The 215,859-nt window shown below is 69.1% G+C and carries 237 protein-coding genes, 5 tRNA genes, 1 other RNA gene and 1 pseudogene (2 of these 244 running past the window's edge); 123 read left to right on the forward strand and 121 right to left on the reverse strand.

Translation table 11 applies throughout. The annotated features are described in order from the left end of the window. Both ABSL23_RS08065 and ABSL23_RS08070 read left to right on the forward strand, forming a co-directional pair. On the forward strand, positions 1-171 hold the 3' portion of the coding sequence (locus ABSL23_RS08065) for a protein translocase SEC61 complex subunit gamma (RefSeq protein ID WP_059056101.1). Its footprint begins 3 nt before the window's first position; 171 of the gene's 174 nt are visible here — the last part of the coding sequence; its start codon lies off the left edge, out of view; its stop codon occupies positions 169-171. A gap of 1 nt (position 172) precedes the next feature. Beyond that, positions 173-610, forward strand: coding sequence for a transcription elongation factor Spt5 (locus tag ABSL23_RS08070; protein WP_058981570.1), 438 nt, complete (start codon positions 173-175; stop codon positions 608-610). Positions 611-673: 63 nt separating this feature from the next. Here ABSL23_RS08070 and ABSL23_RS08075 read toward each other — a convergent pair whose 3' ends face one another. The 3 genes from ABSL23_RS08075 to ABSL23_RS08085 all read right to left on the reverse strand — a co-directional run bounded on the left by ABSL23_RS08075 (position 674) and on the right by ABSL23_RS08085 (position 3,229). Continuing rightward, positions 674-1,402, reverse strand: coding sequence for a fumarylacetoacetate hydrolase family protein (locus ABSL23_RS08075; protein ID WP_353635319.1), 729 nt, complete (start codon positions 1,400-1,402; stop codon positions 674-676). A 50-nt stretch (positions 1,403-1,452) separates the two neighbouring features. Continuing rightward, positions 1,453-1,794 (reverse strand): hypothetical protein, encoded by a 342-nt coding sequence (locus tag ABSL23_RS08080; RefSeq protein ID WP_059056105.1) that lies wholly within the window; start codon positions 1,792-1,794, stop codon positions 1,453-1,455. Between the two features lie 280 nt (positions 1,795-2,074). Beyond that, on the reverse strand, positions 2,075-3,229 hold the full coding sequence (locus ABSL23_RS08085; RefSeq protein ID WP_353635365.1) for an acyl-CoA dehydrogenase family protein: 1,155 nt from the start codon (positions 3,227-3,229) through the stop codon (positions 2,075-2,077). 118 nt (positions 3,230-3,347) lie between these two features. Here ABSL23_RS08085 and ABSL23_RS08090 point away from each other — a divergent pair, with 118 nt between their 5' ends. Further along, entirely contained in the window at positions 3,348-4,103 is a 756-nt protein-coding gene (locus ABSL23_RS08090; protein ID WP_353635320.1) for a PHP-associated domain-containing protein, read from the forward strand. Here the strand turns inward: ABSL23_RS08090 and ABSL23_RS08095 are convergent. From ABSL23_RS08095 to ABSL23_RS08105, 3 genes are read right to left on the reverse strand one after another with little or no spacing between them, the layout of a single operon-like run. Beyond that, positions 4,100-4,582: a metal-dependent hydrolase gene (locus ABSL23_RS08095; RefSeq protein ID WP_059056108.1), complete on the reverse strand. Its 483-nt coding sequence runs from the start codon at positions 4,580-4,582 to the stop codon at positions 4,100-4,102. The two genes, ABSL23_RS08090 and ABSL23_RS08095, sit on opposite strands and share 4 nt — an antisense overlap. 49 nt (positions 4,583-4,631) lie before the next feature. After that, entirely contained in the window at positions 4,632-5,150 is a 519-nt protein-coding gene (locus ABSL23_RS08100; RefSeq protein ID WP_059056110.1) for a CinA family protein, read from the reverse strand. A gap of 40 nt (positions 5,151-5,190) precedes the next feature. After that, positions 5,191-5,541, reverse strand: a complete 351-nt coding sequence (locus tag ABSL23_RS08105) for a nuclear transport factor 2 family protein (protein WP_353635321.1) — start codon at positions 5,539-5,541, stop codon at positions 5,191-5,193. Positions 5,542-5,645: 104 nt separating this feature from the next. Between ABSL23_RS08105 and ABSL23_RS08110 the strand changes: the two genes are divergently transcribed. Then, positions 5,646-6,752, forward strand: coding sequence for a pyridoxal phosphate-dependent aminotransferase (locus ABSL23_RS08110; RefSeq protein ID WP_353635322.1), 1,107 nt, complete (start codon positions 5,646-5,648; stop codon positions 6,750-6,752). Here ABSL23_RS08110 and ABSL23_RS08115 read toward each other — a convergent pair. Then, a complete protein-coding gene (locus ABSL23_RS08115) occupies positions 6,749-6,943 on the reverse strand; it encodes a hypothetical protein (protein WP_059056116.1) in 195 nt (64 codons plus the stop codon). The two genes, ABSL23_RS08110 and ABSL23_RS08115, sit on opposite strands and share 4 nt — an antisense overlap. Before the next feature lie 112 nt (positions 6,944-7,055). On the opposite strand from ABSL23_RS08115, the gene ABSL23_RS08120 reads away from it, so the two are divergent. After that, on the forward strand, positions 7,056-8,087 hold the full coding sequence (locus ABSL23_RS08120; protein WP_059056118.1) for a TRC40/GET3/ArsA family transport-energizing ATPase: 1,032 nt from the start codon (positions 7,056-7,058) through the stop codon (positions 8,085-8,087). Here the strand turns inward: ABSL23_RS08120 and ABSL23_RS08125 are convergent, their stop codons facing one another. From ABSL23_RS08125 to ABSL23_RS08140, 4 genes are all read right to left on the reverse strand, one after another. Continuing rightward, positions 8,088-8,903 carry an SDR family oxidoreductase gene (locus ABSL23_RS08125; protein ID WP_353635323.1) on the reverse strand — a complete coding sequence of 272 codons (816 nt, stop codon included), beginning with the start codon at positions 8,901-8,903 and terminating at the stop codon, positions 8,088-8,090. It lies immediately after the preceding gene. A gap of 47 nt (positions 8,904-8,950) precedes the next feature. Next, positions 8,951-9,808: a hypothetical protein gene (locus ABSL23_RS08130; protein WP_353635324.1), complete on the reverse strand. Its 858-nt coding sequence runs from the start codon at positions 9,806-9,808 to the stop codon at positions 8,951-8,953. Positions 9,809-9,875: 67 nt separating this feature from the next. After that, positions 9,876-10,688: an endonuclease V gene (locus ABSL23_RS08135; RefSeq protein WP_353635325.1), complete on the reverse strand. Its 813-nt coding sequence runs from the start codon at positions 10,686-10,688 to the stop codon at positions 9,876-9,878. 1 nt (position 10,689) lies between these two features. Then, positions 10,690-11,643: a rhomboid family intramembrane serine protease gene (locus ABSL23_RS08140; protein WP_353635326.1), complete on the reverse strand. Its 954-nt coding sequence runs from the start codon at positions 11,641-11,643 to the stop codon at positions 10,690-10,692. Between the two features lie 96 nt (positions 11,644-11,739). On the opposite strand from ABSL23_RS08140, the gene ABSL23_RS08145 reads away from it, so the two are divergent. Then, positions 11,740-12,111: a hypothetical protein gene (locus ABSL23_RS08145; protein ID WP_353635327.1), complete on the forward strand. Its 372-nt coding sequence runs from the start codon at positions 11,740-11,742 to the stop codon at positions 12,109-12,111. Positions 12,112-12,114: 3 nt separating this feature from the next. Here the strand turns inward: ABSL23_RS08145 and ABSL23_RS08150 are convergent, their stop codons facing one another. The 4 genes from ABSL23_RS08150 to cyoE are packed head-to-tail and all read right to left on the reverse strand — an operon-like array spanning position 12,115 to position 15,795. Continuing rightward, the gene (locus tag ABSL23_RS08150; RefSeq protein ID WP_353635328.1) at positions 12,115-12,858 is read right to left on the reverse strand and encodes an ABC transporter permease; all 744 of its coding nucleotides are present in this window, start codon (positions 12,856-12,858) and stop codon (positions 12,115-12,117) included. Further along, on the reverse strand, positions 12,855-13,763 hold the full coding sequence (locus tag ABSL23_RS08155; protein ID WP_353635329.1) for an ABC transporter ATP-binding protein: 909 nt from the start codon (positions 13,761-13,763) through the stop codon (positions 12,855-12,857). The genes ABSL23_RS08150 and ABSL23_RS08155 overlap by 4 nt, the downstream gene beginning before the upstream one ends. A 49-nt stretch (positions 13,764-13,812) precedes the next feature. Continuing rightward, complete coding sequence (locus ABSL23_RS08160; protein ID WP_353635330.1) at positions 13,813-14,469, reverse strand: ABC transporter ATP-binding protein; 657 nt, start codon at positions 14,467-14,469, stop codon at positions 13,813-13,815. Further along, positions 14,470-15,795 carry a heme o synthase gene (cyoE, locus tag ABSL23_RS08165; RefSeq protein WP_353635366.1) on the reverse strand — a complete coding sequence of 442 codons (1,326 nt, stop codon included), beginning with the start codon at positions 15,793-15,795 and terminating at the stop codon, positions 14,470-14,472. Positions 15,796-15,954: 159 nt separating this feature from the next. On the opposite strand from cyoE, the gene coxB reads away from it, so the two are divergent. Beyond that, a complete protein-coding gene (gene coxB / locus ABSL23_RS08170; RefSeq protein WP_353635331.1) occupies positions 15,955-16,722 on the forward strand; it encodes a cytochrome c oxidase subunit II in 768 nt (255 codons plus the stop codon). Between the two features lie 47 nt (positions 16,723-16,769). Here coxB and ABSL23_RS08175 read toward each other — a convergent pair whose 3' ends face one another. Beyond that, positions 16,770-17,600: a biotin--[acetyl-CoA-carboxylase] ligase gene (locus ABSL23_RS08175; RefSeq protein WP_353635332.1), complete on the reverse strand. Its 831-nt coding sequence runs from the start codon at positions 17,598-17,600 to the stop codon at positions 16,770-16,772. Positions 17,601-17,642: 42 nt separating this feature from the next. Next, a complete protein-coding gene (locus tag ABSL23_RS08180) occupies positions 17,643-18,509 on the reverse strand; it encodes a heme-copper oxidase subunit III (RefSeq protein ID WP_353635333.1) in 867 nt (288 codons plus the stop codon). Between the two features lie 99 nt (positions 18,510-18,608). Between ABSL23_RS08180 and ABSL23_RS08185 the strand changes: the two genes are divergently transcribed. Genes ABSL23_RS08185 through ABSL23_RS08200 form a run of 4 tightly spaced genes read left to right on the forward strand, consistent with a single transcriptional unit; the run spans position 18,609 to position 20,944 of the window. Next, positions 18,609-19,985, forward strand: a complete 1,377-nt coding sequence (locus tag ABSL23_RS08185) for a hypothetical protein (RefSeq protein WP_353635334.1) — start codon at positions 18,609-18,611, stop codon at positions 19,983-19,985. Further along, positions 19,982-20,236, forward strand: a complete 255-nt coding sequence (locus tag ABSL23_RS08190; protein ID WP_230891188.1) for a C2H2-type zinc finger protein — start codon at positions 19,982-19,984, stop codon at positions 20,234-20,236. The genes ABSL23_RS08185 and ABSL23_RS08190 overlap by 4 nt, the downstream gene beginning before the upstream one ends. Before the next feature lie 44 nt (positions 20,237-20,280). After that, on the forward strand, positions 20,281-20,643 hold the full coding sequence (locus tag ABSL23_RS08195; protein ID WP_230891189.1) for a hypothetical protein: 363 nt from the start codon (positions 20,281-20,283) through the stop codon (positions 20,641-20,643). Between the two features lie 58 nt (positions 20,644-20,701). Then, the gene (locus ABSL23_RS08200) at positions 20,702-20,944 is read left to right on the forward strand and encodes a DUF6684 family protein (protein WP_230891190.1); all 243 of its coding nucleotides are present in this window, start codon (positions 20,702-20,704) and stop codon (positions 20,942-20,944) included. Positions 20,945-21,074: 130 nt separating this feature from the next. Here ABSL23_RS08200 and ABSL23_RS08205 read toward each other — a convergent pair whose 3' ends face one another. Beyond that, a complete protein-coding gene (locus ABSL23_RS08205; RefSeq protein ID WP_353635335.1) occupies positions 21,075-22,334 on the reverse strand; it encodes a transposase in 1,260 nt (419 codons plus the stop codon). 284 nt (positions 22,335-22,618) lie between these two features. Between ABSL23_RS08205 and ctaD the strand changes: the two genes are divergently transcribed. From ctaD to ABSL23_RS08220, 3 genes are all read left to right on the forward strand, one after another. Then, on the forward strand, positions 22,619-24,352 hold the full coding sequence (gene ctaD / locus ABSL23_RS08210; RefSeq protein WP_353635336.1) for a cytochrome c oxidase subunit I: 1,734 nt from the start codon (positions 22,619-22,621) through the stop codon (positions 24,350-24,352). Positions 24,353-24,514: 162 nt separating this feature from the next. Beyond that, complete coding sequence (locus tag ABSL23_RS08215; RefSeq protein WP_230891192.1) at positions 24,515-24,805, forward strand: hypothetical protein; 291 nt, start codon at positions 24,515-24,517, stop codon at positions 24,803-24,805. Between the two features lie 53 nt (positions 24,806-24,858). Then, positions 24,859-25,638 carry a GNAT family N-acetyltransferase gene (locus tag ABSL23_RS08220; protein WP_353635337.1) on the forward strand — a complete coding sequence of 260 codons (780 nt, stop codon included), beginning with the start codon at positions 24,859-24,861 and terminating at the stop codon, positions 25,636-25,638. Here ABSL23_RS08220 and ABSL23_RS08225 read toward each other — a convergent pair whose 3' ends face one another. After that, positions 25,639-27,342 (reverse strand): methylmalonyl-CoA mutase family protein, encoded by a 1,704-nt coding sequence (locus tag ABSL23_RS08225; protein ID WP_353635338.1) that lies wholly within the window; start codon positions 27,340-27,342, stop codon positions 25,639-25,641. It abuts the gene before it with no gap. Between the two features lie 25 nt (positions 27,343-27,367). On the opposite strand from ABSL23_RS08225, the gene ABSL23_RS08230 reads away from it, so the two are divergent. Then, positions 27,368-27,505, forward strand: a complete 138-nt coding sequence (locus tag ABSL23_RS08230) for a hypothetical protein (RefSeq protein WP_353635339.1) — start codon at positions 27,368-27,370, stop codon at positions 27,503-27,505. Here the strand turns inward: ABSL23_RS08230 and ABSL23_RS08235 are convergent. Both ABSL23_RS08235 and ABSL23_RS08240 read right to left on the reverse strand, forming a co-directional pair. Continuing rightward, positions 27,499-28,332 (reverse strand): ABC transporter permease, encoded by an 834-nt coding sequence (locus tag ABSL23_RS08235; RefSeq protein WP_230891195.1) that lies wholly within the window; start codon positions 28,330-28,332, stop codon positions 27,499-27,501. The genes ABSL23_RS08230 and ABSL23_RS08235 overlap by 7 nt on opposite strands. Continuing rightward, the gene (locus tag ABSL23_RS08240; RefSeq protein WP_353635340.1) at positions 28,329-29,357 is read right to left on the reverse strand and encodes an ABC transporter ATP-binding protein; all 1,029 of its coding nucleotides are present in this window, start codon (positions 29,355-29,357) and stop codon (positions 28,329-28,331) included. The genes ABSL23_RS08235 and ABSL23_RS08240 overlap by 4 nt, the downstream gene beginning before the upstream one ends. Positions 29,358-29,473: 116 nt before the next feature. Between ABSL23_RS08240 and ABSL23_RS08245 the strand changes: the two genes are divergently transcribed. Then, positions 29,474-30,325 carry a helix-turn-helix domain-containing protein gene (locus tag ABSL23_RS08245; protein WP_230891197.1) on the forward strand — a complete coding sequence of 284 codons (852 nt, stop codon included), beginning with the start codon at positions 29,474-29,476 and terminating at the stop codon, positions 30,323-30,325. A gap of 6 nt (positions 30,326-30,331) precedes the next feature. Here ABSL23_RS08245 and ABSL23_RS08250 read toward each other — a convergent pair whose 3' ends face one another. From ABSL23_RS08250 to ABSL23_RS08325, 16 genes are all read right to left on the reverse strand, one after another. Continuing rightward, positions 30,332-31,135 carry a CBS domain-containing protein gene (locus ABSL23_RS08250; protein WP_230891198.1) on the reverse strand — a complete coding sequence of 268 codons (804 nt, stop codon included), beginning with the start codon at positions 31,133-31,135 and terminating at the stop codon, positions 30,332-30,334. A 32-nt stretch (positions 31,136-31,167) separates the two neighbouring features. Beyond that, on the reverse strand, positions 31,168-32,577 hold the full coding sequence (locus ABSL23_RS08255; protein ID WP_353635341.1) for a DHH family phosphoesterase: 1,410 nt from the start codon (positions 32,575-32,577) through the stop codon (positions 31,168-31,170). A 57-nt stretch (positions 32,578-32,634) separates the two neighbouring features. Beyond that, on the reverse strand, positions 32,635-34,119 hold the full coding sequence (locus tag ABSL23_RS08260) for an NADH-quinone oxidoreductase subunit N (protein WP_353635342.1): 1,485 nt from the start codon (positions 34,117-34,119) through the stop codon (positions 32,635-32,637). Continuing rightward, a complete protein-coding gene (locus ABSL23_RS08265; RefSeq protein WP_230891201.1) occupies positions 34,119-35,669 on the reverse strand; it encodes a NuoM family protein in 1,551 nt (516 codons plus the stop codon). The genes ABSL23_RS08260 and ABSL23_RS08265 overlap by 1 nt, the downstream gene beginning before the upstream one ends. After that, positions 35,670-37,748 carry an NADH-quinone oxidoreductase subunit L gene (nuoL, locus tag ABSL23_RS08270; protein WP_230891202.1) on the reverse strand — a complete coding sequence of 693 codons (2,079 nt, stop codon included), beginning with the start codon at positions 37,746-37,748 and terminating at the stop codon, positions 35,670-35,672. Between the two features lies 1 nt (position 37,749). Beyond that, positions 37,750-38,055, reverse strand: coding sequence for an NADH-quinone oxidoreductase subunit NuoK (nuoK, locus tag ABSL23_RS08275; protein WP_230891203.1), 306 nt, complete (start codon positions 38,053-38,055; stop codon positions 37,750-37,752). Further along, complete coding sequence (locus ABSL23_RS08280; RefSeq protein ID WP_230887576.1) at positions 38,055-38,369, reverse strand: proton-conducting membrane transporter; 315 nt, start codon at positions 38,367-38,369, stop codon at positions 38,055-38,057. The genes nuoK and ABSL23_RS08280 overlap by 1 nt, the downstream gene beginning before the upstream one ends. Next, positions 38,366-38,635 carry an NADH-quinone oxidoreductase subunit J gene (locus ABSL23_RS08285; RefSeq protein ID WP_230887575.1) on the reverse strand — a complete coding sequence of 90 codons (270 nt, stop codon included), beginning with the start codon at positions 38,633-38,635 and terminating at the stop codon, positions 38,366-38,368. Before ABSL23_RS08285 ends, ABSL23_RS08280 begins: the two co-directional genes overlap by 4 nt. A gap of 58 nt (positions 38,636-38,693) precedes the next feature. Further along, on the reverse strand, positions 38,694-39,155 hold the full coding sequence (locus tag ABSL23_RS08290) for an NADH-quinone oxidoreductase subunit I (protein ID WP_157502830.1): 462 nt from the start codon (positions 39,153-39,155) through the stop codon (positions 38,694-38,696). After that, the gene (locus ABSL23_RS08295) at positions 39,152-40,204 is read right to left on the reverse strand and encodes an NADH-quinone oxidoreductase subunit H (RefSeq protein WP_230891204.1); all 1,053 of its coding nucleotides are present in this window, start codon (positions 40,202-40,204) and stop codon (positions 39,152-39,154) included. Before ABSL23_RS08295 ends, ABSL23_RS08290 begins: the two co-directional genes overlap by 4 nt. Continuing rightward, positions 40,205-41,881 carry an NADH-quinone oxidoreductase subunit D gene (locus ABSL23_RS08300; RefSeq protein ID WP_353635343.1) on the reverse strand — a complete coding sequence of 559 codons (1,677 nt, stop codon included), beginning with the start codon at positions 41,879-41,881 and terminating at the stop codon, positions 40,205-40,207. Continuing rightward, entirely contained in the window at positions 41,878-42,585 is a 708-nt protein-coding gene (locus ABSL23_RS08305; protein ID WP_230887572.1) for an NADH-quinone oxidoreductase subunit B, read from the reverse strand. Before ABSL23_RS08305 ends, ABSL23_RS08300 begins: the two co-directional genes overlap by 4 nt. Next, a complete protein-coding gene (locus ABSL23_RS08310; RefSeq protein WP_230891206.1) occupies positions 42,575-42,979 on the reverse strand; it encodes an NADH-quinone oxidoreductase subunit A in 405 nt (134 codons plus the stop codon). Before ABSL23_RS08310 ends, ABSL23_RS08305 begins: the two co-directional genes overlap by 11 nt. 134 nt (positions 42,980-43,113) lie before the next feature. Next, entirely contained in the window at positions 43,114-43,725 is a 612-nt protein-coding gene (gene purE, locus ABSL23_RS08315) for a 5-(carboxyamino)imidazole ribonucleotide mutase (RefSeq protein WP_353635344.1), read from the reverse strand. Next, complete coding sequence (locus ABSL23_RS08320) at positions 43,722-44,876, reverse strand: 5-(carboxyamino)imidazole ribonucleotide synthase (protein ID WP_230891208.1); 1,155 nt, start codon at positions 44,874-44,876, stop codon at positions 43,722-43,724. The genes purE and ABSL23_RS08320 overlap by 4 nt, the downstream gene beginning before the upstream one ends. Before the next feature lie 69 nt (positions 44,877-44,945). After that, positions 44,946-46,652, reverse strand: a complete 1,707-nt coding sequence (locus tag ABSL23_RS08325; protein ID WP_353635345.1) for a flippase activity-associated protein Agl23 — start codon at positions 46,650-46,652, stop codon at positions 44,946-44,948. A gap of 98 nt (positions 46,653-46,750) precedes the next feature. Between ABSL23_RS08325 and ribH the strand changes: the two genes are divergently transcribed. Both ribH and ABSL23_RS08335 read left to right on the forward strand, forming a co-directional pair. Beyond that, positions 46,751-47,152, forward strand: a complete 402-nt coding sequence (gene ribH / locus ABSL23_RS08330) for a 6,7-dimethyl-8-ribityllumazine synthase (protein WP_353635346.1) — start codon at positions 46,751-46,753, stop codon at positions 47,150-47,152. Between the two features lies 1 nt (position 47,153). Further along, positions 47,154-48,296 (forward strand): pyridoxal phosphate-dependent aminotransferase, encoded by a 1,143-nt coding sequence (locus ABSL23_RS08335; protein ID WP_353635347.1) that lies wholly within the window; start codon positions 47,154-47,156, stop codon positions 48,294-48,296. A 25-nt stretch (positions 48,297-48,321) separates the two neighbouring features. Here the strand turns inward: ABSL23_RS08335 and ABSL23_RS08340 are convergent, their stop codons facing one another. From ABSL23_RS08340 to ABSL23_RS08350, 3 genes are read right to left on the reverse strand one after another with little or no spacing between them, the layout of a single operon-like run. After that, positions 48,322-49,575 (reverse strand): Glu/Leu/Phe/Val dehydrogenase, encoded by a 1,254-nt coding sequence (locus tag ABSL23_RS08340; protein ID WP_353635348.1) that lies wholly within the window; start codon positions 49,573-49,575, stop codon positions 48,322-48,324. A gap of 58 nt (positions 49,576-49,633) precedes the next feature. Then, positions 49,634-50,494 carry a CoA ester lyase gene (locus ABSL23_RS08345; protein ID WP_353635349.1) on the reverse strand — a complete coding sequence of 287 codons (861 nt, stop codon included), beginning with the start codon at positions 50,492-50,494 and terminating at the stop codon, positions 49,634-49,636. 31 nt (positions 50,495-50,525) lie between these two features. Continuing rightward, positions 50,526-51,686: a PGF-CTERM sorting domain-containing protein gene (locus tag ABSL23_RS08350; protein WP_353635350.1), complete on the reverse strand. Its 1,161-nt coding sequence runs from the start codon at positions 51,684-51,686 to the stop codon at positions 50,526-50,528. A gap of 357 nt (positions 51,687-52,043) precedes the next feature. On the opposite strand from ABSL23_RS08350, the gene ABSL23_RS08355 reads away from it, so the two are divergent. Genes ABSL23_RS08355 through ABSL23_RS08365 form a run of 3 tightly spaced genes read left to right on the forward strand, consistent with a single transcriptional unit; the run spans position 52,044 to position 53,354 of the window. After that, positions 52,044-52,508: a MaoC family dehydratase gene (locus ABSL23_RS08355; RefSeq protein ID WP_353635351.1), complete on the forward strand. Its 465-nt coding sequence runs from the start codon at positions 52,044-52,046 to the stop codon at positions 52,506-52,508. After that, positions 52,505-52,921 carry a DoxX family membrane protein gene (locus ABSL23_RS08360; RefSeq protein ID WP_353635367.1) on the forward strand — a complete coding sequence of 139 codons (417 nt, stop codon included), beginning with the start codon at positions 52,505-52,507 and terminating at the stop codon, positions 52,919-52,921. The genes ABSL23_RS08355 and ABSL23_RS08360 overlap by 4 nt, the downstream gene beginning before the upstream one ends. Positions 52,922-52,979: 58 nt before the next feature. Next, positions 52,980-53,354, forward strand: coding sequence for a CBS domain-containing protein (locus ABSL23_RS08365; protein WP_353635352.1), 375 nt, complete (start codon positions 52,980-52,982; stop codon positions 53,352-53,354). Positions 53,355-53,366: 12 nt separating this feature from the next. Here ABSL23_RS08365 and ABSL23_RS08370 read toward each other — a convergent pair whose 3' ends face one another. Further along, a complete protein-coding gene (locus ABSL23_RS08370; RefSeq protein WP_353635353.1) occupies positions 53,367-55,142 on the reverse strand; it encodes an acyl-CoA carboxylase subunit beta in 1,776 nt (591 codons plus the stop codon). A 110-nt stretch (positions 55,143-55,252) separates the two neighbouring features. On the opposite strand from ABSL23_RS08370, the gene ABSL23_RS08375 reads away from it, so the two are divergent. The 3 genes from ABSL23_RS08375 (at position 55,253) to ABSL23_RS08385 (ending at position 59,980) form a co-directional block, all read left to right on the forward strand. After that, positions 55,253-56,272, forward strand: a complete 1,020-nt coding sequence (locus tag ABSL23_RS08375; RefSeq protein ID WP_353633380.1) for an FAD-dependent oxidoreductase — start codon at positions 55,253-55,255, stop codon at positions 56,270-56,272. A 91-nt stretch (positions 56,273-56,363) separates the two neighbouring features. Continuing rightward, positions 56,364-57,497, forward strand: coding sequence for a calcium-binding protein (locus ABSL23_RS08380; RefSeq protein WP_353633381.1), 1,134 nt, complete (start codon positions 56,364-56,366; stop codon positions 57,495-57,497). Continuing rightward, entirely contained in the window at positions 57,494-59,980 is a 2,487-nt protein-coding gene (locus ABSL23_RS08385; RefSeq protein ID WP_353633382.1) for a right-handed parallel beta-helix repeat-containing protein, read from the forward strand. Before ABSL23_RS08380 ends, ABSL23_RS08385 begins: the two co-directional genes overlap by 4 nt. On the opposite strand, the gene ABSL23_RS08390 is transcribed toward ABSL23_RS08385, so the two are convergent. Next, entirely contained in the window at positions 59,981-60,772 is a 792-nt protein-coding gene (locus ABSL23_RS08390; RefSeq protein ID WP_353633383.1) for a helix-turn-helix domain-containing protein, read from the reverse strand. A 372-nt stretch (positions 60,773-61,144) separates the two neighbouring features. Between ABSL23_RS08390 and ABSL23_RS08395 the strand changes: the two genes are divergently transcribed. After that, positions 61,145-61,957: a helix-turn-helix domain-containing protein gene (locus ABSL23_RS08395; protein WP_353633384.1), complete on the forward strand. Its 813-nt coding sequence runs from the start codon at positions 61,145-61,147 to the stop codon at positions 61,955-61,957. 22 nt (positions 61,958-61,979) lie between these two features. On the opposite strand, the gene ABSL23_RS08400 is transcribed toward ABSL23_RS08395, so the two are convergent. After that, complete coding sequence (locus ABSL23_RS08400; RefSeq protein WP_353633385.1) at positions 61,980-62,294, reverse strand: hypothetical protein; 315 nt, start codon at positions 62,292-62,294, stop codon at positions 61,980-61,982. A gap of 232 nt (positions 62,295-62,526) precedes the next feature. Here ABSL23_RS08400 and ABSL23_RS08405 point away from each other — a divergent pair, with 232 nt between their 5' ends. Further along, positions 62,527-62,997, forward strand: a complete 471-nt coding sequence (locus ABSL23_RS08405) for a type IV pilin (protein ID WP_353633386.1) — start codon at positions 62,527-62,529, stop codon at positions 62,995-62,997. 214 nt (positions 62,998-63,211) lie between these two features. Here the strand turns inward: ABSL23_RS08405 and ABSL23_RS08410 are convergent. Next, positions 63,212-63,286: transfer RNA gene (locus tag ABSL23_RS08410), tRNA-Arg, on the reverse strand. A gap of 106 nt (positions 63,287-63,392) precedes the next feature. Between ABSL23_RS08410 and ABSL23_RS08415 the strand changes: the two genes are divergently transcribed. From ABSL23_RS08415 to ABSL23_RS08425, 3 genes are all read left to right on the forward strand, one after another. Then, entirely contained in the window at positions 63,393-64,232 is an 840-nt protein-coding gene (locus ABSL23_RS08415; RefSeq protein WP_353633387.1) for a geranylgeranylglycerol-phosphate geranylgeranyltransferase, read from the forward strand. A 120-nt stretch (positions 64,233-64,352) separates the two neighbouring features. After that, entirely contained in the window at positions 64,353-65,000 is a 648-nt protein-coding gene (locus tag ABSL23_RS08420; RefSeq protein ID WP_353633388.1) for an ATPase domain-containing protein, read from the forward strand. Positions 65,001-65,030: 30 nt separating this feature from the next. Then, entirely contained in the window at positions 65,031-65,441 is a 411-nt protein-coding gene (locus ABSL23_RS08425; RefSeq protein WP_353633389.1) for a CoA-binding protein, read from the forward strand. Here ABSL23_RS08425 and ABSL23_RS08430 read toward each other — a convergent pair whose 3' ends face one another. The 4 genes from ABSL23_RS08430 to ABSL23_RS08445 all read right to left on the reverse strand — a co-directional run bounded on the left by ABSL23_RS08430 (position 65,442) and on the right by ABSL23_RS08445 (position 68,559). Continuing rightward, positions 65,442-66,098, reverse strand: a complete 657-nt coding sequence (locus tag ABSL23_RS08430; protein ID WP_353633390.1) for an AIM24 family protein — start codon at positions 66,096-66,098, stop codon at positions 65,442-65,444. A gap of 75 nt (positions 66,099-66,173) precedes the next feature. After that, complete coding sequence (locus tag ABSL23_RS08435; RefSeq protein ID WP_353633391.1) at positions 66,174-67,154, reverse strand: PLP-dependent cysteine synthase family protein; 981 nt, start codon at positions 67,152-67,154, stop codon at positions 66,174-66,176. A 27-nt stretch (positions 67,155-67,181) separates the two neighbouring features. Next, positions 67,182-67,478 carry a DUF5798 family protein gene (locus ABSL23_RS08440; RefSeq protein ID WP_353633392.1) on the reverse strand — a complete coding sequence of 99 codons (297 nt, stop codon included), beginning with the start codon at positions 67,476-67,478 and terminating at the stop codon, positions 67,182-67,184. Positions 67,479-67,542: 64 nt separating this feature from the next. Continuing rightward, positions 67,543-68,559, reverse strand: a complete 1,017-nt coding sequence (locus tag ABSL23_RS08445) for a hypothetical protein (protein ID WP_353633393.1) — start codon at positions 68,557-68,559, stop codon at positions 67,543-67,545. 104 nt (positions 68,560-68,663) lie between these two features. On the opposite strand from ABSL23_RS08445, the gene ffs reads away from it, so the two are divergent. Continuing rightward, an RNA gene (gene ffs / locus ABSL23_RS08450) (signal recognition particle sRNA) lies at positions 68,664-68,975 on the forward strand. Between the two features lie 81 nt (positions 68,976-69,056). Here ffs and ABSL23_RS08455 read toward each other — a convergent pair. From ABSL23_RS08455 to ABSL23_RS08475, 5 genes are all read right to left on the reverse strand, one after another. Beyond that, positions 69,057-69,704 (reverse strand): hypothetical protein, encoded by a 648-nt coding sequence (locus ABSL23_RS08455; protein WP_353633394.1) that lies wholly within the window; start codon positions 69,702-69,704, stop codon positions 69,057-69,059. Then, positions 69,697-70,572, reverse strand: a complete 876-nt coding sequence (locus tag ABSL23_RS08460; protein WP_353633395.1) for a GAF domain-containing protein — start codon at positions 70,570-70,572, stop codon at positions 69,697-69,699. The genes ABSL23_RS08455 and ABSL23_RS08460 overlap by 8 nt, the downstream gene beginning before the upstream one ends. 147 nt (positions 70,573-70,719) lie before the next feature. Further along, positions 70,720-71,586 carry a mechanosensitive ion channel family protein gene (locus tag ABSL23_RS08465; RefSeq protein WP_353633396.1) on the reverse strand — a complete coding sequence of 289 codons (867 nt, stop codon included), beginning with the start codon at positions 71,584-71,586 and terminating at the stop codon, positions 70,720-70,722. Beyond that, a complete protein-coding gene (locus tag ABSL23_RS08470) occupies positions 71,586-71,828 on the reverse strand; it encodes a YhbY family RNA-binding protein (protein WP_353633397.1) in 243 nt (80 codons plus the stop codon). The genes ABSL23_RS08465 and ABSL23_RS08470 overlap by 1 nt, the downstream gene beginning before the upstream one ends. Before the next feature lie 53 nt (positions 71,829-71,881). Continuing rightward, positions 71,882-72,157, reverse strand: coding sequence for a ribonuclease P protein component 4 (locus tag ABSL23_RS08475; RefSeq protein WP_353633398.1), 276 nt, complete (start codon positions 72,155-72,157; stop codon positions 71,882-71,884). 73 nt (positions 72,158-72,230) lie between these two features. Here ABSL23_RS08475 and ABSL23_RS08480 point away from each other — a divergent pair, with 73 nt between their 5' ends. Further along, entirely contained in the window at positions 72,231-73,316 is a 1,086-nt protein-coding gene (locus tag ABSL23_RS08480; protein WP_353633399.1) for a glycosyltransferase, read from the forward strand. A 1-nt stretch (position 73,317) separates the two neighbouring features. Continuing rightward, positions 73,318-74,427 (forward strand): glycosyltransferase, encoded by a 1,110-nt coding sequence (locus ABSL23_RS08485; RefSeq protein ID WP_353633400.1) that lies wholly within the window; start codon positions 73,318-73,320, stop codon positions 74,425-74,427. On the opposite strand, the gene ABSL23_RS08490 is transcribed toward ABSL23_RS08485, so the two are convergent. Continuing rightward, positions 74,424-74,831: a hypothetical protein gene (locus tag ABSL23_RS08490; RefSeq protein WP_353633401.1), complete on the reverse strand. Its 408-nt coding sequence runs from the start codon at positions 74,829-74,831 to the stop codon at positions 74,424-74,426. The genes ABSL23_RS08485 and ABSL23_RS08490 overlap by 4 nt on opposite strands. A 60-nt stretch (positions 74,832-74,891) precedes the next feature. Next, a complete protein-coding gene (locus ABSL23_RS08495) occupies positions 74,892-75,647 on the reverse strand; it encodes a DUF2797 domain-containing protein (protein WP_353633402.1) in 756 nt (251 codons plus the stop codon). 118 nt (positions 75,648-75,765) lie between these two features. Here ABSL23_RS08495 and ABSL23_RS08500 point away from each other — a divergent pair, with 118 nt between their 5' ends. The 10 genes from ABSL23_RS08500 to ABSL23_RS08545 all read left to right on the forward strand — a co-directional run bounded on the left by ABSL23_RS08500 (position 75,766) and on the right by ABSL23_RS08545 (position 85,045). Beyond that, the gene (locus ABSL23_RS08500; protein ID WP_353633403.1) at positions 75,766-76,380 is read left to right on the forward strand and encodes a VOC family protein; all 615 of its coding nucleotides are present in this window, start codon (positions 75,766-75,768) and stop codon (positions 76,378-76,380) included. A 27-nt stretch (positions 76,381-76,407) separates the two neighbouring features. Continuing rightward, complete coding sequence (locus tag ABSL23_RS08505; protein WP_353633404.1) at positions 76,408-77,361, forward strand: VOC family protein; 954 nt, start codon at positions 76,408-76,410, stop codon at positions 77,359-77,361. After that, a complete protein-coding gene (locus ABSL23_RS08510; RefSeq protein WP_353633405.1) occupies positions 77,354-78,007 on the forward strand; it encodes an alpha/beta fold hydrolase in 654 nt (217 codons plus the stop codon). Before ABSL23_RS08505 ends, ABSL23_RS08510 begins: the two co-directional genes overlap by 8 nt. A gap of 200 nt (positions 78,008-78,207) precedes the next feature. Beyond that, positions 78,208-78,615 carry a DoxX family protein gene (locus tag ABSL23_RS08515; protein WP_353633406.1) on the forward strand — a complete coding sequence of 136 codons (408 nt, stop codon included), beginning with the start codon at positions 78,208-78,210 and terminating at the stop codon, positions 78,613-78,615. A gap of 378 nt (positions 78,616-78,993) precedes the next feature. Next, the gene (locus tag ABSL23_RS08520; protein ID WP_353633407.1) at positions 78,994-80,376 is read left to right on the forward strand and encodes an ammonium transporter; all 1,383 of its coding nucleotides are present in this window, start codon (positions 78,994-78,996) and stop codon (positions 80,374-80,376) included. Then, positions 80,369-80,722 carry a P-II family nitrogen regulator gene (locus ABSL23_RS08525; RefSeq protein ID WP_082687156.1) on the forward strand — a complete coding sequence of 118 codons (354 nt, stop codon included), beginning with the start codon at positions 80,369-80,371 and terminating at the stop codon, positions 80,720-80,722. The genes ABSL23_RS08520 and ABSL23_RS08525 overlap by 8 nt, the downstream gene beginning before the upstream one ends. Positions 80,723-80,846: 124 nt before the next feature. Then, positions 80,847-82,103, forward strand: a complete 1,257-nt coding sequence (locus ABSL23_RS08530) for a branched-chain amino acid ABC transporter permease (RefSeq protein WP_353633408.1) — start codon at positions 80,847-80,849, stop codon at positions 82,101-82,103. Beyond that, the gene (locus tag ABSL23_RS08535; protein WP_353633409.1) at positions 82,100-83,416 is read left to right on the forward strand and encodes a branched-chain amino acid ABC transporter permease; all 1,317 of its coding nucleotides are present in this window, start codon (positions 82,100-82,102) and stop codon (positions 83,414-83,416) included. The genes ABSL23_RS08530 and ABSL23_RS08535 overlap by 4 nt, the downstream gene beginning before the upstream one ends. Beyond that, positions 83,409-84,299: an ABC transporter ATP-binding protein gene (locus ABSL23_RS08540; protein ID WP_353633410.1), complete on the forward strand. Its 891-nt coding sequence runs from the start codon at positions 83,409-83,411 to the stop codon at positions 84,297-84,299. The genes ABSL23_RS08535 and ABSL23_RS08540 overlap by 8 nt, the downstream gene beginning before the upstream one ends. Beyond that, positions 84,296-85,045 carry an ABC transporter ATP-binding protein gene (locus tag ABSL23_RS08545; protein ID WP_059056204.1) on the forward strand — a complete coding sequence of 250 codons (750 nt, stop codon included), beginning with the start codon at positions 84,296-84,298 and terminating at the stop codon, positions 85,043-85,045. Before ABSL23_RS08540 ends, ABSL23_RS08545 begins: the two co-directional genes overlap by 4 nt. A gap of 1 nt (position 85,046) precedes the next feature. On the opposite strand, the gene ABSL23_RS08550 is transcribed toward ABSL23_RS08545, so the two are convergent. The 4 genes from ABSL23_RS08550 to ABSL23_RS08565 all read right to left on the reverse strand — a co-directional run bounded on the left by ABSL23_RS08550 (position 85,047) and on the right by ABSL23_RS08565 (position 88,944). Then, positions 85,047-86,060: a DUF4350 domain-containing protein gene (locus ABSL23_RS08550; protein ID WP_353633411.1), complete on the reverse strand. Its 1,014-nt coding sequence runs from the start codon at positions 86,058-86,060 to the stop codon at positions 85,047-85,049. After that, positions 86,047-86,970 (reverse strand): S49 family peptidase, encoded by a 924-nt coding sequence (locus ABSL23_RS08555; protein WP_353633412.1) that lies wholly within the window; start codon positions 86,968-86,970, stop codon positions 86,047-86,049. The genes ABSL23_RS08550 and ABSL23_RS08555 overlap by 14 nt, the downstream gene beginning before the upstream one ends. Further along, positions 86,967-87,596 carry an outer membrane lipoprotein-sorting protein gene (locus ABSL23_RS08560; RefSeq protein WP_353633413.1) on the reverse strand — a complete coding sequence of 210 codons (630 nt, stop codon included), beginning with the start codon at positions 87,594-87,596 and terminating at the stop codon, positions 86,967-86,969. The genes ABSL23_RS08555 and ABSL23_RS08560 overlap by 4 nt, the downstream gene beginning before the upstream one ends. A gap of 115 nt (positions 87,597-87,711) precedes the next feature. After that, on the reverse strand, positions 87,712-88,944 hold the full coding sequence (locus tag ABSL23_RS08565; RefSeq protein ID WP_353633414.1) for an ABC transporter substrate-binding protein: 1,233 nt from the start codon (positions 88,942-88,944) through the stop codon (positions 87,712-87,714). Positions 88,945-89,123: 179 nt separating this feature from the next. On the opposite strand from ABSL23_RS08565, the gene ABSL23_RS08570 reads away from it, so the two are divergent. Continuing rightward, positions 89,124-90,464: a phosphoribosylamine--glycine ligase gene (locus ABSL23_RS08570; protein WP_353633415.1), complete on the forward strand. Its 1,341-nt coding sequence runs from the start codon at positions 89,124-89,126 to the stop codon at positions 90,462-90,464. A 6-nt stretch (positions 90,465-90,470) separates the two neighbouring features. On the opposite strand, the gene ABSL23_RS08575 is transcribed toward ABSL23_RS08570, so the two are convergent. After that, positions 90,471-91,325 carry a hypothetical protein gene (locus ABSL23_RS08575; protein ID WP_353633416.1) on the reverse strand — a complete coding sequence of 285 codons (855 nt, stop codon included), beginning with the start codon at positions 91,323-91,325 and terminating at the stop codon, positions 90,471-90,473. A gap of 105 nt (positions 91,326-91,430) precedes the next feature. On the opposite strand from ABSL23_RS08575, the gene ABSL23_RS08580 reads away from it, so the two are divergent. The 6 genes from ABSL23_RS08580 to ABSL23_RS08605 all read left to right on the forward strand — a co-directional run bounded on the left by ABSL23_RS08580 (position 91,431) and on the right by ABSL23_RS08605 (position 97,588). After that, complete coding sequence (locus tag ABSL23_RS08580) at positions 91,431-92,630, forward strand: hypothetical protein (RefSeq protein ID WP_353633417.1); 1,200 nt, start codon at positions 91,431-91,433, stop codon at positions 92,628-92,630. A gap of 74 nt (positions 92,631-92,704) precedes the next feature. Next, entirely contained in the window at positions 92,705-93,655 is a 951-nt protein-coding gene (locus ABSL23_RS08585; RefSeq protein ID WP_353633418.1) for a hypothetical protein, read from the forward strand. Next, on the forward strand, positions 93,655-93,936 hold the full coding sequence (locus tag ABSL23_RS08590; RefSeq protein ID WP_353633419.1) for a sulfurtransferase TusA family protein: 282 nt from the start codon (positions 93,655-93,657) through the stop codon (positions 93,934-93,936). Before ABSL23_RS08585 ends, ABSL23_RS08590 begins: the two co-directional genes overlap by 1 nt. Then, positions 93,929-94,624, forward strand: a complete 696-nt coding sequence (locus tag ABSL23_RS08595; RefSeq protein WP_353633420.1) for a hypothetical protein — start codon at positions 93,929-93,931, stop codon at positions 94,622-94,624. Before ABSL23_RS08590 ends, ABSL23_RS08595 begins: the two co-directional genes overlap by 8 nt. Before the next feature lie 74 nt (positions 94,625-94,698). Beyond that, on the forward strand, positions 94,699-95,739 hold the full coding sequence (locus ABSL23_RS08600) for an ATP-binding protein (RefSeq protein WP_353633421.1): 1,041 nt from the start codon (positions 94,699-94,701) through the stop codon (positions 95,737-95,739). A 52-nt stretch (positions 95,740-95,791) separates the two neighbouring features. Then, positions 95,792-97,588 (forward strand): HAMP domain-containing sensor histidine kinase, encoded by a 1,797-nt coding sequence (locus ABSL23_RS08605; protein WP_353633422.1) that lies wholly within the window; start codon positions 95,792-95,794, stop codon positions 97,586-97,588. A 2-nt stretch (positions 97,589-97,590) separates the two neighbouring features. Here the strand turns inward: ABSL23_RS08605 and ABSL23_RS08610 are convergent, their stop codons facing one another. From ABSL23_RS08610 to mvaD, 3 genes are read right to left on the reverse strand one after another with little or no spacing between them, the layout of a single operon-like run. Next, entirely contained in the window at positions 97,591-98,241 is a 651-nt protein-coding gene (locus ABSL23_RS08610) for a response regulator (protein WP_353633423.1), read from the reverse strand. Between the two features lie 60 nt (positions 98,242-98,301). Beyond that, positions 98,302-99,441 (reverse strand): FAD-dependent oxidoreductase, encoded by a 1,140-nt coding sequence (locus tag ABSL23_RS08615; RefSeq protein WP_353633424.1) that lies wholly within the window; start codon positions 99,439-99,441, stop codon positions 98,302-98,304. A 40-nt stretch (positions 99,442-99,481) separates the two neighbouring features. Beyond that, on the reverse strand, positions 99,482-100,462 hold the full coding sequence (mvaD, locus tag ABSL23_RS08620) for a phosphomevalonate decarboxylase MvaD (protein ID WP_353633425.1): 981 nt from the start codon (positions 100,460-100,462) through the stop codon (positions 99,482-99,484). Between the two features lie 116 nt (positions 100,463-100,578). On the opposite strand from mvaD, the gene nth reads away from it, so the two are divergent. Further along, positions 100,579-101,262: an endonuclease III gene (nth, locus tag ABSL23_RS08625; RefSeq protein WP_353633426.1), complete on the forward strand. Its 684-nt coding sequence runs from the start codon at positions 100,579-100,581 to the stop codon at positions 101,260-101,262. 99 nt (positions 101,263-101,361) lie between these two features. After that, positions 101,362-102,051 carry a helix-turn-helix domain-containing protein gene (locus tag ABSL23_RS08630; RefSeq protein WP_353633427.1) on the forward strand — a complete coding sequence of 230 codons (690 nt, stop codon included), beginning with the start codon at positions 101,362-101,364 and terminating at the stop codon, positions 102,049-102,051. A 6-nt stretch (positions 102,052-102,057) separates the two neighbouring features. Here ABSL23_RS08630 and ABSL23_RS08635 read toward each other — a convergent pair whose 3' ends face one another. Beyond that, positions 102,058-102,543, reverse strand: a complete 486-nt coding sequence (locus ABSL23_RS08635; protein WP_353633428.1) for a hypothetical protein — start codon at positions 102,541-102,543, stop codon at positions 102,058-102,060. Positions 102,544-102,654: 111 nt separating this feature from the next. Between ABSL23_RS08635 and ABSL23_RS08640 the strand changes: the two genes are divergently transcribed. The 9 genes from ABSL23_RS08640 (at position 102,655) to ABSL23_RS08680 (ending at position 108,222) form a co-directional block, all read left to right on the forward strand. Continuing rightward, positions 102,655-103,092, forward strand: a complete 438-nt coding sequence (locus ABSL23_RS08640) for a hypothetical protein (RefSeq protein WP_353633429.1) — start codon at positions 102,655-102,657, stop codon at positions 103,090-103,092. Positions 103,093-103,132: 40 nt separating this feature from the next. Continuing rightward, on the forward strand, positions 103,133-103,987 hold the full coding sequence (locus tag ABSL23_RS08645; RefSeq protein WP_353633430.1) for a hypothetical protein: 855 nt from the start codon (positions 103,133-103,135) through the stop codon (positions 103,985-103,987). Positions 103,988-104,072: 85 nt separating this feature from the next. Next, on the forward strand, positions 104,073-104,747 hold the full coding sequence (locus ABSL23_RS08650; protein WP_353633431.1) for a plastocyanin/azurin family copper-binding protein: 675 nt from the start codon (positions 104,073-104,075) through the stop codon (positions 104,745-104,747). Then, on the forward strand, positions 104,747-105,133 hold the full coding sequence (locus ABSL23_RS08655) for a hypothetical protein (protein ID WP_353633432.1): 387 nt from the start codon (positions 104,747-104,749) through the stop codon (positions 105,131-105,133). Before ABSL23_RS08650 ends, ABSL23_RS08655 begins: the two co-directional genes overlap by 1 nt. Then, the gene (locus ABSL23_RS08660) at positions 105,133-105,966 is read left to right on the forward strand and encodes a ubiquinol-cytochrome c reductase iron-sulfur subunit (protein ID WP_353633433.1); all 834 of its coding nucleotides are present in this window, start codon (positions 105,133-105,135) and stop codon (positions 105,964-105,966) included. Before ABSL23_RS08655 ends, ABSL23_RS08660 begins: the two co-directional genes overlap by 1 nt. Then, positions 105,967-106,782 carry a cytochrome bc complex cytochrome b subunit gene (locus ABSL23_RS08665; protein ID WP_059056227.1) on the forward strand — a complete coding sequence of 272 codons (816 nt, stop codon included), beginning with the start codon at positions 105,967-105,969 and terminating at the stop codon, positions 106,780-106,782. Positions 106,783-106,786: 4 nt separating this feature from the next. Next, positions 106,787-107,551: a cytochrome bc complex cytochrome b subunit gene (locus tag ABSL23_RS08670; RefSeq protein ID WP_353633434.1), complete on the forward strand. Its 765-nt coding sequence runs from the start codon at positions 106,787-106,789 to the stop codon at positions 107,549-107,551. Between the two features lie 124 nt (positions 107,552-107,675). Then, on the forward strand, positions 107,676-107,969 hold the full coding sequence (locus tag ABSL23_RS08675; protein ID WP_157501088.1) for a hypothetical protein: 294 nt from the start codon (positions 107,676-107,678) through the stop codon (positions 107,967-107,969). After that, the gene (locus tag ABSL23_RS08680; protein ID WP_230891272.1) at positions 107,962-108,222 is read left to right on the forward strand and encodes a hypothetical protein; all 261 of its coding nucleotides are present in this window, start codon (positions 107,962-107,964) and stop codon (positions 108,220-108,222) included. Before ABSL23_RS08675 ends, ABSL23_RS08680 begins: the two co-directional genes overlap by 8 nt. 242 nt (positions 108,223-108,464) lie before the next feature. Here ABSL23_RS08680 and ABSL23_RS08685 read toward each other — a convergent pair whose 3' ends face one another. From ABSL23_RS08685 to ABSL23_RS08700, 4 genes are all read right to left on the reverse strand, one after another. Then, complete coding sequence (locus ABSL23_RS08685) at positions 108,465-108,905, reverse strand: hypothetical protein (RefSeq protein WP_230891273.1); 441 nt, start codon at positions 108,903-108,905, stop codon at positions 108,465-108,467. A gap of 45 nt (positions 108,906-108,950) precedes the next feature. Beyond that, complete coding sequence (locus ABSL23_RS08690) at positions 108,951-109,679, reverse strand: hypothetical protein (protein ID WP_353633435.1); 729 nt, start codon at positions 109,677-109,679, stop codon at positions 108,951-108,953. Between the two features lie 81 nt (positions 109,680-109,760). Beyond that, a complete protein-coding gene (locus tag ABSL23_RS08695) occupies positions 109,761-111,062 on the reverse strand; it encodes a M28 family metallopeptidase (protein WP_353633436.1) in 1,302 nt (433 codons plus the stop codon). 84 nt (positions 111,063-111,146) lie between these two features. Then, positions 111,147-111,404, reverse strand: coding sequence for an MTH865 family protein (locus tag ABSL23_RS08700; RefSeq protein ID WP_353633437.1), 258 nt, complete (start codon positions 111,402-111,404; stop codon positions 111,147-111,149). A gap of 172 nt (positions 111,405-111,576) precedes the next feature. Here ABSL23_RS08700 and ABSL23_RS08705 point away from each other — a divergent pair, with 172 nt between their 5' ends. Next, positions 111,577-112,188: a GNAT family N-acetyltransferase gene (locus tag ABSL23_RS08705; RefSeq protein ID WP_353633438.1), complete on the forward strand. Its 612-nt coding sequence runs from the start codon at positions 111,577-111,579 to the stop codon at positions 112,186-112,188. An 88-nt stretch (positions 112,189-112,276) separates the two neighbouring features. Further along, a complete protein-coding gene (locus ABSL23_RS08710; RefSeq protein ID WP_230891278.1) occupies positions 112,277-112,825 on the forward strand; it encodes a plastocyanin/azurin family copper-binding protein in 549 nt (182 codons plus the stop codon). Positions 112,826-112,829: 4 nt separating this feature from the next. On the opposite strand, the gene ABSL23_RS08715 is transcribed toward ABSL23_RS08710, so the two are convergent. Then, a complete protein-coding gene (locus ABSL23_RS08715; RefSeq protein WP_353635368.1) occupies positions 112,830-113,909 on the reverse strand; it encodes a Gfo/Idh/MocA family oxidoreductase in 1,080 nt (359 codons plus the stop codon). 123 nt (positions 113,910-114,032) lie between these two features. Further along, entirely contained in the window at positions 114,033-114,524 is a 492-nt protein-coding gene (locus ABSL23_RS08720) for an SRPBCC family protein (protein WP_230891279.1), read from the reverse strand. A gap of 88 nt (positions 114,525-114,612) precedes the next feature. Between ABSL23_RS08720 and ABSL23_RS08725 the strand changes: the two genes are divergently transcribed. From ABSL23_RS08725 to ABSL23_RS08790, 14 genes are all read left to right on the forward strand, one after another. After that, entirely contained in the window at positions 114,613-115,332 is a 720-nt protein-coding gene (locus ABSL23_RS08725) for an NAD(P)/FAD-dependent oxidoreductase (protein ID WP_230891280.1), read from the forward strand. 38 nt (positions 115,333-115,370) lie between these two features. Beyond that, positions 115,371-116,522, forward strand: coding sequence for a bifunctional phosphopantothenoylcysteine decarboxylase/phosphopantothenate--cysteine ligase CoaBC (coaBC, locus tag ABSL23_RS08730; RefSeq protein ID WP_230891281.1), 1,152 nt, complete (start codon positions 115,371-115,373; stop codon positions 116,520-116,522). A gap of 142 nt (positions 116,523-116,664) precedes the next feature. Next, positions 116,665-117,708, forward strand: coding sequence for a monovalent cation/H+ antiporter subunit E (locus ABSL23_RS08735; RefSeq protein WP_230891282.1), 1,044 nt, complete (start codon positions 116,665-116,667; stop codon positions 117,706-117,708). Beyond that, complete coding sequence (locus ABSL23_RS08740) at positions 117,705-117,980, forward strand: cation:proton antiporter (protein ID WP_230891283.1); 276 nt, start codon at positions 117,705-117,707, stop codon at positions 117,978-117,980. The genes ABSL23_RS08735 and ABSL23_RS08740 overlap by 4 nt, the downstream gene beginning before the upstream one ends. Next, positions 117,977-118,294, forward strand: coding sequence for a monovalent cation/H(+) antiporter subunit G (gene mnhG / locus ABSL23_RS08745; RefSeq protein ID WP_230891284.1), 318 nt, complete (start codon positions 117,977-117,979; stop codon positions 118,292-118,294). The genes ABSL23_RS08740 and mnhG overlap by 4 nt, the downstream gene beginning before the upstream one ends. Continuing rightward, positions 118,291-118,821: a DUF4040 domain-containing protein gene (locus ABSL23_RS08750; RefSeq protein ID WP_353633439.1), complete on the forward strand. Its 531-nt coding sequence runs from the start codon at positions 118,291-118,293 to the stop codon at positions 118,819-118,821. Before mnhG ends, ABSL23_RS08750 begins: the two co-directional genes overlap by 4 nt. Next, on the forward strand, positions 118,818-119,306 hold the full coding sequence (locus ABSL23_RS08755) for an MnhB domain-containing protein (RefSeq protein ID WP_230891286.1): 489 nt from the start codon (positions 118,818-118,820) through the stop codon (positions 119,304-119,306). Before ABSL23_RS08750 ends, ABSL23_RS08755 begins: the two co-directional genes overlap by 4 nt. Continuing rightward, positions 119,303-119,659, forward strand: coding sequence for a cation:proton antiporter subunit C (locus ABSL23_RS08760; RefSeq protein WP_230891287.1), 357 nt, complete (start codon positions 119,303-119,305; stop codon positions 119,657-119,659). The genes ABSL23_RS08755 and ABSL23_RS08760 overlap by 4 nt, the downstream gene beginning before the upstream one ends. Then, on the forward strand, positions 119,652-121,151 hold the full coding sequence (locus tag ABSL23_RS08765) for a monovalent cation/H+ antiporter subunit D family protein (RefSeq protein ID WP_230891288.1): 1,500 nt from the start codon (positions 119,652-119,654) through the stop codon (positions 121,149-121,151). Before ABSL23_RS08760 ends, ABSL23_RS08765 begins: the two co-directional genes overlap by 8 nt. Next, the gene (locus ABSL23_RS08770) at positions 121,148-122,770 is read left to right on the forward strand and encodes a cation:proton antiporter (protein WP_230891289.1); all 1,623 of its coding nucleotides are present in this window, start codon (positions 121,148-121,150) and stop codon (positions 122,768-122,770) included. Before ABSL23_RS08765 ends, ABSL23_RS08770 begins: the two co-directional genes overlap by 4 nt. Next, the gene (locus tag ABSL23_RS08775) at positions 122,770-124,542 is read left to right on the forward strand and encodes a Na(+)/H(+) antiporter subunit D (RefSeq protein ID WP_353633440.1); all 1,773 of its coding nucleotides are present in this window, start codon (positions 122,770-122,772) and stop codon (positions 124,540-124,542) included. The genes ABSL23_RS08770 and ABSL23_RS08775 overlap by 1 nt, the downstream gene beginning before the upstream one ends. 68 nt (positions 124,543-124,610) lie before the next feature. After that, complete coding sequence (hpt, locus tag ABSL23_RS08780) at positions 124,611-125,177, forward strand: hypoxanthine/guanine phosphoribosyltransferase (protein WP_230891291.1); 567 nt, start codon at positions 124,611-124,613, stop codon at positions 125,175-125,177. A 65-nt stretch (positions 125,178-125,242) separates the two neighbouring features. Continuing rightward, the gene (locus ABSL23_RS08785; protein WP_353633441.1) at positions 125,243-125,980 is read left to right on the forward strand and encodes a type 1 glutamine amidotransferase domain-containing protein; all 738 of its coding nucleotides are present in this window, start codon (positions 125,243-125,245) and stop codon (positions 125,978-125,980) included. 70 nt (positions 125,981-126,050) lie between these two features. Beyond that, positions 126,051-126,125: transfer RNA gene (locus ABSL23_RS08790), tRNA-Met, on the forward strand. Between the two features lie 418 nt (positions 126,126-126,543). Here the strand turns inward: ABSL23_RS08790 and ABSL23_RS08795 are convergent. Beyond that, a complete protein-coding gene (locus ABSL23_RS08795) occupies positions 126,544-128,082 on the reverse strand; it encodes an oligosaccharide flippase family protein (protein WP_353633442.1) in 1,539 nt (512 codons plus the stop codon). 112 nt (positions 128,083-128,194) lie between these two features. Here ABSL23_RS08795 and ABSL23_RS08800 point away from each other — a divergent pair, with 112 nt between their 5' ends. Continuing rightward, positions 128,195-130,576, forward strand: coding sequence for a DUF2298 domain-containing protein (locus ABSL23_RS08800; RefSeq protein ID WP_353633443.1), 2,382 nt, complete (start codon positions 128,195-128,197; stop codon positions 130,574-130,576). A 24-nt stretch (positions 130,577-130,600) separates the two neighbouring features. Here the strand turns inward: ABSL23_RS08800 and ABSL23_RS08805 are convergent, their stop codons facing one another. Together ABSL23_RS08805 and ABSL23_RS08810 are read right to left on the reverse strand one after the other, a co-directional pair. Next, positions 130,601-130,867 carry an HAH_0734 family protein gene (locus ABSL23_RS08805; protein ID WP_059056249.1) on the reverse strand — a complete coding sequence of 89 codons (267 nt, stop codon included), beginning with the start codon at positions 130,865-130,867 and terminating at the stop codon, positions 130,601-130,603. Positions 130,868-130,914: 47 nt separating this feature from the next. Further along, positions 130,915-132,198, reverse strand: a complete 1,284-nt coding sequence (locus tag ABSL23_RS08810) for a hypothetical protein (RefSeq protein WP_353633444.1) — start codon at positions 132,196-132,198, stop codon at positions 130,915-130,917. A gap of 121 nt (positions 132,199-132,319) precedes the next feature. Between ABSL23_RS08810 and ABSL23_RS08815 the strand changes: the two genes are divergently transcribed. The 6 genes from ABSL23_RS08815 (at position 132,320) to ABSL23_RS08840 (ending at position 135,275) form a co-directional block, all read left to right on the forward strand. Continuing rightward, the gene (locus ABSL23_RS08815; RefSeq protein WP_059056251.1) at positions 132,320-132,601 is read left to right on the forward strand and encodes a 50S ribosomal protein L44e; all 282 of its coding nucleotides are present in this window, start codon (positions 132,320-132,322) and stop codon (positions 132,599-132,601) included. 2 nt (positions 132,602-132,603) lie between these two features. Beyond that, entirely contained in the window at positions 132,604-132,777 is a 174-nt protein-coding gene (locus ABSL23_RS08820) for a 30S ribosomal protein S27e (protein ID WP_353633445.1), read from the forward strand. Next, positions 132,774-133,574, forward strand: coding sequence for a translation initiation factor IF-2 subunit alpha (locus ABSL23_RS08825; RefSeq protein WP_059056253.1), 801 nt, complete (start codon positions 132,774-132,776; stop codon positions 133,572-133,574). Before ABSL23_RS08820 ends, ABSL23_RS08825 begins: the two co-directional genes overlap by 4 nt. Beyond that, on the forward strand, positions 133,571-133,753 hold the full coding sequence (locus tag ABSL23_RS08830) for an RNA-protein complex protein Nop10 (protein WP_059056254.1): 183 nt from the start codon (positions 133,571-133,573) through the stop codon (positions 133,751-133,753). Before ABSL23_RS08825 ends, ABSL23_RS08830 begins: the two co-directional genes overlap by 4 nt. A 3-nt stretch (positions 133,754-133,756) precedes the next feature. After that, the gene (locus tag ABSL23_RS08835) at positions 133,757-134,512 is read left to right on the forward strand and encodes a proteasome assembly chaperone family protein (RefSeq protein WP_353633446.1); all 756 of its coding nucleotides are present in this window, start codon (positions 133,757-133,759) and stop codon (positions 134,510-134,512) included. Between the two features lie 67 nt (positions 134,513-134,579). After that, positions 134,580-135,275: a metallophosphoesterase gene (locus ABSL23_RS08840; RefSeq protein ID WP_353633447.1), complete on the forward strand. Its 696-nt coding sequence runs from the start codon at positions 134,580-134,582 to the stop codon at positions 135,273-135,275. On the opposite strand, the gene ABSL23_RS08845 is transcribed toward ABSL23_RS08840, so the two are convergent. Then, positions 135,267-136,559, reverse strand: coding sequence for an NAD(P)/FAD-dependent oxidoreductase (locus ABSL23_RS08845; RefSeq protein ID WP_353633448.1), 1,293 nt, complete (start codon positions 136,557-136,559; stop codon positions 135,267-135,269). The two genes, ABSL23_RS08840 and ABSL23_RS08845, sit on opposite strands and share 9 nt — an antisense overlap. A gap of 101 nt (positions 136,560-136,660) precedes the next feature. Between ABSL23_RS08845 and ABSL23_RS08850 the strand changes: the two genes are divergently transcribed. The 5 genes from ABSL23_RS08850 to ABSL23_RS08870 all read left to right on the forward strand — a co-directional run bounded on the left by ABSL23_RS08850 (position 136,661) and on the right by ABSL23_RS08870 (position 140,440). After that, positions 136,661-137,854: a threonine synthase gene (locus tag ABSL23_RS08850; protein ID WP_353633449.1), complete on the forward strand. Its 1,194-nt coding sequence runs from the start codon at positions 136,661-136,663 to the stop codon at positions 137,852-137,854. Between the two features lie 82 nt (positions 137,855-137,936). Next, positions 137,937-138,173 (forward strand): hypothetical protein, encoded by a 237-nt coding sequence (locus ABSL23_RS08855; protein WP_353633450.1) that lies wholly within the window; start codon positions 137,937-137,939, stop codon positions 138,171-138,173. Positions 138,174-138,343: 170 nt separating this feature from the next. Next, positions 138,344-139,030 carry a metal-dependent transcriptional regulator gene (locus ABSL23_RS08860; RefSeq protein ID WP_353633451.1) on the forward strand — a complete coding sequence of 229 codons (687 nt, stop codon included), beginning with the start codon at positions 138,344-138,346 and terminating at the stop codon, positions 139,028-139,030. After that, a complete protein-coding gene (locus ABSL23_RS08865; protein WP_353633452.1) occupies positions 139,027-139,737 on the forward strand; it encodes a TMEM165/GDT1 family protein in 711 nt (236 codons plus the stop codon). Before ABSL23_RS08860 ends, ABSL23_RS08865 begins: the two co-directional genes overlap by 4 nt. 37 nt (positions 139,738-139,774) lie before the next feature. Next, a complete protein-coding gene (locus ABSL23_RS08870; RefSeq protein ID WP_353633453.1) occupies positions 139,775-140,440 on the forward strand; it encodes a LysE family translocator in 666 nt (221 codons plus the stop codon). On the opposite strand, the gene ABSL23_RS08875 is transcribed toward ABSL23_RS08870, so the two are convergent. Both ABSL23_RS08875 and ABSL23_RS08880 read right to left on the reverse strand, forming a co-directional pair. Next, positions 140,408-141,082, reverse strand: coding sequence for an HD domain-containing protein (locus tag ABSL23_RS08875; protein ID WP_353633454.1), 675 nt, complete (start codon positions 141,080-141,082; stop codon positions 140,408-140,410). The two genes, ABSL23_RS08870 and ABSL23_RS08875, sit on opposite strands and share 33 nt — an antisense overlap. 99 nt (positions 141,083-141,181) lie before the next feature. Continuing rightward, on the reverse strand, positions 141,182-141,490 hold the full coding sequence (locus ABSL23_RS08880) for a hypothetical protein (RefSeq protein WP_353633455.1): 309 nt from the start codon (positions 141,488-141,490) through the stop codon (positions 141,182-141,184). Between the two features lie 122 nt (positions 141,491-141,612). On the opposite strand from ABSL23_RS08880, the gene ABSL23_RS08885 reads away from it, so the two are divergent. After that, positions 141,613-141,768: a hypothetical protein gene (locus ABSL23_RS08885; protein WP_169793386.1), complete on the forward strand. Its 156-nt coding sequence runs from the start codon at positions 141,613-141,615 to the stop codon at positions 141,766-141,768. A 79-nt stretch (positions 141,769-141,847) separates the two neighbouring features. Here ABSL23_RS08885 and ABSL23_RS08890 read toward each other — a convergent pair whose 3' ends face one another. The 8 genes and pseudogenes from ABSL23_RS08890 to ABSL23_RS08925 form a co-directional block, all read right to left on the reverse strand. Further along, the gene (locus ABSL23_RS08890; protein WP_353633456.1) at positions 141,848-143,749 is read right to left on the reverse strand and encodes an ATP-binding protein; all 1,902 of its coding nucleotides are present in this window, start codon (positions 143,747-143,749) and stop codon (positions 141,848-141,850) included. A 94-nt stretch (positions 143,750-143,843) separates the two neighbouring features. Beyond that, a tRNA-Gln gene (locus tag ABSL23_RS08895) sits at positions 143,844-143,916 on the reverse strand. 72 nt (positions 143,917-143,988) lie between these two features. Continuing rightward, on the reverse strand, positions 143,989-144,423 hold the full coding sequence (locus ABSL23_RS08900) for a metal-dependent transcriptional regulator (protein ID WP_059056269.1): 435 nt from the start codon (positions 144,421-144,423) through the stop codon (positions 143,989-143,991). A gap of 37 nt (positions 144,424-144,460) precedes the next feature. Beyond that, entirely contained in the window at positions 144,461-144,955 is a 495-nt protein-coding gene (locus tag ABSL23_RS08905; protein ID WP_353633457.1) for a ferritin-like domain-containing protein, read from the reverse strand. 113 nt (positions 144,956-145,068) lie between these two features. Then, positions 145,069-146,292 carry a Fe-S cluster assembly protein SufD gene (sufD, locus tag ABSL23_RS08910; RefSeq protein ID WP_353633458.1) on the reverse strand — a complete coding sequence of 408 codons (1,224 nt, stop codon included), beginning with the start codon at positions 146,290-146,292 and terminating at the stop codon, positions 145,069-145,071. A 1-nt stretch (position 146,293) separates the two neighbouring features. Continuing rightward, on the reverse strand, positions 146,294-147,724 hold the full coding sequence (gene sufB / locus ABSL23_RS08915; protein WP_353633459.1) for a Fe-S cluster assembly protein SufB: 1,431 nt from the start codon (positions 147,722-147,724) through the stop codon (positions 146,294-146,296). A gap of 9 nt (positions 147,725-147,733) precedes the next feature. Then, on the reverse strand, positions 147,734-148,648 hold the full coding sequence (locus ABSL23_RS08920; RefSeq protein ID WP_353633460.1) for an ABC transporter ATP-binding protein: 915 nt from the start codon (positions 148,646-148,648) through the stop codon (positions 147,734-147,736). 143 nt (positions 148,649-148,791) lie between these two features. Then, positions 148,792-149,342 (reverse strand): annotated as a pseudogene (locus ABSL23_RS08925) (DJ-1/PfpI family protein). Positions 149,343-149,427: 85 nt separating this feature from the next. Between ABSL23_RS08925 and ABSL23_RS08930 the strand changes: the two are divergent. Then, positions 149,428-150,171, forward strand: a complete 744-nt coding sequence (locus ABSL23_RS08930; protein ID WP_353633461.1) for an SDR family oxidoreductase — start codon at positions 149,428-149,430, stop codon at positions 150,169-150,171. 16 nt (positions 150,172-150,187) lie between these two features. Here ABSL23_RS08930 and ABSL23_RS08935 read toward each other — a convergent pair whose 3' ends face one another. Continuing rightward, complete coding sequence (locus ABSL23_RS08935) at positions 150,188-152,923, reverse strand: DNA-directed DNA polymerase (RefSeq protein ID WP_353633462.1); 2,736 nt, start codon at positions 152,921-152,923, stop codon at positions 150,188-150,190. Between the two features lie 103 nt (positions 152,924-153,026). On the opposite strand from ABSL23_RS08935, the gene ABSL23_RS08940 reads away from it, so the two are divergent. The 3 genes from ABSL23_RS08940 to ABSL23_RS08950 are packed head-to-tail and all read left to right on the forward strand — an operon-like array spanning position 153,027 to position 154,074. Then, positions 153,027-153,221 (forward strand): hypothetical protein, encoded by a 195-nt coding sequence (locus ABSL23_RS08940; protein WP_179204581.1) that lies wholly within the window; start codon positions 153,027-153,029, stop codon positions 153,219-153,221. Positions 153,222-153,260: 39 nt separating this feature from the next. Continuing rightward, entirely contained in the window at positions 153,261-153,611 is a 351-nt protein-coding gene (locus tag ABSL23_RS08945; RefSeq protein ID WP_353633463.1) for a hypothetical protein, read from the forward strand. Between the two features lie 40 nt (positions 153,612-153,651). Continuing rightward, positions 153,652-154,074, forward strand: coding sequence for a hypothetical protein (locus tag ABSL23_RS08950; RefSeq protein ID WP_353633464.1), 423 nt, complete (start codon positions 153,652-153,654; stop codon positions 154,072-154,074). 3 nt (positions 154,075-154,077) lie between these two features. Here the strand turns inward: ABSL23_RS08950 and ABSL23_RS08955 are convergent, their stop codons facing one another. The 5 genes from ABSL23_RS08955 to ABSL23_RS08975 all read right to left on the reverse strand — a co-directional run bounded on the left by ABSL23_RS08955 (position 154,078) and on the right by ABSL23_RS08975 (position 161,221). Continuing rightward, positions 154,078-154,836, reverse strand: coding sequence for a hypothetical protein (locus ABSL23_RS08955; protein WP_353633465.1), 759 nt, complete (start codon positions 154,834-154,836; stop codon positions 154,078-154,080). Between the two features lie 59 nt (positions 154,837-154,895). Further along, a complete protein-coding gene (gene rad50 / locus ABSL23_RS08960; protein WP_353633466.1) occupies positions 154,896-157,559 on the reverse strand; it encodes a DNA double-strand break repair ATPase Rad50 in 2,664 nt (887 codons plus the stop codon). Next, the gene (mre11, locus tag ABSL23_RS08965) at positions 157,556-158,722 is read right to left on the reverse strand and encodes a DNA double-strand break repair protein Mre11 (RefSeq protein WP_353633467.1); all 1,167 of its coding nucleotides are present in this window, start codon (positions 158,720-158,722) and stop codon (positions 157,556-157,558) included. Before mre11 ends, rad50 begins: the two co-directional genes overlap by 4 nt. 96 nt (positions 158,723-158,818) lie before the next feature. Then, positions 158,819-159,061 (reverse strand): helix-turn-helix domain-containing protein, encoded by a 243-nt coding sequence (locus ABSL23_RS08970; protein ID WP_059056281.1) that lies wholly within the window; start codon positions 159,059-159,061, stop codon positions 158,819-158,821. A gap of 69 nt (positions 159,062-159,130) precedes the next feature. Beyond that, positions 159,131-161,221, reverse strand: a complete 2,091-nt coding sequence (locus ABSL23_RS08975) for a glycoside hydrolase family 3 C-terminal domain-containing protein (RefSeq protein WP_353633468.1) — start codon at positions 161,219-161,221, stop codon at positions 159,131-159,133. Between the two features lie 130 nt (positions 161,222-161,351). On the opposite strand from ABSL23_RS08975, the gene ABSL23_RS08980 reads away from it, so the two are divergent. Continuing rightward, a complete protein-coding gene (locus tag ABSL23_RS08980; RefSeq protein WP_353633469.1) occupies positions 161,352-162,566 on the forward strand; it encodes a proteasome-activating nucleotidase in 1,215 nt (404 codons plus the stop codon). A 94-nt stretch (positions 162,567-162,660) separates the two neighbouring features. Here the strand turns inward: ABSL23_RS08980 and ABSL23_RS08985 are convergent, their stop codons facing one another. Both ABSL23_RS08985 and ABSL23_RS08990 read right to left on the reverse strand, forming a co-directional pair. Then, entirely contained in the window at positions 162,661-162,798 is a 138-nt protein-coding gene (locus ABSL23_RS08985) for a hypothetical protein (RefSeq protein WP_353633470.1), read from the reverse strand. Positions 162,799-162,835: 37 nt separating this feature from the next. Further along, positions 162,836-163,030 carry a DUF5800 family protein gene (locus ABSL23_RS08990; protein ID WP_353633471.1) on the reverse strand — a complete coding sequence of 65 codons (195 nt, stop codon included), beginning with the start codon at positions 163,028-163,030 and terminating at the stop codon, positions 162,836-162,838. Positions 163,031-163,126: 96 nt separating this feature from the next. On the opposite strand from ABSL23_RS08990, the gene ABSL23_RS08995 reads away from it, so the two are divergent. Both ABSL23_RS08995 and ABSL23_RS09000 read left to right on the forward strand, forming a co-directional pair. Beyond that, positions 163,127-163,972 carry a polymer-forming cytoskeletal protein gene (locus ABSL23_RS08995; protein WP_353633472.1) on the forward strand — a complete coding sequence of 282 codons (846 nt, stop codon included), beginning with the start codon at positions 163,127-163,129 and terminating at the stop codon, positions 163,970-163,972. Between the two features lie 29 nt (positions 163,973-164,001). Then, on the forward strand, positions 164,002-164,313 hold the full coding sequence (locus ABSL23_RS09000; protein WP_353633473.1) for a hypothetical protein: 312 nt from the start codon (positions 164,002-164,004) through the stop codon (positions 164,311-164,313). On the opposite strand, the gene ABSL23_RS09005 is transcribed toward ABSL23_RS09000, so the two are convergent. Then, the gene (locus tag ABSL23_RS09005; RefSeq protein WP_353633474.1) at positions 164,310-165,377 is read right to left on the reverse strand and encodes a hemolysin family protein; all 1,068 of its coding nucleotides are present in this window, start codon (positions 165,375-165,377) and stop codon (positions 164,310-164,312) included. The genes ABSL23_RS09000 and ABSL23_RS09005 overlap by 4 nt on opposite strands. A 90-nt stretch (positions 165,378-165,467) precedes the next feature. Here ABSL23_RS09005 and ABSL23_RS09010 point away from each other — a divergent pair, with 90 nt between their 5' ends. Beyond that, the gene (locus tag ABSL23_RS09010; RefSeq protein WP_353633475.1) at positions 165,468-166,649 is read left to right on the forward strand and encodes a redox-regulated ATPase YchF; all 1,182 of its coding nucleotides are present in this window, start codon (positions 165,468-165,470) and stop codon (positions 166,647-166,649) included. Here the strand turns inward: ABSL23_RS09010 and ABSL23_RS09015 are convergent, their stop codons facing one another. From ABSL23_RS09015 to ABSL23_RS09025, 3 genes are all read right to left on the reverse strand, one after another. Then, positions 166,650-167,426 (reverse strand): class I SAM-dependent methyltransferase, encoded by a 777-nt coding sequence (locus ABSL23_RS09015; protein WP_353633476.1) that lies wholly within the window; start codon positions 167,424-167,426, stop codon positions 166,650-166,652. Between the two features lie 42 nt (positions 167,427-167,468). Next, positions 167,469-168,320: a UbiA family prenyltransferase gene (locus ABSL23_RS09020; RefSeq protein WP_353633477.1), complete on the reverse strand. Its 852-nt coding sequence runs from the start codon at positions 168,318-168,320 to the stop codon at positions 167,469-167,471. 66 nt (positions 168,321-168,386) lie between these two features. Further along, a complete protein-coding gene (locus tag ABSL23_RS09025) occupies positions 168,387-169,508 on the reverse strand; it encodes a pyridoxal phosphate-dependent aminotransferase (protein ID WP_353633478.1) in 1,122 nt (373 codons plus the stop codon). 96 nt (positions 169,509-169,604) lie between these two features. Between ABSL23_RS09025 and ABSL23_RS09030 the strand changes: the two genes are divergently transcribed. Further along, positions 169,605-170,633, forward strand: a complete 1,029-nt coding sequence (locus tag ABSL23_RS09030) for an LLM class flavin-dependent oxidoreductase (RefSeq protein WP_353633479.1) — start codon at positions 169,605-169,607, stop codon at positions 170,631-170,633. Here the strand turns inward: ABSL23_RS09030 and ABSL23_RS09035 are convergent. Beyond that, positions 170,598-172,262, reverse strand: coding sequence for a GAF domain-containing protein (locus ABSL23_RS09035; protein ID WP_353633480.1), 1,665 nt, complete (start codon positions 172,260-172,262; stop codon positions 170,598-170,600). The genes ABSL23_RS09030 and ABSL23_RS09035 overlap by 36 nt on opposite strands. 50 nt (positions 172,263-172,312) lie before the next feature. Then, entirely contained in the window at positions 172,313-173,125 is an 813-nt protein-coding gene (locus tag ABSL23_RS09040) for an HD domain-containing protein (RefSeq protein WP_353633481.1), read from the reverse strand. 189 nt (positions 173,126-173,314) lie between these two features. Between ABSL23_RS09040 and ABSL23_RS09045 the strand changes: the two genes are divergently transcribed. The 4 genes from ABSL23_RS09045 to ABSL23_RS09060 all read left to right on the forward strand — a co-directional run bounded on the left by ABSL23_RS09045 (position 173,315) and on the right by ABSL23_RS09060 (position 176,981). Next, entirely contained in the window at positions 173,315-173,605 is a 291-nt protein-coding gene (locus tag ABSL23_RS09045) for a twin-arginine translocase TatA/TatE family subunit (RefSeq protein ID WP_059056293.1), read from the forward strand. A 40-nt stretch (positions 173,606-173,645) separates the two neighbouring features. Further along, positions 173,646-173,718: transfer RNA gene (locus tag ABSL23_RS09050), tRNA-Arg, on the forward strand. Between the two features lie 265 nt (positions 173,719-173,983). After that, the gene (locus ABSL23_RS09055) at positions 173,984-175,588 is read left to right on the forward strand and encodes a long-chain-fatty-acid--CoA ligase (RefSeq protein ID WP_353633482.1); all 1,605 of its coding nucleotides are present in this window, start codon (positions 173,984-173,986) and stop codon (positions 175,586-175,588) included. An 82-nt stretch (positions 175,589-175,670) separates the two neighbouring features. After that, positions 175,671-176,981: a hypothetical protein gene (locus tag ABSL23_RS09060; protein ID WP_353633483.1), complete on the forward strand. Its 1,311-nt coding sequence runs from the start codon at positions 175,671-175,673 to the stop codon at positions 176,979-176,981. Here ABSL23_RS09060 and ABSL23_RS09065 read toward each other — a convergent pair whose 3' ends face one another. The 7 genes from ABSL23_RS09065 to hpt (ABSL23_RS09095) form a co-directional block, all read right to left on the reverse strand. Next, a complete protein-coding gene (locus ABSL23_RS09065; RefSeq protein ID WP_353633484.1) occupies positions 176,982-177,725 on the reverse strand; it encodes a hypothetical protein in 744 nt (247 codons plus the stop codon). Further along, positions 177,718-178,173: a hypothetical protein gene (locus ABSL23_RS09070; protein WP_143416408.1), complete on the reverse strand. Its 456-nt coding sequence runs from the start codon at positions 178,171-178,173 to the stop codon at positions 177,718-177,720. Before ABSL23_RS09070 ends, ABSL23_RS09065 begins: the two co-directional genes overlap by 8 nt. Further along, positions 178,161-178,766, reverse strand: coding sequence for a hypothetical protein (locus tag ABSL23_RS09075; protein WP_353633485.1), 606 nt, complete (start codon positions 178,764-178,766; stop codon positions 178,161-178,163). The genes ABSL23_RS09070 and ABSL23_RS09075 overlap by 13 nt, the downstream gene beginning before the upstream one ends. A gap of 1 nt (position 178,767) precedes the next feature. Continuing rightward, complete coding sequence (locus ABSL23_RS09080; protein ID WP_059056299.1) at positions 178,768-179,184, reverse strand: hypothetical protein; 417 nt, start codon at positions 179,182-179,184, stop codon at positions 178,768-178,770. A gap of 22 nt (positions 179,185-179,206) precedes the next feature. Next, positions 179,207-181,219 (reverse strand): type II secretion system F family protein, encoded by a 2,013-nt coding sequence (locus ABSL23_RS09085; RefSeq protein WP_353633486.1) that lies wholly within the window; start codon positions 181,217-181,219, stop codon positions 179,207-179,209. Continuing rightward, positions 181,216-184,116 (reverse strand): type II/IV secretion system ATPase subunit, encoded by a 2,901-nt coding sequence (locus tag ABSL23_RS09090; protein ID WP_353633487.1) that lies wholly within the window; start codon positions 184,114-184,116, stop codon positions 181,216-181,218. The genes ABSL23_RS09085 and ABSL23_RS09090 overlap by 4 nt, the downstream gene beginning before the upstream one ends. 75 nt (positions 184,117-184,191) lie before the next feature. Beyond that, positions 184,192-184,758, reverse strand: a complete 567-nt coding sequence (gene hpt, locus ABSL23_RS09095; protein ID WP_353633488.1) for a hypoxanthine/guanine phosphoribosyltransferase — start codon at positions 184,756-184,758, stop codon at positions 184,192-184,194. Between the two features lie 111 nt (positions 184,759-184,869). Here hpt (ABSL23_RS09095) and ABSL23_RS09100 point away from each other — a divergent pair, with 111 nt between their 5' ends. After that, the gene (locus ABSL23_RS09100; RefSeq protein WP_059056303.1) at positions 184,870-185,241 is read left to right on the forward strand and encodes a helix-turn-helix domain-containing protein; all 372 of its coding nucleotides are present in this window, start codon (positions 184,870-184,872) and stop codon (positions 185,239-185,241) included. Beyond that, positions 185,238-185,594 carry a type II toxin-antitoxin system PemK/MazF family toxin gene (locus ABSL23_RS09105; protein WP_353633489.1) on the forward strand — a complete coding sequence of 119 codons (357 nt, stop codon included), beginning with the start codon at positions 185,238-185,240 and terminating at the stop codon, positions 185,592-185,594. The genes ABSL23_RS09100 and ABSL23_RS09105 overlap by 4 nt, the downstream gene beginning before the upstream one ends. Positions 185,595-185,617: 23 nt before the next feature. Here ABSL23_RS09105 and ABSL23_RS09110 read toward each other — a convergent pair whose 3' ends face one another. After that, positions 185,618-186,685 carry an iron transporter gene (locus tag ABSL23_RS09110; RefSeq protein WP_353633490.1) on the reverse strand — a complete coding sequence of 356 codons (1,068 nt, stop codon included), beginning with the start codon at positions 186,683-186,685 and terminating at the stop codon, positions 185,618-185,620. Continuing rightward, on the reverse strand, positions 186,678-187,949 hold the full coding sequence (locus tag ABSL23_RS09115; RefSeq protein WP_353633491.1) for a Tat pathway signal protein: 1,272 nt from the start codon (positions 187,947-187,949) through the stop codon (positions 186,678-186,680). Before ABSL23_RS09115 ends, ABSL23_RS09110 begins: the two co-directional genes overlap by 8 nt. Positions 187,950-188,050: 101 nt before the next feature. Here ABSL23_RS09115 and ABSL23_RS09120 point away from each other — a divergent pair, with 101 nt between their 5' ends. Continuing rightward, the gene (locus ABSL23_RS09120; protein ID WP_353633492.1) at positions 188,051-189,154 is read left to right on the forward strand and encodes a hypothetical protein; all 1,104 of its coding nucleotides are present in this window, start codon (positions 188,051-188,053) and stop codon (positions 189,152-189,154) included. Here ABSL23_RS09120 and ABSL23_RS09125 read toward each other — a convergent pair. Both ABSL23_RS09125 and ABSL23_RS09130 read right to left on the reverse strand, forming a co-directional pair. Further along, positions 189,151-189,660 carry an ArsR family transcriptional regulator gene (locus tag ABSL23_RS09125; protein ID WP_353633493.1) on the reverse strand — a complete coding sequence of 170 codons (510 nt, stop codon included), beginning with the start codon at positions 189,658-189,660 and terminating at the stop codon, positions 189,151-189,153. The genes ABSL23_RS09120 and ABSL23_RS09125 overlap by 4 nt on opposite strands. Further along, complete coding sequence (locus ABSL23_RS09130; protein WP_059056309.1) at positions 189,657-189,992, reverse strand: hypothetical protein; 336 nt, start codon at positions 189,990-189,992, stop codon at positions 189,657-189,659. Before ABSL23_RS09130 ends, ABSL23_RS09125 begins: the two co-directional genes overlap by 4 nt. 114 nt (positions 189,993-190,106) lie before the next feature. Between ABSL23_RS09130 and ABSL23_RS09135 the strand changes: the two genes are divergently transcribed. Next, positions 190,107-190,511, forward strand: a complete 405-nt coding sequence (locus ABSL23_RS09135; RefSeq protein WP_353633494.1) for a CBS domain-containing protein — start codon at positions 190,107-190,109, stop codon at positions 190,509-190,511. 79 nt (positions 190,512-190,590) lie between these two features. Then, positions 190,591-191,205 (forward strand): carbonic anhydrase, encoded by a 615-nt coding sequence (locus tag ABSL23_RS09140; RefSeq protein WP_353633495.1) that lies wholly within the window; start codon positions 190,591-190,593, stop codon positions 191,203-191,205. Positions 191,206-191,208: 3 nt separating this feature from the next. On the opposite strand, the gene ABSL23_RS09145 is transcribed toward ABSL23_RS09140, so the two are convergent. The 3 genes from ABSL23_RS09145 to ABSL23_RS09155 all read right to left on the reverse strand — a co-directional run bounded on the left by ABSL23_RS09145 (position 191,209) and on the right by ABSL23_RS09155 (position 194,318). Next, complete coding sequence (locus tag ABSL23_RS09145) at positions 191,209-192,408, reverse strand: MFS transporter (protein ID WP_353633496.1); 1,200 nt, start codon at positions 192,406-192,408, stop codon at positions 191,209-191,211. Between the two features lie 70 nt (positions 192,409-192,478). Beyond that, the gene (locus ABSL23_RS09150; RefSeq protein ID WP_353633497.1) at positions 192,479-193,078 is read right to left on the reverse strand and encodes a hypothetical protein; all 600 of its coding nucleotides are present in this window, start codon (positions 193,076-193,078) and stop codon (positions 192,479-192,481) included. Between the two features lie 88 nt (positions 193,079-193,166). Further along, positions 193,167-194,318: a cobalamin-independent methionine synthase II family protein gene (locus ABSL23_RS09155; protein ID WP_353633498.1), complete on the reverse strand. Its 1,152-nt coding sequence runs from the start codon at positions 194,316-194,318 to the stop codon at positions 193,167-193,169. Between the two features lie 167 nt (positions 194,319-194,485). On the opposite strand from ABSL23_RS09155, the gene ABSL23_RS09160 reads away from it, so the two are divergent. The 4 genes from ABSL23_RS09160 to ABSL23_RS09175 all read left to right on the forward strand — a co-directional run bounded on the left by ABSL23_RS09160 (position 194,486) and on the right by ABSL23_RS09175 (position 197,692). Beyond that, positions 194,486-195,709: an MFS transporter gene (locus tag ABSL23_RS09160; protein WP_353633499.1), complete on the forward strand. Its 1,224-nt coding sequence runs from the start codon at positions 194,486-194,488 to the stop codon at positions 195,707-195,709. Between the two features lie 344 nt (positions 195,710-196,053). Then, positions 196,054-196,503: a hypothetical protein gene (locus ABSL23_RS09165; RefSeq protein WP_353633500.1), complete on the forward strand. Its 450-nt coding sequence runs from the start codon at positions 196,054-196,056 to the stop codon at positions 196,501-196,503. A gap of 34 nt (positions 196,504-196,537) precedes the next feature. Further along, positions 196,538-197,215, forward strand: a complete 678-nt coding sequence (locus ABSL23_RS09170; RefSeq protein WP_353633501.1) for an IS6 family transposase — start codon at positions 196,538-196,540, stop codon at positions 197,213-197,215. A gap of 3 nt (positions 197,216-197,218) precedes the next feature. After that, positions 197,219-197,692: a hypothetical protein gene (locus ABSL23_RS09175; protein WP_353633502.1), complete on the forward strand. Its 474-nt coding sequence runs from the start codon at positions 197,219-197,221 to the stop codon at positions 197,690-197,692. 302 nt (positions 197,693-197,994) lie between these two features. Here the strand turns inward: ABSL23_RS09175 and ABSL23_RS09180 are convergent. Further along, positions 197,995-198,066 (reverse strand) — tRNA-Ala (locus tag ABSL23_RS09180). A gap of 258 nt (positions 198,067-198,324) precedes the next feature. Between ABSL23_RS09180 and ABSL23_RS09185 the strand changes: the two genes are divergently transcribed. Genes ABSL23_RS09185 through ABSL23_RS09200 form a run of 4 tightly spaced genes read left to right on the forward strand, consistent with a single transcriptional unit; the run spans position 198,325 to position 200,695 of the window. Further along, on the forward strand, positions 198,325-198,780 hold the full coding sequence (locus ABSL23_RS09185) for a 30S ribosomal protein S15 (protein ID WP_353633503.1): 456 nt from the start codon (positions 198,325-198,327) through the stop codon (positions 198,778-198,780). Beyond that, positions 198,781-199,839, forward strand: coding sequence for a hypothetical protein (locus tag ABSL23_RS09190; RefSeq protein ID WP_353633504.1), 1,059 nt, complete (start codon positions 198,781-198,783; stop codon positions 199,837-199,839). It abuts the gene before it with no gap. Next, positions 199,836-200,075 (forward strand): KEOPS complex subunit Pcc1, encoded by a 240-nt coding sequence (locus ABSL23_RS09195; protein ID WP_353633505.1) that lies wholly within the window; start codon positions 199,836-199,838, stop codon positions 200,073-200,075. Before ABSL23_RS09190 ends, ABSL23_RS09195 begins: the two co-directional genes overlap by 4 nt. Further along, entirely contained in the window at positions 200,072-200,695 is a 624-nt protein-coding gene (locus ABSL23_RS09200; RefSeq protein WP_059056318.1) for a 30S ribosomal protein S3ae, read from the forward strand. The genes ABSL23_RS09195 and ABSL23_RS09200 overlap by 4 nt, the downstream gene beginning before the upstream one ends. 66 nt (positions 200,696-200,761) lie before the next feature. Here ABSL23_RS09200 and ABSL23_RS09205 read toward each other — a convergent pair whose 3' ends face one another. Then, positions 200,762-201,211 carry a plastocyanin/azurin family copper-binding protein gene (locus ABSL23_RS09205; protein WP_353633506.1) on the reverse strand — a complete coding sequence of 150 codons (450 nt, stop codon included), beginning with the start codon at positions 201,209-201,211 and terminating at the stop codon, positions 200,762-200,764. Positions 201,212-201,343: 132 nt separating this feature from the next. Here ABSL23_RS09205 and ABSL23_RS09210 point away from each other — a divergent pair, with 132 nt between their 5' ends. From ABSL23_RS09210 to ABSL23_RS09220, 3 genes are read left to right on the forward strand one after another with little or no spacing between them, the layout of a single operon-like run. Beyond that, positions 201,344-202,033: a protein sorting system archaetidylserine synthase gene (locus ABSL23_RS09210; RefSeq protein ID WP_353633507.1), complete on the forward strand. Its 690-nt coding sequence runs from the start codon at positions 201,344-201,346 to the stop codon at positions 202,031-202,033. A gap of 23 nt (positions 202,034-202,056) precedes the next feature. Next, positions 202,057-203,346 (forward strand): HEAT repeat domain-containing protein, encoded by a 1,290-nt coding sequence (locus ABSL23_RS09215; RefSeq protein ID WP_353633508.1) that lies wholly within the window; start codon positions 202,057-202,059, stop codon positions 203,344-203,346. A 51-nt stretch (positions 203,347-203,397) separates the two neighbouring features. Then, a complete protein-coding gene (locus ABSL23_RS09220) occupies positions 203,398-204,978 on the forward strand; it encodes a phospholipase D-like domain-containing protein (protein ID WP_353633509.1) in 1,581 nt (526 codons plus the stop codon). Here ABSL23_RS09220 and ABSL23_RS09225 read toward each other — a convergent pair whose 3' ends face one another. Further along, on the reverse strand, positions 204,979-206,871 hold the full coding sequence (locus tag ABSL23_RS09225) for a DHH family phosphoesterase (RefSeq protein ID WP_353633510.1): 1,893 nt from the start codon (positions 206,869-206,871) through the stop codon (positions 204,979-204,981). Positions 206,872-207,003: 132 nt separating this feature from the next. Between ABSL23_RS09225 and ABSL23_RS09230 the strand changes: the two genes are divergently transcribed. Then, positions 207,004-207,486, forward strand: a complete 483-nt coding sequence (locus tag ABSL23_RS09230; RefSeq protein WP_353633511.1) for a Mov34/MPN/PAD-1 family protein — start codon at positions 207,004-207,006, stop codon at positions 207,484-207,486. After that, the gene (locus tag ABSL23_RS09235; protein ID WP_353633512.1) at positions 207,483-207,911 is read left to right on the forward strand and encodes an adenylyltransferase/cytidyltransferase family protein; all 429 of its coding nucleotides are present in this window, start codon (positions 207,483-207,485) and stop codon (positions 207,909-207,911) included. The genes ABSL23_RS09230 and ABSL23_RS09235 overlap by 4 nt, the downstream gene beginning before the upstream one ends. Before the next feature lie 9 nt (positions 207,912-207,920). Here ABSL23_RS09235 and ABSL23_RS09240 read toward each other — a convergent pair whose 3' ends face one another. Beyond that, a complete protein-coding gene (locus tag ABSL23_RS09240; RefSeq protein WP_353635369.1) occupies positions 207,921-208,640 on the reverse strand; it encodes a DUF726 domain-containing protein in 720 nt (239 codons plus the stop codon). A gap of 315 nt (positions 208,641-208,955) precedes the next feature. Next, positions 208,956-210,098, reverse strand: coding sequence for an acyl-CoA dehydrogenase family protein (locus tag ABSL23_RS09245; RefSeq protein ID WP_353633513.1), 1,143 nt, complete (start codon positions 210,096-210,098; stop codon positions 208,956-208,958). Between the two features lie 284 nt (positions 210,099-210,382). Between ABSL23_RS09245 and ABSL23_RS09250 the strand changes: the two genes are divergently transcribed. Then, positions 210,383-211,234 (forward strand): RIO1 family regulatory kinase/ATPase, encoded by an 852-nt coding sequence (locus tag ABSL23_RS09250; RefSeq protein ID WP_353633514.1) that lies wholly within the window; start codon positions 210,383-210,385, stop codon positions 211,232-211,234. Between the two features lie 55 nt (positions 211,235-211,289). Then, positions 211,290-212,804: an aldehyde dehydrogenase family protein gene (locus tag ABSL23_RS09255; protein WP_353633515.1), complete on the forward strand. Its 1,515-nt coding sequence runs from the start codon at positions 211,290-211,292 to the stop codon at positions 212,802-212,804. 250 nt (positions 212,805-213,054) lie between these two features. Here the strand turns inward: ABSL23_RS09255 and ABSL23_RS09260 are convergent, their stop codons facing one another. From ABSL23_RS09260 to ABSL23_RS09275, 4 genes are read right to left on the reverse strand one after another with little or no spacing between them, the layout of a single operon-like run. Continuing rightward, complete coding sequence (locus tag ABSL23_RS09260) at positions 213,055-213,852, reverse strand: carbon-nitrogen family hydrolase (RefSeq protein WP_353633516.1); 798 nt, start codon at positions 213,850-213,852, stop codon at positions 213,055-213,057. A gap of 1 nt (position 213,853) precedes the next feature. After that, complete coding sequence (locus tag ABSL23_RS09265; protein ID WP_353633517.1) at positions 213,854-214,267, reverse strand: SRPBCC family protein; 414 nt, start codon at positions 214,265-214,267, stop codon at positions 213,854-213,856. A gap of 37 nt (positions 214,268-214,304) precedes the next feature. Then, complete coding sequence (locus tag ABSL23_RS09270) at positions 214,305-214,532, reverse strand: hypothetical protein (RefSeq protein ID WP_059056331.1); 228 nt, start codon at positions 214,530-214,532, stop codon at positions 214,305-214,307. Between the two features lie 39 nt (positions 214,533-214,571). Continuing rightward, positions 214,572-214,757 (reverse strand): hypothetical protein, encoded by a 186-nt coding sequence (locus ABSL23_RS09275; protein WP_058982012.1) that lies wholly within the window; start codon positions 214,755-214,757, stop codon positions 214,572-214,574. A gap of 95 nt (positions 214,758-214,852) precedes the next feature. Between ABSL23_RS09275 and ABSL23_RS09280 the strand changes: the two genes are divergently transcribed. After that, a protein-coding gene (locus ABSL23_RS09280) for an LEA type 2 family protein (RefSeq protein WP_353633518.1) crosses the window boundary here: on the forward strand, positions 214,853-215,859 show its 5' portion. It continues 160 nt past the right edge of the window; the window shows 1,007 of its 1,167 coding nt (coding positions 1-1,007); the start codon lies at positions 214,853-214,855; its stop codon lies off the right edge, out of view.

Consider the following 215,859-nt stretch of genomic DNA (forward strand, 5'->3'; position numbering starts at 1 on the left):
GACGTTCCCCTAGAGCTTTCCGCGTATACGCGCGTGCTCCGGCTGGCGAGCACGCCGTCGTGGGAGGAGTTCTCCCAGATTTCGAAAATCGCTGGCGCCGGCATCCTGCTGGTCGGACTGCTGGGCTTCGTCATCTTCCTGGTGATGGAAGGCGTCACGTCGGTGATATAAGATGGGCGTGTACGCCGTCAAGACCACCGCGAGCCAGGAGCAGACCGTCGCCAGCATGATCGCCAACCGCGAGGCCGACGAGATTCACGCGGTGCTGGCGCCGGACGCGCTCACCAGCTACGTGATGGTCGAAGCAGACGACCACAACATCATCGAGCGCGTGATGGAGGAGATTCCGCACGCGCGCAGCCTCGTCCCCGGCGAGTCCGGCATCAGCGAGGTCGAACACTTCCTCTCCCCGAAGCCCGACGTCGAGGGCATCGCGGAGGGCGACATCGTCGAACTCATCGCCGGTCCGTTCAAGGGCGAGAAGGCGCAGGTCCAGCGCATCGACGAGAGCAAAGACCAGGTCACCGTCGAGCTGTACGAGGCGACCGTCCCGATTCCCGTGACGGTGCGGGGCGACCAGATTCGCGTGCTCGACTCCGAAGAGCGCTAAACCGCTTCTCGGAAGTTCGAACGGCGTAGCCGCGAGCGTATTCGGAAGAACGCGCGCTCCGACTCAGTTCTCGCCGTCCGGTTCGACAATCGTGTTTTCGAGTGTGCCGACGCCCTCGTAGGTGATTTCGACGGTGTCGCCGGGTTCGACGAGCCCGGGGTTCGCGGGGCTGCCGAACGCGACGACGTCACCGGATTGGAAGGTGAACCGCTCGGAGAGGAACGAGACGACCTCGTAGGGGTCGAACAGCATCAGTTCGGTGTTGGCTTCCTGCCGGCGCTCGCCCGCGACGTCGGTGTGCATGTCGATGCTCGTGGGGTCGAGGTCGGTCTCTATCCACGGGCCGAGCGGCCCGGAGCCGTCGAAAGCTTTCCGGGCGGTGCGGCCCGGCTGGTCGAGCGCGTCGAGGTCGTTCATGATGGTGAACCCCCGCAGCACGTCCGGCACGTCGGCCTCGTCTACGCGGTGACAGCGCTCGCCGACGACGGCCGCGAGTTCGCCCGCGTACGTCAGTTCGTCGGTGAACGTCGGGTACGGCACGTCGTCGCCGTGGCCGACCACGGAGACCGGCGGTTTGATGAAGAAGTCGGGCTGCTCGGGCCGCTCGTAGTCCATCTGGTCGAGCGTCTCCGCGTAGTTGCGGCCGACGCAGTACAGCGCCGACGGGTCGCAGGGCGGCGCGAGCGTGCCGTCCTCGCCGACGACGTACTCGGCGTCCTCGGTGGCGACGACGCCGTCGCGGTACTCGCCCTCGACGAGGCCGTCGTCGGTCCGGAGTCGTGCGAGTCGCATGGCTGGACGTCACGGAGGCGCGGCAAATCGCTTACGAACGCGGCGAGAAGCTAGCTCGTGGTGGCGTGCGCGGCGTCGGTGGCCTCGGCGACGTCGATGGGTTCGTCGCTCAGGAGGTCTTCGAGCACCGCGGGGTCGAGCGCGTCGGCGACGTCGTCGAGCACGCGCTCGCGCTCGCGGATGGCCTCGGCGTCGCCGTCGTAGAACCGGACGTACTCGGCGCGCGTGTGCTCGCGGAGCCCGTGCTTGATGGCGAAGAAGCCCTCGGGGACCGTCTCCCCGCAGATTTCGCACTCGTGGGCGTCGTGGTCCGCGACCTGATGGGCCAACAGCGCCTCGACGCTCCCGAACGTCGACCCACATCCGACAATCGCGCACTCCCACGCAGACATACGCCTCTGTAACCTGAGCGCGCAGATAAACCTTGTGTCGCCTTTTCGACCACTGAACCCGACGAGTCAGCCGTTCGTCACTGCTCTGTCAGACAAATTCTCGGACGCGAGACGCGGTTCAGGCAGTTGATACCACTTGACAACCGGGGCCTGATACGGGCTCTTCGAGCGCTATCGCGGCCGTTCGGTGTTCGGCAGCGAAGTGCCGACGACGTTCCGTGGGTGGCTCACTGCTGTTCGCCGGACTTCCGGAAATCTCCGATTTCCGGCGTCTGTCTCGCTACTGCTCGCCAGACTGCCGGTAAATCAGATTCCGCTGAATCTCGTTGGCGCCCTCGTAGATGACCGGGATGCGGGCGTCGCGGTAGACGCGGGCGATGCGGCGGTCGGTGAGAATCGAGCGCCCGCCGTGGAACTGCATCCCCTGCTCGGCGTTGTCGACGGCGACCTCCGTGGACTTCGTCTTCGCCATCGCCGCCCACAGGCCGGGGTTGTCGTACTCCTCGACCTTGCGGGCGGCGCGGTAGTTCAGCGCGCGCGCGGCCTCGAACTCCAGTCGCATGTCCGCGAGGCCGTGCTGGACGGCCTGGAAGTCCGCGACGTGGCGGCCGAACTCCTCGCGCTCGTGCACGAAGTCCCACGCCTCTTCGAGCGCCGCGGCGGCGAGGCCGAGGCCGTGCCCGCCGACGACGACGCGGCCGTGGTTGAAGAAGTCCGCGAGCATCATGAACCCGGCTCCCTCGCTGCCGATGAGGTTCTCCTCGGGAATCCGGCAGTCGTCGAAGACGATGTGGGCCTGCTTGGACGCGCGCATCCCCATCTTCTCGGGGATGTGCTCGGCGACGTAGCCGTCGGCGTCCGTCGGCACGATGAAAAGCGAGTAGTCCATGTAGCGGTCGCCGGTGTCGCCGGTCTTGGCGTACACCGTCACCCAGTCGGCTTCGACGCCGTTGCCGATCCAGTACTTCTCGCCGTTGAGCACGTACTCGTCGCCGTCCTTGTCGGCGGTCGTGTGCATCCCGGCGAGGTCCGACCCGACGTCGGGCTCGGAGACAGCCAGCCCCGTAATCTGGTCGTTGGCCGCGACCGGGCGGAGGTACCGCTCTTTCTGGTCGTCGTTGCCGTACTCTTCGAGCATCTCCGCGCCGAAGCTCGCGAGCTGGAGCGTCAGCGCGATGCCGGCGTCCGCGCGGTAGAACTCCTCGGCGATGGCCAGCATCTGTTCGAGGTCGAGGCCGCGGCCGCCGTACTCCTCGCCGATGTCCTGGGCGACGAGCCCGGCGTCCATCCCGGCCTCCAGAATCTCCCACGGGTACTCGCCGGTTCGGTAGAACTCCTCGGCGTTCGGCGCGATGTGCTCCTCGGCGAACTCGCGGGCCTCGTGCTTGACGTCGACCGCGTGCTCGGGAACCACGTCCTCGGAGAGCAGGTTCAGACTCATACCGGCCGTTGGAGCGCCACGGGCATAAACGGCCGCGAACGTTCGACAGTCCGCGCGGAGTTTATCCGCCGGAACCGTAAGCCGCTAAACCTCGGCTCGCGAACTCGGGGACGTGCCGACGACACGGGTCGACCTCCACGCGAAGGTACTCGACGACGACGTGGTGCGCCGAGCGAAGGCCGCCGGCGTCGACGTGCTGGTGTACGCCCCGCACTTCACGCGGCTGCCCGACGCCCGCGAGCGCGCCGCGGAGTTCTCCGACAACGAGCTGTTGGTGGTGCCCGGTCGCGAGGTGTTCACGGGGTCGTGGCGCGACCGCAAGCACGTGCTCGCGGTCGGCCTCGACGACCCGGTACCGGACTTCGTGACGCTGGACGGCGCGTTCGCGGCGTTCCGCGAGCAGGGCGCCGCCGTCCTCGCGCCGCACCCGGAGTTCCTCACGGTGAGCCTGACGGCCGCCGACGTCGAGCGGTTCCGCGAGGACGTGGACGCCGTGGAGACGTACAACCCCAAGCACTTCCCGTGGGACGACGACCGCGCGAGCGCGCTCGCCGACGCTTACGACATCCCCGGGTTCGCGTCCTCGTACGCGCACCGCCCCGAGACCGTCGGCGGCGTGTGGACGGAGTTCGACGCCGACATCCAGTCGGAGGCGGACCTCGTGGACGCCCTCAAGTCCGGCGTCCCGCGCTGCACCTACCACCAGCGCAACCCCCGGTTCCGGGCGCGCGAACTCGCGGAGAAGGCCCATCTCGCGTACGAGAACACGTGGGAGAAAGTCGACCGCCTCCTCCTCTCGGGTATGGAGCCCACGCACCCGCGCCACATCGCGTACGGCGGCGAGTTCGACGACGTCGCCGTCTACTAGAACAGGCTGCTGACGGCGTCCGTTGGGACGTACTGCGGGGCGACGTGGACGACGACCGCGATGGCCGCGAGCTCGATGAGCGTGATGAGGACGGTGACGGTGGTGGCGTACTTCGAGACCGTGGTCACGCCGACCGGCAGCCCGTACTCTTGGTCCGACAGCGGGTAGAACAGCGCGATGCCGCGCTTGCTCCCGACGACGTCGAGGACGTAGTGGGTGGCGACGCCGATCCAGACGTACTGGAGGTTCCCGAAGTACATCGGGAAGACGTACAGCAGCGCCAGCACGGGGATGTTGTGGAGGGTCTTGCGGTGCTTCCCGAAGTCGGTGTCGACGTCCGGGAACAGCGCACCCAGCACCACGGGGATGAGGACGGCGGCGATGGTGCGTATCGTCTCGACGCCGCCCGAGGGGTAGAGCACGTAGCCCAGCCCGATGGCGAGCAGGATGCCGTTGAGGATGTGGTCGCCCTTGTTCATTACTCGGGGCGAGAGCACGCGGGCACGTCACCGTTTCGGCACGCGGCCGCTACTCCTGCACCGCTCGGACTTCCTCGCGGAGCTTGCGGAGCGCGCGCCGCGCAATCTGCTCTTTGATTTCGGTGCGGGAGCCGTCGAACTCCCGGCGCTCGACGGTCGCGTAGCTGGACTGCGTGCCCCACTCGCCAGCGTACGCGACGCCGATGTAGACGGTGCCGACGGGCTTGGCCTCGCTGCCGCCGGTCGGGCCGGCGATGCCGGTCGTGGAGACGCCCCACGTCGTGTCGGCCGCGTCCCGAGTGGCCTGCGCCATCTGCCGGGCGACGGGCTCGCTGACCGCGCCGTGTTCGTCCAGCGCCTCCCGGGAGACGCCAGTGTCGAGTTTGGCGTCGTACGTGTACGTCACCAGCGACCGGTCGAAGTAGTCGCTGGAGCCGGAGACGTCCGTCAACAGCGACCCGATGAGACCCCCCGTGCAGGATTCGGCGGTCGCGACGGTGTGGCCGGCCTCGGGGAGCACGTCGTTGAGTTCCTCCTCTATCGGCGGGTCGGCGGCGTACTCGCGCATACCTCCGGGTACCGAACGACCGAGCAAGAAGGTGGTGGCGTCAGACGGTGTCGCGGTCGGTGTACGTGTACCGCTCGGCGATGCGGCCGTCCTCGAAGACGTGAACGTCCGCGAACCCGAACTCGACGTCTTCTCCGTCTTGGACGCCCGAGAACGTCCCGCGGACGGCCGCGCGCGACCCGTCTACGAGTACGTCGTGGACGGTGTGGCTACCGTCTTCGAGCGGGCGGCCCTCGCGGTAGAACGCTTCGAGCTCGGCCTTGCCCTCGATTGGCGGCTGGCCGGGTCGGTCGTAGACGACGTCGTCGGCGAACAGGTCGAGCAGGTCGTCGATGCGGTCGGCGTCCACGGCGTCGTAGTACGCGCGGACGCGCTCGGCGTAGTCGGTCACGGCCGAACTGTCGGGCGGCCGTCGAATCAACCGCACAGTCCCGGCAACAGATGCCGGGTTTCCGCGGGCGAAAGAGCCACGTGGCGCGACGGAGACGCTGGCGTATGGAGTACGAGGAGCCGCTGTTCTTCCGGGTGATGGAGTACGCGGCGCACGCCGACCGCGACGTCATCGACATGGTCTCGGGGAACCCCGACTGGGGGTCGCCGCCCGCGGTCGCCGAGGGCCTCCACGAGTACGCCGACACGGGCGGCCGGCAGTTCCAGTACCCGCCCAGCGAGGGGCTCCGCGAGCTCCGCGAGGAAATCGCGGCGCGCCGGCAGGTCCCCGTCGAGCAGGTCGTCGTCACGAACGGCGCGGGCGAGGCGAACTACCTCGCGATGGGGCGCGCGCTCGAACGCGGCGCCGGCGACGAGGTCGTGATGACCGACCCGGTCTACCCCTACTACCCGGGGAAGACGGACATGCTCGGCGGCGAGCAGGTGTTCGTCGAGACGGCCGCAGACGGCAGCCTCGACCCCGCGGACGTGCGCGCCGCCGCCAGCGAGGACACCGCCTGTATCGTGGCGACGACGCCGAACAACCCCACGGGCGCGGTGTACGGTGAGGAGACGATGCGCGAACTCGTCGCCGTCGCCGAAGAGTACGACGCGATTCTGGTCAGCGACGAGGTGTACGACCACTTCGACTACTCCGGGCGATTCACGTCCGCCCTGGAGTTCGACTCCGAGCACCGCGTCGTCGTGAACGCGTTCTCGAAGTCGCTCGCCATCACGGGGTTCCGGGTGGGGTACTGCATCGCGCCCGAGCGTCACGTCGACGCGATGAAGTCCCGGCACATGCTGACGAACGTGGCGACCTCGCGGCCCGCGCAGGCCGCCGTCCTGCACGCGCTCCGCGAGACCGACCCCGACTACTACGAGCGGACCCGGGACACCCTCCGGGAGCGCGTGGACACGTTCACGTCGGCGCTGGACGACGCGGGCGCGGAATACACCGAGCCCGACGGCGCGTTCTACGTGCTCGCGCGCTTCCCCGACTTCCCCGGCACGCTGGAGAACACGTTCGAGCTCATCGACGAGGCGGGCGTCGCGGGGATGCCCGGTTCGGGGTTCGGGAGCGCGCGCGAGGAGTGGCTGCGGTTCGCGCTCGTCACGCCGCGCGTCGAGGAGGCGGCCGACCGGCTCGCGGCCTACTTCGCGGACCGCTAGTACCCGCCCGCGTCCGAGAAACACCGCCCGCAGCGGCAGGCGTCGAAGTCGTCAACGGCGCGCTCGACGGCGACCGTCCGGATGTCGTCGTGGCCCACGTCGTTGGTCGCGCCACACTTCGTCCGGCTGTAGGGGTTCTCCACCCCCTTCTTGTGTACGGTTGCCGTGCGCTCGTTCAGCACGCCCTCCATGCGTGATAGTGACACGCCCAGCGCGGAAAACTGCTCCGGCCAAGACGTTCGGTGCGCCGCCCGCGAGGACCGCGACCGACGGATTGACCCCGCTGGGTCGCCGACTGTGCGTATGGACGAAATCGAGGTCGAGGCGGTCGACTCCCTCGACCCCGGGGTAGTCAGCGACACCGCCGAGTACGTGCTGTACGGCGGGAAGGGCGGCGTCGGGAAGACGACGATGGCGGCGGCGACCGCGCTCGCGAGCGCCAACGACGGCACCGCGACGCTCGTGGTCTCGACGGACCCCGCGCACTCGCTGTCGGACACCCTGGAGTTCGACGTGCCGAGCCGGCCCGCGAAGATGCGCGAGGACAGCCCGCTGTGGGCGGTCGAAATCGACCCCGACGACGCGCTCCAGCAGGCCGGGATGTTCGGGCAGGACGGCGGATTCGCGGGCGGCCTCGACCAACTACTCGGTGGCGCGGGCGGCGCCGGCGGCGACGGCGCGATGATGCCGGGCGCCGACGAGGCCGCCGCGGTTCAGCTCCTCCTCGAATACATGGACGACGAGCGCTTCGACCGCGTCGTCGTCGACACCGCGCCGACGGGCCACACGCTCCGACTGCTGGAACTCCCCGAGGTGCTGGACTCGATGGTCGGCCGCATGATGCAGCTGCGCGACCGCTTCGGCGGGATGATGGACGGCCTCACCGGAATGTTCGGCGGCGACGACGAGGACGAGCAGGCGGGCCTCGGCAACCTCGACGCCGTCGAGGAGCGCGTCGAGCGGCTCCGAGACGTGCTTACGGACCCGGCGCGCACGGAGTTCCGCGTCGTGCTCGTGCCCGAGGAGATGAGCGTGCTGGAAGCCCAGCGGCTCACCGACCGCCTCGACGAGTTCGGCGTTCCGGTGGGGACGGTCGTCGTCAACCGCGTGATGGAGCCGCTGGCAGACGCCGCCGACGTCCCCGGGGACGCGTTCGTCGCGCCGAACCACGAGGACTGCGAGTTCTGCGCGCGCCGCTGGGACGTCCAGCAGGCCGCGCTCGCGGACGCCCAAGAGCTGTTCAGAAACTACGACGTGGCGCGCGTTCCGCTGCTCGCCGACGAAGTGCGGGGCGAGCGCCCGCTCCGGGTCGTCGCCGCCTGCCTCGACGAGTAGCTACGAGAACCGCTGGAGCAGCCGGTAGCCGGCGTCCAGCCAGCGGTCCGGGAGGAAGCGCGCGAGCACGCCGACCCGGCCCGGCGTCCCGACGGGGTACCGGGACTTCGGGTCGGGGCTGACCGCGGCCTCCGTGATGACTTGCGCGACTTTCTCGGGTGGGACCGCGCCGACGCCGTTGACCGCGCTGGCGTCCTCGAAGAAGGAGTAGAGCTTCTCGTAGGCGCCACTACGGTCCAGTCCCTCGATTTCTGCCTCGGCGCGCTCCGAGAACTTCGTCTCGACGGGACCGGGTTCGACGACGGCGACGTCGACGTCGTAGGGCGCGACCTCCGCGCGGAGCGCGTCGCTCATCCCTTCGAGCGCGAACTTCGAGCCGTTGTACGCGCCCATCCCCGGCGTCGCCACGCGCCCGGAGACGCTGGAGACGTTGACGATGGTGCCGTCCTCGCGCTCGCGCATGTGCGGGAGCGCGGCGCGAATCAGGCGGTGCGGGCCGTAGACGTTCACGTCGAACTGCCGGTGGAGTTCGCGCGTCGGCACGTCCTCCAACGGCCCGAGTTGGGCGTAGCCCGCGTTGTTCACGAGACAGTCCAGCCGGCCGTGCTCCTCGACCACGTCGTCGACGACGTTCCGGCACTGCGCGGGCTTCGTGACGTCGAGCTCGGCGGTCTCACAGCCCTCGTCGGCGAGCGCCGCGAGGTCGTCGGTGTCCCGTGCAGTGGCGACGACCGTCCACTCCTCGGCGAGCAGCGACCGGGCGGTCGCCGCGCCGATGCCCGACGAACACCCGGTGATGAGAGCGACCTTCTCCATGCCGGATGCGTCGTGGCCCCGGCAGTTAAAGGGTCGAGTAGTCGCGGTCAGTCGAACGACCGCATCGCCGCGGTGAACGTGACGAACCGCCCGTCGACGCTCCGGCCAGTGACCTCGGTCGTGAACGCGCTCGCGCCGAGCTCCGATTCGAGTTCGTCGATTGCGGCCTCGCCGCTGTCGGGTTCGAGGGCGTACACCCACGTCCCCTCGGCGCCCAGCTCCGCCGTCGAGTGCCCCCACGCCTCGATGGCTTCGGCGTCGATTTCGCCCCCCAGCGGCGGCCCGTACTGGCCGGAGACCAGCCCCCGGTCGGGCAGTCCCTCGAAGATGCGCGTGAACGTCGGGTGGACCTCCTCCAGCCGCTCGCGCTCCCCGGCGTGGGCGTCTATCCAGACGGCGAGGTCCGAGCCCGCCAGCAGGGCGTCCCCGCCGACCGCCAACTCGGTACCCGTCTCGGTGGCTTCCGCGGTCGTGTACCCCTCGCGTTCGCCGGTGACCTCGTGGCCGTCGTCGGCTTCGAGGTCCGCGACGCGCGCGTCGGCGTCGAAGTCACCGAGCAGGATGGTGTTGCCCGACTGCACGAGCGCGCCGTCGGCGTCCTCGGGGGCGACGTCGAAGACGGACGTCCGCCCGACCCCGACAATCTGGTCGAGGCCAATCCCCTGATAGTCGAAGCGGCCGTTGCTCGACTCGTCGGCGCTGTCGATGAGCCACGTCCGGAAGTCGGCGACCTCGCTCCAGTCCACGGACTGCTCGGCCGTCGTGGTCGGTTCGGTCGTCGCAGTCTCGGTCGGTTCGCCGGTCGCGTCGGCGTCGGAGTCGCCGCTCGTGCAGCCCGCGAGGCCCGCGAGCGCGACCGTCCCTGCGCTGGCGAGCACTGAGCGGCGGGAGGGACGTCGCTGCATACTCGCTCCTGTCGCGGGGCACGCAAATCACTGTCGCGGCGTCGCAGTCGGCGAGAACGAGCGGCGGTCAGTCCTTCAGGTCGTCGGCGTACTGGTCGGCGAGCCGCGTCGGCGCGGGGAGCTTGTACCCCGTGCAGGTCGCCTCCACGACGTCCACGGTCGTTTCGGCGTCGACGCGGTGGCCGGGACTCACGATGAGGGGGTTGACGTGGCGCGTCTCGGGGTCGGGGTACTGGCGGGACTGGTAGGCGTACCCGACGACGGTGCCGTCGGGCGCGTCCATCGAGTCGTCGGCTTCGATGGCGACGCGCGCGCCCTCCGGGAGCGAGTCGTCCAGCGGCTCGCGGGGCGTCCCGCACAGGAGGTTCTTCGCGACGCCGACGGCGGGCACGTCGAAGAGCACGCCGACGTGCGTCGCGATGCCCGCCTGCCGGAAGTGGATGCGCCCGCTCCCGTCGAGCACGAGTACGTCCGGCTCCACGGACAGCGATTCGAGCGCGTCCACGATGGCGTCGCCCTCGCGGAACGCCAACAGCCCGGGAATGTAGGGGAGTTCCAGTTCCGCGCGGCCCGCGGCGCGCTCGACGACGCGGCCGTCCCGAATCGCGACCGCGGCGCTCACGGAGTAGTCGTCCCCGACGAACGCCTGGTCGACGCCGACGACCACGGGCGCATCACTATCTGTGAGCGTGACCTGTTCGCCGACGCTCTCGGCGGCGGTCGGCGCGTCCGTCGGCGACTCCCCGAGTTCGATGGCCGCGACGTCGAAGGCGAAGTCGTCCTCGAAGGCGGCCGCTGCGGCTATCTCGCGCTGGAGCCCTTCCATCTCCTCGCGGGAGCGGTCCGGGTCCGGGAGGAACTCGGGCCGGACGACCTCCATGTCAGGGACGCCGCCGACCGGGGCCGCCCGGCCCGCCGGGACCGCCGCCGAACTGGAGCTGGTTCGGCGCGCGCTCGCCCTCGCGCTTGAGCTTCACGCCGTACAGCACGCCGATGCCGAGGCCGGCGAGGTGCGCGAACTGCGCGACGCCGCCCGCGCCGATGCCGCCGCCGGCCGTCGAGACGAAGATGGAGTAGCCGGCGAACAGCAGCGTCGCAATCCACAGCGGCATCGGGATGATGAAGTAGAGGTAGATGCGGAGGTTCGGGTTCAGCACCGTCAGCACGCCCATCAGCGCCGCGATGGCGCCGCTCGCGCCGAGCACCGCCGAGCCCGTGAACTGGGTGAGCTGCTGGCCGTACCACGCGGGGTTCATCACGAGCGCGGCGCCGACCTGCGCGAGGCCGGCGAGCGCGCCCGCGACCACGAACAGCCCCACGAACTTCGCGGAGCCGATGCGCTTCTCGACCACCGGGCCGAAGAAGTACAGCACGATGCTGTTCAACACGATGTGGCCGAAGCCGCCGTGCGCGAACACCGAGGTCACCCACGTCCAGACGGCAAGCGGCTGGGTCGTGTTGATGGTGAAGAGGTTGAACCACTGCGGAGTGTTCGGCGCGATGCCTAACGCGGGCGCGACCGCGTACTGCACGACGAACATCAGCCACATCACCGCCAGCAGCGCGAACGAGACGTTCCCGCGGAAGTAGCCGAACACGCCGCCCGGCCCGGTGTCGAACGGGACTTTCGCGGCGAGCCCGCCGTCGCCGTCCCGGGACTGGTTCACGCTGTCGTCGAACCCGCTGTCGAAGACGCCGCCGGGGTCGTTCCACTCGTCGAGGCCCGGACAGTCGTGGTTCTCCGGGAGCCTGTGCTTCGAGCAGAACGTGCCGCCGCAGAGCCGACACTGGTACGGCATCGACTCCTGCTCGCCACACCGGTCACACGTCGCCATTACCGGCGGTTGGGTGGGCGCGTGGTTATCGTTTTGGGTCTCGGGGCCGCCCGCATCGACAGCTACTTGCTCGCACAATTGCGAGGAGACGCCAGCATGGACGCCGACGACGAACAGGTGTGGCGCTGCAAGGCCTGCGGGACGCGCCAGCCCGACCCCGAGCCGCCCTGCGAGCGCTGCTGGAACACGACGTTCGTCGCGGGCGACGGCGCGGAGCGCGTCCTCGGGTCGGCCGACTCGGGGACCGACGCCGCCGCGCTCCGGGTCGCGCAAGCGAAGTCGATTGCGTCCCGGACCGCCGTCGTGACGGGACTGACCGCAGTCGTGTTGGGCGGCGCACAGTGGCTGCTGCCGGGCGTGCTCGCCGCGCTCGCGTTCACTGCGTTCGTCGGCGTCGCCGCGGTTGCCGCCGTCTTCTGTCTGGTCGCGGCCGGGGCTGCCGTCGCTGATTCCGTGGTCCTCGACTGAGCCTCACTCGGTCCACGGAATCGCGAGCGTGCCGACAGCGAACGCGACGACTGCCAGCACCACGACGACCGCGGCGTTCGTCGTCACGTCGCCGCCCGAGTACGTCGCCGCGCGGACGCCCCGCGCGAAGTACGCCAGCGGCGAGAGGTCCACGACCGGCCGGAACCACGCCGGGAACAGCTCGGGCTGGACGAACGTCTCCGAGAGGAAGAGGACCGGGAGCGCGATGCCGTTGCTCGCGGCGATGGCGCCGTCCTGACCGTCCGCGTAGCTCCCGATGACCGCGCCGACGCCGCAGAACACCACCGAGGTGGCAGGCACGAGCACTGCGAGCCACGGCGAGAGCGCGAACGAAGCGCCCGTGGCGAGCAGCGCGACCAACAGCACCGCGCAGGCCGCCGCGATGAGCGCGACGTTGACGAGCGTGTGCGCGGCCAGCCACTCCGCGCGCGTCAGCGGCGTCGTCGACAGCTTCTCGAAGCGGTTGCCCTCGCGGTGGCGCGCGACCGTGCTCCCGACCCGCGAGAGCGGCGTGAACAGCACGACCGTCGCCAGATACGCGGGAACGTAGTACGCGGTCGGCTCCGTGAACAGCCCGCCGGTGCCCGACGTCGTGCGCACGAGCCCCGCGAAGATGACGATGAGCAACACCGGGAAGAAGAACGTGAAGAACACCGCCGTGCGCCGCCGCAGGAACGTCCGGTAGGTCGCGGACGCCTCCGCGCGAATCCGGGCGAGCCGGCTCATCGATGCACCTCCACGCCCTCGACGTCGCCGGCGAGCGCGAGGTACGCGTCCTCCAGCGTCGGCTCGCGCCACGACAGCGCCTCGAAGCCGACGCCCGCGTCGTCCAGCGCCGCGACCACCTCGCCGATGCCCTCGGGGGCGACGCCCGAGAAGACGAGCCCCTCCCTCGTCACCTCGGGGGCGAAGCCCGGCACGTCGGGAGCGTCCGCCTGCTCCTCCGGGAGCTCGACGACCAGTCGCGGTTCTCCGCCGTGCGCGGCGACCAGCTCTCGGGGCGTCCCGGTCGCCGCGACCGTCCCGTCCGCGAGCAGGGCGACGCGGTCCGCGAGTCGCTCGGCCTCGGCCATGTCGTGGGTGGTGAGGAAGATGGTCGTCCCCGAGTCCGCGAGGTCCTCGAACACGCGCCAGAGCGCGCGCCGCCCCGCCGGGTCGACGGCGGTCGTCGGCTCGTCGAGGAAGAGGACGTCCGGCGAGTTCACGAGCGCGGCGGCGACGCTCGCGCGGCGCCGCTCGCCGCCCGAGAGGTCGCCGTACCACGTCTCGTTGTCGGCGTCGAGGCCGACCTCCGCCAGCACCGCGCCGGGCTCGCGGGCGTCGTCGTAGAGGCCCGCGTAGTAGCCGACGAGTTCGCCCGCCGTGAGGCGGTCCGGCGGCGCGAAGTCCTGCGGGAGCAGGCCGACGCGCTGGTCGTTGGTCTCGTCGGGCGCCTCGCCGAGCAGTTCGACGCGGCCGCTGTCGGGCGTCGTCGTGCCGGTCAGACAGCGCACGAGCGTCGTCTTGCCCGCGCCGTTCGGGCCGACGAGCGCGAACACTTCGCCCTCGCTGACGGACACCGAAACGCCGTCGACGGCAGCGGTTTCGCCGTAGGCCTTCCGAACGTCCTCGGCTACGACTGCGGGAGTCATACCGGACGGTCGGCGTGCGCGAAGGTAAAGCACTGCGGAACGGCGCCGGCTACTGGGTCGGCCGCCACGCGAGCAACAACACCGAGGAGACGAACACGACCGTCGAGAGCGCGTACGGCTCGTTCTGCGCGGCCGCAGCCAGCGCGGACGCGCTGCCGAACGCGCCCGTCAGCACCGTCGCGGCTATCGGCCACGTGCAGCTCACGCACGCGAGCAGCCCGAGCAGGCCCGCGACGCCGGTCTTCGCGGCGTCGAGGACGGTCGCGGCGACGAGGTACGCCAGCGTCGCGTACCCGATTACCTTGAACGGGAGCAGGCTGACGGTGAGGTCCGCGCCGCTGTAGACGAACGCCGGCCCCCAGCCCGGGGAGAGCCACGAGATGCGCGCGCCGAGGTCCGCGCCGTGGAACATGAAGAGGCCGCCGACCCCGCCCAACAGGAGGAAGTACGCGAGCCCGACGCCGAGCGCGAGCAGGCGCTGTCGCCCGGACGCGTCCGGGAGGTCAACGCGGGAGACGGCCCAGATGGAGGCGTTGATCCAGACGAACGGGTACGCCAGCACCACGGGGTCGGTGGGGACCGACGACGACACCGCGAAGTAGAACAGCACCAGCGCCAGTTCGCCGTTCAACAGGAGCGCGGCGTACAGCAGCGCCTTCCGCGTGGGCACGAACCGGCCCGGGGACAGCGACACTGACGCGCTCACTCAGACCACCATCGCGTCCACGACCACGGCCACCAGCAGGCAGCCGAGGTAGGCGTTCGACGCGTGGAACGCCCGCATCGCGGCGGCGCGGTCACGCTCGCGGTGGAGCCGCATCGCGGCGTACAGGAACACGCCGCCGAAGACGACCGTGGTCGCCGCGTACAGCACGCCGAGGCCGGCGAGCGCGGACAGCGCCACCGCGGCGACGAGGGTCGCGCCGAGGTAGTAGACGATGTGCTTGCGGGTCGTGGCTTCGCCGCTGACGACGGGCATCAGCGGGAAGCCGCCGCGCTCGTAGTCGTCCTTGTACGCGAGCGCGAGGTTGTAGAAGTGCGCGGGCGTCCACAGGAAGATGACCGTTGCGAGCGCGAGGCCCGCGACGCCCACGTCGCCCGTCACTGCGGCCCACCCGATGAGCGCTGGGAGCGCGCCCGCCGCGCCGCCGATGACCGTGCTCTGGCGGGTGTTGGGCTTCAACACGAGCGTGTAGACCACCGAGTAGAACACGATGGCCGTGAACCCCAGCGCCGCCGTCAGCGGGTTCACGCTGTAGAACGCGGCCAGCGACGCCGCCGCGAGCGTCACGCCGAACGCGACCGCGTTGCGCTTCGGAATGCGGTCGTTCGCGAGCGGCCGGTCGTCCGTGCGGGACATCTTCTGGTCTTTCTCGCGTTCGAGCACGTGGTTGAACGTCCCCGACGCGCCGATGGCGAGCACGCCCCCGCCGAGCGTCGCGACGACCGTCTCCGCGCGGAGGCTCGGGCCGGCGGCCAGCGCCATGCCCGCGGCGGCGACCAGACAGAGCAACCACATCAGCCGCGGCTTCGTCAACCGGAAGTACGCGTACGCGGTCGCCAGCGGCCCCGAGGTGGGCGCGGACGCGCCGTCGTCTTCGCCCTTCGGCTCGCCCTCCCACTCGCTGGACGGGAGGTGGCCGGTCTGGGCTTCCAGCGTCCACGCGAGCGCAGCGACGAGCCCGGCGAAGATGAGCACGCCGAGCGCGAGGTGCGCGCCGCCGAGCGCGGCCGACCCCGGCGACATCGCGGTGAGCGCGCCGACCGCGACCTGCACCGGGTAGGCGGCCAGCGCCACCGTGACCGCGGCGCGGACGCGCCCGGCGGTGTCGCGGCGCCACGCCATCACCGCGGCGACGAGTACGAGCACGCCGGTGACGACGGCCGCGGTCCGGTGGCCCCAGACGACCGCCAGCGACAGCGAGTCGAGCGCGTACCAGCGTCCGTCACAGGCCGGCCACGAGCGACACGCCGCGGCGGCGTTCGTCAGCGCGGACGTCGCACCGACGACCAGCAGGGCGTAGACGCCCATCGCTGCCGCCGCGAGCACCGCCGTGAACCGGTCGGGGATGTTTCGAGTCACGAACGTCTCTCTTCGGGGGGTTACGACGGCTCCCACTTAGCCTGTCCGACTCGCCGACGCACCGATTCAGCACCTATTTATGGAACCGCTCCGAACGACCACGGTAGTATGAGAGGCAAGCGGCTCGTACCCGTTCTCGTCGCCGCCGTCGGCTTCCTCGCCGCGTTCGTGGACCCGGTCGCTGCCCAGCAGTACCAGTCGGTGACCGAGGAGCTCATCCGCAACCTGAACACGACGATGCTCGCGGCCGCGCTCCCCATCACCCTGCTCGTCGAGGGCATCCTCGTCTACACGGTGTGGAAGTTCCGGAACAGCGACGAGGCGAAACCGACCAAGGAGAACCGCCGGCTCGAAATCACGTGGACCGTCGCCACCGCCGTCGTCCTCCTGTTCGTCGGCGTCGCCGCCTACGGCGTGATGGCCCAGCCGTCGGTCACCGCCACGCAGGCCGACGCGCAGGAAGCGATGGCCGAGGACGACACCGTCGTCGTCGACGCGGTCGGCGTCCAGTGGTACTGGGACTACGACTACCCCGAGGAGAACCTCACGGTGAGCTCCGGCGCCGCGACCGGTGACGTCGACGTCGGGAACCAACCGATGGTGGTCCCGGAGGACACGAAGCTCGTGATACGCACTGAGTCCGACGACGTGATTCACGCGTTCCACGCGCCCGAAATCGGCCTGAAGGCCGACGCCGTCCCCGGACAGACGAACTACCTCATCACCGAGGTCAGCGAGAAGGGCTCCTACCAGCTCTACTGCGCGGAGTTCTGCGGGCAGGGCCACTCCGAGATGCTCGGCACCATCGCGGTCGTCGAGGAGGACAAGTATCAGGAGTGGGTCGAGGACCCCGAGAACACGACCATCGACGCGTAACGACCGACCGCTTCTCTCCGTCTTCTCCGTTCTCTTTCGCTCCGTAGCTACGCGCGGCGGAGCCGACTGCACTCGCCCTCCCTGACCGTCACGTCGCCGTCCGCCGTCTCGACGACGAGCGCGCCGCGGGACGTGACGCCGCTTGCCGTTCCGACGACTGTCTCGCCGCCACGGGTCTCCACGCGCACGCGCTCGCCGAGCGTCGCGCTGCGGTCGCGCCACGCGTCCAGCGCCGCCGCGAACCCGTCGTCGGTCCCGACGCGCTCGACCCACGCGAGCAGTCGCTCGTGGAGTTCCGCCGCGACTTCTGTCGGGTCTTCGTCTCCGAATTCAGCACGAAGCGTCGTCACGTCCCTATCTACGTCGAGGTCGCTCGGGTCGAGGGCGGCGTTCACGCCGATGCCCAGCACCGCGAACGACAGTTCGGCGTCGGCCGGGTCAGTCCCCGGCAGCACTTCGTCCACGGGCTTGCCGGCCACGGGCACTTCGTCGACGACGGCTTCGGTGAGCACGCCGCAGAGCTTCCGCGCGTCGTCGCCGACGACCACGTCGTTGGGCCACTTCAGCGCGGCGTCGGCGCCGAACGCTTCGACGGTCTCGGCGGCCGCGAGCCCGCCAGCGAACGTCAGGCGGCCGACGTGGCTCGCGTCGAAGTCGGGGTAGACGAGCGTGCTCGACCAGACGCCGCCCGGCGGGGACGCCCACGCGTTCCCCGTGCGGCCGCGGCCCGCGCTCTGCTCGTCCGCGACGACGAACGTGCCGTGGGCGGCGCCGTCGCGGCCCTCGGCGCGCGCGAGGTCGTTCGTACTCGGGACGGACTCGCGGTGGACGACCGGCGCGTCGACGAGCGAGCGCAGCCGGTCGGCGTCGACTGTCATGCCTGCGCGTTCGCGGCAGGCGCGAAAAAAGACGGCGGTCGCCTAGAAGCTGACCTCGGCGCCGGCGTACAGCACGACGACGAGGAAGATCCAGACGGCGTCGACGAAGTGCCAGTACATCGAGACGGTGGCCACGGAGACGTCGCGCTCGTGGGAGTACTGACCCCGGAACGCGCGAACGGTGACGATGGCCAGCAGCACCGCGCCGAGGGTGACGTGGAGGCCGTGGAGGCCGGTCAGCCCGAAGAACGCGCTCTCGAAGACGCCGCCGGTCGGCGACAGCCCCTCGTGGACGATGAACTCGTAGTACTCGTACACCTGCCCGCCGATGAACACCACGCCGAGCACGAGCGTCGCGACGAGCAGCGAGAGGAACCGCGACCGGTTGCCCTTCCGGAGCGCGACGTGCGCGAAGTGCAGCGTGATGCTGGACAGCACGAGGATGGCGGTGTTCGCGAGCACGAGCGCGCCGAGGAACCCGTCGGGGACGTGGGTGACCGCTTGCGACCACTGCGAGCCCGCGCGGATGAAGAAGTAGTACGCGAACCCGGCGCCGAACGTCGCGATTTCGGTGCCGAGGAACAGTATCATCCCCCAGCGCAGCGCCTTGCCGCCGGTGGTCTCCCGGCTCCAGAAGTGCTTCACGAAGGCGTGGTAGACCCAGCCGTACAGGCCCGCGAGGAAGACGAACACGCTCCCCACGAAGACGGCCGGACCAACCATCGGCGTGACGAACCCGAACGTCTCGTTCTGCCCGAGCACGTACAGTGCGGCTCCGATGTAGAACCCGGCGGCCCCGAGGGCGGTGATGAACGGCCACCAGCTGGCCTCACCGAAGCCCTTCGGCCAGTCCTCCACGGCCGGCAGGTGGTGGCCGTGGTCTTCGGTCGAGTCGTCCGTGACGGTCATACCAGCGAGTTGCGGGGCGAATACTAAAAACCCATCCAACTCCGTCCGCGACGGCGCCGTACCGCAATCCTCACGGGGGACCGCCGAGAACTCCCGGCAATGTCTCGTCGCGGCGCGCGCGTCCTCGGTGCCGTCGTCGGCCTCGTCGCGGTCTGTGGCGTCGCCGTCGCGCACGGCGGCAGCCTCCGCGACGCCACCGGGCAGGAGCTGGCGGTGCCGACGTGGCTGTTCCTCTCGACGGGCGGCGCGGTCGTCGGCGCGTCGTTCCTGCTGGCGAGTTTCGTCACGGACCGCGCGTTCGTCGCCGCCGTCCACGAGTGGCACCGCCGCGTTCCCGCGCCGCGCCGCGTCCTCGCGGGCTGCGGCCACGTCGTCGGCCTCGCTGGGTTCGCGCTCGTCCTCCTCGCCGGGTTCGCGCGGCCGGACATCGACCCGCTCCGGAACGCCGCCATCGTGGTCGTCTGGGTGGGCTGGTGGGCGGCGTTCGCGATGTCGACGTACCTCGTCGGGAACTCGTGGCCCGCGATAAACCCGTTCCGAACGCTGACGCGCCCGCTCTCGTGGGTCCTCGGCGGCCGCGACGTCGAACTCTCGGCGGGTCGCGCGGCGTGGGCGTCCACGGCGTTCCTGCTCACGCTCGTCTGGTTCGAGGTCGTCAGCCCGCTCGCCGACGAACCGCGACTGCTCGCCGCGGCTGCCGTCGGCTACCTCGCGCTCGCGGCGGCGGGCGTCGTCGCGGTCGGCCACGACCGGTGGTTCGACGAGGTCGACCCGCTCTCCCGGCTGTTCGCGATGTACGGGTCGGTCGCGCCGGTTCAGCGCACCGACGACGGCCTCGAACTGCGGCTGCCCGCGATGCGGCTGACCGACGACGTCGTCACCACGAACGGCGGCGTCGCGTTCGTCGTCGCGCTCGTCTGGGGGACGACCTACGACGGGTTCGTCGGCACGCCCGCGTGGGCGTCGTTCGCGCGCACGGTCGTCGACGCCGGCGTCCCCGCGCCCGTCCTCTACCCGGGCGCACTCCTCGTCGGCTTCCTCGGCTTCCACCGACTCTACTGGTGGGCCGCGCGGAAGGCCCGCGACGTCGCGCCGACGTACACTGAGGCCGCCGTGCTCGCGCGCCGGTTCGCGCCGTCGCTGCTCGCCATCGCTGCGGGCTACCACCTCGCGCACTACCTCGTGTACGCGCTGTCGCTGTCCCCGTCGCTGTTCGGCGCGCTGCTCGCGCCCCTGGACCCGCCGGTCGCGCGCACGCTCGTGCTCCCCTCGTGGCTCTCCGGCGTCGGCGTCGCTGCGGTCCTCCTCGGCCACCTGCTCGCCATCTGGGTCGCCCACGCCACCGCCTACGACGAACTCCCTGGTCGCCTGCAGGCGATTCGCAGCCAGTACACGCTCACGCTCGTGATGGTGTTCTACACGATGACCAGCCTCTGGATAATCGGCCAGCCGGCCGCCGAACCACCGTTCCTATGACCGACACCACCGCCCCCGACGACGCGCTCCGGTGCTCGTACTGCGGCGAGGCGTTCCCGACCGAGCGCCTGCGCGCGCTCCACCGCGGGCTCGAACACTACGAGCACCTCGACGACGACGAGCGCGACGCCTTCGAGGACGCCTACCACGACGAGAGCGAGGACCTTCGGTCGTTCCGACTGCGCGCGCTCGCCGTGCTCGTCGCGCTGTACTTCGGGTTCCTGATGACGTACGCCGTGGTCGCCGTCTGAGCGGAAGCGATGGCTTTCTAACCCACCGCGCCGAACGTCGTGGTATGGTCGAGCAAACGGAGCAGGGACTGAGCGACCAGTACCCGCGCGCCAGCCCGTGGCCGATTCCGCTCGTGTTGGGCCTCGTCATCTCCGAGATCGGCATCCTCTTCGACGGGCTGCTTCCCGTCGCCGTCGGCGGGCTCGTGCTGCTCGCGGGCAGCATCGTCGGCATCCTCCGCGAATCCGGGTTCGCATCCACGCTGCACCGGCCCGCGCTTGCGGTCGGCGCGGTGTTCGGGGCGCTCGGCGGCCTGCTCTACGTCGCCACGTCCGCGACCGCGCGTGGCCTCGCGCTCGGCGGCACCGGCATCGTCGTCGCCGCCGCGTCGGTCGCGCTGTTCCTCCTCGAAACCGGTCGCCTGTAGCCCGGGGCTGGCGCTGAATCCTCAAGCTATATTTGTCCGCCGCTCCGAACTCCCGCTAATGAGTTCCACCATCTTCGACACGGACACCCTCCTCGACCTCACGGTCAACATCGTCCCGCTGGCCATCCTCGCGTTCTTCTTCGTGGCCTTCGTGGCCGTGAACCCGTGGGGGTCGGGCTTCACGCTCGAACGCGTCATCCAGTTCATCCTCGTGGGCTGGATGCTGGTCGCGCTCTCCATCCTCACGTACGCCGCGGCCAAGCGCATCGAGACCGGCGAGGAGGAAGTCGGCCCGCAGTAAACTACCCCACCCTACTCCCTCAGCGCTCCGCGCCTCAGTTCGTTGAGGGTGGGGCCACCGACGGAACGTTGCTCCGTCGAGGCCTCGAAAGGCGATGCCTTTCGGTGGCTTTGATGTGGACTCCCGGCAATCAGTCGCCAGCAATACGCTGGTACCCGTCGCCGTTCAACGTCCCACCATTTATACGCAGGTCTACTTCTGCGTCTCCGCTCCCCGACTTGGGCGAGGAACGGAGGCTGTGTTGTCGCTTCCGAGCGTACCGCAGTCCGATGTTCTTTGCGGCGTTGTAGTCCGCGCTGGTTTCGTACCCACACTTCTGACACTCGAAGTGTTCTCCGTGGCGGTTGTCGTCGTGTGTGAACCCACAGTCCGTCCGCGAACAGCGTTGGGACGTGTGGTTCGGCTCGACTTGTTCCATGGAGACTCCCTGTTCGGGGGCCTTGTAGGAGACGTACTCGAACAGGCGTCGGAACGCCCAGACGTGGTGCCACTTCGCTTCGGGAAGTCGTTCTCGAATATCGGTCAAGTCCTCGAATACGATTACGTCGCAGTCGTAAGAGAGGGCCTCCGTGACGACTTCGTTAGCGACTGTGTGGATGTACTGTTTGCGCCACGCTTGTTCGCGCTTGCCGAGGCGACGCACGGCGTTGTGCGCGGCTTGCGTGCCGCGCTGTTGCATTTCTCCGCGTCGCTTTTCGAACTCCTGAGTCCAGTGGTCGTAGTCGTCTGCTTGCCAGAACGTGCCGGTTGAGGAGACGGCGAGACTGTTGACGCCGAGGTCGATACCAAGAACTGTTTGGTGCTCGGTATCTGCTGAAACCTCAGCTGACCCGCCATCGTCTCCGTCGCAGTCGTACTTCCGCGTGGTGATATGGAAGTAGAACTCGTCGTCGACTGCGTCGTACTGGAGCGTGCTCGCACGGAACTCGAACTCCTCGGACAGCACGTACTCCTCGTATGGTGTGGGGCTGTCCGAGGGGAGTTCAAAGTCACACTCGACACGCCCGTTAACGGTTGAGAGCGAGACTTTGTTCCGGTAGAAGGTCGCACTCCGCTTGTCGTAGAGCAGACTCCAGGACGTGAACTCCGGTCGGCTCACGCGCTTACCCTGTCTCCAGCGTTCGACGCATCCTTTGACGGCTTGGACGCCGCGTCGAATGGCTTCTTGGACGAGGTTCGCGGTAAGGCCAGTTTCCTCGCGGAGGTCGTCGTAAAGTCCGTCCCGTGCGGTGGTGTTGGCCGTAACGCACTCGGTATAGGAGGTATCGGACCAACAGAACTCGCTTGCGCGGTTGGCACAATAACGAAATTGCCGCGCGGTTTCGTGGAGGTCGTCGCGGCGCTCGTCAGGAACGACGAGTTTGACAGGAGCGGTACGCCGGACCTCCATATTTCAGATATAATGCCATCGATTCTTAAATACTTGGGAGTCGGGTGGTCGCAGTATGTCGGTTATATCGTCCCATGTCGGTTTCCTCTCCGGCCTACTCGCTCCCTTCGCTACGCTTCGGTCACTCCTTGAGGCCGGAGACTCCACCTCGAAACTGCTGAACCGGCTCTCGACCGCGCCGCCGTCTCCCGCGCGAAATCTGCGCGGCGTCCCGTGATTCTCGGTGCGCGCGCTGGCGCGCCCAATCCTAAGCTTTCTTTACGGTCCGGTACTGACTGTGCTCCATGGCCTCGTCATCACTGGTGCTAACCGTGCTGATGGGCGTGCTTCTCGTCGCGGTGGCTGCTTCCCTCGCGCGTCTCGAGGACTGGCGGTCGTACACGCCTCTCAGCGACGTCGGCGGTGCGCTCGGGGAGCGCACCGAACACGGACACGAAGAGAAGCCGGGCGGCGTCGTCCGGTGGCTCACGACGGTCGACCACAAAGACATCGGGATTCTCTACGGCACGTACGGTGTCATCGCGTTCGTCTGGGGCGGCCTCGCCGTGCTCCTGATGCGCATCGAGCTCGCCGCACCCGCGACGAACATCATCGACCCCGCGCTGTACAACGGCCTCCTGACCAGTCACGGCATCACGATGCTGTTCCTGTTCGGGACGCCGATGATTGCGGCGTTCGGGAACTACTTCATCCCGCTGCTCATCGGTGCCGACGACATGGCGTTCCCCCGCATCAACGCCATCGCGTTCTGGCTGCTCCCGCCGGGCGCGCTGCTCGTCTGGAGCGGCTTCCTGCTGCCGGGCGTCGCGACCGCCCAGACCAGCTGGACGATGTACACGCCGCTGTCCATCCAGATGTCCAGCCCCGCCATCGACATGATGCTGCTCGGCCTCCACCTCACGGGGGTCTCGGCGACGATGGGTGCGGTCAACTTCATCGCGACCATCTTCACCGAGCGCGGCGACGACGTCGGCTGGCCGAGCCTCGACATCTTCTCGTGGACGATGCTCACGCAGTCCGGGCTGATTCTGTTCGCGTTCCCGCTGCTGGGCAGCGCGCTCATCATGTTGCTGCTCGACCGCAACTTCGGCACGACGTTCTTCACGGTCGCCGGCGGTGACCCGATTCTCTGGCAACACCTGTTCTGGTTCTTCGGCCACCCCGAAGTGTACATTCTCGTGTTGCCGCCGATGGGTATCGTCAGCCTCGTGCTGCCGAAGTTCTCGGGGCGGAAACTGTTCGGGTTCAAGTTCGTCGTCTACTCCACGCTGGCTATCGGCGTCCTCTCGTTCGGCGTGTGGGCCCACCACATGTTCACCACGGGTATCGACCCCCGGCTCCGCGCGAGCTTCATGGCGGTGTCGCTCGCGATTGCGATACCATCCGCCGTGAAGGTGTTCAACTGGATTACGACGATGTGGAACGGCAAGCTCCGGCTCACCGCGCCGATGCTGTTCTGCATCGGCTTCGTCCAGAACTTCATCATCGGCGGCGTCACCGGCATCTTCCTCGCCGCCATCCCCGTCGACCTCATCCTCCACGACACCTACTACGTCGTCGGGCACTTCCACTTCATCGTCTACGGTGCCATCGGCTTCGCGCTGTTCGCGGGCACCTACTACTGGTTCCCGATGATCACCGGTCGGATGTACCAGAAGCGGTTCGCGCACGCGCACTTCTGGCTCGGCCTCGTCGGGTCGAACATGACCTTCCTCGCGATGCTGTGGCTCGGCTACGGCGGCATGCCGCGGCGGTACGCGACGTACCTCCCGCAGTTCGTCACCGCCCACCAGATCGCGACCGCGGGCGCGTTCCTCATCGGCATCAGCACCCTGCTGTGGGTGTGGAACATGGTCGTCTCCTGGAAGGAGGGCCCCAAGGTCGACAGCGGCGACCCGTGGGACCTCGACGAGACGGGCCAGCTCACCAACGACTGGGAGTGGTACGAACAGCAGCGCGAGTCGCCCGTCCCGGCGACGGACGGCGGCGAATCCGACGACACCCAGTCCGCGGACTGAGACGCACGAGTTTTTCTACGCGAGAACGAGCACGAAGCCGGTCAGGAACATCAGGAGTGCGATACCCGCCAGCACCACGAACATGAGCTCCTTGTCTTCCATACCCGGCCTGTTGGCGGCGACACCGCAAAAGGCTACCCACTCCGCTGCCTACGACTGCGCGTGAGCGAACCCGACACGCGCGGTCGACGAGTGGTGCTGTGGATGTACGCCTCCGCGGTCGCCGTCGCTGGGCTGTTCGGCTACGTGCTCGGCATCATCGTCTACGGGGACGGCGGCGGCCCTTCGGGCCCGCTCGTGGAAGGGTCGGGCGCGGCCTACGGGGCCGTCGGCCCGATTACGTTCCAGTTGAACCCGCTGAACCTCGCGCTGTTCGGCGTCGTCTCCGTGGGCGTCCTGCTCGGCATCGGCCTCCTGGCTATCGTTTTCGTCTCCGAGCGCGCCGACGCCTGACCGTTCGTGGACTGCGGGTAGGTATTAGTGGGTGGAAGGACATGCAAACGGACATGAAGGTTCGAGAAGCCACTCACGACGACGCGGACGGCATCCGGCGCGTGGCGGAGGCGTCTCTCGAAGCGACGTACGCCGGCCAGCTCGGCGAGGACATCGTCGCGGCCGCGGCCGACGAGTGGTACGGCACGGACCGGCTCGCCGACCGCCTCGACGCCGACGACGTCGTCTACCTCGTCGTCGTGGACGACGACAGCGTGGTCGCGTTCTCGGAGAGCGAACTCGACGTCCGCCAGCCCGACGGCGGCCAGTCCTCGGCGTCCGCGGCCGGCGTCGCGGCCATCCAGTGGCTGCACGTCCACCCCGACCACCGGGACCGCGGGCTCGGCGGCCGGCTGCTCGAACACACCGAGACCGAACTCCTAGAGCGGAGCGCGAACCGTGTGGAGGGACGCGTGCTCGCGGCGAACCGCGCGGGCAACGAGTTCTACCAGGCGAGTGGCTACGCGCGCACCGGCAAGCGCACGCTCGACATCGCCGGGGAGACGTACACCGAACACCTCTACGTGAACCTCCCCGCGGACGAGGCCGCCGAACTCACGGAGGAACACGAGGTCGACGGCGGCACCGTCTTCGTCGCGTACGACGAGCGCGAGCGCGGCTCGGAGGCGCCGTTCTACGCGGCGTACAACACGACCGACCGCGAGGAGCGCTACGGCTTCTACTGCGCGAACTGCGGGTCGCTGGACACCGCGATGGACGCGATGGGGCGCGTGGAGTGCAGCGAGTGCGGGAACAAGCGGAAGGCGACGCGGTGGGACTCGGCGTACCTCTAATCAGGCGACCGCCGCGGTCTCCTGGTAGCCGCCGAACTCGTCCTCGAACACCTGCATGATTTCGCCCATCGTCGCGTACGCCTTCACCGCCTCGACGATGTAGGGGACGGTGTTCTCGTCGCCGTCGATGGCCTCGCGGAGCGCGTCCAGCGCGTCCGCGACCGCGTCGTCGTCGCGCTCGGCCTTCACGTCCTCCAGCCGGCCGAGTTGGCGCTCGCGGGTGGCGTCCTCGTCAACGTGGAGGGTGTCGGGGCTGGTGTCCTCCTCGACCTCGTAGGCGTTGACGCCGACGACCGTCTCCTCGCCGTCGTCGACGCGGGACTGGTACTCGTAGGCGGCCTCCTGAATCTCGCGGTGGAAGTATCCCTCTTCGATGCCCGCGAGCACGCCGTCCCGAATCGAGCCGTCGCCTTTCGCCTCGATTTCGTCGATGTACGCCATCGCCTCCGCCTCGACCTCGTCGGTGAGCGCTTCGATGGCGAAGCTCCCGCCGAGCGGGTCGACGATGTCCGCCGCGCCGGACTCCTCGGCGATAATCTGCTGGGTGCGGAGCGCGACCCGCACGGCGTCCTCGCTGGGGAGCGCGAGCGCCTCGTCGTAGGAGTTCGTGTGGACGCTCTGCGAGCCGCCCAGCACCGCCGCCAGCGCCTGTAGCGTGACGCGGGCGACGTTGTTCAGCGGCTGCTGGGCGGTGAGGCTCTGTCCCGCGGTCTGCGTGTGGAACTTCAGTTGCTTGGAGGCCCCCTTCTCGGCGTCGTAGCGCTCGTCCATCACGCGGGCGTAGATGCGCCGCGCCGCGCGGAACTTCGCGACCTCCTCGAAAATGGAGTTGTGCGAGTTGAAGAAGAAGGAGAGCTGAGGCGCGAACTCGTCGACGTCAAGTCCTCGGTCGAGGGCGTCCTCGACGTACGCGAACCCGTCCGCGAGCGTGAACGCCAACTCCTGGACCGCGGTCGACCCCGCCTCGCGGATGTGGTAGCCGGACACCGAGATGGGGTGGAACTTCGGCGTCTCCGCGGCGCAGTACTCCACGACGTCCGTCACGAGGTCCAGCGAGGGCCCCGGCGGGACGACCCACTCCTTCTGCGCGATGAACTCCTTGAGCATGTCGTTCTGGAGGGTGCCCCGAATCTCCTCGCGGTCGAGGCCCTGCTGGTCGGCGACCGCGAGGTACATCGCGTAAATCACCGGCGCGCTCGGATTGATGGTGAACGAGGTCGATACCTCCGAGAGGTCGATGCCGTCGAACAGAATCTCCATGTCGCGGAGGGTGTCGACGGCGACGCCCTCCTTGCCGACCTCCCCGAGGCTCATCGGGTCGTCGCTGTCCAGGCCCATCAGCGAGGGCATGTCGAAGGCCGTCGAGAGCCCGGTCTGGCCGTTCTCGATGAGGTAGTGGAAGCGCTCGTTGGTCTCCTCGGCGGTGCCGAAGCCCGCGAACTGCCGCATCGTCCACGTGCGGCCGCGGTAGCCGGTCGGGTAGACGCCGCGCGTGTACGGGAACTCCCCGGGGAACCCGAGGTCCTCGGTGTAGTCGCGGTCCGCGACGTCTTCCGGGGTGTAGAGCCGGTCGACTTCCACGTTGGAGACGGTCGCGAAGCGCTCCTTGCGCTCGCCGTAGGCGTCGAGCACGGGGTCGAGGGTGTCGTCCTCCCAGTCCTCCCGGGCCTCGCGGATGTCGGCGAGCTCCTCGTCGTCGTACATGCCCTCAAATCTTGCCGGGAGAATAATGAAGGAACCGGTCGGGTACGTCGACGAGCGCAGCGAGTCGACGGAACTGGCGAACGGGGAGCAAAGCGACCCGCGAGCAGCGGTCGCAGAGCGACCGCCGAACGAGCGAACGCGCAGCGAGAACGTCGCTCAGTAGTGCCCCATCACGCCTTCGCGGCGCGCCCACCGCTGGCAGTAGTGGAAGGCGGCGTAGCCGGCGACGAGGTAGCCCACACCGGTCACGACGAGGATGGCAATTTCGGCGGGCGGGAGGTTCCAGAGCGCGACGCCGTCCTGCATCGCGGTCCGCAGGAGGTTGCTGCCCTGCGCGAGCGGCAGCCACTTCAGCAGCGGGTACTGGGCGACGGGGGCGGCGATGAGCCCGATGAACACGAACTGCACGAGCTGGAAGGCGTTCTCGATGCGCTTGAAGCGGATGGCGAGCCCGCCGAAGACGAAGCCGACGCCGACCGCGGGTGCGAGCGCGAGCACGCCCAGCGGCAGCACCGTCAGCGGGTCGAGGGTGAGCCAGCGCCCCGTCACGGTCATCATCACGAGCAGCGTCGCCGCGCCCCAGAGGAACGATTCGAGGACGTTCACGACGGTCTTGACGACCATCACGGGGCCGAAGCCGAACGGCGACATGAACAGCTGCTCGAGGGTTCCCCACTGGGCCTCCCGGGTGACGCCCCACGACAGCCCCGAGTACGCCGTGATGGACATGCTCCACAGCAGGTAGCCGACGATGATGCCCTCGATGCTCTCCGAAATTGCGGCGGGCGCGACCGCGCGACCGCCGTAGAACACGACGAAAAAGACCAGCAGGAACGTCCCGAACTGCGAGATGGTGTTCACGGGGTAGCGCACGAGCAACAGCAGTTTCTTCCGGAACGCCGCGCGGAAGAACTGGCCGTAGCCTCGCACGCCCGTGTCGACTGCCGCGGCGTCACTACCGACGCCAGTGTCGTCAGTCGGCGCGCTCACTGCGACCCCTCCGCGTGCTCGCCGAGCGTGCGCCCCGTGACTTCGAGGAAGACGTCTTCGAGGTCCGGGTCGAGGCCGTCGACGTCCGCGAGCGCGAGGTCCGCGTCCCGGAGCACGTCGAGGACGTCGTAGAGCGCGTCGCCCTCGGTGAGCGTCACGTCGAAGCGCGTGCGGCCGCCCACCGTCTCCCACTCCGCGACGTCGAAGGAGTTAGCGAGGCGTTCGCGGACGCGCTCGGGAACGTCGCCGTCGACGGTGACGCGGTAGGCTTGCGTCTCGAAGACGCGCACGAGGTCCTCGATTGGGTCGTCGGCGATGACCTCGCCCTCCGAGAGGATGACGACGCGGTCGCAGACGTCCTCGACGACGTCCATGTCGTGGCTGGAGAGCACGACCGTAATCGCCTCCTCGTCGGCGAGCCGGCGGAGCTCGCGGCGCAGCTCCAGCGACGCTTCGACGTCGAGGCCGAGCGTCGGCTCGTCGAGGAAGACGACGTCGGTGCCGCGGGCGAGCGTGCACGCCAGCGACACCTTCTGCTTCTGCCCCCGCGAGAGGTCGTTGACCGTCTCGTCGGCCTTCTCGGTGAGGCCGAACTGTGCCAGCAGGCTGTCGTGGCGCCCGCGAGCAGCGGCGGGGTTCTGTCCGCCGAGCGCCGCGAAGAAATCGAGATTCTCGCGGACCGTGAGCCGCCAGTAGACGTTGCGCGCGCCCTCCAGCATCGCGCCGACGTGCCGATAGACCGCTCGCGGGTTGTCGTGGGCGTCCACGCCAGCGATTTCGACGGTGCCGCCGGTCGGGACGACGAGCCCGAGAATCGACTTGATTGTGGTCGTCTTGCCGGCGCCGTTCGGCCCGAGCACGCCGACGACGTCGCCGCGCTTGACGGAAAAAGAGACGCCGTCGACGGCGCGCACGGCGTCCTCGCCGTCGCCGTACGTCTTCTGGAGGTCGTCGACGACGAGCACCTCGTCGCCGGCGGAGTCGGCGGGCTCGTCGGCCCGCCGTTCAGGGTGGGTGCGCTGCATGGCCACGAGTCCGCCAGCGACTCGGTTAATGGTTTCCAGAACGACTGTTCTGTTTCGTATCTGATACGAGGGCGGTCCCGTGCTAGGTTTTTGACGCTGGCTGTGGATGCGGGCGTATGAGCGACCACCCCGCCGACGCCGCGCGCGTCGCCGACGCGTTCGGCGTGCTCTCGGACCCCGTCCGCGTCGCCATCCTCCGCGAACTCAGCGACCGCGAACACCCCGCTGGCGAGACGAGCGTGCCGTTCGCGGAACTCCGTCGGGCAGTCGGCGTCGACGACGCCGGGCGGTTCAACTACCACCTCGACAAGCTCCGTGACCAGTTCGTGCGCAAGCGCGACGGCGGCTACGCGCCCACGGCCGTCGGCCTCCGCGCCATCGGCTCCATCGAGTCGGGGACGTACAGCCACGACCCCGAACCGCGGTCGGGTCTGGTCGACCACGACTGCCCGCACTGCGGCGCAGCGCTGACTGCGCGCTACGAGAACCACTACGTCTCCGTCGAGTGCGACGACCACGGGCTGTTTCTCCAGCGCTCGGTCCCGCCGACGGCCGTCGCGGACGCGACCATCGAGGACGTGCTCGCGTTCGCTGTCGGCGACGTCCACCGCGACCTGCGCTCGCTCGCGGACGGCGTCTGTTTCGTCTGCTCCGCGCCGGTGGCCGTCGCGGAGTTCGAGGAGACCGAGGACGGCCACGTCAACGCCACGTTCGCCTGCGAGAACTGCTGGCTGTCGCTGACCACGCGGGCCGCGGCCGCCGTCATGGGCCACCCCGCGGTCGTCTCGCTGTACTACGACCACGGCGTCGACGCGCAGCGCGAACTCCCCGCGAGCCTGTCGTTCGTGTGGGACCCGGACAGCGCCGACCTCACGGCCGACGGCTCGGCTGTCGAACTCACAGTCGCTGTCGGGGACGACGACGTGACGCTACGGGTCGACGACACGCTGGCCGTCGACGAGGTGTAGGCGCGCCTACTGCAGGCGCTCGATAGTCTCCACGAGCGGGTGGTGGGCGTAGTCCACGACGTGGATGTCCGAAATCGACTCCAGGCCCTCCTTGTCGGCGGTGCGGGCCATCCCCAGGTCGACGCGGCGCTCCAGGACGATGACGTAGGCGTCCATCTCCCCGATGCCCGCGCGCTCGGCGGCCATCACGCGGTGGTGGCCGTCCGCCAGCAGGAGTTCGACGCCGCCGTTGTCGATGACGACCAGCGGCTCCGCGAGCCCGTGTTCGAGTTCGTACTGGCGGCCCTCCAGTTCGTCGGCGTACACCTTCCCCTGGGTCGGCACCAGCTCGGCCAGTTCGACGGTGCGGCGCTCCTCCCTGGCCTCGATGCCGTGAATCGTCTCCAGGGTGCGCTTGAGCTTCCCGACCTTCTCGGGCGTGGCGCGCTCGATTTGCGAGCGGATGACGTCGGAGTTCGAGATGATGCCGACGAGGTTGCCCGCGTCGTCGACGACCGGGAGCTTCTGGATGCCCGACCGCAGGATGACCCGGGCGGCGTCGGTCACCTTCATCTCGGGGTGGGCGACGATGAGCTCGTCGCTCATCACCTTGAACACGAGTTCGTCGGGGTCGGAGAGGAGGAGGTCCCGCGCGGAGACGAACCCTTCGACGCGCCGCCCCTCGGTCACCGGGAAGCCGTTGTGTTCGCTCTCGGAGATGCGGGTCGCGACGTCGCGCACGGTGTCGTCGGGGGAGACGGTCGCGACGTCACGGGTCATGTAGTCGTCGACCGTGGGTTTCGCGCCGTTGTGGTCGAGGGCCGAATCCATCACGTGCCCGTTACGCGTCGACCGGGAAAAACTCACCCCCCGCGAACCGCCTCGAAGAACCGCGTTGCCACCACGTCCTCGACCATCTCCGTGAGCGTCTGCTCGGCCTCCTCGCCGACGTCGTCGAACAGCCCGAGTGGGAGTTGTGCGCCCGCCATGTCCGCGTGGCCGCCCGCGCTCCCCATCTCGTCGAACGCCGACCGCAACACTGCGCCGAGGTCCTCGTCGCTGCCCCGCGACCGCGCGGAGACGTAGATGGTACCCTCGGTGTAGCCGTAGACGAACGTCACCGTCACGCCCCGCATCGCGAGCAGGCGGTCGGCGGCCTGCGCGAGCGTGTCGCGGTCGGAGATGGCGCCCACACAGGAGGCCAGCACGGAGCCGTCGAGTTCGCGGTTGCGGATGGCGCGCGCGATGGTGTCGAGGGTGTCCGCGCTCACCGACGGGCTCTCGATGCGCTCCAGGATGTCGGTGTCCGCGCGGTCCAGCAGCCACGCGCCCGCCTCGAAGTCGTCGGTCGTAATCTCGCGGGCGAAGTCGTCGGTGTCCACGCGGATGCCGTACAGAAGCGCCGTCGCGACCTCGGTCTCGACGTCGAGGCCGAACCCGCGGATGTACTCCACGAGGATGGTGCTGGCCGCACCCAGCCCGGGGCGGATGTCCACGAAGTCGGCGTCGACGTCGTCGTTTGGCGGGTGGTGGTCGACGACGATGTCCACCTCCGTCTCGGGGTCGAGTTGGTCGTTGACGCCGGGCGCGGAGTGGTCCACGAGCGCGATGGCGTCGAAGTCCAGTTCCTCGCCGGCCTCGACGTTCCGGAGGTCGAGGTCGAGGAGGTTGACGAACGCGCGGTTCTCCTGGTGGGAAATCTCCCCGAAGTAATACGCCTCCGTCTCGACCCCGAACTCCGCGGCGATGCGCGACAGCCCGACGGCCGTCGCGATAGCGTCCGGGTCGGGGTTGTCGTGCATGAACACGCCCAGCGTCCCGTCGATGGCTTCGAGCGTCGTGCGCAGCGCCTGCAGTTTCCCGGAACCCTCGGCGGTCGCGACCTCCTCGACGTGGTCGAGTATCGCCGCCCCGGGGTCGACGACGCGGTCGGCGACCGCGTCCAGCGCCTCGCGGTCGTCGCTGGTCGCCTCGAACCCCAGGTACGCCACGAGTTCGGCGTCCGGGTAGACCTCGCGAGCGGCCTCCGCGGCTAGCCGGTTGGCGGCGGCCCCGTCGGTCGCCACCAGCACCACGTCGACGTCGCGCTCCAACCCGCTAATCTCGGCGGGGTCGGTGACGTCCCGGACCTCGGCGGCGACCTTCTCGTTGCGTAGCGACTCCACGCGGCTCGCGTCGCCGTCGAGCACGAACAGCTCGCCGCGGCGCTGTGAGAGGTGTTCGACGAGGGCGTGACCGGTCGTGCCGCAGCCGAGCACGAGCCGAGAAACCATTCGTTGACCCGTGATAGCTGCCGAATCCGCTAAAAGGTACCGTTGTGCCCCGTTCGCTTACAGCGCGAACAGGACGTCGGCGGCGTGGACGGCGGTCTGCGCGACCGGGTCGAACGCCACCAGCAGGACGACCGTCGCCACCGCCGCCGCGACGACGGCGGTGTAGAGGCCGGTCGGCGTCCCGGCCAGCGAGAGGTCGTCGCTGGGGTCCTCGATCCAGATTGCCTTGACGACTCGCGAGTAGTAGTACAGCGACAGCGCACTGTTGATGGCCGCGATGGCCGCGAGCCACGCGAAGCCAGCCTGGACGGTCCCCGCGAACAGCAGGTACTTCGAGAGGAAGCCGCCGCCGACCGGGAGGCCGGCGAGGCTGAACATGAACACGGTCATCGCGACACACGCCACGGGGGCGCGGGTCGCGAGCCCGTTGTAGTCCTCGAACGTGCGGCCCACGTCCCAGTACTCCGCGAGCGCGACGAACAGGAACGCGCCCGTGTTCATGAAGCCGTAGACGAGCAGGTGGGTCATCGACGCACCGAGCACGAAGGCGTTCGCCTCCGCAGCGCCGCTCTGGAGCGCGGCAAGCCCCATCAGCACGTAGCCCGCTTGTCCGATGGAGGAGTACGCGAGCATCCGCTTGACCTCGTTCTGCGTGGCCGCCGCGAAGTTCCCGAGGGTCATCGTGACCACCGCGAGCACGGCGAACAGCAGCGACCAGTCGATGGCGACGGCGGCCACCGCGTCGAGCGGGAACGCGGTCGTGAACACGCGGAACGCGACCGCGAAGCCGGCGGCCTTCGACGCCGACGAGAGGAACGCGCTAATCGGCGCGGGCGCGCCCTCGTAGGCCTCCGGTGCCCAGAAGTGGAACGGCACCGAGGCCGTCTTGAACGCGAACCCGCCGGCGAGCAGCAGGATGCCGAGACCGAGCACGCCGCCGAACTGGTTGCCGGCGACTTCGGCCGCGATGTCGTCCAGCAGGAGCGTGCCCGTCGCGGCGTACACGAGGCTGATGCCGTACGCCATCACGGCGGAGGACAGCGCGCCGATGAGGAAGTACTTCAGGCCGGCTTCGACGCTGCCGCGGTCGGTCTTCAGGAACGAAACGAGCGCGTACGACGGCAGGCTCGCCAGTTCCAGCGCGATGAACACCGTCACGAGGCTGTTGGCGGCCGCCATCAGCGACATGCCGGTCGCCGCCAGCAGCACCAGCGAGTAGTACTCGGAGACGTGCTCCTCGCCCTCGATGTAGTCGTAGCTCGCAATCACGACGAGCGTGGCGACGCTCGCGACGACGAACGCGAAGAACAGGCTCAACGCGTCCACGACGAGCGCGCCGTCGAACTGCACGAACCGGTAGTCGCCCGAGCCGGCCGCGAGGAACCACACCGCGGTCGCGGCGGCGGCGACGGTGCCGATGGCGCTCACCGACGCCAGCAGCCCGTTCTTCCGCGCGTCGGGCGCGACGATGTCGATGCCGAACAGCACGATGGCCGTCAGCCCGAGCAGCAGCTGGGGCGTCAGCGGTGGCAGTTCCACCATCAGAGCTCACCCCCGGTGAGGAAGGCGGTTACCTCCGGCAGCGAGTCCACCATCGGGTTGACCGCGTCCTGAATCATGTCGTAGAACACCTCGGGGACCGTCCCGAGCACGACGACCAGCACCACCAGCACGACGATGGCGACCGCGTCGTGGGGCGCTGCGGGCACGATGTCGTAGTCCGTGTCCGCGCTGAACGGCCCGAAGAGGACGCGCTGCATCGCGAACAGCAAGTAGCCCGCGACGACGACGATGCCGAACATCGCCAGCGCCGTGAACAGCTGGGCGTACGGGAAGGTGGCGCTGAAGCCGCCGAGGAAGATGAACAGCTCGCCCGCGAAGCCCGCCATCAGCGGCAGGCCCATGTAGCCGAACGCCGCAGCGACGAACACCGCAGCGGTCACCGGCATCTTGTCCGCGATGCCGGAGAGGTCGCCGACCATGCGCGTGTGGGCGACGTTGTAGATGACGCCGACGCACATGAACATCAGCCCCGAGATGAGGCCGTGGGCGACCATCTGGAAGGTCGCGCCGCCGAGCCCGTAGACGTTGTACGCCACGAGCCCGAGAATCACGTACCCCATCGACGACACCGAGGAGTACGCGACGATGCGCTTGAGGTCCTGCTGGGCGAGCGCGAGCATCGCGCCGTAGATGACCGACACGACGGCGAAGATGGCGATGAGCACCGCGTAGTCGCGCGCGACGCCCGGCAGCAGCGTGAAGTTGAACCGGAGCAGCGCGTACGTCCCCATCTTCAGGAGCACCCCCGCCAGCATCACGGAGGCCGGCGTGGGGGCCTGCACGTGGGCGTCCGGCAGCCACGTGTGCAGCGGGACCAACGGCACCTTCACCGCAAACCCGAGGAACATCGCGAAGAACGCGACGACTTTCAGGGTCTCGGCACCGAGGCCGTACGTCGTCTGGAAGTTGCCAGCGTCGAGCGCGGCCGCGATGGCCGGCAGGTCCATCGTCTGGACCGGGAGCGCGAACACGAGCGCCACGAACCCGATGAACATCACCAGGCTGGCGACGTTCGTGTAGACGAAGAATTTGATGGCGGCGTACTTCCGGCGCGGGCCGCCCCAGATGCCGATGAGGAAGTACATCGGCACGAGCACGAACTCCCAGAAGACGAACCAGACGAAGAAGTCCAGCGCCGTGAACACGCCCAGGAGGCTCGCCAGCATGAACAGCATCAGCGAGTAGAACTGGCTCTGGCGCTCCTGAATCGGCGTCCACGCGCTCACGATGGCCAGCGACGTCAGCAGCGTCGACAGCACGACCAGCGGCATGCTGATGCCGTCGAGGCCGACGTGCCAGTTGAGCGCGTACGGGCCGACGCTAATCCAGCGCGCGGTCGTCTCGAACGCGAGCGACCCGCTCTCGAAGAGCGCGTTCCCGCTCGCGTCGAACTGTCCGAACATCCAGAGGCTCCCCGCGACGGGGAGCAGACTCAGGGCGAACGCCAGCTTGCCCGCGACCTTGTCGGGCGCGAGCATGACGACGAACGCCGAAACCAACGTGACGGCGATGAGTGCTTCGATCAACATTCAGAACCACCCCCCGAGGAGGCCGAAGGCCACCAGGAGGACGACCAGACTCAGCGTCAACAGGGCGGCGTAGTGCGTGATGAGGCCGTCCTGAATCCGCTTGACGCGGCTGCCGGCGAACAGGCTCACGCTGCTGACGCCGTTGACGACGCCGTCGACGATGCCCTGGTCGAACGTGTCGGCGGCGCGGGCGAGCGGGAGCGTGACGCCTCGCGCGAGCCACACCTGGTACTCGTCCTGGTAGTAGTTGTTGTACAGTACGGTCTTGACGTCGCCGAGCTTCTCGGTGTGCTCGGTCGGCGAGTCGACGTTGTACAGCACCCACGCGAGGCCGGCACCGCCGAGCGCGAGCGCCAGCGAGACGGCACCCGGCGCGAGCGGGCCGATGTCTGCGGCCTTGTAGCCGGCGAACTCTTCGAGCAGGTGGTGGTAGTTGTCGTAGCCGAGCGCGGCGAAGTCGCTGGCCTCCGGAATCACCAGCCACTGCTGGAGGTATTCGATGTGGAGGCCCGTGAGCTCCGCGACGGGCGTCATGTTCACGAGGCCGACGGTGGCCGCGAGAATCCCGAGGACGACCAGCGGGAGCTTGACGTTCCAGCGGACGCTGTGGGGGTCGCGGGCGGTGTCACTGCGGGGTTCGCCGTGGAAGGTGAGGAACACCATCCGGAACGTGTAGAAGCCCGTGAAGAACACCGCGAGCAGCCCCATCGCGTACGCGGCGAGCAGAATCGGGCTGTCGCCGGCGCCGTAGATGAGCGCCTCGTAGAGGATTTCGTCCTTCGACCAGAAGCCCGAGAACGGCACGATGCCGGCGAGCGCGAGGCTGCCGGAGAGGAACGTGTAGTAGGTCACGGGCATCTTCTCGCGGAGGCCGCCCATGTCCCACATGTCCTCGTTGTGGTGCATCGCGATGATGACCGACCCGGCGCCGAGGAAGAGTAGCGCCTTGAAGAACGCGTGGGTCATCAGGTGGAAGGTTGCGGCGATGTAGCCGCCGGTACCGAGCCCGAGCATCATGTAGCCGTACTGGCTGATTGTCGAGTACGCCAGCACCTGCTTGAGCTCGTCCTTGACGACGCCCATCGACGCGGCGAACAGCGCGGTGAACCCGCCGACCAGCGCGATAATCGCGAGGACGGTCGGGAGCAGCGCGTAGAAGCCGTACATGCGCGCGACGAGGTAGACGCCGGCCGCCACCATCGTCGCGGCGTGGATGAGCGCGGAGACGGGCGTCGGGCCCTCCATCGCGTCCGGCAGCCACGTGTGCAGCGGGAACTGCGCGGACTTGCCGACGACGCCGCCGAGCACGAGCAGGCCGAGAATCGCGAACCACGTCTCGGGACTCATGCCGACGACGTCGAGGAAGTGCGCGACGTGTTCGGGCATCGTGCCCTCGCCGCCCGCAGCCGCGAGCGCTTGCTCGGCGAGGTGCGGGAAGCTGTGGACACCGTCACCGACGGCGACGAACCGCGCGGTGCCGAACGTCGCGAGGATGCCGACGACGCCGACGAGGAAGAAGTAGTCCCCGAAGCGCGTGACGAGGAACGCCTTCTTCGCGGCGCTCGGCGGACCGGGCTCCCGGAAGTGGAACCCGATGAGCAGGTACGAGCAGAGCCCGACCAGCTCGAAGAACATGAACGCCATCAGGAGGTTGTCCGCGACGACGAACGCCAGCATCGAGAACGTGAACAGGCCGAGGCCGGCGTAGTACCGCGGGAGGCCGGTCTCGCCCTCGTCGTTCATGTAGCCGAGGCTGAACACGTGCACGAGGACGGCGACCAGCGACACGATGACCAGCATCATCGCCGACAGCGGGTCGACGAGGATGCCGAAGTGGAGACTGAACGTGTTCTGGCCGACGACCCACGTGTAGATGTCCTGTGCGTGGTAGCTGCCGCCGCTCACTGCCAGGAACGTCCAGAGGGACAACAGCAGCGACCCGGCGGTCGCGAGGATGCCGGGAATCGCGCCGCCTTTCGGCAGCAGCCGCGGCGCGAAGTGGCCGACGAGCAGCGCCACGAGGAACGCGGCGAACGGCAGCAGCGGAATGGCCGGAGTGAAGTCGAATGCACCTACCATCTTACCACCTCATGGTCGTCGCGTTGCGCACGTCGACGTCGTCGAAGTTCCGGTACAACACGAGAATGATGCCGAGGCCGACGGCGACCTCCGCCGCGGCCAGCGCCATCACGAACAGGCTGAACACCTGGCCCGTCGCGTTCCCGTAGAACTGCGAGAACGCCACGAGGTTGATGTTCGCCGAGTTCAGCATCAGCTCGACACTGATGAGGAACATGAGCGCGTTCTCGCGCGTGAGCACGCCGAACACGCCCGTGCAGAACACGGCCGCGGACAACAGGAGGTAGTACTCGACGGCGACCGCCATTACTCGCCGTCACCCCCTTCGTTGTCGCGGCTCGCGAGGAGCACCGAGCCCTCCAGCGCGGCGTCCAGCAGCAACGCGACGATGATGAACGCCGCGAGGAAGCCCTCGCTGGCGACCGTGTTCTCGCCCGCGACGTCCATCAGGCCGAGCAGCGCGTAGCCGATGGTCGCCGTGAGGTTCGCGTCGCCGGCGAACCCGGCCGCGCCCTCGAAGCCAGCGCCGAGGAACACGGCCGCGAGTACCGCGAACAACGCGACCGCGACGACGCCCGTCGCGAACGTCGACGGGTCGCGCAGTCGTGGTCGCGTCGTCATGCGTTAGTCACCTCTCCTGTACCTCCAGTTTGACGCGTGAGCATCACTGCGAACGTGATGAGGATGAGGACGCCGCCGACGTAGACGAGAATCTGCATCGCGGCGACGAACTCCGCCTGTAACATCACGTAGTGCACGGCGAAGCTCATCAGCGAGCCGCCGAGCAGCAGCGCGGAGTGCCACACGTCCCGCACCAGGACAGCGCCGAGACTGCACGCTACAGTGAGCAGCGCGAACAGCCCGAACGCGATTGTTTCGGTCGTCATTTCAGTCACCTTGTGGTTCGCAAATACGCCCTTTGTAGGTTTCGAGACGGGCGCGCAACTACTGGTAGTCGACCTCGCCTTCGCCTTCGCCGACCCAGGAACCCCGGTCGGGTTCGCGGGACGCCAGCGGGTCGAGGTCGTTGTACCACGGCACGTTCTTCAACTGTTCTTTGTTGAACACGAGGTCGTGTTTCGTGTCCCCGGTGAACTCGAAGTTCTCCGTGAGGAGAATCGCGTCCACCGGGCAGACCTCCTCGCAGAGCCGACAGTAGATGCACTGTCCGACGTGGAGGTTGTACTGCTCGCCGTTGCGCTGCTTGTCCGTGACAATCTGGATGGTGTCGTTCGGGCAGACGTTCTCGCATTGGCGACACCAGATGCAGCGCTCCTGGCTGAACTTGTGCACCCCGCGGAAGCGCGGGCTGACTTCGGGCGCTTCCTCCGGGTACTCGACGGTGAACGTCTCACCGTCGAGGGCGTGTTTCATCGTCGTTGCCATCCCTTTGAGTAGTCCAATCATAGTCCGAGCACCCCGAGGATAACTGCGGTGAGCAGGAGGTTAGCAAAGGAGAGGACCAGCAGGCCCTTCCAGCCAATCTCGATAATCTGGTCGATGCGCACGCGCGGGACCGCCGACCGGCACCACTGCGTGAACAGGAACACCGCCCAGATTTTGATGGTGAACCAGACGAACCCGGGCAGGAACGGTCCCGCCGGGCCGCCGAGGAACAGCGTCGCGATGATGGCACCGCCGAGGAAGATGTGCACGAACTCGCCGAGGTAGAACAGCACGAAGTACACCGAGGAGTACTCGGTCTGGTAGCCGCCGACGATTTCGGTCGGCGCTTCGGGCGTGTCGAAGGGGTTGCGGCCTACCTCCGCGAGGTTCGCTATCAGGAACAACACGAACGCGAACGGGTTCACGAACGCGAACCACGCCGGAATCCGGATGCCGGCGATGGTCACCAGTTCCACGGTCTGGGCGGCGACGATTTCGCTCATCTGGAGCGACCCCGTGAACAGCACGACGGAGGCCGCGGTAACGACGAGCGGAATCTCGTAGGCGATGTTCTGTGCGACGGCGCGCAGGCCGCCGAGGAGGCTGTACTTGTTGTTCGACGCGTACCCGCCCATCAGGAGGCCGAGGCTCGCAATCGACGCGATTGCGAACACGAACACGAGCCCCGTCTCGGGGTCGGCGAGGTGGATGCCGTTGCCCATCGGAATAACGGCGAACGCGAGCAGCGCCGAGCCCGCGAGCACGACCGGCGCGACGTCGTACGCGGGCCGGTCGGCACCTTCGGGGATGATGAGCTCCTTCGACAGCAGTCGGACTGCGTCGACGATGATGGTCCCCAGCCCCATCGGGCCGATGCGGTTGACGGAGATGCGGTCCGTGAACGCCGCGGTAATCTTCCGTTTCGCCCACGGGCCCGCGAACGCGGTCATCGTCAGCATGATGGTGCCGACGAGCGCCGCGCCCAGCAGCATCGAGAGCAGTTCCCCGGCGAACCCGCCGATGCCGAGGAGGTCCTGGATGGTGTCGGGGAGTGGCGTCGCCGTCGCCATCTATCGGTCCACCTCCCCGAGAATCACGTCGAGGCTGCCGAGCGTGGCGACGAGGTCCGGGATGTACTCCCCGGTGGACATCTCCTTGAGCGCGGAGAGGTTCGAGAACGCCGGGCTGCGAATCTTGAACCGCCCGGGCTTCTCAGTGCCGTCCGCGCGGATGTAGATGCCGAGTTCGCCCTTCGCGCCCTCGACGGCGCGGTACGTCTCCTTGCCGGCTTCGGGCTTGAGGGTGCGCGGGACGTTGGCCTGAATCTCGCGCTCGTCCTCCGGCCAGTCCTCCAGCAGGTCGACGCACTGCTCGATGATGCGGGCGGACTGTTCGATTTCGCGCATCCGCACGAGGAGGCGCGCGAAGTTGTCGCCGCCGTCCTCCGTGACGACGTCCCATTCGAGCTCGTCGTAGTAGCCGTAGGAGTCGTCGCGGCGGAGGTCGTAGTCGATGCCGGAGCCGCGGGCGACCGGGCCCGTGACGCCGTAGTTCTTGGCGACCTCGGGGTCGAGGTAGCCGGTGTCGACACACCGGGACTGGAAGATCTCGTTCTCCGTGATGAGGTCGTGGTACTCGTCGAGCTTCGCCGGGAGGTCGTCGAGGAAGTCCCGGACGTTCTCGAAGTACTCGTCGCGGGGTTCGGGGATGTCCCAGACGACCCCGCCGAGCCGGAGGTAGTTGAACATCATGCGCTGGCCGGTGAGGTCCTCCAGGAGGTTCTGGACGATTTCCCGGTCCCGCATGCCGTACATGAAGATGGCGGTGAAGTCGCCGTAGAGGTCCAGCGCGAACGTCGCGGTGGCGAGCAGGTGGCAGGCGATGCGGCACATCTCCGAGCCCATCGTCCGGATGACCTGCGCGTACTCGGGGACCTCGATGTCCGCGAGGTCCTCGGCGGCGCGGGCGTACGCCCACTCGTTGACGATGCCGCCCGGGCCGTAGTCCCAGCGGTCGGGGTACGGCATAATCTGGTAGCGGTAGGTCCCCTTCTGGGCCATCTGCTCCTCGCAGCGGTGGAGGTAGCCGATGTCGGGGTTGACGTCCGCGACCTGTTCGCCGTCCAGCACCGTCTCGACGTGGAGGACGCCGTGCGTGGCGGGGTGGTGGGGACCGATGTTGAGGAACATCGTGTCCGAGTCCTCGCCGCCGCGAGCGTGGTCCTCCAGCGGGTTCTTGTTCTCCTCGAACGTGACGATCTGGGGCTTGTCCTGGTTGTAGTCCAGACCCAGGGGGTGGCCCTGCCACGTGTCGGGGAGGAGGATGCGTTCGAGGTTCGGGTGGTCGTCGTACTGGACGCCGACGAGGTCGTAGGCCTCCCGCTCGTGCCAGTCGGCGGTGCGGAAGACGGGGGCCGCGCTCTCGCTGACCGGCTCCTCGCGGGACGTCGGCACGACGATGCTGACCTCGTTGGTCGGGTCGTCGTACTGCTTGAGGTGGTAGATGCTCTCGAAGCGGTCCTCGTGCTCCTCGGCGGTGACACACGAGAGGTGGTCGAAGCCGGCGTCGTCCTTCAGCGTCTGGAGGACGTCCTGGACGGCGTCCGCGCGGACGACGTAGGCGTCGGCGTTGAGGTGTTCCTCGCGGTCGAGGACGTGGTCGCCGAGCAGCGCTTCGATGGCGTCACCGTCGACGTCGCCCGACTCAGTCGTCGGGGGTTCGACGTTGCGCTCTTCGTACGTACTCATGGCGAATCAGCCCAGTTGTAGCGCATGACGAGGGTCTCCTCGTCGATGTCGTCGGCGAGCTTCTGGACCATCTCGTCGCGGTCGAGGTCCCCGAACTGTTCGAGCTCGTAGGGCTTGACCGTGACCGGCGACGACTCGCCGTTGGCGATGCGTTCCTGGAGCTTCGCGACGCCGTAGACGAGCGCCTCCGGGCGGGGCGGGCAGCCCGGGATATGGATGTCGACCGGGATGACTTCCTCGGCGCCCTTCACGACGTTGTACCCCTCCTGGAAGGGGCCGCCGGAGGTCGAACAGTTCCCCATGTTGACGACGAACTTCGGCTCCGGCATCTGGTCGTAGACGCGCTTCATGCGCGGGGCGAACTTCGAGACGATGGTCCCCGGCACAATCATCACGTCGGCCTGCCGCGGCGACGCGCGCGGGACGCCGGCGTGGAAGCGGTCCAGGTCGTGTTTGACCGAGTACGTGTGCATCATCTCGATGCTGCAGCAAGCGATGCCGAACTGCAGCATGAACATACTCGACCCGCGAACCCAGTTCATGAATTTGTCGAACTTCGTGAGGATGAACGGCGTCGAGCCGAACGCCTCGCGGAGCTTCGAGTTGAACCGGCTGTCGACGCCCTCCCCCATTCGGGCTTCGCGGGTGTCAGTCAGCGGTTCGCTGGTTCCCGTAATACTGTCGCGTGGTTGGTCACTGCTCATGTGGTTTTCCTCCGTGCCGCGGTGTCCGCACCCACCGGACGACGCCCTTGCGCCACGCCCACGCGAGGCCGACGACGAGCACGCCGATGAAGACGAGCATCGGCAGCAGTGCACGCGTCAGGCCGGCAGACTGGACGGCGTCCTGGTAGATGACGGTCCACGGGAAGATGAGAACGGTCTCGATGTCGAACACGAGGAACAGCAGCGCGACCATGTAGTACTGGATGTTGAACTGGACGCGCGCGTTCCCCGTCGGAACCTCGCCACTCTCGTAGGTGGCTCGCTTCCCTTGTTCAGGTACGGTCGGGCGCAGTAGCGAGGACACCATCATCATCGATGCGGGGATGAGGATGCCCACGAGCGCCAACATACCGATGGCGATCCATGGATTCATAGGAGTGTCTCCGTGACGAGCGGGAGTTTGGACCCCACGCCCATAAACGTTGATTTATGCTCGCACGGCCGGAGACGGGAGAATTCGGGGGTTTCAGGGCGACTGCGGCGTTCGGGCGTCGGTGACGTGACTGGTCAGTCCCGCGCCGACCGGAAGCCCGGCGTCCCGCGTTCGTGAAGTTCGCGGGACACGTCCGCGACGCCGTCCCGGCGTTCGGCGTGGAGGTCGCGGAGCCGCTGGGCGAGTTCGTCGTCGCTGGTCGCGAGGAACTGTGCGGCCGACAGCCCGGCGTTGTAGGACTTCCCGGCGTCGACGGCCGTGATGGGCGCGCCCGTCGGCATCCCGATGACCGAGTCGACGGACTTCTCCTGCACGGGGACGCCGACGACCGGAATCGGGTACGAAAGCGACGCGGTCATGTTCGGGAGGTCCGCGGACTTCCCGCCCGCCCCTGCGATGATGGCGTCGAGGCCACGGTCGGCTGCCGTCTCCGCGTACGCGTACATCAGGTCCGGCGTCCGGTGCGCTGAGACGACCCACGACTCGAAGGTGTACCCCGCAGGCGGGTCGCCGTAGTCCGTGACTTCCGCGAAGCCGAGGTCGGTGAGCGCGTCGTGCGCGCCCGCCATCACGTCGAGGTCGCTGTCGCTGCCCATGATGACGCCGACGTCGGGCGTCTGCTCGCTGGGGCGGTCCCGTGCGGCTTCCGATTCGAACAACTCGACGAGGTCTGCTACTGTGGTCATGAGTTTGAGGGTGTGAACGAGAGCGCGTCGCGGGCGGCGCGAGCGCGCATCAGGAGTTCGCCGCGGTCGTCGCCGACGACCGTGACGTGCCCCATCTTCCGGAGCGGGCGGACGTCGCGTTTGCCGTACCAGTGGAGGGCGATGCGGTCGTCCCGCAGCGCGCTCGACACGCCGGCCAGTTCGGCGGGGCGCTCCGCGCCCTCCGGGTCGCCGAGCACGTTCGCCATCACGGCCGGCTGGCGGAGCGTCGTGTCCCCGAGCGGCAGCCCGCAGAGCGCGCGCGCGAACTGCGCGAACTGCGAGGTGTGACAGCCCTCGATGGTGTAGTGCCCGGAGTTGTGCGGGCGGGGCGCGATCTCGTTGACGAGGATTCGGCCATCCACTTCAAATAACTCGACGCCGAAAACGCCGCGGCCGTCGAGCGCGTCGAGCACGTCGCGGGCGACTTCAGTCGCCTCTTCGCGGACGCGCTCGCTGGTGCGCGCCGGAACGACGGATTCGCGGAGAATCTCGGCCTCGTGGACGTTCTCCGCGACCGGGAACGTCGCCGTCTCACCGTCGCCGCTGGCCGCGATGACCGAGAGTTCGCGCTCGAAGTCGACGAGCTTCTCGGCGACCATGCTGTCGAGGCCGTCGAACGTCTCGCGGGCCTCGGCGACCGACTCCACGGGCGCGTTCCCGCGGCCGTCGTAGCCGCCGGTGCGCGCCTTCAGCATCAGCGGCCGCCCGAACGCCTCGAACGCGGCTTCGAGGTCGTCGGCGTCGTCGACCGCGCGGAACGGCGGGACCGGGACGCCCGCGTCCTCGAACGCCCGATTCTGCACGAGCTTGTCCTGAATCGTCTCCAGCGTCCCCGGGGACGGGTGGACGGGCACGTCGTACTCGTCGCTCACGTCCGCGAGCACCGCGGGGTCCGCGAGCTCGATTTCGTACGTGAGTACGTCCGCGCGCTCGGCGAGCTCGCGGATGGCGTCGCGGTCGTCGAACGCCGCCGTAATCTGGTCGGCAGCGGGCGGACACGCCGGGCAGTCCGGCGTCGGGTCGAGGACGACCACGTCGACGCCCAGCGGGCTCGCTGCTTCCGCGAGCATCCGGCCCAATTGGCCGCCGCCAACGACCCCGACTGTCGCTCCGGGAACGGGTACCGTCATCACCCGCGACTTCCGCCTACTCCTGCATAAGAATTGCCGAAGGAACCGACAGAGTGTACACGCCCGTGCTCACTCGGAGTCAGCGAAGCCCGGTGCCCCGGTGTCCACGAAGACGACGATTATCGTGTTCCTCGCCGTGAGTTCGTACGTCCACCCCTCGTACTCGGAGCCGAGACGCTCGCGGACCTCCTGATAGTGCTTCGCCTCGGTCACGACGACCGGCGCGTCCGTCGTCTCGACGCTGACCGTCTCGTTCCCGGCGACCGCCGGCTCGGTCAGTCGCGTCGTGGAGTCGGTCACCGCGTCCGCGCGCTCCGTGTACCACGGGAGCGGCAGCCGATTGAACCAGTTTGTCCCCTCAACACTGTCCGGGTCCGAGGCGTCGTACTCGCCGGTGACGTGGAAGTGACTGCCGTAGTAGAGCACGTCCGTGCCGTCGTTCCCGGGGGCGATGCGGTCGATGCGCTCGATGGTCGCGCGCATGTCGCTGCCGGGCTGGCCGTACTGGACGAGCGCGTTGTCCTCGTCCTGTTGCATCAGGTACGACGTCTCCGCGGTGACGGCTCCCATCTGCCCGGCCGCCGCGAGCAACACGAGTGCGGCGAGCGCGACGCCGACGCGGTCGTCGCTCCGGGAGGCCGACCGGCCGCGGTCCACGACCACGCGCACGCCGACGGCCGCGGGAACCGCCAGCGGAACCACCGCGTGCACGACCGACCAGTGCCCGGAGATGTCCGTAATCGCGGGGTAGACGACGACCGACGCGACCGCCCAGTAGCCCGCGAACAGCACGAGGTCGCGGGGTTCGTCGGCGACGTAGCGCTCCGCGAGGAAGCCGACGACGGCGGCAGCGACGAGCATCAGCGACGCCGCGCCGAGCGTCCGCAGCGCGTCCGCGAGGAACGCGACGTAGCTGTGCTGGCGGGAGGCGCTGCCGCTGACGCCCCACGTGCTCCAGAACTCCGTCCACGCGCCGGCTGTCCCCGCAGCGACGACGCCCGGAAGCTGCGTCGGGTTCGTGAGCGCCGCGTAGAACTCGGGCCGCGGCGCGTAGAAAACGACGACTACGACGAGGAACGCGAGCGCGCCGCCCGCGATGGCGCGCCGCCACGCGAGCAGGCCACTTCCGGCGCGCTGGAGGTTCTCGTGGAGCACGCGCTCCCAGGATTCGTCGCGTTTGCGGGCCGTGAACAGCTGTTCGTCCAGCAGGAGCGCGCTCGCGCCGACGAACATCGCGACGTAGACGAGCGCGTTCTCCTTGGTCGTGAACGCGAGCCCGAGCATCGCGCCGGCGGCGACGAGGTAGCCGCCGCGGCGGGTGTCGAGCGCGCGCACCGCGAGCCCGAGCGCGGCGACGCTGAACGCCGCGACGAGCACGTCGCTGCGCATGAACCGCGAGTAGTAGACGAGCACGGGGTTGAGCGCGAACAGCGCGGCCAGCGCCGCCACCTCCACGTCGTCGAGGTGCGCGCGGAACAGCCACGCCGTCGCCGGGAGGAGCGCGCCGACGACCGCGACAGGCGCTCGCGCGACGGCGTCACTGGTGCCGAAGACGCCGAACAGCCACTCGTTCACGTGGAAGAGGAACGGGCCGTGGACGATGGCGCGGTAGGCCCACTCGCCGGTCGCGGCGTACTGGAGCACCCAGTAGCCGACGCGGGCCTCGTCCCAGTGGAAGATGCGGTCGCCGAGCGCGACGAACCGGAGGGCGAGCGCGGCCAGCACCGCGAAGGCAACCGCGAGCGCCGTGGCGCGGCGGCGTCCGAAGGAGGGCATTTCGTTCGCCAAACGGAACGGGGTGCATACAAACTTGTGGGTTCGCGGGAACTGTCCGTAACGGTAGGCCTTTATCCACCCCGAGAGACCGTTCGGACATGGTAGAGCTCGGGCTCGTCGTTGCGGAGTTCAACCGCAGCGTCACCGAACAGATGGAGTCGGCGGCCGTGGAGACGGCCGACGACGCGGACGCCAACGTCGTGGAGTTGGTCCGCGTGCCGGGCGCGTACGACGCGCCGCTGGCCGCCGACCGGCTCGCGCGCCGCGACGACGTCGATGCCGTCGCGGTCGTCGGCGCTATCGTCACGGGCGACACCGACCACGACGCCGTCATCGCACACGCGACCGCCCAGAAGCTCACCGACGTCAGCCTCGACCGCGACACGCCGGTGGCGTTCGGCGTCGCCGGGCCGGGGATGTCGGGCGCGGAAGCCCGCGAACGAGTGCAGAAGGGAGCGGAAGCCGTAGACAGCGCGATTCACCTCGCGGAGGAACTCTAAGATGGACTTCACTGACAGGGTACGACGAGTAGAACCGAGCGCGACGCTTGCGGTCAGCAACCTCGCGAACGAACTCGAAGCCGAAGGGAAAGACGTCATCGACCTCTCGGTCGGCGAACCGGACTTCGACACGCCGCAGAACGTCAAGGACGCCGCCGAGGACGCCCTCGAAGCCGGCGAGACGGGGTACACGTCCTCGAACGGCATCCCGGCGCTCCGGGAAGCCATCGCGGCGAAGCTCCGCGGCGACGGCATCGACTACGAGGCGGGCAACGTCATCGTCACGCCGGGCGCCAAGCAGGCGCTGTTCGAGACGTTCCAGGCGCTCGTCGACGACGGCGACGAGGTCGCGCTCCTGGACCCCGCGTGGGTGTCCTACGAGGCGATGGCGAAAATCGCGGGCGCGGACCTGACTCGCGTGGACCTCTCGCCGCACGACTTCCAGCTGGAGCCGGCGCTGGACGAACTCGCTTCCGCGGTGTCGGACGACACCGAGCTGCTGGTCGTGAACTCCCCGAGCAACCCCACGGGCTCGGTCTACTCCCGGGAGGCGATGGAGGGCGTCCGCGACCTCGCCGTCGAGCACGACGTCACGGTCATCTCGGACGAAATCTACCAGCACATCAACTACGGCCGCGAGCACGTCAGCCTCGCCGCCCTCGACGGGATGTTCGAGCGCACCGTCACCATCAACGGCTTCTCGAAAGCCTACGCGATGACGGGCTGGCGGCTGGGCTACCTCGCGGGGCCCGAGGAGCTAATCGACCAAGCGGGGAAGGTCCACTCGCACTCCGTCTCGTCGGCGACGAACTTCGTCCAGCACGGCGGCGTCGAAGCCATCGAGAACACCGACGAGGCCGTCGAGGAGATGGTCGAGGCGTTCGAGTCCCGGAAGGACCGCCTGCTGGAACTGTTCGCCGAGCACGGCACGGACGTCCCCGAGCCCGACGGCGCGTTCTACGTGATGGTCCCGGTGGACGAGGACGACCAGCAGTGGTGTCAGGATGCCCTCAAGGACGCCCACGTCGCGACCGTCCCCGGGAGCGCGTTCGGCACCCCGGGCTACGCGCGCATCTCGTACGCGGCGAGCACCGAACGGCTCGAAGAAGCAGTCGAGCGCCTCGCGGACGAAGGCTACCTGTAGCGCGGCGAGCGGCTCTTCTCGCGGACTACGGCCAGCTACCGCTGCCCTCGTAGGCGTCGACGACGCGCTGGACGGCGACGACGTACGCGGCCGTGCGGAGGTTCGGGAGGTCGTTGGCCTCGTAGGCGTCGATCATCGCGTCGAAGGCGTTCGTAATCACGGCCTCCAGTTCCTCGTTGACGCGCTCCTCCGTCCACTGGAAGCGCTGGCGGTTCTGCACCCACTCGAAGTACGAGACGGTGACGCCGCCCGCGTTCGCGAGGATGTCCGGGACGACGTGGATGCCGCGCTCCGTGAGCACGTCGTCGGCGTCCGGCGTGAGCGGGCCGTTCGCTGCCTCCACCACCACGTCGGCCTCGACGTCGCGCGCGAGGTCGCCGTCGATGGCGTTCTCCAGCGCCGCGGGCACGAGCAGGTCCACGTCCAGCGTGAGCAGGTCGTCGTTGCCGAACTCCTCGGTGGCGCCGTCGTAGCCGGCGACGCTGCCGGTGTCGCGCTTGAACTCCTTGACGTGGCGCGTGTCGAACCCCTCGGGGTTGTAGATGGCGCCCGAGGAGTCCGACACCGCGACGACGTGCGCGCCGAGGTCTTCGAGGAGTCGCGCGGCGATGGAGCCGGCATTCCCGTACCCCTGCACGGCGACCGTCGCTTCCGCCGTCTCCTTGTCGAGGTAGTCGAAGACCTCGCGCGCGGCGAACATCGTCGAGCGGCCCGTGGCTTCCACGCGGCCCTTGCTGCCGCCGTTTTCGAGGGCCTTCCCCGTGATGACGCCGGGCGCGGTCGTGTCCTCCAGTTTCTCGTAGGTGTCTTTGATCCAGTTCATCTCCCGCTGGCCGGTGTTGACGTCCGGCGCGGGCACGTCCTTGTCCTCGCCGATGAACGGCCGAATCTCCTTGGCGAACGACCGCGTGATGCGTTCGAGCTCGCTCTCGGAGTACTCGCTGGGGTCGAGCGCGATGCCGCCCTTCCCGCCGCCGTAGGGGATGTCGACGACGGCCGTCTTGTACGCCATCCACCCGGAGAGCGCCTTCACCTCGTCGCGGGTGACGCCCGGGTGGTAGCGAATGCCGCCCTTGTAGGGGCCGCGGTCGCCGTTGAACTGCGAGCGGTACGCGTCGAACGTCTCGATGGTGCCGTCGTCCATCTCCACCGAGAGCGTCAGTTCGAGCACGCGCTCGGGCTGTTTGAGGCGTTCGAGGACGTCGTCTCGGACGTCGAGGTGCTCGCCCGCGTCGTCGAGTTGCTCCTGGAGACTCTCGAAGGGATTAGCGTCCGCCATACTCCGACCGACTCCGGCGCTCAGCAAAAGCGTGGCGGAACCCCCGCCGAACCGGTCGCTACGCGTCGCCGCTGCCGGCGGCCCGCGCCCGTTCGAGGATGCGCTCGGCCTGCGCCACTAGTGGTGCGTCCACCATCTCGCCGTCCACGCGGTAGACGCCGCGGCCTGCCTCGTCGGCCTCTTCTTTGGCGTCGAGGACGCGCTCGGCCCACTCGACGTCCGCCTCGGCGGGCGTGAACGCGTCGTTGATGGGGGCGACCTGCCCGGGGTGAATCGCGAGCTTCCCGTCGAACCCCAGCTGCGCGGCGAACGCGGTCTCCTCGGCGAGCCCCTCCGTGTCCTCGATGTCCGTGTAGACGGTGTCGATGGCGTCCACGCCGGCGGCGGCCGCAGCGAGCACGACCTGCTCGCGCGCGTGCAGGACTTCGATGCCGTCGTCGGTCCGCGTCGCACCGACGTCCGCCGCGAGGTCCTCGGCGCCGAACACGAGCGCGTCCGTCGGCCCGGCGTCCGCGATTTCCTCGGCGTGCAGGACGCCGCGCGCGGACTCCACGAGCGCCAGCACGGGCACGTCGAACGCGCGCTCGTCGAGCAGCCGGCCGAGCGTCGTCACCTCGTCGGCCGACCGCGCCTTCGGGAGGACGACGGCGTCGAGGCGCGGATTCTCCCCCGCGAGCACCGTCTCCACGTCGTCGCGAGCGCCCGCCCCGATGGGGTTCACGCGCACGCAGACCTCGCAGTCCGGGTCGAAGTCGGGGTCGGCGAGCACGGACTGCACGGCGGTCCGCGCCTCCGTCTTCCGCGCGGGGACGACCGCGTCTTCGAGGTCGAAGACGACGGTGTCGGCGCCAGTCTCGGGCGCCTTCCGAAGTAACTCCGGCTGGTCGCCCGGCGAAAACAGAACGCTGCGTCGAGCCATGCCGGGGGGGTCGCCCCGGCTGCTTGTATGTCTATCGGCGCGCGAGCAGCGCGGCCGCGGCGGCGAGCGCGACGACCGCCGCGACGGTCCCGAATCCGGGCGACGCCGACGGCGTCGACTCCTCGGTGGTCGCCGGCGGTTCCGCGGTCGCGGTCTCCGTCGGCTCCGCGGTCGCCGTCGGCTCGGCCGTCTCGGTCGCGGTGGCCGTCGCCGTGTTCGCCGCGTCGACGTCGAGCGTCGCGTTTACCGCCTCGCCGCTACTCTGCGGGTTGACGTCGATGCCGACCGAGTAGTCGCCCGCGTCGGGGTTCTGGACGTCCTCGTAGACGACGATTATCTGGTCGCCCTCCTGCAGCTCGTAGTCGCCGTCCACCCCGAACGTCAGCGTCTCGCCGTCGTTGCTCCCGCTGACCTCGTCCAGCGAGGCCGCCAGCGACCGGTCGATGGTGGCGTTCGAGTCGTTGTTCCCGCGGTCGACGCCGATTTTCACGACGTCGCCCTGCCCGACGTTGCTCACGTCGGTTCCGGTCCCGCTGTAGTCGATTTCCAGCCCGGTCCACGACGAGTCACCGATCTCGTTCCCGACGAGCGTGCCCACTGTGTGGGCCGCCGTCGCGCCCGCCTCGTTCGGTACCGAGCTAACGGACGGCTCGGTCTCGCTCACCGCGCCCGCCGGGTTCGGATCCGGAGCGCCGATGTCGCCGTCACCGCCGCTCGTCGTCGCGGTCTGCGTGGGCGTCGCGGTCGCGGTCTGGGTCGGCGTAGCAGTCTGCGTTTGCGTCTGGGTCGCGGTCGCCGTCTGCGTTGCAGTTGCCGTTTGCGTCGCGGTCGCCGTTTGCGTTGCAGTCGCAGTCGCGGTCTGCGTGGCCGTCTGCGTGCTAGTCGTCGTTGGCTCCGGTGTTGCGGTCGTCGTCTCCGACGTAATCGAGAGCGTCGCGGACGTCTCGCCGCCGCTGCTCTGCGGGTTGATGTCGATGGGAGTCGTCCAGTCGCCGGCGCTGTCCGGGTTCTGGACGTCCTCGTAAACGATGACGACTTCGTCGCCCTCGTTGAGCTGGTAGCTTCCGCCGAGTCCGAACGTGATGGTCTGTGCATTGTTCGACCCGTCAGCGCTACTGAGGTCGCTGGAGACGTCGTCGTCGATCTTGGTTCCATCGGCGTCGTCGCCGCGGTCGATACCGATTGTTGTCACGTCAACTTGGCCCACGTCTCCAATGTCCGCATTGTCGGAGTTCGAGTAGTCGACTTCGAGTCCGTTCCACGACCCCGTCGCTTGGGCACCAACCGTTGCCGTCACCGTATGCGTTGACGTGACGCCTGGATCGTTCGGTGAAGCTTCAATCGAGCCGTCCGATGCTGCCGCTGTCACTCCCGCGAACGTGGCCGCCGCGACGACGACTACCACCAACACCCCCGCACGCACATAGTCACGTGGCATACCTCGACGGACTGCCGCCGACTGAAAAAGGGTGGTGGCCGAAACGGCTCGTAAAAGCCTGACGGCCGCGTTTTCGGCGGTTTTAAGGATTGGGGCCGAGCGGGTTCGACCATGGCGGGACGCTACTACGAGGGCTTCGAGGTCGGCGAGACCATCGAGCACGAGAAGCGCCGCACCGTCTCCGAGGCGGACAACCAGCAGTTCTGCGACATGACGATGAACCAGCAGCCGCTGCACCTCGACGCGGAGTTCGCCGCCGACACGCAGTTCGGCGAGCGCGTCGTCAACGGCCTCTACACGCTGAGCCTCGCGGTCGGGCTCACCATTCCGGACACCACCGACGGCACCATCGTCGCGAACCTCTCCTACGACGACGTCGAACACCCGGCGCCGGTGTTCCACGGCGACACCATCCGCGCGCAGTCCACCGTGACGGACAAGCGCGAAACCAGCGACGGCGAGCGCGGCGTCGTCACGTACCGCGTCGAGGCGTTCGCCGTGAACCGCGACGACGAACTGGTCTGTGAGTTCGACCGCACCGCGCTCCACCACAAGCGCGAGCACGCCGCGGACTGACCGTGGCCGTCAGCGACCGCGCGCGACGACTCGCGGCCCGCGCGCCCGACCCGGCGACGCTCGCGCGCTGGGGGCTCGGCGCGATGCTGCTCGCGGCGGGCGTCCACAAGCTCCTCGACCCCGCCGCGTGGGCGGTGTACGTCACCGACTGGCTGGCGCCGTGGCTCGTCGTCTCACCGGTGACGTTCATGCTCGCGAACGGCGTGCTCGAAGTCGGGTTCGCCGCGCTGCTGTTCGCGGACCGCTACACTGCGTTCGCGGCGCTGGTCGCGTCCGTCTCGCTGGCAGCGACCGTCGCCTACCTCGCGGTCGTCTGGGCGGTGACCGAGCAGTTCGGGGACGTGATTGCGCGCGACGTCGGCCTCATCGGCCTCGCGCTCGCGGTGCTCGTGGACGCGCTGCGCCGGGAGTGAGCGGCGACCGTGCCCCGATGGGGAAACTGCCTTAGTAAGGGGGTGCGTCGGGTGTCGTATGTCTTCTTCCGAGAAGCCCACAGTCGAGGACGTGATGTCCACGCCGCTGGAGACGATTAGCCCGGACGCGACCGTCAGGGAGGCCGCCGAGCGGATGCGCGCGAAAGACATCAGCGCGCTCGTCGTGACGACGACGCCGCGCGCCATCGTCAGCAGCACGGACGTCCTCGACGCCGTCGCCGAAGGCGAGGACGTCGCCGAGCTGACGGTCGCGGACGTGATGACGACCGACGTCGAGACCGCCGCGCCCGACCTCTACATGGAGGAGGTCGCCGCGATGATGACGACGTACGGCATCAAGCACCTCCCGGTCGTGGACGACGACTACGTCGGGATGATCTCCTCGACGGACGTCACCGCGCACCTCTCGTAGGCCGCCGGCGCCTCAGAGAATCGTGCCGTGTTTCTTCGAGGGCCGGTCTTTCTCGACGTCCTCGTAGAAGTCGAAGCGCGCCGCCAGCTCCGCGCGAAGCTCGGAGGGCGGGACGATTTCGTCGATGACCGTCTCGCTGGCCATCCGGTGGACGTCGATGTCCTCGCGGTACTCCTCGCGGAGCTCCTGCTCGCGCTGGGCGCGCTCCTCGGGGTCGTCGATGTCGTTCAGCTTGTTCGCGTAGACGGCGTTGATGGCGGCTTCCGGCCCCATGATACCGATTTCGCCCGAGGGAAGCGCGATAGTCGACTCGGGATCGTAGGCCGGCCCGCTCATGGCGTAGATACCCGCGCCGTAGGCCTTCCGCACGACGACGGACTGCTTGGGGACGGTGGCCTCGCTGGTGGCGTAAATCATCTTCTTGCCCTTCTCCAGGATGGCGTCTTTCTCCACCGAGGAGCCGGCCATGAAGCCGGGCGTGTCGCAGAGGTAGAGTAGTGGAATGTTGTACGCGTCGGACTTCCAGACGAACTCCGCGGCCTTCTCGGCGGCGTCCGGGAAGATGGCGCCCGCGCGCTCGGCGGGTTGGTTTGCGACGATACCCACTGTACGGCCGTCGATGCGCGAGTACCCCGTGAGAATCTCCTTGCCGTACTCGGGCTTGAGTTCGAAGAACGAATCGGCGTCCACGACGCGCTCGATGAGGTCGTGCATGTCGTACGCGCGGTTCGGCGACTCGGGAATCAGGCCGTCGATGCCCTCGGTGGGTTTCGCGGGCGGTTTCGCGGGCTGGCTCGGCGGTTTCTCGTCGCTGTTGTTCGGGAGGTACTGAATCAGGTTCGAGACGAGTTCGCGGGCGTGCTCCTCGTCGCGGGCGACGAGGTCCGCGCTCCCGGACTGGCGGGCGTGGACCTCCGGGCCACCTAGTTCCTGCATCTCGATTTCCTCGCCGGTCACCATCTTCACCATCCGCGGGCTGGCGATGGCCATCGCGGACATCCCCTCGACCATCACGGTGAAGTCCGCGAACACGGGCGTGTAGGCGGCGCCGGCGATACAGGGACCGTACAGCACGCAAATCTGGGGAACGCGGCCGGAGAGCCGCGAGTGGTTGAAGTAGTACTTCCCGATGCCCTCGCGGTTCGCGAAGAACCCGGACTGCTGGTCGATGCGCCCGCCCGAGGAGTCCATCAGATAGAGGACTGGCTTGCCGGTCTTGAGCGCGCGCTGCTGCATCCGGAGGAACTTCTCGACGCCGCGCTCGGCCATCGACCCCGCCTTCACGGTGAAGTCGTTGGCCATGAAGTGGACGTCCCGGCCCTCGAAGTCAGCGGCGCCCGTGATGAGGCCGTCCGCGGGGAGGCGCGTGTCGGGGTCCGCTTCGTCGACGTCGGGGCTGTTCGGGTGCCACGAGTCGAAGTTCGCGAACTTCCCGTCCTCGAACAGCAGGTCACCGTTGCCGTCCCCGCCTTCCTCCCCGAACCAGAGGTCGAGGCGGTCGCGGACGAACAGCTTGTCCTGCTCGGGCAGGCGCTCGCGGTACTTCTCGGGGCCGCCGTCGAGGATGTCTGCGATTTCCTCGCGGAGCTCCTCCTCGCGCTCGGTCGAGCCGAGGTCGCGCTCCGGCTCGGGCTCCTCGGCGGCGGGCTCGGGGGCAGCGTGGGTGACGGCGGGCTCGTCGGCTTCGCCGAGGTACACTTCGACCTCGTCGGCGACGTGCTCGGCGAGCGCGGCGGCGACCGCCTGCGCCTCTTCCTCGGTCGCGCCGGCGCCGATTCGTACCTTCATGGTCTTTCGTGTCTTGCGGGAACGCAAACCGTTTTCTCTTTGCGGCGGCCGGCCCGCGAGCCGTTGCCGCTTGGTGGAGTGCTAAGGGGCTGGCGGGCCAAACGGCCGGTGTGACTGACTCGCTGGCAATCGTCGGCGCCGGCGCGGCCGGCGCGGCGGCCGCGTACCGCCTCCGGGACGCCGCACCGGACGTCACCGTCTTCGAGAAGTCGCGCGGCGTCTGCGGGCGCGCGGCGACGCGCCGCCGCGACGGCTGCCGGTACGACTACGGTGCGAACTACGTGAAACCGGGCGACGGCCCGGTCGGCGACCTCGTGCGCGACCTCGGCGAAGACGGCCTGCACGACGTCGCCCAACCGGTGTGGACGTTCGACGGCGACGGCAGCGTCGAACCCGGCCGGGACAGCGACGAGCCGAAGTGGACGTGGGAGGCCGGCATCACCCAGTTGGCGAAGCGGCTGTTCGCGCGCACCGACGCCGCCGTCCACCGGGAGACGCGCATCGAATCGCTCTCGCGGGCGGGCGACGCGTGGACCCTCACTGACGCCGATGGCACCACTCACGGCCCGTTCGCGGACGTGCTGTTGACGCCGCCGGCGCCACAGACAGCCGACCTGCTCGCGGCGACCGACTGGGACGACGACCGGCTCGCGGCGGCCCGCGAGGCCGTCGCGGCGGTGCCGTACCGGAGCATCGTGACCGCGGTGCTGCGCTACGACTTCGACGTGGATCGGGAGTGGTACGCGCTCGTGAACACCGACGGCGCCCACGAGGTGGGGTGGCTCGCCCGCGAGTCCTGCAAGCCCGGCCACGTCCCGGACGGCGAACTGCTGGTCGTCCAGATGGCCCCGGACTGGTCGCGGGCGCACTGCGACCGCGACCCGGACTGGCAGACCGACCGCGCCGCCGAGCACGCCGCCGCCTTGCTCGGCGACGACCGCCTGCTGGACCCGGCGTGGACGGACACGCAGGGCTGGCGGTACGCCCTCCCCGACGACGCGGTGGACGCCGAGCCCGTCGCCGCAGTCCGGGACGCCGGCCTCCACGTCGCCGGCGACTGGGTTGCCGGGGAGGCGCGCGTCCACGCCGCCGTCGAGAGCGGGCTGGCCGTCGGCGACCGGATTCGCTAACGCCGTCGACGTTGCGGGTCCGCGGTCGAAGACGGACGAGCTCGACGCGAGCACCACTATATTCAAGTGCGTTACAGCAAGACAGAGAGACGTGTCTCGGTGCTCAGTCCCGCGTTCCGTCGTGGTCGCCGCCGTCGTCGCGCTCGCGGCGGCGAGTCCGGCGACCGCGCTCGCGGCCGGCACCGCCGACGCCGCCACGGTCGAATCGGGCGTCCTCTCGGTCGACGTGACCGGGCCGGGCGCCGCGACCGAACGCGGCGGCGTCTACTACGTGTGGGCCGACGAACCCGCGACCGTCGAGGTGACCGTCGGCGACTACCTCGGCGACTCCGCCACGTACTACGCCGACTACGACGTCCGGCTGACCGAGAGCCGCGAGGCCAGCTACAGCGAGGAGGTCGACAGCTCGCTGGCCGTGACGACGGTGACGCTCGGCGAACTGGCGACGACCGACGCCGACCTCACGCTCGAACCGCGCGAGGCGGAACTCGAACCTGGCCGCCACACGCTGTACGCGACGATGTACAGCGCGCAGGCCAGCGGGAACTCCCGGCGCGACGACCGAGCAGTCACGGTCCACGTCATCAACAAGGGCGGCGACCTCGACGCCGACGGCCTCTCGAACGCGAACGAGCTCTCCCTGGGCACCGACTTCCGCGACGACGACACGGACGGCGACGACCTCGAAGACGGCTCCGAGGTCCACCAGTTCGGCACCGACCCGACCGACCCCGACACGGACGACGACGGCGTCCGCGACGACGAGGAGGTTCGCGCGGGCACCGACTACGGGGACGCGGACACGGACGCCGACAGCCTCGACGACCGCTCGGAGCTCGCGGGCAACACGTCCGCCATCGAGGCCGACGCGGACCTCGACGGCCTGCCGGACGCGCTGGAAGTCCAACTCGGCACCGACCCGAACGACCGCGACACGGACAGCGACGGCCTCACTGACCTGACCGAGTACCGCGACACGGGTACGGACCCGCTCGACGCGGACACGGACGGCGACGGCCTCGACGACGGCATCGAACTGCGGCGGTACGGCTCGAACCCGACCGCGGTCGACTCGGACGCCGACGGGATTCCCGACGGCGAGGAAGTGCTGCGCGGCACGGACCCCACGGTCCCGAACGACGCGGCGAACGCCGCCGACGAGGCCGGTGCCTTCGACTGGTCGGTGTACTACCCGCTGGCTCACCTCCAGCGCGCGCTCACATGACGCCGCGAACACTCCTCCTCGCCGCGCTCGTGGTGCTCGGCGCAGTCACCACCGGCGTCGCCGCGAGCGCCGTCGGGCCGGCGGCGCCCGCAGACGCAATGGAGGCCGCGACGCCCGCAGCGGCGCCGACGTACGTCGAAAGCAACGTGACCGAGAACACGACGTGGACGGCCGAGAACGGCCCGTACTACGTCGGTCGCGACCTCACGGTCGCCGGGAACGCGACGCTCACCGTCGAACCCGGCACGCGCGTCAACGTCGGCGAGGAAGTCACGATTACCGTCGAGGGGAGCCTCGTCGCCGCCGGGACCGCCCTCGACCCGATTCAGTTCACGACCGCCGACCCCGCCTCCAGCGCGGGCACGTGGCAGACCATCGAGTACGCCGGCGACGGCGACTCGACGCTCCGACTGGCGCACGCGGTCGTCGAACACGGCACGACCGCGATTACGGCCACGTCCGACGAGGGGGCGATTCGCGTCGCCAACGCGACGGTTCGCGAGCACGTCCGCGACGGACTGACTGCCACCGCCCGCGGCGGCTCGCCGTCGCTCCGGATTGCGGACAGTCGGTTCGCCGACGTCGGGCGCGCCGGCGTCACTGTCGCGGTCCCCGAGACCGACCCCTACGCCGACGCGGCGCGGGACCTCCGCGTCGAGGGGACGACGTTCGCAAACACGGGCGCGAACGGCGTTCGCGTGCGCGCTCGACAGATTTCGAACGTCCAACTGACCGACGTGACCGTCGCCGGCGTCTCGGGCGCCGGCGTCGCGTTCGAGACCGAATCGACGGACGCGCGCCCGAAGACCACCAACGACCACGCCGTCGAGGACGTGCGGCTGCGCCGGCTCGCAGTCGAGAACGTCGGCGGCGACGGCGTCGCGTTCCGCGGCGGCGCGTTAGACGACGTGACCGTGCTGGACAGCGAGGTTCGGGGGGCGTCCGGGAGCGGGTTCCACGTGGACGGGGCGACCGACGCCGACGACGTGCGGTTCGCGCGCAACACCGTCGTCGACGCCCGGAACGGCCTCCGGGTCGCGCTCCGCCGGACGGCCGGCGGCATCCAGCACGTCTCGCTCGCCGTCGAGCGAAACGAGTTCTCCCGGAACGACCGGTACGGCCTCGACGCAACCGCGGAGTACGTCTTCGTAGACCGCTTCGACGTGCGGAACAACACGCTCGCCGAGAACGGCGACGGCGGCGCGGCGTTCGGCACCCAGCAGGTGGACAACACGGTGTTCGCGGACAACGCCGTGCGCGAGAACGGCGGTTCGGGTATCTCCGTCTCCGCGGTTCGCGTACGCGGGACGACCGTCCGCCGGAACCGCCTCGTCGACAACGCCGGCGACGGCCTCTCCGTGCGCGCGAGCGACCTGCTCGGCGGGGTGCGCGTGGGGTTCAACGACGCGCTCGACAACGGCGAGTTCGGCGTCGCGGTCGCCGGCGAGCGAGCCGGCGCGACCGCCGCGATTCACAACAACACGGTCGCGGCGAACGCGAACGGCGTGCGCGTCGCCGGCCCGACGCCGGCGCGGCTCGCGAACAACTCCGTGGTGTTGAACACGGCCGACAGGGAGCGCGCCGACGGCGGCCGCGACGCCGCCGCCGCGACCGGCGTGGTCGTCGAGAACGCGCCGAACGTCGAACTCCGCCACAACGACGTCTACGGGCACATCGTCGGCCTGCGGAGCGGCCTCGACGGCGGCGCGCTCGTCGTGGCCGAACACAACTACTGGGGCGCCGCCTCCGGGCCGTACCACGAGACGCTCAATCCGGGCGGCGCGGGCGACGCGGTCGTCACCGACGGCGGGAAGGCCGACCCGGTGCCGTTCGCGAGCGAGCCGTTCGGGCCGCGCTACGAGCGCCCGACCGCGGTCCTCACCGCCAACGAGACCACCGTCGCGCCGGGCGAACCAGTCGAGTTCTCGGGGCGGCAGTCCACCGACGACGGCACAATCGCGACGTACGAGTTCACCGTCGAGGGCGAGGCGTCGTCCGGTTCGGCGGCGACGTACGCGACCTCGTTCGCGGAGCCGGGGACGTACGAGGCCTCGCTGGTCGTCGAGGACGAACTCGGCGTCGCCAGCCTCAACGACGCGACCGTGAACGTCACCGTCCAGTCAGCCGCGCAGACGACCCAGCCGACGACCGCGGCGACGACGACAGCCACGACGACCACCGCGCCCGAGCCAAGCGAGGGCGACGACTCGCTGCTGGCGAGCGTGCTCTCGCTGTGGGGCGGGCTGGGGGCGCTGTGCTACGCGCTCGCGCTCGCGCTCGGGGCCTACGGGACGTGGCTCTCCATCGGCGGCCGCGACCCGCCGGTCAGCGGGACGGCGATTCACGCGCTCGCCGCTGCTGGCGTCCTCGTCTGGGCGGTCGCCGGCTTCCTCGGTGACGGCGCGCTGCTCACGTTCGCCGCCGGCGGCGCTGTCGCGTGGGGCGGCTTGACAGGAATCGTCCTCGCGCTCGCGACGCGGTAGCTACTCGGCGCCGCCGAGGCGCCACGTGAAAATCGCCCGCAGCACGACGACGAGGCTGTTCGACTCGCCGCTCCCCCAGATTGCAGTCTCCGACTCCGGGGTCGACGGTCGGCCGTTATCGCCGTCGACGAGCACGCTCACGAGTGTCGTCTCGCCGTCGACCATCATGAGCCGGCCGGCGGGCGTGTCCGACCACATCCACAGCGACTCGAACAGCTCGGCGTCGGGCACCTCTCGCTGGATGCGCTCTTGGACGTCCGGCGACACGCCCGCCAGCTCGATGGCCACGCCGCGGTCCGCGGCGGCTTCGAGGGCGTCGACGACGTCCTCGGTGAGCAGCTCCCCGACGGTCATGTAGACGATGCGGTCCTCGGCGTTCTCGACGAACTCCAGCACGCGGTCAGTCACCGTCTCCCGGCCCGAGACCGTCCAGACGCCGCGCTGCTCGTCGCGGCGCTCTATCGGTTCGATTTCGTCCAGCGCTTCCGTGAGAACGGCCGTGCGGTGTTGCCACTCGCGTTCGACCTTTCCTCCGGTCGTCTCCGCGGAGATGGCCCAGAACTCCTTGGGCGTGGACTGCTGGACGTCGACGAGCCCGTGGTCCCGGAGTTCGTCGACGGCGTCGTAGACCCGCGTCCGGGGCACGTCCGCGACCCGGCTGACGTCCTTGGCGGTCCCGGTGCCGAGCCCGACGAGCGCGACGAACGTCCGCGCGGCGTACGTACTCAGACCGAACTGTTCGAGCTGTTCGATGGCGACGGCGCGCGCGTCGTCGGGTGTATCAGAACTCATGACGGTGTGGGTCCACTCCGAGAACCCCGCCGAAACGCGGGGTCGGCACGCGGGGTTGCGGTTGGGACACACAGTTGTCGCGTGCCAGTCGTAGGGAGCGCGTCCGCCGGTATAACGGTTTTGTGATTAATCGGGTGAACGAGAGAGCTACGAGAGAGATATTTGCGGGGGCGTCTCCACGAGGTCGTTCTACGTTCATCGTGAAACTCACAAACAGAACGGGCGTTGCGAGCGGGCGCGCCGCTACGGGCTGCTGGCGCGCGCTCCGAACCCCGGCCGCCAATCCGTAATTCCAGTAGTAACAACGCATATCCGTCGTGCAGTGTTATCACCGCGTTGACCCCAGGTTCTCCGGGCTGCGGGTTGGGACACATGACTACGAACGAGAACGCCGACGAGGCCGTCGAAGCCCTCCAAGAACTCGGCTTGAAAGAGTACGAAGCGAAGTGCTTCGTCGGGCTGACGCGGATTCCGACGGGCACGGCGAAAAAACTCAGCGAGGTCACGGAGGTGCCGCGAACCCGGATTTACGACGCGATTCGGGTGCTGGAAGCACAGGGACTGGTCGAAATCCAGCACTCCAGCCCCCAGCAGTTCCGCGCCGTCCCGCTGGACGAGGCGACCGAGACGCTCCGCGACCAGTACGAGTCCCGCGTCGAACAGCTCCGCGACGCGCTGGACGCCGTCGACAGCGTCGACGCCGAGTCGGAGTCCTCGGTCCAGGAGGTGTGGACGCTGACCGGACAGACCGCGATTGCGAACCGCGCGAACCAGCTCGTCGCCGACGCCGACCGCGAAGTGGTGCTCGTGGTCGGCGACGACTCCCTGCTGACCGACGAGCTCGTCGCCCGGTTGAACGGCCTCCCGGAGGGCGCAGACCTCGCCATCGGCGCCGTCTCGGCGTCCGCGCAGGCCGAGATTCAGGACGCCGTCCCGGACGCGACCACGTTCATCTCCGGGCTGGAGTGGCTCCGCAGCGAGACCGACGACGAACACGACGTCGCCATCGGCCGACTGCTCCTCGTGGACCGGTCGGCGTTCCTCGTGAGTTCCATCATGCCGGACGCGCATACCGAGCAAGCCATCTTCGGCACCGGCGTCGGGAACGGCCTCGTCGTCCTCGCGCGCCGACTCATGGCGCAGGGGCTCGTGCCGAGCCGCGACCCCGGACAGGTCGGCGAGTAGCGTTTCACTCGCCGGGCCCGAGCTACAGGTCCGTCTGGACGTCGACGATGGTCTTCGCCGTCTCGAAGATGTCGTCGGCCGCGAGGAACTCCTCCACGGAGTCGAACTCCGCGGGCTCGGTCGGAATCTGGAGTTCGAGCTCGTCGTCGTCGAGCCCGCCCGTGATTCGCGCCAGCGACTGCGTGCCGCCCGCCTGCACGTGAATCACCGCGTTCACGGTGTCGCCGTCGACCTGCACGTGTTGAATCTCCAGCGGGCCGTCCTGCCCGCCGTCCGCGTAGTGTATCACCGCGGGCACCGCGTCCATCTGCACGAGCTTCGTGCCGAGTGTCGCCATACTAGCCACGGGCCGCACGGCCGGAAAAGCCGCGCGACTCGCGCCCCGCCCCGAGCGCGGACCCGTGGCTCGTCGCTGGTCCGCCACGGCGGCTCGCTCGCTCCCACCAGTTCGTCAGACAACTGGCTGCCGTCTGTCGGATTCAGCGCCCGTCACCGCAGTGGTTTTATTGCAATCGGAAGTAATCCGACCGTAAGCGCTGACCAACTGTGTCACGCGTGTAACGAAAACTATGAAAGTCAGCTTCGAAATCCCGGATTTCGACGAACGCGGTGTGTCGCCGGTCATCGGCGTCATCCTGATGGTCGCGATTACAGTCATTCTGGCCGCCGTCATCGCCAGCTTCGTCCTCGGCTTCGGCGACTCCGTCAGCGAAAACGTACAGGCAGGCGCGGATATTAGTGAGAACGACGACGGCACGGCGGGGGTCACTTGGATTAGTGAGGGGAACGCTGAAGAACTCAACGTCACCGCAGCAGGTAGTGATGCAGTCACGCTGAATGAAGTGGGTGGAACTGCGACGATAGAACTTGACTCCTCCCAAGGAGAGACCTACAATTCGACCTCTGGTAATACACTCACTCTAGGCACTTCTGGGTCTGAGACCACCCGGACCGTCCAAGTTACCGTCACTGCTATCAGCAGCGGTGGCTCCAAGACCGTGGTCACCCAAGAAGAAGTGGCGCTTGAAGATAGCCCATAGTATAGAAGAACACGCTTCTCCGCTTTTCGCGATTCTTTGAGTTACGGGGACAGCTACGTCTGATATGACAAGTGTCGTTATGAATTGGAGGGGTGGTAAGCCGGATTGTGAACCTCCGAGAGACGGTCACCTCGCTCCACTCGGTACTGCGTCTCTCGTGGTTCAAATCATTCGCCCCAGTTTCGACTCCTCGCTCTGCTCGTCGTCAGAAACATGGGCGCTGCAGGATTTGAACCCGCGGCGTCTTGGTCCGAAGCCAAGTGCTCTGTCCAAGCTGAGCTAAGCGCCCGGCACGCCAACGTAGACGGAGGTCGGTTTTAAACCCCGTGATTCGGGGTGGGCCGGGTTCGGTCGTATCGCCTCCTTTATTCGGGGTGGTCCGCGTAGGCGTGGGCATGAGCGTGGCGGGGACAGTTCGAGGGCTGGTGGAGCTCACGCGGCCGGTGAACACGGTCGCGGCGGGCGCGTTGACGTTCATCGGGGCGTTCGTCGCCGGCGGGGCGTTCGCGGAGCCGGTGGCGACGGCGGCCGCGGTGGGGGCGACGTGGTTCGCGACGGCGGCGGGGATGGCGATAAACGACTACTTCGACCGGGAAATCGACCGCATCAACAACCCGGAGCGCGCGATTCCGCGGGGGGCGGTGTCGGCGCGCGGCGCGCTGGCGTTCAGCCTCGCGCTGTTCGCCGGTGCGGTGGCGCTCGCGCTGTTGTTGCCGCCGCTGGCGCTGGGCATCGCGGCGGTGAACCTTCTCGGGCTGGTGACGTACACGGAGTATTTCAAGGGGCTGCCGGGCGCGGGGAACGCGCTGGTGGCGTACCTCGTGGGGAGCACGTTCCTGTTCGGCGCGGCGGCGGTGGGCGACCCGCTGGCGGGCGGCGTGCTCGCGGTGCTGGCGGCGCTGTCGACGTTCACGCGCGAGGTCATCAAAGACGTCGAGGACGTGGCCGGGGACCGCGAGGAGGGACTGCAGACGCTCCCCATCGTCGTCGGGGAGCGGCGCGCGCTCGTCCTCGGGACAGTCCTGCTGGTCGTGGCGGTGCTGGCGAGTCCGGTGCCGTACCTCGCGGGGACGTTCGGCGTCTGGTATCTGGTCGTCGTGGTGCCGGCGGACGCGGTGATGCTGGCGGCGGCGTACCGGAGCTTCGACGACCCGGAGGCGGGCCAGCAACTCCTGAAGGCCGGGACGTTCGTCGCCGCTGTGGCGTTCGTCGCGGGTCGGCTGGCCGCCCCGTGAGCCGGCCAATCAAAAGGAATTTAAGCGAATCAGCATATCTTTCGGGCAGATGAGAACGGGGGAGTACCACTCGTCGCCGTGCAACTCCCCGGTCGCAGTAGGGACGCGAGGGGGAGCATAATGTACGAGCTTGGCGCGGCCTTCTCGGACGTGGACGTCGAGTCGGGAACGAACGTCCTCGTGGAGGGGCCACCGATGAGCGGCAAGCGCGACCTCGGGTTCGAGGTTCTCGCGACCGGTGCCCGCGACGGCGAGGGGTCTATCGTCGTGTCGACGAAGGACAGCGCCGAGCGCGTCATCGAGGACTTCGCCGAGCACGTCGGCGACACCGAGCCGCTGCTGGGCGTCGTCGACTGCGTCACCAAACAGCAGGGGATGGGGACCGCGACCGAGTCCGAACTCGTGCGCTACGCGTCCTCGCCGGTGGACCTCACCGGCATCGGTATCGAGCTCTCCGAGCTGCTGCGCGCGCTCTACCAGCAGCGCGGCGTCACCCGCAACCGCATCCTCCTGCACTCGCTGTCGACGCTGTTGATGTACTCGGACCTCCAGACGGTGTTCCGGTTCCTGCACGTGTTCACGGGGCGCGTGCAGAGCGCGGACGCCCTCGGCGTGTTCGTCGTCGACTCCAGCGCCCACGACGAGCAGACGGTGAGCACGCTCAAGCAGCTGTTCGACGGCATTATCACGCTCCGCGAGCGCGAGGACGGCGGCTTCGAGGCGCGGCTCGTCGGCATCGAGGACGGCACCGACTGGCGCGACCTGTAGCTTTTTCGCCGCGGCGCGCGAAGTGAGCGTATGCCCGTCGAATCCGACGCGGAACTCGCCGAGATTCTGGAGTACGACCACGTCGCCGTCGTCGGGTGTTCCTCGACGGCGGGGAAGGCCGCCCACGACGTGCCGCAGTACCTGCTGGACCACGGCTACGACGTGATTCCCGTGAACCCGTACGCCGACGAAATCTTCGGCCGCGAGGCCTACGACTCGCTGGCCGACGTCGACGAGCAGGTGGACGTGGTGGACGTGTTCCGGCCCAGCGAGGAGGTCGCGGGCATCGTCGACGAGGGCGTCGCGCGCGACGACGTGCAGGTCGTGTGGACGCAACTCGGCATCGAGGACGACGACGCCGCCCGGCGCGCCGAAGACGCGGGACTACGCGTCGTCCAAGACAAGTGCATCAAGGTCGAGCACGGCCGCTTGAAGGCCTGATTACTGCATCTGGCCGCCTTCCTCGTGGGGCTGGATGACGACGAACCCGTCGTCGCCGGTGAACTCCATCTGGACGGACTCCCCCGAGGTCTGCCCGATTTCGAACGCCTTGTTCACGGAGAACGACGGCGAGAGCCCGTCGCTCCACGCCACGGTCGCGTCGGGGTCGGTCTTCACGGGCGGTTCGACGACCAGCGGGTCGCCGTGGGTCGTGACGGCGACCTCGCCGGGGCCGGTGAGGTAGACGTTCGTCAGACCGCCCGCGGCAACGCCGGAGAGGCTGCCGATAGTGCTGATCTCGTAGTCGACGCCGGAGTCGAACGCGAGCACGTCGTTGCCGTTGACCGAGACGGACTCGCCGTCGTCGAGGTCCAGAATCTGGACTTTCTTGCTGCGGTCGGCGACGTAGAGGTAGCCGGTGCCTTCCGCGACCATCACCGGCGTCCCCTCGCTGGTCACCGCCTCCTTGACGAAGCCGGTGAGCCCGCCCTCGGCGCTCGCCTTTCCGGTGAACGTCAACTCGCCGGTGTAGCTGACCATCGAGCCGGCGCGAATCATCACGCTGCCGTCCACGGGGATGCCGAGGAGGCGGTTGTTCTCCTTGCGGAAGCCGTCGGCGTCGGCGTCGGCGGCCTGCGGAAGAGTCGAGATGTCCATTCTACCGCGTCGGTTCTCGGCGGGTGCCGTTGTGGGTTTCGCCGGGTCGCGCGCGCTGCGAACGCGGCCGCGCCGTCAGCCCTCCCACTCCTCGTAGCTTCCGTAGACGCCCTTCGAGAGGTAGCGCTCGCTGGAGTCCGGGAAGACGGTGACCACGCAGTCGTGGGGGAGGTCGAGGTCGCCGGCCGCCGCGCGCTCGGCGACGTCCAGCGCTGCCAGGCAGTTCGCGGCGGAACTGGACGCGACCAGCTGGCCCTCCTCGCGGGCGAGGCGCTGCATCTCGGCGTGGGTGTCCTCGTCGGGAATCTGGACGACGTCGTCCACGAACTCGGGGTCGAACAGCTCGTTCGTCGCGGGGTCGTGGGTGCCGATGCCCTCGGTCTTGTACTCGCCCTGTTCGACGTCCCGGCCCTTCGTGGTCGCGTACAGCGACCCCTTCGGTTCGACGGCCGTGACGTGCAACGCCGGCACCTGCTCGCGGAGGTACCGGCCCGTGCCCATCAGCGTGCCCGCGGTGCCACAGCCCGCGACGAACGCGCCGACCTCGCCGTCGAGCGCGTCGCCGATTTCGGGGCCGGTGGTCTCGTAGTGGGCTTGTGGGTTCAGGGGGTTCGAGAACTGCTGGGGGACGACGGCGTCGTCGAGCTCGTCGGCGAGTTCGTGGGCGCGGTCGATGGCGCCGCCCATCCCGTCCTCGGTGGGCGTGTTGATGACGTCCGCGCCGAGCGCGCGCATCAGCTGCTGTTTCTCGACGCTGAAGCGCTCGGGCACGACGAACACCGCGTCGACGCCGAGCTGGCCGGCGGCGACCGCGAACCCGATGCCGGTGTTGCCGGCGGTCGGCTCCACGATGGTGCCGCTCTCGGGGAGTTCGCCCGACTCGAGCATCTGTTCGAGCATGTACTTCCCGATGCGGTCTTTCACGCTCGCTCCGGGGTTGAACGACTCCAGTTTCGCGTACACCGGGACGTCGTCCGGCGACGCGGCGACGCGCACGAGCGGCGTCTCGCCAATCGTCTCCAGCACCGAGTCCAGCGGCCTCCGGTGGGTGGTCATCTCGCCGGAAATTCTTGCCGGCGTTCTTTAGTCGTTGCCATCCGCACCGTCGCTGCCGCCGTCTGTCACACCGGCGGTCGCGGCCTCGGCGTCGGCCTCACCGACGACGGCCTCGACGTCCACGCCCTCCTTCTCGGCGAGCGCTTCCACGAGCGCGCGCTGCTCGGCGAGCTCTGTTTCGAGGGCTGCGACGCGGTCGTTGGTCTCCTCGACGGTCCCCGTGAGGTCGTTGACCTGCTCGCGGAGCCGCTCGAAGCGCTCGTAGAGCTTGTCCGCCATCTCCGTGACTTTCTGGAGCTTCTTCGCGGTCGAACCGAATCCCATGGACGCGAGTAGGCGTTCGTCCGGGATGACCGTTTCCCTCGGTCGCAGCGCCGGCGGCCGCCCGCTACGCCGGCCACGCCGCCGCGAGGTCTGCGAGGAAGTCCGCGTACGCGCCGACGGCCGCGTCCCACTCCTCGCCGCCCGCGCGGCAGGCGTCCGCCAGCTCGTCGAGGCGCTTGCCGTCGTGTTCGGAGACCAGGCACAGCATCTGGTAGGCGGTGGACTCGGCGGGCGTCGCGCCGTCGTCGGCCTCGCGGACGAGCCGCCGCACCCGCTCCGGGGCCATCTCCATCGTGATGCCCGACCCCGGAATCGTCTTCGCCATCTTCGGGTAGCCGTCCAGCCCCGGAACCATGCGCGTGAACAGCCCCTCGAAGGCGGGCTCGAACGGCGTCTTCGCCGCGTAGTAGTCGTTCGCGAGCGCGTGCTCGTCGACGCCGAGCACGAACACCGTCTGGTCGTAGCCCCCGGCGACCGTCGGATGGGGGAAGTCGGCGAGACAGAGCAGTTCCGCCGCCCGGCTCCCGAAGTCGGTGCTGCCGGTCGCGTCCGCGGGCGGCTGCTGGTCGTCGTCGTAGGCCGCGCGCACCCGCCGCACCCACTCGGTCGGCTCCACGTCGAACGTCGGGCCGTCCTCGAACTCGACGTGCGGCGCCAGCCGGAACGCCGTCTGCAGCACGTCGCGGTCGTCGTACTGCGTGCGCACCTCGCCGCCGTACCCGATTCGGTCGAGGAACGTCCGGTAGTCGTCTGCGAGTTCGCGGACCGCGTCGAGGTCGCGGCCGTCGCTGGCGTACTTCTCGTAGTCCGCCAGTAGGAACTGCGCGTCGAAGCCCGCCTCGTGGAAGCGCTCGACGGCGTACATCTGCGCGAGCGTGCCGACGTGCGGCGGCCCGGTGAGGCCCGCGCTCGCGACGAACAGCGTGTCTCGGTCACCCGCCTGCCGGAGCGCGTCCGCGTCGGTCGTCGCGACGAACGCGCGGTCCGCCAGCGACGCCGACAGCGACCCGACGCCGACGTCCGGGCGGTCGTAGTCGAACTCCTCGCGCACGGCCTCGTAGTGGTCACGTAGGGCGGACACGTCCGGCGATTCCGCCGCCCGCTCTAAAGTGTTAACGCGCTACGCGGTACCGTGCGACAAACGACGCGTCCCGAAAGGCCCTTAAGAGGGAGTCATCTACGTGAAAATGGACTAGGCCGGGCGGTTTGGCCCCGCCCCTTCCCGCGAGACAGCCATCAGCGGGGGCCGAAATCCGGGGGCGTCCGGTAGACCCGTTCGGGCCCCGGAAGCCAACGTGGAAGCCTCGTCCTTCGGGGACGGCGGTCCGCGGCGCGCACCTGCAGGGGTGTCGTCGTCGCGGTTCGACGGTGCCACTCCGTCAGGCACGGAAGTGAGCAGCGGAGCACCGAACGCTCGTCGCTCGGAGGGTCGCGGGGTGGAGAAGGCGACCGGGACTACCCGGACAGGAACGCCGGGCCACCTCGGCCCGTCCGTCATTCATACGCACCTTTTACAGCCGCGAGCCGACGGCTCGCGACTGCAAAATCTACGCTAAAACACCGCGCGGCTCTCGTCTCTTACTCCGTCACGTCGAAGTCCACCCACTCGCGGGGCTGGTCGGGGACGCCGCGGGCGCGCAGCTGTTGGCCGCTCTCGGTCTCGCGGACGTCGATGCGCGCCGAGCAGAACTGCGTAATCGTGCTCACGGTTTGCTCGTCGTGCATTCCGGGGTCGATGCAGAACACGCCGACGCCGTCGACGGCGTCGATGCGACCGACGAGCGTGTGCACGAACCGCGAGACGGTCTTGAGGTCGCCGAACGACAGCAGCGTGGACACCGAGAACAGGCCGGTGCGCACGCGCTCGACGCCGGACTCCCGGAACGTCCGGTAGACGTCCGAGTAGCGCATCCCGATACCCGTTAAATCCGACGGCCCCGACACCGACAGCACCTGCGCGGGGACGTTCTGGTCGTCGTCGCCCACGCAGTCGAGGATGGCGGCGCGGTCCTCGTCGAGTTCGAACCCGCTGCGCGCCCAGTCGTCGGCGATGCGGCCGGCGCGCTGGTTCGTGCTGACGAGAATCGCGCCCTCCTCGGGCGGCCCGGAGAGCATCCGGAACGCGAGGTAGCGCGTGCCGGCGTGGGACGGCCCGGCGACGAGCACGGTCGTCCCCGGCCGGAGCGACGCCAGCGGCAACCCCGTGAACTCGTAGTTCTCAGTCATCCGCCTCACCCCCCGCGTCGCGGATGCGGCGGCGCAGCGACAGCTGCTCCATCGCCTCGTCGCCGAGCAGCGACAGGAGCTCGCGGTCGCGGTCGTCGAAGCCCCGCGGCTCGTCGTCGTAGATACAGAACGTGCCGATTGCTCGTCCCTCGGGCGTCACGAGCGGCGCGCTCGCGTAGAACCGGATGTTCGCGGCCGCCAGCCCCTCGTTGTCCGCGAAGCGCGGGTCGTCCTGCACGTCCTCGACGACGGTCACGCCGTCGTCCAGGATCGCGTACGTGCAGACGGTGTCCTCGCGGTCCATCGGGTCGAAGCTGACGCCGTGACACGACAGGAACTCCTCGCTGTGCGCGTCGATGATGCCGACTGCGGCCGCGTCCACGCCGAACAGCGCGGTCGCGAGTTCGGTCAGCCGGTCCAGCGACGACCCCAGTTCCGCGGGGTCGGCGGCGTACTGTTCGAGCGCGGCGACCCGCGCGCCCTCGTCCTCGGGGAGCGGGTACGCGGTCTGACTGCGGAACGCGAGCGCGTGCTCGACCACCGAGACGAGTTCGCCGTGGTTGCCGTCCTTCTGCACGTACTCGGCGACGACGGAGCCGAACGCGCCGGTGTCGACGCCGTCCAGCGGCGTCGCCGTGAACAGCACGCACGCCGCGTCGGGGTAGCGCTCGCGCACCGTCTCCGCGAGTTCGAGGCCGGTGCCGTCGGGGAGCCCGTACTCGGTGACCACGCACTCGACGACGTGCTCGCCGAGCGCGTCGTCCGCCCCGGCCAGCGACCCGGCCTCGACGACGTCGAAGCCGGCGTCCGCGAGCGCGGCCGCCGTGCGCTCGCGGGCTGGCGTCTCGGGGTCCACGCAGAGAATCATACGCTCCGTACACTATCCGGCCCCGTAAAATTTCGTGCTTGCCGGCGCCGCTCGACCCTTCGAAGCCGTCACCCCTCTATCACGTCAACAGCCGTACTGTTCTCGGGGACGGGAGTCGCACAGAAGAGCGGCAGACAGCGCGGGCGGCTATTCGAGGTGGTCGGTCGCGGGCGACCCCGATACCTCGACCTCGCCGTTCAGGGTGCGAATCGGGTACGGGATGTCGATGCCCGCCTCGTCGAAGCGCTCCTTGACCGACTGGACGTACTCGCTGCGGGTCTTCACGAAGTCCGACCGCGAGGGGTTGTCGATCCAGAACCGGGACTTCAGGCCGACGTAGGAGTCCCCGAGCTCGGTCAGTCGCACCGTCACGCCGGGGTCGTCGAGGATGCCGTCGTGGGCCTCGGCCTCTTCGACGATGATTTCGGTGGCCTCGTCGATGTCGTCGTCGTAGCCGATGCCGAACAGGAACTGCTGGCGGAGCTTCTCCTTCGCCACCGGGTTCTTGATGACGTCGTCCGTGAGATTCGAGTTCGGCACCGTCAGCAGTTCGTTGTCGAACGTGCGCACGCGAGTGACGCGGAGGCTGATGTCCTCGACGACGCCGGCGTTGTCGTCCCACTCGATCCAGTCGTCGATGCGGAACGGCTCGTCGGTGTAGATGAACACGCCCGCGACGAAGTTCTTGATGACGTCCTGCATCGCGAAGCCGATGGCGAGCGTCGCCGCGGCGGCGATGGTCGCGAGGCTCGTCAGGAAGTTCCCGTAGCCCGCGAACCCGAACGCCACGGAGACCGCGACGAACAGCACCGCGAAGTTCACGAGCTTCTGGAGGGGTCTGCGGGCGTGCGCGTCGAGGTCGCGGCGGCGGAGCACGCGGTCGAACAGCGGCCGCACCACCACCTTCCCGACGAGGTAGATGGCGACGAACGCCGCGACGAAGTAGAGGAACTGCGTGACCGCGCCCGCGTACTGCGGCACGAGGTCCTCGACGAACGGCAGCGGGTCCACCATTACTGGTACACCGCCGTGTTGCCGCGCGTCTCCACGACGTCGCCGCCCGAGAGGTCCGCGAGTTCGTCGGCCAACTCCTCCGTGGAGCCGTCGCCGCGCGCCGACCGCAGGAACTTCACCTTCACGACGTCGCGGTCGTCGAGCTGGTCCGAGAGTTCGTCCGCGACCGCGTCCACGCCCGCCTTCCCCACCCAGACCGTGACGTCGGCCTCGTGGGCTTGCTTCGCTAAGTCCTCGCTCATGGTCTACAGACAGTTCAGGGCGCGAGGCTTTGAAACTTGTTGCATCGCGGCCGCTACTCGTAGGGGTACCGAGACTGGTGGCCGCAGTCGCAGGTGACGACGACGTGGCCGTCCTGCGTGCGGACGCGGGCGTTCCGCCCGGGAATCAGGTAGGCGTCGCAGGCGTCGCAGGTGAACCGCCGGAACTCGCGGGGGAACTGGAGCCGGTTGCGTTCCGCGAGCCGGCGCGCCAGCCGGACGTACTCGCGGGCGCGGTCGTCGTCGCCCTCGCGGGCCGCTCGCCGCGCGAGGTCGTGCAGTCGCTCGATTCGCTCCGCCGCGATGGACATGTCTACGGGCAGGCGTGGCCGCCCGAAGACAGTTCCGGTAGGGTTATCGGCGGCGGTCGGTTTGCGTCGGGTAATGCGGGCGCTGAACTACCTCGAGTTCGAGGACCGCCTCCGCGGGGGCATCGTGACGGCGACGCGCCAGCAGCGCAAAGCCCTCGCGACGACGGACGTCGAGGTGGTGGAGTCGCCGTGGCGCGCCGGCGACCCGGTGCGGTCGCTGGGCGCGCTGTTCGCCGGCGACGGCTACTTCGAGGACTACGACGTCGCGCACTGCAACCTCGTCGGGCCGGGCAGCGTCGCGGTCGCGCGGCACGCCCGACGGAACGACATCCCGCTGGTCCTGCACGCCCACGTCACGAAGGAGGACTTCGCGGAGTCCTTCCGCGGGTCGTCGACGGTCGCTCCCGCGCTGGAACCGTACCTGCGGTGGTTCTACTCGCAGGCCGACCTCGTGGTCTGCCCCAGCGACTACACGAGAGGCGTCCTCGAATCCTACCCCGTGGACGCCCCCATCAAGCAGCTCTCGAACGGCGTGGACGTCGAGAGCCTCGAAGGGTACGACCAGTTCCGCGAGGACACCCGCGAGCGCTTCGACCTCGACGGCATGGTCGTGTACGCCGTCGGCGAGGTGTTCGAGCGCAAGGGCCTCACGACGTTCTGCGAACTCGCGAAGGCCACCGACTACGACTTCGCGTGGTTCGGCCCCTACGACGAGGGGCCGCAGGCCGGCAAAGCCACGAAGAAGTGGGTGAACAATCCGCCCGAGAACGTGACGTTCACGGGCTACATGGAAGACAAGCGCGCCGCGTTCGGCGCGGGCGACGTCTACCTCTTCCCCGCGAAAGTCGAGAATCAGGGCATCGCGGTGCTGGAGGCGATGGCCTGCGGGAAGCCCGTGGTCCTCCGGGACATCGACGTGTTCCGGGAGTTCTTCACGGACGGCGAGGACTGTCTCATGTGCTCGACGTTCGAGGAGTTCCGCGAGGCGCTCGAACGCCTCGCCGGCGACCCCGACCTCCGGGCGCGCCTCGGCGCGAACGCCCGGGAGACCGCCGAGTCCCACAGCCTCGCGCGGGTCGGCGACGAGCTCGAAGCCGCGTACCGCGACCTCGCGGCCGGCGTCCCCCCGGAAGCGGTCGCCGGCGACGCGGAGGGGTAGCGTGACCGGCGAGTTGCCGACCGTCGCGGCGTTCACCGACTCCTACCTGCCGACGGTCAACGGCGTCACGTACACGGTCTCGACGTGGCACGAGCGCTGGCGGTCGCGGGGCGGCGAGATGCCGGTCGTCTACCCGCGCGCGGACTACGACGCCGGGCCGGCGGAACACGCGGTGCCGAGCCTCCCGTTCCCGTTCTACGAGGGCTACCGGATGGCGCTCCCGCGCACGCCGAGCGCCGTCGCAGACCTCGACGTGGACGTCGTGCACGCGCACACGCCGTTCGGCCTCGGGCTCGCCGGCCTGCGGTTCGCGCGCAAGCACGACCTGCCGTTCGTCGCGTCCTACCACACGCCCACTGCGGAGTACGCCAACTACGTCGTCCCCGACGCGGCGACCGGCGTGGTTCGGCGCGCCAGCGAGGGCTGGGAGCGGTGGTTCCTCGACCACGCCGACCTCGTGTTGACGCCGAGCGAGCGCACCCGCGACCACGTCTGGGACCTCGGCGTCGACGCGCCGGTGGAACCGCTCCCGAACGGCGTCGACGTGCAGACGTTCCGACCGGTCGACACCGCCGACTTCCGCGCGCGCCACGACCTCCCCGAGGACGAACTACTGGTCGGCTACACGGGCCGCCACGGCTACGAGAAGTGTCTCTCGGACCTGCTCGCGGCCGCGGAGGGACTGGACGCGACGGTCGTCTTCGGCGGGGACGGCCCCGCCCGCGGCGACCTCGAAGCCGAGGCCCGCGAGCGCGACGTCGACGCGCGCTTCCTCGGGTTCCTCGACCGCGAGGAGCTCCCGGCGTTCTACGCCGCGCTGGACGCGTTCGCGTTCCCCAGCCCCGTCGAGACCGAGGGCCTGGTCGCGCTCGAAGCGAACGCCTGCGGGACGCCGGTCGCGGGCGTGAACGCCGGCGCGCTCGCGGAGACCATCGACGACGGCGAGACCGGCTACCACTACGAGCGCGGCGACGTCGACGGCTTCCGCGCGGCCATCGAGCGCACGCTCGACGAGCGCGAGCGCCTCGCCCAGAACTGCCTGTCGCGGCGCGAGCAGATTAGCGTCGAGCGCGCAATCGACGAGTTAGAAGAGCTGTACCGCGACCTCTAGTCTTCGAGCGCGTTCGCGATGCGGTCGAGCTTGTTGTTCGTGCGCTCCAGTTCCTTGCGGAGCTGTTCGAGCTCGCGCTCGACCTTCTCGCTGGTGCCGCCCTCGGAGTCCTCGCCGCGGCCGCCGCCCATGCCCGGCGGGCCGCCACCGCCGCCCATCATGCCGCCCATCATCTGCGCGAACGGGTTGCCGCCGCCACCGCCGCCGCCCATGCCCGGCGGGCCGCCACCGCCGCCGCCCATCGCTTCTTCCATGCGCTCGCGGGGGCCGCCCTCGCCGTCCTCGCCCTCGTCGCGCTCCTGCGCGCGCTCTTGGCGGATCTCCTCGACGCGCTCTCGGAAGGACTTCTCCTCCCCGTCGTCGCCGTTCTCGGCTCCGTCGTTCTGGGATTCGTCGTCTGCCATACCAACGCGTTCATCGCCCGCACTGAAAAAAGCCGCTTTCCACCGCGCGCCTCGCCGGCGTTAGAACGCGCCGAGGCTCGACTGGCGGTCTCGGCTGCTCGCGCCCTCCGTGACGTCGTACCCGACGAGGTCGCGCATGTCCACGGCGTACGTCGTCCCGCCGCGCTCCAGCGCGAGCACGCGCCCCTTCGTCCCGAGTACCGTCCCCGTGAGCATCGTCTCCGCGACGGGCCGGCTGTCGAAGGCCAGCCCGTAGTCGAAGTCGAAGCGCTCGATGGGGTCGTACGCCGCGACGAGCGACTCCCACGCCGCCTCGTCGACGGCCTCCGCGAACCCCCGAATCTTGGTGGGGACGCGCACGCGGTCGGGAATCTCCTCGGCGATGCCGTACTCGATTTGCCGCGCGCGCTTGCCGTCCTCGACGGTCCGGATGTGGGCCGCGCGGTCCGCGCCCTGCTCGCGCAGCCGCGTGTCCAGACGCCACGAGCGCGTCACCCCCACCTTGAACGTGTCCGGCGCGAACGCCGCCAGATAGATTGCGTGCTCCTCGTGGCACGAGTCGAGGGGCATCGCGCAGTTACCGACGCAGCGCGCGCACGGCCACGTCGACGTGTGCTCGTCGCAGTACGGCGCGTCCGCGTTCCCGCAGGCCTCGTGGACACCCTCGTCGGTGGCGCCCGCGCAGTGGCGCTCGCCGAGCGTGTACGCCAGCGACTCGCCCGCCAGCAGCGGCACGCGCTCGACGCGCCCCTCGCTGGCGACGCGCAGCGCGGCCGACCCCTCGCCGGGCGTCGTCTCGTACCCCACAATCTGCACGCTCGGGGGTACGCCGCTCCCGGATAAAGCGGTGGCGTTCGCCCGCCGATGACGTGCGTGTCACCCGGTGGCGTCGACACCCGCGAGCGCTTATCCGGGCGGCGCGCCTACTGGGCGTATGGCAGACGAATCCATTCCGGTCTCCGCGGAAGCGCCCGACAGCCCGTTCCAGACCACGGGCACCGACCACATCACCATCTGGGGGAGCAACCCCGACGACACCATCGCGTTCTACCGCGACCTGCTCGGGATGCCCCTCGTGCTGCGGCAGCCGAACCTCGACGACCCCTCGCAGACGCACCTGTTCTTCGACACCGGCGACGGCCGCATCCTCACCGTCTTCGTCAGCGACGACCGCGCGTCGAACCGCGGCCGCATCCCCACGCAGACCGGGAGCGTCCACCACCTATCCTTCTCCATCGCGGCGGAGGACTTCGAGGACGTCATGGAAGCCCTGGAAGAGGCTGGCCACGGCTACAACGTCTTCGACCGCGGCATCTTCTTCTCGCTGTACACGCAGGACAACAACGGCCTCATCATCGAACTCTCGGCGGACAAGTACGACATCCCGGACGACCGCCGCGGCGAAGTGCTGGCGACCGCCCAGCGCCTCCGCGAGGAGGACGGCGCGGACTTCGCGGAGGACCGCCACATGAAGCAGGCGCTCGAAGAGCTCGGCCTCGACGCCGAGCCCGCGGACCTGCCCGACGCCTCCACCGGCGTCGGCTACTGAACGCCCCCGTTTCGATTCTCCCAACTCGTGCTCACTGACACGCCCGGCATCCACCACGTCACCGGCCTCGTCGAGTCCGCCCAGCGCAACGTCGACTTCTACGTCGGCACGCTCGGGCTGCGGCTCGTCAAGCGCACGGTCAACCAGAACGACATGCTGCGCTACCACCTCTTCTACGGGAACGAGACCGGCGACCCCGGGACGGTGTTGACGTGCTTCCCGTACCCGAACGAGGCGCCGGGCCGCGTCGGCAAACCCCAGATTGCGGCGGTGGCGTTCGCCGTCCCCGAGGGGTCGCTGCCGTACTGGCGCGGCCGGCTCGCCAACCACGGGGTGGACGCAGTCGGAGCCGACAGCCGGTTCGGCGACCGCGTGCTGCGGTTCACGGATCCGGACGGCACGAACGTCGAACTCGTGGAGGGCGACGCGCCCGTGGAACCGTGGACCGGCGGCCCAGTCCCCGAGGCGTACGCGATTCGGGGCGTCCACAGCGTCACCGCGCTCCCGACGAACCCGTACACGACCGGTGCGCTGCTGGAGACGCTGGGCTTCGAACTCGCGGGCGAGGAGCGCACGCGCGACGAGACGCGCATTCGCTACGAGGCAGACGGCGAATATGCGACCGTCATTGACCTGCTGGACCGTCCGACGACGGAGTTCGGACGCGAGGGCACGGGCTCGATTCAGCACGTCGCCGTGCGCGCCGACAGCGTCGACGAACTGTACGAGTGGCACGAGTTCCTCCGGGAGCGCGACTACGACGTCTCGCGCGTGCACGACCGGTACTTCTTCCACTCGCTGTACGTCCGCGAACCCGGCGGCATCCTCTTCGAACTCGCCACGGAGAAGCCCGGGCTCGCCGTCGACGAGGACGCCGCCGAACTCGGGGAGTCGCTCGTATTGCCCGACCAGTTCGTCGAGGACCGCGACCTCATCGAGCGCCAACTTCCGCCGCTGTCGGTCCCGTACCTGGATGACTGACGGCGACCCGCACGCCGACCAGCCGGTGGTCACCGCGGGCGCACCTGCGTCCGTGGCGGACGCCGTGGTCGTCCTGCTGCACGGGCGCGGCGCGACCGCGCAGGGCGTGGTGAACCTCGCGGAACCGCTGTACCGCCACGGCGTGACGTTCGTCGCCCCCGACGCCGCGCGCAGCCGGTGGTACCCGTACTCGTCGTTCGCGCCGGTCGAGCGCAACGAACCGCACGTCTCCTCGGCGCTCGCGGCCGTCGACCGCGCCCTCGGCGACGTGCGCGAGTGGGGCGTATCCGTCGAGGACGTGGTGCTGTTCGGGTTCTCACAGGGCGCGTGCATCGCCAGCGAGTACGCCGCGCGCAACCCCCGCCGATACGGCGGCGTCGCGGCGTTGAGCGGCGGTCTGCTCGGCGAGGACGTCGACCCCGGTGCCTACGACGGCTCGCTGGACGGCGCGCGGGTCTTCCTCGGCGTCGGCGACAGCGACCCGAGCGTGCCCGTCGAGCGCGTCCGCGAGACCCGCGAGGTCTTCGAGGCGCTCGGCGGAACTGTCACCGAGCGCGTCTACGCGGGCGTCGGCCACGAGGTCACCGACGACGAGTTCGCGGTCGTCGGGTCGTGGCTCGACGGTATCGTCGGCGAGACGGGCTGAGAACCGATTCTGCGCGCGTCTTCGCAGCCGTCCAACCAGTCAGCGACACGCGTGTCACCCGGTGGCCCGACTGTCGCCAAACGTACAAGTGGGTTCCGGGACGAACCAAGTAACGTGATGAAAGCTACTGTCCAGACGACAGCCGACGCGGCTGCATCGCTCGACGACCACACCCGCCTCGGAGCGGAGGTGTCGGCCTGATGGCGGCCGCCGACGTCCTCCTGCTGGTCGCGCGCGTGCTGTTCGGCGGCGTCCTCGCGTTCATGGGGCTCAACCACTTCAACCAACTCGAAGGGATGACCGGCTACGCCGAACACAAGGGCCTGCCGGCGCCGAAGCTCTCGGTGCTGGCCTCCGGTGCGGTGCTCGTGCTCGGCGGCCTCTCGGTCGCGGCGGGCGTCCTCCCCGTCGTCGGCGCCGTCGCGCTCGCGGCGTTCCTCGTGGTCTCCGCGCTCACGATGCACGACTTCTGGGCGGTCCCCGAGGACCAACAGCAGGACGAGATGACCGGCTTCCTGAAGAACGCCGCCCTCGCCGGCGGCGCGCTCGCCCTCGCGGCGTCCGCCACGACCGGCTGGGCGTACAGCGTCGGTCTCACGCTCTTCTAGCGGCCCCCGAGACGACGCGCCCGTTCGCTGGGTAGACGCGGTTTTTGCCAGCGACTCCGGCGAAATTATATTCGTTTCGCGCGTGGGACGCGTGTACGCGCTGTTCATCGAGAAGAATTGGACGAATAGAAGGAAAGAATCCCGATTAGTTTAGAATATTGTTGGTTCGTCCTTATACACTCACTATACTACTATCACGAGGCCATTCGATTAGGCGTTTATACGTTAGCCTTTTGTATGGGAGCGTGGTGTCCAGCGATGTGACGGATTCAATGCCCGAACGTGGAGTAATCTCAGCGATTAGTGGTCGTATTCTGCAAGAATTGCACAGTCCGGTGAACGGAGTCTCGGCGCGCGGGCGCCCGGAGGGGGTCGCCGATGCTTGAGGGAGCGCTCCTCGCGCAGGCGGACCCGGCGTCCGTCGTCAGCGGCGTCAACACGGTCTGGACGCTCGTGGTCTGCTTCCTCATCTTCTTCATGCAGCCCGGCTTCGCGCTGCTGGAGGCGGGGCAGGTGCGGGCGAAGAACGTCGCCAACGTCCTGATGAAGAACCTCATGGACTGGGGGATGGGCGTGCTCGTGTTCTTCGTGCTCGGGCTCGGCGTCTACGGGCTCGCTGGTGCGGTCACCACGCCGGACCTCGCAGTGAGCGTCTCCGGGGCGTTCTCGTACATCAACGACCCGAGCGCGTGGATCGGCTCGTACCTGTTCAGCGCCGTGTTCGCGATGACCGCCGCGACCATCGTCAGCGGGGCGGTCGCCGAGCGCATCAAGTTCAAGGCGTACATCTTCTACTCCATCGGCCTCACGGCGTTCATCTACCCGGTCATCGCTGGGTTCGCGTGGGGCGGCACCGGCCTGCTGTCCAGCGCCGGCTACCTCGGACAGGCAATCGGCGTCGGCTTCCAGGACTTCGCCGGCGCGACGGTCGTCCACATGCTCGGCGGCGTCGCCGGCCTCGTCGGCGCGTACATGGTCGGCCCGCGCCGCGGCCGCTACGACTCCGAAGGCAACAGCCAGCCGATTCCCGGTCACTCCATCACGCTGGCCGTGCTCGGGACGTTCATCCTCGCGTTCGGCTGGTACGGCTTCAACGTCGGCACGCAGGCCGCGATTCTCAGCGTCACGGACGGCGCGCTCGCGTTCAACGGTGACGCGCTCGGCCGCGTCGCGCTCAACACCACGCTCGGCATGGGCGGCGGCGCGGTCGCCGCCGCGCTCGTGACCGGCTGGTCGGACGGCAAACCCGACCCGCTGTTCACAGCCAGCGGCCTGCTCGCCGGCCTCGTCGCGGTCACGGGCGCCGTTCCCCACGTCACGTGGTACGGCGGCCTCATCCTCGGCATCATCGGCGGCGCGCAGGCGCCCATCGTCTACCGCTGGGTCACGGACAAGCTCAAGATCGATGACGTCGCGGCCGTCTTCCCCGTCCACGGGAGCGCGGGCGCGATCGGCACGCTGCTGATTCCGGTGTTCGCTGTCGACGGCTTCTCGGCGTCGCAGCTCGCGATGCAGGCGGCCGGCATCACCGTCATCGTCGTCTGGACCGTCGTCACGACGGCGATCGTGTTCAAAATCGCTGATATCGCTGTCGGGCTGCGCCCCGACGAGGACGACGAGGACATCGGGCTCGACCGCAGCGAACACGGGTACACGGCGTACCCCGAGTTCGTGGACACCGCCGGCGACGGCGGCGTCACGGTCACCAGCGGGGACAGTGCTATGGCTACCGACGGCAGTGGGGTGAACGAAGATGACTGAAAGCGACATCGAACTCGTGATTGCGGTTATCCGGCCGGACAAGCTCTCGGAAGCGAAGCAGGCGCTGGCGGAGGTCGGCGCGCCCAGTCTCACCGTCTCGGACGTGAGCGGGCGCGGCAGCCAGCCCGCGATGACCGAGCAGTGGCGCGGCGAGGAGTACACGGTGGACCTCCACCAGAAGGTGAAAATCGAGATCGTCGTCGCGGACATCGACGCCGAGGACGTCGCGGAGGCGCTCAGCGACGCCGCCCACACGGGTGAACCGGGCGACGGCAAGATATTCATCGTCCCGGTCTCGGAGGCCTACCAGATTCGTACCGGCGAGACGGGCGTCGACGCGGTCTGACGCGCGCACCGCCACCGATTTTCTCGCGCAACCCGCCCGAAGCGGCGGCGACTGGCAAATACTACCACGTCGAACGAGCGTTATTTATCCCTCCGTGTCTGAGCGTACCACGAGAGACTCACACATGGACGCGAACGCAACAGTAGAACGCGGACTCCGGGCCGCGCGGGGCAGTCCCGGCGCGGCCGTCGTCTGGACGGTCGCGGCCGTCCTCTTCTTGGACCTGCTCGCGAAGCTCGCGGGCGTCTCCCTCGGCCCCTTCGAGACGCCGTGGTTCGCCCTCTGGTTCGGCGGGGACGTCGCCATCAGCGAGGCCGCGGGGCTGGCGTGGAGCGGCATCGTCATCGGCGCCGTCATCGGCCTCGCGAGCATCGGCCTGTCGCTGACGTACAGCATCCTCAACTTCGCGAACTTCGCGCACGGCGACTACCTCACCGCGGGCGCGTTCTCCGGGTGGGCGGTCACGTACGTCATCGCGGGCGTCGGCGGCCTGCTCGCGCTCGGCGAGACGGCGCTCAACGCCGTCACCGGCCTCGGGCAGTCCCATCTCGGTGACGCCGACCTCGTCTCGCTGGTGTTGCTGCGGACGCCGCCGCTTGACGCCGGCGCGAACATCTGGCTGTCGCCGCTGGCCATCGTCGTCGGGCTCGTCGTCGCCGTCGCGATGACCGTCGCCGTCGCGCTCGCGCTCGACCGGTTCGTCTACCGGCCGATGCGCGACGCCGACGGCATCTCCCTGCTCATCGCGTCCATCGGCGTGGCGTTCCTGCTCCGCTACCTCGTGGCGTTCGTCTTCGGGAACAACCGCCGCATCGTCACCTCCACCGACCAGCTCCCGTCGCTGAACGTCGCGGAGGCGGTGACGGACGCGCTGCCGTTCCTCGGCCCGGCCCGCGGCTCCATCATCGTCGACCTCCACGAGGTCACGCTCGTCGTCGTCGCGGCGCTGCTGATGGTCGGCCTCCACGTCCTCCTCCAGCAGACGAAACTCGGGAAGGCGATGCGCGCGATGGCGGACAACCGCGCGCTCGCGCAAGTCACTGGCATCCCGACCGAGCGCGTCATCAAGTCCACGTGGCTCATCGGCGCCGGGCTGACGGGCGCCGCCGGCTACCTGCTCGTGCTCTCGCAGGGCGGGCTCGGCTTCCAGACCGGCTGGCTGCTGTTGCTGCTCATCTTCGCGGCGGTCATCATGGGCGGCATCGGCTCCATCTACGGCGCCATCGCGGGCGGGCTCGTCATCGGGCTCGCGAGCCGCGTGTCGCTGGTCTGGCTGCAGGGCGACCTCTCGTCGTTCGCCCGGCCGACCGCGTTCGCGCTCATGATTCTCATCCTCCTCTTCCGGCCGTCGGGCATCTTCGGCGGGGTGAAGACCGCATGAGCGAGTCCGCCACGCGGGACAGTCTGGAGCCGCTCCGGAAGCTGTTCGCGCGCGACGCCGCGAAAGTCACCGCGATGTTCCTCGGCATCTGGGCGCTGTTCTACGCGTTCGGCCTCGCGCTCGGCTACGGGAACAACGGCCTGCTCGCGCTCGTGCGCCGCGTGACGTTCCTGTCGGCGGTGTACGGCATCGTCGTGCTCGCGCTGAACATCCAGTGGGGGTACGCGGGCCTGTTCAACATCGGCGTCGCGGGGTTCATGGCGGTCGGCGCGTACACCGCCGCGATGCTCTCCAGTGCGCCGTCCGGGATGCCGCCCGGGCTGGGGCTGCCGCTGCCCGTCGGCATCCTCGGCGGGATGCTCGCGGCGACCGTCGTCGGGCTGGTCGCGGCGCTGCCCGCGCTCCGCCTGAAAGCCGACTACCTCGCCATCGTCACGGTCGCGCTCTCGGAAATCATCCGCATCGTCTACAACACGCCCGCGTTCGCGGACATCACGGGCGGCGCGAGCGGGTTCGACAACCTCCCGACGAGTCCCGTCAACACGCTGCTGTTGCGCGACCCGACGAGTACCATCTCGGAACCGACCGCGGTCGGGTCGGTGGTGTTCTCCCTCTTCGAGCAGTTCGGCATCCAGCGGTTCACCGCCATCAACACCGTCTACACCGTCGGCGTGCTGGTGGCGCTGCTCGTCGTCTACCTGATTCTGGAGCGCACCGGGAAGTCCCCGTACGGCCGCGTGCTGAAGGCCATCCGCGAGGACGAGACGGCCGCGCAGTCGCTGGGCAAGGACACCCAGAACTTCAAGGTGCGCGCGTTCGCGCTCGGCTGCGGGCTGATGGGGCTGGCGGGCATCCTCTGGTTCGCGATGGGGCCGCGCGCGTCGATTACGCCGACGGCGTTCCGCCCGAACATCACGTTCTACATCTTCATCGCGCTCATCATCGGCGGCGCCGGCTCGAACACGGGGAGCGTGCTCGGCGGCGCGCTGTTCGCCAGCCTGCTGTTCGAGGCGCCGCCGGTCGTCCGCAACATCATCACGGACGCCTTCGACGTCTCCGCGGACCCCGCGAACCTCGTGGAGGCGCTGGCGCCCATCGTCAGCGGCAACCTCGCGCCGCTGGCGGGGTTCCTGTTGAACAACATCGACACGCTCCGGTTCATGGGCATGGGGCTGTTGCTCGTGGTGCTCGTCCAGCGCCGTCCCGACGGCCTGCTCGGCGCGCGCAAGGAGACCGCCGCCGGCGTCTCGCTGGCCGCGGACACGCGCCCGGGCGGTCAGTCCGCCGCGAACGGGGGTGACGACGATGAGTGACGCCGGCGACGACATCGCCGACGCCGAAGTCCCGGAGGACGTAGACGTTCCCGAGGACCTCGAACCCGAGAGCGCCGACTCCGAAATCGAGGAGGGCGCGAAGGAGGTTCCCCGCGGCCTCCCGCTGCGCGTCGAGGGGCTGCGCAAGGAGTTCGGCGGCATCACCGCCGTCGATGGCGCGTCCTTCGAGGTCGAGGAGGGGTCGCTGACGGGGCTCATCGGGCCGAACGGCGCGGGGAAGTCCACGACGTTCAACTGCATCACGGGCGTCCACGAGCCGACCGCCGGCGACGTCTACTTCCGCGGCGAGGAAATCACGGGCCTCCAGCCCCACGAGGTCGCCCAACGCGGGCTCGTGCGGACGTTCCAGATTGCGCGCGAACTCGACGAGATGACCGTCCTCGAGAACGTGATGCTCGCGCCGGGCGGGCAGAAGGGCGAGTCCATCGCGCGCTCGGTCGTCCCGGGGCTGCGCGGCGGCGTCGTCGACCAGGAACGCGACCTCCGCGAGGAGGCCTGGGAGACGCTGGAGTTCTTCGAACTCGACCACCTCGCGGCCGAGTACGCCGGCAACCTCTCGGGCGGCCAGCGCAAGCTCCTCGAACTGGCGCGCGCGCTGATGACCGACCCCGACGTGATGTTGCTGGACGAGCCGTTCGCGGGCGTCAACCCCACGCTAGAAGAGAAGCTCCTCGACCGCATCCACGACCTCCGCGAGCAGGGGCTGACGTTCCTGCTCGTCGAACACGACATGGACCTCATCATGGAGAACTGCGAGCACGTCGTCGTCATGCACCAGGGGCGGGTCCTCGACGAGGGGCCGCCCGCACAGATACAGGACAACGAGGAAGTCATCGAGGCCTACCTCGGGGGGAACGTATGAGCGAGCACGCCTCCCGCGAGTCGGCGCTCCCGGACGACGAGACCGGCATCCTCGCGGTCCGCGACCTCGACGCCGGCTACGGCGACCTCCAGGTGCTGTCTGACGTGGCGCTGGACGTCCGCGACGGCGAGTACGTCACCATCGTCGGGCCGAACGGCGCCGGGAAGTCCACCGTGATGAAGTCCGTCTTCGGGCTGACGACGTACATGGGCGGCTCGATTACGTTCCAGGACGCGCCAATTCACGAGCTCCCGCCCGAGGAGATTATCCACGAGGGCATCGGCTACGTTCCCCAGAACGAGAACGTCTTCGCGGGGCTGTCCGTGCGCGAGAACCTCGAGATGGGCGCGTACATCCTCGACGACGTGCCCGAGCAGCGGATTCGCTCCGTCTACGAGCGCTTCCCGATTCTCGAGGAGCGCGCCACCCAGAAGGCGGGGTCGCTGTCGGGCGGCCAACAGCAGATGCTGGCGATGGGGCGCGCGCTGATGCTCGACCCCGACCTGTTGATGCTGGACGAGCCCTCGGCGGGGCTGGCGCCGGACCTCGTCGACGAGATGTTCGACCGCATCGACCGCATCAACGACGACGGCACCTCCGTGCTGATGGTCGAGCAGAACGCCAAGGAGGCGCTGCGCCGCTGCGACCGCGGCTACGTCCTCGTCAACGGCGAGAACAGTTACATGGACGACGGCGACGCCCTCCTCGACGACGAGGAGGTCCGCCGAGAGTTCCTCGGCGGCTGAGTCAGGCCGTCACGACCGTCGAACCGGTTCCGGTCTGTCCGCCGGACGAGCCCGCGGGTGCCGCGGGCGCGCCCGCTTCTTTGTCGCCGGTGACGAGGAACGCGGCGACGTTGCTCGCGAGCACGTCGTTGTCGCCCTCCGTCGCGGCGCCCGACGTCAGGAAGTCGGTGTCCCCGACGGCGAGCACGTTCCCGTTGCGCGCGGCGACGGCGTACGACCCCTCGTCGCGGGTCGAGGACAGCGACACGCTGCTGGCCGTCAGCACGGGCGAGGCGTCCCCGCCGGTGGTCACGGGCGTGGCGTCGGTGAGGATTGCGTCCCCGACGCCGTCGGCGACGCCGCTGTCACCGCCCGCGTACACGGACTGGAAGTTGTTCGCGTTCTCGGCCATGTCGTAGAGGTAGCCGTCGCCGAACGACACGCCGAACGACGCCGCGAGGTTCGCCGGCTGCCCGGACGCGGACACGGAGCTGCTCGACGTCAGTCCGGGTATCGAGACGGTCGAGGTCGTGCTCGTGGTCGTCGGCGGCTCCGCCGCGAGCAGGACGCGACCGCCCGCGTCGGCGAACGCTTCCACGCCCGCGACCTCGTTCGACGAGTACGACGTCGCGGGGCTGGCGACGACGAGCGCGTCGGCGCCGCGCAGCGTCTCGTTGAACGCGGCGCCGGGCTCGGCGCCGATGGTGCTCGACGACCCGCCGCCGAACAACTGGACCTCGTGGCCGGCGGCGACGAGCGCGTCCACGAACGGCTGGAGGGAGTTCTCGCTGACGCCGTTGCCGTGGCTCACGTCGATGACCACGGTCTTGGACTCGTCGCCGGCGGGCGCGGTGACGCTCCCGCCGTCGTCGATTGGCTCGGCGACGAGTTCGTTCGCGTCGTAGGCGGGCGCGGACGGCGCTTCGGACTGCGTGGGCGAGTCCAGCAGGAACCCGCCCGCGAACGCCGCCGCGACGACGACCGCCGCGACGACGGCGACGACCGCGACCGAGCGTGCGACCTCACGCGCTCGCATTCGCGGTCACCCCCGTCTCGTTGGCGGCCGCGTCCGTCTCGATTGTCCCGTGCAGCATCAGGTACTGGACGGTGTCGACGCCGCGGTACTCGAACACCTGCTCGGTGGTCGCGTCCGCGGACTCGCCGTCGGTCGCGAGCCCGAGCTGGGAGAGCACCGACGGCTGCGGTGCTTCCATCCGCACCACGTCGTAGTCGCTGAGGCCGGCGTCGTCGGCGGCGGCCGAGATGGCCGTGTCGATGCCGCCGATTTCGTCGGCGAGGCCGTTCTGCACGCCGTTGGCGCCGGCGTACACCTTCGCGTGCGAGACCTCCTCGCGGGTCAGCTCGATGCGGTCGCCGCGCTCGGCGAACACGGAGCCGACGAACGCGCGGCGCAGCGTCTCGACGCGCTGGCGGACCTCGTCGGGCGTCGAGCCGCTGCCCTTGTCGGGGCCGGTCACGACCTCGCCGGCGGGCAGGCCGCCGGACGGGAGGGTGGCGCGCACGCCGATACTCCCGACGACCGAGGCGGGCGTGACGTAGATGTCGTCGGCGGGCGCGGCGGCGTAGTACGACCCGGAGGCCGCGGTGCCGGTGACGCTCGCGACGACGGGCATCTCGCCGGCGGTGCGCTTCACCGCGAGGTAGAGTTGTTCGCTCGCGGACGCGGTGCCGCCGGGGCTGTCCACGTCGAGGACGACCGCCTGAACGGAGTCGTTCTGCCGGGCTTCCCGGAGGTCGTCGACGACCGCGCTCGCGGAGTCGCCCGTGATGGAGCCGTGCAGTTCCACGACCGCGACCGTGCCGTCGGGCTCGGTCGCGTACCCCCACGCCTGGGGCGCGAACGCGACGCCGACGACCACGCCGACGACGACGAGCACGAGGGTCACCCCGCGCACGCTACCGCGGGCGGCGTCGGTTCCAGTCACGCCGCCACCTCCGCGCTCGCGGACGCGTTCTCGACGAGCGTCACGTCGTCGTACGTGACCGTCACCGAGGCGGGCTGGCCGCCGTCGGTCGTCCACGACGTGACGAACTTCAGGGGGACCTCGCGGTCGAGATCGACCCAGACGGTCCGGGAGACGTTCGTCGCGTCGCCGGTCGCGTTCTCGTGGGGTTCGAGTTCGACGACCGCAGTCTGGTGACCGTCGTAGGTGGTCACGCGCTCGACGGTGACGTTGCTCGTTCGCACGAGCGTCTCCGCGAGTGCGCCGTAGCCGGCGGGCGTCGCGGGACTGCCGGCGCCCGCACCGGCGTCGAACACCGGGCCGCCGTCGGCGGACTCGGTGACGGTCTCACCGGCGCGCGGACCGGTGCTGTACGTGACTTCTCGTTGTTCGCCGCGGACGCTGACGTCTGCGCGGGCTTCCGTGGTCGAGTCGCCGACTTCGACCGTGCGGGTGACCGTCGCGTCGTAGCCGTCCAGGGCGGCGTATCGCTGTTCGACCGCGTCTCCGACTGCGGCGGCGTCGACGGAGCCGTCAGCGGACAGCCCGCCGATGCAGCCCGCAGTCAGGGAGACGACGACGAGGGCGGTCGCTGCCGCCACTCGCATTCGTGTAGCTTGCATAACTCTCCGCGGGGACGTTCCGCAGGCACTGACAAAACACGCCGGTGGCGTTTGCAGGCTGAGAGAATCCGTCGCGTCGAAAAAACGAGTGGTCGCCGCGTTACGCCGAGAACTGAATCTCGTCGAGCGTCTCGATGCCGCCGCCCTCCTGGAAGCCGAAGTATTCGTAGGTCGCGGCCTTCAGGTCGCCGTTGTCGTCGAAGTCGACGGCGCTGGACGCGCCCGAATACTGGACTTCCGTGCCGTCGGCGGCCATCGAGAGGCCGTCCGCGAGAGTGCTCGGCGTGACCTCCTCGCCGCCGGGGTTCGCGACGTTCTGCATCTCCTCCGCGATGGCGGTGCCGGTGTTCTCGCCGGCCGCGGCGTTCGCGAGCAGGCAGACCGCGGTGGCGTCGAACGCCTGCGACGTGAACACGCCCGGTTCCTCGCCGTACTCGGACTGGTACTGCTCGTCGAAGTAGTCCCGGCCCGGGCCGGCCGCCTGCGGGGCGGTGCCGGTGACGTTGTCCAGCGGGTTGCCGACGTCCGCGGGGAGGCTCGCCGACCGCATCCCGTCCGTGACGAGAATCGGGACGTCCGTGTCGAAGTCCGAGTAGAAGTCACGGAACAGCTGGATGCCGCTCTCCGGATAGCCGATGACGACCACCACGTCGGGGTTGTCGTTGAGCGCCTGCGAGATGCGCGAGCTGTACGACGACTGGCCCTTCTGGAAGGAGACCTCTTGGGCGACCTGTCCGTCGCGCTCCTGGAACGCCGAGCTGAAGCTGTCGGCGAGCAGCTGGCCGTAGGAGTTGTTCACGTACATCGTCGCCGCGGTCGACGCCTGGTGCTGTTCGACGGCGACCTGCGCGAGCACCTGTCCCTGCAGGGCGTCCGTCGGCGGCGTGCGGTAGATGAGGCCGTTGTCTTCGAGGTCGGTGATGGCCGGTGACGTGCTCGCGGGCGAGCAGCCGACCATCCCCGAGGGGATGAAGACGTTCTCCGCGACGGCGATGGTGACCTCCGAGGACGCCGCGCCCGTGACCGCCGGATAGCCGCCGTTGCGCAGCGTCTGCGCCGCGGACTGGCCGGCGTTGGGGTCGGTCTGGGTGTCCTGCACGGAGAAGTCCAGTTCGAAGTCGGTCTCGCCCTCCAGCAGCGTCTGCGGGAGGACGGCCCCGTCGCGGATCGGCGCGCCGAGGCCCGCGAGGTCGCCGGTCGTCGGCAGGAGGACGCCCTGCTTGATGGTTCTCCCGCTCCCGCCGCCCCCGCCTCCGGTACAGCCGGCGAGGCCGGCGATACCTGCGGCGCCGAGGCCGCGAATCACGTCCCGTCGATTGACTCTTGATGGCATACCACGCATTAGCACGCAACTGGTATAAATGGATTCCGGACATGACACCTTTCACCGCGCGCTCGGCGGAATTACGCGGGGCTGAGGCGCGCAACGCGCCGCGTGGCGAACGCCGGAGCCGCGTTGTTCCGCGTCCGAGTGGTCAGCATTCTTTTGGTCGCTCCCGGAGTGGGCAGCGTATGGAACCGACGAAGTTTCTGTTCGTCTCCGCGGACGCCGCGCTCATCGGGGACGTGGCGTGGCAGGTCCACGAGGAAGGCCACGACGTGAAGTACTACATCGAGGCGGACAGCGACCGGGAAATCGCGGACGGCTTCGTCCCGAAGACCGACGACTGGGAGTCCGAACTCGACTGGGCGGACGTCGTCGTCTTCGACGACATCTGGGTCGGCTCGGACGTCGGCACCGGCGCGCTCGCGGCGGAACTCCGCGCCGAGGGCCACGCCGTCGTCGGCGGCACGCCCAACACCGACCGGCTGGAGGAGGACCGCGGCTACGCGATGGAAGTCTTAGAGGAGAACGGCGTCAACACCATCGAGCACGAGGAGTTCACGGACTTCGAGGCCGGCATCCAGCACGTCAAGGAGAATCCCGGCCCGTACGTCGTCAAGCCGCTGGGCGAGGTCCAGAACGTCAAGCGCCTGCTGTACGTCGGCAACGACGACGACGGCAGCGACGTAATCGACGTCCTGCGCGCGTACGAGAAGGCGTGGGGCCACCGCATGAAGGGGTTCCAGCTCCAGCGCAAGGTCGAGGGCGTCGAGGTCGCGGTCTGCGGGTTCTTCAACGGCGAGGAGTTCGTGGAGCCGGTGAACTTCAACTTCGAGCACAAGCGTCTGTTCCCCGGGAACATCGGCCCCTCCACGGGCGAGATGGGGACGAGCATGTTCTGGTCGCGGCGCAACGACCTCTTCGAGCGCACGCTCGGCCGCGTGGAGGGGTGGCTCGCCGACGAGGGCTACGTCGGCAGCATCGACCTCAACTGCATCGTCAACGACACCGGCATCTACCCGCTGGAGTTCACGCCGCGGTTCGGCTACCCCACCATCACGCTCCAGGAGGAAGCCATCGAGTCCTCTACGGGGGAGTTCTTCGCGGCGCTGGCGAACGGCCGCGACCCCGAGTTCGAGGTCCACGGCGGCTACCAGATCGGCGTGCGCGTGGTGCTGCCGCCGTTCCCGTTCGACGACGAGGCGACCTACGACGAGAACTCGCGGAACGCCGCCATCGTCTTCGACTCCGACGAGGACGGCGGCACGACGACGCCGCCGGCGGGCGTCCACATCGAGGACGCCAAGCGCGTGGACGGCCAGTGGCGGGTCGCCGGCGAGTCCGGGATGCCCCTCGTCGTGACCGGGAAGGGCGAGACGATGCAGGAAGCCCAGGCACAGGCCTACGAGCGCGTCGAGGACGTGCTCATCCCGAACCTCTACTACCGCGACGACATCGGCGACCGCTGGGTGGCGGGGGACGGCGACCGCCTGCAGGCGTGGGACTACCTCGGACCGGCCGGCGAGTAGCGGGCGTCAGCCGTCAGGCCACACGGCCAACGGGCCGTCGGGGAACTGCGCGAGCGTCGGCGCGGCGTCGTCCCCGAACGCGGTGTGGACGAACGCCTGCCAGAGCACGCGCTCGGCGTACGGCCGCGCGTCGAGGTCGACGCCGAGTTCGTCGGCGACCGCGTCCTCGGAGACGTTCGGGCCCGGCTCGACGTCCAGCGCGCGCGGCGCGTCTTCGAGGTCGAGGCCGAACGACGGGAACAGCCGGTACGAGGCGTCGACGGCGGGGTGGTAGAACGTCCGCTCGCCGGGGTACCGGACGGACAGCACGCGGTCCGCGGTCGCCGTCTCCCCGTCCGGGAGTTCGACCCGCTGCTCGCCGAGCGAGAGGTCGCGGCGCCCTCCGCACTCGACGCGGTACCGGTCGCCGGCGGCGGCGACGACCGCCTCGCCGTCGGCCACCCTTTCGATAGTCACGTCGGGAGCCGCGCCCGCCGCGAGTTCGGCTTCCGTCGAGTCCCCGCCGACCGTTCCCTCCACGACGACCGTACGGCCGTCGTCGGCCGTCAGCACGGGTGCGAGCGGCTCCCCGGCGCCGGCCGGCTGGACGCGGTACGGCGTCGCGCAGACGTGGCGCCACTCGCCGGCGGGGGGCGCGGTGGCGTCCAGAACGGACCGCCAGTAGAAGACGCGGGCTTCCTCCCCGCACGTGTAGGGGACGGCGTCGGGGAAGAACCCGCCGCCGAACCGCGTCGCCTCCAGTCCGCGGTGTTCGAGGACGGCTTCGAGGTACCGGACGTTCCGCCGGACCGGCGCGCGGCGGCCGTCGGTGGTCGCGCGCGTCCACTCGACGCCGTCGGAGTCGCGCGTGGAGGGAGCCATCACCGCGACGTAGGCCGCGAGCCCGCAAATGCCTGCGTCCGGAGATGTTCGGTGTGGCACGCCCGCACGCCCCACGCGTCGAATGTGTTCGACGGAGGTGTCTCCGTGTTGCGGACCGTCGTCCCGCTCGTGGCAGTGACAGGCTCCGGCGTCGGTCGGTGGACGCGGCTGTTCACGCTCGCCGGCGTCGCCTTCCTCCTGCTCTGGCGGGTCGGACTGCTCGCCGGCGTTCCCGCTCGGAGCGCCGTCGAACTCGCCGTGCTCGGGTTCGTCCTCCACGTCGTCTTCGGGCACGCCTACCTGCTCGTGCCCGCGTACTTCGGGCGCGTCCACCGGTCCAGTCCGCTCCCCGGCGTCCACCTCGCGCTCGCGGCGTCCGGGACGCTGCTGCTCGCGGCGAGCTACCTCCCCGCGACGCCGGACGGCACGCGACTCGCTGGCGCGCTGCTGTGGGCGGCCGGCGTCGCCGTGTTCGCCGGGTCGCTGGCGCGGTCGCTGCGCGGCGCCGCCCGCGACCCGTTCGCAGACGCCTCGAACCGCGCCGAGCGCGCCGCGGTGCTCGCCGTTCCGGTGCCGTTCGCGTACCTCGTCGTCGGGTCGTACGACCTGCTCGCCGGGCAGACCGCCGCGCCGCGACTGCTCGCTGCGTCGCCCGCCGGCGTCTCGCACCTCTTCGCCGCGGGCGTCGCCGCGCTCCTCGTGTTCGTCTTGGGCGTGCGCCTGCTCCCGCGGTTCCTCGGCGTCGACCCGCTCGTCGGCCCCTCCGTGTTCGTCCTCGTCGCGGGTAGCGTCGGCCCCGGGTTGCTCGCCGGCTCGCTGTGGGGCGGCCGGCTGTTCCGCGCCGCCGCGGCCGTCGAGGGCGCGGCCGTCGCCGCGTTCTTCGCGCACGCGGTCGCGCTGTTCGCCCGCTCGGACCGCCGGCGCGTCGGCCTCTCCGGCATCCTCGCCGGCCTCGCCGCGGGCGCGGTCGCCGTCCTCGTCGCCGCCGGCGTCGCCGTCGGCTGGCTCCCGCCGGCTCGCATCGCCGGGCACGCGGCGCTCGTGCTCGGTGGCTTTCTGACCGTCACCGTCGCGGGGTTCCTCGTCCAGTTCTACCCGCCGAGCGTCGCCGACGCCCCCGGAGCCAGCGAGACGACGACGCGGGCCGCGCTCGCCGCGCTCCTCGCCGGTGCGGTCGTCGAGGCGAGCGGTCTCGCGTTCGGCGTCTCCGCGCTCACGAGCGCGGGTCGCGCGCTCGCCGCGGCGGGCGCGCTCGCCCTCGCGTTCGTCCTCCTCGCGGTCGTCGCCGCGCTGGAGACGCGCTGACGGCGGGCCGAACATGTCCGCGCACAGCCCTTAGTTTAGGCGTACCTAACTCCCGGTGAGGTGTTCCAGTCGCGATGGCAGACGTGACCCACGAGCCGGCCGGCACAGTCGCCGACGAACTCTTCGACAAGTACCTCCTCCCGAAAGCCGCGCTGTCCGTCATCCTCGCGGCGTCGCTGGTCGGCACCGCGCTGACTCTCGACCTCACGGGGCAGTGGTCGGCGCTGCTGGCGCTTGCCAAGTGGGGGTACTTCGTCGCGCTCGGCGTCCTGCTCGGTGGGTTGCTCTGGAAGCACGGCTTCGTCCGCCCCGGCGACGTCGACGCCGCCGCCGACTACTGCGCGGAGATGTACCGGCGCTTCGACCGCATCGCGGTCGCCGCGCTCGCCGTCGTCGCCGTCACCGGCGTCGCGCTGCTCGCCGTCGCCTACGCCGACGCGCCGCTCGCGCTCCGCGGCGGCCTCGCCGGCGCGCTCGCGCTCACCGTCGTCGCGGGTGCCGTCGACACGCTCGACGACGCGCCCGTCCCCGAGCGCTTCCGCACGACCGTGGGCGTTCTCGCGCTCGCCGTCGCGGTGCTCGCCGTCGCGCTGTCCGCCGCCGCCGACGTCGCGCTCGCGGGCGGCAGCGCCGTCCCCGCGGCCGTTCGAGCGGTCCACCTGCTCGCGTTCGCGGCGTGGGTCGGCGGCGCCGTCTGGAACATCTTCGTCGCCGTCCCCACCGGCCAGCTCCAGCCGACCCCGCCCGTCGTGCGCGCGGCCGGCGAGCAGCTCGAACGGTTCCGGTGGACGGTCCGGTTCGTCATTCCGACCATCGTGCTCACCGGCCTCTATCAGGCCGTCGACGCGCTCGGCACCAGCCTCGGCACGTACGTCGGCACGGCCGTCGGGCTCGCGGTGCTCGCGAAACTCGGGTTCGTCGCCGTCCTGTTCGTCATCTTCCTCGCGTGCCCGATGTGGCGCGCGTGCTCGCCCATCGACGGCGTCTGCGACCTCGCGGAGATGGACGGGGAGGTGGGCGACTGATGGCCGACCTCGACGTCCCCGACACCGAACCCGACGTCGACCCCGACCGCACCGTCGACAACCGCGGCCGCGGCTGCGCGAACGGCATCGTGCGCGTGCAGCGCGCGCTCGAAGACCTCCCGCCGGGGTCGGTGCTGGAGATTCAGAGCACCGACCGCCGCGCGAAGACCGAGTACCCGAAGCTCGCCGCCGAGACCCCCCACGAACTGCTCGCCGTCGTGGAGAGCCGGCGGCGCGTCCTCCGCAAGCAGTACGCCACCTACCTCGAAATCCATGAGTGACCTCGTCGACCCCGAGACCGACCCGGCACCGAGACGCGGCACCGACCGAACGAACTTCCAGCACCTCGCGGACGCCGACCCCATCGCGGTCCGCGACCCGCTCGCGGAACTGCTCGGCGTCGTCCCCGAGGGCGACCCGCTGGTCGTCGGCTTCCCCGAGGTCGTGCTCGCCGCGGGCCACGCCTGCCCCGCCGTCGCCGGCGCGTATCGCGCGACCCAGCTCGCGCTCAACGACCTCTATCCCGACGACCTCCCCGTCCGCAGCGATATCGCCGTCGAAGTCGGCGGCGAACCCGACGACCACGGCCTCGGTCCGATGGCGAACGTCGTCAGCCACGTCACCGGCGCCGACCGCGAGACCGGATTCACTGGGTTCGGCGGCTACGGCGGCCGCGAGAACCTCCTCTCGTTCACCGACCTCGACGGCCCCGGCCGCACGTTCGCGTTCCACCGCCTCGACACCGACGACAGCGTCCGCGTCTCGTTCGCGCCCGGGGCGGTCGGGATGTCGCCGCCCGGCGAGGACGGCGGCAGCGTCACGGACCTGATTCCGAAACTGGTCGCCGGCGAGGCCAGCGACGCCGAGCGCCGGCGGTTCTACGACCAGTGGCACAACCGCGTCCAGCGCGTCCTCCGCGCCGCGCCCGGCGACGACAGCCCGTTCACGCTCCGGCACCCGGAGCACTGACCGGCAGTTCTCCGCGGCGTTCACTCGTTCTGTCACTACAAACAACTAAGTTGCCGTCCGTGGTCGATTCCCGCATGGGCAGTCTGCGACGACACCTGCCGGTCGCCGTCGTCGCGGGGTTCGCGGTCGGCCTGCTCGCCGTCTCGGCGGCCCACCACGCCACCGAAATCGAGCACATCAACCACACCGGCGGGCCGCTGTCCGCGTTCGTCGTCGACGCCGTCCCCGCCGGGATACTCCTCTTCGCGGGCTACTGGCTGCACGCGGCCGACGTGGGCGCCGACGCCCGCTGGCTCGTCGCGGCGTGGTCGATGGCCGGCAGCGCGCTCTTCACCACCGTCACCGTGCTCACTATCGCGATTCGCGAGTTCGAGGGCCGCCGCGTCGTCGAACCCGCGTTCCCGATGCTCGTGGACGCGGGCGTCGGCGCCGTCGCCGGCTTCGTCGCGGGCGCCTTCTACGTTCGCGCGCGCCGCGACGCCGACCGCGCCGCCCGCGCCGGCGACGCGTTCGCGTTCGTCAACGACGTGCTGCGCCACGACATCCGCAACAGCCTCGGCGTCATCCGCGGGCAGGCCGAGCTGCTCGCCGCCACCAGCGACGACGACGCCGTCCAGTCCCGCGCGGAGACGATTCACGAGCAGACCGACGAAGCCCTCGACCGCATCGAGAACGCCAGCACCATCGCGAACACGCTCAGCGACGACGCCGCGCTCGAACCCGTCGACCTCGTCCCGCCGGCCGAGACCGCGGCCGACCGCGTCGCCGACGCATACGCCGTCGCCGTCGACACCGACCTCCCCGAGCGGGCGCTCGTGCGCGCGAACGACGCCGTCCAGTCGGTCGTCGACAACCTCGTGGAGAACGCCGCCGAGCACAACGACGCCGACGACCCCCGGGTGACGGTCGCGGTCGAACGCGCCGACGAGACGGTCCGGTTCGAAGTCCGCGACAACGGCCCCGGCGTCGACCCGTCGGTCCTCGCGGACGCCGACGGCGGCCTCGAACTCGTGCGGACGCTCGTCGACCACTACGACGGCCGCGTCGACGTCACCGCCAACGAGCCGCGCGGAGCCGTCTTCGCCGTCGAACTGCCGCGCGCCGGCGCCGCGTGACGCCCGCGCTCGGCGAGTACGCTTAACTGCTTGCTCCCGGCACTCCCGACAAATGCCCGCCGCCGCAACGTCGGACAGCCGCCGGCGCCTCGCCGGGTACGCCGTCGCCGCGCTCGGCGTCGCGCTGTTCGCCGTGCCGCTGTACGACGTCTGGGACGACACCACCGCCCTCGGCTGGGCGCTGTTCCCGTCGCTCGTCGAGAACGTCACCCTGTTCGCGCTCGCCGCGCTCCTCGTCGCGGGCGGCGTCTGGCTCGCGCGCTCGCAGTCGGACGGCGACCACGCCGCCACCGTCGCCACCACGACGTTCGCCGGCACCGCCGCGACGGCCGCGCTGTTCGCGTGGGTCGTCGCCGTCCAGTCGTGGACGATGCACGAGCTCAAGCCGTACGTCATCGCGCTCGACGCGGTCGTCGTCGGCGCGCTCGGGTCGTTCGGCATCGGGGTCTACCGCGCGCGCTCGGCCGGCCGCCGCCGCGACCTCCAGGTGGAGCGCAACCGCCTCGCCGGCCTCTTCGAGAACACCAGCGACGCGGTCGCCACCGTCGAACTCGCGGACGGCTCGCCCGTCGTCTCCTCGGCGAACGAGCGCTTCCGGGAGACGTTCGCCGACCCCGACGCCGCCATCGCGGACGCCGCCCGCCTCGCGGACACCTCGCTGTCGTCGCTGCTTGACGGCGACCACGGCGGCGAGACGACGACCCGAGAGGTCGCGTACAGCGACGCGGACGGCGTCCACGAACTCGCTGCCGCCGACCGCGACGCCCGCGAGTTCATCGTCCAGTTCGTCCCCCACGACACCGACCGCGGGCGCACGTACGTCTACGTCGTCGCGACCGACGTCACCGAACAGAAACAGCTCGCGCGCGAGCGGGAAGCCAACGAGCGCCTCGGCCTCCTCCACGAGTACGCGTCGAAGCTCGTGAACGCCCAGAACCGGGACCGCGCCGCCGCGCTCGCCCGGGAAGCAATCGAGGAGCTGTACGCGCCCGCGGCGGTCCGGGTCGTGCTCGACGGCGAAGTCGTCGTCGGCTCGGACGACGCCGACACCGCGTTCAACACGGTCGCCGACGTCGGCGACCGCGGTCGCATCGAACTCGCTGCGCACCTCGCGACCCGCGAGCTGAACGCGGTCAACGTGCTCGCGACGCACCTCGACGACGTGCTCGGGCGCCTCGACTACGAGCGCGAACTCGCGTCCGAGCGCGAGGAACTGGACTTCATCAACCGCACGCTCCGCCACAACCTCCTCAACGACGTGCAGGTCGTGCGGGCGCGACTCCAGACGCTCGACGGCGCCGACGACCTCGCGGACCACCGCGACGTCCTCCTCGACCACCTCGACCGCATGGCGGAGTTCGTCCAGACGATGCGCACGTACACCGAGTCCCTCGTCGAGGACGGCGAACACGTCCTCGAACCCGTCGACCTCCGGCCCGCGCTCGCGGACGTCGTCGACGGCACGCGCAACGCCTACGAGGACGCCGAGGTCTCGCTCGGGGACGTCCCGGAGGTCGCCGTGAGCGCCGACGAACTGCTCGAACCGGTGCTGGAGAACGTCCTCGCGAACGCCGTCGAACACAACGACAAGGAGACGCCGCGCGTCCACGCCGACGCCGAACGCCACGGCGACTGGGTGACCGTGCGCGTCGCGGACAACGGCCCCGGCGTCCCCGACGACCGCAAGGACGCGGTGTTCGAGCGCGGCGAACTCGGCGAGCACAGCTCCGGCAGCGGCTTCGGGCTGTTCCTCGTGCGCAAAACCGTCGAGTCCTACGGCGGCGGCGTCGAACTCCGGGACAACGAGCCCACGGGCACCGTCGTCCGCATCACGCTCCCCGTGGCGTGACGTTACCGGTCGGCGTCCTCGACGACCTGCAGGAGTTCGGCCATCCCCCCGTCGTCGGCGCCGTCGAGTTGCGCCGACGTCTGCTCGCGCACCCGGTCCAGCTCCGCCTGCAGCCGCTGGAAGCGCTCGTCGTCGGCCAGCTCCGACTCGTCGTGGTGCGCCTCCAGCTCCGCGACCTTCGAGCTGAGCGCGTACAGCGCCCGCAGTTCCCGCGTGTAGGTCGCGCGCTCCAGCAGCTCCCGGGTGGCGTCGACGACCTCCTCGCGGTCCACCGGCTTCTCCAGGTACATGTCGTAGTCCAACTCGACGACGTCGAGGTCCGGCTCCAGCGCCGTCAGCATCGCGACGCGGGCGCTCCCGTCGCGCTCGCGGATCTCCCGGAGGGTCTCGTCGCCGGAGCGCTTCGGCATCCGCCGGTCGAGCAACACGGCGTCGACGTGGGGACCGTACTTCGCGAGGGCTTCCTCGCCGTCGGTCGCGACGATGGCGTTCCAGCGCTGGTCTATCCAGTCGCCGACCGCCTCCGCGAACTCCGTCTCGTCGTCGACGACGAGGACCGTGCGGTCGCCGTCGAGCGCGTCGCTGCCCTCCGCAGCCCCGCTCCCGTCGGTCTGACCGGGCGGCCCCGAAGCCGCGGAACTGTCGGCCGTCATACTCGTCTAGTCGGCTGGCCCCCGTAAAACTGGATTGGCCGTTCGGTTACACGAGCCGTGTCACTCCGCGAGGCCGAACTCCTCGCGGAGCAGCCCCGCCGCGTCCCGGACGCCGGCCGCCGACGCGAGGTAGCTCGCGCCCACGCCGGACTTCACGGCGTTCGCCGCGGCGCCCCGCAGCACCGTCGGGCCGACCTGCGCGACCGTGCCGTCGCCGACGCTCACCAGCCAGCCCGGCGAGTCGAACGTGTACCGCTCCAGCCGCGGCCGGAAGCCGTCGTCGCGCTCGCGCAGGTCCGCGACCAGCGTCTCGACGTTCCGCGCCGCGACCTTCGCCTCGCGGACGGCCGCCTGCGCGGACGCCGGCACCGCCGTCCCCTCGGCGTCGACGACCCGCGCGGCGTCCCCGAGGACGAGCGTGTGGTCGCCCGCGGCGAAGTCCGCGCGGACGTCCACGCGCTCGCCGCCGAGCGCGTCCGGGCCGCGGATGCCGCCCGTCCACACGAACGCGTCGTACGCCACGTCGCCGTCGTCGGTCTCGATTACCTCGTCTGTCGCCCGCGAGACGGTGACGCCGGTGCGCACGTCCACGCCCTCGCGGTCGAGCTCGTCGCGGACCGCGTCCCGGAACCGCTCGGGGAACGACGGCGCGACCGTCTCGCGCTGTTCGAGCAACACCACGTCGACGGCGGCGTCCGCCTCGCGCGCGAACGCCGCGAGTTCGCCCGCCGTCTGCACGCCCGAGAGGCCGGCGCCGCCGACGACGACTGTGCCGCCGCCCGACTCGACGAGATTCTCGAACTCGCGGCGGATGCGCGCGGCGTCCGGCAGTCGCTTCAGCGGGCTGGCGTGCGCCTCCACGCCCGGCAGGCCGTAGTACGCGGTCTCCGCGCCGAGACAGACCGCGGCCACGTCGTAGTCGAGGCTGGAGCCGTCCGCGAGGGCGACTTTTTGGGCGTCGCGGTCGACGTCCTCGACGGTCGCGACCTCGACGCGCGCCCGGTCGAAGACCTCGTCGAGCGGCACGACGACGTCGTCGGCGAACTCCGGGTGGCGTATCACGCGGTGGAGTTCGTGCTGGACGAGGTGCTCGCCGGTGTCGTCGACCACCACGAGGTCGACGTCCGCCGGCAGCCGGTCTTCCAGTCGGTCGGTCAGGATGACGCCCGCGTAGCCACCGCCGAGTACGACGACGCGCATACCGGCCGTACGCGCGCCACCGCCAAAACCGTACCCGCCGTCAGAACAGCGCGTCGCTCTCGTCTAGAATCTCCGCGGGGCCGCCGACCTCCCAGACGTCCGTTTCGACGCCGCAGTCCGCGATGGCTTCCTCGACCTCGTCGGCGTACTCGGCGCGCGTGTTCACGTAGACGGTCGCGCCCGTGTCCGTCGAGAAGTAGACGGGGACGCCCTCGTCGCTGCGGAGGTCGCGCACCGCGTCGAACACCTCGATGGTGTCCGGTTTCCAGTAGACCCAGCCGGACGGGCCGGTCATCGTCGTCGCGGCCAGCGACAGCGAGTCGTGCTCGGCGGTCTCGAACACGCGCTCGAAGTCGCCCTCGCGGAGCGCGTCCCGCGCTTCCGCCAGCTGCGCGTGGATGTGCGAGAGGCGCGCCTCGAACATGTGGCTCTCGGCGGCCTCGGCGTGCGCGTGCCCCGTCTCCTTGTAGGAGGGAACTTTCGCGATGACGATGCGGAGGTCGTCGACGAACTCCTCGGGGACGTCGAGGCGCTCGCTCCGGCAGTCCTCGTCGTTCAGGCCCGTGTGGAGGTCGGAGAACCCGCCCGTGACGGCTCGTGCGGCGGACGCCGACCCGCGCCGCGCGATGGTCGAAATCTCGGGCAGCGAGAGGTCCAGCCCCGCGGCCTCGGTGGCCGCGCGGGCGAGCGCCGCGAACCCCGACGCCGACGACCCGAGGCCGATGTTCGACTGGAAGTTGTTCACGCTCTCGACCTGCACGCGGTGGTCGACGCCCGCGCGCTCGCGGACCTCGTCGACGACCTTCCGGATGCGGTCGGCGCCGGAGCCGTCCACGACCTCGCCGTCGACGACGTAGCTGTCCTCGCTGCGGTCGGGCTCGAACGCCACCGTCGTCGTCGTGTTGCTCGGCGCGGTGCAGACGCTGATGGAGTCGTGGTAGGGGAGCCGGAGGTCGTCGTCCCGCATCCCGTGGTACTTCACGATGCCCTGAATCGGGTGGGCTCGCGCGGTCGCTTTCATACCCCGATGGGCGGCTGTCGCGCGCATAAACGTCCCGGAAGCCCGCCGCCCCGGGACGCGGCCGTCCGCCGGACGGTTCCGTTACAGGGAAGGCGCGCACGGCCGACTGCCGGCGTATGGGAACACCGCTGGACACGCGCGAGGCGCAGGTCGAGGAGGTCATCGACCGCCTCGAAGAGGCGTACCCCGAGCCCGAGATCTCGCTGAACTTCTCGAACCGCCTCGAACTGCTCGTCGCCGTCATCCTCTCCGCGCAGTGCACCGACGAGCGCGTGAACAAGGAGACCGCCGACCTCTTCGAGAAGTACGAGTCCGTCGAGGACTACGCGAACGCCGACGAGGACGAACTCGCCGAAGACCTGAACTCCATCACGTACTACAACAGCAAGGCCGGCTACATCAAGAGCGCCGCGCAGGCCATCCTGGAGGACCACGACGGCGAGGTGCCGGACACGATGAGCGAACTCACCGACCTCTCGGGCGTCGGCCGGAAGACCGCGAACGTCGTCCTCCAGCACGGCCACGACATCACGGAGGGCATCGTCGTGGACACGCACGTCCAGCGCATCTCGCGGCGCCTCGGCATCACCGAGGAGGAGCGCCCGGAGGCCATCGAGGAGGACCTGATGGGCGTCGTCCCGCGCGAGCACTGGCAGAACTTCACGCACTGGCTCATCAGCCACGGCCGGGACACGTGCACCGCGCGCAACCCGGACTGTTCGGACTGCCTCCTCGAAGACGTCTGTCCGTCCTCGAAGCTCCAGCACGACGTCGACCTCGCCGACGGCAGCGAGTGGTAGCCGGTCGGTCAGCGCTCGCTTCGGCCCGCCCGCGGAGACTCAAATCGGGGCTTTAGCTTTAGGAGATGCTTTGAAGGAGCGACGTGTAGCCTCGCGCAGATGGCAGAGAACCGCTTGCTCCCCTCGCGGTCGACCGTCGAGCGCGGCGACGGCTCCCGCGTGGTCGGCATCCGCGAGGACGCCGCCGACGACGTGTTCGAAGCGCTGTCCTCGCGGACCGCCCGCGAGATTCTCGCCGCCTTGTACGAGGAGCCCGACACCGCCTCCAGCGTCGCCGACGAGGTGGGGACGTCGCTGCAGAACGCCACCTACCACCTGGAGAAGCTCGTGGACGCCGAGCTCGTGGAGGTCGCGGACACGTGGTACTCCGAGCAGGGCCGGGAGATGAACGTGTACGCGCCCGCGTCGGAGTCGCTGGTCGTGTTCGCGGCTGACGAGGCGTCGAAGCCGTCGCTGAAAGACCGGCTGTTGCGCGTGCTCGGCGCGGTCGGGTTCCTCGGCGTCGCGAGCCTCGTCGTCCAGCGGCTGTTCGGCGGGCAGGCGTCGCCGGAGTACCAGACCACGGGCGGGGACGCGGGCGGCGCGGCGCCCGCGCCGGCGACGACGCAGGGTGGCGACGTCGGCATCATGAGCGAGCCGGCCACGGAGACGGCGGAAGCGACGACGACCGCCGCGAGCACCGCGTCGCAGTCGGCCGCGCAGGCGCTCCCGCCGGGCGCGCTGTTCTTCGCCGGCGGCCTGCTCGTGCTCGCGGTCGTCCTCGCCTACGTCTGGTATCGGCGGCGGTAGCGCGGCTCAGAACTGCGTCTGGTACTTCGTCACGAACTGCGCGACGCCCAGCACCCACGCGACCAGCCAGCAGAGCACGTACCCGATGACGCCCGCGCGCAGTCGGAGCCGCCACGCGCTCATGTTCTCGTGAATCTCGTCGAGGTCGACGTCCTGGTCGGGGTCGTTGTAGAGGTTGTACTCGCGTTTCGCGCGCAGGATGGGGACGATGCCGGTGAGCGCGAACGCAAGCAGCGCGTACGCCTGCACGCCGAAGAACGCGTGCAGCACCGCGAACCCGCCGAGCTGGTCGAACAGCGCCGGCACCATCCAGAAGACGACGGGGACGGTGTTGAGCGCGAGCCCCGCGAAGATGTACGCGAGGTGGTGTCTCAACGTCCCCCACGTGACGGTCTCGGCGTCGATGATGATCCACGCGCCGTAGAGGTAGCACGGGAAGCTCGCGGTGACCAGCAGCGCGGCGACGCTCGCCACCGTCACGTCTGCGACCATAGCGGGTGGTTCGCGCGGCGCGACTAAACGGGTTCGCTTCGTTCCCTCGGCGCGGAAACCACGGGAGCGAGTGGCACAAGACGTTTACCGGTCTCGGCCGCACGCCCAGCCATGTCCCCGACGCGAATCGCCGCAGTCGCCCTCCTCGTCGCCGTCGCGGGCTGTGCGGGCCTCGCGCCGACCGACAGCGAGACGACGGCCCCCACGTCTGCGCCCACGGTGACACCGACCGAGACGACCAGCGACACGACCGAGCCCCACACGGGCGTCGGCACGTCGCACGCCCCGGAACACCTCACCGTGCGTGCGAGTGGGGGCGTCGAGAACGTCACCGTGACGCTGGCGCCCGACGGCGACACCGAGACCTACGACCTCCCCGCCGGCCGGGAAGTGGACCTCACGCGCGAGATTCACGACCGCGGCCACGACGTGCGCGTCGTCGTCGAACGCGGCGACGAGACGGTCTTCGACAGAGAGGTTCTCGGCTACGAGTCCTTCGACGTGACCGTCCACGGGAACGACACGAGCGTCGACTACGCCGTCGTGTAGGTCGGAAGCGTTTACCCGCTTCACGCGCAACTCCGAGGTGATGACTGACTCCAACGCCGGCGAGGGCGACCAGCCTGCGCCGGACGAGGAGCCCGACGCCGAGACCCCCGAAGAGCTCCGCGAGCAGGTCGACTTCGAGGAGTTCGGCCCGAAGGAGATGGCCGAGCTGTCCGCCGAGGAGTGGGAGGCCGCCTTCGACCCGGAGACGTGGATTACGGGCGAGCGGCTGCTCGACCGCGTGGAGGACGACCTCCGGCACCGCGTCGCCACGCGGGACGTGTTCGCGGTGGTCGAACGCGACACCATCGACGGCGAACCTGTCGTGCTCGCGTACTCCGACGAGGGGTACGCGGTCGTCTACGCCGACGGCACGGTGCAGGGCAGCGGCACCGTCCTCCGGGACGTGAAACCCACCGTGGCGCTGTGCTCGATGGACGACTACGACGTCCCCGACGCGCCCGAGAACGCCGGCCTCCCCGAACCACAGGAAGTGCCCGAGGGGAGCGGCGGCTTCGGGACGACGCTGCTCCAGTACATCGGCCTCGCGCAGGTCGTCGTCGGCGTCCTCCTCGTGCTCTCGCCGCTCTTCTACGACCCGCTCGTGCGGTCGTGCCCGTCGGTCCCCGGGTCGGCCGCGCGCGCCTGTTCGGTCGCCGGCACCACACTCGAACTCCACCCGCTCGGGAACTCCGCCATCATCGCCGTCATCGCCGGCGTCGGCTTCGTGCTGTTCGGCGCGCTGATGTTGCTCGTCGTCGCCAACGCCCGGCTGTCGGACCGCTTCCGCTCCGAGGAGTTCCGCAACCGGCTGCGCTCGGCGGGACTGGGCGACGGCGACCGGCCGTCGTTCGTCCCCGAAACAGACAGCCAGCGAGACCACTCCGACGCCCCCTGAACGGCGGCAGAACCGGCGTAGGGCGTGTCTCGTCCCGCGCGGCCATCGGTGGGTTTATGCGGGAGCCATCCTGACTCACGACTGTATGAAGAGGCGGGACTTTCTGAAGATTGCGACCGGTTCGGCCGGCGGCGCTGCAGCCATCGGCGTAGCCGGCGCTCGGTCGTCCTCCACGTCCGCCGCCGTCCAGGAGGGCGAAGGAAACAACACGACCTCCGGGAACGGCACGTCCGGCAACGCCACGACGGACGGTGGCGACTCCGGCGAGGGCGAAGCGCTCCCGGGCGCGGGGACGACGAAGACGGTACAGGTCGGGCCCAACGGCCAGACCGTCTTCGACCCCGAGACCGTCTACATCCAGCGCGGCGCGACGGTCGAGTGGGTGTGGGGGTCAGACGGCCACAACGTCGCTCCCGATAGCATCCCCGAGGAGGCGACGTGGGAAGGCCACGAACCCCTCGAAAACTCCGGGTTCGAGTACGAGTACACGTTCGACGGGCCGACCGGGGAGTACCAGTACGTCTGTACGCCCCACATCGGCGTCGGCATGGAAGGCACCGTCGTCGTCAACGAGAGTGGACAGCCACCCGGCGGCGAAGGCGGTGGAGCCGAGCTCGACCCCGAAGAGATGGGCGTGCCGTTCCAGGCACACTTCGTGGGCATCGCGACCATCCTGATGATGATCGTGTCGCTCGTCTACGCCTTCTTCGTCCTCAAGTACGGCGAGTCACAGCACGCGAGCGCACCTAACAAGGAATAATGTCCTCGAAAGGCTCCAACTACGGCGATATCCACCGATACGAGCCCGCCCGCGAGAGCACGGCGGCGACCATCGCCATCGTGTTGCTGACGATGGTCGAGATCGCGTTCGTGGCCGTGTTCGCGTACGGCCTCGTCACGGGCTGGGGCGTCGACCCCGTCGGGAACATGTACCTCGGGTTCCTCCTCGCGGCCATCTTCATCGACCTCTCGTTCGTCCTGCTCCTCTACCGCAAGGAGTTCCTGCCGGACGTGATGATCGTGAAGAAGCGCCGGCGCAAGTGGGAAGACCTCTACGTCCGCGAGGACCAGGTCGACGGCGAGTCCGCGTTCGGTGACGTCAGCGAACAGTTCAAGAAGGCAATCTACCCCTACTACGAGAAATAATGTCTGACAAGTACCCAGAGAGTTCGGGACGCCGCCGCTTCGTGAAAGGCGTCGTCGGGAGCGCTGGCGTGGCCGGCATCGGCACCGCCGGCGTCGCCAGCCTCGACGCGGTCACCAACCAGACGGGGACCGGTGGCGGCCAGACGACGTACTTCGGCGTCCAGAACACCGGCGGCCCCGCGCCGCGCGCGATGCCGATGGTCCCCATCGAGATCGACGACGAGGGGTACCTCCGCGGCGTCTACCCCGAGGTTCAGGAAGTCGAACAGCAAGGACAGACCGTCCAGGTCGCCCGCGAGGACCTCGGCGGCATCACGTACGAAGTCGACTGGTTCCAGTACTGCGGCATTCAGGACTACCAGGGACTCCAGCCGAGCTACGAGGGCGACAACTACTTCCGGTACTCGGGCGGCTCCAGTTCCTACGACTGGCAGCCCGGCTCCGGGCAGGTCCACGTCGACGACTTCACCGACTACGACACGTGGGCGAACGACTACGGCGAAGCCGGCATCGGGAAGCCCGCGTCCGTCACGTGGCGCTCGCAGGACACCGACAACTCGATTCCGGTGCAGGTCATCCGAAGCACGCTCCTCGAAGACGCCGTCGAGGAAGCCAGCGGCGAAGTCGCCGAGTGGCTCGACGCCGCCACGCAGGACGGCTTCATGGCGTTCCTCAACAAGTGCACGCACTACTGCTGTGTGCCCGGCTACCGCTCCTCGGACTACGAGGGCGCCGGGGACAAGATTTACTGTGCGTGCCACCAGTCAGTCTACGACCCGTACAGCATCGTCAAACGCAGCTTCACGGCGTACCCGCGCCCGGAGGACGGATAGATGAGCGTCGAGCGCAAGGACGACCACGACCACGACGCCTGGCTCGAGGAGAAAGACCTCACGCCGATCGAGCACACGTTCCTCGCGACGCTCGTCTGGCTGGACAAGCGGCTCCGGCTGGTCGACTACCTCGAACTGCTGGAGACGCTGTACTACCGCGTCAACCTCCAGATGCCGAAGAGCCACACCGAGCAGTACAACCTCGACAACAAGTTCTGGTACTGGTACCCGCTGTACTCGCTGGGGTTCTTCTCGACGCTGGCGTACGTCGTCGCGGCGATATCCGGCGCGCTGCTCGGGTTCTACTACTCGCCGTCGACGGCCGCCGCCGCGTCGTCGAACATCGAGGGCGCGACCGTCGCGTACAGCGCGGTCGCCGCCATCATGACGGACCTGAACTTCGGGTTCTTCCTCCGGTCGCTGCACCGGTGGGCCGCGCAGGTGATGACCGCCGCGGTGTTCCTGCACATGCTGCGCGTCTACTTCACGGGCGCGTACAAGGAACCCCGCGAGGTCAACTGGATCATCGGCATCGTCCTGCTCAGCCTCACGATGGTCTTCGGGTACACGGGCTACCTGCTCCCGTGGGACCAGCTGGCGTTCTGGGCGGGGCAGATCGGCGTCGAGATGAGCCTCTCGATTCCGCTCATCGGCGAATGGGTCGCACAGCTCGTGTTCGGCGGCTTCTCGCCGGGGCAGCCGACACTCCAGCGAATGTACATCCTCCACGTGTTCCTGCTCCCGTTCGTGGTGACGACGGTCATCGCCATCCACCTCGGACTCGTCTGGATGCAGGGCATCGCGGAACCCCACTAAAACCATGGCAGACGACGAACACACCGACGACGCGGCTCGCACCGACGGTACGGGCATCGTTCCGCCGGACGACGAGACGCCGACGTGGCGCGAACGCAAGGAGCGCACGACCGGCCTCTCCCGGCTGACCTACGAGTACTTCGAGCGCTCCCGCCGGGAGGACCAGGACCTCCGCGAGGAGTCCGACTACGTCGAACGCGACGTGCTCGCGTTCCCGGTCTGGCCCCACGAGCTCATCCGGAACCTCGCGCTCACGAGCTTCTTCGTCGGGATGATTTTCTTCCTGGCGTCGACGCTCCCGCCGCACCTCGGCGCGCCCGCGAACCCCAGCCAGACGCCGAGCATCATCCTGCCGGACTGGTACCTCTACTGGTCGTTCGGCCTGCTGAAGCTCGGCCCGCTGAACCCCGACCTCGCCATCCTCGGCGGCGAGAAGCTTATGGCCGACCGGACGTACGGCGTGGTCGCGAACCTCGTCGTCGTCGGGTTCATCGCCATCGTCCCGTTCCTCAACAAGGGGAGCGCGCGCCGGCCCGTCGAGCAGCCGTTCTGGGCGTCCGTCGGCGTGATGGGCGTCGTGTTCGCGGTGACCATCAGCGCGCTGTCGATGAAGAACCTGATTCCCATCGACTCGAACCTGCTGTTCGACCTGACGTTCCTCGTGCCGCCGATAGCGGGCGCCATCGCGTACGCCCTGCTGAAGACGATGCGCGAGGGGTACATGTACGACCTCAACCGCCGCTACTACAAGCTCCGGCCGCCGAAGTAACCGGCTTCGACCCGCGCCGACGTTCCTCACCTCTCCCGCCTCACACTCTCCTTTCCTCGTTCTCAGTGCGCCTGTTTCCCGTCGACCGCGACAGTGAAGTATCGGCCGCCCGTTCGTCCAGCTAATGGGTGACGACGAACGCGGCCGCGACGTGGTCGTGCCCGACCGGCTCTACAAGTCCGTGACAGTCTTCTCCACGCTGTTCGCCGTCGTGTCGGTCGTGCTCGGGTTCGTCGCGCTGGACACCGCGACGAACGCGGGACGGGCAGCGCCCGAGGACGTGAACGTCGCGTTCGCGGCGCTCGGCGTCGGTCTCATCGCGGCGGGCGGCCTCGTGTACGCGTTCTCCTCGCGGTTCCGCGCCAGCGGAATGGCAAAGGATAAAGACAGCGGCGACGAACCTTCGGATAATGGCTGACGAGTTCGCGAAAGGGCTCGGCCTGTTGACGGGTGCGGGCCTCATCTGGATGGTGCTGGCTGGCTGGTACAAGACCCCGAGCTTCGCGGGTCCCCAGCTCACTGGCGCGCCGCCGAGTGACCTCTCGATGCTCGGCGAAGCCGCGCTGATACTACTGGAGTCGATGTTCTGGCTGGCCATCTTCGGCGCGCTCGTCTTCTGGGTGGGCGTGCCGCTCGGCCGCGAGCTGTACGCGAAGGTCAGCAGCGAGTAACCGCGCTCCTCCTCGCCGTCGTTTCTCCCGTTGCGTAGCGCCGCCTCCGCTCGTCGTCGCTCGTGTCGCTGCTGGCGTCCACTACGCTACTCGTGGTCGCTACCGAGATGTTCCCGAACCGCAGCGGAGCGTGCTCGTCGCTGGCGAGCGTCGACGGGTCGCGTCGCTGGAGAGAACTGGTGGGACGACCGTGTTATTGGACAGTTTATTCGAAGTAGCGAGAAGTTCGAGCCGGGGCCGCCTCAGACGACCTGCACCCAGTACGGCTTGACGAGGAAGAAGACGCTGATGTAGGCCGCGTACATGAGCGTAATTGTCGCCGCGACGATGGCACCCTTCGGGGCTTCCAGTTCGAGGCCTTCGCGGGCTTCGACCTTGCGGGCCTCGAACTCGAAGAAGTCGGCGAGGAGCGTGCCGACGGCGAGCGCGGACAACACGATTCCGCTGTGGTGGTGCAGCGTGAGGTAGTAGAAGCTCAACAGCACGACGCCCCACGTCGTGAAGGCGTGGAACGGGTGCCACGAGAGCGCGTCCGCGCCGTCCTCGGCCTGCCGCTCGTGGGCGGCGTGCGCGACGCGCCGGCTGACGAAGTTCAACACGACCATGAGCAACACGGCGTACTCCGCGTAGGGCGCGAGCACCGTGTCGAGTGGCCCGAAGAGCGTGACCGATGGAACTGCCATGCGCGAACGTCGGTCTGTCGCGGTATTATGTCTTTTCCAATACGCTCACTCGAAGCCGACGCCCCGCGACGCCGCGACGACCGCCACGAGGAACGGCTCCCCCCAGTCGAATTCGACGGGGGCGTGCGGGGCCGCGAACCCGTAATCGCGGCCGTCGACGAACAACGCGACGTCGGCTTCCTCCCGGACGACGGTGACGGAGGCGGGCGCGTCGAGCACCCACTCGACGCGTTCGACGCGGAACGGCGCGACGGGGACGACGGCGAGCGCGTCGGCGTCCGCGGACAGCAACGGTCCACCCGCGTCGGCGGCGTAGCCGTGGCTGCCGGCGGGCGTCGCCACGACGACGCCGTCCGCGCGCACCTCGTCGACGTCGCGGCCGCGCGTGGTGACCGCGTACTCGGAGATGCGCGCGGGCTCGTCCGTCACGAGCATCACGTCCGCGAGCGCGCGAACCGCCGTCTCGCCGGCGCGGACCGCCATCGTCGGGCGGTCGTCGACCTCGTAGTCGCCGCTGGCGAGTGCGGCGAGCGCGTCCGGCAGGTCGTCGCGAGTGACGCCGCCGTACTCGCTGCCCGCGCTTACCGGGAGGACGGGCGCGCCGGACGCCGCGGCGAGCGCGTCGAGGAGCGCGTCCTCGCCGAGCGCCGCGACCACGTCGGCGTCCGCGTCGCTGTCGAGCACCTCGTCGCCCACGACGGCTTCCCCGCCGGCGTCACGCACGACATCGGCGGCAGCCGTCGCTCCGTCGCCGAGCATGCCGACGCGCGTCACCGCGACACCCCACGCAGCCTCGTCTCGCTCATCGTCGGAACGCGGGGCCGGCAGTCGCAAAAAGGCTACGGGCTCCCGGCGTCAGTACGGCCAGTCGCCGGTACTCTTCATCCCCTCCGCGAGGTCCTCGTCCTCGAGCGCGGCGGCGACGTCGGCCTCGCTGGCGTGCGCGACGGCGAACCCCTCGCTGGCGAGTTCGACCGCGAGCTCCGTGAGCAGGATGGCTTGCTCGCGGAACGTCCGCACTTCCAGTTTGTCGAGCGTGTCCGCGTGCGTGTGTCCCCAGCCGCGGCCGTCGCCGTCGGTCTGGCTGGTGACGTGGTAGCCGGGGACGCCGAGCTTCACGTACTCCCAGTGGTCGGAGTGTGGGCCCATCTCGGGCGTCACCGAAATCGGGTGGTCGAAGCAGTCGGCGACCTCGCGGGCGGCGTCGCCGAGCGCGTCGAAGTGGTGCGTGTAGAACTCCAGCGTGCGGCCGGCGACGACGCCGTCGAGGTTCAACACGGCGCGGACGTGCTCGCGGTCCCGGTTCGCGGCGTCGTAGGCCGAGCCGACGAGCCCGACCTCTTCCGCGCCGAAGCAGACGAAGCGAACCTTCGTGTCGAGGTCGGCCTCGCGGTCGGCAAGCACGTGCGCGAGTTCGACGACCATCGCGGTGCCGGCACCGTTGTCCATCGCGCCCTCCGCGATGTCGTGGGCGTCGACGTGGCTCGTCACGAGCAGTTCCTCGTCGGTGTCCGGGCCGAGCGTCGCGTGGGCGTTCTGACTCGTCGCGTCGCCGACCTCGGCGCTCACGGAGACGCCGACCGTGTCGCCGTCGTACTTCCGACCGAGGCGCGCGCCGACCTCCTTGGAGACGCCGACCGCGGGAATCTCGCCGAGCGGTTGCTCCTCGGTGCCGACGCTCCCAGTCGGCGGCAGGCAGCCCTCCACGTGGTTCTTGTAGACGAACGCCGCGGCACCCGCTTCGACGGCGTGGTAGTACTTCTCGCGCCGGTGGAGGTAGCGGTCGTACCAGCCGGGCACGTCCGAGGCCACCATCACGACCTTCCCGGCGAGGTCCGTCTCCTCGAAGTCGTTCGGGAGGCCGTAGCCGAGGTCGACGAACTCGCCCGCAACGTCGCCGTTCGGGCTGCGTGGCAAGGCGATGCAGTCCTCCTCGCCGGCGGGCGTCTCGACGGCGCTGTCGCCGCGCGTCCAGCCCTGAATCTCGAACTCGTCGAGGGAGGCGTCCCCGCAGGCGGCCGCGAGCGCGTCCCGCGTCGCTTCGGCGGCTTCGCGTTCGCCCGGCGACCCCGCCATCCGGTCGCGCACGTCGACGAGCGTTTCGAGGTGCGTCCAGCCGGTCTCGCTGGTGAACACGTCGCCAATCCAGTCGGTCATGACCGTACCGACGCCGACCACGCCGTAAGTCGTTTCGGAAGGAGAAATCGCACTGCGGCGCGTCGTCGCGCTATCGGTTCGCGTTCAGATGTCGCCTTCTTCCTTGAGCCCCTCGATGACGTCGTCGACGAGGGATTCGGCGTCGTCGTAGGGGAACTCGGCGCGGCTGGAGAGCTTCGTCGCCAGTTCCATCGCGGTGAAGGACTTGCCGCCAGCCTCAAACTTCGTCGAGGGGCCGTTCGGGAGCGCGGGCACGAGGCCCATCTGGTTCTTCACGGGGTAGTCGGCACCCGAGAACGCGTCCAAAAGTTCCTTGCGGAGTTCGGTTTCGACGTCTGCCATGTTCGCACGTGGACAGCGACCCGGCAAAAGGGTTCTGGAACCCTCGACTCGGCACGCGGAGTTTTTGCGCGCGTCGCGCTCGCTGCGGGTGCCGTGTCGCTCCGCATCCCGTTATCAACACCCCCACAGTTTCGGCTCCGTTTTGAAGGCAGTTCGCGCCCTACGAGCGAGTATGCCCGTGGACGGAAGCGACCAGCGGCCCGCGTGTGACGCGTGGGACAACTCGCGCTGCGGGGGGACAGCGTACTGCCAGCCACGGTGCCCGCGCGCGTTCGACGACGACGGCCAGCCCTACGTCGTACGGCCGTCCACCGCCGACGACCGCGCGCCACTCGTCGAGATGTACGACGCGATGAGTTTGGAGACGACGACGCTCGGCCTCCCGCCGCGCACCCGCGAGCGCATCGAACGGTGGCTAGACGGCCTCGCGGACGGTGGGCTGAACCTGCTCGCGGTCGCCGACGACGGCGTCCGGGGGCACGTCGCCGCGGCACCCGCCGACGCCAGCGACCCCGAACTCGTGGTGTTCGTCCACCCCGACCACCGGGGCTGCGGCGTGGGTACCGAACTCCTCAAACAACTGGTCGCGTACGCCGACGCGGTCGGCTGCGAGTCGCTCGTGTTGACCGTCGACGAGGACAACGAGCGCGCCGTCCACGTCTACGACAACCTCGGCTTCGACGTCACCGAGCGGCTCCGCGCGGAAGTGACGATGCAGCTGGCCCTCGACGGCCCGTTGGCAGCCCGCGTTAAGCGGCCGCCCGCGGAGCGACGCGAGGACTGACGGTCGCGGCTCCGTCGGCGACTCGCGGGACGGCCGGCAGGAGCCACAAACCAAAGTATTCAGTACCCGGTGTCACATAGCCCCGGACATGAACTCCGATGCAGACGAGCGGGTGACACGCCGCAGGTTCCTCCGGGCGGGTGCCGGTGCCGCCGCTGCGGGGGTCGCCGCCACCGGGACCGCCGCCGCACAGGAAGGCGAGGGCGGCCCGACAGTCGTCACGGTCGGGCCGGGCGGGAGTCTCGTCTTCGACCCCGAAACCGCGTACGTCAAGCCCGGCGGCACCGTCCGCTGGGAGTGGGGGAGCAGCGGCCACAACGTCGCCCCGACGTCGATTCCCGGCGAGGCCTCCTGGGAGGGCCACGAACCGCTCGAAGACTCCGGGTTCACCTACGAGCACACGTTCGAGGTCGAAGGCACCTACGAGTACGTCTGCACGCCCCACGCCGGCGCGGGGATGGAAGGCGTCATCGAAGTCACGGAGAATCCGCCCGAACAGACCGGCTACCAGTCCATCCTCCCGGACAGCGCGAAGACGCTGGGCGTCGCCGCGACCGGGTCGATGGTCTCCGTGCTCGGCCTGACCTACCTCTTCATGCGGTACGGCGGCGACTACGAAGGCGACTTCGAGGAGTAACTTCTCAGACCGTCACCCACTCGCGGCGGTCGTCACTGCGCTCGACGGCGTCCAGCAGCCGCTGAACAGCTAAGCCGTCCGCGAAGTCCGGCGCGAACTCACCGTCGCCGGCGGCCGCGCCGAGGAACTCGCTGTTCTCGTGGACGAACGTGTGCTCCCACCCGAGCACGTGGCCCGCGGGCCACCAGTGCTCGCCGTAGGGGTCGTCCTCGTCGGTGACCAGTACCGTCTCGAAGCCGCGGCCGTCCCCGCGGCGGACCTCCAGCTCGTTGAGCCGTTCGAGGTCGAATCGGACCGTGCCCTCGGAGCCGTCGATTTCGAACGTGTGGCCGTTCTTCCGGCCGGTCGCGTACCGCGTCGCCTCGAAGGTCCCCATCGCGCCGTTCGCGAACTCCGCGTGCGCGGCGAACGCGTCGTCGACGGTGACGGGTCGCACCTCGCGCTCGCCCTCCGGGACGCGCTCCTCGACGAACGTCTCGCGGTGCCCGCTAACGGCGTCGACGTCGCCAACGAGGTAGCGCGCGAGGTCGAAGCTGTGCGCGCCGAGGTCGCCGAGCGCGCCCGACCCCGCGGTGTCGGCGTCCATCCGCCACGACCACGGCGCGTCCGCGTCGACCAGCCAGTCCTGGAGGTAGCGGAAGCGCGCGTGCCGAATCTCGCCGAGCGCGCCGTCCTCGATGAGCCGTTTGGCGTACTGGACGGCGGGCACGAATCGATAGTTGAACCCGATGCCCGCGGTCGCGTCGCTCTCTGTGGCCGCCTCCGCCATCCGCTCGGCGTCGTCGACGGTCGGCGCGAGCGGCTTCTCGCAGAGCACGTGGACGTCGTTCTCCAGCGCCGCGATGGAGGGGTCGGCGTGGACGTCGTTCGGGCCGAGGTTGTAGAAGACGTCAACGTCGTCGATAGCGTCCCGCCAGTCGGTCTCCACGCGGTCGAAGCCGAGGCGGTCGGCGGCCTCGCGGGCGGCGCTCTCGTTGCGCCCGACGAGCACGTCCAGCGACACCGCGGGTGCGTCCGGGAAGAACTGCGGGAGCGTGCGGAGCGCGTTCGTGTGCGCGTCGCCCATGAACCCGTAGCCGAGCATGCCGACCGAGAGCGGTTCGTCGGTCACTGTGCTGCCCTCCGTCGAGCGCCGAACCCCGCGCTCGTGTCGCGTACTGTCACGTCCGCAGCGTTCACTCGATACCGGATAAGCGTTGTCGTGCCCTCAGTACGTCTCGACCGCGAGCTCGACCGGGCGGCGCTCGCCTTCGAGGTCCGCGACGACGCGCTCGACGACGCGCTCGCCCTCCTCGACGACGAGTCCCACGACCTTGTCGACCACCCAATCGAGGGACACCAGCCGCGGCAAGTCGAGCGCGCCGCGCGCGCTGCCCGTGTCGTACGTGACGACGAGCGTCACCCGCGCCCCGTCCGCGGTCTCGGCGACCTCCCAGCGGCCGTGCGCGTCGATGCCGTCCACGAGCTTCCAGTCGATTTGCTCGGGCTCGTCCGTATCGGTGACCCGCGAGCGCACCGCGTGCGTGAGTTTCCACCAGGCGAACGTCAGCTCGTACTCGGTATCCACGCCGCCGCTCCCGTGCTGGGTGACCGACTGCAGGTACTCCGAATACTTGGCGTACCGCGGGAAGTCGGCGACGAACGCGTACGCTTCCTCGATGGGGACGCGGACGTCCGTGCTCACCTCGACCGTGTTCACACACTCCCTACGCCGCGCGGCGACAAAGGTCTACTGCGGGCCCGCCTCGACCGCGGTGCTTGTATCCGTCCGGTGCCAACGCGCAGCCATGACAGCACACGTCGCCGTGGTCGGTGGCGGGCCCGCGGGCCTGACCGCCGCCATCTACACCGCACGCGCCGGCCTCGACACGACCGTCTACGACGCCGGCGAGCCGATTCTCGCGCGCAACGCCCACCTCGAAAACGTCCCCGGGTTCCCCGCGGGCGTGAACGCGCGAACCTTCCTCGACGCCACCCGCCAGCAGGCCGAGAACGCCGGCGTCGAATTCGTCGAAGCGCACGTCGAACGCGTCACTGACACCGACAACGGCTTCGTCGTCGAGACGGACGACGCCGGTACTGACGCCGCGGACTTCGTCGTCGCGGCGTCGTGGCCCGACAGCTCCTACCTCGACGGCTTCGAGCTGTCCCGCATCGACCGCGGCTCGAAGACGATGCTCGACGTCGATGAATTCGGCCGCACCGACCTCGACGGCATCTACGCCGCGGGCCGCGTCGCGCGCCAGTACCACCAGGCCGTCGTCGCAGCGGGCCACGGCGCGACTGTCGGCCTCACCGTCATCGACGACAGCGACGTCCCCCACTACCACGACTGGGTGGCACCCGAGGGCTACTTCACGGGCCGCGACCGCGACGTGCCGCCTGGCTGCGAGGAAATCGACGAGGCCGAACGCCGCGAGCGCGAGCGGGCGAGCCTGGACGCCCTCGCCGCGCTCTCGCCCGTGGAGCCGCCGACGATGCACCCGAGCGTCGAGGACGACGACTGACCAGCCTATTTATAGCCGGGAGCGCGAACCCCCTGTGAATGCTCTCCGGAGTGAACGTCGCCCTCGGGGTCACGGGCAGCATCGCGGCGGTGAAGGTCGTGGAACTCGCCCACGAACTCCGCCGCCGCGGCGCGAGCGTGCGGGCCGTGACAACCGGGAGCGCACAGGGTATCGTCAACCCGTGGGCCGTCGAGTTCGCCACGGACAACCCCGTCGTCACCGAGATTACGGGGAGCGTCGAGCACGTCGACCTCTGCGGGCGTGACGGCTGGGCGGACGTCTTCCTGATTGCGCCGGCGACCGCGAACACGGTCGGGAAAATCGCGGGCGCAATCGACGACACGCCCGTGACGACGTGCGCGACGACCGCGCTCGGAGCCGACGTCCCCGTCGTCATCGCGCCCGCGATGCACGAGCCGATGTACGACCACCCGGGCGTGCTGGACGCCATCGACCGCGTGGAGTCGTGGGGCGTCAACTTCGTGGACCCGCGCGTCGAGGAGGGAAAAGCCAAAATCGCCACCGAGGAAGCCATCGCCGTCGAGACGGCGCGCGCCGCCAGCGGGGACCCGCTGGCCGGCGAGCACGTCGTCGTCACCAGCGGCGCGACCAGCGAGCCAATCGACCCCGTGCGCGTGCTCACGAACCGCGCGTCCGGCCGGACGGGCCGCGCTGTCGCCGCGGGCTGCTACGTCGCCGGGGCCGACGTCACGCTCGTTCACCAGGGCGAGGCCGTCCCCCACGCCGACACGGTGCGGGTCGAGACCGCCGCGGAGATGCTGGCGGCGACCCGCGAAGCCTGCGCGGACGCCGACGCGCTCGTCTCCGCGGCCGCGGTCAGCGACTACACCGTCGACGTCAGCGAGGAGAAGATTCGCTCCGGGCAGGACCTCACGCTCGACTTGGAGCCGACGCCGAAGCTCATCGACGAAGTCCGCGAGGCGCACCCCGACCTCACCATCGTCGGGTTCAAGGCCGAGACATCCGGCGACGACGACGCGATGGTCGCCGCCGCGCGGCAGACGCTCGAACGCGCGGACCTTTCGTTCGTCGTCGCCAACGACGCCAGCGTGATGGGTGACGAGGACACCCGCGTGCTGTTCGTGACCCGCGAGGACATCACCGAGTTCGTCGGCAGCAAGACCGCGCTCGGCCGCCGCGTCGCTGACGAACTCGCCGCGCGGGACTGACCCGGAGCGCGCGGAACCGTCGGCAGTTGGCGGGGAAACCGAAGGCATCATTATACGGCGCACCCACTCGCCGAACACGACAAATGACGCTAGCTACGCGGCCGCAGTCGGCGCTGCGGCCCGAACCATGGGGGGTGACCTGATGGCTGGCGACGACCTGCTCGTCCCAGTCGACGACTCGGTGACGCTCCGGAAGACGGTGGCGTACGTCGCCGAACGGGCGGCCGACGCCGACGGCCGGCCGACCCTGCACTTCGTCTACCCAGTGTCGGAACGCATCGACACCAGCGAGGAGGGCTCGGAAGCGACGGCTGCCGCGGACCTCCTCGACCGCATCGAAGTGTGGGTCGAGGAAGACCTCGGCGAGGACGCCGACTCGGTCGCCGTCGCAACTGCCGTCGTCGGGCGGACGGAGTACCTCTTCAACCCCGGCGACTACGCCGACGTGCTCGCCGACTACGCGCGCCGCCACGGCGTCGGGACGGTCGTGCTCGACCCCGAGTACAACCCGCTCGGGATGGCCCCGCTGCTCCCGCCGTTGGAGGGCGAACTCGAATCCGCCGGCCTGACCGTCGAACTCGCGCCCGTCGAGCGGCCGACCCGCCGCAGCCCGCTCACGCGGACCGCCGGCCTCGGCCAGTTCGTCGTGTTGTTCTGCGCGACGTACGGGTTCTACCTGCTCGTCTCGGGCACGCTGGCGACGTTCGACCTCGCGACCGGTGCCATCACCGCGGGCGTCGTCTCCGCGCTGTTGTGGCGCATCACGACGCGCGGCGAGGTCGAGGTGAGCAAGCTCGGCGGCCGGCTCGCACGGTTCGCGCTGTACGTTCCCTTCCTGCTGTGGGAAATCGTGAAGGCGAACCTCGACATCGCGTACGTCGTCCTCCATCCGCGGCTCCCCATCGACCCGCGCGTCGTGGAGTTCGACGCCGCGGTGTGGTCGGCGCTCCCGGCGACGACGCTCGCGAACAGCATCACGCTTACGCCCGGAACGCTCACCATCGACGTCACGCAGCGCCACTTCACGGTGCACAGCCTCACGGCCGGTGCTCGCGACGACCTGCTGGACGGCGCGCTCGAACGCGCGGTCCGGTTCGTGTTCTACGGCCGGCGCGCCGCCCGCATCGCCAGCCCCACCGAACGCGGCGCACGCACCGACGACGAAACGGAGGGTGAGAACGCGTGACGCTGCTCACCGACATCCTCCTCGGGGGCGCGGCGGCGTTCATCGTCGTCTCGCTGTCCATCCTCTACCGCGTCGTGCGCGGCCCGACGATGCAGGACCGCGTCATCGCGGTCAACGCCATCGGGACGAACATCGTCGTCATCATCGCGCTCGTCGCGGCGGCCACCGGCAACCCCTCGGCGCTCGACATCGCCATCGTCTACGCGCTGTTGAACTTCCTGATGAGCATCGCCATCTCGAAGTTCACCGTCGAACGGGGTGGTGTGCTGTGACGCCCCGCGAGATTGCGGTGCTCGCGCTCGTCGCGGGTGGCGCGTTCTTCGCGTTCGTCGCGGCGGTCGGGCTGCTGCGGCTGCCCGACGTCTACACGCGCACCCACGGCGCGTCGAAGAGCGACACGCTCGGCGCTGGCCTCGCGCTCGCGGCGGTCGCCGTCACGTTCGGCTTCGACCTCTCCAGCGTGAAGGCCGCGCTGCTCGTCCTGTTCATGTTCGTCACGAACCCGACCGCAGCCCACGCCATCGCTCGCGCCGCCGAAGACCAGGGTATCGAACCGTGGACGACCGACGAGGGTGATAGCGAATGAACTTCGAACTCCCGCTCATCGCGTTCGTGCTCGCGTCCGCGCTGGCGACGGCCGTCCTCCGGGACGTGCTCGCCGCAATCATCGCGTTCGCGACGTACAGTCTCGGCATCGCGGTCGTCTGGGTTGTGTTGCAGGCACCCGACGTCGGCCTCACCGAGGCCGCGGTCGGCGCTGGCGTCACCACCGTGTTGTTCCTCCTCACTATTGCGAAGACGGTGCGGCCGTCGGGCGACCGCGTGCTCGAACGCCTCGATGTGCCGGCGCTCGGCGTCGCCGTACTGTTCGTCGCCGTGCTGGCGACCACGCTCGGCGCGCTCCCCGAAATCGGGGCCGCCGACACGACCGTCATCACGTCGGACGTCACGCAGTACTACCTCGAACACGCGTACAAGGAGACGGGCGTGAAAAACGCCGTTACGGCCGTGCTCGCGGCCTACCGTGGGTTCGACACCCTCGGCGAGGCGGTCGTCGTCTACTCCGCGGGCGTCGGGCTGCTCGTCGTGCTCAAGAAGGAGGTGTTCGCATGAGCGAATCTACCTCGGAAGCCGACCCGGAGGCCGCCGAGACGGCCGACGACCTGCAATCGTACGTCGAGAGCCCCATCATCATGGCGACGGTTCGCGTCGTCGCGCCGTTCGTGTTCACGTACGGCCTCTACCTGATGTTCCACGGCGCGGACTCCTCCGGCGGCGGGTTCCAGGGCGGCGTCGTCGTCGCCACCGTGATGTTGATGCTCGGCATCGCGTTCGGCATCGACCCGCTCCGCGAGTGGGTCGGCGAAGCCACGCTCGTGCTCGTCGTCGCGGGCGGCGTCGCGGCGTTCGTCGCCATCGGCGTCGGCACGGTCGTCGCGGGCGGCGGCTTCCTCGACTACTCGGCGTACGGCATCCACCACGCCAGCAAGTACGGCATCGAAGTGGTGGAACTGTTCATCGGCGTCATCGTCGCGGGCACCATCACGGGCCTGTTCTTCGCCATCGACGCCGGCAAGGACGGAGGTGACAACGAATGATAGACCTACTCGTCACCCGGGACTACTACGTCGCGTCGTTCCTGCTGCTCGGTATCGGGACGTACGTGATGATAGCCGCCGGGAACTTCGTGAAGAAAGTCATCGGCATGAACATCTTCCAGACCGGTATCTTCCTGTTCTTCATCGCGTCGGCGTACCTCGACGGCGGCAGCCCGCCCGTGCTGACGGCCAGCGCACCGTACGTCAGCCCGCTGCCGCACGTGCTCATCCTCACCGCTATCGTCGTCGGCGTCGCGCTGACGGCGGTCGCGCTCGGGATGATTGTCCGCATCTACGCGGAGTACGGCACGCTCACCGAGGACACCCTCAAGGAGGTGCGTGAGAGTGAGTGACCTCGTCGCGCTCGCAGTCGCCGCACCCATCGTCGGGTCGCTCGTGGCGCTCGTCGCCGGCATCGTGCGCTCGAAGAGCGGCTGGCCGGTCGCGGTCGTCGCGTGCGCCGTCCAGCTCGTCGTCGCCGCACAGCTCGCGGCGACGGCGTTCACGGAGGGCACAATCGAGTACGTCGTCGGCGGCTTCGAAGCGCCGTACGGCATCGAACTCGTCGTCGACGGCCTGACCGCGACGATGATCGTCCTGATTGCGGTCGTCTCGCTGGGCGTGCTCGCGTACGCCCGCCGCGCGGGACCGCGGTCGAATCCGTTCTACGCGGTGTACATGCTGCTGGTCACCGGTCTGACCGGGATGAGCGTCACCGCCGACCTGTTCAACATGTACGTCTTCCTCGAAATCACGGGGCTGGCGGCGTACGCGCTCGTCGCCAGCGGCGACCGCGGCCGGTCGGCGGTCGCGGCGCTGAAGTACCTGCTCGTCGGCACCGTCGGCGCGTCGCTGTTCCTGCTCGGCGTCGGCTACGCGTACATCGACACCGGGACGCTGAACATGGCCGACCTCGCCGTGAAGCTCGCCGAGAACGGCTACACGGCGACGCTCACGCAGGCGGCGTTCGCGTTCATCGTCGTCGGCTTGTTCATCAAGGTCGCGGTGTTCCCGCTGCACACGTGGCAGCCCGACGCCTACGCGGGCGCTCCCGACACTGTCAGCGCGCTCATCTCCGCGCTCGTCTCCACGATTGCGGCGTACGCGCTGTTGCGCGTCGTCTACACGGTGTTCGGCGCTGGATTCGTCGACGCGAACCCGCTGGCGCACGCCATCCTCGTCGGCGGGGCCGTCGTCAGCATCGTCGCCGGCAGCCTGCTGGCGATTTCCCAGTCGGAAGTCAAGCGGATGCTGGCGTACTCGTCGGTCTCGCAGTTCGGCCTCGTGGTCGCCGCCATCTCCATCGGGAACGTCACCGCACTCATGGGTGCGGCCATCCACCTCGTCGGCCACGCCATCATGAAGGGCGGGCTGTTCCTCACTGCCGGGCTGGTCGCCACGGAGACCGGCGCGCGCCGCGTCGAGGAGTTCGACGGCCTCGTCCAGCGCTCGCCGGTCGGCGCGGGCGTCTTCGGCGTGCTCGCGGTCGCGATGGTCGGCATCCCGCCGACAATCGGCTTCGCGGGCAAGTGGTACATCGCCGTCGGCGCTGCCGAAGCCGGCTCGTGGGCGCTGCTCGCGGTCATCGTCGGGAGCACGCTGCTCACGCTGGCGTACTTCGCGCGGCTCGTCGAACGCATGTTCTTCCGCGAACCCAGCGTCGACCTCGAACCCGCCGTCGAGCGCGTCGACGCGCGTGCTGACGGCGGCGAGGACGCGACCGGCGTCTCCTTCGGCATGCAGGCGACGGTCGTCGCCGCGGCCGTCCTCGCGGTCGCGCTCGGATTCGCGGTCTTCGGCTACAGTGACGCCCTCCAACCGACAATCGAGGCACTCCTCTCATGACTGAAATCACCTCCCTCCGGCCACTCGCTGCGGTGCTCGTGTCGGCGGTCGCGGTCGCGCCGATTCTGGCGTCCAACGGCCGCCCGAACGTCCGCGAAGCGTGGACGATGCTGGCGGCGCTGGCGAAGTTCGGGCTGGTGGCTAGCATGGTGCCGGCCGCGCTCGCCGGCGACGTCTACGTCACCGAACTCGGACAGCTCGTCCCGTACGTCGAGTTCACGCTCCGTGCGGACTCGCTGGGCCTGCTGTTCGCGCTGTTGGCGAGCACCCTCTGGATAGTCACGAGCTTCTACAGCATGGGCTACATGCGGGGGCTCGACGAAGACCACCAGACGCGGTACTTCGCCGCGTTCGCCGGCAGCGTCTCCGCCGCCGTCGGCGTCGCGTTCGCGTCGAACCTCGTCGTGCTCTACGTGTTCTACGAGCTGCTGACGGTCGCGACGTACCCGCTGGTCGCCCACGACGGCACCGACGAGGCGCGCGCCGCCGGTCGCAAGTACCTCGCGTACACGTTCGGCGGCGGCGTCGCCGTGCTCGCCGGCACGGTGCTCGTCTACCAGCTCACGGGGACGGTGGCGTTCACCACGGGCGGCATCGCCGCGCTCGCGAACGCCGACCCGACGCTCGCTCGCGCGGCGTTCGCGCTGCTGGTCACCGGCTTTGGCGTGAAGGCCGCGCTGATGCCGCTGCACTCCTGGCTCCCGGACGCGATGGTCGCGCCGACGCCCGTTTCCGGCCTGCTGCACGCGGTCGCGGTCGTCAAGTCCGGCGTCTTCGGCATCGCGCGCGTCCTCCTGGACGTCTTCGGCATCGACCTCGTCGCGGAACTCGGCGTCGGCGGCGTGCTCGCGGCGGTCGCCGCGTTCACGCTCGTCGTCGCCAGCGTCATCGCGCTCCGGCAGGACCACCTCAAGCGCCGGCTCGCGTTCTCGACGATTAGCCAGCTCTCGTACATCGTGCTCGGCATCGCGGTCGCCGGTGCCGTCGGTCCCGGCGAGGCCGCGAAGTGGGCGCTCATCGGCGGGCTGCTGCACATCCCGGCGCACGCGTTCATGAAGCTCACGCTGTTCTTCTGCGCGGGCGCGGTCCACGTCGAGACCCACGTCGACTACATCTCGGAGATGGCCGGCATCGGTAAGCGGATGCCGCTCACGATGGGCGCGTTCGCCGTCGCCGCCGCCGGCATGGCGGGCATCCCGCTGATTGCGGGGTTCGTCAGCAAGTACTTCCTGTTGATCGGGACCGTCTCCAGCGGCAACCTCGTGTTTACCGCCGCACTCCTGCTCTCGGGCATCCTGAACATCGCGTACTTCTGGCCGGTCGTCTACACAGCGTTCTTCGAGAGCGCCGAGGGCTCCGACGAGAAGCCACTCGTCTCCGGGCCGCTCGGCGGTCGCTTCGGCGACAAGACCCGCGCTGACGGCGGGCACGACCACGGCCACGGCGGGTTCGAGCGCCGCGCGCCGAACGGCGCGGAGTCGACGTGGCTGCTACTCGGCCCGATTCTGTTCGCGGCCGCGGGCTCCGTCGTGCTCGGCGTCGTGCCGGACACCGCGGTGTTCCTCCAGCTCGTCCGTGACGTCGCCGACGCCGCCGTCACCATGGGGGTGGTGGCCTGATGGACGCCATCGTGCCGCCGTTCGTCCCCGTCCTGCTGGCGGCGATACTGTTGCCGTTCCTCGGGCGGCGCGTCGGTCACGCGCTCGGCGCGCTCGCCAGCGCCGCCGTCGTCCCCTACGTCTGGCTCGTCTCCGACGGCGTCTACTTCCGGACGACGCTGTTCGGGTTCGACGCCGTGCTGTTCAACGTCGACCCGTTCTCGACGCTGATGGGGCTCATCTTCGGGTTCATCGGTGCTGCCGCCATCCTCTACTCGTACGCCAGTGATGCCGAGAACCTCCAGAGCGCGTTCGCGCTCGGCTACGTGGGCACGAGCCTCGGTGCCGTCTTCGGCGGCGACTGGCTCACGCTCATCTTCTTCTGGGAGCTGATGGCCGTCACGAGCACGCTGCTGGTGTGGCACTACGGCGGCCGCGCCGTCCGCGCGGGCTTCCGGTACGCGCTCGCGCACGGCATCAGCGGCACGCTCCTGCTCGGCGCCATCGTCTGGCACTTCGCCGAGACCGGGACGTTCCTGTTCGCGTCGGTCCCCGGCGGCCCCGAAGCCGGCGGGCTCGCGGGCCCAGTCGCGCCCGTGCTCGGCGCAATCGGCATCGGCGTCAACGTCGGGTTCATCGGGCTGCACGCGTGGCTTCCCGACACCTACCCGCGCCCGCACGTCGCCGCCAGCGTCTTCCTCTGCGTGTTCACTACGAAGACCGGCGTCTACGGCATGTACCGCGTGTTCCCCGACGACGGCAGCGTCGCCGTCGCGTACATGGGCGGCTTCATGGCCGTCTTCGGCGCGACGATGGCGCTGTTCCAGAACGACATGCGCCGGCTGCTCTCCTACCACATCCAGTCGCAGGTCGGCTACATGGTCGCCGGCGTCGGCATCGGCTCGGCGCTCGCGCAGGCCGGCGCGTTCGCGCACGTCTTCAACCACATCCTCTACAAGGGCCTGCTGTTCATGGCCGCCGGCGTCGTCGTCTACCGCACCGGCGAGGAGAACCTGAAGAAGCTCGGCGGGCTCGCCCGCGAGATGCCGCTGACCGCCGCCGCGTTCACCGTCGCGGCGCTCTCGATTGCGGGCTTCCCCGGATTCAACGGCTTCGTCAGCAAGGGCATCGTCATCTCGGCGAGCCACTACGACTTCGTGAAGGGACCGTTCTCGGTCGCCGGCTACACCAGCCTCGAGATTCTGCTGCTCATCGGTGGCGTCGGGACGTTCATGTCGTTCATCAAGTTCGGCTACTACGCGTTCTTCCACGGCAGCTACGACGGCTCCGTGAAGGACGCCAACCGCGGCCAGTCGGTCGCGATGGTGACTGTGGCAGCGCTGTGTATCGTCTACGGGCTCGCGCCGGACGCGCTGTTCGCCGTGCTGCCCTACGACGTCACCGACCCCAACGTCGTCTCTCACGCCTACCACACGTACACCACCAGCCACATCCTCGAAGGCGTCGCGCTCGCCGCGGCCGGGCTGGTCGGCTTCGTGCTCGTGAAGAAGCCGCTCTCGAAGCTCGGGCGCGTGCCGGACCTCGACAACGCGTACAACCCACTGACGTTCTACGCCACCCGGTATCTGGCCGTCGGCGTCACCGAACTGTACGCCGCCGTCGACCGCGCCGCCGTCCGCACTGCCGACGCGACTGCGGCGGTCGTCACTGCACCGGGCGCTGCCGCGGGGCGGCTCGTTGGCGAGGACCGCGTCTCGCTGCGCGCGGACATGAGCACGAGCATCCTGCTGGTCGTCGTGATGGTCGCCGTCGCGCTCGTACTCGTGCTGTAACCCCGCGACCCCCTCTCACGGTCGCGCTCGTTCCGTCACCTTTTATTCGCGGCGCAAGTACTTCCTGCATGGATAGGCTCAAGCAGTCCCTGCTCGACGCGCCCATCATCGAGAAAGACGGCTACCACTACTTCGTCCACCCCATCAGCGACGGCGTCCCGATGCTGGAGCCCGAGCTGCTGCGGGAAATCGTCATCCGCATCATCCGGAAGGCAGAACTCGACGAGGTCGACAAGATTGTCACGCCGGCCGCGATGGGCATCCACATCTCCACGGCGGTGTCGCTGATGACCGACATCCCCATCGTCGTCATCCGCAAACGCGAGTACGGCCTGCCCGGCGAGGTCGCGCTCAGCCAGCAGACCGGCTACTCGGAGAACGAGATGTACATCAACGACGTGGAAGAAGGCGACCGCGTGCTCGTCCTCGACGACGTGCTCTCGACGGGCGGCACCCTGCGCGCCATCACGGACGCCCTCGAACACATCGGCGCGGACGTCGCGGACGTCCTCGCGGTCATCAAGAAGGCCGGCCCGAACGAGCTCGACGACACCGACACGGCCGTGAAGACGCTCATCAACGTCGACGTCCAGGACGGCGACGTCGTCATCGTCGACGCCGAAGGCGACGACTGAGCCGACTGCCGGCGGAACTCGCGGCCTCGACGGAGTTTTTCCCGTTGCCGCTCCACTGTTCGTGTATGCCGTCTGCACTATTCGTCGTCAGCGAGGAAGGCTACTGGGGAGAGGAGTGCGTCGAACCGCTCACGACGCTCGACAGCGAAGGCTTCGAGATTACGGTCGCGACGCCGAGCGGGTCGCCGCCGGTGCTCGACGAGCGCTCCGCGGACCCCGAGAACGTCGGCGAGGAGACCGCCGAGTGGGTGCGCGACGTCCACGAGAACGACGAGCGCCTCAACAATCCGGTCTCGGTCACGGAAGTCGAGGCCGCGGACTACGACGCGGTCGTCTTCCCCGGCGGCCACGGCACGGAGTGGGACGTCAACCAGGATGTCGACGCCCGCCGCCTCCTCCGGAACGCCGTGGAGGGCGACAGCGAGAAGGCGCTGGTCGTCTGCCACGCCGCGGGGATTCTCGCGTTCACGAGAGATAGCGAGGCGCGTAGCGCCTCGGAACGAGCGAGCGGGGAGCGTAGCGACCAGCGAGCCAGCGACAACGACTTCCTCGTCGCCGGCCGCGACGTCACCGGCTTCCCGAACGAGTGGGAGGAAGGCATCGTCGACGACCACGACCGGATGCCCGACGGCCGCAAGCTCCCCTACTGGGTCGAGGACGAAGTGAAAGCCGCCGGCGGGAACTGGGACGCCGAACTCGACGCCGACACCAGCGTCACCGTCGACGGTGACCTCCTCACCGCGCGCGGCCCCGGCTCGTCCAGCGCGGCCGCCCAGACCCTCCTCGACGAACTCGACGCATAGCTGGGGGAGAACTCCCACACGGCGACCGAAACAGAACCCTTAACTGCGGGACCGGGCTACGAAGGAATGCAGCGGGATGGGATAGCCAGGAGATTCCGCCGGGCTCATAACCCGGAGATCGGTAGTTCAAATCTACTTCCCGCTACTTCTCTCAACGTCGCGCCGCATAGCCCGGCGTTTCATCGCCGGGCGTGCCGCGACAACGTGCGTGTAGCGAAGTGGATTGGAACGAGGGAACCGAGCGCAGCGAGGTTCACGTAGTTCAAATCTACTTCCCGCTACTTCTTCCACGAAACCAATCGCGGAGTTTCATCTCCGCGATTGTTTCCACACGTAGTCGCGGCGGATTTGAACCCTGCCAGACGCAGCCGAGCGGAGTTCTCGTGAGCGAAGCGAGCGAGAGCACGCCAGAGCTTGCTCTGGCGGCGCGAGGACCGTCTGGCTCCGGTTCAAATCTACTTCCCGCTACGCCTCTAAAACTCACATTCCACAGCGTCGCCTCCGCGCGACGCATCACGTGTGTTTTTGCGAAGTTGTGACGCCGTTTCTACGCCCCCAGCGGTTCAACGCGCCAGTTTCTCGCCGAGCGCGTCGCGGTAGCAGGCGGCGAGTTCGCGGACGACGAAGCGGTCGCGCGGGTCGACGCCGAGCACGTGGAGGGCCGTGACGTAGATCGGGAGGCCGACGAGCACGCCGAGCGGGACAACGACGATGCCGTCGATAGCAGTACGAACACCGGCCAGCACGGCGGCCATGACGACGCCCGCGGCGAGCGGGCGGAGGAATGTGGCGTCGAACGGCCACAGGTCCTCGAAGCGCCGGAGGAGCACGACCTGAATACCGTTCTGGACGGCGATGGCCAGTGAGGTGCCGAGTGCAGCGCCGACGAGCCCGAACTCCCGGACGAACAAGTAGGTGAGTGCGACGTTCAGCACAGCGAGCAGCCAGTCGAGGGCCATGCGGGCGTACTGGTGGTCAGTCATCATCAGCAGCCAGCCGGTCGCGCCGACGGCACTTCCGACGAAGACGCCGCCGAGGTAGACCGCAAGCGGGACGTACCCGCGGACGTACGTTTCGCCGAACAGCGCGAGGAGCTCCCGCCCGAACACGAGTTGGACGGCGAGAATCGGGACGACGGTGGTGACGATGAGCCGCGTGACCGACGAGTAGACGGCGTTCAGGGTCGCGGTGTCGTCCTCGGCGTAGAGCCGGGAGGCGACCGGCGGCAGCAGTTGGTTGAACGACAGCAGCGGAATCCACGCAATCGAGACGAGCACGAGCACGACGTTGTAGACGCCGGCCGCGACCGCGGTCAGCAGCGCGCCGACGAGGAGGACGTCGACGCGGTTCTGGAACACCTTTCCGAGGCTGCTCATCGCCACCGGGAGCGCGTGGTCGTAGAACTTGCGGGCTTCGCTGCGAGCACCCTTCAGCGACGGACGGATGCCGGTGGCGCGCGCGGTGACCGGGTAGCCAGCGACGACCACGACGAATAGGCAGGCGACGAACGCGCCCGCGACGCCGACGACGGAGTAGCCGAGCGCGAGCGCCGCGAGCGCGCCGACGAGCCGCGTGGCGGGCCGCAGGAGCTTGTTGAACAGGACTTCGCCGCGCGCCGACCCGCCCGCGCGGAAGGTCGCGGCGTACACCATCACGAGGCCGAGGAGCACGACAAAGACACCGAACAGCCGCATCGTCGCCGGGAACGCCGGGTGGTCGACGGTCGTCGCGTTAATCCACGGCGCGAGCACCCACACGCCCGCCGCGATGAGCGCGCCGACACCGATGGTGGTGGCGTACGCGAGCCCAGTCACCCTGGACTGTTTCGCAGGGTCGTCCTCGGAGGCCGGGAGGTAGCGCTGGAGCGTGGGCACGCTGCCGAACGTGACGAGCCGGGAGAGCAGTTGCGCGATGCGCCACGCGAGCGCGTACACGCCGTACGCGACGGGGCCGAGGCCGCGCGCGAGCACGAACTCCGAGGCGGTAATCAGCGCGCGCTGCGCGGAGACGCCGCTGGAGGTCACGACCGCGGCGTGCGCAATCGTCAGCAGCGCGTCGTGTTCGGCTTCCGGGACCTCCTCGTCGTCGTGCGCGCGGCTCATCGGTTACTCTCGGGGGGTGTCGGGTGCGAGCATTAAGCCGTTCGGTCGTCGAGAGGGGAGCGCAGAGAACGAACCCGAAAGCGTTTAGCGGCGGCTGCGTACGGTTCCACCGATGGAGTACGGCGTCGTCGTTCGCTGGTGGCTGCTCTACCAGGTGTTGCTGGTCGTCGGGCTGCCGTTCGCGGCGCGACTGCTGCCGGACGCGCCGGACCGGGGCGCGTCGCTGGCCGTGCCGACGGCCGTCGTGTTGCTGACGGTGCCGACGCTGTGGGTCGGCCAACTGGCGTTCGGGCTGTGGGTGGTTGTCGGCGTCGCAGCCGCGCTGGTAGCGGCGTCGGCGTGGCTGGCGCGCGGCGGCGTCGACGTCCCGAAGCGCCCGCTCGCGGAGGTCGTAGCGGTGTTCACCGTCGCGTTCCTGTTCCTAATCGCGATTCGGGCGGCTGCGGACGGCGTCCACCCTTACGGCGGCGAGAAGTTCCTCGACTTCGGGCTGCTGCAGAGCCTGTTGCGCGCCGACCGGCTACCGCCCCAGGACTTCTGGTTCGCGGGCGAGCGCGTCGTCTACTACTACGGCGGCCACCTGATGGCGGCGACGCTTGCGCTGTTGTCCGGGACGACCGGCCGGTTCGCCTACGACCCGGCGCTGGCGGGCTTCTACGCGATGGCCGTGACCGCCGCGTACGGGCTCGCGAGTACGATTACCGCGGGCCGCTTCGAGGACAGCGAGCCCGTCGAGGGTTCGATAGCGCTCGGCGTCGCGGCGGTCGTCTTCGTCGTGTTGCTCGTGACGCTGGGCGTGCCGTGGTACTACCTCGCCGTGCCGGCTGCGTTCGCGGCCGCCGTGCTCGCGGGGTCGACGCGGGTCCGCGCGGGGATTCTGGCGGCGTTCGTCTACGGGTTCGCGAGCAACCTCGTGACGCCGGTGCGGCTGCTCGCGGGCACCTACGACGTGGTCCGGGAGGCGGTCGTCGCCGCGGGCATCAAGTCCAACCGCGCGCCGACGATTTCGCCCGCGGAGTTCGACATGTGGCACGCGAGCCGCGTCGTAGAGACCGGCATCAACGAGTTTCCGCTGTTCGCGTACCTGAACGGCGACCTGCACGCGCACATGATGAGCGTCGCCGTGCTGTTCCTCGCGGTCGGCATCGGGCTGGCGTACACGCGAACCCCCGAGTCGGAGCAGCGCCGCCGGCTCGTACTGCTGTTCGGCGCGTTCCCGGTCGCGGCGGCGACGATTCTCACGGTGAACACGTGGAGCTTCCCGGCCGTCGCCGGCGTGGCGATGCTGAGCGTCGCGCTCGCGGACGCCGGCCCGCGAACGCTGCTGCCCGAGTCCGTCGCACGGCGATTCGAGCGGTCGAGCGAAGCAGCGCGCGAGGTGCAGCGCGTCCTCCTCGGCGTCGGCGTCGCGGTCACGGTCGCGGTGCTGGGGCTCGTCGTGGCGTGGCCGTTCGTTTCGAACGTTCTGCTCGCGGGCGCGAGCAACCAACACCCCGCGGCGTTCCCCGTGCCGACGCAACTCGGCGCGTTCCTGCTCGTGCACGGTCTGTTCCTCGTGTCGTTCGGCGCGTACCTCGTCTCCCGCGTCGCTCGCGGCGGCTCGGACTGGGCGGCCGCCGCGCTCGCCGCGGTCGCCGCGGTGCTGCTCGCGGCGTCGTTCGACCCCGTAATCGCGGGCGTGCGCGTCGGCGTCGTCGGCGTCCTGCTCGCCGGGCCGATACTCGCTGGCGCGTGGCTGCTGCGGCGGCGGGACGCGGTCGGCTTCGAGGGGGTGCTCGTCGTCGCCGGCGCGGGCCTCGTCGTCCTCGTCGAGTACGTCTACGTCGCCGACGCGGCGTCCTACGAGCGCTACAACACGATTTTCAAGGTGTACGCCCAGGTGTGGGCGCTGTGGTCGGTGCCGGCCGGCGTCGCGCTCGCCGCGCTCGCCGCGCGGACGCCCGACGCGTCCCGGCTACGGTCGGTCGGCGGCGCCGCGCTCGCCGTCCTGCTGGTCGTGTCGGCCTCGGTCTACGGCGGGTTCGCGGTCGCCAGCCACGTCGACAGCGCGGACGACGCGACCCTCGACGCCTTCGAGCACGTCAACGACGAGCGCCCGGACGAGGGCGCCGCAATCGAGTGGCTGAACGAGCAGCCGGGGCAGCCCCACATCGTCTCCGCGCCGGGGACGACGCCGTACACGTGGCAGAACCCGGCGTCCAGTCTCACCGGGATACCGACGGTCGCGGGCTGGGCGCACGCCGGCAACTACCACAGCGACTCGGCGTACCGGACGCGCGTCAGCGACGTGGGCGTCGTCTACGAGACCAGCGAAGCCGTCTCGCGGGCCATCATCCTGCGGAAGCACGACGTGCAGTACGTCTGGGTCGGGCCGGTCGAGCGCGAGCGCTACGACGTGCGCGTCACCGACGAGGAGCCCGGCATCAGCGTCGCGTTCACGAACGAGAACGTCACCGTCTACGAGGTCACGCACTCGGAGCTCGTCGAGCAGTGAGCGAAGCGAGGTCGGAGCCGAGAATCAGACCGCGAGGTCGCCGGCGCGCTTCTTCACGGTGATGTCGTCGGCGTCGGCGGTCTCGACGTCGAGCCAGTGCGGGACGAAGTTGCGCTTCTCGTAGTCCTCGAGTTCGTCCTCGTCACCCATCACGCACCACAGCTGGACCTCGTCGGGGCCGTGCCAGTCGCCGTTGCGCGTCACCTGGAAGAGGACCTTCTCCTCGCCGTCGTACTCGATGACGCCGTCACGGCGCACGCCGGGGTCGCCGTGGATGATGAGTCGCTTCATGGCTGCGGCTTCGGAGGGTGACGGATTAAACGCTTCGAAGCGCGGCGTCACTCGGCGGCGAGTGCGGCGCCCAGCCAGTACGCGGGCAGCCCGAACGCGGCGAGCAGCGGAACCCACCCGAACACGAGGAACCACAGCAGCGACGTCGGGCCGAGCAAGGCCACGATGCCTCCGAGCGGCGCGATTACGGCGACGAAGGGGACGACGGCGGTCGCGACGTCGGTCCACCCGCCGCGCTCGGTTCTGGTGGCGCCGACGACCGCGAACGCCCAGCCGTGCGCGGCCAGCAGGCCCGCCGAGAGCGCGCGAGCCGCCGTCATGGTGGCGATACCCGGGTGGAGGGCCGCGCCGACGCCGGTCGCGACGACGCCGAGCGCCAGCGGCGTCCCAACCGCGGCGGCCGTGAGCACGCGAGCGCCGTCGAGCCGGTCGGTGGCGGCGAGGCCGCCGACGACGGTCGCCGTGAGCGCGGCGAACAGCGCGGTCGCGCCGACGAGGCTGAAGGACGTGTCTGCCAGCCCCGACGCGACAGCGACGACCGCGACGAGCGCGCCGGCCGCCGCGAGCGCTCTGCCGACGCGTTCGGTGTTCTCGGGCGTGCCGGCGCGGTCGACGAACGCGCCGAGCGCGCGGAGGAGCACCGCGAGCGCGACGACCGGCACGGCGAGCACGAGCCCCGAGGCCGCGAGGAAGCCCGGGAGCACCTCGACGCCGATTGCGAGTTCGGTCGCGACCGTCGAGACGGCGCCGCCGTCGGGCGCGAACGCTACGTAGTCGTCGTCGACGTACTCCCCGGATTCTCGCGAGAGGACGTCGCCGCTCGCGCCCGCAGTAATCGTGTACCCGTCGGGGGCGTGCAGCCGGAAGGCGTCGGTGTCGACCTCCCAGCCCGTCCGCGCGTCGTGGACCGCGTCCGCGAGGACGACGCCGCCGAACGACGCGTGCCCGAAGTCGCGGTCGACGTGCGTGATTCTGACGCGGGACCCGTCTACGCTGAGGGTGGCGTTCTTTGGAACGGGCGCGAGCGCGTCGTCGCCCTCGGCGAGCGCAGCGAGGACCGCGTCGGAGTGGTTCGCGACTCGCGGTGCGCCGTCGCCCGCCAGCTCGTTCTGCACGACCACGCGCGCGCTCCCGTTCGCGCGGACGTGGACGTCCAGCGAGGATTCGACGACGGTGACTGGCGTGCCCGCTTCGTCGGCGGCGGCCTCGAAGGACTCGCCGCACGCGCCGCAGACGTCCTCGGGCGGCGGTGCGGCGGCGGCTCCGGCGGCGAGCGCGAGCGCGACGACGAGCGCGGCTGCGGGGAGGGCGACCGTGCGGCGCGGGACCATACTCGGGGCCTCGCGGGCCGCCAGCAAAAACCTGTGCGTGCGCTGGGGGGTTCCGTCCGCGAAACCAAACGGATTTTAAGCGGCCGCGTGTAACCGAGAGACAACAGAGCTGATTTAGCCTATGGAGATGCCACGCCGATTCAACAGCTACTGCCCGCACTGTGACGAACACAACCAAATCGAGGTCGAGAAGGTCCGCACCGGCCGCTCCTCGGGGATGAAGTGGGACGCTCGCCGCACCAAGCGCGCGAACGCCTCCATCGGGAACCACGGCCGCTTCTCGAAGGTGCCGGTCGGCAACAAGCCGACGAAGAAGACGGACCTCAAGTACCGCTGCAACGAGTGCGGGAACGCCCACCTCCGCGAGGGATGGCGCACCGGCCGTCTCACCCTTCAGGACTAACGATGACGGGTGGATTCTTCAAAGTCGAGTGTCCGGACTGCGAGAACGAGCAAATCGTCTTCGGGAAGGCCTCCTCGGAGGTCGCCTGCGCCGTCTGCGGGACGACGCTCGCGCGTCCGACCGGCGGCGAGGCGGAGTTCGCGGGTGAGGTCGTCGAAACCGTCGAGGCCAGATGAAGTACGTCGGCTGGCCCGAGGAGGGCGAACTCGTCGTCGGCAAGGTCGACGACATCGAGGACTTCGGCGTGTTCGTCGACCTCGAAGAGTACGAGGACAAGCGCGGCCTCGTACACGTCAGCGAAGTGGCCAGCGGCTGGATCAAGAACGTACGCGACCACGTCAACGAGGACCAGACGGTCGTCGCGAAGGTGCTGGACGTCGACGAGTCCGCCCAGCAGATCGACCTCTCGCTGAAGGACGTCAACGACCACCAGCGCTCGGACAAGATTCAGGAGTGGAAGAACGAGCAGAAGGCCGACAAGTGGCTGACGCTGGCGTTCGGCGAGGACATGGACGACGACCAGTTCCGCCGCATCGCCAACGAGCTGCTCGGTGAGTTCGGCAGCCTCTACGAGGGGTTCGAGCAGGCCGCGATTCACGGCTACGAGGCCCTCGAGAAGACGGACCTCGACGACGACGAGCAGGACGCCATCGTCGAGACCGCGCGCGAGAACGTCTCCGTGCCGTACGTCACGGTCACGGGCTACGTGACGCTGACGTCGCCCGACGCCGACGGCGTCGACGACGTGAAGGAAGCCCTGCAGGCCGCCGAGGGGAACGGCGAGGTCCCCGACGAGGCCGACCTCGACGTGACGTACGTCGGCGCGCCCGAGTACCGGATTCGGGTGCAGGCGCCGAACTACAAGACCGCCGAGGACCAGCTGGAAGCCGCGGGCGCCCGCGCTGTCGAGGAAATCGACGCGCAGGGCGGCGAGGGGAACTTCCACCGCGAGCGCCAGCTCGAAGAGGAATGAAGTCAGACATCCGGGTGTGTTCGGCGTGGCGCGAGCGCCACGACCGCCCGGTGTACACGCTTTCTGCGGAGTGTCCCGACTGCGGCGCCGACGCCGTCAACAGCGCGCCGGCGCCGTTCGACCCCGAAGACCCCCACGGGCGGTACCGACGCGCTCTTAAGGAACGCAGCCGCCCCTAGGGTATGGACGAAATCGACATCGCGTGGGAGTCAGAGCCGGAGCTGGACGACCCCGTGTTCGTCGAAGGACTGCCCGGCGTCGGGCACGTCGGGAAGCTCGTCGCCGAGCACGTCGTCGAGGAGGCCGACAGCGACCTCGTCGCGCGCGTACACAGCGAGCACTTCCCGCCGCAGGTCACGGTCGGGGACGACAGCGTCGCGGAACTGGCGCACGCCGAGATTCACGCCGTCGACACGGAGGGCCGGGACCTCCTCGTGCTGACGGGCAACCACCAGGCCCAGGACAACGTCGGCCACTACCGCGTCACCGAAGCGGTCCTCGGCGTCGCCGAGGAGTTCGGCGCGAGCGAGCTGTACGCGCTCGGCGGCGTCCCTACGGGGGAGCTCGTCGAGGAGCACGACGTCATCGGCGCCGTCTCCGACGAGGACCTCAAGGAGCGCCTCGAAGGCGCGGGCGTGGAGTTCCGCAGCGAGGAGCCCGCGGGCGGCATCGTCGGTTCCAGCGGCCTGTTGCTCGGGCTCGGTGGTCGCCGCGGCTTCGACGCCGCGTGCCTGATGGGCGAGACGTCGGGCTACCTCGTGGACCCGAAGGCGGCGAAGGCCGTCCTCGCAGTTCTGGAGGACCTCCTCGGGTTCGACCTCGACGAGGAAGCCCTCGACGACCGAGCCGACGAGATGGAGGAGGTCGTCAGCCGCCTCCGCGAGATGGAGGAGAGCCCGAGCCCCGGCGGCGAGGAAGACCTCCGGTACATCGGCTGACGCGACCCGTTTTCCTGTCTGCTCGCGGACCGCTGGACCTAACCCACCGTAGTGCCGACTGGACGGTGTGAGCGACACTCCGTCGTGGCTGGCGTTCGGCGAGCGCGCCGCGTACCTCCCGGAGGCGGACGCGCTCGTGCTCGCGGACGTCCACGTCGGCCGGGACGCGGCCTCCGACGTCGCGCTGCCGCTGGGGGAGCGCGCGGATCTCGTGGAGCGCCTCGACGCCCTGCTCGCGGAGTTCGAGCCGGCGACGGTCGTGGTCGCGGGCGACCTCCTGCACGTCCGCGGGAGCGTCCCCGAGGGCGTCCGCGAGACAGTCGACGCCATCGAGGCGACCGTCAGCGACGCGGGCGCGGGGTTCCGCGTCGTGCGCGGGAACCACGACGCGATGCTGGACGCCGTCGGCGTCGACGCCGAGGACGCCGTCGTGCTCGCGGACGGCACGGCGGTCTGGCACGGCCACGACGACCCGCCGGTGGACGCCGAGCGGTACGTCGTCGGCCACGAGCATCCCGCGGTCGAAATCGAGGGCGCGCGCCACCCGTGTTTCCTCTACGGGCCGCGCCAGCACGACGGCAGCGACGTCGTCGTGCTGCCGGCGTTCACGCGGCTCGCCCCGGGGACGCTGGTGAACGGCCTGCGGCGCGACGACTCGCTGTCCTCGATGCTCGCGGACCCCAGCGGCTTCCGTCCGGTGGTCGTCAGCGAGGGGGAGACGCTGGCGTTCCCGGCGCTCTGCGAGTTCCGCGGCCTACTGTAAGTCCGCGCTGACCGCGTCCGCCGCCGCTTTGCCGCTCTCTAATGCGCCGTTGATGGAGGAGTCGTGGGTGTAGTCGCCCGCGAGGTAGACTGCGCCGTCGGGCGCGCGAACGTCGGGAAGGTCCTCGTGGACGCCCGGCGGCTGGGCGAACTGCGCGAACGGCAGGCGGTCGGTGCGCAGCAACTCGAAGTCGCCCAGCGACGCCGCCGGATACCACGCCGAGAGCGTCTCCCGGGTCCGTGTTTCGAGGTCGCCGTCGGACTCCGCGCGGACGTCGTCGCCGGCGTCCTCGTGGCCGACCGTCGTCGCGGCGACGAGCGCGCGGCCGTCGGGCGCGTACTCGGGCGCGACGCCGGACAGCGGCGCGACTGTCGTCGGCACCTCGCCACCGGCGTTCAGGTGGATGCGGTCGCTGTCCGCGAGCGGGTGGCCCGCCGGCACCGCGAAGTACTGGGTGACGCAGCCGCGGCCGTCGGTCGGAATCGCGTCGACGCCGGTGAGGTCGCGGCTGGACTTCGGGTCCGCGGCGACCACGACCGCGTCCGCCGCGACGGTCTCGCCGGGAATCTGGACGGCCACTTCGGCGTCTCCGGCGGCGACGTCCTCGACGGGCGTCTCCGTCACGACGCGCGCGTCCCGCTCGACCGCGCGGTCGGCGAGCTGGCGCGCGATGGCGCCCATCCCGCCGGCGGGAATCACGGTCTTCCCCTCCGAGAGCATCTTGAACGTGAACTCGAAGACGCGCTTCGAGGTGTCGAGGTCGCGGTCGAGCGTGATACCGCCGTAGAACGGCCGCACGAACCGCTCGACGTACCGCTCGGAGAAGCCGCGCGCGTAGAGGTACTGCTCGATGGTGGCGTCCGGCTCGGCGAAGCTCTCCTCCACGGACTTCGCCTTGAGGTCCGCGCGCAGCCGGAGCGTGCGGAGCTTGTCCATCGTCGAAATCTCGGCGTTGAACAGCGTCTGCGTGAGCGCACCGGGCTCCCGCAGGGGGTCCGCGAGCACGGAGCGCTGGTCGCCCCGGCAGATGGTCGCGCCCGGCGAGAACGCGCGCAGGTCTAGCGCGTCGAAGTCCAGTTCCCGCCTCGCCGCGGGGTACGCGGTGAACAACACCTGGAAGCCGCGGTCGAAGACGAAGCCGTCGCCGCGCCGAGAGCGCACGCGCCCGCCGACGTCCTCGTTGCGCTCGAACAGCGTCACGTCGAAGCCGTCCGCGGTGAGGTGGCGCGCCGCCGTCAGCCCGGCGAGCCCGCCGCCGACGACCACGACCCGAGAGTCAGACATACCCGGACGTTCGCCCGCGGGCGACAAGAACGTGCGGGCTCTCGGCGTGGTCGCGCCCGAGAAGGGACAGGGCTTTTCGCACCCGCTGTGAAGGCCCTCACATGGAGACGACGCCGGCCTTCGAGGGGCTTCGGTGCGTAGACTGCGAGGCGACGTTCGACGCGGACGAGGCGACCCACCGCTGTCCGGACTGCGGCGGCATCCTCGACCCGACCTACGACTACGACAGCCTCGACGTGACCCGGGAGACCTTCGAGTCGCGGCGCTTCGACTCGATGTGGCGCTACGAGGAACTGCTGCCGTTCTCGCGGGACGCCGCGGTGTCGATGGACGAGGGCGCGACCGCGCTCGTCGAGTGCCCGACGCTCGCCGACGAGATGGGCGTCGGCGCGGTCTACCTCAAGGACGAGGGCCGCAACCCGACGGGGACGTTCAAGGACCGCGGGCAGACGGTCGCGGTGACGGCGGCCGCCCAGCACGGCGCCAGCGACGTGGCGCTCGCGTCCGCCGGGAACGCCGGCCAGTCGGCGGCCGCGTACGCGCGCCGAGCGGGCATCGACTCGCACGTCTTCCTGCCGTCGCGCTCGGGGTTCGCCAACAAGGCGATGGTGAACGTCCACGGCGGGGACATGACAATCGTGGAGGGCCGCATCGGGGACGCGGGCGCGGCCTTCGACGACGCGATGAGCGAGCACGACGACTGGTACTCGGTGAAGACCTTCGAGACGCCGTACCGACACGAGGGCAAGAAGACGATGCTGTACGAGACCGTCGAACAGCTCGACTGGGAGACCCCCGACCACGTCGTCTACCCGACCGGCGGCGGCGTCGGCCTCGTCGGGATGCACAAGGCGGCCAAAGAGCTCCGGGACCTCGGGCTCACCGACGACCTCCCGGCGATGTACGCCGCGCAGGCGGAGGGCTGTGCGCCCATCGTCCGCGCGTTCCAGGAGGGAAGGGACGTCCACGAGCCGTGGGACACCCCGGACACCATCTGCGGCGGCATCGAGATTCCGGACCCGGGCGCCAGCCCGCTCGTGTTGGACGCGCTCCGGGAGAGCGACGGCGGCGCGGTCGCGACCAGCGACGAGGCGATTCTGGACGCGGCCACGCAGGTCGCCGCCCACGAGGGCCTGGAGATGGGTGCGACGTGCGCGGCTGCCGCCTCTGGCGCGTCGGCGCTCGCCGAGGACGGCGCGTTCGGCGAGGACGACACGGTCGTCATCCTGAACACGGGAACCGCCAACAAGGACGCCGACGTGCTGCGCTCGCACCTGATGAGCAAGGGTATCTGAGTCTGGACAGACAACTGACACTGCGTCGTCCCGAAAAACTTCAACTACAGGACTAGACGACGTCTGGTCGCGTCACCCGATTGTGGGCGTCGAGCGTATCACGTCCGCGTTCAGGTCACTGCTGTCGATGGCGGCGTCGCTGGTCGTCACCGGCGTCTTCGACGTCCTGGGGCTGTTCGGCGTCGCCACCGGCACCGTGCCGCTGGCGGTCGACCTCGCGCTCCGCGGCGTCGGCCTCGTGTTGTTCGCCGCGCTGCTCGCGCGCAACCGCCGCGAGAGCGAGGCGACTCAGCGGGCGGACGCGAAGCACTCCGCCTGACGGCCGCGCTCCACTCTTTCTCAGCCGAGGACGTGCAGCCCAGTCTCGTCGTTCGCCGCACGAACGCGCAGTCGTCGACCACGCCCGCGACCAACCGGTTCCGGTTCCGCCGACCACGTGTTTTCTCTCCGCCAACTATTTATTTAGACGCGTCTAATCCTCGACAAGGAATGCTCTCGGACGTCATGGAGGACTACCTCAAGGCCGTCTACGTGCTCCAGCGCGAACGCGGCCCGCCGGTGAAGACCTCCGCCATCGCCGACTACCTCGACGTCACGCCCCCGACGGTCACCAGCATGGTCGGGAAGCTCGAAGAGCGCGGGCTCGTCACCCGCGAGAAGTACAAGGGCGTCGAGCTCACTCCCGAGGGCGAGACCGTCGCGCTGGAGGTGCTGCGCCACCACCGCCTGCTGGAGTCGTTCCTCGCGGACCACCTCGACTACGAGTACGACGAGGTCCACGACGAGGCCGACGCGCTCGAACACCACATCAGCGAGGAGTTCGAGCGACGGCTCGCCCGGAAGCTCGACGACCCCACCGTCGATCCGCACGGCGACCCGATTCCCAGCGCCGACCTCGAACCCCCAGAACACCCCGACACCACCACGCTCGCCGACCACGACGCCGGCGACCGCGTCGTCGTCGCGCGCGTCGACGACCGCAACGTCGACGAACTGCGGTACCTCAAGGACGCCGGCATCCAGCCCGGCACCGAACTCGCCGTCCGCGAGCACGCCCCCATCGGGCTGTTCGTCGTCGAGGTCGACGGCGAGGACGTCCACCTCCCGGACCGCGTCGCGGGCGTGATTCGCGTGCGCGCAGTCGACGACGGCGACGCCGAGGTGACTGAAGCGTGACCGGCTTCGTGGAGCTGACAGCCATCGCGTTCGCCGCTCAGCTCGCCGCCCTCCCCGGCGAGAAAGTCCAGTTCATCATCGCCGGGCTGTCCACGCAGTACGACCCGAAGGTCGTCGTCGCCGCCGCCGCCAGCGCGTTCGCTATCTGGACCGCAATCGAAATCGTCGTCGGGAACGCGCTCCGCACCGCGCTCCCCGGCGTCTACCTCGACGCCATCACGGGCGCGCTGTTCTTCGTGTTCGGCGTCCTCCTGTTGCGCTCGATGCCCGCCGACGGCAGTTCCGGGCCGATGCAGGGGGACGGCGGCGTCGTCGCGCTCGGTGGCCGCTTCGAGCAAGCCACCATCTTCGGGCGCGCCGTCCCCACGTACTTCGGCGGCTTCGTCCCCATCTTCGCGATGATGTTCGCCGGCGAGTTCGGCGACAAGACCCAGATGGTCACCATCGGGCTGGCCGCCCAGTACGGCGCCGCGCCCGCCATCTGGGTCGGCGAGATGGCCGCCATCGTCCCCGTCAGCCTGCTGAACGCGATGTTCTTCGCGCGGTTCTCCCGGAGCTTCGACGCGCGCCGCGCGCACGTGGCGGCCGCCGCGCTGTTCTTCTTCTTCGCCGGGGACGTCGCGCTCCAACTCCTGTTCGACGTCTCCGTCTGGGAGGCCATCGTCGGCACGGTCGCCCGCCTGCTCCCGGTGTCGCTGACGCCGTAACCGGCGTCTTTTTCTCCGGCCGCGACTACCTGTTGCCGTGTTCGACGCCGCCGTCTCCGTGGTCGCCGGGCTCGCGCTCGGGCTGTCGCTTGCCGCGCCGCCCGGCCCGATGAACGCCGTCATCGCCGAGGAAGCCGTGACGCGTGGCTGGCGCGCGGGCTTCTCCGCGGGGCTGGGCGCGATGACTGCCGACGCGTGCTTCTTCGTGCTCGCGCTCGTCGGCGTCGTCGCCTTCATTCAGGACGCCCCGACGGTCGAGCGAGTGATGGTCGGCGTCGGCGGCGTGTTGATGCTCTACTACGCGTACGGCGCGTTCCGCGACGCCGGCTCGTTCTCCAACGCCGAGCCCTCGGAGGGCCGCGGCTTCCGGAAGGCGTTCGTGCTCGCGCTCACCAACCCCTACCAAGTGACGTGGTGGCTGACCGCCGGCGTCGGCCTCCTCGACCCCAGCGAGATTTCGGCGTTCGGGCTGCAGTTGTCGGCCGCGAACGGCGCGCTCACCATCGCCGGTTTCTTCGCCGGCATCCTCCTCTGGGTCGCGGGGTTCCCCGCGTCGCTGCGCGCGGCCGGCGACCGCGTCGACGCGTTCGGCACGGTCGTCGCGTACGTCAGCGCGGGAGTGCTGGCGCTGTTCGGCGTGCTCTTCCTGAAACGGGCGACCGGGCTGGAGCTACTCGCGCATTCCCGGCACTTCGGCTTCTAGCCACTCCCGGAACCACCGCACGCGCTTGACGCGCTGGTGGGCGATGGAGTCGGCGGTGTCGCTCTCCACGCGCTCGGCGGCGGTCTCCCCGCGTTCGAGCACGCGGTCTATCATCTCCGCGGCGTCGACGTGCGTGCGGGCCTCGTAACCCATCCGCAGCAACATCAGCGCCGCGCCGTTCGCGCCCGCCTTGTCGAGGACGTCCGCCTCGATGAGACACCGCGTCTCCAGCGGGAGCTCCGAGAGGTCGCCCTGGTGGGAGTGGTCGGCGATGGCCGCACACACCTGGTCGACGAACGACGGCGCGAAGTCGCCGTGGGTCTCCAGGTACTTCCGCGCGATGCGCGCGCCCTCGTCGGCGTGCTCCTCCTGTTCGGCTTCCAGTTTCGCGATGTCGTGGAACAGCGCCGCGACGCGGACGACGTCGACGTCCGCGCCCTCCTCGCGCGCGATGCGCTCGCCGAGGTCGACGACGTTCCGGATGTGCGTGAACCGGTACTCCGCGGAGTGCCACGGGTACCACCGCATCCGTCCGCCGTCGTCCTCGTTCTCGACGCTGGCTTCGAGGTAGTCGCGGACGAACGCGGCCATCTCGTCGAACTGCGACTCGGAGACCGGCGACTCCTTTATCTCGACGCCCACGGTCTCACCTCCGTTAGCTGGCGTACACGTACTGTCATTACTACAACGAAGGCTTGTTTCTCTCTTTAGCCTTTTGCAGGTCTCCCGAGAGCCGGTGAGTCAGTCGAGGTCGTAGTCCGCGACGGCGCTCTCGCAGTCCCGCATGGCGTCGAAGCGCTCCTCGTCGGGGTCGTCGATGGCGACGGACTCCACTTCCAGCCAGCCGTCGTCGTACACCAGCCCCGTCACCCAGTCGTCGGTGCCGAGGATGACGCGCTCGGTGATGACGACGGGCTCGCGGGTGTCGGCCTCGACGGCGTCCTCGCGGTCGACGGGCACCACCAGCGAGAACGCGTCGGCGTGGTTGAGCGCGGTGACTTCCTGCTGTCGTAGCGGCCGATCCGGCAGCGATTCCAACGTATCGCTCATACGCTCTGGAGGCGGCCGCGACGCTTAGGCCGTTCGCTCCGTCGGCTCCCGAGGCCTATTTATTCACCGTGCTGGAACGCACACAAAACATATATACTGACACTCCATGGGCTCCAATCGAGATGCCGCTCTGCCAGAACTGCGAGTCGTTCGTCACCAAAGACTACGTCCGCGTGTTCACGCCGCCCGGCGTCGAACAGCCCCGCGTCTGTCCGGACTGCCCGGACATGGTGCGGGACGGCGCGGACGTTCGCGAGGCTCGCGCGACCCGGTCGTAACGAGAATCAGCCGCATCGCCTTCTCTCCTGCCCTCCACCACGCGGGGCCGCTGCTCGGCGCCCGCCGCGTCGCTGGCGCCTACTGCACGGCGTCGACGCCCTCGGCCAGTTCGACGCCCGTGAACTCGAATCGCGCGCCCCCGTCCTCGCTGTCCGTGACCTCGACCGTCCAGCCGTGCGCGTCCGCAATCTCCTCCACGATGGCGAGCCCGAAGCCGGTGCCGTCGTCGCTGGTCGTGAACCCGTATTCGAAGACGTCGTCGCGCTCCTCGGTGGGGATGCCGGAGCCGTCGTCCTCCACGTAGAACCCCGACCCGTCCGCGAGCGCGCCCACCCGCACCGTGACGTCCGCAGAACGCTGCGCGTTCTCGGGGGCTGTGGAACCGTGTTCCACGGCGTTCCGGAGGAGGTTCTCGAACACCTGCTGGAGGCGGTCGCGGTCCCCGCGAACCGCGAACTCGTCGGCGACCGCCAGCGTCGCCGACTCGCCGCCGACGCGCTCCCAGCACTGCTCGGCGACCGGCGCGACGTCGACGCGCTCGCGGTCGGTCACCGCCCGCCCCTCGCGCGCGAGCGTCAGCGTGTCCTCGATGAGCGTCTCCATCCGGTCCAGCGCGTCCGCGACCGCGGCGAGGCTCTCGCTGTCGCCGTCCTCGCGAGCGAGTTCGAGGCGCCCGCTCGCGACGTTCAGCGGCGCGCGGAGGTCGTGGCTGACGATGGTCGCGAACTCCTCTAAGCGCTGGTTCTGGCGCTCGAGCTCTGCCGTGCGCTCGCGCAGCCGACGCTCAGATTCGAGGCGCGTGAGCGCTTCCCGGGCGTGTCCCGCGAGCAACTCCGCCAGCTCCCGGTCGGTCGCGTCGAACGCCTCCGGCTCCCGGGAGACCGCCTGGAACGTCCCGATGTCGGATATCGGCGTCGTCAACGCCGACCGGTAGTCGGGGTCGGCGGGCGTGATCTCGTACTCCCGGAGGTCGTCGGCGACGATGGTCTCCTGTCGTCGGTACGACCGCGTCGCGAACGTGTCCTCGTCCAGCGGCGTCACCTCCCAGTACCCCTCGGTGTCGGCGTCCAGCGACCACGCCGCCTGCACGAGCGCGTCGCCCTCGTGGATGTCCACCGCCACGAGGTCGAAGTCGAGGATGTCTTCGGCGGCGTCCACGAGAATCTCGTACACCTCGTCCTCGGTGTCCGCCGCTTCCAGGTCCGTCGCCGCGTCGTGCAGCGCCGCCAGCGCCTGCCCGCGTTCGCGGTCCTGCGTGACGTCCCGCACCGTGCAGACGAGTTCGTCGTTCTCGGTCTGCGCCAGCGTGTGGTCCTCGACGAACGTCTCACCGTCCGCCCGCAGCCCCGTCGTCTGCCCGCTCCACGCGCCGACCTCCCCGACGTGCGGGAGGATTTCGTCTTCGACGCGCGAGACCGCGCCGTCGGGGTACAGAATTCGCCAGTGCTCGCCGACGAGGTCGTCGGCCTCGTAGCCGTAGAGGTCGGCGTACGCCTCGTTGACGTACATGAACTCGCCGTCCGCGTCGAGGATGCTGATGCCTTCCTTGGCGGCTTCGATGGCGTCTAGCTGGCGCTGCCGGTGGGCGTTCGCGCGCGCCGTGTCCACGTAGTTCAGCACGCGGTTCGCGAGAATCGTGTACTGCTCGGTGCCCGCCTCCTTCTGGAGGTAGTCTGTCGCGCCCGCGGAGATGGCGTCGCTGGCGACCTCTTCGCTGCCCTTCCCGGTGAACAGGATGAACGGCAGGTCCGGGTACTCTTCCCGGACGGCTTCGAGGAACTCGATGCCGTTCTTCTCCGGCATGTCGAAGTCGGACACCACGCAGTCGACGTCGTCCTCGGCGAGAATCGCGCATCCGTCGCTGGCGTCGGCGGCCGTCACGACCTCGATGCGGTCGTCCTCGCGTTCGAGGAACTCGCCGGCCATCTCCGCGAACCCCGGCTCGTCGTCGACGTGGAGGACGCGGACGGAATCGCTCATTGTCCCCTGTACGGGCTACAGATTAACGGGTTTGCCGGTCGGTTCAATCGAAGTCCGCGCCGCTCGCCCCGCAAAAATGTAGGAAATTTGACAATAGTCCCGGGCGGATTCGAACCGCCGTCATGGGCTCCAAAGGCCCATATGATTGGCCACTACACCACGGGACTGCAACCGACGGTAGCCGGCGGGAACACAATAAGATTGCTTTTCGCGGGCTGTGGAGGAGTCCCCGCGCCGCCTCAGTCGTCGGCTTCGATGCCTTCCTCGACGAGCAGGCCGCACGCGTCGGCGTCGGCGTCGAAGCACTCCGGACACTGCGGCTCGCGGTCGATAATCATGTCGAGGCGGTCGGCGACCGTCTCGTCGATGACCGGTTCCAGCTGACGGGCTTCCGCGCGGAAGTCGTCGACGTCGAGGACGTTCGCGAGGAAGCGCTCGAGGATGCAGTACGTCTGCAGCGCCTCGCGGGCGCGGGCTTCGCCGTCGTCGGTGACGGACGCGCCCTTGTACTTCTCGTGGGTGACGAGTCCGCGGTCCTCGAGCTTCCCGACCATCTCGTTGACGCTCGCGGGGCTGACGCCGAGGCGGTCGGCGAGTTCGCCGGTCGCCGCGGGGCCGTCCTCGAGCTGTTCGACGAGGAAGATGGTCTTCAGGTACTGGTCGGCAGTGTTCACGCGACACACCTCCGGCGTTGAGTGGGTTCGTTCGTGCTCATGCGCGGGCCTCCATCAGTTTCGCGACTTCTTCGACGCCCTCCGCTTCGGCGTGGCGAATCTCCCGGAGCGTCTCCAAGACCGACTCGCGGTCGACGCTGAACGACGCCTCGCTGGCTTCGACGGCGTCGATGAGGTCGTCGTAGAACTTGTACGCGGTCTCCTCGCCGTGCAACTGGTCGTAGAGCACGCCGTCGAAGTCCTCCGGGCCGGTCTGCCCGTAGCTCCCCGCGACGAGCTCCTTGACGTCCTCGAAGGGGATGCTGTCGGCGTCCAGGGCCTCGACGAGCGATTCGAGCCGGCGGCGGTGTTCCGCGGACTCCTCGCTGGCTTCCGAGAGCAGCGCCTCGATGGCTTCGTCGCGCTCCGCGGCGGGCAGCGACTGGTAGTGGCGGTGCGCGCGCGCCTCCACGACTTCCTCGAGCACGATGCCAATCTGGAGGAGGCGCGCGAGCTGGTCGTCGGAGTCGACGCGGGCCGCGACCGAACTCACGGCACACACCTCGACGGCGGTACTCCGGTCATACTACTCGTAACTGAGAGAGAAGCGGACTTAAACCGTTCCCTCCGACGACGGCGCGTCGGTGCCGTCCTCAGAGCGAACGCCTACTGCAGGCGCTCGTGGATGCGCGTCTGGAGGTCCTCGCGGAGCTCCTCGACTTCGACCTCTTCGAGCACCGGCACGAAGAAGCCCTCCACGAGCATGTCAGTGGCGAGCTGCTCGGGGACGCCGCGGTTCTCCATGTAGAACAGCGTCTCCTCGTCGACCTGGCCGACGGTCGCGGAGTGGCTGGCCTCGGTGTCGTGGTTGTTGATGATGAGCTTCGGGGAGGCGTCGGCCTCGCTCTCGTCGCTCAACATCAGCGTGTTCTCGCGCTGGTAGCTGGAGGTGTCCCAGGCGTCGCTGCCGACGTCCTGGACGCCCTCGTACACCGAGCGCGCGTCGTCGTCGATGACGCCGCGCGTCACGAGGTCGGCGGTCGTGTGTTCGGCGCGGTGCCAGACCTTCGAGTCGAGGTCGAAGTGCTGGCCGTCGTGGCCGAAGAACGCGCCGACAATCTTCGTCTCGCTGGAGTCGCCGTTGAGCTCCGTGGAGACGCTGGTCTTCGTCAGGCGGCTGCCGAGGTTGCCCTCGATCCAGTCGACCGTGCTGTAGGTGGTCGCGTCAGCGCGCTTGACGGTGTAGTTGTACGTGTCCTCGTCGAAGTCCTGCAGGCTCCCGTACTGGACGTAGGAGTTCTCGCCCGCGTCGAGTTCGACGACGCCCGAGTAGTAGCGACCGTCCTCGACCTCGGCGGCGTCGTCGCTGGTGTCCTGCCGTTCGAGAATCGTCACGGAGGCGTTGTCCTCGGTGACGACGAGCGTGTAGTTGAACAGCGACCGGGAGGTCATCGACGTCCGAATCGTCACGTCCTCGGCGTCGACGCCCGCGGGCACGTAGACGACCGTGCCGGTCGTGAACAGCGCCGTCGAGAGTGCGGTCAGGCGGTTCTGTTGGGGGTCGACGATGCTGCCGAAGTGCTCCTCGACGAGTTCGGCGAGGTCGTCGTCCTGCAGGGCCTCGTGGAACGACGCGACTTCGACGTCCTCGGGGCCGACCTGGTCTTTCTGCTCGGTCTGTCCGAGCGGGTCGACAAGCGCCTCGAAGTCGAGGTCCTCGAGGTTCGTCCACTTGCGGCCCGGCGTCTCGATGACGTTCGGGTAGTCGAGGTCGTCGAGCGCGTCGAGGGCGTCCAGTCGCGTCTGGAGCAGCCACTCGGGCTCGTCGCGTTCGTCGGCGAGCTGCCGTACGGTCTCTTCGCTGATGTCCTGGTGCAGTTGCGCGCTCATGTTATCCGAGGCTCCCCTCCATCTCGAGTTCGATGAGGCGGTTGAGCTCGACCGCGTACTCGATGGGCAGTTCCTCCGTGATGGGCTCGATGAAGCCAGCGACAATCATCTGCTTGGCGTCGTCGTCGTCGAGGCCGCGAGACTGGAGGTAGAAGACGTCCTCGTCGCCGATCTTGCCGACGGTCGCCTCGTGGGCGACGTCCACCTTCGACTCGTTGATCTCCATGTACGGCATGGTGTCGCTGGTGGACTCGTTGTCGAACATCAGCGCGTCGCACTCGACGGACGTCGAGGAGTTCTCGGCGCCGTCGGCGATGTGGACGAGGCCGCGGTAGTTCGTGCGGCCGCCGTCTTTCGCGATGGACTTGGACTCGATGGTGGACTTCGTGTCGGGCGCGTTGTGGTAGACCTTCGCGCCGGTGTCGATGTCCTGGCCCTCGCCCGCGAACGCGATGGTGATGTGGTTGTCGGTCGCGCCGCGGCCCTTCAGAATCGAGGACGGGTACAGCATCGTCGCCTTCGACCCCATGGAACCGGAGACCCACTCCATGGTGCCGTTCTCCTCGACGATGGCGCGCTTCGTGTTGAGGTTGAACGTGTTCTTCGACCAGTTCTGCACGGTCGAGTACTGCACGTGGGCGTCCTCTTTGACGAAGACTTCGACGCCGCCGGAGTGGAGGTTGTGGCTGCCGTACTTCGGCGCCGAACAACCCTCGATGTAGTGGACCTCGGAGCCTTCCTCGGCGATGATGAGCGTGTGCTCGAACTGGCCCATGCCCTCGGAGTTCATCCGGAAGTACGCCTGCACGGGCATGTTCACGGTCACGTCCTCGGGGATGTGCACGAAGCTCCCGCCGGACCAGACCGCGCCGTGGAGCGCCGCGAACTTGTTGTCGCTGGGCGGCACGCACTTCGTCATGAAGTGCTCTTTGACCAGTTCGGGGTACTCCTGGACGGCCTCGTCCATGTTGCAGAAGACGACGCCCTTCTCCTCCCATCGCTCCTGCATGTTCTGGTAGACGACTTCGGACTCGTACTGGGCGCCGACGCCGGAGAGAGCCTCGCGCTCGGCCTCGGGGATGCCCAGCTGTTCGAACGTGTCCTGGATGTCGTCCGGGAGGTCCTCCCACTCGTCCGCGCCCGAGCGCTTGTCCACGTCGGGGCGGATGTAGGGGACGATCTCCTCGACGTCGAGCTCGGAGAGGTCCGGCTGGCCCGGCCAGTCCGTCGGCATCGGCATCTTCTTGTACTGCTCGAGGGCGCGCAGGCGCCGGTCGAGCATCCACTCGGGCTCGTCTTTGTCTTCGGAGATGAGCCGAATGGTCTCCTCAGTGAGACCCTTCTCGGACTTGAAGGCGGACTTCTCCTCCTTCTTGAATTCGAATCGGGCCTCGGTGTCGGTTTCTTCGAGGTGGTCTTGGTCTGAGCTCATGATGTTGTGTTATGCGGTCTCGTAGACCTGCTCGCGCACCCAGTCGTACCCCTTGTCTTCGAGCTTCTCGGCGAGCTCGGCGTCCCCTTCCATGACGACTTCGCCGTCGAGCATGATGTGGACGCGGTCGGGTTCGACGTAGTCGAGGATGCGCTGGTAGTGGGTGATCTGGAGGATACCCGTGTCCTGTTCGTCGCGCAGCGCGTTGATGCCCTTCGCGACGTCCTGCAGTCGGTCGATGTCGAGGCCGGAGTCGATCTCGTCGAGCACGGCGATCGACGGTTCGAGGATGGCGGCCTGGAGGACCTCGTTCTGTTTCTTCTCGCCGCCGGAGAAGCCGGCGTTGAGGTAGCGGTTCGCGAAGGACTCGTCCATGTCGAGGAGGTCCATCTTCTCGGAGAGCATCTCCTGGAACTCCGCGACGCCGACGTCGCCCTCGTCGGCGGGCCCCTCCATCGGGGAGGTCTCGTAGCCCGCGTCCTCGTCGTCTTCCTCGGCTTCCTCGTCCTCGCCGAAGAGGAGCTCGTCGCGCTCTTCGAGCTTCGCGTTGAGCGCGGTGCGGAGGAAGTTCACGAGCGTGACGCCCTCGATTTCCGCGGGGTACTGGAAGCCGAGGTAGATGCCGAGCGCGGCGCGCTCGTTCGGCTCCAGTTCGAGGAGGTCCCACGTCCGTGCGTCCTCCGGCAGCTCGGCGACGTCGTCGAAGTCGCCCTCCTCGAGGTGGAGGAGGACTTCACCCTCGGTGACGTCGTAGGCCGGGTGGCCGGCGATGATCTTCGAAGTGGTCGACTTCCCCGACCCGTTCGGGCCCATCAGGGCGTGAATCTCGCCCGAGGGAATCTCGAGGTCGACGCCTTCGAGAATCTGCTCTCCGCCTTCTTCTGCGACTTTCGCGTGTACGTTTTTGAGTTCGAGCGTAGCCATTGCCTCAGTCGTCTGTACGGACGGGCGTGGGACGCATAACGGTTACGGATTTCACGGGTTCCGGTTCGCGTTTGCGAAAAAACTGTTTTCGATTGGGAAAACCTAAAGCGGGTTTCCGCGGACGTGCCGGCGCCCCCTGGCGGTCAGTCGCCGGCGGGAACCCCCTCGCCGTGTTGCACTTCCGTCCCGAGCAGGTCGAGGAACTGGGAAATCCACTCGGGGTGGTCCGGCCACGCCTGCGCGGTCACGAGGTTCCCGTCCGTCGTCACCTCGTCGACCCACGTGCAGCCGGCGCGCTCGCACTCCGCGCGCACCGCCGGGTACGACGTCATCTCGTAGCCGTCCAGCACGCCCGCCGCCGCGAGAATCTGCGGGCCGTGGCAGAGCGTCGCGACGGGCTTGTCCGCCTCGAAGAAGTGCTGGACCGTCTCGATGACCTCGTCGTACGTCCGGAGGTACTCCGGCGCGCGGCCGCCCGGCACCACGAGGGTTCGAAGTCGTGCCCGCGCTCCTCGAGGTACGTCTGGTCGCCGCGGAAGTCGTGAATCGCGGTCTTCACCTTCTCGCCGGCTTCCTTCTCGGGGCAGACGGCGTCGACCTCGTGGCCGACCGCCTGCAGCGCCTGGAACGGGACCACGATTTCGAGGTCTTCGCCGAAGTCGCCAACCACCATCAGCAGGTTCTTGCCTGTCATTGTCTCCCGGTATTCTGTTGGTACTCCCCGAACATAACTGTTCGCTGGGCGAACTATCAAGCCGCTCGCGCCACACGCGCCGTACATGGTCTCGACAGGACTCGACGGGGACGCCGCCATCGTCACCGGTGCCAGCAGCGGCATCGGCGAAGCCACGGCCCGCGTGCTCGCCCGCGACGGCGCGACCGTCGTCCTCGCCGCACGGCGCCGCGAACGCCTCGAAACCATCGCCGACGACCTCGCGGCCGAGTACGACGCCGACGCTCACGTCGTGCCGACCGACGTCACCGACGAAACCCAAGTCGAGTCGCTCGTCGACGCCACCGTCGAGGAGTACGGCGGCGTCGACGTGCTCGTGAACAACGCCGGCCTCGGGCGCAGCGGCGACGTCGAGACCCTCGACACCAGCCAGTATCGACAGATGATGAACGTCAACTGCGACGGCGCGTTCTTCGCGACGCGCGCCGCGCTCCCGCACCTCCGCGAGGCCGACGGCAACCTAATCTTCGTCGGGAGCTTCGCCGGCCAGTACCCCCGGCCGTCGAACCCCGTCTACGCCGCGACGAAGTGGTGGCTGCGCGGGTTCGCGCACAGCGTCGAAGCCGCCTACGGCGACGACGGCGTCGCCGTCACCGTCGTCAACCCCACGGAGGTCCGCACGGAGTTCGGCAGCGAGGACGGCGAAGCCTTCGAGGAAGCGTTCGACCCCAGCGAAGTCACCGAGCCCGCCGAAGTCGCGGAAGCCATCGCGTTCGCCGCGCGGCAGGAACCCCCGACGACGACCAGCGAAATCGACGTCTACCGCCGCGACAAGTTCAGCCACTTCTGACGCCGGCCGCCCGCGCTCACATGAAGTTTCCGAGCCCGGTCTGGGTCTGCCCGCTCTTGACCTCGTCCCACGAGACGTCCAGCGCTTCGAGGATGCGCTCGATGGGGCCCTTCAGCGTCTTCTCCAGCATCACGTCGTAGTCGATTTCGAACGACTCGGGGATCTGGTCGGCGTACTCGTAGCAGATGACGTCGTGGTCGGTTTTGAACTCCACGTAGAGGGGGTCGTCGCGGATGTCGGGGTTCTCAGCTTCCAGCTCGCGGAAGAAGTCCGGGTGGACCTTCCGGAGGTAGACGCGCTTGGGCTTGGAGCCGCGCTGGAAGTTCGTGCCCAGCAGGAGGTTCGCGTACTTCGCGCCCCGGACCTGCGCGGTGTCGGTGTCGTAGTTGTCCAACCGCTTGCCGATGCCCCCCGGGATGCCGATGTCGTCGAGGTTCACGTCCCCGTCCTGGTACTCCTCGATGACGTCGTGGACGTACTCCTCGACGGCGTCGACGTCGCCCTCCTTGACGATGAGTTCGATGACGCGCTTCTGCACGCGCTTGGTGATGGGAGCGATGTCCGAGCGCTGGTACTCGAAGCCCGTGATGTCGATGTCGTCGACGTCCTTGCCCTCCTTCCAGACGATGTGGCCGGCGTAGCGCTTCTTCTTCCCGGCTTGGAAGAACCGCCGGTAGAGCTTCTCGAACTCTATCTGGAAGCGGTGCTCGTCGGCGTTGAGCTGTTCGCTGGCGAACTCGTCGTAGGCCGCGTTGATGTGGTCCTCGATGTCGAAGGACTCCTCGATGGCCTCCTCCTTCGAGAGGTCCGGCCCGAGTTCCAGCATCACGGAGTCGGTGTCGCCGTACGCGACCTCGTGGCCGACCTCGTTGGCGCCCTCCTCCGTGAACGAGATGACCTCGCGGCCAGTCGCGGTGACCGCCGCGCCCATCTCCTTGTCGTAGAGGCGGAACCGCTCCCAGCCCAGCACGCCGTAGAGGCTGTTCATGATGACCTTCACGGCGGCCTGCTGGCGGTCGTAGCGGTCGTAGGCCTCCGAGTCGGGGTCGTGTTCGTTGCGCGCGGCCTTCTTCTGCTCGCGCTCCGCGAGCGTCTCGTCGATGATTTCGCGGATGATGCCGTCCGGCTCCTTCCGAAAGTGCGTGCCGTTGGGCGCACGGTACGTCTCCCCGTCGTAGCTCTCGGGGTCGACCTTCGTCTCGGGTGACGCGTTCGTCGTCACCATGCACATCGGGTAGAGGCTCTTCAGGTCGAGCACGGTGACGTTCTCGCGGACGCCCGTAATCGGGTCGAAGACGGCGCCGCCCTCGTAGTCCTCGGACTCCTGTTGGCCCTTCGACGGAAGCACGAACCGGCCGTACGCCTTGTGCAGGATGTACAAGTCCACCGCGTCCCCGGGCGTCGTGGCGTCCTCCAGTTTGCAGCCGACGAACTCCGCGACCTCCTTCCAGAACGGGACGATGTTCTGCTTGCGGTCGATTTCCACGCAGAGCTCCACGTCCCTGACGTTGTACTCCAGCAGCCGCTCGGGGTCGTCCTCCCAGAGGTCGCCGATGTCGCCGGTGTAGCGTTCCTTCCCGGCGTCCAACTCCTTCTCGCCGACCGCGTCCAGTCGGTAGGAGTCCAGCTCCGAGCGCTGCATCCGCTGGTAGCCGTACAGCAGGTCGAACACCACGCGGCCCTTGATGTTCGGGCCACCCCAGCCCGACGTCCACACTTCGCCGACCCGCGAGAGCCTGTCCGAGTCGATGTCGTGCTCGCCGTACGAGCCGAGTTCGTCCAGCCGGTCGACGTAGTAGGGGGCGTCGAAGTCGTCGAAGTTCCAGCCCGTGAGCACGTCCGGGTCCGTCTTCTCGATGTAGTCGAGGAACGCCTCGTGCATCGCCTCCTCGCTGTCGAACGCTCGGACTTCGAGGTCCGCGCCGTCGTCCATCAGGTCGTGGTCGGCGAGCGCCTCCGGGGAGGGCGCGGTCGCCTCGGGCGCCTCGTAGAGCCACGCGACGTACTCGTCCCGGTAGGAGTCGTGGCTCGTCAGGCAGACGATGGGCTCCTCGCCGTCCTCGGGGAAGCCCGAGCGGTCGTCGACCTCGATGTCGAAGGTGTTGACGCGCACGTCGGCGTCCACGTCGCAGGTCTCGATTTCGTCGTGGTGGACGTAGACGGCGCCGTCGTCGGCGCGCCGCTCGGGCACGCGCAGCCCGCTGGTGATGTCCTTGTCGATGAGCAGGCGGTTCGGGAAGAGGATGTCCGCCTCGTAGTGGTCGAAGCGGTCCCGGACGTTCCCGACGTCCCGGGGGGTCCGGCCGAAAATCTTCGTGAGCTTCTCGCCGCGGATGGACTCGTAGGGGTCGCCGTTCTCGTCGGTCTCCTCGGAGCCCGTGATGACGTCCTGCGCGAGGTCGTCCTCGTCGATGCTGTCCGTGGGCGCGTAGAAGTACGGCCGGAACCCGTGGACGCGGACGTGCTCGGCGGTGTTGTCGGCGGTGCGGCCGAACACGTGGACGACGGGGCGCTCCCGGTCGCCCTCGCCCTCGACGGTGTAATCGACTTGCGTGACCATCAGTTCGACGTCGCCGTCGGCGTCCGGGAGTGCCTCGGCCTCCGCGGAGACGATTTCGTCCACGACGGGGTCGCCGTCCCCCGCGACGACTTCCGCTTCCGCGCGGACCGTGTCGTCGGGGACGCCCTCCGGGGCGTCCTCGCCGGCGTCGCCCCCCTCGTGCATGAACTCGGAGAGGTCCGTGTCTTCCATACCTCATCGTTCGGTCCTGTCGCCTAAAAACTCGCCCTTCGGACCGGCGAAATCGGTCGCCGGGAGAAGGCTTATGGTATGCTACTTCTTACCACAGGCCGAGGTGACAGACGTGACTGACCACGCAGCGGGCGACACGCACCGCTACAACGACGTCCCACAGCTGCCCGAGGGCGACGACGCCCGAGACACAGTCGAGTCCTACGACACAGAGGATGGCGTCGTGTTCTACGACGCCGACAATCCGCTCGCGTGGCTCAAGGCGACGAACGCCGTGTCGCTGGGCGACGTGCTCTGATAGGCAACGCTTTTCCACCGACGCCGCCCTTCTGTGAGCGTGTTCGACGAAGACGAGGCGGACGGCGACCACGACTTCCTCGACGAGGAACCCACTGACGCCGAGCAGGACCTCGCCCCCGAGGTCGATGTCCCGTCCGTTGACGCGCCCGAGGTTCCGGACGCCTCCGACGCGCCCGCCGGGCTCCGCCGGAAGTTCTGGACGCTCGTCGCCACGTTCAACATCGCGCTGTTCGCGGTCAGCATCGGCCTCCTGTTCGTGGTGTTCCGTGGTCGCGTGCGCGACGGCGGCCTCGCAGTCGTCCTCGGGCTCGCGCTGTTTGCCGCCGGCTACCGCCGCTACCGCCGCTACACGAACGAAGGCGTGGCCGGCGACGCCGACGACGACTGAGCCCGGAAGGCCTAACGCCACACGCGTCTTTCTTCCGGCCATGCGAACGGTCCGCGACGACGACGGCCACCGCTACCTCCTCCTCAAGCAGAGCAGCGACAGCAGCCTCGTCCGCGACCCCGAGACCGGCGACGAGCGCCACGTTCCCAACGACGACCTCGAACCCGCGGACGGCGAGGCGCCGCTGGACGCGCTCGCGTCCGCCGTCCCCGAGCCCGCGCGCCGCGTCACCACCGCCTGCCACGACGACTGGCACCTCGGCCTGCTCGTCGACCTTGCGGACCGCGGCCCGCTGGCGGCCCGCGAGATGCTCGGCGCGTACGACACCTGCGAGAGCGACCTGCTCGGCGCCGTCACCGAACTCCGCGCCGCCGGCCTCGTCGAGGAAGCCACCGTCAACGGCGAGCGCGGCTACCGGCTCACCGAGCCCGGACGAGAAGGAATCGCCGCGCTCCGGGACTGACGCCTACCGGCGGTCAGCCAGCCGCTCGAAGTCGGTGCGCAGCCACTCGACGCGCGTCGCGAGGCGGTCTCGCTCGTGGCGCAAGTCCTGCAGGTACCAGTCGGGGTCGTCGCCCAGCGACACCCCCTCCAGTTCCGCGTCCTCGATGCCCTGTTCGGTCTGGTACGCCGCCGCCAACGCGTAGTAGAAGTGCGCGTCCGCGACTGCCTCCTCGGCCGCCGCTACCTCGGATTCGGCGTCCTCGACGATCGACGCCGCGTTCGCGACGGCCTCCCCGGGCGACTCCTCGCCGGCTAGCCCGCCGTCCCCGTCGAAGTCGATGGCTGCTTCGGCGTCGCTCAGTGCTTCCTTGCCCTCACGGCGCTGGCGGTTCACTCGCGTGAAGTGGTCCCTCGCTGCGCTGTACCGCTGGAACGCCCGTAGGTACAGCGCCTCGACGAGCGCCCGCAGCGCGCGCTGGAACCGGTTCCACGACAGGTCCTCGCCCCCGCCGACGTCGTTCAACACAGGGAACACGTCGTCCGCACAGTAGTCGCGCACGTACTCCCGAAGCGCGGCAGCGTCCTCGCCGTCTCGGAGTTCCTCGCCCGCGACTGCTTCGGGGCCGTGGAACTGCTCAGTGAGCGCTCGTACGTGGTCTCGGTGCGCGTCGTACAGCGGCCCCGAAACTTCGCGGACCGTCTCCGCTCGGTCCGCGATGGCGTCCTCGTAGTTCCCGTTCCCCCCTGTCAGCGACGCTGGCTCAGTGTTGCCGGCCCCCATCTACCACGATTATGTCATACGAATACTAAAATCTCTTTTGAATGTTGGCATCACTACTGTCAGTCCGCGAGCACGTCCTCGGCGTCCCGCACCACGCGCGAGCGGTTCGACGTGGCGTCTTTCTCCACGCGCACCACGTCGTCGGCGGCGTCCACGAGTTCGTCGTCGTGGCTCACTACGACAATCTGCTCGACGCCCATGCGGCGCATCTGCTCGACCAGTTCAACCAACTGGGAGACGTGCCCCGAGTCGAGGAAGACGGTGGGTTCGTCGAGGATGAGCGGCGGGAGCGGCGCCTCACCGTCGATGCCCTCCGCGAGCAGCCGGTAGATGGCGCAGCGCAGGCTGAGGTTGAACAGCGCGCGCTCCCCACCCGAGAGCTGCTCGGGTTCCAGCGGCTCGCCGTCCTTCTGATAGACGGTGAGCTCGTAGTCCCCGGAGAGTTCGATGCGGGCGTACGAGTCGTTCTGGTAGACCAGCTCGAATGTCTCGTTCAGCAGGCGTTCGAGCTTCGCGACGTTCTGCTGGCGCAGCTCCGCGCGCAGGTCGCCGTACGTCGCCTCCAGCTCGGCGACCTCGTCGTGAATCTCCTGTAGCTCGTCGAGGCGCGCGGCGACCGTCTCGCGCTGGTCGCGCAGCGCTTCCAGCTCCTCGATGGCGTTCTCGGCCGCGCCAATCTGGCCCTGTAGCTCGTCGCGGCGCTCCCGGAGGTTGTCGAGCTTGGGTTCGACCTGTTCGAGGTAGTCCTCGGCGCGCTCCTTGTCCGCCTTCGCCGCCTCGATTCGGTCCTCGTCGAAGTCGGCTTCCAGCGACTGCTTGCGCTCGCGGAGGTCGCTCAAGCGGTCGCGGCGCTCGTCGTTGCGGTCGTCGAGGCTCGCGCGCTGCTCCGCGAGCTGGTCGGCGGCCTCGCGGTGGTCGGCCGCTTCTTCGAGCACGTCCACGAGGTCAGCCAGCCGCTCGACGCGCTCCTTGAGCGCGGACTGTTCGGCGTTCAACTCCGCGAGCTCCTCGCGCTTGGACTCGGCCTGCTCGCGCTTGGCTTCGGCTTCCTCGCGGGCGTTCCCGGCTTCGGCTTCGAGTTCGTCGGCTTCCTCGCGCTTGGCTTCGGCTTCCTCGCGCGCTTCGCCGACGGCCTCCGCGCGGTCGTCGCGGCGTTCGACCGCCAACTCGCGGTTGCGTTCGAGGTCCGCGACCTCGCGCTCGCGCTCCACGAGGCTCTCGGCGCGGTCGATGTGCTCGGTGACGTCCTCGACGTCTTCCTCGATTGTCTCCAGTTCGGCTTCGAGGTCCGCGACGCGCTCGCGGTACTCGTCGACGCTCTCGACGTGCGGCGACCCCTCGATCGGTTGGCCGCACTCCGGGCACTTCCCGGCGTCCAGTAGCTGTTCGGCTTCTTCGACGCGGTCTTCCGCGGACTGGAGGTCCGCGCGCACGCCTTCGCGGCGCTCGCGAAGGTCGTCGAGGTCCGCGTTCAGCGAGTCGAGGTGCGCCTCGGCGTTCCCGAACTCCACGGGCGCGCCCTCGAAGGCCGCCTTCGCCTCGGCGATTTCGTCGTCCAACTCCGCGATGCGCTCGACGGCCTCCTCGCGTTCCGCGTCGAGTTCGTCCGCTTCTCTTTCGAGTTCGTCGGCCGTCGAGCGGAGGTCGGCAGCGCGTTCTTCGAGGTCGTCGGCGCGCTCGGCGGCGTTGTCGGCCTCCGTCGAGAGCTTCGACACCTCGGGCGCGACCTCGGAGACGCGCTCGGTGACGTTCTCGCGTTCTTCGGCGAGTTCCTCGCGCTTGCTCTCGGCGGCTTCGGCGTCGGCCTCGTCCAGTTCGGTCTCCGCGACCAGCTCCTCGGCCTCGGCTTCGAGGTCGTCGGCGCGCTCGCGGTGCTCGCTGACTTCCTCCCCGAGTTCCTCGCGCTCGCTTTCGGTCTCCGCGATGGCCTCCCGGACCTCGGTAATCGTCTCCTCGACGTCTTCGAGTTCCGCGCGCTTCTCCTCGTAGGCCTCTAAGACGCTTTCGGCGTCTTCGAGCGTCTCGCGGGCGGTCTCGCGCTGCTCCTCGAAGTTCTCGATTTCCTCGGTGACGTCCGCGAGCTCGGATTTCAGGCTCGCCAGCTCGTCGTGTGGGTCGTCGGCCTCCTTGGCCTCGATTTGCTCGTCCAGTTGGTCGAGCTTCCCCGCGACGTTGCTCTTGACGTCCTCCACGCCGAGCCGCGCGTCCCCGGCGCGCTGGCGGTACTCCTCCAGTTTGCCGAGTTGGAGCAGGTCGTCGAGCATGTCCTGCCGGGTGCTCGGGGAGGCGTTGATGAGCTTGTTCACCTCGCCCTGCCGGACGTACGCGCAGTTCACGAACGCCTCCGCGTCCATCCGCAGCAGGTCGCCGACGAACTCCTCGACGTCGGTGACGCCGTCGATGCTCCCCGACGGCGTTTCGAGCGTGCAGTCCGGCGTCGACGCGCGCTCGCCCGTGTTCCGGACGCGGCGGTGGACGTGGTAGTCGTTGCCCGCGTGCGTGAACCAGAGGTCGATTTCGGCCTCCTCCGCGCCGATGGTGACGATTTCGTCCAGCGTCTTGTCGAGGGCGCTCGCGCCGTACAGCGCGAAGAAACAGGCCTCCAGCAGGCTGGACTTCCCGCTGCCGTTCAGCCCGTGGATGACCGTCACTCCGGAGTCGAGGCGCACGTCCGCGTCCTCGTAGCACTTGAAGTTCCGCAGGGAGACGCGCGTGAATCTCACGAGAAGTCCTCCATGGTCGTCGCCTGCGCTTGCTCGGCCGATTCGTCGTCTGTGTCGGCGTCGGCGCTCGGCTCGTCGTCGAGCACGTCCTCGACGCGCTGTTTCACGCGCTCGCGGACGTTCGAGTCCGCGACGTCGAGGTCCCGGACCGTGTCGTCGACGTCGAGGCCCGCTTCGCTCAGCCCCATCTCGCGGACGCGCTCGCGGACGGCCTCGTCGGGGTCCGCGAACGACACCTCGACGTCTTCCTCGGCTTCGACCTCGCGGCGGTCGTTGACGCGCGTGAGCAGCGCGCCGCGCTCGTCGCCGAAGCGCTCGACGTCGGCGGGCGTCACGGTGTCGCCGTCACCCTCCACGGTGACGACGACCACCGCGTCCTCCACGTCGCGCTCGCGGAGTCGCTCGCGGACGTACTCGGTGCCGTCCTCCGGCCCGAGGTCGACGTCCACGAACACGAACTCGCGGGTCTCGATGCCCTTCCGGGAGATGGCGACGTCGCCGTCGTCGAACTCTACGAGGTTGTAGCCGCGGGGGTCGCGCTCGCTGGCGCTCGCGCGCTCCGTCGACCCGCAGTACGTGACCCACGTGTCGCCGACCTGCGCGGTGTCCGCGGCGTGGTTGTCGCCGAGGAGGACGGCGTCGAAGTCGACGTTCGACTCGCCGAGCACCGCGTCGAGGTCCCAGTTGGCGTGCGCGAACGGCGTGAACAGGCCGTGGGAGACGAGCGCGGTGTGCTCGGCGTCCGGCTCCGCGAACTCGTAGTCGAGAGCGTCGCGCTTGGACTCGGGGACGTAGTCGAGGCCGTAGAACGCGGTGTCGCCGACGCGGCGGCCGGTCTCGTCGAGGCGCTCGGCGAGCCCCAGCGTCTCGAAGAGGTCCAGCCACTGGGCGTCCCGCGTGCCCTCGTGGTTGCCGACGATGGCGAGGAACGGAATGTCGGCGTCACGGAGCGGCCGCAGCGCGTCGATGGTGCCGAGGATGTCGCGGAGGCCGGGGCGGCGGTCGTGGTAGAGGTCGCCGGCGTGGACGACGGCGTCCACGTCCGCCGCGACGGCGTCCTCAACGACGGACTCGAAGGCGTCGAGGAAGTCCTGCCGGCGCTCGGGGGAGTGGTACTGGCGGTAGCCGAGGTGGGTGTCCCCCGTGTGGATGACGCGAGCCATTACTGTGGGGATGTAGCGCTACGCCGGATAAAGGTTCGGCGCTTCAGCGGACGACGCGGTGACCACCGGGCGGCGCGACAGCCAGCGAGACGGCGATTACGCGAGCGTGTAGATGCGCTTGCGGGCGTCCGAGAACGAGAACCGGGACTCGACGACGTCCTGCTCTTCGAGGCGGGTGAGTGCGTACCGCACGGTGCGGGCGGGCAGCAGCGTCTCCTCCGCGAGCTCGCTCTGCGTGAGGGTGTCGTTGTATTCGAGGACTTTCGCGACGAGCTTCGCGCTCGGCGGGAGGTCTTCGAGTGCTTCGACCGTGTCGCCGTCGATTGCGGTGGCGCTCATACCCACCGATACTGAATGCACTTAGATAATGGTTTCGCTATCTAAAATGCACAATAGTAATCTATAGGCTCACGGACGCTCGAACGGCACCGGCGCCCGGACGTCGGTGGCGGACCGCGCCAGTTCCACGACGAACGGCCCCTCGCGCTCCCGCCACTCGTCTTCGTACTGGCGGAACGCGTCGTCGGCCAGCGTCACCTCGACAGTCACCGTTTCCCCGGCGTCGACGTGGACGGACTCGAACCCCCCCAAGTCGCGCTCGGGCCCGTCCCCGCTGGCGTCGTCGGCCGGCCGCACGTACGCCTGTACGACCTCGCGGCCCGGACGCTCGGCCGTGTTCGCCACCGTCACCCGTACCGTCGATGCGTCCACCTGCTCGGCGCCGCGGTACGCGAACGACGCGTACGACTCGCCGTGCCCGAACGGGTAGACCGCTTCGTCGTCGCTCGCCTCGAAGTGGCGGTACCCCACGCGGCGCCCCTCGCTGTACTCGACGACCCGGTCCTCGCCCGGGAACTGCTCGGATGCCGCAGTCGGATACGCCGACTCCGCGGCGAACGACACCGGCAGCCGGCCGCCGGGGTCGCTGTCCCCGTACAGCACCGCCGCCGCCGCGTCCCCGTGAGCCTGCCCCGGATACCAGTTCTCCACGACCGCCGCCACGTTTTCCCGCCACGGCAGCTCCACGGGTCCGCTGGAGTTGACGACGACCACGGTGCGGTCGTTCGCGTCCGCCACCGCCGACACCAGTTCGTCCTGCCGGCCGGGCAGCCGCAGGTCCGGCCGGTCCATCGCCTCGGTCGCTTGGTCCCGGACGAAGACGACCGCGACGTCCGCGTCCGCGGCCGCCGCGGCGGCGTCCTCGACCGAGCGGTCGCCGTCCGCGGGCGGTTCCGTCTCCCCGAAGAACGACAGGTCCGACACGGGCTCGACGCCGTGCGCGACGGTCACCTCGCCGCCCGCGCGCTCGGTCACGCCCTCGGCGGGCGTCGACGAGACGAACGGCGTGACCTCCGAGGACCCGCCGCCGCCCAGCAGCGCCTCGTCGACGTTCGGGCCGACCACCGCGACGTCCGCTTCGTCGTCCAGCGGGAGGACGCCGTCGTTGGCCAACAACACCGTGCCGCGGACCGCCACGCGCTCCGCGAGCGCCCGGTGCTCCGGGGTGTCCAGTGCGCCGTCGGGTCGCTCGCCGCCGAGCCGACCCACAGACGCCATCTGGGAGAGGACGCGGCCCGCCATGTCCGCGAGCCGGTCCGCGGACACGTCGCCGGCTTCGACGTCGGCCGCGAGCTCCGTCTCGAAGCGCGCGGCCGTCCGCATGTCCGGCATCCCGCCGCCGAGTTCGTCGAAGTCCACGTCCGGCCCGCCCTCGTCCATCCCCATCAGCGACGCGAGCTCCTCGCCGGTGACCCCGGGCATCTCCACGTCGAGGCCGCCGTTCGCCGACCGAACGGAGTCCGTGGTCCCGAACCAGTCCGAGACGACGAACCCCTCGAAGCCCCACTCGTCTTTGAGCACGTCGCCGAGCAGGCGGCCGTGTTCGCTCATCGGCGTCCCGTTGACGCTGTTGTAGCCGGACATCACCGCGCCCGCGCCGGCGTCCACGGCTGCCCGGAACGCCGGCAGGTAGAGCTCCCGCAGCGGCTGCTCGTCGACGCGCACGTCCACGGTCGCCCGGTCGGTCTCCTGGTTGTTCGCGACGTAGTGTTTCACGCACGCGAGCACGTCCTCGGCCTGGACGCCCTCGACGACCGCGGCCGCGAACGCCGCCGAATGCACCGGGTCCTCGGAGAAGTACTCGAAGTTCCGACCGCCGTGGGGGACTCGAATCAGGTTCGTCCCCGGGCCGAGCAACACGTCCTGCCCGTGGGCCGCCGCTTCGCGCCCCATCGCGGCGCCCTGCGAGCGCGCCAGCGACGGGTCGAACGTCGCGGCCAGTGCCAGCGGCGCTGGGAACGCGGTCGCTCGCCGGTCCGGAATCCGGACGCCGAGCGGGCCGTCGACGAACCGGAGCGGCGGGACGTCCAGCCGGTCGACGCCCGGGAGGTAGCCGGTCGCGGTTCCCTCGGGGTCGAGGGCGCCGTGGACGAGTCGGACTAACTCCGCGCGGTCGAGTTCATCGAGGAGGGCGGCCACCTCGTCGTCTGTTGACTCCATGCCGGACGTTCCATTCCTCCGACACATAGGCTTCGTGTTTTCGGACGCCGCGCTGGTGGACGCTGCGCCGACGTGGCGAGGGGTTAGGTCACCCGAAGCCTCTTATGAACTAACACCCTACCCAGTGGTGATGACCGAGACCGCAGAGGACGCCGAGCTGCCCTACGACGAGGGCGCCTCGCTCCAGGAGAAGATCGAGGCCCTAGAGGAGCAGCTGTCGGCCCTCGAGGACGAGAACGAGGAGATGCGGGACCGTCTGCTCGACGCCAACGCAGAGAACAACAAGTACCAGCAGAAGCTCGAGCGGCTCTCCCACGAGAACAAGAAGCTCAAGCAGTCGCCGCTGTTCGTCGCCACCGTCCAGGAGCTCAACGACGAGGGCGCCATCATCAAGCAACACGGCAACAACCAGGAGGCGCTCACCGAGGTCACCGAGGACCTCCGCGAGGACCTCGAACCCGGCGCCCGCGTCGCGGTCAACAACTCCCTCTCTATCGTCGAACGCCTCGACGACGAGGCCGACGTCCGCGCTCGCGTGATGGAGGTCGACGAGTCCCCCGACGTCGGCTACGAGGACATCGGCGGCCTCGACGACCAGCTCCGCGAGGTCCGCGAGACCGTCGAACTCCCGATGAAAGAGCCCGGGATGTTCGACACGGTCGGCATTGACCCGCCGAGCGGCGTGCTCCTCCACGGGCCGCCGGGCACCGGGAAGACGCTGATGGCGAAAGCCGTCGCCGCCCAGACGGACGCGACGTTCATCAAGATGGCCGGCAGCGAGCTCGTCCACAAGTTCATCGGGGAGGGCGCGAAGCTCGTCCGCGACCTCTTCCAGGTCGCCCGCGACCACGAGCCCGCCGTCGTCTTCATCGACGAGATCGACGCCATCGCCTCCAAGCGCACGGACTCGAAGACGTCCGGCGACGCGGAGGTCCAGCGGACGATGATGCAGCTCCTGAGCGAGATGGACGGCTTCGACGAGCGCGGCGACATCCGCATCATCGCCGCGACCAACCGCTTCGACATGCTCGACCGCGCCATCCTCCGCCCCGGCCGCTTCGACCGCCTCATCGAGGTGCCGAACCCCGACGAGACCGGCCGCGAGAAGATCTTCCGCATCCACACGCGGAGCATGAACCTCTCGGAGGACGTCGACTTCGCGCGCCTCGCCGCCGAGACCGACGACAAGTCCGGCGCGGACGTCGCCGCCATCTGCACGGAGGCGGGGATGTTCGCCATCCGCGACGACCGCGAGGAGATCACGATGCAGGACTTCCAGAACGCGCTGGAGAAGCTCGAACAGGACACCGACGCCAGCGCCGAGCCCACGCGCACCTTCGCGTAGCCGGCGCCCCCACTCTCGTTCTCTCCTCTCCGCTTCCCGGTGCGCAGCCGCGACGCTGTCCTGTTTCGCGGACGACGGGGAGAGCGCCGCTACCTCACAGCGCCGTGAAGACTGCGTACGGGACGCCGAACAGAAGAACTGTCGTCGCGAGCAGGACAAGTCCGTAGCTCGCGAACGTGGCGAGCGCGGTCACCCACGAGGGGTGCTCGAAGTCCGAGAGCGTCGCGGTCATACGCGTCGGTTGCCGCGCTCGCCCGTAAAAGTTCGCGTTAGACGATGTCGCCGATGCGGCGGGGCTCCCCGGACAGCGAGGGGTCGCGCTCGACGAGCTTGAGCACCTCGTGGTCGGTGATCTCGTGGTAGTCCTTGTCGGTGGCGTTCTCGATGAGCTCGCGCTCCATGCGGAACTCGGTGCCTTCGTAGACGACGTCGACGCCGTCGTCCTCGAACGAGAGCGTAGTCATACCGCGGCGTAGGCGGCGGGCGGACAAAAGCCCGCCGTCCGACGGTTGGCGTGCGTTCTCGCGGGGTTTATTGGCGTGCGGGGTGATTGGACGGGTGTGCTCGGCCCGAACCCGATAGACGAACTCGTCGTGCCCGACGGCACCACCGTGCAGGAACACGACGTGGTGGTGGACGGCGACGTGCTGGTGGGCGGCCAGTCCACGGTCGAACTCGGGGTTCGCGGCCACAGCGTCATCGCGGGCGAACGCGTCTCCGTCGCCGGCGACATCGAGGCCGACGGCGACTGCCGGCTGGACATGTGGTGCGACGTGGACGGCAACGTCCTCGCCAGCGAGGACGCGTACCTCGGCGAGCGCGTCCACATCACCGGCCGCCTCGTGGTCGGCGGCGACCTCGACATCGGCGACGACGTCGACATCGAGGAGGGGTTCGAGGCCTCCGGCTGGATTGTCATCCGGAACCCGATGCCCACCATCACGTTCTTCGTCGTCTACCTCACCCACCTCCTCCAGATCGGCGAGGAGGAGGAAGCCGAGGAGCTCGTCGAGCAGTTCGCCGCCGACGGCGACGCCCAGCCGCTGACGATTCCCCGTTCCGGGAGCGTCTCCGACGACGCGTGGCGCGTCTCCACGCCCGCCACCATCGGCGACGACTGCCGGCTGCACGGGAACATCCGCGCGACCAGCATCGACGTCGGCGAGGACAACAACATCTTCGGCAGCCTGCGCGCCCAAGACGACGTGAGCGTGGGCTCGGGCACGAAGATTCACGGCGACGTCACCACGCGCAACGGCGACGTGCGCGTCGAACCGGGCGCGGTCGTGCTCGGCGACGTCTCCGGGCAGAACGTCCACGTCCACCCGGACGCCGACGTGGACGGCGTCATCCGCGCCCGCGGCGAGATGCACCTCGGCAGCCGCGCCGACCGCGACCCCGAATAGTTTAGTCGGCTCCCCGACCAGTCCTATCTATGTCTGATTCGCCCGCCAGCGACGACGCCGACGCGGGCAACCCCCACGTTCCCGAGCGCGGCGAACCGGACTCGTCGCCGTCGCCGCTCGTCGTCGGCGTGACGCTGTGGCGCGAGGCAGTCGTCGCGGCGCTGGGCCTCCTCGCGTTGCTCACCGGCGTCCACGGCTACTGGTTCGTCCTCGACGGCGGCTTCTACGACTACCAGTACACCGACGTGAACCTCGTCGGCGACCTTGCATTCCTGTTCGCCGGCGTGATTCTCGTCTTCGTCGCAGTCGGGAGCGCCGTGACGCGCCTGCGCGCCGATTAACGCTCGTGCTCGTCGTCGAGCGGGTCCTCGACCTCGCCGGCGATGGCCTCCAGCGCGTCCGTGACCGTGACGAGGCCGACGACGCGGTCGTCCTCGTCGGTGACGAACGCCAGCTCCTGGCGCTCCGACTGGAAGCGGTCGATTGCCTCACTGACGGACAGCGACGCCGGAATCGTCATCGGCGGCTGGGCGACGTCTTCGAGGGTGTCCTCGCCCGTCCGGAGGTCGTCGAGGTCGCGGAACACCGCCGGCAGGTAGACGATGCCGCGGAAGTCGTCGAGGGTCTCGCCGACCAGCGGGTACCGGACGTGGGGCGTCTCGCTCATCCGTTCGAGGTTCTCTTCGAGGCTGACGCTCGCCGAAAGCGCGACGACGTCGTCGGCGTCCACCATCACGCTCTCGACGGGCATCTGGTCGATGTCGAGCGCGCCCAGCACTTCCTCGCGGCGCTCCCGGGTGAGGTCGGACTCGCCGAGCACGGACCCGAGGCGGTTCCGGAGGTCGGCGCGCGTCTCGATGACGTCCTCCTCGGTCTCCAGCCACGCGCCGGTCATCTCCACGCCGAACAGCTTCAGCGTCCCCTTCGCGATGCCGTCTCCGAGCTTGATGATGGGGGAGATGGCGAAGTGGAACCAGTAGAGGGGCGCGGCGCCGTACTTGGAGACGAACCGGGAGCGCTCGACGCCGAGGTACGTCGGCGTCTGCTCGCCGTGCGTGAGGTGGACGAGGTTGATGAGGAGGAACGCGAGCACGGCGCCGCCGCCGACGGAGGCGAGGAGCGTGTCGTGGAATATCGGCTCGAAGATGGCGGCGAGCGCGGGCTCGGCGACGATACCGACCGCAATCGAGGACGCGGTGATGCCGACCTGGCAGGTGGTGAGGTAGAGTTCGAGGTCGTTGGTCATCTCCCACGCGCGTTCGAGGGCGGGGTTGCCGTCCACGAACTCCTCCTCGGTGAACTGGCGGGCACGAGTGAGCGCGAACTCGATGGCGACGAAGAAGCCGTTCGCGAGAATCAATCCGAGTCCCGCGACCAGACGGAGCGTGACCTCCAGCGTGTTCATCGCCGGAGTGGTTCCGGCGGGCGCCGAATATCCCTTGTGGTGGGTCGCGGGACCGAAAGCCATTCTTCCGCGCTCGCGCTACCCCGTGGTATGCTCTCTATCGCGCTTGCCGGGAAGCCGAACGCCGGCAAGTCGACGTTCTACACCGCGGCGACGCGCTCGGAGGTGGACGTCGCGAACTACCCGTTCACCACCATCGACGCGAACCGCGGCATCACGCACGCCCGCACGGAGTGCCCGTGCCTCACTCGGGAGGAGCGCTGCGGCCACGAGCACTGCCACGACGGCAAGCGCTACGTCCCCGTCGAACTGCTGGACGTCGCGGGGCTCGTCCCGGGCGCTCACGAGGGGCGCGGCCTCGGCAACCAGTTCCTCGACGAGCTCACGAACGCGGACGTCATCGTGAACGTCGTGGACGCCGCGGGCGCGACCAACGAGGAGGGCGAGCCCGTCGAAGTCGGCGCCCACGACCCAATCGAGGACATCGACTTCATCGAGGAGGAGATGGACCTCTGGTTGGCGGGCATCGTCGACCGCAACTGGGAGACCGTCGAGCGCCAGTCCCGGAGTCCCGGCTTCGACATCGAGGAGGCCGTGACGGACCTGATGACGGGGTTCGGCGCGACCGAGTACGACGTCGCCGCCGTGCTCCGCGGGATGGACTACTCCGAGGACCCCGTGCAGTGGTCCACGGAGGACCGCGAGGCGCTGGCACGCGGCGTCCGCGAGCGCACGAAACCCATCGTCGTCGTCGCGAACAAGATCGACGTCGCGCCCGCCGAGAACGTCCAGCGCCTGCTCGACCTCGACAAGCCCGTGATTCCCGCGACCGCGCAGGGCGAACTCGCGCTCCGCCGCGGCGTCGACGCCGGCTTCCTCGACTACGACCCGGGCGACGAGGACTTCCAAATCACGGGTGAGGTCAGCGACGGCCAGCGCGACGCCCTCGGCGACCTCCACGAGACGATGCGCGAGTACGGTGGCACGGGCGTCCAGGCGGCGCTGAACCACGCGGTCTACGACCTGCTGGACATGGTCACCGCCTACCCCGTGCAGGACCAGTCGAAGTGGACCGACGCGAAGGGCAACGTCCTCCCGGACGCGTTCCTCCTGGAGAACGGCTCGACGCCAGTCGATTTGGCGTACGCCGTCCACTCGGACATCGGCGACGGCTACCTCCACGCCGTGAACGCCAAGACCAACCGCGAGGTCGGCGAGGAGTACGAACTCGAGGAGGGCGACGTCGTGAAAATCGTCTCCACCGCGAAGTAGCTACTCGGACGCGACGAACAGCCCGACGGACCGCTCGACCTCGAAGGCGTCGTCGCCGATTCGCTCGCGGAACGCGTCCTCCAGCGCGAACGCGGCGTCGCCGTCGAAGCCGGGCAGCGAGAGCAGGTACGCGACCACCGGCTCCGGCTTCGTGATTCGCAGCGCGTGCTCGAACTCGCGGCGTTCGACGCTCGCGAACCGCCCGCGCAGCTGCGCTTCGCCGTTCTCCAGCGCGAACCCGCCGTCTGCGGGCCGGTCGCCGTACTCCGCGGCCGCGTCGTAGACGGCGCCGAGGTCGTCGGTCCCGGTCGTCGCCGCGTACAGCGTCCCGTCGGGCTTGAGCACGCGCCGAATCTCCGAGAGTGCCTGCTCGCGGTCCGCGTCCGTGAGGTGCGAGAGGACGAAGTGCGCGGTGACGGCGTCGAAGGTGTCGTCGGGGTAGGGGATGTCGCGGGCGTCCACGGCGTCGAAGTCGAACTCGCGGTCGACGTCCTCCAGCGCCTCCATCGCGTCCATCACCATCCCCGCGGAGGTGTCCGTCACGGTGACGTCCCAGCCGGCGGGAATCCGGTCGGCGTTGGCGGTCCAGAGCGCGCCGTGGCCCGAACCGAGCGAGAGCACGACGGCGTCCGCGGGGAGGTCGAACTGGTCGAACAGCCACTCGTGGGTGGACCGCTCCGCGGTCGAGAACCGCGCGTGCAAGACCTGTCGGGCGGCGAGGTTCGACGCGTCCGCGTACTGGTCGGCGAGCGCGTCGTCGTCCTGCCAGGCGTCCATACCCGACAGTCGCCGCGCGCGCCCTTCAGGACACCGCTCTCGCTACGCGAGCGGCCGGAACCACACCGCCGCCACGAGCACCGCGAGGAAGACGTAACAGCCCCGCACGAGCAGCATCGTCGCAATCGTCGGGTCGGCGCGCGCCGCGAACCACGCGACCACGGCGAACGCCGCGACCGCGACGACGGCGCTCGGGGGGAAGACGGCGAGCGCGGCGAGCGCGACCACGCCCGCCATCGCCGCGGCCATCAGACCGTACGCGAGCCGTCGCGCGCCCGGCTTCCCGAGCACGACGGCGACGCTGCGCTTGTCGATGGAGCGGTCGTAGTCGTAGTCCTGCGCGTCGTCGACGACCTTCACGCCCGAGAGCAACACGAGCAGGACGCCCGCGAACGCCAGCGGGCGGACCGCGAGCGTCCCAGCCTGCGCGTAGTAGCCGCCGACGAGCGCGACGGCGATGCCGAGCGGGTAGCCGGTCGTCGTCGTGACGGGGTTCGTGTCCAGTTGCGGCGCGTGGTGATACGCGATGAGCCACGCGGGCACCGCGAGCGCGGCGGCACCCGGACCGGCGAGCCACCAGAGACCGGCGACGCACGCGAAGAAGGCCAGCGACGCGGCGCGGATGGCGAGCCGACAGCCCGCCGCTGTGAGCGGGTGGTCGTCGTCCTCGCCGCGCACGTGGAAGTCCACGTAGCCGTCCTTGACGTGCGCGGTGTAGACGGCGAAGAACATCGCCGCGAGGTGGACGCCCGCGACGGCCAGCGAGAACTCGCCCGCGAGCACGGCGCCGAACCCCGCCGCCGCGAGCGGCGGCAGCATGAACACCGGGTGGACCTGCGAGAACAGCGCCGAAGCGGTCGCGCGGCCCCCGCTCCCGTGCCGCGTGATGTGCATACACGTAACATAGTTCGCGGGCGGCATAACTGTCAGGGACCGAACCACGAGAACGAGACCGGGCCGCTACCGGAGCGCGTTCGTCGCCGCGCGCATCACGTCCAGCGCCTCGCGGAGCTGTTCGGTGTCGGCGGCGTAGGAGATGCGGGCGTAGCCCTCGCCGTGCTCGCCGAACGCATCGCCGGGCACGACGACGACGCCGCGGTCGATGACCTCCTCGACCCAGCCCTCGGGGACTTTCGGCATCGCGTAGAACGCGCCCTCGGGCTTGGGCACGTCCAGGCCCATGTCTTCGAGTTCGTCGAGCACGAGGTCGCGGCGCTGTTCGAACGCCGCGACCATCTCGTCGACGACGTCCTGCGGTCCCGTGAGCGCGGCTTCGGCGGCGTACTGGGCGGGCGCGCTGGCGCAGGCCTGCGAGTACTGGTGGACGCGCAGCATCCGCTCGGCGCGGCGCTCGCTGGCGGCGACCCAGCCCAGCCGCCACCCCGTCATCGAGTACGTCTTCGAGCACGCGCCCACCACGACGACGTTGTCGGTCTCCGCGAACTCCATCGGCGAGCGGTGCTCGCCGTCGAAGACGATTTGCTCGTACACCTCGTCCGAGATACAGAGCACGTCGTGCTCGTCGGCGATGCGCGCGAACTCACGCATGTCCTCCGGGGACTGCACCGCGCCCGTCGGATTCGCCGGCGAGTTCACGACGAACGCCGCCGTGTCCTCCGTGATGTGCTCCTCGACGGTCGCGGGGTCGAGCGTGAGGTCCTCGCGGAGCGGCAGGCCGACGGGCTCGCCGCCCGCGAGCTTCGTCAGCGCGTCGTAGGAGACGAACCCGGGGTCCGGGAACAGGACCTCCTCGCCGGGGTCCACGTGGGCTTCCAGCGCGAGGTGCAGCGCCTCGCTGCCGCCGGACGTGGCGATGACGCCCTCCGGCGCGACGTCGAGGTCGTTGTCGCGGTCGTGCTTCCGGATGATGGCGTCCACGAGTTCGGGCGTCCCGCGGTTCGACGTGTACGCGTCCGCGTCGCCCGCCTCGATGGCGTCCACGGCGGCCTGCCGGGCGTGCTCGGGCGTCGGGAAGTCGGGCTGGCCGAGCCCGAGGTTGATGGCGTCCTCGCCGGCCGCCTCGAACACTTCCCGGATGCCGCTGATGGAGATGGCTTCGACTCGCTGGGAGAACTCCGTCATACGAACGACCCGGGCGGCGGGCGCCATAATTCCTCCTGTCCGCCCGTGGACTGCTGGGAGCCGAACCGTTTTCTCTCGCAGTCCACGAAGGCGAACATGGACCTCTCTGTCGTCGACCTCTCCCCGGTCCCCGAGGGCGGCACCGCGACGGACGCCTACGCGAACACCGTCGAGGCCGCCGAGCAGGCCGAACGACTCGGCTACGAGCGCTTCTGGGTCGCCGAACACCACGGCATGGGCGACACGCTCGCCGGCACCACCCCCGAGGTGTTGCTCGGCCACCTCGCCGCCGAAACCGAGTCGATTCGGCTCGGCTCCGGCGCCGTCCTCCTCAACCACTACAGCCCGCTGAAGGTCGCCGAGCAGTTCGGCTCGCTGGACGCTCTCGCCCCGGGCCGCGTTGACGCCGGCCTCGGGCGCGCGAACGGCTCGCCGGCGGTCGACCAAGCGCTCGGCACCGAGCGCCACGTCCCGAACCCCGACGAGGACCACCGCGAGAAAATCGAGGCGGTCGTCTCCCACCTCTACGACGACTACCCCGACACGCACGCGTACGGCGACATCGAGATTCCGCGCTCCGGCGACGAACCCCCGGTCCCGTGGGTGCTCGGCTCCAGCCCCTCCAGCGCGGAAATCGCGGGCAAGCTCGGGCTTCGGTACTGCTTCGCGGCGTTCATCCGCCCGCAGTTCGCCACGCACGCCTTCCAGCAGTACCGCGAGGCGTTCCAGTCCTCGCAGTTGCCCGGTAGTGTGGACGAACCCGAGGGCATGGTCGCGGTCAACGCCGTCTGCGCGGAGACCGACGAGGACGCCGCGCGACTGCGCGCGACCGCCGAAGCCTCCTTCCAGCGGATGCAGCGCGGCGTCACCGGCACCGCGCCGTCCGTCGAGGAAGCCATCGCGGAACTCGGCGGCGTCCCCGAGCCGACGCCCGAGACGCTGGACGACGACGAGTGGCCGCGCGCCATCTCCGGCAGTCCCGAGACATTGAACTCCCTCCTAGAACAGCTGGCGGACCGCGTGGGCGTCGACGAAGTGATGATTCAGCACGTCGTCGCCGACCACGAGGACGCGCTCCGCTCGCACGAGCTACTCGCCGACGGCGTCGGCCTCACGCCGCGCTGACGCGTCGGCCGCCGGCTCCGCGGCTCGCCCGTCGCCCGACTGGTCTTCGGCTCCGGCGTTCGCGAACTCGAAGCGCGCGCCCCCCGCCTCGCTGTCGGTCACGCTCACCGTCCAGCCGTGGGCGTCGGCGATGCTCTCGACGATGTTCAGCCCGAACCCCGTGCCGTCCGGGGACGTCGTGAATCCGGCGTCGAAGACGTTCTCGCGGTCGCTCTCGGGGACGCCGGGGCCGTCGTCCGCCACGTAGAACCCCGACCCGTCAGCGAGTTCGCCGACTTCCACCGCGACGTCGTCGCCGCCGTGTTCGACGGCGTTCCGGAAGAGGTTCTCGAACAGCTCGCGGATGCGGCTCTCGTCGCCCGCCACGGTCCCCAGCGACGCCGCCACGTCCAGCGTCGCGTCCCGGGTCTCGGTGGTCTGCCACGCCTCGGCGGCGACCCCGCCGAGGTCCACGCTGTCGAACTCGCTGACGACCTGGCCGCTGCGCGCCAGCGCCAGCACGTCCTCGACGAGCTCGTTCATCCGCGTGAGCGCGCGGGACGCCCGCTGGAGCGCCTCGCTGTCCCCCTCCGCGCGCGCCAACTCCACGGACCCCTCCGCGACGTTCAGGGGGTTGCGGAGGTCGTGGCTGACGACGCTGGCGAACTCCTCCAGGCGGTCGTTCTGACTGGCGAGCTCGCGCTCCCGGCGGCGCAGCTGCGTGCGCGCCTCGATGGACGTGACCGCGTGCCCGATGGTTTCCCCGAGCTCCGCCAGCACCTCCCGCTCGGGCTCGTCGAAGACGTACGCGCGGTTCGCGTACACGCTCAGGACGCCGTAGACGGTGCCGTCGTGGGTAATCGGGACGACCGCGACCGACTCGACGCCGTGCTCGGCGAACAGGTCGTGCCACGGCTCCATCGACGGGTCGGCGAACACGTCCTGCGAGCACTGAATCTCGCCCGTGCGGACGGCGCGCCCGCCGGCGCCACGCCCCTCAGGGACGTCCTCGTCGAGCGGGATGGCCAGCGGCTCGTAGTAGTCGTCCTCCAATCCCGCCCACGCGACGGGCGTGAGTTCGTCGTCCCCGGGCTCGTAGCGCCCGATCCACGCCGACTCGTAGGAGCCGGACTGCTGGATGCGCTCGCAGACGCGCCGTTCGAGGTCGTCGCGGGTGTCCGCGGCGACGACCTCCCGCGTGGCGATGCGGAGCGTGTCGTTGATGCGGTTCAACTGGTCGGCGCGCACCTGCTGTTGGCGGCGGCCCACGTCGTAGACGCCGACGAGGTAGCCGATGAGGCCGCCGAACGTCGCGGCGTTCGCGAGCGTCGACCAGAGGTTTGGCGGGAGCCCGCCCCGGTCTGCGCCGGTCGCGTACAGCCACGTCGTCGCGGCGACCAACACGACCACGCCGACGGCCACCCACGAGAGCGCCCGCGGGACGAACTGGTCGGCGACCCCCTCCGAGCGCGCTAACTGCACGCCCGCGGCGACGACGGCCGCCGACAGCACCAGCGGGAGGAACCCGTCGGCGAGCAGGTGGGCCGCCGACTCGCCTCTCGCCGCGCTAATCGTCCCCACGTGGAACGCCGCGAGGGCGAGCCCGAACACCGCGATGACGGTGCCGCCGGTACGGGACGACAGGGACACGAATACGATTGACGTACGCGCTATTCGAATAAGAGTCTACCCCCGGCCGACTACAGTTCGATGCGCTCGACGAGCTGGTCGCTGTCGCCGCCGGTGTTGAGCGCGACGATGCGGACGTCGTTCTCGATGCCGGACTTGTGGAGCTTCTCTTTGAGGAGGTTGTCCACCTGGTAGACGCCCGCGGCGTTGCGCATCTCGATTTCCACGAGCACGGGGCGCTCCTCGCCCTGTTCGAGGGTCACCGAGTCGATGGCCTGACTGGAGATGGTGTTGATGCCGCGGCCGCCGCGCTCGTAGGGGAGCCGCGACCGCCCGCGCTCCATGTCGAGGCCGTCGGCGACGCGGATGACGCCGGCCTCGGTCGTGAGTGGGTCCTCCTCGGTGTGGTGACAGAGAATCGCGTGCAGCACCTCGGCCTTCACGCGCACCGCTTCCGGGGTCGCGTAGAATTCGGGGAGGATGCGGTCCAGCAGGTCCGACGCGAGCGGAATCGAGTAGTACGCGTGGTCGTCGCGGTGGACGACGTGCCCGATGTCGTGCAGCGTCGCCGCCAGCGCGACGATGACGGCCTCGTCGGCCTCGTCGAGCCCTTGGTCGGTCGCGCCGTTGAACTCTACGCCCCCGCGCTTCAGGAGGTCGTAGAGCCGCAGCGCGCGGTTCCGGACGATCTCGATGTGCTTGGTGCCGTGGTCGTTGTACCCCTTCCGCTTCACGGGGTTGACGTTCTGCGCGTCGAGGTACGTCGTAATCTCGGGGTCGTCGGTGACGAACTCCAGCACCTCGTTGAGCCGCTCGTCGGGGAACGCGTGCTCGGCGTCGGGGTCGTACTCGCGGTCGGCGTCGGACTGCGTGGCGTCGCTCATACTCCGACGGTTCGCGGGCCGCCGTGAAAAACCGTGTGACGGGGCCGACACGCCGCATCGCCGACCCGCCACGAGCGGAAACGCCCGCGAGGACGCGTAGCGGCGTTTTCCGGGGGCGAACTGGGCGTTACTGCGAGCCTGAGAACAGCATAAAGCCTATAATTGCGAACCGGCTACCACCGAGTAGCGATGTTCACCAGTACTCCCCTGTTCATCGGCGGGCTGCCGGGCGGCATGGAGTGGGCAGTCATCCTGCTCATCGCCGTCCTCCTGTTCGGCGCGAACAAGATTCCGAAGCTCGCCCGCTCCAGCGGCGAGGCCATCGGCGAGTTCCAGAAAGGCCGCGAGGAAGTCGAACAGGAACTCCAAGAGATGCGCGACGGTCCCGAAACCGACGGCGAATCCACGACCACAGAGACCGAGACCACCACGGACTCGACGACCGGCGACGCGGACTCCGAGACCCCGTCCGGCAACTAACGTAACGGTTTTTCTGTGCCCCGTCCTCGCTCGACGTAGAGGGCGTGTGGCCAAGCGGACACGGCGAGAGGTTCCTAACCTCTAGATCGCGGGTTCGAGTCCCGCCACGCCCGCTCACTCGCGGTGCTCGTTCGCGGGCGTGGCGTAGCTCGCAAACGCGAAGCGTTTGCTCACTCCCGCCACGCCCGCGCAAGGAGGAGCGTACCGAGGCGACCGTCTCCCTCCGGTTCGAGCCCCCCTCACTTCCGTCGCGCCCGTTTCCTCAGTTCTGTTGCGCCCGCTTTCTGCCCGTTCGAGGAGAAAGGACGGCTTCGGCCGTTCTCGGGAAGTAACTGTTCGGACCCGAACTAATATCATCAACGTCCATGATTGTCCGGTATGGAGCGACCACTCCTCGTCACGGACTTCCTCGACCGCGCCCGCGAGTACTACGGCGACGAGACCGCCGTCGTCGCGACGACGGGCCAGCGGTACACGTACGACGAACTCGGCGAGCGCGCCGACCGGTTCGCCGCCGCGCTGCAGGCCCGCGGCGTCGAAGCGGGCGACCACGTGGCCGTCCTCGACCCGAACACGCACTACCACCTCGAAGCCGCCTACGGGACGATGCAGGCGGGCGCGATTCACACGCCGCTGAACTACCGGCTGACCCCCGAGGACTTCGAGTACGTCCTGAACGACGCGGGCGTCACCGCCATCTACGCCGACCACGAGTACGCCGAGAAGGTCGAAGCCGTCCGCGACGAGGTGCCCGTGGAGACGTTCATCACGAACGACGCCGACGCCGTCGACGGCGACTGGGAGGGCTTCGACGACGTGCTCGCGGCCGCCGGCGACTACGACCGCCCCGAGATGAGCGAGGACGACGTGGTGACCATCAACTACACGTCCGGGACGACCGGCGACCCGAAGGGCGTCTGCCGCACGCACCGCAACGAGACGCTGCACGCGTTCCTCGTCTCCTACCACCAAGACGTCCGGGACACCGACACCTACCTCTGGACACTCCCGATGTTCCACGTCAACGGCTGGGGCCACATCTACGCCGTCACGGGCGCCGGCGCCACCCACGTCTGCACCCGGGGCGTCGATGCCGCGTCCATCTTCGAGACCGTCCGCGAGGAGGACGTCTCGTACCTCTGTGCGGCGCCGACGGTCCTGAACATGCTCCAGGACTACTACGCGGACCACGACGTCGAGCCCTCCGGTGACGCGCCCGTGCGGGTGGCGACCGCGGGTAGCTCGCCGCCCGAGGCGACGATTCGCACCGTCGAGGACGAGTTCGGCTGGGACCTCGTCCACGTGTACGGCGCGACTGAGACGGGGCCGCTGGTCACCACGTCGAGCGCCGAGCGCCTGCTCGACGGCGAGGACCGGTACGCGCTCCAGAAGCGACAGGGCATCGGGTTCCTCGGCACCGAAATCCGGGTCGTCGACGAGGACGGCGAGGACGTGCCGTGGGACGACACAACCATCGGGGAAATCGTCGTCAGCGGCAACCAGGTGATGGACGGCTACTGGAACAAGCCCGAGGCGACCGAGGAGGCGTTCAACGACCGCGTCGAGGGGTACTACCACACGGGCGACCTCGCGGTCGTCGACGAGCACGGCTTCGTCGCCATCCAGGACCGCTCGAAGGACATCATCATCTCCGGCGGGGAGAACATCTCCTCCATCGAGCTGGAGGACGCCCTCTTCGACCACCCCGAGGTGGGCGACGCCGCCGTGATTCCATCCCCGCACGAGGAGTGGGGGGAGACGCCGAAGGCGTTCGTCGTGCCGGCGTCCGGCGACCCCGAGAGTCCGGGCGTCACCGCCGACGAGCTCGCGGAGTTCACCCGCGAGCGCCTCGCCTCCTACAAGGCGGTGCGGCGCGTCGAGTTCGTCGCGGAGCTGCCGACGACGGCCACCGGGAAGGTCCAGAAGTACGAACTCCGCGAGCGCGAGTGGGCCGACGAGGAGTCGATGGTCGGACAGGGGTAGTCGGCGGCGCTGGCCGCGCTCGTGGTCGCTCGCCGACAGTTCCCCGTCACCTTCTTGCGTGTCACCAGCCAACCGAGGGGGCATGGACGCGCGCGGACAGAGCGAGACCATCGGGGTGGTGTTGCTGCTCGCCATCACCGTCGCCGGCGTCGGGGCCGTCGTCGCGGTGGGCGGCAGCGCACTCGACACGGCGCAGGACCAGTCGTCGGTCCAGCGCGCCGAGCAGTCGATGAGTCTCTTCGACGCGCGTACCGCGCTCGTGGCGCTCGGGCGGTCGGACGGCCAGTCGCTGACGCTGGCGAACGCCGAGCGCGGCCGCTACGAGGTGCGGCCGGACACCGGCCGCATGGTGGTCGTCCGCGAGCAGCAGGACGGCACGACGACCGAGTACGTGGACACGACCCTTGGGTCGGTCGTCTACCAGAACGGCGACAGCGAGGTCGCGTACCAGGGCGGCGGCGTGTGGCGCTCGCGGGGCGCGGGCGCGGAGATGGTGTCGCCGCCGGAGTTCAACTATCAGGGCGCGACCCTGACGCTGCCGGTGATTCGCGTGACCGGCGGCGCGCAGTCCGCGGGCGGCGCGCCGACCGCTCGCGTGACGGGCAACGAGGCGGCGTCGAACCGCTCGGTGTTCCCGGGGCCGGGGCGGTCGAACCCGCTGGAGAACGGCACCGTCACCGTCGCCGTGGAGAGCGACTACTACCGCGGCTGGGCGTCGTTCTTCCGGTCGCGGACCAGCGGGAACGTCTCCGTGCTCCCCGACCAGAACCGCGTGGAGCTGGAGCTCGTCGCGCGCGGCGGCGGCGGCCAGTTCACGCTCAGCGACACGCCGCGGCGGCTCCGCGGCGTCGCCGAGACCGACCCCATCGAGTCGCTGTCGTTCACGCTCCGCCCGAAGAACCCCTCGGGGTTCAGGCCAATGGACTGGTCGATGGTCCTCGACAACGGCGGCGACCAGCAGTTCCGCGTCCACATCCCGCGCGGGAAGCCCTGCGAGGGCGAGCCGTTGCCCGTGAACGCCACCTACGAGGACGGCGGGACGACGCACACGTGGGAGAACGACTCCGCAGTGAACGAGTCGGGGACGTCGTTCGTCGCCGACTGCGACGGCGACGAGCCGGTGTTGCATCTCGACTTCACCGGGAACACGTCGCTTCCCTACGAGGGCAGTGACCCGCCGATAGCCAACGACTCCATCGGCGCCATCGTCGACTACGCGTTCGCCGAGATGGGGCCGACGGTCGACCTCCGCGTCGAGAAGCAGGGCAACGGCAACTCCGCGGGCGTCCAGCTGGACGAGTCCAGCGGCGAAGTCGTCTACGACTCCTCCGGCGACCGCGTCGTCACGTTCCTCCACGTCACGGAGAACGCGGTGAACGTGACCGTGGACTGACTACGAGAGTTCGACGTCCACGAAGACCGCCTGCACGTAGACGTCGTCGCCGAGCGCGCACTCGACCCGGTCGGTCTGTCCCTCCGCCGGGCCGTCGCAGTTCGCGCCCAACTCTCCCTCAAGGTATCGCTCCCACGCGGCGGCCCGTGGCGACTCGACGGTGAGGTTCGTCGCCGTTGTGAAGCGCTCGACGTCCCGCGAGGCGACGTCGGTCCTGACGAGCAGGCGCCGCGTGCCGTCCGTCGAAATCTCGCGGCTCGCGGCGCGCGTGACGACCAGCGGGACGAGCGTGCGCTCGCCCGCGGAGACGCGCGGCTCGCCGAACAGCACCGCGCGGTCGCCGTACTCCCGGAACAGCGCGCCGTTCGAGTAGACGAGGCGGTCGCCGTCGTCCGCGCGGTAGACGAGCGGGCTGGTGGTGACCTCGTAGTAGCCGCTGTCGGCGGTCGTGACGTTGAACGTGACTTCCTCGCCGAACCCGAGCGCGCCGTCGGACAGCAACACCTCCGTCGTGCGGCTGGGCGCGCCGCGGACCGCGAGGTCGTCCACGTTGGAGTCGAGGACGTCGAACGCGCGCTCGGTGTTCGCGAACTGCTGGGCGTCCCGCGCGCCGGTGAGCGCGTCGTACCCGCCGACGTAGACGACCGCGACGGTGGAGACGATGATGGCGAAGATGAGGACGAACCCGAGCGCGTCGCTGACCCCGCGGTCGCCCGAAGCGCCGCCGACGCGCACGCTACGCATCCTCGACCTCCAGTTGGTCGCCGTCGTAGCCCACGGCGAAGTCGCCGCCCGAGACGGTCGCGTTCTCGACGGGCGTCTCCGTCTGGAACTCGACGGTGACGGTGACGTCCGAGCGGTCGGCGTCGAGGACGACGGTGTCGTTCCCGGACTCGTTGACGCGCACGTCGTACGCGACGCCCGCGACGCGCGGCGGCGCTTCGACGGCGTACCGGACGCTGCCGCCGTCGCTGGCGCGCGCGAGCGTGTCCGCGGCCGCGAGGTCCGCCGCCACGCGGTCGCCGACGACGCGGAGTTCGGTCTCGACGGCGCGGTCGCGCTGGGTCTCCACGAGCGACCCCGCGGAGAACAGCAGCATCGTCACGAGGATGGCGGCGACGCCGATGTTCAACACGTACCCCAGCGCCGTGGAGACGCCGCGGTCGTCGCGGCGCAGGCTCACATCCGCCACAGTACCACCTCCACTTCGACGACGGCGTACGCGTGGCCGGGCGCGTTCGGCGCGAAGTAGCGCTCGCCGGTCGCGTCGTCGACGTCCGCGAGCGTCTTCGCCGTCGGCTCGAAGCGCGTGCCGTTGCGCTCCGTGATCGACTGGTTGTCGTACAGCGTCACCAGCCGCGTCGCCGCCACCGCGTCCGCGCTCGGGTCGCCGTGGTGGACGACCCGGCGGGTGCGGCGGTCGCCGTTCGCGTCCACGTAGTAGGCGTTGACGTTGTACGCGACCGCGCGGTCGCCGAACGTCTCCTCGACGGCCAGCAGGAACGACGCGTTCGGCGGCTCGCCGACGTAGTAGCCGTTGGCGCTGGCGTTCGCGAACGATGCGCCGGTGCCGTTCCAGTAACGCAGCGTCCGCGAGAGGTTGCCGTTCGCGCGCTCGGTCTCCAGCAGGCCGGAGGCGGCGCGCTCGTGTTGGGTCTCGATGTGCTGGCTGGCCGTGCTCGCGGTCAGCGGCGTCACCGCGGTCGCCTGAATCGTGAACGCGACCGTCGCGACCACCAGCAGCGCGGCGGCGACGCCCTCCAGCGTGTGCGCTTGCCCCCGCATGCTACCACACCCTCACGACGAGTTCGTAGCGGTCGCCGCCGACGGTGACGCTCCGCCACGCGACGGTGGCGTCGGCGTCCCCGGGAAGCGACTGGCCGGCCGCCGCGCGTACGTCGTCGATGGTCGCCACGTCGCCGGTCGTGTTCGTCAGCGTGACGTTCACCGACTTGTAGTCGCGCATCGCCAGCTCGCCGACGGCGTCGCCGTCCTCGAAGAACGCGGCCGTCCGCTCCGCGTCGAGGTCGTAGGGGTGGTTCGGTGACGCGAGGCGGTCGGTCGCGAGGTCGTCGGCGACGCGGTTCGCGGAGACGGGGTCGCCGACGTCCGGATCCGCGAACGGCGTGATGATGCCGGGGACGAACGCGAACGCGAACGCCACGGTCACGAGGAAGATGCTGACGCCCGCGGCGAAGTCCATGGTGGTCTGTGCTCGGGACATGTCAGGCGAACGAGAACGCGACGAGCGCGACGGTCGGCAGCGCGACCGCGAACTTCACGCCCGACAGCAGGCTGGCGTCGCGGATGTACCCCGCGACGAACCCGGAGATAACTCCCTGCATCGTCACCGCGTGGAAGAACATCATCCCCAGCAGCTCGGTGTCGATGTCCCCGCCGAAGCTCAACTGGCCGCCGGCGCCGCCCGCGCCCCCGGTCGAGGTCTCCAGCCCGCTCATCGTGCCGAGGAACTTCACCTGGAGGATGAGCATCACCGCCAGCAGCGTGAGGTACGTCATGATGATGATGACGACCTGCATGCGGGCCCGCGAGCGGCGCTCGCGCTCGATGTCGTCTTGGTTCTCGCTGGCCTGGGCGGCCGTCGAGAGCACCGCCGTAATCTGACTGGACGCCTCCTGTGCCTTCGTGATGAGCTTGACCGTGCGGGCGAGCCGCGGGATGTGGTACTTGTTGTTGAACTCGACGAGCGCGCGCTTCAGACTCGTGCCGTAGTTCACCTTCGCGTACATCGTCTCGAACTCCTCGCCGAGCTTCCCGCTGGTGGTCTCCGACACCGCGCCGATGGACTCCAGAATCGTCATCCCGGTGTCGTTCGCGGAGGAGAGCTTCCGGAGGTTGTCCGAGAGCTTGTTCGTGATGCGGCGCCGCGAGCGCACGTTCCACTCGCGGAACACCGCCAGCGGGAACCCGACGAGGTACAGCGGGAGGTAGACGTAGAGGAACGTCCCCCAGATTGGCGCGTCGACCATGCCGTCAAGCGTCGTCGGCGCGAGGCCCGCGAGGAACGCGTTCGCGACGAGCACGAGCGTCACGGGCACGGTGAACGCGAGCGTGAACAGCGGGTTGTCACGGAAGAAGCGCGCGGGGTGGCGCATCACCTGCATCGTCTCGTAGGTGCCCTCGCGGCGCTTCACGCGGTCGAAAATCGAGTACTCGCCGACGAAGCGCTCCACGAGACCGAGGCTGAGCAGGCCGGGTTCGCGGCGGCCGGCGTCCTCGCCCTCGAACTCGAGGTAGCCGTCCCCGATTTCGTCCTGCTTGACCGTGGAGACGAGCACGAGGAACCCCAGCCCGACGATTGGCGTCAGCACGTAGACGGTGGCGTAGAGGAGGCGCATCTGGGCCTGCCCGAGCATGCTCATGATGACGAGGATGATGATGAGCAGCAGCGGGAACAGCGACAGCGTCATGTACATCTCGCCGAACAACTCCAGCGTGTCGAGCGTGAGCTCCTGTTGCTGTTTGGCGGTGCGCATGTGCTTGTCCTTCTTGTCCGAGAGGAACTCCGTCATGTCCCCGCCGGAGTTGATGATGGAGAGCATGTCCGTGAGGAACTGGCTGAGCTCGTCGCTGGGCGTCTCCATCGAGCGATTCCGCACCGCCGTCCGGTAGTCCGTGTCGAAGTACTCGGTCTCCTGGACGATGCTGCGGAACTCCATGGCGACCTCGCCGTACGTGTCGTCGGCCTTCGCCATCGCCTCGAGAATCTCCAGTTGGTTCATGCCGCCGATGGACAGCGCGTACATGAAGGATACGGCGTCCGGCAGCAGCATGTTGATCTCGCGCTCCCGGCTGCTGGAGCGCATGTACGGCACGGAGAGCAGCCCGCCGAACCCGACGGTGAAGCCGACGAACCCGAACAGGAGTCCGGTACCGACCACCAGCGCGGGAATCTTCAGCGCCTGTACGATGGCCAAAAGCGTCTCGTTCGGAACGGGGACGCCGATGAGCGTCTCCGTCTCCACGAGCCCGGTGTAGAAGAGGCCGTAGCCGAGCCCGAGCCCGAGCAGCCACAGGAGGACGCCCGCGACGACGCCGACGCCGATGGCGCGGGAGACGAACAGCTCCACGGGGTCGTCCATGCGGGCTTCCGCGAGCTTCGTCTCCACGTCCGCGACGAAGTCGCTGCCGTCGCTGAACGCCCACTGGTAGACGGGGAAGAACGCGTCCGCGACGGCGTCCGCGCCCTCGCCGAACGACTGCGACCCCGTGCTCATTCGGCGTCCTCCTCACGTTCCGCGCGGTCGCCGTCGCCGGCGGCGGGCTCGAACGCCCCGAACCCGTCGGCGTCGCTGACCGGCTCTATCGCGGGTTCGAGGTCGTCACCCGCGAACGGGTCCGTCCTCTCACGTTCCGCGTCGCTTCGCTCGCTGCCGGGCGCGAACTCGGCGTCGGTCACTTCCTCGATGGCGGCTTCGAGGTCGTCGGCGTCCAGTCCGCGGGTGTCCGCGACCACGTCCTCGTCGGCGGCGTCGGGCGTGAGCGCGGTCGCCAGCGAGTCCGCGGACTCGCCCTCGAACTCCGCGAGCACGCCGCCCTCCTCGCGGGCGGTTTCGAGGATGTCCTCGGCCTCTTCGAGCACGCTCTCGGAGGGGTCCGGGCGCGGGACCATCGCCTCCTTGTCGGGGTCGACGTCGATGAGCACGCTCTCCATCCCGCGGAGGTCCTCTAAGGCGTCCTCCAGTCGGCCGTTGGCGACGAGCGTGAGGATTGTCTCGGGGTCGTTGATGTACGCCTGCGCGGTCGCGGCGACCTGCGCGTACTCGTTGAGCCCCTGCTCGATGAGGTACGCCAGCAGGACGCGGCGCTCCTGCAGTTGGCGGTCCAGTTCCATCTGCGTCCAGCCGCGGTCGAACTTGATGTCCTCCAGCGTCGAGGAGTCCGCGGTCTGTCGGTAGGAGTCGTCCTCGGGCTCCCACTGGAAGACGTCGTTGACGTTGATTTCGTCGTTTTCCGGATCGTAGCGGTTGATCTCGGTAATCGAGCGGTTGCGGCGGACCTTCTGTCCGCGCACCCGCGTCTGGGACTGCACGCTCACGAGGTCCAGCGCGGTGAACAGCGTCTTCGAGACGTTGATGGGTTCGGTGGTGAAGCGCTTGAGGACCTCGCCGACGTTGTCCGCGTGGAACGTCGTGTACGTGGTGTGGCCGGTGCTCATCACCTGGAAGAGCGTGCGGCCCTCCTCGCCGCGCACCTCGCCCATCACGATGTAGTCGGGGCGCTGGCGGAGCGCGGCCTCCAGCAGGTCGAACTCGTCGATGTCGCCGGTCTCGTCCTCGCCGAAGCTCGGGCGCGTGACCGACGCAATCCAGTTGCGCTGGGGGAGTTCGACCTCGCGGGTGTCCTCGATGGAGACGATTTTCGCGTTGCTCGGGATGAACAGCGAGACGGCGTTCAGGCTCGTGGTCTTCCCGGACGCGGTGCCGCCCGCGAACACGAGGCTCTTGTGGGACTCGATGCACAGCCAGAGGAACGCCATCTCGTCGAGGCTGAACGTCTGCCAGTTGATGAGGTCCACGGGCGTGAACGGCACGTCCTTGAACTGGCGGATGGTGTAGTTGGTGCCGTGGTCGCTGACCTCCTGTCCGAGCGTCAGCTGGGCGCGCGAGCCGTCCCGGAGCGTGGCGTCCACCTGCGGCTGGCGCTTCGAGATGCCCTTCCCGGAGCGCTGCGCGAGCTTCACCACGAAGTCGTCTAAGCTCTCGCGGCCGTGGTAGACGTTCGTGATGAGGTTCTCGTAGTCGGTGTGGTAGACGAACACCGGCGAGTCGTAGCCGTCGCAGGAGATGTCCTCGACGTTGATGTCGTGCTTGATGCCGTCGATGCGCTCGTAGCCGATGAAGTTCCGCTGGAGGACGTACAGCAGGGTCTCCACCTGGTACTGCGTGAGCGCGTCCGGGTCCTCCGCGAGCACCGCGGGCTCGGGGCGCGCCATGATGCCGTCGAGGTGGGTGTCGTCGGGTTCGACCGGCGGCCCCCCGCGCCCGACGGCCGCCAGCAGTTTGTCGACGAGCGACTGCTCGCGCCCCACCGGGCCGTCGTAGAGGTCGTAGCGCTCCAGCAGTTTCCGCGTCTCGCGCTCGATGACGCCGCGGCGCTCGGCCTCGTCGCCGGCGGCCGCAACGTCGTCGCTGGCGTACTTGATGGCGGTCCGGAGCTTCTCCGTGAGGAACTCCTGGAGGTCCTCCTCGATGGGGTTCCGGTAGGGCTCCACGAGGTAGTACTTCTTCTCGTTCTCGCGGTCGGAGTGGAAGATGACGACGAACGCGTACGGCTTGTTCACCCAGTAGCGCTCGACCTCCCGGAAGTGCCGCTTCTTCTCCATCGGCACCGCCTTCTCCAGGTCGTAGCGGTTCGCGATGGTCGTCTTCCCCTCGATAGTCGAGAAGAACGCGTCCTCGTCGATGTCCTCGTGAATGTCGACCGTGCGCTCGTCTTCGAGGTCGAGCATCTTGTCGGCGGCGTCGTCTTTCACGGACAGCCAGTTCTCGACGTTCTCCGGGGCGAAGCCGAGGTGCTCCACGGGGTCGAAGCGGACGATTTCGCCGTCGTCGTCGCGCGGTCTCGTCCAGTCGTTGTCGCCGACGTAGTAGTACTCGCGCTTGAAGTGCTCCCACATCCACTCGTCTTTCGCGACCGGCGTCGTCTCGGGGTCGGTGAACTCGTCGAAGTAGTCGTGGAAGTTGCTCGCGCGCCGCGCCGCCGTCGCGAGCACGTCGCCCTTCTCGTCGGGGTCGAACCCGAGGTCGCCGCTCGGGTCGGCCTCGACGGCGTCCCACTTCGGCTCCGGCGGGTCCGCGCCGAGTTCGTCCCACTCGGGGTACGGCGGCTCGACGGTCTCCCTCCTGCCCGCGTCGGCGGCCGCGAGCTCGTGTCTCGCGCGCTCGCGGCGCTGTCGGACGCGGTCGGCGGCGTCGTCGTCGCCGTACTCCTCCAGATAGTCCACCCAGGAGTAGTCGCCGACCGTCGCGCCGACGTCGTACTCGCGGACCGCGGGCGCGAGGTCGCTCCAGTCGTAGTCGCGGTTCCGCGCCCCCGGTGTGCCCTCCGCTGGTGTGCCGTCGGTGCCGCCGCCGGTCGTCGCCCCGCCGGCTTCGGCATCGTCGCCTGCCATTGGCTGGTACTGGCCGGGCAGCGTCAAAAACCCTTGCGACCAATTACCACGCTCCTTGACACGAACCGGCGGCCGCTACCGGTACTCGTCCACCACGGTGACCTCGCCGTCCGACACCTCGATGTCCACCAGCGCCGTCACGTCGTGGGGTGAGTCGGCCATCGCGCTCTCCGAGCCGACCTTCCGGATGACCACCACGACGTCCGCGATTTCCGCGCCGATGTCGTCGAGAGCCTCGGTGAGCGCGCGCAGCGTGCCGCCCGTCGACAGCAGGTCGTCGAGCACGAGCACGCGGTCGCCCGCCTCGACGTCGTTGACGTACATCTCACCCTCCGAGTAGCCCGTCTCCTGGTGGATTTCGACCTCGCCCGGGAGGCCGTACTCGCGCTTGCGCACGACGGTCACCGGGAGGTCCGTCTGCAGGCTCACGGCCGTGGAGATGTGGATGCCCATCGCCTCCGGGGTCACGATTTTGTCCACGCCTTCGAGGTCCGCCACCCGCGTGATGCCGACGACGACTTCCCGCAACAGCGCGGGGTCGAGCATCGGCACGCCGTTGCTAATCGGGAGGACGACGTACTCGTAGCCGCCCTCTTTCTCGATGACGGGTGCTCGCTGGAAGGACTCGCGTAACCGCTCCATACCCCGCGTTCGCCCGTCGAGCCAAAAGGATGCGGGGTTCGTGTATTTTCAGCAATTACGCTGATTTCACCACTAACGCTCTTTGCGGTGGAGACCCTACGTCCACCCGAGATGTCCATCGACCGCGAAACCTTCGAGAACGCGAGCGAGGACGAACTCGCGGGACTGTCCGTTCCCGAGCGCGTCCTCGGCTTCCTCGCGAGCCACGACGGCCACGCGTTTGAAGCGAGCGAGATTGCCGCTCGCCTCGAACTCGACGACGGAGCGGTCAGTACCGCCCTCACGCGGCTCAAGGACCGCGACCTCGTCGAACACAAGGCGACCTACTGGGCGGTCACCGACGACGAGCAGCGACTCGCGGCGTACGACGGCTACGAGCGCGCGACCTCGCTGTTCAACGAGCAACTCGGCGAGGAGAACGCGGACGCTTGGCGCGAGCAGTCGCCCGAGGGAGCGCACCCGAGCGTCGACGACGAACAGTGAGCGACGAGGAACCGACGCCGACTTTCGAACCGGGCGACGTCGTCTACGGCGCCGACCCGTTCGACGGTGACAAGCAGGCGCGCCCGTGGCTCGTCCTCTCGAATCACGAGGACCGACCGTTCCACGGCGAACAGTACATCGCAGTCACGCTGACGACGAAGTCGTGGCTGGACGGGCTCCTCGAAATCCCGGACGACGACTGGATACGTGGTGGAACGCCCGAACAGAGCCGCATCGTCCCGTGGGGCGTCCAATCGCTCAGTTCCGACGACATCGCGTTCTGGCAAGGACGGCTGACGCAACGCCTCGTCGACGACGCCGTCGCGTCACTGGTCGACGAACTCCGCCAGTAGCTACCGGGCTGTCGATTCGCCGCTCAGACCGACACGTCCGAGAAGTCGAAGAACGCCGTCTCGTAGCCCTCGTGGCGCGAAATCTGCGGGGGCGTCTCCACGCTCACGGTCGCGTTCTCGATTTCCTCGCCCGCGGAGACGACCGCGCCGTAGTGGTAGCCGAGGTCTGCGTCGAGCGTCGGCACGAGGTCGCCGTCGAAGACGCGCTCGCCGCCCGCGTCGGCGGTCGCGGACAGCGACGCGCTCGGGAGCGCGAACCGGTTGTGCGGCGTGCGCAGCGACGCCGCCACGTACGTCTCGTCGTCGCCGGCCGCGAGGTCGCCGAACTCGCTCGTGGTTCCGACGACCAGCTTCGCGCCGCCCGTCTCGCCGCTCCCGAGGGCCTGAATCGGGAACGAGTCATCCGGAGGCACCTGCGAGAGCGTCGCGCTCTCCATGTCCATCGGGTCGACGGCGCCTTCCGTGCCCTCGCGGTCGGCGGGGATGTCCTCGAACGGGAGGTCGTCGAGCGCGCTGCGGTCGAACGTGAACGAGAAGTCGAACTCCACGGGGTCCGTGGCGACCGACTCGCCGCTCGACCGGCGCGTGGTCGGCGGGACGACGCGCACGGTCACGTCGTAGTTTCCCTCCGGGCCGAGCGCGACGTTGTCGCCGTGGTGGACGCCCATCTGCTGGGAGAGCATCTGCCACGGCGTCACCGACGACGTCTCGTCCTCCGGGCCGGTGTGCTCGATTTCGACGTTCGCTTCCGGTAGCACCGTTCCGGTTTCCGTGTCCCAGACGGCGACCATCAGGTGCACGTCGTCCTCGCCGCGGACGTTCACGCGGTCGGTGTCCGTCGTGCGCACCAGCCAGAAGCGGTGCGGGAACGTGTAGGTGAGCGCGCACGCGTACCGGCCGCTGGTCTGCATCCCCGCCATCTCCATCCCCTCGACGTGCGAGGGGACGTAGGCGGCCTCGGGGCGGTTCTCGGGGAGCGGCGGCTCGCGGGTCGCCCGCTCGGTTTCGAGGAAGCCCAGACAGCCCGCGGTCGCGCCGAGCCCGGTAGCGCCCGCGGCCGCGAGGAACGCGCGCCGGCTCGGCTTACGCATCGCCGCCCTCCGGGGTGGGGAGCGCGCGCTTCGACCGCGGCGGCAGCAGGTAGTTGCCGCGGTGGGTGACCGAGAGGTACTGGCGGATGCCGTTGTTCTGCGTGCGCCCGACCGGCGTCTCGCCGCTGACGTCGGTGGCGTTCATCGCCTCGCGGGTGCGCTCGAAGTCCGCGATTTCGCGCTGGAGCGCGAGGAAGTGCACGCCCGCGCGCCCGCCGTCCGTCGAGTCGAAGTCCCGCCGGAGGATGACCGGGCGGCCGTCCTCGCGGACGCGCTGGAGCTTCTGGCCGTGGCCGACGACGCCGCGCTCGCTACCCGTCTCCACGGGGTCGCCACAGCCGCCGAGCTGGGGGCTGTCGCCGAGGTTCTCGCCCGTTCCCTCGACCGCGCCGCTGTCGGCGTGCGCGGGACAGAACATCTGCGCGACGCGGGACTCCCTGTCGTCCTGCTCGTACCACTGCGTGAGGTTCAGGTCGATGTGGGAGACGTGCTGGGTGGTGCCGCCCGCGAACGGCCCCGACTGGATGGTGACGCGGTCCTCGGTCGCCTGACTCTTCTCGAAGTCCGACTTGAAACCCATGTACAGCGGCGCGTCCTCGGGCACGGGCTCGGAGTCGGGGACGCCGCCGGTGTCCTGATTCTCCGCCGGCAGCCCCTCGCCGACGAACCCGGAGCGCCGGTCTGCGACCGTGAACGCCTCGGTGAGCGCGGCCTTGACTTCGACGCCGTTGGCGGTCTCGCGGTTGCCGCGCATCGCTTCCTCGGCTTCGAGGACGGCGCTGGCGTGGTCGCTGGCGAGGTGGAGGAGCGCGTCGGGGTCGTCCAGCGCGGGGTCTTCGAGGTCCGAGAGCGGCCGCGGCTCCGGGAGGTCCACGGCGTCGGGGAGTTCGGCGTCGAAGCGTCGAAAGTACGCCGGCGAGTAGCCGAGTGTGAACAGCAGGCCGTCGTTCGACCGCTCGTAGGCGCGTTCGAGCGCGCGGAGCGCGGTTTCGACGGTCTCGCGGGCCTCGTCGGTGGGTTCGCCGTCGAGGTCGAGGTGGACGAGCGCGTGGTGGCGCGGCGGCAGCGCGTTCCCCGCGTCGTCCCGCGAGAGGGCGTCGTTCCACGCGTGCTGGCGCTCGGGCAGCGACGCGGGGTCGTCCACGCCGGCCGGAATGTCGGCGTCCTCGCGGTCCACGCAGGCGGCGAGCGCGCTCGCGCCGCCGATGGCGACCGCGGACTTGAGGAACGCGCGGCGGCTCACGCCGCGGGAGTCCGGGAGCATACGCGAGGGCTAGGCCTTCACGCGAAAAGCCGTTCTGGTGCGGGCGTCGAATTCGACGCGCGGACCAGAACCCGCAAGCCACTGCGCGCGAATCGGAGCGTATGCATCCGCTCCGCGCCACGGGCCGCGCCGGCGCCCTCCTCGCCCCCGTCGCCGCGCTCGCGAGCCCGGCCGCCGCCCACTCCGGCACCACGCACGCCGGCACCCCGCACTGGCTGTTGTTCGCGCTCGCGTTCCTCGGTATCGGGGTCGCCGTCGTCGCGATGGCCGCGTACCGCCGCGGCCGCATCGCCGGCACGACGGGGGCCGCCGCGGGCCTCGTCGCCGCGCTCGCCGGCGGGTTCGGGCTCGTCGGCCTCGTCGAACTGCAGGTCGTCGCCGACACCGGCCCCCAGATTCGCTCCATCTACCCGACGCTGAGTCTCGTCGTCGGCGCCGCGATGGCGGTCGGCAGCCTCGCCGTCGGCCGCCTGCGGTGGCCCGAGCGCCCGCGCTACGTCGCGCTCGGCGTGCTGCTGGCGGCGTGGGTCGTCTACCCCGTCGTGATGCCGAACGGCGGCACCTACCACGCCCTCGGCTACGCGCTCGTCGCGACCGTCGTGTTCGCGGTGGGCTACGTCCTCTACAGCGACGCGTGGGGCGTCGTCCAGAGCCTGCGCCGCGACCGCCGGCCGCTCGGTGCGGGCCTCGCCGCGGGCGCGCTGTTCGTCGGCTTCTTCGCGTTCTCCGCGGGGACGCTCACACTCAACCCCGACGCCGGCATCGGCGCGCCCACGGAGTCACTGGTGGTGTTCCTCCCGGTCGCCGACCCGCTCGTGGCGTGGCCGGCCGTCGAGTTCGTCTTCCCGTCGGTCCCGATGGCGGGGTTCGTCTCCGTCGGGACCGTCGTGCTGATGGGACTGCTCGGGAGCCTCGTCGCCGTCAACGTCGGCGTGCTCGTCCAGCAGGCGCGCGCCGACAGCGCCGCGGACGGCGGCACGTCCGCGCTCGGGATGGTCGCCACGACCGGCGCGACCGCGTGCTGTTGCTGCGCGCCCGCGTTCTACGGCATGCTGTCGGTGCTGTTCGGCGCCGCCGCCACCCCCGCGTACTGGGCGTTCCTCGACCCGACCTCGCCCGTCGGCGGCGTGTTCTTCGCGGCGAGCGTGGTGCTGTTGCTCGGGAGTATTATTCGCGCGACGGGCGGCGGCCGGTCGGTCGCCTAGTCGAGGAAGTCGTCGAGCAGGCGCTCGAAGCGGTCCACGAACCGGTCGGCCACCGAGGGGTCCACGTCGGCGAGCAGCCGGACGGTCGCTTCGGGCCGCACGAGGGCCAGCGTGACGCGGTTGTGCGCGTCGCGGCGCTTCTCCACGACGTCGCGGGCGGTGAGCGCGTCGAGGTGGTGTTCGAGCGTCGAGCGCGCGACGCCGACGCCCTCGGCGACCGCGGCCGGCCGCGAGGGCCCCGCGTCGAGGAGGTACGAGAGCGCGTCCCGGGCGGTCTCGCGGCGCGCGAGCGCGACGACGCCGCGCTCCCAGTCGTCGTACTCGGGCGGGAAGTAGTGCGTGCGCCCGGAGACGCGTTCGACTGCGAGGTCGCCCGCGCTGACGAGGCGGTGGGCGTGGTGCTGGACCTGGCCGGGCGCGAGGTCCGTCGCTCGCACGACCGCGTTGAAGTGGACGCCGGGGTCCTCGTGGACGTGCGTGGCGATGCGGTCGCGTGCGTCGGTCACCGCCCGCCACCTCCAGCGGTCGTCGCGGCGACCGAGCGCGCGTACCAGACCGCGGCGATGACCAGCCCCGCCATCAGGACGTCGAGGCCGTGTTCGAGAACGTGGTGGACGTCGCCCGCGAGCAGGCCGCCGACGCTCGCGCCGGCGACGACCGAGCGCGCCAGCAGCGCGGCGAGCGCGAGTGCGACCAGCAGGTAGGGCCGGGAGCGCCGCCGCAGGAACGCCACCAGCGCCGCGGCCGTGAGCAGGGCTGACGCCACGCCGGCGGCGGCGAGCGCAAAAACGAGCGGGACGTCCAGTCCCGCGGTCTGCGCGTGGGCGACGGGGAGCACGCCCGACGGTTGGGCGGCGGCGAGTGTAGGTCGTTCGGTTCCGCGAGCCGGGCCGTGCGCTCGCCTACCGTGGTGGCGGACAACGCTTAACACCACGCGGCGCCACCTTCCGGTATGGACGATATTTTCGTCGGCCGACTGATGTCGGACAGCATCCACACCGTCACCCCGGACACGCTCGTCGAGGACGCCGCCGACGTGATGCGCGACAACAGCATCGGCTCGGTCGTCGTCGTCGACGAGAACGGCCACCTCGAAGGCATCCTGACGAACACCGACTTCGTCACCATCGTCGCCAAGAGCAAGCCGAAGGCCCAGACCACCGTCGAGCGCTACATGACCACGGACGTCGTCACCACGACCGCACAGGAGTCCATCCGCGACGTCGCGGACGCGATGCTCGAACACGCCTTCCACCACATGCCCGTCGTGGACGACGACGACAACGTCATCGGGATGATTACCACGACCGACCTCGCCTCGTACATCTCCACCGTGCAGACGCCCAGCCCCGCCTGACGCGCCGACAGTTCTGCGACCCGGCGAGCCTCGCCGCGTGACCAACTACCACGCCCCCGGCGCGCGAACGCGTACTCGCATGGCAGATTCTCACAGTCACGACCACGAGCCGGGTCACCACCACGAACACGTCGATGCGACCGTCGAGGACCACGACGACTGGGCGCGGCGCCGCCGCAAGGGGATTCCCACCGACAAGCAGCTGCTGGTCGTCGCGTGCATGGACGAGCGCATCCCCGTCGAGGACGCGCTCGGCATCGAGCTCGGGGACGCCCAGATTTTCCGGAACGCCGGCGGGAAGGTCACGGACGACGTGATTCGCTCCGCGGCGCTGACCACCCAGTTCTTCGACACCGAGGAGATTATCGTCGTCAACCACACCGACTGCGGGATGATGAGCGCGCCCGACGACGCCGTCGTCGAGGGGCTGGAGGAAGCCGCCGGCGGCGACCTCGACGACGTGGACCTCGACCCCGCGCTCTCCGAACTGTCGATTGGCGACGCCTCCGTCGCCGACTGGGTGCGCATGACCGACGACATCGACGAGGCCTGCGCCGCGCAAGTCCGGTACCTCGACGAACACCCGCTCGTGGACGCGACCGTCCACGGCTACGTCTACGAGGTCGAGAGCGGGACGCTTCGCTACCCCGGCGGGCGCGTCGCCGAGGACATCAGCACGCGCGTCGAGGACTGACGCTCACTCGGTGGCGAGCAGCCAGCCCGCGAGAACGGCGGCGGCCGCGAGCGCCGCGAACAGCACGCCGAACGCCGCGCGGAAGCCCGCGCGCTCGGAGGCGAACCCGACGACGGCGGGGGCGACCGCGCCCGCGCCCATCAGTATCGTCCGCGCGACGCCGAGCCCGCCGCCCGCCAGCGAGTCCGGCACCACGTCCACGAGGTAGACGCCGCGAACCGGCCGGAAGCCGTGGCTCCCGAGGCCGAACGCCACGACCGTCGCGCCGAGCGCGAGCGGCGAGCCCGCGACGAGCAAGCCAAACAGGCCCGCGGTCGCGAGCGCGAGCGTCGCGGCGACGACCGCGAGCGGGCTGAACCGGTCGCTGAGTTCGCCGGTCGTCAGCTGGACGAGGCTCACCGCGAACAGCGCGCTGTACAGCAGGCTCGCGGTCGCGCCGTCGAGGCCCGCGGCGTCGGCGAGATACAGCGGGAGGAACGCGACGACGCCGTTGTACGCGAACGAGAAGCCGACCGTGACCAGCAGGAACGCGCCGAAGCGCCGGTCGCCGAGCAGCGCGCGGTAGTCCGCGAGCGCCGCGGCGCCGTCGGTCGAATCCCCGGCCTCGGTTTCGTTTGTCGCGGCGACGTCGTCGGGGGTGCGAAGCCAGAACGCGGCCGCGAGCGCGAGTCCGGTGACGCCGCCGCCGAGGAAGAGTGCCCGCCACCCGGGGTCGGCCGCGACGGCGACGACGACCGCGGGCGCGACCACGCCGCCGAACGCCCCGAACGTGTCGTGGACGCCGAGCGCGCGCCCGCGCCGCGACGGGTACAGCGTCGCCAGCAGGTCCACCGCGACGGTCTTGTGGACGCCCGTCCCGACGCCGACGAGCACCATTCCCCCGACCAGCACCGCCAGCGGCCCCGGTATCGACAGGAGCAGCGCCGCGACGCCCGCGACTGTCACGCCCGCGGCGACCACGCGCGCTGCCCCCACGCGGTCCGCGACCACGCCCGCGGGGAACTGCAACAGCGCGTACACCAGCATCATCGCCGTGAACGCCGCACCCAGCACGCCGTTCGAGACGCCGTAGAGGTCGCGCAGCTGCGGGAACAGCGGCGGGAACGCGTACCGCAGGAACTTCGCGAGGAACCAGATGCCCGACGCCACCAACAGCACGTCGAAGCCGGCTCGCTCCCCGTCGGTCGTTCCGGGTGCGTGCATCGGTTCGTGCGGGACCACTCGGGTCGCTCGGAAATACGTCCCGGAGCGATTCCGGGCCGCGCTCCGTTAGTCAGAACCCCCAGCGCAGGCCGGCCATCGTCCCGAGGATGGCGACCATGAGCGCGAGCTCGACGAGGCTCAACATTCCGTACTTCTTGTTCAGCGCGGCGAGGCGCTCGTGGTCCGTGTCGTCGGCGGCGATTTCGTCGAACATCCCGGCCGTGAACGTGTGGAGCGGGCCGAAGCCGAGCGCGAGTAGTGCGGCGGCGAGCGCGAGCGCCGCCCACAGCGACGGCGTCGGCGACGCCCACAGCCCCATCATGCTCGCGAGCCCGATGCCGGACCCGACGACGCCGACGGACACCGGCTCCATGAGGAGGTTCATCCGCGGGACGAACCCCGCCGCGAACTCCGCGTTCGCCTCCTCGGAGAGGCTCCCCATGACCGGCCCCAGCACGACGGCGCCGAGCACCGCCGTTCCGAACCAGAACGCCCCGAGGAAGAGGTGGACGGTGAACATGACTCGGGCGTCCCCCGAGAGGTACCCGAGCACGGGCAAAATCAAGGGGACGACGACCGCGCCGGCCGCGAACGGCCGGCTGGCGGCGTCGACCATCGAACTGTAGCGTTCGCGCCTGTTCGCGGGTCGCTGTGCGTCCGTCAGTGACATCTATCGAGCCCCCTCACAACGAATGGTAGCTGAACTGACGCTCGGATAAGTGATGGGGCTAGAACAACTGTTGGCGGGGCCGCGAGCGTCAGTAGAGCCGTTCGGTCGCTATCTCCGCGCCCGTCGCGAGCGCGTCGAGTTTCTTCCACGCGATTTCGGGGTGGACCATGCCGAGGCCGGCCTGCGTGCCGAACCCGCAGTCCGGCGCGGCGACCAGCGGCGTCGAGTCGTCGACGGCGTCCGCGACGCGTTCGAGGCGGTCCGCGATGGTCTCGGGGTGGTCGACGACGTTCGTCTTCACGTCCACGACGCCCGGAATCAGCTCCCAGCCGTCCGGCACGGGGTGTTCGGCGAACGCGCGGTACTCGTGCTGGTGGCGGGGGTTGGCCTGCTCGACGCTGAGGCCCGTGATGTCGGCCTCGTAGATTGCCGGCAGCAGCTCCGCCAGCCCCGTGTCGAGGTGGTGGGGTCCCTCGTAGCTCCCCCAGCAGGTGTGGAGCCGGACCTGGTCGGCGGGGACGTTCGACAGCGCCTCGTTGAGCGCCTCCACGTGGAGGCGGGTGGTCGCCTCGATTTCGTCGAGGGAGGCGTCCGCGTACTCGCCCGTGTGGCCGACCGTGAGCAGTTCCGGCGCGTCGATCTGGAGGGTCGTCCCGGTGTCGGCGACGAGCTCGTACTCCTCGGCCATCGCGTCCGCGACGGCGAACAGGTACTCCTCGTAGTCGCCGTAGTAGTCGTCGACGTGCGTCGCGGTGACGACGCTGGGCGACGCCGACGTGACGAACGTGTCCTCGAAGTCCGCATCGACGTCGTCGAGGGCCGCTTGGAAGCCGTCGAGTTCGGCCTTCGCGTCCTCGTGGCCGGTGTACTCGACGGGGCCGGTGACGACCGGCTGCATCGAGAGGTCGATGACGTCCGTCTCGAACGTCTCGGCGGCGTAGTCGGGGAACTCCTGGAGGTCCGCCCAGAGTTCCTGCTCGCGCTCGCCGTCGATGCCGCTGAGGCGGTCCGCGACGTACCAGTTGAACGAGACGCGGGACTGCTCGCCGTTGTTCGCGACGTCGAGGCCGACCTCGGCCTGCCGCTCGACGACGTCGCGCGTGGCGTCCGCGACGGTCGCGTCCCACTCGTCGGGGTCGACTGTCTCGCCGTCCTGGCGCCGTTCGAGGAGGTCAAGCAGTGCCGGCGGTCGGGGGAGGCTACCGATGTGCGTCGTGAGAATCCGATCGTTCGCCGTCATTAGATACTCACGCGAGTAATACGCACTCGAATAAATATAACCAACGGTATTCGAACTCGCCGCCGTCGGGTCCCGGCTCCGGTCTCCGTGTCGGCGATGAGAGTTCGGTCGGACCCGCCGAAACACAGCTATTATTGGCGTACGGCCGCCCCCTTCGAGTGTACCTAATGGGTTTACGTACCGCGGTTCGGCGGGAAGTGACGGCGCTGTGGGGCGGCGGGAAGGGTGTCTCCCTCGTCGCCGTCGCCACCGGCTGGGGCCTGCTGAACGGCGGGCGGATGGTCTACCCCGTCATCATCCCCTACCTCCAGACCGACTACGGGCTCTCCCTCACGGTGTCGGGCCTGCTCGTGACCGTGCTGTGGTTCTTCGCGGCAATCGGCCAGCTCCCCGGGGGGATGCTCGCCGACCGGTACGACGAGCGCGCGCTCATGGCCACCAGCACCGTGGTCGTCGCCGCCGCGCTCGGCCTCGTGGTCACCTCGTCGTCGCCGCTCGTCCTGTTCGCGGCGACCGCCGCGTGGGGGCTCGGCCACTCGCTGTACCCCATCGCCCGAATCACGATTCTCTCGAAGCTCTACACGCAGCGCCTCGGCAGCGCGCTCGGCGTCACGATGGCGACCGGCGACATCGGACAGACGGTCCTCCCGCCGGTCGCCGCCGCGCTCGCCGCCGCCGTCGCGTGGCAGGCCGGCCTCGGCTTCGTCGCGCCGCTGCTCGTCGTCGCCGGCGTTCTCGTCTACGCCACCACGCCCGACGACGCCGACGAGGACGGAGACGCCGCCACGGACGACGACGAGAGCACGCAGTCCCTGCGGGACGCCGTCGACGTCCTCGCGGAACTCCGCACCCCCGAAATCGGGTTCATGACGGTCATCCTCTTCCTCTACATGTTCATCTGGCAGTCGTTCACCGCGTTCTACCCGACCTACCTCACGTCGGTGAAATCACTGTCCACCCAGCAGGCGAGCGTGCTGTTCGGGTTCTTCTTCGCGGTCGGCGTGCTCGTCAAGCCGGTGGCCGGCGCCGCCTACGACCGCATCGGGATGCGCCGCTCGCTCATCGGGATTCTGCTCCCGGCCGCCGCGGGCTTCCTCCTGCTGCCCGTCGTCTCCGGCGTCTGGGCGCTCGTCGGCGTCACCGCGCTCGTCAGCACGATGCTCGGCACCGGCGCCGTCACGCAGTCGTTCCTCGCGGAAGCGTTCTCCGAGGCGACGCAGGGCACCGGCCTCGGCGTCATCCGCACGCTCACCGCGTCGCTGGCCGCCGCCGGCCCCGTCGTCTTCGGCGTCGTCGGCGACCACGGCTACTTCGACGAAGGCTACGTCTTCCTCGCGGTCGTGATGGCCGTCGTCATCGCGCTCACGTACCGGATGCCCGAATCGACGTGAGTGCAGTCGCGCGTCATTCGTTATATTCGAGAATTCAGGTAGTACACGTCGTCACTGTTAGTCACGGATTTGTGTACTGGACTCGTTTACACGAGCTCGCTTGACCCACGTACTTCGGGTCACTCACCGGGTGATTTCAGACTAATTTAGCGCGTATCAGGGGAAACGCGGTCGCGGCCGGCTGCGGTAGCGGGGGGTGTCAAAATATGCACACGAGCTTCGCGGTCTCGTCTGCAAATCCGGGAAAGCGATCCTCTCGGCCCGCAACCCTGTGGGGACCGAAGAGGAGAACCAAGTTCAGGTCAAGAATTATCAGTTTTCGCGATGCAACAGACAAGGTAGATATGCCCGAATTCTTCGGTAAGACCTTCGATAACCTGCCGCAGAGCCTCAACAAGGACCTACGTGATTTAGAACAAGAGGGGTGTATGTATGCGCAATTCTGGAACGATGATTTAGAGAAGTTCGCGTTCTGCCGGATACAGTTTAAACCAAGTGAGATAGTTAAGTATGTTGATTCACTGAAGGGTTACGACGAATTCCTCGAATATGTTAGTAAGGGATATGACAAATATGAGGCAGTTGAGATGGTTTCAGATGACCGAGTAAAGCGAACTGCCAAAGATTACGCACAGTGGGTTCAGGATAATGGACATCCCCAAGACCCATACTGCCCTGCTGCATTCTATCTCGACCATCTGGAATCATTAGTCTGTGGCACTATGGAAGACCGATATGAATTCATTCAGGAGACATATAGCGGCGACCGGCACTGTCTAGTTGAGTTAGTTTGAGAAGTGAGCAGGTCGTTGAGTAACTTGTTCAGAGATGCTCGCAGACCTGCTCAGTGAGAGCTATGCGGCGGATTTAGAAGAATCTTGGGAGAATGAGCGGACGGCGACGCCCGTTAGGGCGTTCGCCGTCCGCCTCCACCAGACCGGTTGTTCGCTCCGCGAGACAACAACGATCTTAGCGGAATTAGGCGTTGAACGCTCGCATGGAGCGGTTTGGAACTGGGTACATCGGCTAGCTGACAGCGACTGCGACCCGCCTGAGGCGCAGCCGAAGCGGGTCGCCGTTGACGAGACTGCTGTCAAGATTAACGGTGAGTGGTCTTGGTTGTATGCTGCAATAGACATCGACACAAAATTGATCCTGGATGTCGCGTTATTTGGGCGGCATGGCACTGATCCAGCGGCTGCATTTCTGCAGAAACTCCAAGAGAAATATGATCTCTCGGAGGCTGAGTTTCTCGTCGATCAATTCGGTTATCGGACTGCCCTTGCTCGATTAGGATTGAGCGGTCGGGTCAACTATACCGACCGAAACCTCATCGAAAAGTGGTTTCACACGCTCAAAATGCGGGTCGACCGCTTCCATAACTCGTGGGTGGGCAGTCGGTCAAGCGTCCGAGAGTGGCTTGAACAGTTCATGCATTACTACAACTGCCACAGACCGCATCAAGGTCTTGATGGCAGAACGCCGATCGAGGAGGTCCAGAACTAGACAGTGCCCGGCGACCGAAGATTTCTGCTTGAAGAGATATTTGAAGGACTAGAGAGTTCGGTTTCAATTCTACAAGACCGACGGAGTCAGCGACCGGACTTCGAAATTGATTGCGAAACCGACGTTCAAGACCTTCTATATGCAGTTATGAAACCAATCTTTCCGGACGCAAGACCGGAAGAATATACGCCGAAGAACGCGACAGATTCTAAAAGAATTGACTTTGTAATCCCCGATATCTCCACAGTTATTGAAGTAAAATATGTTCGCGATAGCAGCCATGCAAACAGTCTTGCTGATGAGTTGAAAATTGATATTGAGAGCTACCACACCCATGAGAACTGCCAGAGGATGTATTGTATCGTCTGGGATGGTAACTCCGAAATTGATGATGTCGAAAACTTTGAGAATGACCTAACAGGACCGCGGAGTTTTGACGGCGATGAGGTGCAAGTGGAGACGAAAGTACTGCCATAATCCCTCAGTACGCGAAACCTAATTGAAGCATCTCGGCTTCGGCTACAAGTACGATTCCGGAGAGCTGTGTGGTGGGTTTTGGATTGGTGGCCTTAGACACACCCCTAACGGAGAACCGAACGGCCACGTGAGGTTCTCCGCGTGGGTGCATCGGCGCGATCGTGCTGACGACACTCTACCGAATCAACACACGCGTAGCTCCGTGACAAAAACACACGTGGACTCGTCGGGACTGAGCGAAACCGAAGGTTTCGCGAGGTACGACGAGGCCACGACTGAGGGAGCGAAGCGACCGAAGGAAGTGGACTCGTCGGGATTTGAACCCGAGGCCTTCCCCGTGCCAGGGGGATGATCTACCACTGATCTACGAGCCCTCGAACGCATTCCAACGTTTTCCGCGGTCGTTGATAAACCCCGCGAATTCGTCCGGCGGCGCCGCGGGGAGATGGAAACCCTTTACGTGCCCGAGGGCGTTCTCGCCTGTAGGGAACCACACGGCCGTAGATCCGACAGCGCCGCGCTGGCTCGGACGCGATTTGCGTCCGCTGGCGCGGCTTGGGACTGCGGTAGTGTTCCGGCACCAGTCGGTGCCGCCAGCGTTTCGTGTAGTTCCAATCCGAACAATGGCACGAATGCACACGCGCCGCCGCGGGTCGTCCGGCTCGGACCGCCCGGCGGCAGACGAACCACCGGAGTGGAGCGACGTAGACGAAGACGCAATCGAGGACCGCGTGGTGGAGCTCGCCGAGCAGGGGCACGACCCCTCGCAGATCGGCCTGAAGCTCCGCGACGAGGGCGTGCAGGGCACGCCGATTCCGGACGTGAAGCTTGCGACCGGGAAGAAGGTCACCGAGATTCTCGAGGAGAACGACGCCGAACCGGACCTCCCCGAGGACTTCCGGAACCTGCTGGAGCAGGCCGTTCGCCTGCGCGAGCACGTTCAGGAGAACGGGCAGGACCACCAGAACAAGCGCGCGCTCCAGAACACAGAGTCCAAGATTCGTCGCCTCGCGGACTACTACCGCGGCGACGAGCTCGACGAGGACTTCAAGTACTCCTACGAGAACGCGGTCGAACTGCTCGAATAGATGGCGACGACGGGACGCACCACAGCTGCGACCGAGCCCGACGCCGAGTCGGTGCTGGCCGACGCGGAGTTCGTCCGCGTGGCGGCGGCGCCGACCGGCGGGAGCATCGCGGCCGCCGCGATGCTCGCCGGGGCGTGCGGCGAGCACGACGTACCGTATCAGGTCCGCGTGACTCGCACCGCGCCGTCGGCGCCGGACGCGGCAGAGACGTCCCTCGTGGCCGTCGGCGTCGAGTCGCCGGCCGCCGACGCGTCGTTCGTCGAGGACGCGCCGAACGCGGCCTTCGACGCGGCCCGAGCGGTCGGCGCGGACCCCGACCCAGTGGTGGCGTTCGCGGGCGCGCTCGCTGACGGCGTGGAGCCGTCCAGCGACGTCCGGGAGGCCGCCGGACTGACGCGGCGTCCAGGCGTCGGGATTCCGACTGCGGACCTCGCGGCTGGTCTCGCGCACTCGACGCGCGTTCACGCGTCGTTCTCGGGGGACGAGCAGGCGGCGGGCGCGACGCTCGCCGAACTCGGCCTCCCGCCGGAGCTGGACGAGGCGGCACAGCGCCGCCTCGCCTCGGCAGTCGCGCTCGACGCGACCGGCGAGACGGCGCGCGCCGCAGACCGCGTCGCGGACGTCCTCCGCCCGCACGAGACGCCCGCCGGCCCCTTCGAGACCGTCGAGGGGTTCGCGGACGTGCTCGGCGCGCTGGCGTGGGACGCCCCCGGCTTGGGCGTCGCACTTGCGCAGGGAGCGGTCGACGAGCCGACCGCGCTGGACGCGTGGCGCGACCACGCGACCGACGCGCACGCGGCGGTCCGACGCGCTGACCCGTCGCGGTACAGCGCCGTCGAAGTCGTCGAGGCCGACGCCGCGCAGCCGACCGTCGCGCGACTCGTCCGGGACTACCGGGCGCGCGAGCGAGCGGTGCTCGTCGTCGGCGACGACACCGCCGCGCTCGCGACGACCGACGCGGACGCCCGCGACGTCCTCCCGAACGGCGTGGGGACGGCGACGCTGGCGGTCGCAGACGCCGAACCGAATCTCGTAGAGACCGTGCGGGGTGAACTGTGACGCGGCGCGCGACGATTACGACCGCGGTACCGGACCCGGGACTGGTCGCGGCCGCCGTCCGCCCCGACAACACCGCCGAGATGGACACGCGAGTCAGCGAGGACGCCGTCGTCACGCGCATCGAGCGCGAGGACACCGGCGGCCTCCAGTCGACCGTCGACGACTACGTCGTGAACGTCACGGTGGCACGCGAAGTCGCACAGCACGCAAACCGACACACGACAAACGAATCATGAGCGAACGTTCCGTATCCAAGCAGAACCAAGAGAAACGGTGGTACACCGTGCTCGCGCCGGAGGAGTTCGACCGGCAGGAGCTCGGCGAGACGCCCGCCGAAGAGCCAGAACAGGTCTACGACCGAACCATCGAGACGACGCTCGACGAGCTCGTCGACGGCGGCGAGAACAACGTCAAGCTCACCTTCCAGGTGGACGACGTCGGTAGCGACACCGCCTCGACTGAGTTCGTGAAGCACGAGCTCACGCGGGACTACAAGCGCAGTCTCGTGCGCCGCGGGTCGTCGAAGATTGGCGTGACCATCACGGTCCTCACGACGGACGACTACCGCGTGAAGATTCAGCCGGTCGCGTACACCACGAAGCAGGCCGACCAGAGCCAGCAGAAGGCAATCCGCCGCACGATGATCGACCTCGTCGAGGAAGCCGGCGAGGAGCGCACGTTCGAGGCGCTCATCGACTCCATCACGGAGGGCCGGCTCTCCTCGGCCATCTACGACGAAGCGAACACCATCTACCCGCTTCGCCGCGTGGAAGTCCAGAAGGCGACGCTGGAAGCGCCGCCCGAGGAAGTCCACGAGGAAGAGGAGACGTCCGTCGGCGTCGAAGACGAAGCCTAACCGCTTCCGAACGCGTCCAACACTTTTCGCGCACTCACCTCGACAGCGACGCCGCCGGCAGTCGCGTCACTCGGTGACGACGACCTTCCCGAGCATCCCCGCGCCCTCGTGGGGGATGCAGACGTAGTAGTGCTCGCCGGCCACCTCGAAGGTGTGCTCGTAGGTCTCGCTCGGGCGGACGATGCCGCCGCCGCCGATGCTGTTCTCCCACGCCTCGCGGGCGGCCTGCTCGCTGTCGAAGCCGCCGGACGCCCAGTACGCCGCGCCGTCGGGGATGCCGTCCCCGTAGGCGGTGACGGTGTGGTTCCGGGAGCCGGTGTTCGCCCAGACGACGGTGTCGCCGACCGTCACCTCGAACGTCGGCACGTCGTTCCCCTCGACGGCGGGCTCGGGGACGAACGCGTTCGACTGCATCCCGATGTCGTACTCGGAGCTGGACAGCGACGGGCCGATACAGCCGGCCAGCGCCGCTGCGACGCCAGCCCCTGCTGTGGCGAGGAACGCCCGGCGTTGCATACTCGACAGTCGGTCCGTCGGCCATTTATACGACGCGGTCGCGCCGACGCGACCCCGAACCGGTGACAGCCCGGCGACACGACGACGGCTGGGATGTAAACACGTAAGGACGCCTGCCGAGATGCGTCGAACATGCAACCCCGCTTCGTCGGCCGGTTGGGCGTCGCGGACGCCGTGACAGCGGCGAACGCGGCGCTCGGCTTCGTGGCCGTCGTGGCGGCGACCGTCGACGTGGCGCTGGCCGCGCGGCTGGTGTTGCTCGCGGCCATCGCGGACGGCCTCGACGGCGTGCTCGCGCGCAAGTACGGCGGGACGCCGGCCGGCGAACACCTCGACTCGCTGGCGGACGTGGCGTCGTTCAGCGTCGCGCCCGCGTTCCTCGTCGCGGTCGTCGCGCGGAACGCGTGGGGCTTCGAGAGCGCGTGGGGGGTCGTCGCGCTCGCGGCGTGCGCGCTGTTCGTCGCCGCTGGCGTCGTCCGGCTCGGCCTCTACACGGCCTACGACACGGGCAACGACCACACCGAGGGCGTGCCGACGACGCTCGCTGCGACCCTGCTGGCGGCGGGCGTGCTCGCCGGCGTCGGCCACCCGCGCATCGTCGTCGCCGCCCTCGCCGTCCTCACCCTGCTGATGGTGTCCCGAATCACGTACCCCGACCTCTACTCGCGGGACGCCCTCGCGATGGGCGCCGTGCAGGCCGCCGCCGTGCTCGCGCCCACGCTCGGCCCGCGGCTGTTCCCGCGCGCCCTGCTGGCGTGGGCGACCGCGTACCTCCTCCTCGCACCGCGATTCTACTGGCGGGGCGAAGGGAAACGCTCATAGGCGCGCTGGCGGAAGAACGTAGTATGAGCGACGGGGACGAGGAACCCGAGGAGCCGGCCGACGCGCCGGCCCCGGACGTGGACGTAGAAACGCTTCAGGAGCGTCTCGACGACGCCGCCGACGCCCTTGAGAGCGCCGAGACGGAGGCCGACCTCGACGACGTCGAAGCCATCCTCGACGGCGTCGAGTCGGACCTCGAAGCGGCGGACCTCCCGGAACCCGACGAGGACGACGAGGAGGACCCCGCCGACGAAATCGAGTCCCGGCTGTCCGACCTCCGCGACGACCTCGAAGCCCAGCGCGGGCCGTACGCCGAGGACGTCGTCGCGGCAATCGAGGACGCCCAGTCCACGCTGGAGTCGACGCGCTGGACCGAGCAGGGCGAGGACGAACTGCAGGCGGCGGTCAGCGAGTACCTCGACGCCGCCGCCGACCCGCTCGGCGAAGCGTTCGCCGGCGGCGACGTCGCCGACCCGGAGGCGCTCGCGGAGGAACTCGACGAGGTCGCGGAGGCCGTCGACGCCGCGGGCCTCGACCCCGACGAGGACCCCGAGACCATCGAAGCGCTCACGGAGGCCACCGACGCGCTCACCGCGGGCGTCGAGGACGCCCAGGAGTGGGACGACCTCTCGGTCCGGCAGAAGCTCCGCGCGGAGGGCTACTACGAGGTCATCAACCAGAAGCACAAGGACTTCCCGCCGGAGTGGACGGCGCTCAAGCAGTGGGAGAAGCGCGAGAACGTCGAGATGATTCTGCTGTGCCTCGAACACATGGGCGACTCCGAGTTCATGGAGCGCCACTGCCTGGAGGCGCTCAAGCGCGTCGCCAGCGAGGAAGCCCTCGAGGAGGTCGGGCAGCGCGCCGCGCGCCGCGACACGCTCGCCGTCGAAATCGTCGGCCGCATCGGCAGCGAGGACGGCATCGAGCACGTCGTCGACTTCGTGGACGCCGAGGGCAACCCCGAGCTCCGCACGACCGCGCTGAAGTCGCTGGGCGAAATCGGCAGCGAGGAGTCCACGCAGGACGTCGCCGACCAGCTGGTCGCGGACAACGACAGCGTGCGCAGCCGCGCGGCGCGCTCGCTTGGCCTCATCGGTGACACGCGCGCCATCGACCCGCTGACGGACGTCCTCGCCGACGACGACAGCGACACGGTGCGGGCGTCCGCGGCGTGGGCGCTCGTCCAGATCGGCACCGAGCGCGCGCTCGAAGCCGCCGCCGAGTACGCCGACGACCGCGCGTACATCGTCGAACAGGAGGCGCAGAAGGCCGCCGACGCGCTCGACGCCGACGCCGCCGAAGCCGCCGCGTAACTCCCTCGTTCTCGCCGAACTTTAAGGCCGAAGCCGGGACCAACCGCTCCCGTGCTCGCGCGCCTCGCGGTCGCCGCGCTGCTCGCGTCGGCGACCATCACGGCCGTCGCGCCCAACCCTGCCAGCGACGGCGACGCCGGCGAGTTCGTCGCCGTCACGTTCGACGAGCCGACGAACACGACCGGCTGGACGCTCGCCGACTCCAACGACGCCGCCAACCTCCCGAACCGCACGCTCTCCGGGACGGTCGCGCTCTCGACGCAGCCAGCGGCCGCCCGCAACCGCACCGACCTCCCGGTCGTCGGGCTGAACGGCTCGCTCGCGCTCGCGAACGGCGGCGAGACGGTCGAACTCCGCGCCGGGAACGCGACCGTGGACGAACTCGCGTACGCGAACGCGCCGACTGCCGAGCGGTGGAACGGGAGCGAGTGGACGCCGCTGGGCGCGTCCTCGTTCGCGCCGTTCGCTACCGCGAACGTCTCCGTGTCCGCGTTCGCGCTCCCGGACGCCGCCGGCCCGCCGATTCAGACGCTCGAATCCGCCGACCAGCGGCTCTTCCTCGCGGGCTACACGTTCACGTCCGCACGCGCCACTCGCGCGCTCGTCGCGGCCGCCGAGCGGGGCGTGGACGTGCGCGTGCTCGTGGAGGGCGGCGTTGCGGGCGGAGCCCCTAGTCCGGAGGACCGGCGCCTCGACGCGCTCCGCGCCGCGGGCGTCGAGGTCCGCGTCCTCGACGGCGAACGCGCCCGGTACAGTTTCCACCACGCGAAGTACGCCGTCGCCGACGACCGCGCGGTCGTCCTCTCGGAGAACTGGAAGCCCTCGGGCAGCGGCGGCCACGGCAACCGCGGCTGGGGCGTCACGGTCGCTGACTCGGCAGTTGCCGACCACCTCGCGGGCGTGTTCCGCGCGGACACGAACTGGCCGGACGCCAAACCGTGGGAGACCGTTCGAGAGAACTTCACCGTCGTGGACGGCGAGCCCGCCACGCAGTCCTACCCCACGCGGTTTCCGCAGGTGGACGCCGAGGCCGACAGCGTCCGCGTGCTGGTCGCGCCCGACAACGCGCGCTCGGGAGTCCGCAACCTCGTCGCGTCCGCCGAGGAGTCGCTGGTCGTCGAGCAGGCGAGCCTCGACCGGAACGGCGCGTTCACGAACTGGACCATCGACGCCGCACGCCGGGGCGTCCGCGTGCGCGTGCTGCTCTCCGGGAAGTGGTACGCTCGCGCGGACAACCGCAACACGACGGAGCGCCTGAACCGCGTCGCCGCCGAGGAGAGCCTGAATCTGGACGCGAAGCTCGTGGAGCCGCGGTCGCGCTTCGAGAAAGTCCACGTCAAGGGCGCCGTCGTGGACGGCGAGCGCGCGCTCGTCGGGAGCCTCAACTGGAACGAGCACGCCGCCACCGAGAACCGCGAAGTCGTGGTCGTCGTCGAGGACGACGCGGTCGCGGACTACTTCCAGCGGGCGTTCCGCGCGGACTGGCGCGGCGGCGCGTGGCGGCTCCCGGTCGCGCTCGCCGCGGTCGTCGCCGTCGCCGCGGTCGCCGCTGCGGCTTGCGCTCGGCGCATCGAGTTCGGCGGAGAGAGCGACGTCGGCCGCGACGGCTTCTGGCAGGAGAACAGAAAGTGACTACCGCTTCGGCGCGGTATGGAGCTCCTCGTCGAGTTCGGCTTCCGCCATCTTCTCGATGAGGGCGTCCAGCACTTCCTCGCGCATCCCGGGGACGAAGCGGATGGAGCCGACGACGAGGTGGCCGCCGCCGGAGACACCCGCGCCCGGCAGCTCCTCGTTGAGCTCCTCGACCATCGTCGGGATGTCGAGGCGCACGCCGTCCGACCGGAGGACCGCGAAGTCCGGGCCGTAGCCGATGGTGATGACCGGTTCGCCTGTCTCCTCGACCTTGCGGTCGTGGATTTCGCCCGTGGTCTTCCCCGGCGCGGGGTACGTGAACCGGTGGGCGTGGTTCTCGACGTCGATGCGGTAGAGGTTCGCGCCGTTGGCGACGCGCTCGTGTTCGACGTGCGGGGTCGCCGCGTCCAGTTGCTCGGCGACGTCCTCGGCGGCGCGGTTCGCGAGGAACGGCACGAGCTCGCGGTGGCGCTCGTCGTCGCCGTTGACGTTGAGGATGTCGTTGATGAGCTGCGTGCCGGGGTCGTAGCGCAGCATGTACGCCTCGTAGTCTAGCGCCTCGCTGATGTTCTGGAGGAACTCGTCGTCGTAGCCGGCCTCGCGGGCGAGTTCGAGGTAGTCGGTCATCTCGTCGGCCTTCGAGCGGTCCGACAGGCCGGCGACCGCTGGGACGTGTTCGAGTTCCTCGGTGAGCCCGGGGTAGATCATGCGCGCTAGCTCCACGCAGAGCATGCCCGTGGTGATGCGGTAGTCCTCGCCGTGCAGGTAGGGGTTGACGTGCTCCTCCACGAGCGGGTCCACGGCCTCGGGGTCGGGGTGGTGGTGGTCGACGACGACGATGGGGATGTCGTAGTTGTTCAGGGCCTTGTACGCGGGCGTGTCCTCCTCGGTGCTGCCGTTGTCAAGCATGAGGAGCAGCGGGAGCTTCTGCCCGTGGCGCGCGCGGTCCCCCAGCGCGAAGTTGAGGTCGCGGGTGGCGTCCTCCATCTCGTAGTAGGGGGCCTTGCTGGGGAGGCGCTTGAGGAGGTGGCGGGCGGCGTCGGCGTCCTGGTGGGCGTCCTCGATGAACTGCGTGAGCGCGTACTGGACGGGGACGCTGGCGGCCATGCCGTCGCCGTCGGCGTGGTGGCGCATCCGAATCGGGCGGCCTTCCAGTACCGCGCGGCGGAGCGTGCGCGCGACCGACCGAAGCTCCGGCAGCATCCCCTCCAGCGCCGGCCAGTCGACGAGCGGGTCCACGTCGATGGGTTCGGCGCGCTCGGCGAGCGCGGCGTCCAGCCGGCCCGCGACGTCGGCGGCGGTCTCGCCTTCGAGCACGTCGATTTCCGTGACCTCGATTTGGTAGGTGCCCTCGCGCTCCTCGACGTCGCCTTTCACGTGGACGAGGTCGCCGACTTCCACGACCGGGTGCGCGCGGACGCCGGCGGCCTCGAAGGCCGTACACGGGACGGCGCTGGTCTCGTCGCGCACGCGGAAGATGGTCGGGCCGCCGGTCTGCTTGATCTGGACGACCTCGCCCTCGACGTGGACGGTCTCGCCGACGTGGTCGCCGACGGTCTCGGCGTCGATGCGGTCGTAGCTGTGCTCGCGCTCGACGGTCTCGTAGTCGTCGAGGGCGGCGAGTTCGAAGCTCAGGTCGCCGTTCTCCCGGACTTCCGTGAGCTTCACGACGACGTCGTCGTCGACGGCGAGGTCCTGCTCGCCGTCGAACGTGGACTCGTGGACGAGCCCGGAGACGTGCTCGGAGAGGTCGACGAAGACGCCGTAGTCGACGACGCCGTTGACGGTCGCGTGGTAGTACTCGCCGGATTCGACCTCCTGCGTGGTACACGAGGAGTGGAGGTCGACGACGACCGGGCGGTCGGCCCCGTCGCCGGAGGAAGCGTCAGTCATCTTGTGCCTAGATTCGGCGCCGCCGTTTTTAACGCTTTTCAAGGGCGTCTCGCGGGCGAACGCGCAAAACCGGCTGGCGAGCTCCGGCGGTGTTCCGGAAGCCTCAACAGTCACCGCCGCGGAGTATCGGGTATGCTGTTCGGTGGGCGTCCCGACGTCGTCGGCATCGCGCGGGAAGCCCTAGAGTTCGCGATGGAGGCGGCGGAGGACAGCCACCCCGACGAGTACCTCGGCCTGCTGCGCGGGACGCCCGCCAAGGAGTTCGACGCCGGCCCCGACGACGGCTACGTCGTCACGGACGTGCTGATGGTGCCGGGCACGGAGACCAACCCCGTGAGCGCGACGTTCAACTCCAGTCAAGTCCCCAACGACATGCGCAACGTCGGGAGCGTCCACTCCCACCCCAACGGCGTGCTCGCGCCCTCCGACGCCGACCGCGCGACGTTCGGCAAGGGCGACGTCCACATCATCCTCGGCGCGCCCTACGACCCGAACTCGTGGCGCGCGTTCGACAACGAGGGCGAACCCCGGAGCCTCGACGTCTACGACGTCGCGCTCCCCGAACCCGAATCGTTTTTCGACTTCACGCAGGAAGACATCGACGAGGAACTGTGAGACGAGTCGTCGCGCAGGGGACCTTCGATTTGATTCACCCCGGCCACATTCACTACCTGGAGGACGCCGCCGCGATGGGCGACGAGCTGCACGTCATCGTCGCGCGCCGCGAGAACGTCACCCACAAGGAACCGCCCGTGCTTCCGAACCGCCAGCGCCGCGACGTCGTCGCCGCCCTCGACGCCGTCGACGAAGCCCGCGTCGGCCACGAGTCCGACATCTTCGCGCCCATCGAGGACATCGACCCCGACGTCATCGCGCTGGGCTTCGACCAGCACCACGACGACGACGCCATCGAAGCCGAACTCGCCGAGCGCGGCGTCGACTGCTCCGTGGAGCGGGCGTCGGCCCGCGAAAAGCGCTACGACGACGAACTCCTCTCGACGGGCACCATCATCGACCGGATTCTGGAGCAGCGCGGCTAGTCGGGCGGCTCACTCGATGCCGATTCGGTCGACTGCTCGCGGCAGACACCCCTCCTCGGGCTCGATGTACGAGTAGTGGTCCGCCACCAGGTCCGTGACGTCGACGTCCTCGTAGCCGGCGGGCGCGTTCGCCGACCCTGCGAGTCCGCCGTGACCGACTGCGCGCGTCCCGTCCGAGAGGCGGTAGACCCAGCCGAGGACGCGGTCGTTCCGGCTGTGGAAGTTGTAGACGGGCGCATCGACCGCCGCGATGGCGGACCCGTACCGGCCGTCGGTCCCGACGCTGTCGTTCGGAATCGCCCCGCCGAACAGCGACACCGAGGCGAGGGCGTCCGTCCGCCCGCGGTCGGCGAGCCTGCGGAGGGCCGCCCCCGTCACCCGGGCGCCGAGCGAGTGCGCGAACAGGTGGAGCGGCCGCCCGTCGTCGTCCGCCCACGCCGCCACCCAGTCGGCGAGCGGGGCGGCGTTGGCGTCCGCGTTCTGCTTCGCCGGTCCCCAGTCTACGTTCGACGCCCACGAGTAGCCGACGACCGGCGGGCCGTCAGCTTCCGCAGTCGCTCCCGCCGCCGCGAGCCCCAGCCGAGCGGTGTAGGCTTGGTCGCGGGCCGACTCGGCGTCCGCGTTGAGCCCGTGGACGTATAGGACCACTTCGTCGGCCTCGTTGAAGTCCCACGAGCCAACTCGCTCTGTCGGGTCCGCGGCGTCGAGTCGCCCCCGGGTCGTCACCATCGGCTGCGTCGCCGGCGCCTCGTACCCGCCGAAGTCGCCGCTCAGCGACTGCGCGACGTAGAACCCGCCGCCCCCGAGGAGGCCGACGCCGCCGGCGGCCGCGAGGAGGAGCCGCCGCCGAGTGATGTACCCATTCGAGTCGTCCTCGTCGTCGTCAGCGTGGTTTGCGTCCGGTGCCTCGGGGGAGGCGGTCGGTCCGTCGGGGTCGTCCATTGGCGTTTCCCTACGTGGTGTCGGCCTATCGGTTCGTCTAATCAGGCATCATCTGCTGGATTACTGACAGCCGCGTCCCGAGCCCAGAAGGGCGGAGTGCGTCTACAGCCCGAGTTCGCGGCCGATGACGAGGTGCTGAATCTCGCTCGTGCCCTCGCCGATTTCCATGAGCTTTGCGTCGCGGAAGAACCGCTGAGGGGCGAAGTCCGTTGTGTAGCCGTAGCCGCCGAGCGTCTGGACGGCGTCCTCGGCGACCTCGCGGGCGGCCTCGCTGGCGTCGAGCTTCGCGAGCGCGGACTCCCGCGTGACGGACTCGCCGTTGTCGTAGCGCGTGGCGGCCTTGTGCGTGAGGAGGCGCGCGCGCTCGGTCTTCCGGTGCATGGAGACGAGCTTGTTCCGGATGGCGTCGAACTCCGAGATGGGCTGGCCGAACTGCTCGCGCTCGACGGCGTACTCCTTGGCGGCCTCGTAGGCGCCCTGTGCGAGGCCCGTGGAGAGCGCGGCGATTGTGATGCGGCCTCCGTCGAGGGTCTTCTTCGTCTGCTCCCAGCCGTCGCCCTCCTCGCCGAGCAGGCGCTCGGCGGGGATGCGGCAGTCGTCGAAGGTGATTTCGCAGGTGGGGGAGGCGTTCAGCCCCATCTTCTCCCACTCGGTCGTGACCTCGAAGCCGTCGTCCGCCTCGGGGTCGACGATGAACGTGGAGATGCCGCCGTAGCCCGCCTCGGGGTCCGTGACCGCCTTCACGAGCACACTGCCCGCGACGGAGGCGTTCGTGATGAACTGCTTCGTGCCGTTGAGCACGTACTCGTCGCCGTCCTTCTCGGCGGTCGTGTCCATGTCGCTGGCGTCGCTGCCGCTGTCGGGCTCGGTGAGCGCCCACGACCCGAGGTACTCGCCCTCCGCGAGCGGGCGAAGCCACTTCTCTTTTTGCTCCTCGGTGCCGAACAGCTCGATTGGCTTCGACGCCAGCGAGACGTGGGCGGCGTACGACAGCCCGATGGAGCCCGAGACCCGGCCGAGCTCCTCCGCGACGAGCGCGTACATCAGTTGGTCGCCGCCGAGCCCGCCGTAGTCCTCGCTGACGGGCACGCCCATCATGTCGAGGTCCGCGAGCTCCGCGAACACCTCCTCGGGGAACCGGTGTTCCTCCTCGATGTCCCACGCGATGGGCTCGATTTCCGCCTCCGCGAACTCCCTGACGGTGTCCCGAATCATCCGGTGTTCGTCGGGAAGGTCGAAGTCCATACTGCAAGCTTTGCCACCGCGAGCATAAACACACCGGAACGACCGTGAACGATTCCCGCGCTCGTCGGTGCTCGAACGCTCTGCGGTCGGTCGTGTGGTTCACTGCGCGTTGGTCACCCACGCTCCTCACGGCTCGCTACGCTCGCCGCTCGCAAGAACGTGCTCTCCCTGCGGTCGAGCACGCGGCTCACGCATCGCTTCGCTCCGCGTTCGCTCTAACGTGGCCTCGCTTCGCTCGCCCACGCTCCCGCCGGAATTTTATTCGCGCGCCCCCTCTCGTCGGTGTGAGCATCCGCCAGTTCGTCCGCGGTACCGTCCCGTGGGACTCCTTGGAGGCCGTCGCCCGCGAGGTCGCCGACCGCTACGACCAGGAGGAAGTCCGGGTGACGTTCCTGGAGACGGACAACTGGCTGTCGACGCCCTGCGTCGTCAACGACCGCTGGTTCGTGAAGGTAATCTCCGGGCAGAACGCGCTCGTGCACGCGCTGTTCACCGGCGCGCGGAACCTCGGCGCGTTCTCCAGCGGCCGCGAGGGCTTCTTCGAGCCGTTCGACGGCCCCGTGGAGATGGCCGAACACGAGCTCGAAGCCACGCGGAAACTCCGCGACATCGGCGTGAACGCGCCCGAGCCCGTCGAGGCGTTCGAGGTCGAGGGGCTCGGCGTGCTCGTCTTGGAGTACCTCCCCGACTTCCGGCCGCTGGACGAACTCCCCGCCGAGGCCGTCGAACGCCACGCCCCGGAGCTGTTCGGCGCGCTCGCGACGATGCACGAGAACGGCGTCGCGCACGGCGACCTGCGCGGCGAGAACGTCCTCGTCTACGAGGACGACCTCTACTTCATCGACGCGACGAACGTCGCCGGCGACGGGCTGGAGGGGGCTCGCGCGTACGACCTCGCGTGCGCGCTGGCCGCGCTCGAACCGCTCGTCGGCGCTCGCACCGTCGTCGAGGTGGCGCTGGAGGCCTACGACACGAGCGACGGCTCGCGGACGCGCGCGGACAACGCCGCGGCGCTGCTGGACGCCCAGGACTTCCTGAGTTTCGTCCAGATTCGGCCCGACCACGCCTTCGATGCGGCGTCGCTGGCGGGCGAAATCGAGAAGGCTGCCAGTTCCCGCGGCGACGCGACGCGGTGACCCGCCGGGCGCACAAGGTGTACCTTTTTCACCACGCCGGTCGCAGTTTTTGCCGATGACGTACCAGCATTACATCGACGGCGAGTGGGTCGACGGCCACGGGACCGAGACCTTCGAGAGCGAGAACCCCGCGACCGGCGAGACCCTCGGCGAGTTCCACCGCGGCACCGAGGCCGACGTCCGCGAGGCCACCGCGGCCGCAGACGAGGCCTTCGAGGAGTGGCGCGAGCTCTCCCACATCGACCGCGCGGAGTACCTCTGGGACATCTACCACGAGCTCAAGGAGCGCCACGAGGAGCTCGGCGAGGTCGTCACCAAGGAGTGCGGCAAGGAAATCAGCGAGGGGAAAGCCGACGTCACCGAGGCGTGGCACATGGTCGAGTGGGCGGCCGGCGACGCCCGCCATCCCAAGGGCGACGTGGTGCCCTCCGAGATTCCGAGCAAGGACGCCTACATGCGCCGCAAGCCCCGGGGCGTCGTGGGCTGCATCACGCCGTGGAACTTCCCGGTCGCGATTCCGTTCTGGCACATGGCCGTCTCGCTCGTGGAGGGCAACACCGTCGTCTGGAAGCCCGCCGAGCAGACGCCGTGGTGCGGCCAGATTATCGCGGAGATGTTCGAGGAGTCCGGCATCCCGGACGGCGTCTTCAACATGGTGCAGGGGTACGGCGACGCGGGCGCCGCCGTCGTCGACGACGACCGCGTGGACACCGTGCTGTTCACGGGCTCGGCGGAGGTCGGCCACGAAATCGCCAGCGAGGTCGCCAGCGATCCCGGGAAGCTCGCGGCCTGCGAGATGGGCGGGAAGAACGGCATCGTCGTCACCGAGGAGGCGGACCTCGACGTCGCGGTCCACTCCGCGGTGATGTCGTCGTTCAAGACGACCGGCCAGCGCTGCGTCTCCAGCGAGCGGCTCGTCGTCCACGAGGACGTCTACGACGAGTTCAAAGAACGGTTCGTCGAGGTCGCCGAGAAGGTCGCGGTCGGCGACCCGCTCGACGAGGACACGTTCATGGGGCCGGCCATCGAGGCCGAGCACGTCGAGAAGATTCGAGAGTACAACGACCTCGCCCGGGAGGAAGCGACGAACGTGCTCGTAGACCGCACCGAACTCGGCGACGAGGAGATTCCCGACGGCCACGAGGACGGCCACTGGGTCGGCCCGTTCGTCTACGAGGTCGACTACGACCCCGACCTCCGCTCCATCAAGGAGGAGGTGTTCGGGCCGCACGTCGCGCTCATCGAGTACTCCGGCGACATCGAGCGCGCGGTCGAAATCCACAACGACACGCCGTACGGGCTCGCCGGCGCGGTCATCAGCGAGGACTACCGCCAAATCAACTACTACCGCGACCACGCCGAAGTCGGACTGGCGTACGGCAACCTCCCCTGCATCGGCGCGGAGGTCCAGCTCCCGTTCGGCGGCGTGAAGAAGTCCGGCAACGGCTACCCGAGCGCCCGCGAGGTCATCGAGGCCGTCACCGAGCGCACCGCGTGGACGCTCAACAACTCCAAGGACATCGAGATGGCCCAAGGTCTCTCCGCGGACATCAAGACCGAGGACGACTGAGCGGCTTCTCGCCGCTTCTGTTTCTGTAACGCTGACAGCCGCTGCTCGTGAGTACGTGAGAGAGGAAGGCGAAAGGGTGGCGGTTGACTTCCCGCGGACTGCGGCCGTGGGCCGGGACACGGCCGCGTCGGCGGACGCGGAGCGGACGTGGACGCGAGGTTCTTGCCGGTTCGACGAGAAAAGCGTCGACTACCGGCAACTGGTGGTACGCCGCGACGCCACTTAAATTCACGTATCGCGGGTCCGGGAGTCAGTGCCGGCGGTCGTCCAGCGCGGGGAACTCCTCGCGGACCGTCGCGACGCGCTCGGGGTCGAGGTCGGCGTAGACGATGCTCGGCTGGTCGCCGGTGCTCGCGACGGCGTTCCCCCACGGGTCGTACACCGTCGAGCGGCCGACCAGCTCCGCGTCCTCGAAGTCGCCGCTGCCGTTGACCGCAGCGACGTACGCGAGGTTCTCGACGGCGCGGGCCTGCGGCAGGAGCGTCCAGTGCTCGACGCGCGGGTACGGCCACGCCGACGGCACGAGCAGGAGGTTCACGCCGTCAGCGACCAGTTCGCGGTACAATTCTGGGAACCGGAGGTCGTAGCAGGTCGTGACTGCGGCCGTGAACTCGCCGAGTTCGGCGGTCGGCACGCGCTCGCCGGGCGTCAGCAGTTGGGCTTCCGCTGACTCGTAGCCGAACAGGTGGTGCTTCCGGTACGCGAGCAGCCGCTGGCCGTCCTCGTCGAAGAGCACGCTCGTGTTCGCCAGCCCCTCCTCGTCGGGGCCGCCCTCGGTCTCCGCGAGGTCCTCGACGACGCTACCTGCCAGCAGCGCGACGCCCTCCTCGGCGGCGGCGTCGCGGACCGCCGTCAGCGACGGCCCTTCCAGCGGCTCGGCGGCGCGCTGGTAGGCGTCGAACGCGAAGAAGCCGACGTTGAACAGCTCCGGCAGGCAGACGAGGTCCGCGCCCTCGTCGGCCGCCTCGCGGATGGCCGCCACCGCCCGCTCGACGTTCGCGTCCACGGCGGCGCCCTCGACGGCTATCTGGGCGAGCGCGACGCGCATCTCAGGCGTCCGCCTCCAGCGCGGCCTGCAGGCCGCCGAGTTCGTCGTCGAGGTTCCGCTTGAAGAACCCCTCGACGCCCGGTACCTTGCCGTCGACGACGAACCGGTTGGTCACCCGCGACCCGCCGTTCGCGGACTCGACCTCGTGCTCGCCGGTGACGTCGAAGATGCGGGAGTTCCCCACGAACTTCACGTACCGCGGCGGCTCCACGTCGACGTCCCGCGTCTCGACGGGTATCGTGCTCCGAACGACGGGAATCGGGAGGTGGACGTGCCACGTCGTCGTGTCGCCCTCGTGCTCGTAGCTGTCCACGACGCTGATGGCGCCCGCGCGCTTCTCGGGGTCGGCGATGAACGCCCACACGTCTTCGGGCGACACCGACACCTCGAACGTGCGCTCGACCCGAACTGTCATACGCGGGGTTTTCCGCCCGCGAGCAAAAAGCCGCCGGTTACGCCGGTTCGACGCGCCACGTCGTCGACTTCGAGCGACTCCACTTCTCGATGTCGACGTCCTCGGTCTTCTCCGCGAGTTCGGGGAGCCGCACACCGACCTGCTTCGAGGAGAGGCCGAGGTGGTTCGCGATGTTCTTCGAGCGGAAGTACCGCTCGCCCTTCTCGACGCTCTCGCGGAGGAACTCCAGAATCCGGCGTTCCTCGTCGGTGTATTCGTCGGTCATTACGACGGAACTACGCACTTTGTCCGTTTATCCCTTGTGTTACCCCCAGACGTGGAGGGCGGCGACGCACAGCGCCGACAGGGTGACGGCGCCGGCGAAGCCGAGTGCGGTCTGGAACTGTCCGGGCGCGACGAACGTGTACGCGGCCGCGGCGACGGCGAGCAGGCCGAACGCGAGGCCGACGCCGACGCCCATGTCCGTTTCCTGCGTGGACCCAGTCGTCATGGCTGGGGGTTGCGTGTGGTATCCCTTAACTGGTTCTACTCGGTGCGACCGCGGAGGCCGACAGGCTTTCACCGTGGAAGCACACCGAATCGAGCATGGACGTCCGCGCGCTGCTGTTCGGGAGCACGATACGGGTCGCCGTCACGCTCGTCGCGGGCCTCGGGCTGGTCGTCGGCGGCGCGTTCGTCGGCGGTCTCCTCGGCGTGCCGAGCGTCGAGCAGATTGACAACCAGTTCGGCGAGGTCAACGACACGCACACCGAGGTCCAGACGGACCTCGTGATTCACAACCCGAACCCGGTCGGCGTCCGGCTCGGGGGGACGAGCGTGAACTACACGGTCGCGATGAACGACATCCGGATGGCGAGCGGGGACAAGCGCGGCGTCGGCGTCGGCACCGGGAACTCGACGGTGAACCTGACGACGCACCTCCACAACGAGCGCATCCCCGCGTGGTGGGCGAGCCACGTCCGCGGCGGCGAGCACACGAACCTCACCGTCTCCGCGACCGTCCAGCCCGGGTTCGTCGGGCAGTCGGCGACGTTCCAGCCGGCCGCCGAGACCATCGAGACGGACCTCCTCGGGCAGTTCAACTCCACGGAGGACCGCCCGGTGAACGCCGACATGCCGCTCGTAGAGGACCCCGTGCTGGTCGTCCAGCGCACGAACGCCTCGTGGGGGACGGTCACGGACGCCGAGACGCCCATCGACCTCGAGTTCGAGGTCTACAACCCGAAGGCGTCGCCCGTGGTCGTCTCGAACGTCGGCTACGACATCTCGATGAACGACGTGCCGGTCGGGTCCGGCGAACTCGAGGAGACCGAGTCTATCCCGGGGAAGAGCGCCCGCGTGGTGGAGACCCCGACGGTCATCGACAACGAGAACCTCGACGAGTGGTGGGTGACCCACGTCGAGAACGACCAGACGACGGAGCTCCGCATCGAGTTCTACGCCGAACTCGAACTGCCGGGTTCGACGGAGACCGTTCGCGTGCCGCTGGACGAACTGACGTACACGCAGACCATCGAGACCGACATGTTCGGGAACGAGGACGGCTCGGGCGGCGACGCGAGCGGCAACGAGACGACCGCTGACGGCACGAC

Source organism: Halobacterium sp. NMX12-1 (assembly GCF_040435975.1).
Lineage (GTDB): Archaea > Halobacteriota > Halobacteria > Halobacteriales > Halobacteriaceae > Halobacterium > Halobacterium hubeiense.

Bases quoted from the DNA above. Each gene is read 5' to 3' on its own strand.
- ABSL23_RS08070 (WP_058981570.1), top strand. From the start codon at position 173: ATGGGCGTGTACGCCGTCAAGACCACCGCGAGCCAGGAGCAGACCGTC.
- ABSL23_RS08075 (WP_353635319.1), bottom strand. From the start codon at position 1,402: ATGCGACTCGCACGACTCCGGACCGACGACGGCCTCGTCGAGGGCGAG.
- ABSL23_RS08080 (WP_059056105.1), bottom strand. From the start codon at position 1,794: ATGTCTGCGTGGGAGTGCGCGATTGTCGGATGTGGGTCGACGTTCGGG.
- ABSL23_RS08095 (WP_059056108.1), bottom strand. From the start codon at position 4,582: ATGAACAAGGGCGACCACATCCTCAACGGCATCCTGCTCGCCATCGGG.
- ABSL23_RS08100 (WP_059056110.1), bottom strand. From the start codon at position 5,150: ATGCGCGAGTACGCCGCCGACCCGCCGATAGAGGAGGAACTCAACGAC.
- ABSL23_RS08110 (WP_353635322.1), top strand. From the start codon at position 5,646: ATGGAGTACGAGGAGCCGCTGTTCTTCCGGGTGATGGAGTACGCGGCG.
- ABSL23_RS08115 (WP_059056116.1), bottom strand. From the start codon at position 6,943: ATGGAGGGCGTGCTGAACGAGCGCACGGCAACCGTACACAAGAAGGGG.
- ABSL23_RS08120 (WP_059056118.1), top strand. From the start codon at position 7,056: ATGGACGAAATCGAGGTCGAGGCGGTCGACTCCCTCGACCCCGGGGTA.
- ABSL23_RS08125 (WP_353635323.1), bottom strand. From the start codon at position 8,903: ATGGAGAAGGTCGCTCTCATCACCGGGTGTTCGTCGGGCATCGGCGCG.
- ABSL23_RS08130 (WP_353635324.1), bottom strand. From the start codon at position 9,808: ATGCAGCGACGTCCCTCCCGCCGCTCAGTGCTCGCCAGCGCAGGGACG.
- ABSL23_RS08135 (WP_353635325.1), bottom strand. From the start codon at position 10,688: ATGGAGGTCGTCCGGCCCGAGTTCCTCCCGGACCCGGACCGCTCCCGC.
- ABSL23_RS08140 (WP_353635326.1), bottom strand. From the start codon at position 11,643: ATGGCGACGTGTGACCGGTGTGGCGAGCAGGAGTCGATGCCGTACCAG.
- ABSL23_RS08145 (WP_353635327.1), top strand. From the start codon at position 11,740: ATGGACGCCGACGACGAACAGGTGTGGCGCTGCAAGGCCTGCGGGACG.
- ABSL23_RS08150 (WP_353635328.1), bottom strand. From the start codon at position 12,858: ATGAGCCGGCTCGCCCGGATTCGCGCGGAGGCGTCCGCGACCTACCGG.
- ABSL23_RS08155 (WP_353635329.1), bottom strand. From the start codon at position 13,763: ATGACTCCCGCAGTCGTAGCCGAGGACGTTCGGAAGGCCTACGGCGAA.
- cyoE (WP_353635366.1), bottom strand. From the start codon at position 15,795: ATGGGCGTCTACGCCCTGCTGGTCGTCGGTGCGACGTCCGCGCTGACG.
- coxB (WP_353635331.1), top strand. From the start codon at position 15,955: ATGAGAGGCAAGCGGCTCGTACCCGTTCTCGTCGCCGCCGTCGGCTTC.
- ABSL23_RS08175 (WP_353635332.1), bottom strand. From the start codon at position 17,600: ATGACAGTCGACGCCGACCGGCTGCGCTCGCTCGTCGACGCGCCGGTC.
- ABSL23_RS08180 (WP_353635333.1), bottom strand. From the start codon at position 18,509: ATGACCGTCACGGACGACTCGACCGAAGACCACGGCCACCACCTGCCG.
- ABSL23_RS08185 (WP_353635334.1), top strand. From the start codon at position 18,609: ATGTCTCGTCGCGGCGCGCGCGTCCTCGGTGCCGTCGTCGGCCTCGTC.
- ABSL23_RS08190 (WP_230891188.1), top strand. From the start codon at position 19,982: ATGACCGACACCACCGCCCCCGACGACGCGCTCCGGTGCTCGTACTGC.
- ABSL23_RS08195 (WP_230891189.1), top strand. From the start codon at position 20,281: ATGGTCGAGCAAACGGAGCAGGGACTGAGCGACCAGTACCCGCGCGCC.
- ABSL23_RS08200 (WP_230891190.1), top strand. From the start codon at position 20,702: ATGAGTTCCACCATCTTCGACACGGACACCCTCCTCGACCTCACGGTC.
- ABSL23_RS08205 (WP_353635335.1), bottom strand. From the start codon at position 22,334: ATGGAGGTCCGGCGTACCGCTCCTGTCAAACTCGTCGTTCCTGACGAG.
- ctaD (WP_353635336.1), top strand. From the start codon at position 22,619: ATGGCCTCGTCATCACTGGTGCTAACCGTGCTGATGGGCGTGCTTCTC.
- ABSL23_RS08220 (WP_353635337.1), top strand. From the start codon at position 24,859: ATGAAGGTTCGAGAAGCCACTCACGACGACGCGGACGGCATCCGGCGC.
- ABSL23_RS08225 (WP_353635338.1), bottom strand. From the start codon at position 27,342: ATGTACGACGACGAGGAGCTCGCCGACATCCGCGAGGCCCGGGAGGAC.
- ABSL23_RS08230 (WP_353635339.1), top strand. From the start codon at position 27,368: ATGAAGGAACCGGTCGGGTACGTCGACGAGCGCAGCGAGTCGACGGAA.
- ABSL23_RS08240 (WP_353635340.1), bottom strand. From the start codon at position 29,357: ATGCAGCGCACCCACCCTGAACGGCGGGCCGACGAGCCCGCCGACTCC.
- ABSL23_RS08245 (WP_230891197.1), top strand. From the start codon at position 29,474: ATGAGCGACCACCCCGCCGACGCCGCGCGCGTCGCCGACGCGTTCGGC.
- ABSL23_RS08250 (WP_230891198.1), bottom strand. From the start codon at position 31,135: ATGGATTCGGCCCTCGACCACAACGGCGCGAAACCCACGGTCGACGAC.
- ABSL23_RS08255 (WP_353635341.1), bottom strand. From the start codon at position 32,577: ATGGTTTCTCGGCTCGTGCTCGGCTGCGGCACGACCGGTCACGCCCTC.
- ABSL23_RS08260 (WP_353635342.1), bottom strand. From the start codon at position 34,119: ATGGTGGAACTGCCACCGCTGACGCCCCAGCTGCTGCTCGGGCTGACG.
- ABSL23_RS08265 (WP_230891201.1), bottom strand. From the start codon at position 35,669: ATGTTGATCGAAGCACTCATCGCCGTCACGTTGGTTTCGGCGTTCGTC.
- nuoL (WP_230891202.1), bottom strand. From the start codon at position 37,748: ATGGTAGGTGCATTCGACTTCACTCCGGCCATTCCGCTGCTGCCGTTC.
- nuoK (WP_230891203.1), bottom strand. From the start codon at position 38,055: ATGGCGGTCGCCGTCGAGTACTACCTCCTGTTGTCCGCGGCCGTGTTC.
- ABSL23_RS08280 (WP_230887576.1), bottom strand. From the start codon at position 38,369: ATGACGACGCGACCACGACTGCGCGACCCGTCGACGTTCGCGACGGGC.
- ABSL23_RS08285 (WP_230887575.1), bottom strand. From the start codon at position 38,635: ATGACGACCGAAACAATCGCGTTCGGGCTGTTCGCGCTGCTCACTGTA.
- ABSL23_RS08290 (WP_157502830.1), bottom strand. From the start codon at position 39,155: ATGATTGGACTACTCAAAGGGATGGCAACGACGATGAAACACGCCCTC.
- ABSL23_RS08295 (WP_230891204.1), bottom strand. From the start codon at position 40,204: ATGGCGACGGCGACGCCACTCCCCGACACCATCCAGGACCTCCTCGGC.
- ABSL23_RS08300 (WP_353635343.1), bottom strand. From the start codon at position 41,881: ATGAGTACGTACGAAGAGCGCAACGTCGAACCCCCGACGACTGAGTCG.
- ABSL23_RS08305 (WP_230887572.1), bottom strand. From the start codon at position 42,585: ATGAGCAGTGACCAACCACGCGACAGTATTACGGGAACCAGCGAACCG.
- ABSL23_RS08310 (WP_230891206.1), bottom strand. From the start codon at position 42,979: ATGAATCCATGGATCGCCATCGGTATGTTGGCGCTCGTGGGCATCCTC.
- purE (WP_353635344.1), bottom strand. From the start codon at position 43,725: ATGACCACAGTAGCAGACCTCGTCGAGTTGTTCGAATCGGAAGCCGCA.
- ABSL23_RS08320 (WP_230891208.1), bottom strand. From the start codon at position 44,876: ATGACGGTACCCGTTCCCGGAGCGACAGTCGGGGTCGTTGGCGGCGGC.
- ABSL23_RS08325 (WP_353635345.1), bottom strand. From the start codon at position 46,652: ATGCCCTCCTTCGGACGCCGCCGCGCCACGGCGCTCGCGGTTGCCTTC.
- ribH (WP_353635346.1), top strand. From the start codon at position 46,751: ATGGTAGAGCTCGGGCTCGTCGTTGCGGAGTTCAACCGCAGCGTCACC.
- ABSL23_RS08335 (WP_353635347.1), top strand. From the start codon at position 47,154: ATGGACTTCACTGACAGGGTACGACGAGTAGAACCGAGCGCGACGCTT.
- ABSL23_RS08340 (WP_353635348.1), bottom strand. From the start codon at position 49,575: ATGGCGGACGCTAATCCCTTCGAGAGTCTCCAGGAGCAACTCGACGAC.
- ABSL23_RS08345 (WP_353635349.1), bottom strand. From the start codon at position 50,494: ATGGCTCGACGCAGCGTTCTGTTTTCGCCGGGCGACCAGCCGGAGTTA.
- ABSL23_RS08355 (WP_353635351.1), top strand. From the start codon at position 52,044: ATGGCGGGACGCTACTACGAGGGCTTCGAGGTCGGCGAGACCATCGAG.
- ABSL23_RS08365 (WP_353635352.1), top strand. From the start codon at position 52,980: ATGTCTTCTTCCGAGAAGCCCACAGTCGAGGACGTGATGTCCACGCCG.
- ABSL23_RS08370 (WP_353635353.1), bottom strand. From the start codon at position 55,142: ATGAAGGTACGAATCGGCGCCGGCGCGACCGAGGAAGAGGCGCAGGCG.
- ABSL23_RS08385 (WP_353633382.1), top strand. From the start codon at position 57,494: ATGACGCCGCGAACACTCCTCCTCGCCGCGCTCGTGGTGCTCGGCGCA.
- ABSL23_RS08390 (WP_353633383.1), bottom strand. From the start codon at position 60,772: ATGAGTTCTGATACACCCGACGACGCGCGCGCCGTCGCCATCGAACAG.
- ABSL23_RS08395 (WP_353633384.1), top strand. From the start codon at position 61,145: ATGACTACGAACGAGAACGCCGACGAGGCCGTCGAAGCCCTCCAAGAA.
- ABSL23_RS08400 (WP_353633385.1), bottom strand. From the start codon at position 62,294: ATGGCGACACTCGGCACGAAGCTCGTGCAGATGGACGCGGTGCCCGCG.
- ABSL23_RS08405 (WP_353633386.1), top strand. From the start codon at position 62,527: ATGAAAGTCAGCTTCGAAATCCCGGATTTCGACGAACGCGGTGTGTCG.
- ABSL23_RS08415 (WP_353633387.1), top strand. From the start codon at position 63,393: ATGAGCGTGGCGGGGACAGTTCGAGGGCTGGTGGAGCTCACGCGGCCG.
- ABSL23_RS08420 (WP_353633388.1), top strand. From the start codon at position 64,353: ATGTACGAGCTTGGCGCGGCCTTCTCGGACGTGGACGTCGAGTCGGGA.
- ABSL23_RS08425 (WP_353633389.1), top strand. From the start codon at position 65,031: ATGCCCGTCGAATCCGACGCGGAACTCGCCGAGATTCTGGAGTACGAC.
- ABSL23_RS08430 (WP_353633390.1), bottom strand. From the start codon at position 66,098: ATGGACATCTCGACTCTTCCGCAGGCCGCCGACGCCGACGCCGACGGC.
- ABSL23_RS08435 (WP_353633391.1), bottom strand. From the start codon at position 67,154: ATGACCACCCACCGGAGGCCGCTGGACTCGGTGCTGGAGACGATTGGC.
- ABSL23_RS08440 (WP_353633392.1), bottom strand. From the start codon at position 67,478: ATGGGATTCGGTTCGACCGCGAAGAAGCTCCAGAAAGTCACGGAGATG.
- ABSL23_RS08455 (WP_353633394.1), bottom strand. From the start codon at position 69,704: ATGACTGAGAACTACGAGTTCACGGGGTTGCCGCTGGCGTCGCTCCGG.
- ABSL23_RS08460 (WP_353633395.1), bottom strand. From the start codon at position 70,572: ATGATTCTCTGCGTGGACCCCGAGACGCCAGCCCGCGAGCGCACGGCG.
- ABSL23_RS08465 (WP_353633396.1), bottom strand. From the start codon at position 71,586: ATGGTGGACCCGCTGCCGTTCGTCGAGGACCTCGTGCCGCAGTACGCG.
- ABSL23_RS08470 (WP_353633397.1), bottom strand. From the start codon at position 71,828: ATGAGCGAGGACTTAGCGAAGCAAGCCCACGAGGCCGACGTCACGGTC.
- ABSL23_RS08475 (WP_353633398.1), bottom strand. From the start codon at position 72,157: ATGTCCATCGCGGCGGAGCGAATCGAGCGACTGCACGACCTCGCGCGG.
- ABSL23_RS08480 (WP_353633399.1), top strand. From the start codon at position 72,231: ATGCGGGCGCTGAACTACCTCGAGTTCGAGGACCGCCTCCGCGGGGGC.
- ABSL23_RS08490 (WP_353633401.1), bottom strand. From the start codon at position 74,831: ATGGCAGACGACGAATCCCAGAACGACGGAGCCGAGAACGGCGACGAC.
- ABSL23_RS08500 (WP_353633403.1), top strand. From the start codon at position 75,766: ATGGCAGACGAATCCATTCCGGTCTCCGCGGAAGCGCCCGACAGCCCG.
- ABSL23_RS08510 (WP_353633405.1), top strand. From the start codon at position 77,354: ATGACTGACGGCGACCCGCACGCCGACCAGCCGGTGGTCACCGCGGGC.
- ABSL23_RS08515 (WP_353633406.1), top strand. From the start codon at position 78,208: ATGGCGGCCGCCGACGTCCTCCTGCTGGTCGCGCGCGTGCTGTTCGGC.
- ABSL23_RS08520 (WP_353633407.1), top strand. From the start codon at position 78,994: ATGCTTGAGGGAGCGCTCCTCGCGCAGGCGGACCCGGCGTCCGTCGTC.
- ABSL23_RS08525 (WP_082687156.1), top strand. From the start codon at position 80,369: ATGACTGAAAGCGACATCGAACTCGTGATTGCGGTTATCCGGCCGGAC.
- ABSL23_RS08530 (WP_353633408.1), top strand. From the start codon at position 80,847: ATGGACGCGAACGCAACAGTAGAACGCGGACTCCGGGCCGCGCGGGGC.
- ABSL23_RS08535 (WP_353633409.1), top strand. From the start codon at position 82,100: ATGAGCGAGTCCGCCACGCGGGACAGTCTGGAGCCGCTCCGGAAGCTG.
- ABSL23_RS08540 (WP_353633410.1), top strand. From the start codon at position 83,409: ATGAGTGACGCCGGCGACGACATCGCCGACGCCGAAGTCCCGGAGGAC.
- ABSL23_RS08545 (WP_059056204.1), top strand. From the start codon at position 84,296: ATGAGCGAGCACGCCTCCCGCGAGTCGGCGCTCCCGGACGACGAGACC.
- ABSL23_RS08550 (WP_353633411.1), bottom strand. From the start codon at position 86,060: ATGCGAGCGCGTGAGGTCGCACGCTCGGTCGCGGTCGTCGCCGTCGTC.
- ABSL23_RS08560 (WP_353633413.1), bottom strand. From the start codon at position 87,596: ATGCGAGTGGCGGCAGCGACCGCCCTCGTCGTCGTCTCCCTGACTGCG.
- ABSL23_RS08565 (WP_353633414.1), bottom strand. From the start codon at position 88,944: ATGCCATCAAGAGTCAATCGACGGGACGTGATTCGCGGCCTCGGCGCC.
- ABSL23_RS08570 (WP_353633415.1), top strand. From the start codon at position 89,124: ATGGAACCGACGAAGTTTCTGTTCGTCTCCGCGGACGCCGCGCTCATC.
- ABSL23_RS08575 (WP_353633416.1), bottom strand. From the start codon at position 91,325: ATGGCTCCCTCCACGCGCGACTCCGACGGCGTCGAGTGGACGCGCGCG.
- ABSL23_RS08585 (WP_353633418.1), top strand. From the start codon at position 92,705: ATGGCAGACGTGACCCACGAGCCGGCCGGCACAGTCGCCGACGAACTC.
- ABSL23_RS08590 (WP_353633419.1), top strand. From the start codon at position 93,655: ATGGCCGACCTCGACGTCCCCGACACCGAACCCGACGTCGACCCCGAC.
- ABSL23_RS08595 (WP_353633420.1), top strand. From the start codon at position 93,929: ATGAGTGACCTCGTCGACCCCGAGACCGACCCGGCACCGAGACGCGGC.
- ABSL23_RS08600 (WP_353633421.1), top strand. From the start codon at position 94,699: ATGGGCAGTCTGCGACGACACCTGCCGGTCGCCGTCGTCGCGGGGTTC.
- ABSL23_RS08605 (WP_353633422.1), top strand. From the start codon at position 95,792: ATGCCCGCCGCCGCAACGTCGGACAGCCGCCGGCGCCTCGCCGGGTAC.
- ABSL23_RS08610 (WP_353633423.1), bottom strand. From the start codon at position 98,241: ATGACGGCCGACAGTTCCGCGGCTTCGGGGCCGCCCGGTCAGACCGAC.
- ABSL23_RS08615 (WP_353633424.1), bottom strand. From the start codon at position 99,441: ATGCGCGTCGTCGTACTCGGCGGTGGCTACGCGGGCGTCATCCTGACC.
- mvaD (WP_353633425.1), bottom strand. From the start codon at position 100,462: ATGAAAGCGACCGCGCGAGCCCACCCGATTCAGGGCATCGTGAAGTAC.
- nth (WP_353633426.1), top strand. From the start codon at position 100,579: ATGGGAACACCGCTGGACACGCGCGAGGCGCAGGTCGAGGAGGTCATC.
- ABSL23_RS08630 (WP_353633427.1), top strand. From the start codon at position 101,362: ATGGCAGAGAACCGCTTGCTCCCCTCGCGGTCGACCGTCGAGCGCGGC.
- ABSL23_RS08635 (WP_353633428.1), bottom strand. From the start codon at position 102,543: ATGGTCGCAGACGTGACGGTGGCGAGCGTCGCCGCGCTGCTGGTCACC.
- ABSL23_RS08640 (WP_353633429.1), top strand. From the start codon at position 102,655: ATGTCCCCGACGCGAATCGCCGCAGTCGCCCTCCTCGTCGCCGTCGCG.
- ABSL23_RS08645 (WP_353633430.1), top strand. From the start codon at position 103,133: ATGACTGACTCCAACGCCGGCGAGGGCGACCAGCCTGCGCCGGACGAG.
- ABSL23_RS08650 (WP_353633431.1), top strand. From the start codon at position 104,073: ATGAAGAGGCGGGACTTTCTGAAGATTGCGACCGGTTCGGCCGGCGGC.
- ABSL23_RS08655 (WP_353633432.1), top strand. From the start codon at position 104,747: ATGTCCTCGAAAGGCTCCAACTACGGCGATATCCACCGATACGAGCCC.
- ABSL23_RS08660 (WP_353633433.1), top strand. From the start codon at position 105,133: ATGTCTGACAAGTACCCAGAGAGTTCGGGACGCCGCCGCTTCGTGAAA.
- ABSL23_RS08665 (WP_059056227.1), top strand. From the start codon at position 105,967: ATGAGCGTCGAGCGCAAGGACGACCACGACCACGACGCCTGGCTCGAG.
- ABSL23_RS08670 (WP_353633434.1), top strand. From the start codon at position 106,787: ATGGCAGACGACGAACACACCGACGACGCGGCTCGCACCGACGGTACG.
- ABSL23_RS08675 (WP_157501088.1), top strand. From the start codon at position 107,676: ATGGGTGACGACGAACGCGGCCGCGACGTGGTCGTGCCCGACCGGCTC.
- ABSL23_RS08680 (WP_230891272.1), top strand. From the start codon at position 107,962: ATGGCTGACGAGTTCGCGAAAGGGCTCGGCCTGTTGACGGGTGCGGGC.
- ABSL23_RS08685 (WP_230891273.1), bottom strand. From the start codon at position 108,905: ATGGCAGTTCCATCGGTCACGCTCTTCGGGCCACTCGACACGGTGCTC.
- ABSL23_RS08695 (WP_353633436.1), bottom strand. From the start codon at position 111,062: ATGACCGACTGGATTGGCGACGTGTTCACCAGCGAGACCGGCTGGACG.
- ABSL23_RS08700 (WP_353633437.1), bottom strand. From the start codon at position 111,404: ATGGCAGACGTCGAAACCGAACTCCGCAAGGAACTTTTGGACGCGTTC.
- ABSL23_RS08705 (WP_353633438.1), top strand. From the start codon at position 111,577: ATGCCCGTGGACGGAAGCGACCAGCGGCCCGCGTGTGACGCGTGGGAC.
- ABSL23_RS08710 (WP_230891278.1), top strand. From the start codon at position 112,277: ATGAACTCCGATGCAGACGAGCGGGTGACACGCCGCAGGTTCCTCCGG.
- ABSL23_RS08715 (WP_353635368.1), bottom strand. From the start codon at position 113,909: ATGCTCGGCTACGGGTTCATGGGCGACGCGCACACGAACGCGCTCCGC.
- ABSL23_RS08725 (WP_230891280.1), top strand. From the start codon at position 114,613: ATGACAGCACACGTCGCCGTGGTCGGTGGCGGGCCCGCGGGCCTGACC.
- coaBC (WP_230891281.1), top strand. From the start codon at position 115,371: ATGCTCTCCGGAGTGAACGTCGCCCTCGGGGTCACGGGCAGCATCGCG.
- ABSL23_RS08735 (WP_230891282.1), top strand. From the start codon at position 116,665: ATGGCTGGCGACGACCTGCTCGTCCCAGTCGACGACTCGGTGACGCTC.
- ABSL23_RS08750 (WP_353633439.1), top strand. From the start codon at position 118,291: ATGAACTTCGAACTCCCGCTCATCGCGTTCGTGCTCGCGTCCGCGCTG.
- ABSL23_RS08755 (WP_230891286.1), top strand. From the start codon at position 118,818: ATGAGCGAATCTACCTCGGAAGCCGACCCGGAGGCCGCCGAGACGGCC.
- ABSL23_RS08760 (WP_230891287.1), top strand. From the start codon at position 119,303: ATGATAGACCTACTCGTCACCCGGGACTACTACGTCGCGTCGTTCCTG.
- ABSL23_RS08770 (WP_230891289.1), top strand. From the start codon at position 121,148: ATGACTGAAATCACCTCCCTCCGGCCACTCGCTGCGGTGCTCGTGTCG.
- ABSL23_RS08775 (WP_353633440.1), top strand. From the start codon at position 122,770: ATGGACGCCATCGTGCCGCCGTTCGTCCCCGTCCTGCTGGCGGCGATA.
- hpt (WP_230891291.1), top strand. From the start codon at position 124,611: ATGGATAGGCTCAAGCAGTCCCTGCTCGACGCGCCCATCATCGAGAAA.
- ABSL23_RS08785 (WP_353633441.1), top strand. From the start codon at position 125,243: ATGCCGTCTGCACTATTCGTCGTCAGCGAGGAAGGCTACTGGGGAGAG.
- ABSL23_RS08795 (WP_353633442.1), bottom strand. From the start codon at position 128,082: ATGAGCCGCGCGCACGACGACGAGGAGGTCCCGGAAGCCGAACACGAC.
- ABSL23_RS08800 (WP_353633443.1), top strand. From the start codon at position 128,195: ATGGAGTACGGCGTCGTCGTTCGCTGGTGGCTGCTCTACCAGGTGTTG.
- ABSL23_RS08805 (WP_059056249.1), bottom strand. From the start codon at position 130,867: ATGAAGCGACTCATCATCCACGGCGACCCCGGCGTGCGCCGTGACGGC.
- ABSL23_RS08810 (WP_353633444.1), bottom strand. From the start codon at position 132,198: ATGGTCCCGCGCCGCACGGTCGCCCTCCCCGCAGCCGCGCTCGTCGTC.
- ABSL23_RS08815 (WP_059056251.1), top strand. From the start codon at position 132,320: ATGGAGATGCCACGCCGATTCAACAGCTACTGCCCGCACTGTGACGAA.
- ABSL23_RS08820 (WP_353633445.1), top strand. From the start codon at position 132,604: ATGACGGGTGGATTCTTCAAAGTCGAGTGTCCGGACTGCGAGAACGAG.
- ABSL23_RS08825 (WP_059056253.1), top strand. From the start codon at position 132,774: ATGAAGTACGTCGGCTGGCCCGAGGAGGGCGAACTCGTCGTCGGCAAG.
- ABSL23_RS08830 (WP_059056254.1), top strand. From the start codon at position 133,571: ATGAAGTCAGACATCCGGGTGTGTTCGGCGTGGCGCGAGCGCCACGAC.
- ABSL23_RS08835 (WP_353633446.1), top strand. From the start codon at position 133,757: ATGGACGAAATCGACATCGCGTGGGAGTCAGAGCCGGAGCTGGACGAC.
- ABSL23_RS08845 (WP_353633448.1), bottom strand. From the start codon at position 136,559: ATGTCTGACTCTCGGGTCGTGGTCGTCGGCGGCGGGCTCGCCGGGCTG.
- ABSL23_RS08850 (WP_353633449.1), top strand. From the start codon at position 136,661: ATGGAGACGACGCCGGCCTTCGAGGGGCTTCGGTGCGTAGACTGCGAG.
- ABSL23_RS08860 (WP_353633451.1), top strand. From the start codon at position 138,344: ATGCTCTCGGACGTCATGGAGGACTACCTCAAGGCCGTCTACGTGCTC.
- ABSL23_RS08880 (WP_353633455.1), bottom strand. From the start codon at position 141,490: ATGAGCGATACGTTGGAATCGCTGCCGGATCGGCCGCTACGACAGCAG.
- ABSL23_RS08885 (WP_169793386.1), top strand. From the start codon at position 141,613: ATGCCGCTCTGCCAGAACTGCGAGTCGTTCGTCACCAAAGACTACGTC.
- ABSL23_RS08890 (WP_353633456.1), bottom strand. From the start codon at position 143,749: ATGAGCGATTCCGTCCGCGTCCTCCACGTCGACGACGAGCCGGGGTTC.
- sufD (WP_353633458.1), bottom strand. From the start codon at position 146,292: ATGAGCGCGCAACTGCACCAGGACATCAGCGAAGAGACCGTACGGCAG.
- sufB (WP_353633459.1), bottom strand. From the start codon at position 147,724: ATGAGCTCAGACCAAGACCACCTCGAAGAAACCGACACCGAGGCCCGA.
- ABSL23_RS08920 (WP_353633460.1), bottom strand. From the start codon at position 148,648: ATGGCTACGCTCGAACTCAAAAACGTACACGCGAAAGTCGCAGAAGAA.
- ABSL23_RS08930 (WP_353633461.1), top strand. From the start codon at position 149,428: ATGGTCTCGACAGGACTCGACGGGGACGCCGCCATCGTCACCGGTGCC.
- ABSL23_RS08935 (WP_353633462.1), bottom strand. From the start codon at position 152,923: ATGGAAGACACGGACCTCTCCGAGTTCATGCACGAGGGGGGCGACGCC.
- ABSL23_RS08950 (WP_353633464.1), top strand. From the start codon at position 153,652: ATGCGAACGGTCCGCGACGACGACGGCCACCGCTACCTCCTCCTCAAG.
- ABSL23_RS08955 (WP_353633465.1), bottom strand. From the start codon at position 154,836: ATGGGGGCCGGCAACACTGAGCCAGCGTCGCTGACAGGGGGGAACGGG.
- mre11 (WP_353633467.1), bottom strand. From the start codon at position 158,722: ATGGCTCGCGTCATCCACACGGGGGACACCCACCTCGGCTACCGCCAG.
- ABSL23_RS08970 (WP_059056281.1), bottom strand. From the start codon at position 159,061: ATGAGCGCCACCGCAATCGACGGCGACACGGTCGAAGCACTCGAAGAC.
- ABSL23_RS08975 (WP_353633468.1), bottom strand. From the start codon at position 161,221: ATGGAGTCAACAGACGACGAGGTGGCCGCCCTCCTCGATGAACTCGAC.
- ABSL23_RS08980 (WP_353633469.1), top strand. From the start codon at position 161,352: ATGACCGAGACCGCAGAGGACGCCGAGCTGCCCTACGACGAGGGCGCC.
- ABSL23_RS08985 (WP_353633470.1), bottom strand. From the start codon at position 162,798: ATGACCGCGACGCTCTCGGACTTCGAGCACCCCTCGTGGGTGACCGCG.
- ABSL23_RS08990 (WP_353633471.1), bottom strand. From the start codon at position 163,030: ATGACTACGCTCTCGTTCGAGGACGACGGCGTCGACGTCGTCTACGAA.
- ABSL23_RS09000 (WP_353633473.1), top strand. From the start codon at position 164,002: ATGTCTGATTCGCCCGCCAGCGACGACGCCGACGCGGGCAACCCCCAC.
- ABSL23_RS09005 (WP_353633474.1), bottom strand. From the start codon at position 165,377: ATGAACACGCTGGAGGTCACGCTCCGTCTGGTCGCGGGACTCGGATTG.
- ABSL23_RS09010 (WP_353633475.1), top strand. From the start codon at position 165,468: ATGCTCTCTATCGCGCTTGCCGGGAAGCCGAACGCCGGCAAGTCGACG.
- ABSL23_RS09015 (WP_353633476.1), bottom strand. From the start codon at position 167,426: ATGGACGCCTGGCAGGACGACGACGCGCTCGCCGACCAGTACGCGGAC.
- ABSL23_RS09020 (WP_353633477.1), bottom strand. From the start codon at position 168,320: ATGCACATCACGCGGCACGGGAGCGGGGGCCGCGCGACCGCTTCGGCG.
- ABSL23_RS09025 (WP_353633478.1), bottom strand. From the start codon at position 169,508: ATGACGGAGTTCTCCCAGCGAGTCGAAGCCATCTCCATCAGCGGCATC.
- ABSL23_RS09030 (WP_353633479.1), top strand. From the start codon at position 169,605: ATGGACCTCTCTGTCGTCGACCTCTCCCCGGTCCCCGAGGGCGGCACC.
- ABSL23_RS09040 (WP_353633481.1), bottom strand. From the start codon at position 173,125: ATGAGCGACGCCACGCAGTCCGACGCCGACCGCGAGTACGACCCCGAC.
- ABSL23_RS09045 (WP_059056293.1), top strand. From the start codon at position 173,315: ATGTTCACCAGTACTCCCCTGTTCATCGGCGGGCTGCCGGGCGGCATG.
- ABSL23_RS09055 (WP_353633482.1), top strand. From the start codon at position 173,984: ATGGAGCGACCACTCCTCGTCACGGACTTCCTCGACCGCGCCCGCGAG.
- ABSL23_RS09060 (WP_353633483.1), top strand. From the start codon at position 175,671: ATGGACGCGCGCGGACAGAGCGAGACCATCGGGGTGGTGTTGCTGCTC.
- ABSL23_RS09065 (WP_353633484.1), bottom strand. From the start codon at position 177,725: ATGCGTAGCGTGCGCGTCGGCGGCGCTTCGGGCGACCGCGGGGTCAGC.
- ABSL23_RS09075 (WP_353633485.1), bottom strand. From the start codon at position 178,766: ATGCGGGGGCAAGCGCACACGCTGGAGGGCGTCGCCGCCGCGCTGCTG.
- ABSL23_RS09080 (WP_059056299.1), bottom strand. From the start codon at position 179,184: ATGGACTTCGCCGCGGGCGTCAGCATCTTCCTCGTGACCGTGGCGTTC.
- ABSL23_RS09085 (WP_353633486.1), bottom strand. From the start codon at position 181,219: ATGAGCACGGGGTCGCAGTCGTTCGGCGAGGGCGCGGACGCCGTCGCG.
- ABSL23_RS09090 (WP_353633487.1), bottom strand. From the start codon at position 184,116: ATGGCAGGCGACGATGCCGAAGCCGGCGGGGCGACGACCGGCGGCGGC.
- hpt (WP_353633488.1), bottom strand. From the start codon at position 184,758: ATGGAGCGGTTACGCGAGTCCTTCCAGCGAGCACCCGTCATCGAGAAA.
- ABSL23_RS09100 (WP_059056303.1), top strand. From the start codon at position 184,870: ATGTCCATCGACCGCGAAACCTTCGAGAACGCGAGCGAGGACGAACTC.
- ABSL23_RS09110 (WP_353633490.1), bottom strand. From the start codon at position 186,685: ATGCGTAAGCCGAGCCGGCGCGCGTTCCTCGCGGCCGCGGGCGCTACC.
- ABSL23_RS09115 (WP_353633491.1), bottom strand. From the start codon at position 187,949: ATGCTCCCGGACTCCCGCGGCGTGAGCCGCCGCGCGTTCCTCAAGTCC.
- ABSL23_RS09120 (WP_353633492.1), top strand. From the start codon at position 188,051: ATGCATCCGCTCCGCGCCACGGGCCGCGCCGGCGCCCTCCTCGCCCCC.
- ABSL23_RS09135 (WP_353633494.1), top strand. From the start codon at position 190,107: ATGGACGATATTTTCGTCGGCCGACTGATGTCGGACAGCATCCACACC.
- ABSL23_RS09140 (WP_353633495.1), top strand. From the start codon at position 190,591: ATGGCAGATTCTCACAGTCACGACCACGAGCCGGGTCACCACCACGAA.
- ABSL23_RS09145 (WP_353633496.1), bottom strand. From the start codon at position 192,408: ATGCACGCACCCGGAACGACCGACGGGGAGCGAGCCGGCTTCGACGTG.
- ABSL23_RS09150 (WP_353633497.1), bottom strand. From the start codon at position 193,078: ATGTCACTGACGGACGCACAGCGACCCGCGAACAGGCGCGAACGCTAC.
- ABSL23_RS09155 (WP_353633498.1), bottom strand. From the start codon at position 194,318: ATGACGGCGAACGATCGGATTCTCACGACGCACATCGGTAGCCTCCCC.
- ABSL23_RS09160 (WP_353633499.1), top strand. From the start codon at position 194,486: ATGGGTTTACGTACCGCGGTTCGGCGGGAAGTGACGGCGCTGTGGGGC.
- ABSL23_RS09165 (WP_353633500.1), top strand. From the start codon at position 196,054: ATGCCCGAATTCTTCGGTAAGACCTTCGATAACCTGCCGCAGAGCCTC.
- ABSL23_RS09170 (WP_353633501.1), top strand. From the start codon at position 196,538: ATGCTCGCAGACCTGCTCAGTGAGAGCTATGCGGCGGATTTAGAAGAA.
- ABSL23_RS09185 (WP_353633503.1), top strand. From the start codon at position 198,325: ATGCACACGCGCCGCCGCGGGTCGTCCGGCTCGGACCGCCCGGCGGCA.
- ABSL23_RS09190 (WP_353633504.1), top strand. From the start codon at position 198,781: ATGGCGACGACGGGACGCACCACAGCTGCGACCGAGCCCGACGCCGAG.
- ABSL23_RS09200 (WP_059056318.1), top strand. From the start codon at position 200,072: ATGAGCGAACGTTCCGTATCCAAGCAGAACCAAGAGAAACGGTGGTAC.
- ABSL23_RS09205 (WP_353633506.1), bottom strand. From the start codon at position 201,211: ATGCAACGCCGGGCGTTCCTCGCCACAGCAGGGGCTGGCGTCGCAGCG.
- ABSL23_RS09210 (WP_353633507.1), top strand. From the start codon at position 201,344: ATGCAACCCCGCTTCGTCGGCCGGTTGGGCGTCGCGGACGCCGTGACA.
- ABSL23_RS09215 (WP_353633508.1), top strand. From the start codon at position 202,057: ATGAGCGACGGGGACGAGGAACCCGAGGAGCCGGCCGACGCGCCGGCC.
- ABSL23_RS09225 (WP_353633510.1), bottom strand. From the start codon at position 206,871: ATGACTGACGCTTCCTCCGGCGACGGGGCCGACCGCCCGGTCGTCGTC.
- ABSL23_RS09230 (WP_353633511.1), top strand. From the start codon at position 207,004: ATGCTGTTCGGTGGGCGTCCCGACGTCGTCGGCATCGCGCGGGAAGCC.
- ABSL23_RS09240 (WP_353635369.1), bottom strand. From the start codon at position 208,640: ATGGTGACGACCCGGGGGCGACTCGACGCCGCGGACCCGACAGAGCGA.
- ABSL23_RS09245 (WP_353633513.1), bottom strand. From the start codon at position 210,098: ATGGACTTCGACCTTCCCGACGAACACCGGATGATTCGGGACACCGTC.
- ABSL23_RS09255 (WP_353633515.1), top strand. From the start codon at position 211,290: ATGACGTACCAGCATTACATCGACGGCGAGTGGGTCGACGGCCACGGG.
- ABSL23_RS09260 (WP_353633516.1), bottom strand. From the start codon at position 213,852: ATGCGCGTCGCGCTCGCCCAGATAGCCGTCGAGGGCGCCGCCGTGGAC.
- ABSL23_RS09265 (WP_353633517.1), bottom strand. From the start codon at position 214,267: ATGACAGTTCGGGTCGAGCGCACGTTCGAGGTGTCGGTGTCGCCCGAA.
- ABSL23_RS09270 (WP_059056331.1), bottom strand. From the start codon at position 214,532: ATGACCGACGAATACACCGACGAGGAACGCCGGATTCTGGAGTTCCTC.
- ABSL23_RS09275 (WP_058982012.1), bottom strand. From the start codon at position 214,757: ATGACGACTGGGTCCACGCAGGAAACGGACATGGGCGTCGGCGTCGGC.